The sequence below is a fragment of the Pseudomonas sp. GZJR-8 genome, assembly GCF_002916705.1.
GTDB classification, from domain to species: Bacteria; Pseudomonadota; Gammaproteobacteria; order Pseudomonadales; family Pseudomonadaceae; genus Aquipseudomonas; species Aquipseudomonas synxantha_A.
Genome location: NZ_JXSI01000006.1, coordinates 163,596 through 372,854 on the forward strand (window position 1 = coordinate 163,596; position 209,259 = coordinate 372,854).

The following is a 209,259-nucleotide window of genomic DNA, read 5'->3' on the forward strand; positions in this document are numbered from 1 at the left end:
TTTGACCCAATGGCTCACCGAATACATCGGCAGTGGAGGGTGGCCGGAGTCGGATCAGCAGCATGTGCCCATCAGCGAACTGTTCCTGCCACGCTGGATTTTCGGGCTGTACGCGCAACAGCGCTTGGCCGAGGCCAAGGCGTTGTCTACGTCGACCGTCGAGCATATCCGCGCCGAAGGGGTGGACCTGCAAGTCGACGCAGCCTCCACGCTGTTGACCCTCGATAATGGGGAGCAGCTGCGTGGCACTTTTGCGGTGTTGGCCACCGGCATGTTCCCGGCAGCGCGCACGCCCCTAACCGAGTCCAGCGGTTTGAACGCCGCAGCCATGGACCCATGGGACGTGCAAGCGATGACCCAACTCGACCCGCAATCAACGGTACTGATCATCGGCTCCGGGTTGACCATGGTCGATGCCGTGGTGTCGCTGGAACAGGCCGGGCATCGCGGTCCCATCGAGATCTTTTCGCGCCACGGCCTGTTGCCCCATGTGCGCAGACAGCCGCCAAGTTGGGATGACTTCCTGGCCGCCGATTACAACCTGCGCAGCCCTCGGCAATTGCTGCGTGAGGTGCGACGCCAATGTCAGTTCGCGCTGGCGCAAGGCATCGACTGGCAGGCGCCGTTGGACACCGTGCGCGGGCACATCGCACGCTTGTGGAGTCAGGCCAGTGAGCCTCAGAAGCGCCAGTTCGTGCGACATGTGCGGCCATGGTGGGAAAGCCATCACCACCGCTCGCCACCGTTGAGTGCGCAGTTGGTGACGCGCTTGCAGGCAGAAGAGCGGCTGCGGATTCGCGCAGCGTCGTTCAAGGGTTTGGTGCCGTCGGATGAGGGCGTTGCCATTGCGGTGCGCTATCGTGGCGGGCAGGAGGTCACACAGGTTTCGGGAGCGGCGCTGATCAACTCCAGCGGCATCGAGTACGACTGGCGTCGTGTCGCCCGGCCATTGCCGCAACAACTGCTCAAGCGTGGGTTGATCCGGCCTGGGCCTTTGGCGTTGGGGATTGCGGCGGATGCAGCCGGCGCGGTGCTGGATGCCCAGGGCCATGCCAGCCAGCGACTGTTTGCCATGGGGCCGCCGTTGCGGGGCATGTGGTGGGAGAGTACGGCGGTGACGGATGTGGCGCTCCAGGCCAAGGCACTGGCAACCAAGCTCACACAGATCTAAATGGGGGAGGTGAGCAAGCCCTGATCCGCGAAGTGAACGTCAATGCTCAAAGCAACGAAAATCAAATGTGGGAGGGGGCTTGCTCCCGATGAGGGCGTGTCAGTAAATACATTTGTGGCTGATGCACTGCTATCGGGAGCAAGCCCCCTCCCACAGGTTGATCTGCGCTTATCTTGAGGTTTTCACAAAGCCTGGCTTGAGTCCGAATACCTCAACGCCCTGGGGCGTCGATTGCCCAGTGGTCACTTTCACCCGCTGCACCGGTTTATCCATCGCCGCCCGATACTCCACCGTCATGTCCGCCTGGATCGCCTGGCTGGGAATCACGATCGCCTGGTCATTGTTATAAGTGACAATCGTCAACCGCGCACTCATGCCCAGACGCACCCGTTGCAACTGCTGCGGCGTCAGCGCGGGGATCGACAGGGTCACCGGAAATTGTGCGCTGCCCTGGTTGTCGCTGGCGATGGCCAAGCCACTGACCACGCTGACCGAGCCGGTCAGCCGTTCGCCGTCGAAGCCATCGCCCATTACTTCCACCGCTTGGCCCTGGTGCAACTGGTTGATGTCCAGCTCGGAGACCTTGGCGACGATTTTCAGCCGCTCGATATTGGCCAGGCCAAACAGCACTTGGCCCTGGCTGACCTTGCTGCCGGCCTGCACCGGCGCGTTGTTGTTGCCACCCCCTTGGGCGGTGTTGCTGCTGCCGGGCGCGGGCACTACGATGCCGGAGAACGGTGCCTTGACCTCCTTGCCTTCAAGGAGTTTTTGCAAGGCTTCGTATTTCACCGTGGCATTGGTCAGCTCCATTTCGGCAATCTGTCGGTATTCGCCTCTGCCTTGGTCCTGGGCCTGTTGCAGTTCGCCGCGCGCCGCTGCCAGGTCGAGTTGCTGCTGTTGGGTTTGCTGCTTGAGATCGTCCAGTTCGTTGCGCGGAATGATGCCGCGTTTGAACAGGTTTTCACTCTCGGTAAGTTTGCGCTGGGTATTGCCGGCGGTCATTTCGGCGGTGCGTAAACTACGACGAGCGCGGCTGACGGCGGGGCTGCTGTCCCAGTCCTGCATTTCCTGCACAGTGCGCCGGGCCTTGAGTTGGGCGGAGAGGGCATCGCGCAGTTGCACTTCCAGAGTCGCCGGATCCATGCGCAACAGCACCTGGCCGGCCTCGACGCGCTGGCCTTGTTCGACCAGGTTGGCCAACACGTTGCCGTCGAACGGCGCCGTCAGGGTGACGGTAGTGTCGGGCTCGATCTTGCCCACCAGGCCGATCTGGTGCACCAGCGGGTCGGGTTTTACCGCCAGCCACTGCTCGGCGGTGCTGGCCTGCTCGGCACCGCTGCGCTGGCTGAACAGACCGATGGCCGCGCCGGCTAACAACACGATTAGGGCAACGGCGAGCAAGCGTTTTTGATTAGTAGTCATTGAGGGCGATTTCCCAACTTTCCAGCGTCATGCCCAGGGTCAGGTCGAGTTGAGTCTGGGCGTTCAAATAAGCGATCAGCGCGTTGAGCTGGGCATTTTCGGCGTTGCGCAGGTCGGTTTCGAAGCTCAACACCTGGAAGTTGGTGGAGCGCCCGGCACTGAGTTTTTCCCGTTCGATTTCGATCTTGCGCCGTGACAACTCCACGGCACGCTTGGAAATTTCATATTGGCGCCAGCGGGTGCCGAGGTCACGCACCACGTTGTTGACGTTGCGCTCCAGCTCCTGGCGCGCATCGGTAATGCGGATTTCCTGGTCCTCGACGTTCACTCGCGCACGTACCTCGGCCTGATGCGTGCTGATGTCGCCGATGGGGATCTGCACCTGCACGCCGGCGTAGCTGTCCCAGGTACGGTTATTGTCATGGCCGTTGGCGTTGTCGGTGGCGGCGCGCACCTGGTTGGCGCCGGCGACCAGGTCCACTTGCCAGCGCCCGGATTCCTTGGCGATCACCAGGTTGAGGTCGGCCTGTTGGCTGCCGAGCAGGGCGGCGAGGTATTCCGGTTGCTGGTTTTGCGCCAGGTTGAAGGCTTGGCGTTGGTCAATTTCCATGGGGTTGGCCTCCAGGGCTTCGGTGGCGCGCACCGGTGTCGACAGGTCCAGCGCCAGCAGGCGCAGCAAGGCCAGGCGGCTGGTGTCCAGTTGATTGCGAGCTTCTTCCACGCCCAACTGCTGGGTGGCGATGTCGGCTTCGGTTTGGACGATCTCGAACTCGGCCATGCGCCCGGCGCTGATCAGTGCCTTGTTCACGTCCAGCAAGGTGTTGGAGCGCTTGAGCGCGTCCTGCACGATCACCAGTTGTTCCTGGGCACGCAGCAGTTCGCGGTAGGTGGCGATGATCTGGCTGATGGTTTGCGCCACGGTGGCCTTGAGGTTCAGGCGGTTGGCCTGCTCGGCCAGGCGCGACAGGCGCAGCGGCGCGGTGGTGGCGTCCCAGCCGGCGCCGCGCATCAGCGGTTGGATGATCGCTAGGTCGAGCCCGTCGCTGCGGTAACGGCCGGCGCGGTTGGCGTTGTTCAACTGCTGGGTCCAGGCCATGCTCAAGCGCGTGCCGTATTCGCCGAGCAGGCTGCTGGTGGGCGCGACGTTGGCGTTGCGCGCATTGTCTTGGGAGCCGCGGGTGCTGCGGTAATAGCTGTTGAGGGTGAGCTTGGGGTTGAACACATCTTCGGCCACGCGCAGATCGAACTTCTGCGCCACTCGTTGCAGGTAGGCGCTGCGAATCGCCGGGTTATTACGCAGGCCCAGGTACACCGCGTCGCCAAGGGTCATGGTTGTAGCCTGGGCGTTCAGCGAGACGCTACGCTCGTAGCCGCTGCGGGTACTGCTGGGCGCCGAAGGGTTGATAACCATCTCGGCAGTCATGCCCGGCAGGCTGATCAGCAGAAGGAGCAGCCCGCACTTATTCATCGCGCAGGGCCTCCACCGGCTGTAACCGCGAGGCCGAGACCGCCGGGTAGATGCCAAAGAACAAACCTACCAGTAACGTACTGCCCACCCCCAGGGGCAGGGCGGCCACCGCCAGGGCAAATGCCCAGCCCGACAGCCACGCATACAGCCAGGCGGCGGTCATGCCCAGCACCGCACCGCACAGCGCACCCACGGCGGTGAGCGTGACGGCTTCGAGCAGGAACAGGTTGCGGATATCGCGCTGGCGTGCGCCCAGGGCCATGCGTATGCCGATCTCGCGGCGGCGCTCCGAGACATTCATCAGCATCACGTTCATCACCCCGACACCGCCGCCCACCAGGGAAATCGCGCCAAGGGCCAACAGCAGGTAGGCGAAGGTGCGACTTTGGCGCGTCATGCCGTCGATCATCTGCTGGGGCACCGTGATATTGACGTCGTGGTCGCTGAGTTGGGGTTGCAGCGCAGCGGTGGCGTCCCTCGCGATACGCTCCATGTCCTGCCCTGGCGCCGCACGGATGATCACATTGCTGATCTGCGGGGTGGCATAGATGCGGCGCATACCTTCGGCCGGAATAAACAACGACTCGTTGGCCTGCACTGGCATCAGCATGGCCCGGGGCTGGTCGTGCAGGATGCCCACGATCAGAAACAGGTAGTCGTTGATGCGCACGCGGTCGCCCAGTTGCAGTGGGTCGCCCGGCGCACTGAGGGCCTGGGCAAGTGGGTCACCAATCACAGCGAAAGTTTCGCTGGCGTCGAAGGCCGACAGGAAGCGCCCCTCGCGCACGGCCAGGCGCATGGCGGCCTGTATACCCGGCGTGCTGCCGACCAAGTTGGCATTGGTGGTGCGCCCATGAAACACGATGGGCCCGCTGAACAGGCTGAGCGCGCCGATATGGGCAATGCCCGGTACGGCCAGGCGTACGGCGTCGAGGTCGAGTTGGGTACGCATCGGCACATTGCTGCTGCCCTTGGGCGGGAACTGGGCGATGAGGGTATCGGTGCCCATGTCCTTGAAGATCATCGCGGCATCCACTGCCGCGTTGTGGCCGATATTGATCAGCGCCACTACCGAGGAGCTGCCGATCACAATGCCCAGCAGCGCCAGGATCGAACGTTTGCCCAGGGTGCGCAGGCTGATCAAGGCTTCATGCAGCAGTTGGCTGAGGCTCTGCTCGACCCGCAGGCTCATGGGCGCTCGGCCTCGTGCACCACACCGTTGCGCACCAGGATCTTGCGCTCCAGGCGCTCGGCAATGTGGGCGTCGTGGGTGACGATGATCAGCGTCACCTGCTGCTCACGGTTGAGGCTCAGCAGCAGGTCCATGATTTCCTGTGCGGTGGTGCTGTCGAGGTTGCCGGTGGGTTCGTCGGCGAGGATCACCGAGGGTTTGCCGACCAGTGCGCGGGCAATGGCGACGCGCTGACGCTGGCCGCCGGAGAGGTCGGCCGGGCGATGGTGGGCGCGCTCGGCCAGGCCGACTTGATCGAGCATACGCTGGGCCTGTTCCACCGATTCATGCCGCGATACGCCGCGATAACTTAAGGGCAGCGCGACGTTGTCCAGGGCGCTCAGGCGGGGCAGCAGGTTGAAGCTCTGGAACACAAAACCGATCTGCTGGTTGCGGATCGCGGCCAGTTCGTCGGGCGTGGCATTGAAAATATCGTGACCGGCAAAGTGGTACTGGCCGCAGTTGGGCAGGTCCAGCAGGCCGAGAATGTTGAGCAGGGTGCTTTTGCCGGAACCGGAGGCACCGAGGATGCCGCAGCTGTCACCGCGAGCGATGGACAGGCACACGTCATTGAGAATGCTCAGCTCCTGCCCGGCGAGCTGATAACGCTTGCCGATGCCTTGCAGGGAGATCAAGCCGGGTTGCGTGGGGGTGTCTGTCATCATGACTACGCCTGCAGTCACGACGGTACTGCCATGCCCCCGGAAAATCCTTGTAACAAGTTCGGGAGCTGCCTGTACGCGTCACGGACTGGTTTTATTTCTTGTTTTTAAAATATTGTTTGAATAGTACCTGCGTTCAATCTGCTTCGCCAGCCATGGATGTAGAGCGGTTTTACCCTTTGAAACGTTCTGCCGAATGCAGGTTTCGGACCGGTAGAAATCCTTTCAATAGGTCTCGATAGCCCGGTTATACAGGCTTTTAGTGATATGGCGGAGTGTCACTACTTGCTTTCGCCGGGCCGCCCCGGTATAAAAAAATCAAATTATTTTTTAAAACAATATTTCCGCCGTGGAACCCTTATGGTCGCGAAGAAACTCAGCGCTCCAAACGTTACCAAGACTCGATTGCTGGATGCGACAGAGGCCCTCTTCATCAAGTACGGCTACGACGCCGTGTTGCTACGCCAGATAACCGAACGCGCCCAGGTCAACCTGGCGGCGGTGAACTACCACTTCGGGGACAAGGACTCCCTGATGAAAACCTTGCTGATGCAACGCCTGGAGCCGCTCAACGAGCAGCGCCTGGAATTGCTCGCCCGCTGCGAAGCCGAATCCGATGGCCCGCTGGATTGCGACACGCTGCTGGGCGTGCTGTTTGCCCCAGCCATGGGCCTGGAGCGCAGCGACCCGGCCAGCGGGGAAGGGCGCTCGTTCATTCGCTTCCTTGGCCGGGTCTACAGCGACACCTCGCCGTTTATCCAGGAATATCTCAAGGTGCATTACCAGCCGGTGTTCCAGCGCTTCTTCGAAGCCTTCGCCCTGGCCCTGCCAGACCTGCCGCGCAATGAGCTGGGCGTACGCCTGCAATTTGCCCTCAAGGCGATTTCCGGGGTCATGGCCGGCACCGAACTGCGCCTGCTGATGAACTCCATGAGCCTGGGCCGACCGGCGACGGATGCGGAGGTGATGGCGAAGTTGATTACCTTGGTGTCGGCGGCGATTCGAGTGCCACAGCAGAGTGCCGAGGCTGAGACGGCGCTGGCCAAGGTGCTGGAGACTCAGCGCGCCATTCGCGAACAGGCCACACGCTGAAGCCAATCCCCGACCCCTTGCAGGAGCGAGCAAGCTCGCTCCTACCGACTCGGGTGGCCTAGGCAAAACCCAGGCAAAAAAAAGCCCGCTGGGGCGGCGGGCTTGATATGCAACGTTTGTAACGGATGAGGCTTTACCCTACGTTCTGGGATGTGAACAAATCGTGAAAAATATGTAAGAGAAAGTGTGAATGTGTCGATGTGCGTAAAGCTCCCGTCCAGCTGTCGCTAAATCTTCCAGCGTGCGGCACCTTTGGCAAGCCGTTGACGCATCTGATCCACGTTCGCCGCCAGTTGCAAGGTCAATAGTCGATACCCATCCAACGCACTGTAAACCGGCGCATCCAGCGCAGGCTCACTGCCTGTGGCGTAACTGCTACGCTCCAACCGCTCCGTCACCCCCGACTTCAACGCCCGCGCCATTCCCACCAACTGCACTCGAATCTGCCGGTGCTCGGCCTTGAGCATCACCTGCATCCGCGCCGTGGCCTGCTTGTCGCGCGGGTCTGGCCGGGTATTGCCGAGAATCTCCAGGGTACTGATGCACATGCGCAGGTGACGCTGGATCGCGTCCAGTTCGGTCATGGAGATCCGCACTTCCTTGGACACCGACGGCATCAACGAGCGCAGTTGCACCATCGCCCCGTTCAAGCGGTTGAGTAGCTTGAGGTGTTCATCGTCAGTTATCGATTGGCTATTGATGATCCGGCTATAAATCTGCGCGCAGTCACGCAGGGCGCTGGCCAGGTTGTAGCGCCACGAATACACGGCGTACAACGGCAAGGCAAAGGAAAACGCCAGGGCCAGCACAATGCCGATCAGGATATCGACGGTGCGCCACAATCCATCGGAGATAGGGTTATCGCCGTGGCCGGCGACGATAAACACCGTGATCGCCGAGAGCAGTGCGATATAGCCGCCTTTGCCGATGGCGTGATAGGAAAAGAACCCGCACACCACCGACATGAACAGGTAGGTGAGCAACGGCAGGCCGAAGTAAGCCTGCTGCACCACCAGCAGCAAGCCGACGCTGGCGCCGATCAAGGTGCCGTAGGCGCGCTCGACGGCTTTCTTGCCGATATTGCCGTGGTGCTGCAACCCGCCGATCACGATCAGCATGGTCACCGACGCCCATTCACCGTGGGGCAGGTTGAGGCCGGTGGTCAGCAGGATGGTTGCCAGCAACCCCACCGACACGCGCGCGGCGTGGATCAGCTTGGCATGACGAAAGCGGCGGTAGGGGTCGAGCAAGGGGCGCAGCAGGCGCCGGGCAAAGAAAGGCAGGTTCATCAGTCTTAAAGTGGCCTCAAATGTATGAATGTGCTCGACTCAATGTGGGAGCTGGCTTGCCTGCGATAGCATCACCGCGACCTGACTGAAAGACCGAGGCGCCGGCATCGCAGGCAAGCCAGCTCCCACACTGACCTGTCTGCACATTGGAACGGGGTTGGCTTCAGAAAATGTAGTCGGTCGTCAGGAAGCTCGAGTCACGGTTGCGCAGGATATCGCTGACCAACGCCTTGTTACTCTCCTGGAACTTGGTCGCCACCAGGGTGCGGATCGAAAACACGCGCAAGGCGTCATGCACCGACAGCGTGCCTTCGGCCGAGTTCTTGCGGCCGTTGAACGGAAAGGTGTCCGGCCCGCGCTGGCACTGGGCGTTGATATTGATACGGCCGACCTGGTTGGCGAAGGTGTCTACCAGGCGCCCGACCTCGACGGGGTTGGTACCGAAAATGCTCAACTGCTGGCCGAAGTCCGAGTCCAGCACGTAGTCGATCACGGTCTCCAGGTCGCGGTAGGGCACGATCGGCACCACCGGGCCGAATTGCTCTTCGTGGTACACGCGCATCTGCGGGTTCACCGGGTACAGCACCGCCGGATAGAAGAACGAACCACGGCTGCTGCCGCCCTCGCTATTGACCACCTGAGCGCCGTGTCGGGCGGCATCGGCCACCAGTTCGTTGAGGTAATCCACCTTGCCCACTTCCGGCAGTGGCGTCAGCGCCACGCCGTCTTCCCAGGGCATACCGGGCTTGAGCGTCGCGAGTTTGGTGTTGAATTTCTCGATAAAGCTATCGACGACATCTTCATGCACGAACAGGATCTTCAACGCAGTGCAACGCTGGCCGTTGAACGACAACGAACCGGTGACCGCTTCACTCACCGCGTTATCCAGATCCACCTCGGGCAGCACGATCCCGGGGTTCTTCGCATCCAGCCCCAGCGCAGCACGCAAGCGGTGTGGCTTGGGGTGCAGTTTTTTCAAGTCGCTAGCGGCCTTGTTGGTGCCGATAAACGCGAAGATATCGATCTTGCCGCTGGCCATCAGCGCGCTCACGGTTTCGCGGCCGCTGCCGTAGATGACGTTGATCACCCCGGCCGGGAAGCTGTCGCGGAACGCCTCCAGCAAGGGGCGGATCAACAGCACACCGAGCTTGGCCGGTTTGAACACCACGGTATTGCCCATGATCAACGCCGGGATCAGTGTGGTGAAGGTCTCGTTCAACGGGTAGTTATAAGGCCCCATGCACAGCGCCACGCCCAGCGGTACGCGGCGGATTTGCCCGAGGGTGTCCTGCTCCAGCTCGAAGCGGCTGCTGCGGCGGTCGAGTTCCTTGAGGGCGTTGATGGTGTCGGTGATGTAGTCGCAGGTGCGGTCGAATTCTTTCTGCGAGTCCTTGAGGTTCTTGCCGATTTCCCACATCAGCAGCTTCACCACCGCATCGCGCTGTTCGCGCATACGCCGCAAAAATGCCTCGACGTGCTGGATACGTTCGACAACGCGCATTGTCGGCCACTCACCCTGGCCACGGTCATAGGCACGCACGGCGGCATCCAGGGCGGTGAGGGCGGTGTCGGCATCCAGCAATGGCGTGCTGCCGATATGCACGCGCTCATCGCCCAGTTGCACCGGGCTTTGCACGCGAGCGAGCGGGCCGTTCCACACCCGCAGCTGGCCATCGACCAGGTAATCACGCTGCTCAATGGGCGCCGCCAGGCGAAATTGCTCGGGAATCTGGGTGACGGAAGTGGGAAACAGCTGGGCGAGCAGGTTGCTGGTGGTCATGTCGCTACCCCTGGAATAGTTGCAAAACATGACTAGAGAGTCACCCAACTAGCGGCTCTAAGGCAAGGCTTACGCGCATTGTTGTTCGCAGCGCGGTGCGCGCCGGGTAAACTGCGCGGCTTTTCAGAAGGAGTTCACATGAGTCAGTACCAGCCGGGCATTCTTGCCGCACCGGTGCCTTTGCAGGCCCGCCATCTGTTTTTCGCCCTCGATTCCCTGCAAGCCGTGCCCGCGGCGCTGGACGCGCTGGTGCAGTTGACGGATGCGGCGGCCGTGGTCGGTTTCGGTGAACCGCTGGTAAAGGCGCTGGGCGCCGAAATTGAAGGGCTGCGTGCATTCCCCGCCGTCAGCGGCCCTGGCGCTGACAACCCTTCGACTCAACAGGCGCTGTGGGTATGGCTGCATGGGGTGGATCGTGGCGAGTTGCTGCTGCGTAGTCGTGCCATCGAGAAAGCCCTGGCCCCGGCGTTTCGCCTGGTGCAATCGACTGAAGGCTTCCGCTACAAGACCGGTTTTGACCTGACCGACTACGAAGACGGCACCGAAAACCCTCACGACGATGCCGCCGTGGAGGCCGCCTTGACCGACAGCGGTGCCAGCTTTGCCGCTATCCAGCAATGGCAACACGACCTCGACGGGTTCGCCGCGTTGCCTGCCCAGGAGCGTGATCACATCATCGGCCGACGCCATGGCGACAACGAAGAGCTCGACGACGCTCCGGAATCGGCCCACACCAAGCGCACAGCCCAGGAAAGCTTCACCCCGGAAGCCTTCGTGGTGCGACGCTCGATGCCTTGGGCCGAGAATGGCCAGGCAGGATTGATGTTCCTCGCGTTTGGCCATTCCTTCGATGCGTTTGAGGCGCAGCTTCGGCGTATGAGCGGGTTGGAGGATGGGATTGTCGATGGTTTGTATCGCATCAGTAAGCCATTGACTGGTGGCTATTACTGGTGTCCCCCGGTCAGGGACGGGCGTCTGGACCTGAGTTTGGTTTTTTAACGACCTTTGCCTGCTCCCTGACGTACGCCTCAAGCGCTTTTGAGCGTTTCCAGCCACGCGGGGTCAAGCCGGGTTTGTTCGGTATCGATCCCCAGTGCGTGCATCTTGGTCTTGTGTGCGTCGATCTCGCCGACCAGTTGCGCCTGGGCGCTGGAGTTGGCATCCAGCTCATGCATTTGCGTCAGCCCCAGGTGATAGAAACGCAACAGTTTGATGGCGGCCGGGTCGTTGGCTTGTACCCGCTCGGTGACCTTGTGCATTACGTTGGTCACGCTCATCAGGCTGCGCTTGAGTTGCCAGCCATACACCGCCGGCGCCAGCCAGGGCTGGGACCAGAACGGGCCACGCACCAGTGCGACGGTGATCAACACCCCGGCAAATACACCGCCGACATTGAAGCGAAAGTTGTCCCCCCCAGGCTCACCGAACAGCATCACCGCCAGGCTCGACAGCAGCATGGCCAGGGCCAGGAACAGTACGGCCACTATCAGCGTGCTGCGGCGGGTCTGTTGACGGTAGGTGACAGGGTCGCAGGGTTTGAGCTCGAACATCCGGGTCAGGTCTCCAGAAAGGGCGGTCATCTTCTCATGCTTGCAGCAATGAAGTTGAACGATGGCTGCGCACGGTTTCTCTAAACCTTCGAAGCCCCTCATGAGGTAAGCCATCATGTCTGAACACAAGCAGCCACCGCCAGGTACACCTGATCCGAACCGCACCCCGGGGGAGGAGGAGCGTGACAACAATGCTTTGCGCCCCAACGATCCCAAAGAGCGTGGCCCCGACAACGATGTCGAGCACGTCGAACAAGACCTGGAAAACCTCCACGACAAAGCGCGCCCGCTTTAGCAGGAGTCTGTGATGAACAAACGTACCGATGGTCCCCACTCCAACGAGCACGCCAGTGGCAAGGATGAGCTGGGTTTCGACCCGGACTCGCCAGATGTGGCCGACCCGCAGGTCGACCCGGTAGGTCCGGCTATTGCGCCGCTGGATGAGAAAAAGTCATCTGAGAAAAAGCCGCCCTACGATCCGTTGGGCGACTTGAAGAAGTGAACCGAGCCCCGCCGTCGTGCGGGGCTTTGTTTATTTGGGTGGGGTCCAACTGACGTCGGTGATGCCGTATTTTTCCGCCCAGGGCCGGGTGGTTTTTTTCACTTGCTCGTGACCGACGCGGCCGATGCGGCTGACATGGGCAATGTCGGCATCAACGGCCGCCCAGTGCCAGGCTTCGGCGTTATTCATCACCTCGGCGCGCACCACGAAAGACTTGGGTTTACCGTGTAGCTGATAGTGGATGGTGTAGATTTTTGCGGTACTCATGTTGCCTCCCTGTCTTGTTATAGATGGATAGGCCAGCGTTCTAAAAGGTTCATTCAAAATGACAACGTACGCAGTGGCGCGGCATAGTGACGCTCTTGCCCTGCGCCCGAGGATCGCGCCATGCTCACACCCACGGATAGCCGCCTGTACCTGCAACGTCTGGGCTATGCCTCGCCACCGGCACCCACCTTGCAGACCCTGCGGGACTTGCAGCTGCGCCATGTCTGCACCTTTGCCTTTGAAAGCCTGTCGACCCTGATGCACGCGCCGGTGCCGATTGACCTGCAAAGCGTCACACAGAAGGTGTTGCACCAAGGACGCGGCGGCTATTGCTATGAGTTGAACCAGCTGTTCCTGGCCTTGTTGCAGGAGCTGGGCTATGAGGCTCGCGGCATTACCGGTCGTGTGGTGATTGGCGGGCCACCGGACGCCCACACCGGCCGTACTCATCGTCTGAGCCTGGTGACCCTCGACGGCGTGCGCTATATCACCGATGTCGGCTTCGGTGGCATGGTCCCCAGCAGCCCGTTGCAACTGGACAACGAAGCGCCCCAAGCCACTGCCCATGAGCCTTTTCGCCTGACATGCAATCAGGGCAGCTACACATTGTGGGCCCAGGTCGGTGAAGAGTGGCGCGGCTTGTACGTGTTCGATCTGCAAGTGCAGGCAGATATCGACTACGAAATCGGCAACTGGTACGTCTCCACGCACCCGGGGTCGCCGTTCGTTGGGCAGTTGAAGGCTGCGCTGCTTGCCCCCGGTAAACGTCATACCTTGGCCAACGCCAACTATGCGCTTCATTACCTGGATCGGCCCAGTGAAAAGCGCACGCTTCAAAGCGCCGACGAGTTGCTGGCGCTATTGCACGACACGTTCGGGATTCAGCTGCCGGATCAGCCTCAACTTCGCGAAGCCGTTGAAAGCCTTATCCGCACGAATCCTGAAGAATATTGAGATAGAGCCTTCGCTGAACCGTTTTTTCTCCATTTTGGTGCAAATCCGTTCGAACTTTTTGCAAACGCCAAGGTTCGAACCGATTCCTGAATACTTTGCCCACCTTAAAATGGAGATGTAAAACGATGTCCAAACTATTCGGAAAATTTCTCAAGAACACCTCGTTGCTGGCCCTGGTCGCTGCGCCTGGCGTGGTGTTCGCTGCACCTTCCACCGACCCGATCTCCACGTTCGGGATCCTGGGCAGCTACAACGACTTCAAGCTGGAAGGCGGTAGCGAAAGCGACAAGGACCACATGCCTGAAGCGGGCCTGTTCTATAACTTCGGCAACAAGCTCACCGCCGAGTCCGGCTTCATCTACCAGGCCGGTATCGAAGCCAAGTACGGCGAAAAAAGCGACAACAAGCTCAAGGAAGGCCAGGCCGACCTCGACCTCGGCTGGCGTGCCGCGCTGGATGCGCGCAACTTCGTCGACGTGATCGTAGGCGGTGGCTACACCTGGACCCGCTATGAGCCGGACACCAATGGCTACGATATGAAGCTGACCAACAAGTCGCCGTTTGCCAAGGCTGCGCTGGGCTACAACCACCAGTTCGATGACATGACGCTGCGCGTTGAAGCCGGCGCCCGTCACACCATCGATGGCCGCGCCAAACTCAAGGTAGACGGCGTTGGCAGCGACAGCGTGGACCTCAAGGACCGCACCAACCCCTATGCTGAAGTCAGCCTGCTGATGAACCAGAAGGGCGACCTGCCAGTGATGGCGGGCCTGTACTACACCCGCACCGAGTACAAGCTCGACGACGACTCCTATGTGGCCGACAACACCAAGCTCAAGCGTGACGAATACGGCTTCAAGGTCGGTATTGCATTCTGACGCTGTTGTACTGCAAAAAACGCCTCGATAATCGGGGCGTTTTTTTTTGCTTTCGCAGGTCAGCCCAATGCGGCAAGTTGCGCCACGGTTTCAGGAAAACGCGCTACCAGACGGATCAGGGTGACGGCCTGGGCGTTGGGCTTGGCCCGGCCTTGTTCCCAGTTCTCCAGGGTGCGGGTGTTGGTACGCAGGTACATGGCGAATACCGACCGGGAAAGGTTGAGTTGCTGGCGCACGGCGATCACCTCATCAGCGGTGAGCGGCGCCAGCTTGTTAAGGTGGACCTTGTGGTTGCGCAGGGTGATTTTACCCTGGCGCTCATCGGCCAGGGCGTCGAAGCCTTCGACCAGTTCGGAAAAGATGTCACGTTTCATGATGTGTTCTCGCTTTGATTTCCCTGTCCAGCATGTGTTTAAGAGCTCTCTTGTGGTGGGGTGTCAGGTCGCTCTGTTCGTGCTTGCCGTACAAGGTGAATAACCAGAATTGCGTGCCGCCTGACCACCAGTAGTAAATGACTCGCAGGCCACCACGCTTGCCTTTGTTTCGCCTTTCATCAACGAAGCGAACCTTTCTCAACCCGCCCGTTCCTTCGATCACATCTCCTGCTTCGGGGTTTTTCATTAACTCCTGTTGAAAACCCTGGAAAAGCTCCTCACTCAGATAGTCCTTGCGATGCCGCTCGAATGCCGGCAGTTCGATAAATAGAGCATCCATGTTCTGTACGTAGCCTGCGTAGAGTTTGGTGGCCCACTCGCGTTAGGTCAAGTGACCGCGCTGTGGGAACTTTCTTAAAACGCAAACACCATACGGCCGGCTTCATCGGGTAGATGCCGGATGAAGAGGCAGATCGAGGAGGAAAATTCAGCGAGCAGGGGAGGGGAAAAGCAGATCCTGGAAAACGCAAAACGGCGCCCAAAGGCGCCGTTCTGCTTGCTGCATCAACCTAAGCGATCAAACGCCCAGCACCGCATGCTGCACCAAGGTGAGCAACGGTTGTGGGTACACGCCCAGGAAGAACGCGAGCAGGGCGATGGCCAGCAGCATCACGCCGCCTGCCTTCTGTTCCCAATGCAACTCGGCATCCACACGGCGCAGGTTGGGCTCGATCAGGTACAGGGTGACCATCACGCGCAGGTAGTAGAACACGCCGATGGCGCTGCCCAGTACCAGGGACGCTACCAACCACCACTCGTGGGCTTCAACACCGGTTGCGACAATGTAGAACTTGCCGATAAAGCCCGCGGTCAGCGGAATGCCGGCCAGGGACAGCATCATTACGGTCAGCACGGCAGTCAGGTACGGACGGCGCCAGAACAGGCCGCGGTATTCGTACAGGGCGTCGGCGTCACGGCCTTTGTAAGGCGAAGACATCAGTGTGATCACACCGAAGGCGCCGAGGCTGGTGATCACGTAGGTGACCAAGTACACGCCAATGGCTTCCACGGCCAGGCCCTTGCTCGCCACCAGGGCGATCAGCAGGTAGCCGAAGTGGGCGATGGACGAGTAACCCAGCAGACGCTTGAGGTTGTTCTGGGTCAGCGCCAGCAGGTTACCGAACAGGATCGACGCAATGGCGATTACGGTCAGCACGTTGCTCAGCACGCCGGTGTTGGCGGCAGGCGAGATCTGGAACAGACGCACCATCACCGCAAACACCGCCACCTTCGACGCAGTCGCCAGGAACGCGGCCACCGGCGCCGGGGCGCCTTCGTACACGTCTGGGGTCCACAAGTGGAACGGCACCAGCGACAGCTTGAACGCCAGGCCGATCAGCATCATCGCCAGGCCCAACTGGGCAATCGGCGCCGGGCTGTTGGTGGCGGCCAGAGCGTGGCCGATACCAGTGAAGCTCAGGCTGCCGGCTTCTGCGTAGAGCAGGGCCATACCGAACAACAGGAACGCGGAACCGGCCGCCGACAGCACCATGTACTTGATGCCGGCTTCCAGGGAGCGCTTGTTGAAGAAGGCGTAGGCAACCAGGCCGTAGGTCGGGATCGACAGCAGTTCCAGGCCGATGAACAAGCCGGCCAGGTGCTGCGCGCTGACCAGCACGATACCGCCGGCCGCAGCCAGCAGGATCAGCAGGTACAGCTCTTCCTTGTTACCCGGGTAGCCGGTGCCGCCTTCGCCGAGGTAGGCGTGGGCGAGGGTGACGCAGGCCAGGGTCGCCACCAGGATCAGGGCGATGTACAGCAACGCGAAGTCATCGACCATCATCAATGGCGTGACCGCCAGTGGCGCGACCTTGAGGGCCGGGATGATCGACAGCAGGGCCAGGTTCAACCCGGCGCAGGACAGCAGGAACGTTTGCGAGTGATTGCGGCGCCAGGCGATTGCCAGCATCACCACCACGATGGTGAGGCTGGTAATCAGCAGCGGCGCAAGCGCGATAAAGTGTTGGATCGTGAATTCCATAGCGCTCTTACCGGGCCGAAGCGAGTTGAGAGAAGGCGGTGCCGAACCACTGCTGCACGCCATGCATCGTTGCGGCAGAAGTGTCCAGGAACGGTTGCGGGTACACGCCGATGAAGATCAGCAACACCGCAAGGCCGAGCACCATGATCAGTTCGCGCGCATCCATCCCTTGCAGGACGGTGTCGGACTTGGCCGGGCCGAAGTAGGCGCGGTGGATCATGATCAGCGAGTACACCGAACCGAACACCAGGCCGGAGGTAGCAATGGCGCTGATCCATGGCGTCTGCACGAAGGCCCCCATCAGGATCAGGAATTCGCCGATGAAGTTACCGGTCCCCGGCAAGCCCAGGGATGCAGCGGCGAAGAACAGGCTGATCGCCGGCAGATAAGCAATGCGCGACCACACGCCACCCATTTCACGCATGTCACGGGTGTGCAGGCGCTCGTACAACTGACCACTGAGGATAAACAGGGCAGCGGCCGAAACACCGTGGGCCAACATCTGGATCACCGCGCCTTGCAGCGCCAGCTGGCTGCCAGAGTAGATGCCGATCAGTACGAAACCCATGTGGGAAACGGACGAGAAGGCAATCAGGCGCTTGATGTCGGTTTGCGCGAAGGCCAGGAACGCACCGTAGAAGATCCCGATCAGACCCAGGGTCATGGCGATCGGCGCGAACTCGGCCGAGGCATTCGGGAACAGCGGCAGGGCGAAACGCAGCAGGCCGTAGGCCGCCGTCTTCAACAGGATACCGGCCAGGTCCACGGAACCGGCAGTCGGCGCCTGGGCGTGAGCGTCAGGCAACCAGGAGTGAAACGGCACCACTGGCAGCTTCACCGCGAAGGCGATGAAGAAGCCGAGCATCAGGATGTACTCGGTGGTCAGCGACATCTTGGTTTTCAACAGGTCGGCGTAGTTGAACGTAATCACGCCGGTGCTGTTGAAGTTGACCAGGACCAGGCCCAGGATCGCCACCAACATGATCAGGCCGGAAGCCTGGGTGAAGATGAAGAACTTGGTCGCCGCGTAGATCCGGGTTTTCTTGCCGTCCGAAGAACTGTGACCCCAGAGCGCGATGAGGAAGTACATCGGCACCAGCATCATTTCCCAGAAGAAGAAGAACATGAACAGGTCCAGCGCCAGGAACACGCCGACCACGCCGCCCAGGATCCACATCAGGTTCAGGTGGAAGAAGCCCACGTGACGCTGGATCTCTTTCCAGGAGCAGAGTACCGAGAGGATACCCAGCAGGCCGGTCAGCAGGATCATCAACAGCGACAGGCCGTCGAGGGCCAGGTGCACATTGATGCCGAAGCGCTGGATCCACACGTGCTTGAATTCAAGCGCGAAGGTCGGATCGACACCCGGTGCCGGAGCGAATGAATAGTCACCATGGGCCCACAGCCAGAGGCCGAGTGCGAGTTCCAGGGACATGGTCAGCAACGCAATCCAGCGGGGGAGGGTGGCGCCGAAGCGTTCACCCATCCAGCAGAGCAGGCCGCCGATAAAGGGGATCAGGATTAGCCAGGGCAGAATCATGACGGGCTCGTTTCCTTTCGCAAGTTTGCAAAGTACGCAGTGCACTTAAACATAGTCAGACCGCTACCACGACGATGGCGCCGATCACCAGCACGGCACCGGCCGCCATGGACGCTGCATACCAACGCAGTTGGCCAGTCTCGCTGCGGCTCAGGGCGGTGTGACCGGCCTTGGCGGCGCGCGGGATCAAACCGATGGTCTGGTCGAGTGGGTCTTTGCGCAGTACATGGCTGATGGCGAGGTATGGCTTGACGAACAGTTTGTCGTAGAGCCAATCGAAGCCCCAGGCAGCGAACCACCAGGCCGACAGGAAGCGCCCGATGCCACTGTTGGCCACGGCGGTCACGAAGCGACGCTTGCCGAGGAACAGCAGGGCGGCCAGCAGGATACCGGCGATGGCAATGGCGCCCGAGGCGATTTCCAGGCTGTGCTTGTCTGCGCCGCCGGCATGGCCGACGCTTTCTGGCAATACGCCGGCCAGTGGTGGAGTGATCATGGCGCCGATGAAGGTCGACAGGATGATCAGCACCGACAGTGGCAGCCAGTGGGAGATGCCATGGCCTGCGTGTGCTTCGGTCTTGGCTTCACCGTGGAAGGTGATGAAGATCAGACGGAAGGTGTACAGCGAGGTCATGAACGCACCCACCAAGCCTGCGTAGAGCAGGTTCTGGTTACCGCTGGCAAACGCTTCCCAGAGGATTTCGTCCTTGGAGTAGAAACCGGCGGTCACCAACGGCAGGGCTGCGAGTGCGGCACCACCGACGATGAAGCTGGCGTAGGCCAGTGGCAGTTTCTTCCACAGGCCGCCCATCTTGAAGATGTTCTGCTCGTGGTGGCAGGCGACGATCACCGCACCGGAGGCGAGGAACAGCAACGCCTTGAAGAACGCGTGGGTCATCAGGTGGAAGATCGCCGCGTCCCAGGCGCCAACGCCCAGGGCCAGGAACATGTAGCCGATCTGGCTCATGGTCGAGTAGGCGAGGATACGCTTGATGTCGGTCTGTACCAGGGCAGCAAAACCGGCCAGTACCAGGGTCACGCCACCGACGATACCTACAAGATGCAGGATGTCCGGCGCCAGGGTGAACAGGCCGTGGGTACGGGCGATCAGGTAGACACCGGCGGTCACCATGGTGGCGGCGTGGATCAGTGCCGATACCGGGGTAGGGCCGGCCATCGCATCCGCCAGCCAGGTTTGCAGCGGCAGTTGCGCGGATTTACCCACGGCGCCGCCCAGCAGCATCAGGGTCGCCAGGGTGATCCAGAAGTCGCCGACCTGGAATTTCTGCGGTGCCAGCACCAGCAGTTCCTGGATGTTCAGCGTGCCCACCTGTTGGAACAGGATGAACAGGCCAATGGCCATGAACACGTCGCCGATACGGGTGACGATAAATGCCTTGAGTGCCGCATTGCCGTTGTTGCGGTTGCTGTAGTAGAAACCGATCAACAGGTACGAGCACAGGCCCACGCCTTCCCAGCCGAAGTACAGGAACAACAGGTTATCGCCGAGCACCAGGAACAACATGCTGGCGATAAACAGGTTGGTGTACGAGAAGAAGCGCGAGTAGCCCGCTTCACCGCGCATGTACCAAGACGCGAACAGGTGGATCAAAAAGCCTACACCGACCACCACGCCGAGCATGGTGATCGACAGGCCGTCGACGTAGAGGGCGAAGTTGGGCTTGAAGCCTTCCACCGACATCCACTGCCACAGCACCAGGGTGTAGTGACCGCCTTCTGGCGGCGCCACGTTGAATTGCCAGATGACGTAGGCGGCCACGATGGCCGACAGGCCGATGGAACCCACGCCGATCAAGGCCGAGAGGTTTTCCGACCAGCGCCCGCGAGAGAACGACAGCAGCAGGAAACCGATCAGGGGGAATACGAAAGTCAGAAAGATCATGTTCATCCGCGCATCTCACTGGCAGCGTCGATATCAAGCGTGTGGAAGCGACGATACAGCTGCAGCAGGATCGCCAGGCCAATACTGGCTTCGGCGGCTGCAAGGCTGATCACCAGGATGAACATGACTTGTCCATCCGGCTGGCCCCAACGTGCGCCCGCCACGATGAACGCCAGTGCCGCGGCGTTCATCATGATTTCCAGGCTCATCAACACGAACAGAATGTTACGGCGCACCATCAGGCCGACCAGGCCAAGGCAGAACAGGATGCCGGCGACCGCCAGACCATGCTCCAAAGGGATAGCAGGCATCGTCATTGCTCCTTGGCTTCGTTGCGGCCCAAGTGGAAGGCGGTGATGGCTGCGGCGAGCAGCAGCATCGAAGCCAGTTCGACCACCAGCAGGTACGGGCCGAACAGGCTGATGCCCACGGCTTTGGCGTCTACGGTGGTGTGGCCGATGGCCTGGCCGCTCTGGTGAGCGAACAGTACATACAGCAGTTCACCCAGCAGCAATGCTGCGAGGACAACCGGGCCGAGCCAGATGCCGGGCTTGAGCCAGACGCGCTCCTGGGCGACCGAAGCCGGCCCCAGGTTGAGCATCATCACCACAAACACGAACAGCACCATGATGGCGCCGGCGTAGGCGATCACTTCCAGTACACCGGCGAACGGTGCGCCGAGGCTGAAAAAGGTCATGGCCACGGCGATCAACGAAATGATCAGGTAGAGCAGGGCGTGCACGGGGTTGGTGTTGGTGATCACGCGAAGCGTGGACACCACTGCAATACCCGATGCGAAATAGAAAGCGAATTCCATCTTTCTTCCTTAAGGCAGCAAGCTCTTCACGTTGATCGGCTCGGCTTCGTTTTGTGCGGCGCCCTTCGGCTTACCGGCAACGGCCATACCTGCAACACGATAGAAGTTGTAATCAGGGTTTTTACCGGGACCAGAGATCAGCAGATCTTCTTTCTCGTACACCAGGTCCTGACGTTTGAACTCGGCCATCTCGAAATCCGGTGTGAGCTGGATCGCGGTGGTCGGGCAAGCTTCCTCGCAGAGGCCGCAGAAAATGCAGCGCGAGAAGTTGATACGGAAGAAGTCCGGGTACCAGCGACCGTCTTCGGTTTCAGCTTTCTGCAGGGAGATGCAACCCACCGGGCACGCCACGGCGCACAGGTTGCAGGCTACGCAACGCTCTTCGCCATCGGGGTCGCGGGTCAGTACGATGCGGCCGCGATAGCGCGGCGGCAGGTACACCGCTTCTTCGGGGTATTGCAGGGTGTCGCGTTTGCGAAAGCCGTGACCGAACACCATCACCAGGCTTCGCAACTGGGTACCGGTACCCTTAACGATGTCGCCAATATATTTGAACATGGGTCAAATCCTCACTGAACCGCGGCAGCTGGCGTGTTCAACAACACGACGGCAGCCGTCACCAGCAAATTGATCAGGGTCAGCGGCAGGCAGAATCTCCAGCTGAAATCCATCACCTGGTCATAGCGTGGGCGCGGAATCGAGGCGCGCAGCAGGATGAACAGCATGATGAAGAACGCGGTCTTCAAGAAGAACCAGAAGAAGGCCAACTGCGGCAGGATGCCGAACGGACCGTGCCAGCCGCCGAAGAACAGCGTGACCAGCAGGGCCGAGATCAAGATGATGCCGATGTACTCACCGACGAAGAACATGCCCCACTTCATGCCGGCATATTCAATGTGGTAACCGTCGGCCAGTTCCTGCTCCGCTTCCGGCTGGTCGAACGGGTGACGGTGAGTCACGGCCACGCCAGCGATGAAGAAGGTGCAGAAGCCAAAGAACTGCGGAATGATGAACCACAGGTTCTGTGCCTGGTACTCGACGATATCGCGCATGTTGAACGAGCCGACCTGCACCACGATGCCCATCAGGGCCAGGCCCATGAACACTTCGTAGGACACGGTCTGGGCCGAGGCCCGCAAGCTGCCCAGCAGGGCGAACTTGTTGTTACTGGCCCAACCGGCGAACAGCACCGCATACACCGACAGACCGGCCATGGCGAAGAAGAACAGCAAGCCGATGTTCAGGTCCGCCACGCCCCAGGTCGGGGTGATCGGGATGATCGCGAAGGCAATCAGCAAGGCGCTCATGGCTACCACCGGTGCCAGGGTGAAGATCACCTTGTCGGCGAACGGCGGGGTCCAGTCTTCCTTGAAGAACATTTTCAGCATGTCGGCCGCGATCTGGAACATGCCGAATGGGCCAACGCGGTTCGGACCGTAACGGTCCTGCCACCAGCCCAGCAGGCGACGTTCGACGAAGCTGAGCAGCGCGCCCGCGACGACCACGGCCAACAGGATCACGATGGCCTTGACCACCGAGATGATCACGTCAATTACTTCCGGCGTGAACCAAGTCATTGCGCTGCCTCCTGCAGACCGTCAACGGTTTTGCCGAAAATGGCAGGCGGAATACCGGCGATGCCTTTAGGCAGTGCAACCAGGCCGGCACCCAGCTCGTCATTGATACGCAGCGGCAGACGCAAGGTCTGGCCGGCGACGTTGAGGCTGAGCAGCGCGCCGTCGTTGACGCCCAGGCGGTCGGCTTCGGACTTGGCCACGGACACGTAAGCGGCAGGAATGCGCTCTTGAACCGGCGCGGCCTTGGAAGAGGTTTCTTCGCTGCCGAACAGGTGGAAGAACGGCACGACCTGCCAGGTACCCGGAGCCGGGTTGAACGGACGCGGTACCGCAGTGAACCAGTTCAGCGCGTCACCGGTGCTTTCGATCAGGCGGGTGCCCGGGTCGCCAGCACGGATGTGACCACCGACTTCATCCTGGAACTTGTTCCAGGCCTGCGGCGAGTTCCAGCCCGGCGACCAGGCAAACGGCACCTGCTGACGCGGCTCGGCCGAGCCCGAGTAACCTTCCATGGAGAAGGCGAACGCAGTGTCGATGTCTTGCGGGGTACGCGGTTCGTGCACGCTGATGTCGGCGCGCATGGCGGTACGACCGGAGTAGCGCAGCGGTTCACGGGCCAGTTTCAGGCCCTTGATACGGAACGCGGCAGACGGCGCGGCATCGACAATACGAGCCAGCTGCGGCGCGCTGGCGGCGGTGGCAGCGGTCACGTGGTCGAGCTGGGTCCAGTCGATCGGCTGGTTCAGCAGGGTCGCGCGCAGGGCGTGCAGCCAGCGCCAGCCTTCGTGCACCAGGATGCTGGCATCCATGTACTTCGGATCGAACACCTGGAAGAAGCGCTGGGCGCGGCCTTCCTGGCTGACCAGGGTACCGTCGCCTTCGGCGAAGGTGGCGGCTGGCAGCACCAGGTCGGCACGCTCGCTGGTGGCGGTCTTCTGGTGGTCGGCCACGATCAGGACTTTGGCAGCGTCCAGCGCAGCGTCAACCTTGGCGGCAGCGGTGCGGGTGTACAGGTCGTTTTCCAATACCACAATGGCGTCGGCGCTGCCGTCGGTCACTGCTTGCAGGGCGGCGTCCAGGGACTCGCCACCGAGCATGGCCAGGCCCAGGCTGTTGGCTTCCGGCACCACCAGGCTGATGGAGCCGTTCTTGTCGCGCAGCTTCAGGGCTTTGGCGATGTTGGCAGCGGCTTCGATCAGCGCCTTGGAACCCAGGGAGGTGCCGGCGATGATCAATGGGCGCTTGGCCGCCAGCAGTGCGTCGGCAATGCGCTGGGCCAGTTCGACGGCTTCGGTGTCCAGACCATCGACGGCAGGCGCGCTGGCGTCGAGGGCGTGGGCCACGGCGAAACCGAGGCGGGCCAGGTCGTCCGGTGCGGCGTGCACGCATTCTTCGGCGATGTCGTCGAGCTTGGTTTCAGCCAGCGAGGCGATAAACAGCGGGTTCAGCGCGTGCTGACCGATGTTTTTCACCGCGGCGTCGAGCCACGGCTGTACGCGCATGGCGTCGGCCATTTCTTCGGCCTTGCCTTTGACCGACTGGCGCAGCGACAGGGCAATGCGCGCAGCGGTCTGGGTCAGGTCTTCACCGAGCACGAAGATCGCATCGTGGTCTTCGATGTCGCGCATGTTCGGTACTGGCAGCGGGCTGTCATTCAGCACTTGCAGGACCAGGCGGATGCGCTCCAGCTCGCCGGCTTCGATACCGCAGTAGAAGTGCTCGGCACCGACCAGCTCGCGCAACGCGAAGTTGCTTTCGAGGCTGGCACGCGGCGAACCGATACCGACGATATTGCGCCCGCGCAGCAGGTCGGCGGCTTTATCCAGCGCGGCGTCCAGGCTCAGCTTGGCGCCATCGGCCAGCAGCGGCTGGCGTGGGCGGTCTTCGCGGTTGACGTAGCCATAGCCGAAACGGCCACGGTCGCACAGGAAGTACTGGTTGACCGAACCGTTGAAGCGGTTTTCGATGCGACGCAGTTCGCCGTAGCGCTCGCCCGGGGAGATGTTGCAACCGCTGGAGCAGCCATGGCAGATGCTCGGCGCAAATTGCATGTCCCACTTACGGTTGTAGCGCTCGGAGTGAGTCTTGTCGGTAAACACACCGGTCGGGCAGACCTCGGTGAGGTTGCCGGAAAACTCGCTCTCAAGCACGCCGTCTTCAACGCGACCGAAGTACACGTTGTCGTGGGCGCCGAAGACGCCCAGGTCGGTGCCGCCGGCGTAGTCTTTATAGAAGCGCACGCAGCGGTAGCAGGCGATGCAGCGGTTCATTTCGTGGGAAATGAACGGGCCGAGGTCCTGGTTCTGGTGGGTACGCTTGGTGAAGCGATAACGGCGCTCGTTGTGGCCGGTCATCACCGTCATGTCTTGCAGGTGGCAGTGACCGCCTTCCTCACAGACCGGGCAGTCGTGGGGGTGGTTGGTCATCAGCCATTCGACAACGCTGGCGCGGAACGCCTTGGACTCTTCATCGTCGATGGAGATCCAGGTGTTGTCGGTGGCTGGGGTCATGCAGGACATGACGATACGACCACGGGTGTCGTTCTCGTCGGTGTATTGCTTGACCGCACACTGGCGACAGGCACCGACGCTACCGAGCGCGGGGTGCCAGCAGAAATACGGAATATCGAGGCCGAGTGACAGACACGCCTGTAACAGGTTGTCCGCCCCATCGACTTCGAGCGCTTTGCCGTCTACGTGGATAGTGGCCATGGTTCAAAGTTCTTCGTTGGCCCGTTGTCAGCGGGCGTGGCTAATGGAATCTTGTTATTCATGTGCATCTACACAGCCTTTACGGCGTCAGCACATGAGCAGGCGAAGGGCACGGACCCTTCGCCTGTTTAAGCGTTACGCGCCGACTACGATCGGCTTCGCCAGAGGCGGGACGGCGGCGCTGGTGGGCGCGATGCCGGCTTCGAACTCCGAGCGGAAGTATTTGATTGCGCTGCCCAATGGCTCTACGGCGCCCGGTGCGTGAGCACAGAAGGTCTTGCCTGGGCCGAGGAAGCCGACCAGGCCCAGCAGGGTTTCGATATCACCCTCGCGGCCTTCGCCGTTTTCCAGGGCCATCAGCAGCTTGACGCTCCACGGCAGGCCGTCGCGGCATGGGGTGCAGAAGCCGCAGGATTCACGGGCAAAGAACTGCTCCATGTTGCGCAGCAGCGAGACCATGTTCACGGTGTTGTCGACCGCCATTGCCAGGCCGGTACCCATCCGGGTGCCCACCTTGCCGATGCCGCCGGCATACATTTGTGCGTCCAGGTGCTCAGGAAGCAGGAAACCGGTGCCGGCGCCGCCTGGCTGCCAGGCTTTCAAGGTGTAGCCGTCGCGCATACCGCCGGCGTAGTCCTCGAACAGCTCGCGTGCGGTCACGCCGAACGGCAGCTCCCACAGACCCGGGTTCTTGACCTTGCCGGAGAAGCCCATGAGCTTGGTGCCCATGTCTTCGCTGCCCTCGCGAGCCAACGATTTGTACCAGTCCACGCCGTCGGCGATGATCGCCGGCACGTTGCACAGGGTCTCGACGTTGTTCACGCAGGTCGGCTTGCCCCACACGCCTACGGCGGCGGGGAAGGGCGGCTTGGAGCGCGGGTTGGCGCGGCGACCTTCGAGGGAGTTGATCAGTGCGGTTTCTTCACCACAGATATAACGCCCGGCGCCGGTGTGCACGAACAGTTCGAAGTCGAAGCCGGAACCGAGGATGTTCTTGCCCAGCAGGCCCGCGGCCTTGGCTTCTGCCACTGCACGGTTGAGGTGCTTGGCGGCGGTGGTGTACTCGCCACGCAGGAAGATGTAGCCACGGTAGGTCTTGAGCGCACGGGCGCTGATCAACATGCCTTCGATCAGCAGATGGGGCAGTTGCTCCATCAGCATGCGGTCTTTCCAAGTGTTGGGCTCCATCTCATCCGCGTTGCACAGCAGGTAGCGGATGTTGATGGATTCGTCCTTGGGCATCAGGCCCCACTTCACACCCGTGGGGAAGCCTGCGCCGCCGCGGCCCTTGAGGCCGGCGTCCTTCACGGTCTGGACGATATCGTCCTGGGCCATATCGGCGAAGGCTTTGCGCGCTGCGGCGTAACCGTTCTTGGCCTGGTATTCGTCAAGCCATACCGGCTCGCCGTCGTCACGCAGGCGCCAGGTCAGCGGGTGGGTCTCGGCCGAACGCTTGATCAGGTTGGCCGGGCCGAAGGAAGTCAGGGTCATGGGTAGCCCTCGAGCAATTGGGTCACGCCAGCAGGCTGTACGTCACCGAATGTGTCGTCGTCGATCATCAACGCCGGCGCCTTGTCGCAGTTGCCCAGGCAGCACACCGGCAGCAGCGTGAAGCGGCCGTCGGCGGTGGTCTGGCCGAGGCCGATGCCGAGCTTGGCCTGGATTTCGCTGACCACGGACTCATGGCCGCCGATGTAGCAGACCATGCTGTCGCACACGCGAATGATGTGACGGCCGACTGGCTGACGGAAGATCTGGCTGTAGAACGTCGCCACGCCTTCAACGTCGCTGGCGGGGATGCCGAGGATCTCGCCGATGGCGTAGAGGGCGCCGTCGGGCACCCAGCCACGTTCCTTCTGGACGATCTTCAAGGCTTCGATCGACGCCGCGCGCGGGTCTTCGTAGTGATGCAGCTCGTGCTCGATGGCCGAGCGCTCGGTTTCACTGAGGGTGAAACGGTCTGTCTGGATAAGCGTGCTGTTCATGCTTAGCGGTCCACGTCGGCCATAACGAAATCGATACTACCCAGGTACGCAATCAAGTCCGCGACCATCTCGCCTTTGATCACCGAAGGGATCTGCTGCAAGTGGGCAAAACTTGGGGTACGAATCCGGGTGCGGTAGCTCATGGTGCCGCCATCGCTCGTCAGGTAATAACTGTTGATACCCTTGGTCGCTTCGATCATCTGGAAGGATTCGTTGGCCGGCATGACCGGGCCCCACGAAACTTGCAGGAAGTGCGTGATCAGGGTTTCGATGTGCTGCAGCGTGCGCTCTTTGGGCGGCGGCGTGGTCAGCGGGTGATCCGCCTTGTACGGGCCGGCCGGCATGTTGCGCATGCACTGCTCGATGATCTTCAGGCTCTGGCGCATTTCTTCGACGCGCACGATGCAACGGTCGTAGGCATCGCCATTGGCCGCCAGCGGTACTTCGAACTCGAAGTTCTCGTAGCCGGAGTACGGGCGCGCCTTGCGCAGGTCGAAGTCGCAACCGGTGGAACGCAGGCCGGCACCGGTGACGCCCCATTCCAGGGCCTCTTTGGTGTTGTACTGGGCGACGCCGATGGTACGACCCTTGAGGATGCTGTTGTCCAGCGCGGCTTTCTGGTACTCGTCCAGACGCTTGGGCATCCAGTCGATGAACTCCTTGACCAGGCGCTCCCAGCCGTTCGGCAGGTCGTGGGCCACGCCGCCGATGCGGTACCAGGCCGGGTGCAGGCGGAAACCGGTGATGGCTTCGATGACCTTGTAGGCGCGCTGACGGTCGGTGAAAGTGAAGAACACCGGGGTCATGGCGCCGACGTCCTGGATATAGGTACCCAGGAACAGCAGGTGGCTGGTGATGCGGAAGAACTCGGCCATCATGATGCGGATGGTGTCGACGCGGTCCGGCACTTTAATGCCGGCCAGCTTCTCGACCGAGAGCACGTACGGCAGGTTGTTCATCACGCCGCCGAGGTAGTCGATACGGTCGGTGTACGGGATGAAGCTGTGCCAGGACTGACGCTCGGCCATCTTCTCGGCGCCACGGTGGTGGTAGCCGATGTCCGGGACGCAGTCGACGATTTCTTCGCCGTCCAGTTGCAGGATGATACGGAAGGCACCGTGAGCCGAAGGGTGGTTCGGGCCCAGGTTGAGGAACATGTAATCCTCGTTGGTGCCGGAGCGTTTCATGCCCCAGTCTTCCGGACGGAAGCGCGCCGCTTCTTCTTCAAGCTGCTGCTTGGCGAGGTTGAGGCTGTACGGGTCGAATTCGGTGGCGCGGGCAGGGAAGTCCTTGCGCAGCGGGTGACCTTCCCAGGTCGGCGGCATCATGATGCGCGTCAGGTGCGGGTGGCCGGGGAAGTCGATGCCGAACATGTCCCAGACTTCACGCTCGTACCAGCTGGCGTTCGGCCAGATACCGGTGACGGTCGGGATGCTCAGGTCGCTCTCGCTCAGGGCGACCTTGATCATCACGTCACTGTTACGTTCCAGCGACATCAAATGGTAGAAGACGGTGAAATCGGCGCCGCTCGGCAGCCCCTGGCGCTTGGTGCGCAGTCGCTCGTCCACGCCATGCAGGTCATAGAGCATGACGTACGGCTTGGGCAGGTTGCGCAGGAAGGTCAGGACTTCGACGAGCCTGGCGCGCGCCACCCACAGCACCGGCATACCGGTGCGTGTGGCCTGGGCGGTGAAGGCGTCAGGGCCAAAACGGTTATTGAGTTCGACAACCACATCCTGGTCGTCTGCCTTGTAAGGCGGGATATACAGAGCACTGCCTGTAGTCATGGTTTTTTATCGCTTTCGGTCAACGTAAAGAATGAAGCCAGGTTTTCGTTCTATATAAAGAAGCGGGCTGGATCAGACTTCGTCGGGGCTGCGCAGGTTGGTGACTGCGATTCGCTGTTCGCGGCGCTGTTCCTTCTGGGACGGCATCTCGGCGCGGTACACGCCTTGATCACCGACGACCCAGGACAGCGGGCGACGCTCCTTGCCAATCGATTCCTGCAACAGCATCAAGCCTTGCAGGAATGCTTCGGGGCGGGGCGGGCAGCCAGGCACGTAGACGTCCACGGGCAGGAACTTGTCCACCCCTTGAACGACCGAGTAGATGTCGTACATGCCACCGGAGTTGGCGCACGAACCCATGGAGATGACCCACTTCGGTTCGAGCATTTGCTCATAGAGACGCTGGATGATCGGCGCCATCTTGATGAAGCAGGTACCGGCGATAACCATGAAATCCGCCTGGCGCGGTGATGCCCGGATAACTTCGGCGCCAAAGCGGGCGATGTCATGGGGTGCCGTGAAGGCGGTGGTCATTTCCACGTAGCAGCACGAAAGGCCGAAGTTGTACGGCCACAGGGAGTTTTTACGCCCCCAGTTGACCGCGCCACTCAGCACGTCTTCCAGCTTGCCCATGTAGATGTTTTTGTGGACTTGGTCTTCTAACGGGTCGGAAACGGTTTCCCGTTCGCCGATGGGGTACTGCTCGTTAGGAGCATCCGGGTCGATCCTGGTGAGATTGTATTGCATTGCCAAAGCCTCATTGTTTCAGCTTCGCCTGCCGCTTGCGACGAGCTTCCGGAGCCCAGTCAAGGGCGCCCACTCGGAACAGGTAGACAAGACCTGCCAACAGAATTGCTATGAAAACGAGAGCTTCGACGAATCCGGTCCAGCCGCTTTCGCGGACGGACACAGACCATGCAAAGAGAAAGAGGGCTTCGATATCGAAGATCACGAAGAGCATCGCGACCAGATAGAATTTGGCTGAGAGCCGCAAGCGGGCGCCACCTGTAGGTAGCATGCCGGACTCGAACGGTTCGTTTTTGCTGCGGCCCCAGGCTTTTGACCCGAGTAGGCTGGAGACGCCAAGCATGAAGGCGCAGAGGCCCACTACACCGAGGAGGAAAATGGCAAAGCCCCAGTTGTGGGCCATGAGTCCTGTCGCGTCGGTCATGCTGGAAATCCTTAACAGAGAGCAAAGGTCTCTGAGCTCGAAAAAGTAACGATGCAGTGACGATATGTCGCACTGCAATCAATCGCGGTGATTTTATGGCTAAACACCGGGCAAGTAAAATTCCCAGGGCGAAATTATTCGGTGGAATAAGCACATAGTGCACCTTCTTGGGGCTGTAGCCCTTGTACCGTGGGCATTAGCGGGCTTTTCATCAATTATGTTTTGTTTAAGCTGCAACGAAGTTTTCAGGCGCCAAATGATAATGAATATTGTTTGCGTGGGGTTTAAGCGATTGTTTCTCATGTGGCGGGGGAAGTTGCCATTACTTGCTTGAGTGTCGCTTAGTTGTCGCAACGGTTCTTTTAACCGATTGGATGTGTGCGAATACCGCTCTGGATCAATGTTTTGCGCAAAATTCCTTGTGGGAGGGGGCTTGCTTCCGATAGCTGAGTATCAGCCAACCCAGCTGTTGCTGATCCACCGCTATCGGGAGCAAGCCCCCTCCCACATTTGGTCCGCAGTGCATCGGTAGGTTTTGTGCAGGCAAAAAAACGCCCCGAACCAGTCGGGGCGTGATTGTTGTGCGGCACTGCAGTTAGGTCTTCCCTGGGGCCGCAGTGGCCGTGTACACGTTACTTAGTGGAACTGCTCTTCTTCGGTCGAACCGGTCAGCGCGGTCACGGACGAGGTGCCGCCCTGGATCACGGTGGTCATGTCGTCGAAGTAGCCGGTGCCCACTTCCTGCTGGTGCGCCACGAAGGTGTAGCCTTTGGCGGCGTCAGCGAATTCCTGCTCTTGCAGCTTCACGTAGGCAGTCATGTCGTTGCGGGCGTAGTCGTGCGCCAGGTTGAACATGCTGTGCCACATGTTGTGAATGCCGGCCAGGGTGATGAACTGGTGCTTGTAGCCCATGGCCGACAGCTCGCGCTGGAACTTGGCGATGGTCGCGTCGTCCAGGTTCTTCTTCCAGTTGAAGGAAGGCGAGCAGTTGTAGGACAGTAGTTGGTCCGGGTATTCCTTCTTGATCGCTTCGGCGAAACGACGGGCTTCGTCCAGGTCCGGCTTGGCGGTTTCGCACCAGATCAGGTCGGCGTAAGGAGCGTAGGCCAGGCCGCGGGCGATCGCCTGGTCCAGGCCGGCGCGTACTTTATAGAAGCCTTCCTGAGTGCGTTCGCCAGTGACGAACGGCTGGTCGTACGGGTCGCAGTCCGAGGTCAGCAAGTCTGCCGCGTTGGCGTCGGTACGGGCCAGGATGATGGTCGGAGTACCGGCAACGTCAGCGGCCAGGCGAGCGGCGGTCAGCTTCTGTACAGCTTCCTGGGTTGGTACCAGTACCTTGCCACCCATGTGGCCGCATTTTTTCACCGAAGCAAGCTGGTCTTCGAAGTGCACGCCGGCAGCGCCTGCCTCGATCATGCTCTTCATCAGCTCGTAGGCGTTGAGTACGCCGCCGAAACCGGCTTCGGCGTCAGCCACGATTGGCGCGAAGTAGTCGATGTAGCCTTCGTCACCCGGGTTCTTGCCGGCTTTCCACTGGATCTGGTCGGCACGACGGAACGAGTTGTTGATGCGCTTGACCACGGTTGGAACCGAGTCCACCGGGTACAGCGACTGGTCGGGGTACATGGATTCAGCGGAGTTGTTGTCCGCTGCCACTTGCCAGCCGGACAGGTAGATCGCCTGGATACCGGCTTTTACCTGTTGGACTGCCTGGCCGCCAGTGAGGGCGCCCATGCAGTTGACGAAATCTTTGTCGGGACGGAAGGACGGCTTGGCACCTTGGGTGACCAGGTTCCACAGCTTCTCGGCGCCGAGTTTTGCAAAGGTGTGCTCAGGTTGGACCGAGCCACGCAGGCGGACGACGTCAGCAGCGGAATAAGCGCGGGTCACGCCTTTCCAGCGTGGGTTTTCAGCCCAATCTTTTTCAAGGGCTGCAATTTGCTGTTCGCGTGTCAGTGCCATGGGGAAAAACCTCGTCGCATAGGTCTAGGTGGAAAATTCCATTTGCCAGCCACGTAGAAAGTGCGTGGTGATGGCTGCTCGCTGACCAGAAGCTTGGGTGTTCAAGTCAAGTTCGGCGGGGTAGGCGACGGGATGAACGATTGGCTCAAGGCGGAGTTGAGCAGGTAAGGGCAAACTGCAAACGGTCTTCGGGCGTCGTGGGCCTTTGTACGATTCATCAGTGCGTAGCCGGGTTACCTGGTTAGCTTCCGTCCCTCGGGACAACTTCGTTCCAGTCGCAACCTCGTCCAACGTGCCTTGTGGGCGGTACAGACACGAATCGGCTCAGGTGGGTAACTTGGAGCGGCGATCCGAAGGCCCTTGCCAGGGCCCCTGATTAGCGGGAGCGAGGCCATCATGCCCATGCTTTTTTGGATCGTCAAATGTTTTGTAGTGCTTTTTTCAAGGCACTACATCTTTGGTCTAATACGACTCGCCAGTCAGTTTTTGGTGCTTCAGTTCAGGGTGTCGACCTTGACCCGCACCGTCAGGTCATCGCGGCCCTGAGTAGAGTAGCTGCGGGTTGTAGAAGATTTGTCGGCCTGGGTTTCGCCATTGATGCCTGCCAGGGTAATCCATTCGCCCAAGCGTCCGCTGACGGTTGTGTCGGTGCTCTGCACGTTCACTACATCAGGACGTTCCTGGCTCATACGGTCACGGTTGGTACTGATAGCCAGGTGTACGGTCTCGCCGGTGACGCTGGCGGTGACGTAAAAGCCCTGGGTGACGTTGCGATACTGGGTCTGGTTCTGCAGGCGGCCATAGCCATCCTGGTGCGTGGTGGTCAGCGGTACGCTCTGGCCGATCTGAATAAGCGCCGGCACGCCTTCGCTGGCCTGGATCTGCTGGATGCCGCCATCGCGGCTGACGGTGCCATAGCTGATGATGCGGGTCTGGCTGTCGCCGCTGTTCTGCTGGTTGGTTTCGTTGGTGTCGACGGTGATCAGCAGGCGCTTGGCCGGCGTGTCCAGTTGGGAGAGCAGGGTACGCAAGCCCTCGATCTTCGCAGGGTCGGCGTTAACGATAAGCTGGTTGCCGTAGGCGCTGACGGTGCCGTCCTTGCCGATGAAGTTCTGCGCCACGGGCAGTAGGTCGGCACTGGTGCGGTTGCTCAGGTTGACGACCTCGGTGGCAGCCATGGCCGAAACACTGGCGGTCAGGAGCAGGGCGGTGAGCAGGGTGCGTAGGGACATGTCCGTTATCTCTGCGAGTCATTTGGCTTGATAGTGCCAGTTTGTCGGCCTGGCGGGGCGCAAGTTGAATCGTAGACGGCAAAATGCCCTGGCAGGCAGGGCATTTTGAGGTGTTGCTGATATGGCTTGCTCCCGATATAGGCGACTCGGTCTTGAGTCAGCCCCCGCGCACCATATCCACATGCGGAATCCCGACTTCAAGAAACTCATCGCTGACGATCTTGAAACCCAACCGCTCATAAAACGGCGCCGCATACACCTGCGCACTGAGGAACTGCCGGGTCTGGCCGCGCTTTTCAGCCACTCCAATCACCGCTTCCATCAGCTTGTCGCCCACCTTCAGCCCGCGCCAGTCCTTGAGCACCGACACGCGACCAATCTCGCCGCTGGGCAGCAGGCGTGCGGTACCAATCGGAAAGTCGCCTTCGAATGCGAGGAAATGCATGGCGCCAGCGTCGTCCGCATCCCACTCGAGCTCGGCTGGAACCGATTGCTCGGCGATAAATACCGCTTCACGAATGCGCCGAATCTCGTCGATATCCTTTCGCCAGTCCGCGACACTTACGTGAATCTTATTCATCCGCGAACCCCAGGCTGCCTTGCTTGACCAGTTCGCACAGCAGGTCGCGGCCGTCTTCGTCGGCCAGCCATACGCTGAGGTTTTCGCTGTGCAGTGCGTCGGCCGAGCACACCAGCTTCAGCAGTTCACGCAGCTTGCCGGGCAGGTAACGGCTCTGGCCACTGGCAAACAGCAATACATCGTCGTCGACTTCAGACCAGGCCAGGCGCGCGCTTGGGTTGCGTACCAGAATCGCGCCATCTTGCAGGCTGTTGATGAAGTCTTCTTCGCCCAGCTCTTCACCAGCGACCAGTTCCGGGTAGCGCGGCTCGGTCATGAACTGGCCGAACCAGGTCAGCAACATGCGCTCGTCGCTCATGTGCTCAGCCAGCAGACCCTTGAGGCGATCCAGAGCGTCGACCTGAATCTGGTGTGGGTCGCTGACCGGCTGGGCGTCGGCGTCGGTGTAGCGCTCTTCGTCAGTCAGGTACTGGCTGAGGAAGTCGGTGAAGTGGGTCAGCACTTCGGCGGCGCTCGGGGCGCGGAAACCCACCGAGTAGGTCATGCAATCGTCTTCGGCAATGCCGAAGTGCGCCAGGCGCGGTGGCAGGTAGAGCATGTCGCCTGGCTCCAGCACCCATTCGGCGCTTTCTTCGAATTCGGCGAGGATGCGCAGGTCAGCGTGTTGCAGCAGCGGGCTTTCGGAGCTGCACATCTGGCCGATCTTCCAGTTGCGCTTGCCCTGGGCTTGCAGCAGGAACACATCGTAGTTATCGAAGTGCGGACCGACGCTGCCGCCGGGCGCGGCGAAGCTGATCATCACATCGTCGATACGCCAGCTTGGCAGGAAACGGAAGTGCTCCAGCAGTTCGGCGACTTCCGGCACGAACTGGTCGACCGCCTGCACCAGCAGGGTCCACTCACGCTCTGGCAGGGCGCTGAAGGCATCTTCGGCGAATGGGCCGCGACGCAGTTCCCACGGGCGCTCGCCGTGTTCGATCACCAGGCGCGATTCGACTTCTTCTTCCAGGGCCAGGCCTGCCAGTTCGTCGGCGTCGATCGGGCTTTCGAAGTCAGGGATGGCCTGACGGATCAGCAGGGGTTTCTTCTGCCAGTAGTCGCGCAGGAATTCCCGTGCCGTGATGCCGCCCAGAAGTTGAAGAGGGATATCAGGATTCATGTGTAACCTATTGAAAAAAAGCACTTTTAAGACTGGAATAAAAACGCCCGGCGCGGCCGGGCGTCTCAAGGGTCTTGCGGTAATCAGATGCGCTTGGCTTGCTCTACAGCGTTACCGATGTAGTTGGCCGGGGTCAGCAGTTTCAGCTCGGCCTTGGCGGCAGCTGGCATGTCCAGGCCCTCGATGAAAGTCTGCAGCGCTTCAGAGGTGATCCCCTTGCCGCGTGTCAGTTCTTTGAGTTTTTCGTACGGGTTTTCGATGTTGTAGCGACGCATCACGGTCTGGATCGGCTCGGCCAGGACTTCCCAGCATGCATCCAGGTCAGCGGCGATTTTCTGCTCGTTGAGCTCAAGCTTGCTGATGCCTTTGAGGCTGGCTTCGTACGCGATCACGCTGTGGGCAAAGCCGACGCCGAGGTTGCGCAGTACGGTGGAGTCGGTCAGGTCACGCTGCCAGCGAGAGATCGGCAACTTGCTGGCCAGGTGCTGGAACAGCGCGTTGGCGATGCCGAGGTTGCCTTCGGAGTTCTCGAAGTCGATCGGGTTGACCTTGTGCGGCATGGTCGACGAGCCGATTTCACCGGCAATGGTGCGCTGCTTGAAGTAGCCCAGGGAGATGTAGCCCCAGATATCGCGATCGAAGTCGATCAGGATGGTGTTGAAGCGCGCAATCGCGTCGAACAGCTCGGCAATGTAGTCGTGGGGTTCGATCTGCGTGGTGTAAGGGTTGAAACCCAGGCCCAGTTCGTCTTCGATGAAGGCGCGGGCGTTGGCTTCCCAGTCGATCTCGGGGTAGGCCGACAGGTGGGCGTTGTAGTTGCCCACGGCGCCGTTGATCTTGCCCAGCAATGGCACGGCGGCCACTTGAGCGATCTGGCGCTCCAGGCGGTACACCACGTTGGCCAGCTCTTTGCCCAGGGTGGTCGGCGAAGCCGGCTGGCCGTGGGTGCGCGAGAGCATCGGCACATCAGCGAAACGGATCGCCAGTTCACGGATAGCGTTGGCGGTCTGGCGCATCAGCGGCAGCATCACGTCATCACGGCCTTCGCGCAGCATCAGGGCGTGGGACAGGTTGTTGATGTCCTCGCTGGTGCAGGCAAAGTGGATGAATTCGCTGACTTGGGCCAGTTCCGGCAGCTTGGCCGCTTGCTCTTTGAGCAGGTACTCGATGGCTTTGACGTCGTGGTTGGTGGTGCGCTCGATCTCTTTCACACGCTCGGCGTGCTCCAGGGAGAAGTTTTCCGCCAGGGTGTTCAATACAGCGTTGGCCTCGGCGGAAAACGCCGGCACTTCGCCGATGGCAGGGTGAGCGGCCAGGCGCTGGAGCCAGCGCACTTCAACCAGTACACGCGCACGGATCAAACCGTATTCGCTGAAAATAGGGCGCAGGGCCTGGGTTTTGCCGGCGTAGCGGCCGTCAACAGGGGAAACCGCAGTGAGCGAAGAGAGCTGCATGGGGTGTTCTCGGACAGTCGGGCAACGAAATGGGGCGCGTATCATACATGAAAAAATCCGCCGGTCCGTTGCCAACTGACCGGCGTATTACGCGTAACGGCTTGAAAATGGCCTGCTGATGCGACTTATTCGTTGCGCATCAACGGGTAAAGCTCTTTAAGCAATTTGCGTCGGCTGATCACCAGTTGCCAGCGATGTCCGCCCAACTGCCGCCACAACCGCGCCGAACGAATGCCGGCCAGGAGCAGCGCGCGGATCTTCGAGGCGTTATTGGGTTGCTGCAGGTTGCGCATGTCGCCGTGCACCTGGATGCGCTGGCGCAAGGTGCTCAAGGTGTCCTGGTAAAGCGCCCCGCAGGCCGCGATTACGTTCTCGTGGGCCGGGCCGAAGTGCTCAACCTGGGACTGGATTTGCGGCAGGCGCTTGCCGATGGTTTCCAGCAGGTCGTCGCGCTTGGCTAGCTGCCGTTCCAGGCCGAGCATCGACAGGGCGTAGCGCAACGGCTCGCGCTGCAGGGTGCTTGGGTCGCGTTCGAGGGCGCCGATCAGGGCGCGATAACCTTCGCGCAGGCTCAGGTCGTCGCCGCCGTACACGTCCAGGGTATCCTTCGGATCAACCACCAGCAGGCTGCCGAGCATGCACGTCAGGCCGGCCTCGGTCACCTGGCCGGTCTTGGCGATCTTGTCCACCAGGACTGCCGCGAGGAAGACCCCGCCCAGCGCCGTCAATTGCTCCTGGGTCGGGCTCATGCCGGATGGCTCCAGGCTTGCGCAACTTCAATCACGCCGCCGCCCAGGCAGATTTCGCCGTCGTAGAACACCACGGATTGGCCTGGGGTGACCGCACGTTGCGGGTCGTCGAAGGTCGCGCGGTAACCTGTGGCGGTTTTTTCCAGGGTGCACGGCTGGTCGCTCTGGCGATAGCGCACTTTGGCGGTCAGGCGGCGTGGCGTGCTCAGGTCGATCGGGTTGACCCAGTAGATCTCGGAAGCGAGCAGGGCGCCGGAGAACAGCAACGGATGTTCGTTGCCCTGGCCGACCACCAGCACGTTGTTTTCCAGATCCTTGACCAGCACGTACCAAGGCTCTTCACCTGCGTCTTTCAGGCCGCCGATGCCCAGGCCCTGGCGCTGGCCAATGGTGTGGTACATCAGGCCATGGTGACGGCCGATCACTTCGCCGTCAGTGGTCTTGATCTCGCCCGGCTGCGCCGGCAGGTACTGCTTGAGGAAATCGCTGAAGCGGCGCTCGCCGATAAAGCAGATCCCGGTGGAGTCTTTCTTCTTGGCGGTGGCCAGGCCGTGTTTCTCGGCGATCTTGCGCACTTCGGGCTTTTCCAGTTCGCCGACCGGGAACAGGGTCTTGGCAATCTGTTCACCGCCGACGGCGTGCAGGAAGTAGCTCTGGTCCTTGTTCGGGTCCAGGCCCTTGAGCAATTCGGTGCGGCCATCGATATCGCGACGGCGCACGTAGTGGCCCGTGGCAATCAGGTCGGCGCCAAGCATCATGGCGTAATCGAGGAACGCCTTGAACTTGATTTCGCGGTTGCACAGGATGTCCGGGTTCGGCGTGCGGCCGGCCTTGTATTCGGCCAGGAAGTGCTCGAACACGTTGTCCCAGTACTCGGCGGCGAAGTTGGCAGTGTGCAGCTTGATGCCGATCCTGTCGCACACGGCCTGGGCGTCCGCCAGGTCGTCCATGGCGGTGCAGTATTCGGTTCCATCGTCTTCTTCCCAGTTCTTCATGAACAGGCCTTCCACCTCATAACCCTGCTCCATGAGCAGAACGGCGGAAACGGAAGAATCCACGCCGCCGGACATACCGACGATGACGCGCTTCTTTTGTGTGTCAGAAGGGGCTGGATCACGCATAGGGTTTCAACGGGTGTCTTGAAAAAGGACGCGATTCTATCAGGCCCGAGCCGCTAAGGCTAAAGAGAAGGGCGGATCAATTCGAGACTGTGCCGGTGGCCGGCCAGATAATCATCGATACAGCGGATGATCAGCTCGCTGCGCCAGTCATCGCGCACGGTCATCAGCTCGTCACGGGTCAGCCAGCGGGCGCGCAGGATGCCTTCGTCGAGTTGATAGTCCGGGTGATGTTTCAGCGCCTTGGCGATAAAGCATACGCGCTGATAGGTCACGCCATTGCTCGGTGCGGTGTACAGGTAAATGCCGACGATGCCAGTGGGCTCGACATCCCAGCCGGTTTCTTCGAGGGTTTCACGCACCGCGGCCTCGGTGAGGGTTTCGTTCGGGTCCAGGTGGCCGGCGGGCTGGTTGAGCACGGCGCGGCCGCCCTTGAGTTCTTCAACCATCAGGAAGCGGCCGTTGTCTTCGACGATGGTGGCGACGGTGATGTGGGGGAGCCAGGTCATTGCAAACCTCGGTATCGGGAAGGTGACTCGGTCAATGTGGGAGCTGGCTTGCCTGTGATGGCGGTGGGTCAGCTGCACCTGTATGAACTGACAGACTGTAATCGCAGGCAAGCCAGCTCCCACATTTGATTGGGTTTCTTCAATGAAGTCCCTACAAACAGAAACCCCGGCACTGGGCCGGGGCTTCTTTGCATCCTTACAACCTTACTTCAACTTGGCAATCGCCGCATTGAGGGTGTTGCTTGGGCGCATGGCCTTGCTGGTCAGCTCGGGGTTCGGCGCGTAGTAGCCGCCGATGTTCACGGGCTTGCCCTGCACCGCGTTGAGCTCGGCAACGATGGTTGCTTCGTTCTCGGCCAGGGTTTTTGCCAGTTCGCCGAACTGCGCTTGCAGTGCAGCGTCTTCGGTCTGGGCGGCCAGGGCTTGGGCCCAGTACAGCGCCAGGTAGAAGTGGCTGCCGCGGTTGTCGATGTTGCCGACTTTGCGCGATGGCGACTTGTTGTTGTCCAGGAACTGGCCGGTAGCCTGGTCCAGGGTCTTGGACAGTACCAAGGCTTTGGGGTTGTTGTAGGTCACACCCAGGTGCTCAAGGGAAGCGGCAAGGGCCAGGAACTCGCCCAGGGAGTCCCAACGCAGGAAGTTTTCTTCCAGCAGCTGCTGAACGTGCTTGGGAGCCGAACCGCCAGCGCCGGTTTCGAACAGGCCGCCGCCGTTCATCAGCGGCACGATCGACAGCATCTTGGCGCTGGTGCCCAGTTCCATGATCGGGAACAGGTCGGTCAGGTAGTCGCGCAGCACGTTGCCGGTCACCGAAATGGTGTCCAGGCCCTTGCGGGTGCGCTCCAGGGTGAACTTCATCGCATCGACCGGGGCCATGATGCGGATGTCCAGGCCTTCGGTGTTGTGGTCTTTCAGGTACGCCTGAACTTTCTCGACCACTACGCCATCGTGAGCGCGCTTGGGGTCCAGCCAGAAAATGGCCGGGGTGTTGCTGGCGCGGGCACGGTTGACGGCGAGCTTGACCCAGTCCTGGATCGGCGCGTCTTTGGTCTGGCACATGCGGAAGATGTCGCCGGCCTCGACTTTCTGTTCCATCAGCAGGTTGCCCTGGCTGTCGGTGACGCGAACAACGCCGTCAGCCTTGATCTGGAAGGTCTTGTCGTGGGAGCCGTACTCTTCGGCTTTCTTGGCCATCAGGCCAACGTTTGGCACGCTGCCCATGGTGGTCGGGTCGAAGGCGCCATTGGCCTTGCAGTCTTCGATGACCGCCTGGTAGATGGTGGCGTAGCAGCGATCCGGGATCACAGCCTTGGTGTCGTGCAACTGGCCGTCGGTGCCCCACATCTTGCCGGAGTCACGGATCATGGCTGGCATCGAGGCGTCGACGATCACGTCGCTCGGCACGTGCAGGTTGGTGATGCCTTTGTCGGAGTTGACCATCGCCAGGGCAGGACGAGCGGCGTAGACGGCCTGGATGTCGGCTTCGATCTGCGCTTGCTGGTCGGCCGGCAGGGCCTTGATGCGGGCATACAGGTCGCCGATGCCGTTGTTCAGGTTGAAGCCGATCTGCTCAAGCACGGTAGCGTGCTTGGCCAGGGCATCTTTATAGAACTCGGCAACGATCTGGCCGAACATGATCGGGTCGGAGACCTTCATCATGGTGGCTTTGAGGTGAACCGACAGCAGCACGCCTTGCTTCTTGGCGTCTTCGATTTCAGCGGCGATGAAGCTGCGCAGGGCTTTCTTGCTCAGCACGGCGGTGTCGATGATCTCGCCGGCCTGGACGCTGGTCTTTTCTTTCAGGACGGTGGTGGTGCCGTCCTGAGCAACCAGCGCAATTTTGACAGCATCGGCGGCTTCGATCTGTACGGCTTTTTCGCTGCCGTAGAAGTCACCATTGCTCATGTGGGCAATGTGCGACTTGGAGTCGGCAGCCCAGGCGCCCATCTTGTGCGGGTGCTTGCGTGCGTAGTTCTTGACTGACAGCGGCGCGCGGCGGTCGGAGTTGCCTTCGCGCAGTACCGGGTTCACGGCGCTGCCCTTGACCTTGTCGTAACGTGCACGGGTTTCTTTTTCCGCGTCGGTGGTTACGGTTTCCGGGTAGTCCGGCAGGGCGTAGCCCTGGGCCTGCAGTTCCTTGATCGCGGCTTGCAGCTGCGGGGTCGAGGCACTGATGTTAGGCAGCTTGATGATGTTGGCTTCAGGGGTTACGGCCAGGTCGCCCAGTTCGGCGAGGTGGTCCGGGATAGCCTTGGTGCCCAGTTGCTCGGGGAAGCTTGCGAGGATGCGCCCTGCGAGGGAGATGTCGCGGGTTTCAACGGCAATATCAGCGGAAGCGGTGAAGGCCTCTACGATAGGCAACAGTGAATAGGTGGCGAGGGCTGGAGCTTCGTCGGTGAAGGTGTAGATGATCTTCGAGCGGGTGGGCATATTCGGATTAACTCTCTTCTTTGCTGAAAGCGTGCGCAGAAACTCGAGATGCGCCGGGTGGAGCGCGTTCGTTCAAAGTCATCCATGAGCGAAATGTCGAGGTTTCTTCGCGGTGATGTTGGGTTGCATCAGTCGAGCGTCAAGCGTTTGGACTATTGTAATAGTCCTGCTTTCTGGCTGAAGGCTACTGTCTAGAGCGGTCAACCGTCGTGACTCTTTGGTCAGCGGCGGCATTATACATAGGTCGCTATGCTTACGCAGAGCCTTCATACAAAAGGTGTGTCGTCCATTGGTCTAAAGGTCGCAGGGGCGGGGTTGTGCCGAAAGTTGAATGATGTGCTCAAGATTGGCACTTTTCCCTTTGCTTTCAGGCTTGTAGGCGACAATTTATGCTGTTTTCGATGCAAATGAGCATGGCGCGAGGTTTCGGTCGCCATTTATCTGGAGTAGGCTCGAACGCAGCCAGATGTTCAATCCATAGATGGAGTTCAGCATGGGATACAAGAAGATTCAGGTTCCGGCAGTCGGCGACAAAATCACCGTCAATGCAGACCATTCTCTCAATGTTCCTGACCAACCGATCATCCCCTATATCGAAGGTGACGGTATTGGCGTCGACATCAGCCCGGTGATGATCAAGGTAGTCGACGCAGCTGTTGAAAAGGCTTACGGCGGCAAGCGCAAAATCTCGTGGATGGAGGTGTATGCCGGTGAAAAGGCGACCCAGGTCTACGACCAGGACACCTGGTTGCCCCAGGAAACCCTGGACGCGGTCAAGGATTACGTGGTGTCCATCAAGGGCCCGCTGACCACGCCGGTCGGTGGTGGTATTCGCTCGCTGAACGTGGCTCTGCGTCAGCAGCTCGACCTGTATGTGTGTCTGCGCCCGGTGCGCTGGTTTGAAGGCGTGCCCAGCCCGGTCAAGAAGCCAGGCGATGTGGACATGACCATCTTCCGTGAGAACTCCGAGGATATTTACGCGGGTATCGAGTGGAAAGCCGGTTCGCCTGAGGCGATCAAGGTGATCAAGTTCCTCAAGGAGGAAATGGGCGTTACCAAGATCCGTTTCGACCAGGATTGCGGGATTGGCGTCAAGCCGGTGTCGAAAGAGGGTACCAAGCGCCTGGCGCGCAAGGCCCTGCAGTATGTAGTCGATAACGACCGCGACTCGCTGACCATCGTGCACAAAGGCAACATCATGAAGTTCACCGAAGGCGCCTTCAAGGAGTGGGCCTACGAAGTGGCGGCTGAAGAATTCGGCGCGACGCTGCTCGACGGCGGCCCGTGGATGCAGTTCAAGAACCCCAAGACCGGCAAGAATGTGGTGGTCAAGGATGCGATTGCCGATGCCATGCTCCAGCAGATCCTGCTGCGTCCGGCTGAGTATGACGTGATTGCCACGCTCAACCTCAATGGCGACTACTTGTCCGATGCCTTGGCGGCGGAGGTTGGTGGTATTGGTATTGCGCCGGGAGCCAACCTGTCGGACACCGTGGCGATGTTCGAAGCCACTCACGGTACTGCGCCCAAGTATGCGGGCAAGGACCAGGTCAACCCGGGTTCATTGATTCTGTCGGCAGAAATGATGCTGCGTCATATGGGCTGGGTCGAGGCGGCTGACTTGATCATCAAGGGCACCAATGGTGCGATTTCTGCCAAGACCGTGACCTATGACTTTGAGCGCCTGATGGATGGCGCTACGTTGGTGTCGTCGTCGGGCTTTGGTGATGCGCTGATCAAGCACATGTAAACAGGCAGAAAAAAACCGGCCGCCTTGATGAATTGGGCGGCCGGTTTGCTTTCAGTGCTTTGTTCAGTGGCTGATCAGGCCTGTTTCTTTTTTTGACTTTTGATCGGGCGCTGCAACTTTTTCTGCGGCAGACGGGGCGGTGACTAACTTGATATTCACCGCATTCAAGCCCTTTGGGCCTTGTTTAAGATCAAAGGACACCGGTTGACCCGCCTTCAGTGTTTTGTACCCATCCATATCGATCACGGAGAAATGCGCAAAAAGGTCCTCATCCTTGCCGTCCTCGACAATGAAACCGTAACCCTTGGCATTGTTGAACCACTTGACCTTACCACTAGCCATTCCCATATCCCTCTGCACCAGACTCCATCACTGGAGTATCATCCAGTTTATCCGTCCTAACCCGAATAAATAAGGTTGACTGCGCGGACCTTTTTTACCCACTGTGGGCTCTATTGGTTGTAACACCGATTTGCCGATAGTCAAGGCGACCAGTCGGTCAGAGTTGAAATTCTGACAGCTCGCCCCCACCACTGTAATTGAACCACTGACGAACCTTTCTTTCCATGCATGCAAATAGCCAGATTCGACTAACATTCAATCAGGATCGCCCGGATCAGGAACATGACGACGACGGTTCTGCAGGCATTGCTGTTCAGGAGGCCAAGCCTGCTTTACAGGCACCGCCGATGTACAAGGTGGTTTTGTTCAATGATGACTACACACCGATGGATTTCGTCGTCGAAGTGCTCGAGGTGTTTTTTAACCTGAACCGCGAGTTGGCGACCAAGGTAATGCTGGCCGTTCACACAGAAGGACGGGCAGTATGTGGAGTGTTTACCCGCGACATCGCCGAGACAAAGGCCATGCAGGTCAACCAGTACGCCAGGGAAAGCCAGCATCCGCTACTCTGTGAAATCGAGAAGGACGGTTAACGCCGACCACTTGGGTATGAGGTGAAGCTATGTTAAACCGCGAGCTCGAAGTCACCCTCAATCTTGCCTTCAAGGAGGCTCGTTCGAAGCGTCATGAGTTCATGACCGTCGAGCACCTTTTGCTGGCACTTTTGGATAATGAAGCTGCCGCCACCGTTCTGCGTGCGTGCGGCGCCAACCTCGACAAACTCAAGCATGATCTGCAGGAGTTTATCGACTCCACCACGCCACTGATCCCCGTGCATGACGAGGACCGCGAGACCCAGCCAACCCTGGGCTTCCAGCGGGTATTGCAGCGTGCTGTCTTCCACGTACAGAGCTCCGGTAAGCGTGAGGTCACAGGCGCAAACGTGCTGGTGGCAATTTTCAGCGAACAGGAAAGCCAGGCCGTGTTTCTGCTCAAGCAGCAGAGCGTTGCCCGTATTGATGTCGTCAATTACATCGCCCACGGTATCTCCAAGGTGCCCGGGCACGGCGATCATTCCGAGGGTGAGCAGGATATGCAGGACGACGAGGGCGGTGAGTCTTCTTCTTCAAGCAACCCGCTGGATGCCTATGCCAGCAATCTCAATGAGATGGCGCGACAGGGGCGGATCGATCCGCTGGTCGGGCGTGAGAGCGAGGTCGAGCGTGTAGCGCAGATTCTCGCGCGGCGTCGCAAGAACAACCCGTTGCTGGTGGGTGAGGCGGGCGTGGGTAAAACCGCGATTGCCGAAGGCCTGGCCAAGCGCATTGTCGACAACCAGGTGCCGGACCTGCTGGCCAACAGCGTCGTCTACTCTCTTGACCTGGGCGCACTGCTCGCCGGGACCAAGTACCGTGGCGATTTCGAGAAGCGCTTCAAGGCGCTGCTCGGCGAGCTGAAAAAACGCCCGCAGGCGATCCTGTTCATCGACGAGATCCACACCATCATTGGTGCTGGTGCGGCCTCCGGTGGGGTGATGGACGCCTCCAACCTGCTCAAGCCATTGCTGTCTTCGGGTGATATCCGCTGCATCGGCTCCACCACCTTCCAGGAGTTTCGCGGCATTTTCGAAAAAGACCGTGCCCTGGCGCGACGCTTCCAGAAAGTCGACGTGTCCGAGCCTTCGGTTGAAGACACCATTGGCATCCTGCGTGGGCTCAAGGGGCGTTTTGAAGCGCACCACGGCATCGAGTACACCGATGAGGCCCTGCGTGCGGCGGCCGAGCTGGCGTCGCGCTACATCAATGACCGGCACATGCCGGACAAGGCCATCGACGTGATCGACGAGGCGGGCGCCTACCAGCGCCTGCAGCCGGTCGAGAAGCGTGTGAAGCGTATCGATGTGCCTCAGGTCGAGGACATCGTGGCGAAGATCGCGCGGATTCCGCCAAAACACGTCACCAGTTCCGACAAGGAGCTGCTGCGTAACCTGGAGCGCGATCTCAAGCTCACTGTGTTCGGTCAGGATGCGGCGATCGACTCGCTGTCCACGGCTATCAAATTGTCCCGCGCGGGCCTCAAGTCGCCGGACAAGCCGGTCGGTTCGTTCCTGTTCGCAGGGCCTACCGGCGTCGGCAAGACCGAGGCGGCGCGGCAGTTGGCCAAGGCCATGGGTATCGAGCTGGTCCGTTTCGACATGTCCGAGTACATGGAGCGTCACACAGTGTCGCGCCTGATCGGTGCGCCGCCGGGCTATGTCGGTTTCGATCAGGGCGGCTTGTTAACCGAGGCGATCACCAAGCAGCCGCATTGCGTACTGCTGCTCGATGAAATCGAAAAGGCTCACCCGGAAGTCTTCAACCTGCTGTTGCAGGTCATGGATCACGGGACGCTGACCGATAACAACGGGCGCAAGGCGGACTTCCGTAATGTGATCGTGATCATGACCACCAACGCCGGTGCCGAAACTGCTGCGCGAGCGTCTATCGGCTTCACGCATCAGGATCACTCTTCCGATGCAATGGAAGTGATCAAGAAGAGCTTCACGCCGGAGTTCCGCAACCGTCTGGACACCATTATCCAATTTGGTCGCCTCAGCCATGAGGTTATCAAGAGCGTGGTGGACAAGTTCCTCACCGAGCTTCAGGCGCAGTTGGAAGACAAGCGCGTGCAGCTGGATGTGACGGAAGCGGCTCGCAGTTGGATCGCAGAGGGCGGCTACGATGCGGCAATGGGCGCACGCCCAATGGCGCGTCTGATCCAGGACAAGATCAAGCGGCCGCTGGCCGAAGAGATCCTGTTCGGCGAACTCTCCGATCATGGCGGCGTGGTGCATATCGACCTGAAGGACGGCGAGCTGACCTTCGAGTTCGAGACCACGGCAGAAATGGCCTGATCGTTCTGCAGCAACACAAAAGGCGCCGAAAGGCGCCTTTTTGCTGACTTGAAATGCAATTCTCAGAACAATGGAGATCCAATGTGGGAGGGGGCTTGCTCCCGATAGCAGTGGTTCAGCAACAGATTAGTTGCTTGGCCCACTGCTATCGGGAGCAAGCCCCCTCCCACAGGGATTTGTGTTGTTGGGGCAAATGGCGCACACACAAAAACGCCCGGCATAACCGGGCGTTTTGTATTGACTTGCTTAGCGAGCGCGGTAAGTGATGCGCCCTTTGCTCAAGTCATAGGGCGTCAGCTCGACGCGCACTTTGTCACCGGTAAGAATACGAATGTAGTTCTTGCGCATCTTGCCGGAGATATGCGCGGTTACGACGTGCCCATTTTCCAACTCCACACGAAACATGGTGTTGGGCAGGGTGTCGACGACAGTGCCTTCCATTTCGAAGCTGTCTTCTTTCGACATGCAGTAAAGCCCTCGGTATCCAGTGAATGGCCCGGTGCAACTGCGCCAGGCAAAAGCGGCGTGCATTGTGCCCGAAAAAGAGGGTTCAAGCCAAGGGGTTCTAGTTAAGTGTGACCCATCTTTGATTAATCAGCAGCTCAATGGGCCGATATTGGGTCTTGTAGTTCATCTTTTTGCAGTTCTTGATCCAGTATCCGAGGTACACCGCTTCCAGTTCCAGGCGCAGCGCTTCACCTATTTGCCAGAGGATCGCAAAGCGCCCGAGGCTGCGGCGTTCCTCTTCGGGTTCATAGAAGGTGTACACCGCCGACAGGCCGTTGGGCAGCAGGTCGGTCACCGCCACGGCCAGCAGCCGTCCATCGAGGCGGAACTCGTAGAAGCGCGAGAACGGCAGGTCACGTACCAGGAAGGTGGAAAACTGATCACGGCTGGGCGGGAACATGTCGCCATCGGCATGGCGTTGCTCGATGTAGCGCTGATAAAGATCGAAATACTCTTCGCTGTACTGCGGCTTGACCGCGTTTACCGTCAGGTCGGCGTTGCGTTTGAGGATGCGTTTCTGATTGCGATCGGGCAAAAATTGCGCGGCAGGGATGCGCGCCGGCACACACGCGTTGCAATTCTGGCAGTGAGGTCGGTACAGATGATCGCCGCTGCGCCGAAACCCCATCTCCGAGAGGTCGGCGTACACATGCACGTCCATCGGCTGGCTGGGATCGAGGAACAGCGTGGTGGCCTGCTCATCGGGCAGATAGCTGCAAGAGTGGGCTTGAGTGGCATAGAACTTCAAGCGCGCCAGCTCGGTCATGATCAACCCTCGGGATAAGCTTTGGAATAAGTGTAAGCCAGGTAGGCGAAAGTCGCCTACGAAACCCACGGTCCAGAGCTGGGTTGGTCCAAATGCTTGCGCAGCAAGTCAGCGAAGTCGCTGCGCGGTATGGCGCGGGCGCCCAGGCTGTGCAGGTGGTCATTGGGCATCTGGCAGTCGATCAGCACGAAGCCCCACGCCTGCAATTGACGGGTCAATGTGGCGAAACCGAATTTCGAGGCGTTGTCGGCGCGGCTGAACATGGATTCGCCAAAAAACAGCTGGCCCATCGCCAGGCCATACAGGCCACCTACCAGTTCGCCCTGGTCCCACACTTCCACGGAGTGGGCGTAGCCGCGCTTGTGCAGCGCCAGGTAGGCGTTCTGGATGCCCTCGGTGATCCAGGTGCCGTCCGCGTAGGCGCGCGGTGCAGCGCAGGCCTGGATGACGGCGGCGAAATCCTGGTCGAACGTCACGGTATAACGCTGTTGGCGCAGTAGTTTGCCGAGGCTGCGGGACACATGCAGTTCGTCGGGGAAGATCACCGTGCGTGGGTCGGGTGACCACCAGAGGATAGGCTGGCCTTCGGAGAACCACGGAAAGCAGCCATGGCGATAGGCCTGGATCAGGCGTTCGGCCGACAGGTCTCCACCGGCGGCGAGCAGGCCATTGGGTTCGCGCATGGCCTTGGCCAGGGGCGGGAAAGTCAGGTTGTCGCGTTGTAACCAGGTCAGCATGGCATCCAGGCTTATGGAAGGGGAGGGGAGTGGCAGGCAAGGCGTCTGCCGCACAAGCGTTGATTATTGTCGACCCGGCGCCAAGGGGCCAGCCCGATTAAGCCGTGAGGCCGGATTAGCATGAGCGGGTGTTTCTGCAACTCTGCGCATAAGGCGCGGTCGTAATCGGGGCTGGCACATGCCAGCCATTTGCCAAGTTGGCCTGGATTGCCAGATACAGCTCATAAGCCTTTGTCAGCAAAGGCAATGCATGCTCAAATTGAACAGCCTTTGACACTTCGATTGCCAAGGCTGCCAGGTGGAGGGCAAGTGTGTGGCATCGCGCACGCAAACCCGTACAATGCGCCCATTGTGGCGTTATCGCCATTTCACCTATCCGTGACCTGGTGTTAAAAGTAGATTCAGCAACATACGTTCATTTTTCAGCTGCTCGGGATAGGGCAGTCATGTGTAGTCATTCAACAGATGGACGCGCTAAAGGCGCAGGAAAAGACCCGTTTTGAAGAAATCCGCCGCAGCACCTAAAGCAGCAGTCGTACCGGCCTGGCGCCAGCACCTGCATTACCGACTCAAGGAAGGCGCACTGATTGCCATCGGTGCCCTGTGCCTGTTCCTGATGATGGCCTTGCTCACCTATGGCAAGGACGATCCAGGCTGGAGCCATAACAGCAAGATCGACGACGTGCAGAATTTCGGTGGGCCGGTAGGGTCCTACAGCGCCGATATCCTGTTCATGATCCTGGGTTATTTCGCGTACATTTTCCCGCTGCTGCTGGCGATCAAGACCTGGCAGATCTTCCGCCAGCGTCACGAGCCGTGGCAGTGGAGCGGCTGGCTGTTTTCCTGGCGCCTGATCGGCCTGGTGTTCCTGGTGCTGTCCGGCGCGGCGCTGGCACATATTCACTTCCATGCGCCCACCGGTCTGCCGGCGGGTGCGGGCGGGGCGCTGGGCGAAAGCCTCGGTGACCTGGCGCGCCGCACGCTGAATATCCAGGGCAGCACCTTGATGTTCATCGCGCTGTTCCTGTTCGGCCTCACGGTGTTCACCGACCTGTCATGGTTCAAGGTGATGGACGTGACCGGCAAGATCACCCTCGACCTGTTCGAATTGTTCCAGGGCGCTGCCAACCGCTGGTGGGCCGCCCGTGTCGAGCGCAAGCAAATGGTTGCCCAACTGCGTGAGGTGGACACCCGCGTCAACGAGGTGGTGGCCCCGAGCACGCCGGATCGGCGCGAGCAGGCCAAGGTCAAGGAGCGCTTGATCGAGCGTGAGCAAGCCCTGAGCAAGCACATGTCGGACCGCGAGAAGCAGGTGCCGCCGGTGATCGCGCCGGCACCGCCCAAGGCGCCGGAACCCAGCCATCGTGTGCAGAAAGAGAAACAGGCTCCGTTGTTCATCGACAGCGCCGTGGAAGGCACCTTGCCGCCGATCTCGATTCTTGACCCTGCTGAAAAGAAACAGCTCAATTATTCCCCCGAATCCCTGGCGGCCGTCGGCCATCTGCTGGAAATCAAGCTCAAGGAGTTCGGCGTCGAAGTGTCGGTGGATTCGATCCATCCCGGCCCGGTGATTACCCGTTACGAAATCCAGCCGGCCGCCGGTGTCAAAGTCAGCCGCATTTCCAACCTGGCCAAAGACTTGGCCCGTTCCCTGGCCGTGACCAGCGTTCGCGTGGTGGAAGTGATCCCGGGCAAGACCACCGTGGGTATCGAGATTCCCAACGAAGACCGCCAGATCGTGCGTTTCTCCGAAGTGCTGTCGACCCCCGAGTACGACAATTTCAAATCGCCGGTCACCCTGGCCCTCGGCCATGACATCGGCGGCAAGCCGGTGATCACCGACCTGGCGAAAATGCCTCACCTGCTGGTAGCCGGTACCACCGGTTCCGGTAAGTCGGTGGGTGTGAACGCAATGATCCTGTCGATCCTGTTCAAGTCCGGGCCGGATGACGCCAAGCTGATCATGATCGACCCGAAGATGTTGGAGCTGTCGATCTACGAAGGCATTCCGCACCTGTTGTGCCCGGTGGTTACCGACATGAAGGACGCCGCCAACGCCCTGCGTTGGAGCGTTGCCGAGATGGAGCGCCGCTACAAGCTGATGGCCAAGATGGGCGTACGTAACCTGTCGGGCTTCAACGCCAAGGTCAAGGAAGCCCAGGACGCCGGCGAACCGCTGACCGACCCGCTGTACAAACGCGAAAACATTCACGATGAGGCACCGCTGCTGACCAAGCTGCCGACCATCGTGGTGGTGGTCGACGAATTCGCCGACATGATGATGATCGTCGGCAAGAAGGTCGAAGAACTGATCGCGCGTATTGCCCAGAAGGCACGTGCCGCCGGGATTCACTTGATCCTCGCGACTCAGCGCCCGTCGGTGGATGTGATCACCGGTCTGATCAAGGCCAACATCCCGACACGCATGGCGTTCCAGGTATCGAGCAAGATCGACTCACGGACCATCATCGACCAGGGTGGCGCCGAGCAGCTGCTGGGCCACGGTGACATGCTCTACATGCCGCCGGGCACCAGCCTGCCGATTCGCGTTCACGGTGCCTTTGTGTCCGATGACGAAGTACACCGCGTGGTCGAAGCCTGGAAACTGCGCGGCGCCCCGGAATACAACGACGACATCCTCGCAGGCGTCGAAGAGGCCGGCAGCGGTTTTGACGGTGGCAGCGGCGGTGGCGACGATGATGCCGAAACCGACGCGCTGTACGATGAGGCCGTGGCCTTCGTGCTGGAAAGCCGTCGCGCCTCTATCTCCGCAGTGCAACGCAAGTTGAAAATCGGCTACAACCGCGCTGCCCGCATGATCGAAGCCATGGAACACGCCGGCGTCGTCACTGCAATGAACACCAACGGCTCGCGTGAAATCATCGCCCCCGGGCAGATGCGCGACTGACCCCGGTGCCGCGTGGTAACACGCGGCACCGCCCTGACTACTCAATGAGGACTCCCATGCGCTTTATCCGCATGCTGTTGTTGCCGGCACTGGCCTTGACCGCTGTTTCGGCTCACGCTGATGAACAGGCCGTAACGCGCCTGACCGGACTGCTGAATGACTCCAAAACCCTGACCTCGCGCTTCTCCCAGTTGACCCTGGATGCCGGTGGTACTCAATTACAGGAAACTGCCGGTGAAATGGCCGTGCAGCGTCCAGGGCTTTTTTATTGGCATACCGAGGGTAAGGCTGAGCAGACCATCGTTTCTGATGGCCAGAAGGTCACCTTATGGGACCCGGATCTAGAGCAGGCCACGATCAAGAAGCTCGACCCGCGCTTGAATCAGACGCCGGCGTTGCTGTTGTCGGGCGATGTGTCGAAAATCAGCGATAGCTTTGACATCACTTCCAAGCAAACCGGTGACGTAATGGATTTCACCCTCAAGCCGAAAGCCAAAGACACCCTTTTCGATAGTCTTCGCCTTTCGTTCCGTGGCGGTTTGATCAATGACATGCAACTGGTCGACAGCGTGGGTCAGCGCACCAATATTCTGTTCACCGGCGTCAAGGCCAACGGCGTTGTGGATGCATCCAAGTTCAAGTTCGACATCCCCAAGGGTGCCGACGTGATCCAGGAATAACCTGCCGAGAGGTTTCAAGCGCTGCCCATGGATCTGTTTCGAAGTGACCCGATTGCCCAGCCCCTGGCCGCACGCTTGCGTTCGACCAACCTGGATGAGTACGTCGGTCAGGAACACCTGCTCGCTCGCGGCAAGCCCTTGCGCGAAGCGCTGGAGCAGGGCGCGCTGCACTCGATGATTTTCTGGGGCCCGCCGGGCGTGGGCAAGACCACCCTGGCGCGGCTGCTGGCGAAAGTCTCGGATGCCCACTTTGAAACGGTCTCGGCGGTGCTTGCCGGGGTCAAGGAAATCCGCCAGGCGGTGGAAGTCGCCAAGCAGCAGGCCGGCCAGTACGGCAAGCGCACCATCCTGTTTGTCGACGAAGTGCATCGCTTCAACAAGTCGCAGCAGGATGCGTTCCTGCCGTATGTTGAAGACGGCACCTTGATCTTTATCGGCGCCACCACTGAAAACCCTTCGTTTGAACTCAACAACGCCTTGTTGTCGCGAGCGCGTGTCTACGTGCTCAAAAGCCTGGACGAGGCGGCGATGCAAAAGCTGCTGCAGCGGGCCTTGAATGAAGACAAGGGCCTGGGCAAGCGCCATCTGAGCGTCAGTGAAGAAGGCTTCAAGATCCTGCTCACCGCCGCAGATGGCGATGGCAGGCGTTTTCTCAACCTGCTGGAAAACGCTTCGGACCTGGCTGAAGACGGCGGTGAAATTGGCGTCGATCTGCTGCAAAGCCTGCTGGGTGATACGCGCCGGCGCTTCGACAAGGGCGGTGAAGCTTTCTACGACCAGATTTCCGCGCTGCACAAGTCCGTGCGCGGCTCCAACCCGGACGGTGCGCTGTACTGGTTCGCACGCATGATCGACGGCGGTTGCGATCCGTTGTACCTGGCCCGTCGCGTGGTGCGCATGGCCAGCGAAGACATCGGCAATGCCGACCCGCGAGCCCTGAGCCTGTGCCTGGCGGCCTGGGAGGTGCAGGAGCGCCTCGGCAGCCCGGAAGGCGAGTTGGCGGTGGCCCAGGCCATCACCTACCTGGCCTGCGCACCGAAAAGCAACGCGGTGTACATGGGCTTCAAGTCGGCGCTGCGAGCGGCGGCTGAACATGGTTCGCTGGAAGTGCCGATGCACTTGCGCAACGCGCCGACCAAACTGATGAAGCAGCTGGGTTACGGTGACGAATATCGCTACGCTCATGACGAACCGGATGCCTATGCAGCCGGCGAAGACTACTTCCCCGATGCTCTGGAACCGTTGCCGCTCTACCAGCCAGTGCCCCGTGGGCTGGAGCTGAAGATCGGCGAAAAGCTCAACCATCTGGCCCAACTCGACCGTCTCAGCCCCCGTCAGCGGAGAAAGTAGTGCTCAAGACGATTCTTGCCGTGTCCGCAGCCGGCATCGCTGGTACATTATTGCGTTTCGCCACCAGCACCTGGGTCAGCGCCCAGTGGCCGAAGCATTTTTATGCGGCGACCCTGGCAGTCAACCTGGTGGGCTGTTTGATTATCGGGCTGTTGTACGGCTGGTTCCTGTTGCGCCCGGAAGTGCCGATTGAAATTCGCGCCGGCTTGATTGTCGGTTTTGTAGGCGGTCTGACGACCTTTTCATCCTTTTCACTGGATACGCTGCGGCTGCTGGAAAGCGGGCAGGCCCTGGTCGCCTTCGGGTACCTGGCCATCAGCGTATTCGGCGGGCTGCTCGCCACCTGGGCCGGCCTGTCCTTGACCAAACTTTGATAACGAGAGACCGACATGCTCGATTCCAAACTGTTACGTAGCAACCTTCAGGACGTAGCGGACCGCCTGGCATCCCGTGGCTTTGCCTTGGATGTTGCGCGCATCGAAGCGCTGGAAGAACAGCGCAAGACCGTCCAGACCCGCACCGAAGCACTGCAGGCTGAGCGTAATGCGCGTTCCAAGTCCATTGGCCAGGCCAAACAGCGCGGCGAAGACATCGCACCGCTGATGGCGGATGTCGAGCGTATGGGCACTGAGCTGTCCAACGGCAAAACCGAGCTGGAAGGCATCCAGACCGAGCTGGACTCGATCCTGCTGGGCATTCCGAACCTGCCCCACGAATCCGTGCCGGTAGGCGAAGACGAAGACGGCAACGTTGAAGTACGCCGCTGGGGTACGCCCAAAGCCTTCGATTTCGAGATCAAGGACCATGTGGCCCTGGGCGAATTGACCGGCGGCCTGGATTTCGAGACCGCGGCAAAAATGTCCGGTGCCCGTTTCGCTTTGCTGCGTGGCCCGATCGCCCGTATGCACCGTGCGCTGGCGCAGTTCATGATCAACCTGCACACCGGTGAGCATGGCTACGAAGAAGCCTACACCCCGTACCTGGTCCAGGCGCCGGCGCTGATGGGTACCAGCCAGTTGCCGAAATTCGAAGAAGACCTGTTCAAGATCACTCGCGACGGCGAAGCCGATCTGTACCTGATCCCGACCGCCGAGGTGTCGCTGACCAATATCGTCGCCGGCGAAATCCTCGATGCCAAGCAACTGCCGTTGAAGCTGGTTGCCCACAGCCCGTGCTTTCGTAGTGAAGCCGGCGCATCGGGTCGCGATACGCGCGGCATGATCCGCCAACACCAGTTCGACAAGGTCGAGATGGTGCAGGTGGTCGAGCCGTCGACTTCCATGGAAGCCCTGGAAGGCCTGACCGCCAATGCCGAACGCGTTCTGCAACTGTTGGAGCTGCCGTACCGCGTACTGGCGCTGTGCACCGGCGACATGGGCTTCAGCGCTGTGAAGACCTACGATTTGGAAGTGTGGGTACCGAGCCAGGACAAGTACCGCGAAATTTCGTCGTGCTCCAACTGCGGTGATTTCCAGGCCCGTCGTATGCAGGCGCGTTTCCGCAACCCGGAAACCGGCAAGCCGGAGTTGGTGCACACCCTTAACGGTTCGGGCCTGGCCGTAGGCCGTACCTTGGTGGCCGTGCTGGAAAACTACCAGCAGGCTGACGGTTCGATCCGTGTACCTGAGGTGCTCAAGCCGTACATGGGCGGCGTTGAGGTCATCGCCTAAATGGAATTTCTGCCGCTGTTTCATAACCTGCGCGGCAGTCGAGTGTTGGTCGTCGGTGGTGGGGAGATTGCCTTGCGCAAATCCCGGCTGCTGGCCGACGCCGGTGCGTTGCTGCGGGTGGTTGCTCCCCAGATCGAAGACCAGTTGCGTGAACTGGTACTGGGCAGTGGCGGGGAACTGATTTTGCGCGGTTATCAGGAGGCTGACCTGGAGGGTTGCACCCTGATCATCGCGGCAACGGACGACGAGCCGCTGAACGCGCAAGTGTCCAGTGAGGCCAAGCGCCGTTGCGTGCCGGTCAATGTTGTAGATGCGCCGGCCTTGTGCAGCGTGATCTTCCCGGCGATTGTCGACCGTTCGCCGTTGGTGATTGCGGTGTCCAGCGGCGGCGACGCGCCAGTGCTGGCGCGCTTGATCCGCGCCAAGCTGGAAACCTGGATTCCGTCCACCTACGGCCAATTGGCCGGTTTGGCCGCGCGTTTTCGCGCCCAGGTCAAAGGTTTGTACCCGGATGTGCAGCAGCGCAGGGCGTTCTGGGAAGAGGTGTTCCAGGGGCCGATTGCCGACCGTCAACTGGCCGGGCAGGGCGATGAAGCTGAGCGCCTGTTGATCGAAAAGGTCAATGGCGCGCCACCTTATGCACCCGGCGAGGTGTACCTGGTGGGTGCAGGCCCGGGTGACCCGGATTTGCTCACTTTTCGCGCCCTGCGCCTGATGCAGCAGGCCGACGTGGTGCTGTACGACCGTCTGGTGGCGCCGGCGATCCTGGAACTGTGCCGTCGTGATGCCGAGCGGGTTTACGTCGGCAAGCGGCGTGCCGACCACGCGGTGCCTCAGGATAAGATCAACCAGCAACTGGTCGACCTGGCCAAGCAAGGCAAGCGCGTGCTGCGCCTCAAGGGCGGCGATCCGTTCATTTTTGGGCGCGGTGGTGAAGAGATCGAGGAATTGGCGGCCCATGGCATCCCGTTCCAGGTGGTGCCAGGGATCACGGCGGCCAGTGGTTGTGCCGCGTATGCCGGGATTCCGCTGACGCACCGTGACTATGCGCAATCGGTGCGCTTCATCACCGGGCACCTGAAGAACAATACGTCGGATCTGCCCTGGCAGGACTTGGTCGGGCCGTCGCAGACCCTGGTGTTCTACATGGGCTTGATTGGCTTGCCGATCATTTGCGAGCAGTTGATCAAGCACGGGCGCTCGGCGGACACACCGGCGGCTTTGATCCAGCAGGGCACCACTTCCAACCAGCGTGTGTTTACCGGCACCCTGGCGGACTTGCCGCGCATGGTGGCGGAGCATGAAGTACATGCGCCGACGCTGGTGATCGTGGGTGAGGTGGTGGTGTTGCGCGAGAAGCTCAAATGGTTCGAAGGGGCTCAGTCTCAGGTCTGAGCCTTAAAAGCATCGGGAGCAAGCCCCCTCCCACATTTTGGTTTGTGAACACAGTCAAAATGTGGGAGGGGGCTTGCTCCCGATGAGGCCATCAAATACAACCGATAATCCAGATCAGCTAAAGACACCTTTACCTGAAAGTCGCGCCCGATCATGGCTGTTGTCAAACTCTTGCAACGGCCCCTTCGGCACAATCCCCGTCGGGTTGATCGTGCGATGGCTGGCATAGTAATGCCCCTTGATATGGGCAAAGTCCACCGTCTCGGCCACGTCCGGCCACTGATACATCTCCCTTAGCCAATTCGACAAATTCGCATAATCGGCAATCCGCCGCAGGTTGCACTTGAAGTGGCTGTAATACACCGCGTCAAAGCGAATCAACGTGGTAAACAGCCGCACATCCGCCTCTGTCAGGTACTCACCGGCCAGATAACGATGCTGGCCCAGGTGTTGTTCCAAATGATCCAGCTCGGCAAACACATCATCAAACGCACGTTCATACGCCTGTTGTGACGTGGCAAAACCTGCGCGGTATACGCCGTTGTTCACGGCCGGGTAGATACGTTCGTTCAGGGCGTCGATGGTCGGACGCAGCGTGTCGGGATAAAAATCCAGGGTATTGCCGGTCAGCCCGTTGAACGCGTTATTAAACATGCGGATGATTTCCGCCGATTCATTGCTGACAATGCGCTTGAGTTTTTTGTCCCACAGCACCGGCACGGTGACGCGCCCGGTATAGTCGGCCGTATCGGCGGTGTAGCGCTGGTGCATGAAGGCCAGATCGTCCAGTTTGTCACCGCTGGAGCCGTGGGCCTTGTCGAAGGTCCAGCCGTTTTCCAGCATCAACCAGCTGACCACTGACACGTCGATCAGGCTTTCCAGGCCTTTGAGTTTGCGCAGGATCAAGGTGCGGTGCGCCCAGGGGCAGGCCAGTGACACATAGAGGTAATAGCGGCCAGCCTCAGCCTTGAAGCCACCTTCGCCACTCGGGCCGGGCGCGCCATCGGCGGTCACCCAGTTGCGGCGTTGTGCCTGTTCCCGTTGGAAAGCGCCATCTGCGCTACTTTCATACCACTGGTCTTTCCACTGTCCTTCAATCAGCAAACCCATGACTGGCTCCTTGGCTGTTAAACGTTGGAGTCCAGTCTAAAGGGATGAGTTCGAACTAAAAGCGCAAAGACCGGGGGTGAATGATCGACTAAATCGATTTATCCCGTGCGTCCCAGTATTGCTGGGCCAAATCGAAGGCCTGTTGCCGCGGGTGGCCGAGACCGCGCAACGCCAGGGCCATGGTGGCGATCAGCGCCAGTTGCGGGTAGCTGTCCTCGGCTTCGCCGCGCCACAACGCTTTCAACTGTTCAGGCTCAAGCGTCGCCGGTTTGACGTGACGCTGGGCGGAGAGCGCGGGCCACTCTTCGTCCCAACTCTGGCCGCCGGTGGTGCCATACAGGTGACTGAGGGTGTCGGGGTTGATTTCAATCTCGCCGCCGTCGCCCTTGACCACGATCACATTGTCCCCGAGCAGGCCGCTGGCATCGCGGTGCACGCCCTGGTAGCCCGGGTGGAAAATGCTTTGCAGGCCGCAGCGCGCATTCAGCGGGTTAAGCAGCCGCGCCAGGGAATGAATGGGCGAGCGCAGGCCGAGGGTGTTGCGCAGGTCGATCATGCGTTGCAATTGCGGCGCCCAGTCGCCCAACGGGATAAAGGCCAGGTTGCCCTGCTCGAAGGCGCTTCCCACCTGCTGCCAATTGCGGCACAGCGGGATCTGCAGCGTCTCCAGCAGTTGCTCGGTGTACAGCCGGCCCGCCGTGTGGGCACCGCCGCCGTGCATCAGAATGCGCACGCCGTTTTGCGCCAGGCACTTGGCCGCCAGCAGAAACCACGGCAGATGGCGCTTTTTGCCGGCGTAAGTCGGCCAGTCGATATCCACGTTCAACGCCGGTGCATCCAGGCGTTCACGTACCGCTTCGGTGAAACCGGCGAGTTCTTCCGGGCTTTCTTCTTTGTGACGCAGCAGCATCAAAAAGGCGCCGAGCTGGGTGTCTTCGACCTTTTCGTCGAGCAACATGCCCATGGCTTGCCGCGCTTCCTCGCGGGTGAGGTTGCGTGCGCCGCGCTTGCCTTTGCCGAGGATGCGTACGAACTGGGCAAAAGGGTGCTCTTCGGGCGTGTTGAGGGTCAAGGGGGCGAAGTCGGTCATAAGCAATTCGTCGGCCTGGGCAGGCCCGCCAACTTGGCGGCGAGTTTGGCGGGAGTGCCGTTGAACAGTTTGTTTAGATGCAGGCTGTTGCCCTTTTCCGGGCCCAGTTTCAAGGCGGTGTACTTGATCAGCGGGCGTGTGGCAGGGGACAGCTGGAATTCGGTATAGAACTGGCGCAGCAGCTTGAGGATTTCCCAGTGATCCGCGGTCAGCTCCAGGGCTTCGGCAGCGGCCAGGGCGTGCGCCACCTCATCGGACCAGTCATTGAGGTCGACGAGGTAACCGTCCTTGTCCAGTTCGAGGCTGCGTGTGCCGACGGTCAGGGTGTTCATAGCCAGGTGTTGACCTTGTCGTAGTCGATCGACAGTTGCACGAAACCTGGATAATCCACGCTGTCAGCCCAGTCGGGAAGCGGCAGGTTGCGCGCCTGCATGTCTTCGGCCAGTACAAAGACCTTCACGCCTTTGCTTTGCAGGGCGGGCGTGTGCAGCGCGTAGGCACCGTCGCCACACAGCAGGATTGCGTCCTGAGCGCCGCAGATGCGCAGGCAGCTGTCGAGGCGGCTGTCGGTAAAGGGAGAGTGAGACACCACATGTAGAGTCGACATCAGAGGGTAATCACCTGGTCGTAACGATTAATCAGCTCGCAAATGGCTTGGCTGTGCAGCGTCTGCGCATTGGCGGGCGGCAGCAACCCGCGTGCGGACAGGCTGTGGCCGCAGGCGAACACGTCATCAATGCCGAACAGGCCCAATGCCTGCAGGTTGGCGCTCAGGTCTTTTTGTTGCACGGCCTTGGCGGCCTGATGCGGCGCCAGCTGGAACACACCGTCATCCAGAAACAGCAGACCAATGGGCAGATCAAACGCGCCACCAGCCAGCACGATATCCAGTGCTTCCCGCGCACTTGGCCCGGACCACGGCGCCTGTCGGCTGATCACCAATAAGGATTTGGACATCTCACGGCCCTCCAAAACAGATCAGGCGGTCGGCATCCTGGATCGCGTCATGCAATTGCCCAAGGCCCGATAACGCCCATGGCGCCTGCAGATTGACCGCGCTGCGTTGATAGCGTGCGGCCTCCTCGGCGTTCAGCACACCACGGCGCAAGGCGGCGGCGATGCACACCACGCCGTCGAGCTGGTGCTGGCTGACAAACTCGCGCCATTGGCGCGCAATGTCTGGCTCGTCCTGGGGCGCTACGATGTTATTGGACGCGCTGTACACGCCATCCTGATAAAAAAACAGCCGCACAATCTCATGCCCGCCCGCCAGCGCTGCTTGTGCGAACAGCAGGGCGCGGCGCGAGGAGGGCGCGTGGGCGGCGCTATACAGTGCAATCGCGAACTTCATGGGAGACTCTGCCAACAAACGTCGGCCAATGATAAAGCCGCCGCCGCGAAAAAGCCCGCCGTGATCAAAACGGTCACTGTCGCTGATCGTTCTGACGATTGCCGGCAGGCGCAAGGCTGCCTAGTCTGTGGGGATTCGCAACCCGGATGGAGTCCGTATGTCAGGTCCCTTGGCGTCCCTTAAAGTGCTGGATTTTTCCACCTTGCTGCCTGGCCCGTTTGCCTCGTTGATGCTGGCAGACATGGGCGCCCAGGTGCTGCGTATCGAATCGCCCACGCGCATGGACCTGTTGCGGGTGTTGCCGCCCCATGACCGCGGTACCTCGGCGAGCCACGCGTATTTGAACCGCAACAAGCGCAGCCTGGCCCTGGACCTCAAGCAGGCCGAGGCGGTGGAGATCGTGCGTGAGCTGGTCAAGGGCCATGACATCCTGCTCGAACAGTTTCGCCCTGGGGTTATGGAGCGCCTGGGGCTGGGTTATGAGGCGCTGAAGGCGATCAATCCCGGGTTGATTTATGTGTCGATTACCGGCTACGGCCAGACCGGCCCTTACAAGGACCGCGCCGGGCACGATATCAATTACCTGGCGTTGGCCGGTGTGGCCAGTCACACCGGGCGGAGGGACAGCGGGCCGTTGCCGCTGGGCGTGCAACTGGCGGACGTGGCAGGTGGTTCGCTGCATGCGGTGGTGGGCTTGCTGGCGGCGGTGATTGCCAGGCAGCAGAGCGGAGTGGGGCAATACCTGGATGTGAGCATGACCGATTGTTCGTTCAGCCTGAACGCCATGGTCGGGGCTGGCTATCTAGCCTGCGGAGTGGAGCCGGAGTGGGAGAACCATGTACTCAATGGTGGCAGTTTTTACGATTACTATCGCACTCGCGATGGGCGCTGGATGTCGGTGGGGAGTTTGGAGCCGGCCTTTATGCAGCAGTTGTGCGAGGCACTGGGCAGGCCGGAGCTGGCGGCCCACAGCGTGAAGCCAGATCAGCAGGCAGTGCTCAAGCAGGCCCTGCAGGTGGAATTCGAGAAGCGCAGTTTTGAGGAACTGTGCGAGTTGTTCGCCGGGGTGGATGCGTGTGTTGAGCCGGTGTTGAGCCTGGCGGAGGCTGTTGAGCATCCGCAGTTGAAGGCTCGGGCATTGGTCAGCGAGGTGCCCCGGGGGGATGGCTCGACACAAGCGCAATTGGCCTGCCCGCTGAAGTTCTCAGAAGGGTTGCCGGCGCCCAGGCATATTGGGGTGGCGGTGGGGGCGCATAGTGATGAGGTGTTGGTGGAGTTGGGGATCAGTGCTCAGCGGATAGATGAATTGCGTCAGGCCAAGGTTGTAGGTTGACTGAGCCGACGCTTTCGCAGGCAAGCCAGCTCCCACATTTTGATTGCGTTCACAGATCCAGATGTGGGAGCTGGCTTGCCTGCGAAAAGGCCCTCATTCCACCCGAGTTTCCCCGGTGAACACCAGAGTCTGCCGACACCGCCGACACAAATACCGCCGCCCCTGGTTCACCAGGCCATGGCGCTGCGGCGAGAACGGGAAGTCACTGTCCGCGCACGGGCAGCGGTAGATATAACGGGTCACCTGGCGGCGCTTGACCTCATAGGTATGGCAGCGGTCCGGCGGCAATTCGTAAACCCCACGCATGATCAACTGCCATTCCTCGCCATGGGGCTGTATACGCTCGCCAAACAACTGGTGGGCAATCAGGTGCGCCACTTCGTGGGCCACGGTTTGCTTGAGAAAATGCTGGCTGTTTTCACGGTACAACTGAGGGTTGAAGCGCAGCAGGTTCTCGTGCAAATGCGCGACACCGGCTTTCTGGCCCCGCAGCTTGAGGCTGACCTGGGGGCGTTTGAAGCTTCGTTTGAAAAAGGATTCGGCTTGCAGGAAACAATCTTCGACGCGGGTATTGAGTTGCTCGGGCATGCTGTACAAATCTCCAGAGACGCCCAGTATGCCGCAAAGCAGGGTGTTTCCGAATCTGTCAGGCGCCGAATGGTCATGCATAACGCATAAAGCCACCTTGCGGTGGCCTTGCCTGCGGGTTGAGTTGCCTAGTTGGTGTAGATGGGCCCTACGCCCAGGCCCCAAACAATCACGGTAAACGCCATGATCGCCACCAGTACCACCAGGCCCACGGCCAATACCGAACTGGAAAACAGGAAGCCTTCGTCCGGGTCGATACTCATGAAGGTCGGCAGCCCCACATACAGCAGGTACACCGTGTAGCAAATGGCCGCCGTGCCGACCACCATGCCCAGCCACATATGCGGGTAGAGTGCCGCCAGCCCGCCGACAAACAGTGGTGTTGCGGTATAGGTGGCGAAGGCCACGCAGCGTGCCATGCTGGGGCTGGCGTCGTAGGTGCGGGCCATCCAGTGAATGAACGCGCCCATCACCGCCACGCCGCCAAGCATGGCCGCGTACGACATGAGCGTCATCCACAGTGCGCTTTCCTGGGTCAACATCACCGGCGCCCGGTTGCCGATGACCCAGCCAACCTGGGTGGTGCCGATAAAGGCGGACACGGCGGGGATCGCCGCGAGAATCAGGGTGTGAGTAAGGTACATGTGGCCGATACTTTCTTCTTTATCGCCACGGATTTCCCGCCATTCCTGGTCGGGATGGGTAAAAAGCCCCACGACGTGATGGATCATGCCAGTCACTCCTGTCGTTATTACCATCGCCCCCCATCGGAGCGCCCACCGGCCAGATGGCCTGAAAGGTCTGGATATGTGTGCGACCTCAAGTCGCAGTATAGGAAGGGATGACCGGAATAACTGTAGGGCCTTTAGAGCAAATTGCGCTGTAAACAGGGCGCTTAATCGCGGTGGGATCTGTCAAATGTGGGAGGGGGCTTGCTCCCGATAGCGGTGTGCCAGGCACTACAAGTGCTGGCTGATGCACCGCTATCGGGAGCAAGCCCCCTCTCACATTGAATGTAGGTACTCGACATCGCTAAAATACCCGGCTTTTCGTCACACACCTTCAGCGGATCCAAGCGCCATGGGCACTCTTACGGTCAACCAGAACAAACTGCAAAAACGCCTGCGTCGCCTGGCCGGTGAAGCGGTCGCCGATTTCAACATGATCGAGGACGGCGACAAGGTCATGGTCTGCCTCTCTGGTGGCAAAGACAGCTACACCATGCTCGACGTATTGCTGCACCTGCAAAAGGTCGCGCCGATCAAGTTCGAGATCGTGGCGGTGAACATGGACCAGAAGCAACCCGGCTTCCCCGAGCACGTATTGCCGGCCTACCTCAAGGAATTGGGCGTTGAATACCACATCGTCGAGAAAGACACCTACTCGGTGGTCAAGGAACTGATCCCGGAAGGCAAGACCACCTGCTCGCTGTGCTCACGCCTGCGCCGTGGCACGCTCTACACCTTTGCCGACGAGATCGGCGCGACCAAGATGGCCCTGGGTCATCACCGCGATGACATCGTCGAGACCTTCTTCCTGAATATGTTCTTCAATGGCTCGCTCAAGGCCATGCCGCCCAAGCTGCGCGCCGATGACGGGCGCAATGTGGTAATCCGCCCGCTGGCGTATTGCAACGAGAAGGACATCCAAGCGTACTCCGACTTCAAGCAATTCCCGATCATCCCCTGCAACCTGTGCGGCTCCCAGGAAAACCTGCAGCGCCAGGTGGTCAAGGAAATGCTGCTGGACTGGGAGCGCAAGACCCCCGGGCGTACCGAGAGCATCTTCCGCAGCCTGCAAAATGTGATCCCGTCTCAACTGGCTGATCGCAACCTGTTCGATTTCACCAGCTTGAAAATCGATGAGACGGCTGCTTCGCGTTTCGTCAATGTAGTGAACCTCTAAGCCTCGTCGAGGCTCTAGTAAACGGCGCTTGCGGGCGCCGTTTTCAATTCAACTGCCAGGAGAGGGCATGCGCGATTACAAGTGGCTGCACGAATATTGTCTGAACCGCTTCGGTTCGGCGGCCGAGCTGGAAGCCCACCTGCCTGTGCCCAAGACCCCGGCGCAATTACGCAAGATCACCGATGACCGTTACCTGTCGACCCTGGCGCTGCGGGTCTTCCGTGCGGGCTTGAAGCACAGTGTGGTCGACGCGAAATGGCCGGCGTTTGAACAGGTGTTTTTCGGCTTCGATCCGGAAAAAGTCGTGCTGATGGGCGCCGAGCACTTGGAACGCCTGATGCAGGACACCCGCATCATCCGCCACCTGGGCAAGCTCAAGAGTGTGCCGCGCAATGCGCAGATGATCCTGGACATCGAGCAGGAAAAGGGCAGCTTCGGTGCGTTTGTCGCCGATTGGCCGGTAACCGATATCGTCGGGCTATGGAAATACCTGAGCAAGCATGGCCACCAACTGGGCGGGCTGTCGGCACCGCGTTTCCTGCGCATGGTGGGCAAGGATACGTTTGTGCCGAGCTATGACGTGGTGGCGGCGTTGAATGCGCAGAAGATCGTCGACAAGGCGCCGACCAGCCTGCGGGATTTGGCCACAGTACAGGGCGCCTTCAACCAGTGGCATGCCGAGAGTGGGCGGCCGATGTGCCAGTTGTCGATGATGTTGGCGTACACCGTCAACCATTGAGACCCAAGTGACGCCTTCGCGAGCAAGCCAGCCCGCACATTTTGACCGCGCCGCCTATCAACATGTGGGAGCTGGCTTGCCTGCGATAGCGGACTTCAGGCCGATACAGGTTCTGCAGCCAACCGCCGATTCAACTGATGCCGCCAACGCACATACAACAGCGCCGTGCAAAACACCGCCAGGCTCGCCAGCATCTCCAACACCCCGAACCACTGGCGGTTCGGGTCGTACGCCGCCAGCGCGCCCTTGATGAAATACAGATTCACCACAAAGCACATCCACGAATGCCCGCGCGCACTGCCGATCATCATCCCTGGCGCCAGTACCAGCAGCGGCACCAGTTCGATCAGCAGGATCACCCATGGGCGCGCCCCATGCAGGTCGGCGATGAACAGGTAGTACACGCACAACAAGCCCACCAGGGCAAAAAACGCCAGCAGGCTCAGTGCGCGTGCAATGTTTACCCGCGGTTCCAGCCACGCCTGGGGCGGCAGGACTTTAGGCTTCCTGGCCACGGCCGTGCTCCAGCAGCGTGGCGGTCTTGGCCAGGCGCAGGCCCAGGGCCCGGCACAGGGTGATTTCGTGTTGATCGAGCATCCGCTTGCCGTCAGGCCCGGAATGGTGGCTGGCGCCGTATGGCGTGCCGCCGCCCTGGGTATCAAGCAGTGCCTGTTCGCTGTAAGGCAGGCCGGTGATCAACATGCCGTGGTGCAGCAGCGGCAGCAACATCGACATCAGCGTGGTTTCCTGGCCGCCATGCAGGCTGGCGGTAGAGGTGAACACGCCAGCGGGCTTGCCGACCAGAGCACCGGTGAGCCACAGGTTGCTGGTGCCGTCGAGGAAGTACTTGAGCGGTGCAGCCATGTTGCCAAAGCGTGTCGGGCTGCCCAGGGCCAGGCCTGAACAGTGCTTCAGATCATCCAGGCTGGCATACAGCGCGCCTTCCTCGGGAATGCTCGGCGCCACCGCTTCGCACTCGGTGGAAATCGCCGGCACGGTGCGCAGCCGCGCTTCCATGCCGCCTTGCTCGATCCCCCGGGCAATCTGCCGGGCCATTTCGCTTACCGAGCCGTTGCGGCTGTAATACAGCACCAGCACATAGGGCGTGGTCACGGCAGAATCTCCAATACGTTCTCGGGTGGGCGGCCGATGATGGCTTTGTTGGCAGTTGCCAGGATCGGGCGTTCCATCAGCTTGGGGTGCCCGGCGATAGCGGCGATCAATTGCGCTTCGCTCAAGTTGGCATCGGCCAGGTTGAGGGTTTTGTATTCCTCTTCGCCGGTGCGCAGCAGTTGGCGCGCGCTGATCCCCAGTTTTTTGAGCAGGGCCTGGATTTGCGCGGCGTCCAGCGGGGTTTCCAGGTAGCGCACCACGGTCGGGTTGAGGCCGCGAGCTTCAAGCAGTTCGAGCGCACCGCGGGATTTCGAGCAGCGCGGGTTGTGATAAAGCGTCAGATCGGTCATGTGCGGGTCGCATCTTGCGTAAGGTGGCGGGTATTCTACCTGCGCTGGCGCCTGTCCTTAAACCGTAAGAGGCGATAGGCCGCAGCCAACGTTCATTTTTGCGAAGGAATACCCCATGACAAGGCGACTGATCGGTGCATTGGCGATCATCACAACCCTGCTGCTCAGCGGCTGCGGTAACGATTACGGCGTTGACCAATATGGCCAGAAAGTGGCGGCCGAACGCCTGGACAAACAGTGGCTGGTGGTCAATTACTGGGCCGAATGGTGTGGCCCGTGCCGCACGGAAATCCCCGAGCTCAATGCCTTGGCCGAGCAACTGAAAGGGCAGGGTGTGGAGGTATTCGGGGTTAACTTCGACAACGTGCAGGGTGAGGAACTGAAGGCCGCCAGCGACAAGCTGGGGATCAAGTTCACGGTCCTGGCCCAGAACCCGGACGGGATCTTCGAGATTCCACGCAGTGAGGCGTTGCCGGTGACCTACATCATCGACGACAAGGGCAAGGTGCGTGAGCAGTTGATGGGTGAGCAGACCGCAGAAGGGGTGCTGGCCAAGCTCAAGGCCCTGCGCGGTTAAAGCAACACCTCAGAGAAAGTGTGGGAGGGGGCTTGCTCCCGATAGCGGTGTAACAGTCAATTGATGTATTGACTGACACACTGCTATCGGGAGCAAGCCCCCTCCCACATTGAGATCCCATCAATCCAAAGACTGGGGATATCAGCCCTCTTCAAGCCACAAACGAATCGGCTTGCCCTCGGCCGGCCAGAACCGCGTCTGTTCGATCGGCGAGATGTCCCAGCGCTGCACGCCTTGCAAGGCCTGGAAGAAGCGGTGCTCCTGCTCCATCAACGCCTCGGCGCACATTTTGCGGGTGCTGCCGATAGGTCCGAAGCTGAGCTTGTCACCCTCGACGGTATACGGTGCAAACCAGTGATTGCAGCCGCCGTTGCCGTAGGCGCGGCCATCAGCGCCAAGGGTGACGGTCAGGTGCGCGTAGTCCATCAGCGGGCGCTCACCGATCCACTCCACCACGTAGCTGTGGTCGCGTTCGAGCTTCGGGCCGTCGGCAGCACAACCCGTCAGAGCCGCGCCGATTGCGGCGAGCAGCAGCGGGCCCTTCATTGTGCGGCCTGCTGGCATTTCGGGCAGCGGTGCTTGTCGCCTTCGCTGGCCCAGCCGAGTTCTTTGATGCGCGCGTTGGCGGCCGGTTGCAGCGGCTCTTTGGTCAGCTTGGTTTCCACCGCGAATTCAAACTCCAGCACGGCGTCGCAGCTGTCGCAGTTGACCTTCCAGGTGTGAATTTCCAGTTCGCCGAACTTCGGCCCCTGGGCCATGGCGACCCATTGGCCCGCCGGGCGTATGGAGTAGCGTGCGTCACCTTCGACGGTCAGGCGCATCGACAGGGTTTTACTGCCGCGCAGGGTGACGATCAGCACGTCACCGTGCTTGATCGAACCACCGTTGCCGGTGACCTGGTAACGGCCCGGCACAAGGGCGCGGCATTCGATCAGGGTGTGTTGCGGGCTCAGCAAGCTGAAGCGGAAATCGTGTTCGGCCATGGATCCTCCAAATAGGCGCGGCATCCTATCACGGGTGCCGGCCCATCATGAGCCTGGTATGTGACCGCTGATCAACCCTCGACCAGGTTCTGTGGCCGACCATCGGCCCACGCCACAATGTTGGCCAGCGTCGTACCGGCGATCGCCGCCAGGGCTTCACGAGTGAGAAATGCCTGGTGCGCAGTGATGATCACGTTGGGGAAGGTCAGCAGACGCGCGAGTACGTCGTCTTGCAGGGGCAGGTCCGAGCGGTCCTCGAAAAACAGCTGGGCTTCTTCTTCATAAACGTCCAGCCCCAGGTAGCCCAATTGGCCCTCCTTGAGGGCTTCGATCAGCGCGGGCGTATCGACCAAGCCACCGCGGCCGGTGTTGATCAGCATTGCACCGGGCTGCATGTGCGCCAGGGAACGGGCGTTGATCAGGTGTTTGCTGTCGGCAGTCAACGGGCAGTGCAGGCTGATGATCTGCGCCTCGGCCAGCAAGTCGGGCAGGCTGACGTAGCGAGCGCCCAGGGCCTGGACGTGTGGGTTGGGGAAGGGGTCATAAGCCAGTAATTGGCAGCCGAAGCCGGCCATGATCTTGGCGAAGGTCGCGCCGATCTGCCCGGTGCCAACCACGCCGACGGTTTTGCCGACCAGATCGAAACCGGTGAGCCCATGCAGGCTGAAGTCGCCATCACGGGTACGGTTATAGGCACGGTGCAGGCGGCGGTTGAGAGCCAGGATCAGCGCCACGGCGTGTTCGGCCACGGCGTGGGGCGAATAGGCGGGCACGCGCACGATGCTCAGGCCCAGGCGTTTGGCGGCGACCAAGTCAACATGGTTGTAGCCGGCCGAACGCAGGGCAATCAGGCGTGTACCGCCCTTGGCCAGTTGCTCCAGCACCGGGGCGCTGAGGTCGTCATTGATAAAGGCGCAGACCACCTCATGGTGTTCGGCCAGGGCTACGGTGTCGAGGTTGAGGCGGGCGGGTTGGAATTGCAGCTCCAGGGCCGAGGGGAGCGGTTCACCGAGAAAACTGTCACGGTCGTAGGTCTGGCTGCTGAAAAGAATGACGCGCATCAAGAAGGCTCCCTGCAATTTACACGATGGAAATGCTGACTAAATGTGGGAGGGGGCTTGCTCCCACATTTTGATTGGTGTTGTCCATAAAGTTGCGTCAGGCGCTGACTCTGGCTTCACTGGCCAGCCGCGCAATCGCCATGTCCAGTTCATCCAGCGCGGCCATGGCCTTGGCATCGTCCTGCTTGAGCAGGGTTTCAGCGCGTTGGCACGCCGCGCGCAGTTGCGGCACGCCACAGTAGCGCGTGGCGCCGTGCAAACGGTGCACGCGTTCGATCAGGGCGTGATTGTCATTGGCTTCGCGGGCGACGGTAATCGCCAGGCGGTCGGCTTCCAGGGAGGCCAGCAGCATGGCGAGCATGTCGGCGGCGAGGTCGGCCTTGTTGGCGGCCAGGCGCAGGCCCTCCTCGTGGTCGAGCACCAGCAGTTGCACACCTTGAGCCGGGCCGTCGTTGACGCGTTCCGGGCCCTGGTTACGCAGGGCCAGGCCGGTCCACTTCAACACCACCTGGGCCAGTTGCCGCTCGCTGATGGGCTTGGTCAGGTAGTCGTCCATGCCGCTTTGCAGCAGGGCGCGTTTTTCATTGGCCATGGCGTGTGCCGTGAGGGCCACCACCGGCAGCGGCGTGCCGTGGCGCTCGCTTTCCCACTGGCGGATCGCCTCAGTGCTTTGGCGGCCGTCCATGCCGGGCATTTGTACATCCATCAATACCAGATCGAAGGTTTCCTGCTTCACCGCATCAATGGCCGCGTAACCGCTCTCCACCGCCTGCACCTTGGCGCCCATGTCTTCCAGCAGGGTTTGTACCAGCAACAGGTTCGCCGGGTTGTCGTCCACGCACAGCACACGCGGCGCACGGCTGGACAGCGGCTCACCCGGCTCGCTGCGTGAAGGGCGGGGGCTGATCAGGTCGGCCAGGGAGCGGCGCAGCTTGCGTGTACAGGCCGGCTTGGCCTGCAATTGGCTGTTGGGGTTGGGTACCGATTGGTTGAACAGCATCTGTTCGGTGGTCGGGCACAGCACCAGCACTTTGCAACCCAGGTGTTCAAGGTCCCACAAGTGCTGGTTGAGACGCTCGGGCGGAATGTCATTGGCCGTCACGCCGAGCACCGCCAGGCTGATGGCCTGCTCGGTCTGGTGCGCACTGGTGATGCCGTTGGTCAGGCTTTCCAGGGTATTGAAGGGTGTGACTTCCAGGCCGCAGTCTTCCAGTTGGTGTTGCAGGGCCTGGCGCGCCAGCTCGTGGTTTTCCAGTACGGCCACGCGGCGACCCAGCAGTGGCGGGGCGGGCAGGTCTTCGACGTCGTCGCGGGTCTTGGGCAGATTCAGGCTGATCCAGAATTCCGAGCCTTCACCCGGCGTGCTGTCGACGCCGATTTCACCGCCCATTTGCTCGATCAAACGCTTGGAAATCACCAGGCCCAGGCCGGTGCCGCCAGGTTGGCGCGACAGCGAGTTGTCGGCCTGGCTGAACGCCTGGAACAGCGCGCGCACATCCTGGTTGGACAGGCCTATGCCGGTGTCTTGCACGCTGATGCGCAATTGCACGCTGTCCTCCTGTTCGTCCTCGACCATCGCCCGGGCGACGATGGTGCCTTCGCGGGTGAACTTGATCGCGTTGCTGATCAGGTTGGTCAGGATCTGCTTGAGCCGCAGCGGGTCGCCCACCAACGCCAGCGGCGTATCGCGGTACACCAGGCTCACCAGTTCAAGCTGCTTGGCATGGGCGGCGGGGGCGAGGATGGTCAGGGTGTCTTGCAGCAAGTCCCGCAGGTTGAAGGGCACGCTGTCGAGCACCAGCTTGCCGGCCTCGATCTTCGAGAAATCGAGGATTTCGTTGATGATGCCCAGCAGGTTATCGGCGGATTTTTCAATAGTGCCCAGGTAATCCAGCTGGCGCGGCGACAGCTCGCTTTTTTGCAGCAGATGAGTAAAACCGAGGATGCCGTTGAGCGGCGTGCGGATCTCATGGCTCATATTGGCCAGGAACTCGGACTTGATGCGACTGGCCTCCAGGGCCTCCTTGCGCGCCAGGTCCAGCTCGATGTTCTGGATCTCGATGGTCTCCAGGTTCTGGCGTACGTCCTCGGTGGCCTGGTCGATGCTGTGTTGCAGTTCTTCCTGGGCGTTTTGCAGGGTTTCGGCCATGCGGTTGATGCCCGATGCGAGCTGGTCCAGTTCCTGGCTGCCCAGGGGCGGCAGGCGTGTTTCCAGGTTGCCGTCCTTGAGCTGGGCCACGGCTTGCTTGATCTGGCCAATCGGCGAATTGATGGTGCGGCTGATCCGCAGGGCGAGCGCTGCGGTGAACATCAGGCCGATGGCGATCAACAACAGGCTGGCGAACAGGCTGCGGTAGCCGCGCAGCAACATGCCATTGTGGGACAGCTCCACTTCGACCCAGCCCAGCAGGCGGTCTGCCTCATCCGGGATCACGTCGCCGGCGAGGTTGCGATGACGGCCGAATACCGGCAGCAGATAGCGGGTGGCATCGTTGCCGGTGCGCTGCAACAGGCGCGAACTGTTGCCGGTGGGTGGTGGGTTGAGCATGGTCGGGCCGGCGTGGGCCAGGGACGAACGGTCTGGCGCCAGGAACGACACTGCGCGCACGTCCGGTTGCTCCAGGGACTGGGTGGCGATGCGCTCCAGCAGCTCGGCGTTCTTGTGGCCCAGGGCCGGCGCTACCAATGGCGCCAATTGCTCGGCAATCATTTCGCCGCGCTGCAGCAACTGGCTCTGCAACTCCGAAAGTTGCATCCAGGTGAAATAGCCTCCCAACAACAGAGCCATCAGGCTGGTCGGTAATAAGGTCAGCAACAGTACGCGGCCTTTTATCCCCATTCTTCTAAGCACGCCACTCTCCTGCTACCACGTTGTTATCCATTATCCACACAGGCATCCGGCCCGCGCCACCTGCGCAGTGTAGCCATTTGCACGGCCTGGAATCTTGCAAATTAATGACATGCGGCAATCTTCGGGCCATTCGGCGCCGGGTGGCGATTGCCTGTGAACGTTTAATCTTGAATAATCAGTGATTGAGAATGACTTGCAGACGCTAATGACTCCCGCAGCAGTTGGCCTACCCACAATCCTGACCATCGAAGATGACCCTGTGCTGGGTGCCTACGTGCATGAGCAACTTGGCCGCAGTGGTTTTCAGGTGACGTGGTGCCGCAACGGCCAACAGGGCCTGCAAATGGCTTGCGAGCAGGCGTTCGACCTGGTGTTGATGGACATCCTGCTGCCGGGGCTCGACGGCTTGTCGATCCTCACCCATTTGCGCAAGAGCCATGCCATGCCGGTGATCCTGATGTCGGCCCTGGGCGCTGAAGCCGATCGCATCAGCGGTTTTCGCCTGGGGGCGGACGACTACCTGCCCAAACCGTTCAGCATGGTAGAGCTGCGTGTGCGCATTGAAGCCATCCTGCGCCGCGTGGCCCTGGATCGCCGACCCGAGCCGCCGCGCCCGGTGATGCGTGAGGATGCCCGGGTGTTGCAGTTTGACGATGAGCGCTGTGATGTGGCCTGCCAGCAACACTGGGCCGGGTTGACGCGCAGCGAATACCGGCTGCTGGAAACCCTGCAGCGCAATGTTGAAGAAGTGCTCAGCAAAGCCTTCCTGTATCAACACGTGCTGCAGCGCGGTTATGCACCCCATGACCGCAGCCTCGACATGCACGTCAGTCAGATTCGCCGCAAACTCAAGGCCATCGGCTACGCCGAGCGTGAAGTGCGTACAGTGTGGGGCAAAGGCTATGTGCTGAGCGGTCATGATGAAGGGCTTTGAGCGGCTGCCTGGCAAACACTCGTTGTTCTGGAAGCTGGCCTGCCTGTTGATCGCCTTCTGTTTGCTGATGATCTGGCTTAGTTGGTCGTGGGGCCGCTACATGGAGCAGCAGAGTGCTTACCTGTCCGACAAGTCGCGGGAGATCCTCAGCGGTTACGCCGCAGGTGCCGAACTGGCGTGGAGTACACAAGGCCGCGCCGGCGTGGATGCCTGGTTGCAACTGATGGCCAAGCGTGAAACCACCTGGGTGGGTGTGATCGGCAACGATTTGCAATCCCTGGGCAGCACGCCGCTTAGCGACAAGGAAAGCCAGCGCCTGACCTTCTTACGCGGGTTGGATTGGCCGGTCAGCCGACATGTCATCGGTTTGCCGTGGATGAAGGTACCGTTTCCGGTTGATCCTGGGATGGGGTCGCTGGTGATCGAGTTGCCGCAGCGCTTTATGCCGGGGCGTTATCAACTGTTCTGGCGGGTGGTGACCAATGGCGTCATCCCGGGGCTGTTTACCTTGTTGCTGTGCATCGGCCTCTATCGGCTGCTGATCATGCCCCTCAATCAATTGCGCGAGCAGGCCAATGCCTGGCGTGCGGATCAATTGAATACGCGGATGTCCCGGGATGCGACCAGTCGCCAGGACGAACTGGGGGAATTGGGGCGCGCCTTTGACCATATGTCTGAGCGCTTGCAGGGCACGGTGCGCTTGCAACAGCAGTTGCTGCGCGACATGTCCCACGAATTGCGCACGCCTTTGAGTCGCCTGCGGGTGGCCTGCGACAGCGAGCAAGACCCGGCCAGGCTGCGTGAGCGCCTGGGCCGGGAAATCGACGCCATGCAGCGCCTGGTGGAAGACAGCCTGCAACTGGCCTGGCTCGACAGTGAAACAGCGCCGCTGCCCCAGGAAGACATTCAGCTCCAGGCGCTGTGGGACATGTTGCGGGAAAACGCCTGTTTCGAAAGCCACTGGCCGGCGTCGCGCTTGCCGTGCTTATTACCGCCGGACAGTTGGGTGCGCGGCAACCTGAATGCACTGGCCCAGGCTCTGGAGAATATCCTGCGCAACGCCATACGCCACTCGCCAGCCGAGGGCACCGTGCTACTCGACGGCTGCCGCGAAGGAGACTATTGGCATATCTGGCTGCAGGACCAGGGCGGCGGTATTGATGAGCAGGATTTGGAAACTATCTTCGCGCCCTTTACCCGGTTGGACGGCTCGCGGCCCGGCGATGGCGGGTTCGGCCTGGGCTTGAGCATTGCCCGCAACGCCGTGCAGCGTCAGGGCGGGCGCTTATGGGCGCAGAACTGCGGGCCGGGTTTGCGCGTACATATACGCTTGCCGGCCCGTTAACCGTCAACGGCGACGCAGCTTGCGTTTCTTCCACTGGTGCGCGACCCACCAGCGCCAGTAGGCCATGGTCAAGCAATAAGCCAGCGCCCCCAGCACCAGCCCCAGTACCACCGAACCCAGCAGAAACGGTTGCCAGAGTGTGCTCAACTGGCCGCTGATCCATTCCCATGTCAGGTTGTCGGGCAGGCTGCGTGGCGGCACATTCATCAGCCAGGCGCCGGTCAGGTAGGTACAGACGAATACCACCGGCATGGTGACCGGATTGGTCAGCCACACCAGGCTGACCGCTATCGGCATATTGCCGCGCACGGTGATCGCCAGGATCGCCGCAAGCAGCATCTGCAACGGAATCGGTATAAACGCCGCAAATAAACCCACCGCCATGGCGCGAGCCACCGAATGCCGGTTCAGGTGCCAGAGGTTCGGATCATGCAGCAGGGTGCCAAGAAACTGTAATGACTTGTGTTCCCTGATGCTGCTGGGATCGGGCATGTACCGTTTGAATAAGCGCCGGGGCATAAGGGGTCCAGGTCAATTTGAAGGGCAAGTATGCCCGGATTCTATAAACAGAAAATTCAGACTTTGTGACAAAACATCATAGGCGCTATCGGTCAGCCGGCTAAGACTGAATGGATCACTGGAAAAGGATGATTCATGAAAACAGGGATGTTCGCGCTGGCGCTGGGGTTGCTGGTGTTGCGCTGGTTACCCGCATTGCCGTCTGGCGCCGGGTTGCTGGCCATGCTGATACTGGCCTTGATGCTGCTGCCTTTTCGCACCTATCCCGTGGCGTTTTTTCTGGTCGGCCTGAGTTGGGCCTGCATCAGCGCACAGTGGGCGCTGGATGATCGATTGCAACCGGCGCTGGACGGGCAGACGCGCTGGGTGCAAGGGCGTGTCATCGGCTTGCCGCAGCAGACCGGCACGGGCGTGCGATTCGAGTTGGCCTACAGTCGGGCGCGCAATGCACGGCTGCCCAAACGTATCCGGGTGTCCTGGCACGGCGGGCCGACCGTAAACAGCGGCGAGTACTGGCGTCTGGCACTGACGCTCAAGCGGCCCGCCGGCCTGCTCAATTTTCATGGCTTTGACCACGAAGCCTGGCTGCTGGCCCAGCGTATCGGCGCCAGCGCGACGGTGAAGGATGGTGAGCGCCTGGCGCCGGCGCGCAATGCCTGGCGCGATGCCGTTCGCCAGCGCCTGATGGCCGTGGAAGCGCACGGCCGCGAGGCGGGCCTGGCGGCGTTGGTGCTGGGCGACGGTTCCGGGCTTGCACCTGAGGATTGGCAGGTGTTGCAGAACACCGGCACGGTGCATCTGCTGGTGATTTCCGGACAGCACATTGGTTTGTTGGCGGGGTTGATCTACGGCTTGATCTCTATGTTGGCGCGCTATGGCTGCTGGCCGCGAGGCTGGCCATGGCTGCCATGGGCGTGCGGCTTGGCGTTTGCCGGGGCGTTGGGCTATGGCCTGCTGGCAGGGTTCGGCGTGCCGGTGCAGCGGGCTTGTGTGATGGTGGGCCTGGTGCTGCTGTGGCGTTTGCGTTTTCGCCATTTGGGGGTGTGGTGGCCGTTGTTGCTGGCGTTGAATGGCGTGTTGCTCATCGAGCCCTTGGCCAGTCTACAGCCGGGGTTCTGGTTGTCGTTTGCGGCGGTCGCGGTGTTGGTGTTGGCATTCAGCGGGCGCCTGGGACCGTGGAGCGTCTGGCAAATCTGGACCCGTCCACAGTGGTTGATCGCAATTGGCTTGTTTCCGGTCCTGCTGGTGTTGGGGTTGCCCATCAGCCTCAGCGCCCCAGTGGCCAATCTGTTCGCCGTGCCCTGGATCAGCCTGGTGGTACTGCCCTTGGCGCTGCTGGGTACGGCGCTGCTGTGGGTGCCGTTGGTCGGCGAGGGCGTGTTGTGGCTGGCCGGTGGCGCACTGGACGGATTGTTCAAGGGCCTGGCGCTGCTCGCTGCACAACTGCCGGCCTGGGTACCGGCTGAGGTACCTTTGAGGTATTGGCTGGTGAGCCTGGCGGGCGCAGTGATTGTGTTGTTGCCCAAGGGGCTGCCATTCCGAGTGCTGGGTTGGCCCATGCTGTTGGTGGCAGTGTTTCCACCCAGGGATGGGGTGCCCCATGGCCAGGTGGAGGTGTTGCAACTGGATGTCGGCCAGGGCCAGGCACTGATCCTGCGTACCCGCCATCACACCTTGCTCTACGATGCCGGGCCGCGCTCGGGGCCTGTCGATCTGGGCGCGCGCGTGGTCTTGCCGTCGTTGCAGAAGCTCGGGGTAGGGCGGTTGGACATGATGCTGCTCAGTCATGCCGATGCCGATCATGCCGGAGGTGCGACGGCGGTGGGCCGTGGCCTGCCCATAAAGCGTGTAGTAGGCGGTGAAACCGAAGGGCTGCCAGCGTTTCTTGCTACGCAACCCTGCAGGAGCGGTGAACATTGGGAGTGGGACGGCGTGGCATTCGAACTGTGGCAATGGCCTGGTGCTATCGAGGGCAATCCGAAATCCTGTGTATTGCAGGTCCAGGCCAACGGTGAACGCTTGCTGCTCACCGGTGATATCGATCGCGCCGCCGAGCAAGCATTTCTGGCCTCGCCGCTGGCGGTTCCGACCGACTGGCTGCAAGCCCCGCACCATGGCAGCCGCAGTTCTTCGTCCTGGCCTTTCCTGCAGCGGCTGGCGCCAACCGCGGTGCTGATTTCCCGGGGGCGCGGCAACGCGTTCGGCCATCCGCATCCGCAGGTGCTGGAGCGCTATCAGGCGCTGGGTAGCCGGGTATATGACAGTGCCGAGCAAGGCGCTGTACGGCTGCGCCTGGGGGCATTCACGCCACCGACGGTTGCGCGCAGTCAACGTCGTTTCTGGCGCGAACCGTTACCGTAACCCAGGGCTACCAAAGACTCAGGGGCGCGACAGGCGGGCCTGTTGCCGACGAACCCCGCTGCCGAACCTATATGGTAAAGTGGCGCACTTTTTCGAGGGGACATTCACTGTGTGGGAATTGGTCAAATCCGGCGGCTGGATGATGTTGCCGATCATTCTGAGCTCCATCGCCGCACTCGGCATCGTCGCCGAACGCCTGTGGACCCTGCGCGCCAGTCGCGTGACCCCTGAACACCTGCTGGGGCAGGTCTGGGGCTGGATCAAGAACAAACAGCTCGACAAGCAAAAACTCAAGGAGCTGCGCGCCAATTCGCCGCTGGGTGAAATCCTCGCCGCCGGCCTGGCCAACTCCAAGCATGGTCGCGAGATCATGAAAGAGTGCATCGAAGAAGCGGCTGCCCGGGTTATCCATGAACTGGAGCGCTACATCAATGCCCTCGGCACCATTGCCGCCATGGCACCGCTGCTCGGTTTGCTCGGCACGGTACTGGGCATGATCGATATCTTCAGCTCGTTCATGGGCTCGGGCATGACCACCAACGCGGCAGTATTGGCCGGGGGGATTTCCAAGGCATTGATCACCACCGCCGCCGGCCTGATGGTGGGGATTCCTTCGGTGTTCTTCCACCGCTTCCTGCAGCGTCGCATCGACGAACTGGTGGTTGGCATGGAACAGGAGGCCATCAAGCTGGTGGAAGTGGTGCAGGGCGATCGTGACGTAGATCTGGTCGAGGGCAAAGCGTGAAATTTCGCCGCAAGCAACGGGAAAATGTCGATATCAACCTCGCGTCATTGATCGACGTGGTGTTCATCCTGCTGCTGTTCTTTGTCGTGACCACCACCTTCACCCGGGAAACCCAGCTGCGTGTCGACTTGCCGGAGGCGGTGAGCGGTTCACCTGCCGAAGACCAGCAGGTCAAGCAACTGGATATCGCCATCAGCGCAGACGGCGTATTTTCAGTGAATAACCAATTGCTGCAGAAAAACGACCTCGCCAGCCTGATGGAGGCCTTGCAGAAAGAGTCCGGTGGCGACACCCAGCTACCGCTGTCGATCAGTGCTGATGGCAAGACCCAGCACCAAGCGGTGATCACCGCCATGGACGCGGCCGGCAAGCTCGGCTTCAGCCATTTGCGCATGACCACCGTCGAGGCGGCGAGCCCGCCCTGATGGCCATGTCCGATCGTTTGCTCAAGGCCTGGTACGAGGGCCATCCGGCACTGGTGCTGTTGCGGCCGCTGGAGTCACTGTATCGCCGCGTGGTGCAACGCAAGCGTGCGCGCTTCGTGGCAGGCGACGGCGAGATTTATCAATCGCCGGTGCCGGTGGTGGTGGTCGGCAATATCACCGTGGGAGGCACCGGCAAGACGCCGCTGATCCTGTGGTTGATCGAGCATTGCCGTCGTAGCGGTTTGCGCGTGGGCGTGGTCAGCCGTGGCTACGGTGCCAAGCCGCCGCAGTTGCCGTGGCGGGTCGAGGCCAGCCACAGTGCCGAGGTGGCCGGCGACGAGCCCTTGCTGATCGTGCAGCGCAGCGGCGTAGCGCTGATGATCGACCCCGACCGCAGCCGCGCGGTAAAGGCCCTCTTGGCCAGTGAACCCCTGGACTTGATCCTTTCCGACGACGGCCTGCAGCATTACCGCCTGGCCCGCGATCTCGAACTGGTGCTGATCGACGCTGCCCGTGGCCTCGGCAATCGTCGCTGCCTGCCGGCCGGGCCGTTGCGCGAGCCGGTGGAGCGCCTGCAAAGTGTGGATGCGTTGCTCTATAACGGTGCCGGTTCGGACCGTAAGGATGGTTTTGCCTTCCGGCTGCAGCCCACCGCGCTGGTCAACCTGCACAGCGGCGAGCGCCAGCCCGTCACGCACTTTGCGCCGGGCCAACAGGTGCATGCGGTCGCCGGTATCGGCAATCCGCAACGTTTCTTCAATACCCTTGAAACGCTACACTGGCAGCCGCTGCCCCATGCTTTTGCCGACCACGCGCCGTACAGCGCTGAGGTCTTGAATTTTACCCCGTCATTGCCGCTGGTCATGACCGAAAAGGACGCGGTGAAGTGCCGCGCCTTTGCCCAGCCCGACTGGTGGTACCTTGCGGTGGATGCGGTGCCGTCGCCGGCGTTTGTCGCCTGGTTCGACACGCAGCTGATGCGTCTGCTGCCCAACCGTCTATTGCCTTAACGCTTCTTTCCAGGAATCACTCATGGACACCAAACTGCTCGACATCCTCGCTTGCCCGATCTGCAAAGGCCCGCTCAAGCTCAGCGCCGACAAAACCGAGCTGATCAGCAAAGGTGCCGGCCTGGCTTACCCGATACGTGATGGCATCCCGGTGATGCTTGAAAGCGAAGCCCGTACCCTGACCACCGATGAGCGCCTGGATAAATGACCACCGCCTTTACCGTCGTCATTCCCTCGCGCTATGCCTCGACGCGCCTGCCGGGCAAACCGCTGCAAATGATCGGCACCAAGCCGATGATCCAGCTGGTGTGGGAACAAGCGTGCAAGAGCAGCGCCGAGCGGGTAGTGGTGGCCACCGATGACCCGCGTATCATCGAGGCGTGCAAAGGGTTCGGTGCCGAAGCCGTCCTGACCCGCGAAGACCATAACTCCGGCACTGATCGTCTGGCCGAGGTGGCGACCAAGCTTGGCCTGGCGCCCGACGCCATCGTGGTCAACGTGCAAGGTGACGAGCCATTGATACCGCCGGGTGTCATCGACCAGGTCGCCGCCAACCTCGCGGCCCATGGCGAGGCGCGTATGGCGACCCTGGCCGAACCGATCGAAGACATCGAGACGCTGTTCAACCCGAACGTGGTGAAAGTGGTCAGCGACATCAACGGCCTGGCACTGACCTTCAGTCGCTCTACCTTGCCGTGGGCGCGGGATGCCTTTGCCAGGAGTCGCGACGTGTTGCCGGAAGGCGTGCCGTATCGCCGCCATATCGGCATCTACGCCTACCGCGCGGGTTTCCTGCATGATTTTGTCAGCTGGGGCCCGTGCTGGCTGGAAAACACCGAATCCCTCGAACAACTGCGTGCCCTGTGGCACGGCGTGCGCATCCATGTGGGCGATGCGTTGGAAGCGCCGCCGGCGGGTGTCGACACTCAGGAAGATCTCGAACGCGTCCGTCGCCTGCTGGGCGCCTGATGGAAGTTCTGTTTGTATGCCTGGGCAATATCTGCCGCTCGCCAACCGCTGAAGGCGTCCTGCGCCATAAATTGCGCGAGGCGGGCTTGGCCGGCCAGATCGAGGTGGCGTCTGCCGGCACCGGTGAATGGCATATCGGCAACCCGCCGGACCAGCGCAGCCAGCGTGCGGCACTGGGGCGTGGTTACGACCTGTCATCCCAGCGTGCCCAGCAGGTTAGCCGCGCCGACTTTGCGCGCTATGACCTGATCCTGGCCATGGACCACAGCAACCTGCGCAACCTCAAGGCCATGCAGCCGGGTCAGGGCAAGGCGGAACTTGACTTGTTCCTGCGCCGCTTTGACGGCGAAGTGGACGAAGTGCCAGACCCTTACTACGAAGGTGAACAAGGTTTCGAACGGGTCCTGGACCTGATCGAGCGCGCCTGTGATTTATTGGTGATCGAATTGAAGGGGCGGTTATGACCTTGCAAGTGCTTGCGCAGGTATCGCTCAAGCCATTCAACAGCTTCGGCATTGATGTGCGCGCTCAATTATTCGCCGAGGCCCACAGCGATGCCGAGGTTCGCGAGGCCATTGCCTATGCTGCTGCACACGCGGTGCCGTTGCTGGTGATCGGTGGCGGCAGCAATTTGCTATTGACCCAGGATGTCCCGGCGTTGGTGTTGCGCATGGCAACAGAAGGCATTCGCGTGCTGCACGACGATGGCGTGCACGTGCTGGTCGAAGCAGAAGCGGGCGAAGCCTGGCACCCGTTCGTTTTGTGGACCCTTGAACACGGCTTCTGCGGCCTGGAAAACCTCAGCCTGATCCCCGGCACCGTCGGCGCCGCACCCATGCAGAACATCGGGGCCTATGGCGTGGAGATCAAGGATGTCTTCGCCGGCCTCACCGCCCTGGATCGCCAGACAGGCGAACTGCGGGATTTCAGCCTGGACGAATGCAACTTTGCTTACCGTGACAGCCTGTTCAAGCATGAAGTCGGGCGGTGGTTGATCCTGCGGGTACGCTTTGCCCTCAGCCGCACCACTCACCTGAAACTCGACTACGGCCCGGTGCAACAGCGCCTGACCGCGCAGGGCATCACCCACGCTACACCAAGCGATGTGAGCCGGGCGATTTGCAGCATTCGCCGCGAGAAACTGCCGGACCCGGCAGAGTTGGGCAATGCCGGCAGCTTCTTCAAGAACCCACTGGTGTCCCAGGCCCTCGCTGCCGAACTGCAAAGCCAATACCCGGACTTGGTCGCATACCCTCAGGCCGACGGGCAAATGAAACTCGCCGCCGGCTGGCTGATCGACAAGGCAGGGTGGAAGGGCTTTCGAGACGGCGATGCGGGGGTACACAAGATGCAGGCGCTGGTGCTGGTCAACTACGGCGCAGCCACAGGGCGCGAGATTGCCAACCTGGCGTTACGTATCCAGCAGGATATCTTCAAGCGTTTCAAGGTTGAGCTGGAGATGGAACCCAACCAGTACTGATCTTTCAGGCCTGGAAATGAAAATGCCCCGTATCTTGTGATACGGGGCATTTTTTATTGCGTTGGTTGATCAGTCGTCGCGGCTCATGATGCCGAAGATCTGCAACAGGCTGATAAACAGGTTGTAGATCGATACATACAGGCTGATGGTGGCCATGATGTAGTTACGCTCACCACCGTGGATGATGGCGCTGGTCTGGAACAGGATGCACACCGAGGAAAACAGCACAAAACCTGCGCTGATCGCCAGTTGCAGGCCGCTGATCTGGAAGAACATGCTGGCCACCACCGCCGCCAGCAACACGAAGAAGCCTGCGGTGATGAAGCCACCCAGGAAGCTCATGTCCTTACGGCTGATAAGCACGTAGGCCGACAGGCCACCAAATACCAGCGCCGTCATGGCAAACGCCGAACTGACCACTTCCGCACCGCCGGCCATGCCGAGGTAACGGTTGAGGATCGGGCCGAGGATAAAGCCCATGAAACCGGTCAAGGCAAACGCCGACACCAGGCCCCAGGCCGAATCGCGCAGCTTGTTGGTCAGGAAGAACAGACCATAGAAGCCGATCAGCACGACAAAGATATTCGGATAACCAACGCGCATCTGTTGGGCCACATACGCCATCACGCCGCTGAATGCGAGCGTCAAGGCGAGCAAGCCGTACGTATTGCGCAACACGCGGCTGACTTCAAGCTGCTCAGCCTGCGCGTTGCCATTCACTGCGTAATTCTGTTCGCGCATGGCGACACTCCTTCAGTTTTGAAACGTTCAGTCGCAAAGATCATAACAGACGCTCTGTAACAAGCGATGCAGAGAGTTTGACAGTGTGTTTCATTCGGGTATTATGGCGCCCGCTGACACGGGATGAGCTACTATAATCCTGTGATGCACAAGGGAAATTGGCAGAGTGGTTGAATGCACCGGTCTTGAAAACCGGCGAACGTTAATAGCGTTCCCAGGGTTCGAATCCCTGGTTTCCCGCCAAGATTTACACAAAAGCCCCGCGATTGCGGGGCTTTTGCGTTTCTAGGGTTTGAGAATGTTTCTTCTGCTTTCGGCGGGAGTTCCGAAACTTTCGGGTAGGAGTTCCGAAACTTTTCCTATTTGGACGGTTTCGCGGTGGCGCCAATCCTCCTGTAAACCCGCTTTGTGATCTCCTGTTTGCTGTGTCCCAGCAGCAGGCTTGCATCCCCGATATCGATGATTTCCGACGCGGCCTTCGGCCGGATGTCGCGGAACTGAAACCCTCCAATCTTGGCCGCGAGCAGCGGGTCGCCTTGTTCGATGGCGTTCTGCTGGGCTTTTTCCCGAGCCTTGTCCCAGCGCAAGCGCAACATCCCCTTCGTCATTCGCTTTCCATGCCTGTTGATCAACAGGTACTTGGATGAATGACCGACATTCCTTTCGCCAATCTCCCTGACCAATCTCCCTAAGCTGTTTTCCCCGGCTTCCGTACGCATCAGGATTCGAAGCTTCTGGCCAGTCTTGCCCTGCGTTACCAGGAAGTAGTCACCCTCTGTATCGTCGCTGCGCATGATCAGCACGTCAGCAGGCCGCTGTCCGGTCAAATAGCCCAGGTCCATGGCTTCCTTCAGTTCTTGTTCGGCAACCGCGTAGACGGCATCCCAAACAGCCGCGTTGGCGTAGTAATCACGCGGCGCTTCCTTGTTCTTCCTGATGCCCTGGCAAGGGTTCTCCCGCTCCGTCAGACCCCACTCCCTGGCCATGTTGAAAACGTGGGACAGGAGCGCGATCTCGCGGTTGGCACGAACCTTCGCTGAGCGGGCATCACGGTATCCGGCGATGTTGAACGGTGTAATTGAATCGATGGGCGCCTCATCAAACGTAGGACGAAGCTGTTTCAGTTCGGCCATGTTGTCCTTCTGGGTCCGCTCCCCCTTTTTTGGGATGACGTCGCGCACGTACCGGTCGAAGATGCCCTTCATCGTTGTGAGGTCGGCAGGTTTTTCTTTGGCCTCCAGTTCGGCCCACTTCAGCCGGGCTTTGCTCAGGTCTGTTCCAAGCGGAATCTCTTTTCCCGCTGAGTCACGGTAGTAGTAGCCGATCCAGATCTTGCCATTCTTCCTTGGGCGCTTACGGCGCACCATTCCTGGTGGCAAGTCCCTGTTTTCCGTGTTCCGAGGGCGCATATCAGTTCACTCTGGAGAAGTCAGGCGTCCAAGCCGGTCGCGGCGGCGGCGGGTTTGGATCAGCAATTGTGGCGTTGACCATGCCCAGCTTCATGCGGGCGAACATCCGACCAACCAGTGGCCGGCCGCCGCGGCTCTCGACGTATACCCAGTTGCGATCCTTGAGCCATTTGCGCTGATCACATCGACGCTTGTAACCGGTAAGGTCGGCGAGCTCATCGTCCGACAGTATTTCAGCCTGCATATCTACCTCCCGCCGCCCACAGTGGGCCGCGCTGTCTTAATGATGTGGATGGTCAGGCCGAAGCTGATCAGCAGCCAGGCGCAAGTGCCGGCGAAGGCGTAGAGGATGTCGGCCGTTTCGCCGTCGGCCAGAAGGCGGGGGGCGATCCAGAAGAACCAGCATCCGCTGCCTACCAGGTACAGCAAAGCGCCCAGCAGTATCAGGGTGAGTTTCATAGCGAACATGGGGTGTCCTTGCCGCGCTGGGCGGCAGAAGGTGGTTAAAAGTCTGCGTGCTTCGCCAGTTCCTGTTTGCGGCGCTCAAGCAATGCCTTCGCTCGGCAAGCGCCAGTTCCTGCCTCGCCAGGCTGGCTCTCGCCCAAATCACCGCGCGCCTCTTACATCCATGACGCTCTGGGCTGGAATAGCTTTTGCCTCCTGCCGTCTGGTGCCGCCCGAGTGATCCGCTACTCACCAGTTCAACTCGGTGTGGTGCGAAATCCTTGGTGAGTGCCCAGGCATAGAATGGGTAGGATTGGGTGGACATAGAGATACCTCGCCCGCCGCTCACCGGCAGGCATGTAGGGGATTGGGGTTAGGGGTGTTTCATGAACGTGATCCAGTGCGTTTTCTCGCGCTTCCCCGACTTGTGGCCAAACAGCGGCTTTTCGCCGGTAAGCGCCAAGATTTCGCTGACCCGGACCTGGGTCTCGTTCCATTTGAAGATCAAGAACTGGCCAGGCCGCAGCACCCGGAAGCACTCAGCGAAGCCTTTGCGCAGATCGTCGCGCCAGTCGTTGGTCAGGATTCCGTACTTCAGCCGCAGCCAGCTTTCCCGGCCGGCGCGCACCAGGTGCGGAGGATCGAACACCACCATGTTGAAGCTGGCGTCGGGGAAGGGCAGGTGCCGGAAGTCCATGATCACGTCCGGCTCGACCTTCAACACCCGGCCATCACATAGCACATGCTCTTCATCGCGAATGTCGCCGAACAGGGCGCGCTGGTCGCCCTTGTCGAACCACATCATGCGGCTGGCGCTGCAGGGATCGAGGACTTGGGCGTTCATGGCCTTGGCCCCTTGTAGATGAAGACGTAGTCGAACCAGAGGGTGGCGATCATGGCGTCACCTTGATATCGACATCGTCGTGAATCCATTCGATATCGAGTAGGTCATCGTCGTCGATCTGCATTTCCCGATGGTCATTGCTTGTCAGCAGCTCCTCCACTTCATCGTCATCGACGTTCTCAATGACCTTTCGGAAGTTCACGACTGCCTTGCCGGTGAGCACGACTGTTCTTTTCATGGGCGACTTCGTCCTTGCCGCTATAGCGGCTGACTTTGAAGGGGGAGGGGAGGTAGACTATCGGCTTTATATAAGTGGCGATCAGTCATGAGTCGAACGAACAGTTTGTTGATGCTTTTGTACTGTGCATTGCTGTTTTCTGCAGGGATTGTATTTGGATTTGTTTTCTCTTCGAATGGTCAAGTTGGATTCGTTAATTTTTTGAATGCATTATCAAGTTTAGCAACGGTGGGGGCTGCACTTACTGCAATATATGCGTTGCGTGCTTGGTATCCTCAATTCAAGCACTCAGAAAAGTTTGCTCTTATTAAGACTTTTCAAGCGACTGTTGGTAATGATAGCGATATACGTCAATTTCTCTTTGACTGTAAGGAGGTCTTCCGGCAAGTCATTGAGGCAGACATCCGGGGAAAGCCACCCGTGAAGGAGACATTCCCCAACAGCGCGCTTCAGCAATGGTGGCAGCATTTTGGAGTGATTCAGTCAGCTTGGGAGAATATGAATAATCTACTCTCTGCCGAAGAGCAATCTGTTTTTAGCACAAACCCCAAACAGGTCGAACTTAAAATATCCGATCTTTTAGAAAAAATGATGGATATCGCCTACGAGCCGAATCTCGACAGAATCAGTCTAATTCAGCTTACTAAGTGCGGCGGTTATGGGGCTGAAGAGGTAGTTTCTGAGTTCTTAAAACTTAATTCAGAATCCAGATTGTTACTTAAAAAATTAGCAAGCTAATAGCTATCGTTTCGAATTGAAAAAACATCAAAACGAAGCGCCGATTTTTTACTCGTTTGTTTCCTCTGATATTGCCAAATTATATGGCGAGCTGTAGCCAGCGGACTCACTGAAGCTTTAGGCGGCGCAAGCTTGACTTTTCACCAGCAGCCATGGATCGTTGGCTCGTGCCAGCGCAGCCATCGGCGGCGGGCTGACGCTGTTGCCGCACATGTGGACCTGCTGAGTTTTGGTGAACGTCTTGCCGTCAGCGCCGTGGCTTATGATGTAGTCGGCTGGGAAGCCTTGGGCTTTGTACAGTTCGGCGGGCTTCAGCATCCGAAGGCAGATGTCGACGATCACGTAGGGCGTTCCCCTGACCATCACCGTGACCATGGCAAGGCGGTCCTTGGTAGTGATCGTCGGTGCCGGCGCATCGCAAGCGCTGATGTTCTCAGTGCCGTAGTAGCTGATCAGGAACGCTGCAACGCGCAGCGCCCCGGCTTCGTGTGCCGGTGACAGGGTGAGCGATACCAGCGAACTCTTGCCACCGCCGCCGGCTGTGATGGTGGGCGCTGGATCTTCCAGGCCCTGGCCAACACTGCCGCCGAATGCCCGCTCCATGAATGCGCTGACCAACCCGTGGTGCTGACCGCCAGCGCTCACGGTGTGCAGCGGGTCGTTTACGTCTCGCGCATCGCAGTTGCCACGCAAGTGCACCAGGTTCGCCACTGCCAGTTGCTGCTGACTGCCGGTGTTGGTCACCGTGGTCATGGGTTCGTGCATGCCCTTGGCGTGTGTGGTGTTGAATCCGCCGTTCGCCTGGATCATCACCGCCGTGCTGACGGACTGCCCGCCGCCGCTTGCAGTGACGGTGCCCACCGGCCCGCAGATGTCGTTTACACCGTGGGAGCGGCGCTTATTTGCACCGGAGCCCTCGCCGTGCCCAGCCTGGACGATGCAGGCCGAAGCCAGCGCGTGCTTCACGCCGCCGGCCACAACCGTGCCGAGTGGTTGATCAAGGCCTGGCACCCGTGGCTCTTGCCCCGCGCGCTCGCCGTAGCCCGATTGAATCAGCGTCGGGCTGATCAGTGTCAGCTCGCCTCGATTCGCGCAGGTCACCGTCGGCAGCGGGTCGAGCGGGTCATTGATCCGGTCGCTGCCCTGGTGCGTAGCCGGTGCGATGATTGGGCTGACCACCGAGAAGGCGCCGCCCTTTGGGTAGGAGGTGATTGTGCGCAGCGGCTCGTCCGCTGACTGCACTGCCTCGCCGGACCAGTTGGCAATCGGCACAATGAACGGCGCAGCGCTACCGATGACAAACTTCTTCATGCCCTTGGCAACACGGCGCAGGGTGGCGGGCGCCAGGTCCTTCTTGCGGCCAAAAATGCTTTTGCCCAGGTCAGTGAAGTCGATGCAATCAGCGGCCGTCTTCCACTTCTGCTGGCCCTTGGCCGGGTTCTTGGCGTGGGTTGGCTCAGGCCACACAATCGGCTGGCCGTCGCACCGGGCAATCATAAACAGACGCTCCCGGCTGGTCGGCGCGCCGAAGTCGCAGGCCTTGATCACCTTCCACTCAACGACATAGCCCATGCCTTCCAGCAAGGCCACGAAGCGGCGCCAGGTGCGGCCGCGCTGCTTTGGGTCTGGGATCAGAAACTGCTGGCCCACCGGCACGACTTCGCCAGGTGTGGCAATAGTGCCGTCCAGCTTGACCACGCGGCCCGTGGCCTTGTCCCTCTTGGCGATCAGCCGGCCCCACTGCAGGATCTGCTTCACGTTCTCCAGGCTGATCACCCGAGGCCGCTTCTTGCCTCCCCACTTGAGGCCAATCCACGACAGGTTGCGGATCTCACGCTTGCGCGGTTGGCCACCGGCCGCTTGGCTGTGGTGCGTGCAGTCCGGCGACATGTGGAACCAGCCGACGGCCTTGCCGTCGCACTCGGTGTCCGGGTCGCCCTCAAACACGTCGGTTGTGTAATGCTTGGCGCCTGGGTGGTTCACGGTGTGCATGCTGATCGCTTGCGGGCTGTGGTTCTTCGCCACGTTCACCGCGCGGCCCAGGCCCATTTCCAGGCCCGTGCCGGCGCCGCCACCACCACAGAAGAAGTCCACGACGATCTCATCGTCTTGCGGATCGAAACCAAGGCCGTACTGCGTTTTGAAATCGAATGGGTGTTTCTTCTGATGTGCAGACATGCGTGATCCTCGCCAGTGGCGTGATTCGTGGAAGGGGGAAGGGGGCAGGCACTTTAGGAAAATATAGAGCAGGGGGGCTGGATGCTAAATTTCTATCCTCATGGCAAAATTCATCAAGATCACCATTGGCTATTAGCAAAAGGGGCGAAAATTGATCTTAAAGGACTTTCTTCCAATAACGGTTGTTTGTGCAGTATTGATCTTTCTGCTGAAAGAAATATTGGACGTGCTTAAGAAGAAAACTGAAAGACAAAGGAAAATATCTGCATACAAACTTTTGATACTCGAAGAGTTGCGTAAGAACGCGTGGTCTGTAAAGCACTTGAAAGGTGTAATGTCCGAATTGTCTGATCCTGACTTGAAATCCGTGGAGATTTCAAAGCTTTCCTCAGGAGGACTTAAGATCGCAATCCACACCGATGGTAGTTGGGGTTCCAGCCCGCTCTGGCCAATTCATACGTCGGTTTTTGAAAAGATTTTTATTGGGCTCGCTGAAACTGATGCGGAGATATTTTCTGCTGTTTCACAAGCCTACGAAGAGCTTGCAGAGGTTAAACACGTCAGAGATAGTTTAATTGAATTTTCCGAAAGTCCCGATCACCCAGGCGGGTGGGAGAGTTTCGCAGAATACGGTGAGGATGTTATCAAAGACTGCGAAGCTGCAATGAACAAGCTGTGTACACAAATAACTGGGAAACCATTGGAAGGTTTCAAGTTGAGATCCTACATTTAATAACTGGTTTCTATATCCTTATCGCTCCACAGGAAGGGGGAAGGTAATGACCGAAGGAACTGAAAGGGTGTTGGGAATGGCGCTGCGTGCGTTGCTGCGCACAGCGGTAGAGTAGGGGCTCGACCTCGACAAGCTGTCAGAGGCCGCCATCGAATCGATGCTCAACGACATCGCATATACGTCAGATGATGTCGCCCAGGCTGCTTTGGCTATTGAGGTGGCGGCTGATGCGGTGGCGGGGTGAAGCTGCTTCACTCGCAGAGACCATACGCCGATGAACAGCTGTTCTGGCTATCGGTGCGCGCGATCAGTTCGACCATGTCGAACTGGCGGCCCCCACGCGCGGTGTTGCTCCAGTCGACGATCCTGTCGATTCCGTGCGTGACAGCGCTGACTTTGTCATCTGACCGCACGGTGGGATCGGTGACGGTGGCGAAGAATGTGGCCGCGCCGCGCTTGCTGGCGATGCTCACCAGTCGCTCCCACTCGCGCACCCGGTCAACTTCCTCTGGCCACCTGGCCGCGATCTGCCGGAGCTCGTCTTTTGCACACATGATGCAGGGCATACAGCCAACGCGATTGCAGCCTTGCAAGTACAACGGGTTCGGCTTGATGCCTGCCGTCCGGTGAGCCTCGAAGACCGAATCGACCGTCCACTTCAAGATGGGCCGGTAGTTGAACAGGCCGCCGCCAACCTCATCGCACTCAGGAAGGTATTTTCGGTTCAGAGACTCGTCTGCCCGCACGCCTTGCCAGGACAGGATCATGTTTTCGCCGTCCATGAGCGGCAGATATACCTGCTCGATGATTGGGTTGCGCTTGAGCTCGTCGGTGCAGAAGCGGGCTTTGGTGCTGGGGAATCGACCTTTCCAAAGGCACAAGTCCAGGAACGGGTTGCCGGTTGGGTGCAGGACTTCCAAAGCGCCCAGCACCACGGATTCGGCAACACCCTTTTCGCGCCATTTCGTTGCAATGAATTTGCGCTTGCCGGCGATCTGCCTGGAAAAGTCAGCCTTCACCCACCGGATGGGAACGCCCGTGGCTTCCGCCAGGTAGTGGATGTAGTCGTAAGTCTCTGGATGCTCATGCCCGGTATCAGCCACTACCGCACTGAGATTCGGCACCTCCAGCTCGCGGGCGACCAGCAGCGTAGCCGTGCTGTCTTTACCGCCGCTCATGCTGACGATGTTGTGAGTAGGCATAGGGGACCCTCGCCGGCTGGCGTGATTCGTTGATATGGGGTATTACGGGTGACCGGCATGGGGCCGGATCAAGGAGAGACGGGTGATCAATTCCGATGTTCATGCGATGAGACTGAGCAAGCTTGCTGCAGATGAAGCTGACTGCCAGAGGCTTCAGATACCCCACCGCTTCATGCACATGTCGGCACTATCGCCCTCTACTAGAGATTCACATGCGGCCCGCAGCGGCGGGCTGTTTACTGCCGATGAAGTCAAGGAGTGGTTGGCCAAGGACGACAACAGCGTTGGCTGCAAGTGTTTGTTCGTCCTTGTGCTGGTCGATGAAGCTGGTAACCCGCGCAGTCCAACTCTCGTTCAAAAACTCATATCAGCAAGAGACAATTTCTTCGCTCTTCGCAATCAGTCTTCCTGACGAATACGGATGGCCAGGTCAGGCGCGCCGAACCTTGAAGTGCAACATCGCCTTGATGCTGTCGCAGTAATCCTCAAGCCGCTCGTAGGCTTTGTATCTGGCCTGACTTCGAGTTGCTGCCCACACCCTGACCAGATCGTCCCGAGCTTCTCGATTCCAGTCGAGATCGTCCCAGTCATGCTTGAACGGCAGGACCAGCCACTCTTTGAGCGGTAGCGTCTCGGCCATTTCGCCGTACTGCATTTCGTGGGTAGGGTGGTAGTTGCTGATCCGCTTCTTCGGGTCCTCGTCCAGCACAACGCCGATGTAATGGCCTCGATCTGCCAGGATGACACCGGGCTTCCCATAGGCAATGACGCGGCGGCCGATTTCGGCTGGCACCTGATAGTGCTGCCGGACGTACGCGCAGTTGTGGGTCATGGATTATCTCCAGTCAGGCGCCGCCCTCCGTTACGGGTGGTGGCAATTTGGTTTCGGTTGGGGTATTACAGAAGCTCGGCATGAAGCCGAAAGGAGAGCAAATGTCTAAACAGAAAGTCTCTGGGGCCTCTGTACCCGATCAAAATGCCGTTGTCGAAGGGGAATTAAAAAAAGCATTTATAGTTACACCGATTGGAGGTGCAGACTCCCCAACAAGGAGAGCAGCGGATGGGCTTATAAGCTCAGTTCTGAAGCCACTTCTCTTGGAACTGGGGTATGAAGCGCATGTGGCCCATGAAATATCGCTCACTGGTTCAATCACGCGTCAAGTCGTCGAACATATTTTAGAAGATGATCTTGTAATAGCCAACCTGTCTGAACTGAACCCTAACGTAATGTACGAGCTTGCTGTAAGGCATTGCACTGGTAAGCCCGTAGTTGCAATTGCGGAGGTCGGAACAAGGTTGCCATTTGATATTGCAGATGAAAGGACGGTTTTTTATACCAATGACATGCGAGGGGTATTTGAGCTTACTCCCACCCTGCGGAAAGCCATTGAGGTCTCAATAACAAAAGTCGAACAGGATAATCCAGTGTTACGGGTTCGCCAGAATAGAGCTTTAATTGACTCTCTTGATCAGGGAGATGCGAAAGCAATTCTAATTGAACGTCTGGATGATATTGAGGGTTTGCTACGTAATTTAAGTGCGGCCGCGAGTAACAATCGCAGACCTGATTTTCCTTATGAGCGTGGCTTGGTCTTCACTGTATCAGGACCTTATGAGTCGGTGAAATCGTTCATGTCAGTAGTCGGTTCCTACAAGCATGACGTCGTCATGGTTGAAACTACGATGCCCGATGGAATGCCCGTGTATGAAATCAGAGTGATTGATGCTACCCGGGTGGATCTGAGGAGAATCCGCATAATAGCTGATGAGGCGGGAGTTGAAGTCCTAAAAGTTCAAACTATTTAGTTTTTTGGGGGGGCGACTAACATAATCTGACGAATTCTTGATTTCTTGTGGCGTGATACGCAACTTAGCGCCACTGCTCAGGCGTTAGATCCAAAATGTTGTGTAAGCTTCGCCAAGTCACGATTTTGTGGCGCGAGCCTTGATCTGTTACCGGATGCAGCTAGCAGGGTGGGTTATGCGGGTTCGATGATCTCGTCGCCCGGGTCTTTCTGGATGGCGAGAAGGCTTTTATTGCGGAATTCCCGCGCCACGTTTTGCGATATCTCGATTTCGTGGCGCGGCGGATTCAGTAGAGGCTGGCACTTTGCGGCGCCCATCGCGTGCAGGTGATGAATCATCAGCGTCATCGCCTCGCCTTGCTCAGTAATGCCTGACCACTCCATCAGGTCGGCCAGCGCCTGCCGTGTGCCTGGGCGAACCCTGAGCCTCAACTCTTCCTCGGCATTCGACACGCGCTTCCTGGCAGACTTGGCCGAGCGCTCTTTCTGCGGTACTGCTGCCATGGCCTACCTCTTCTATTCCGCTGGCCGGCAGTGCGAGCCAGGTTTGTCGTTTGCGTTGCTGGGGGCGTGCTATGCGGCGTATGAATCGACCTTCACCTGGTTCCAGGCGCCGACGGCTTCGAAGATCCGTGCGGCGTGCGCCTCATCCAGCGAAATCGCTTCAGGGATGGCGATCCAGCCCGAGGCCACCATCTGGCTTTGGTTGGCCTCGTCGCGCAGCTTCTTGTAGCAATGCTCGATCACGTCTTCGAGGTGGTCGGAGAGGTAAACGCCATCGGGCGCCACCTCCACCGACTTACTGTACCGGTCGCCGCGGGCGTCGATGCATAGGGCGCTCAGGTAGATCGTCCATCGGTGGGGAATGCCGCAGACGGCCTGGCCAATATTCCCCGGCGCGATGTTCTTCAGCGACTTGTAATTGATCATGCCCTGGCGGCCGCTGGGGTCGATGTTGACCACTGCGACGTGGTTGGCGGCCAGCAGCGACCGGCATGACCGGTCGATGCGTGCTTTTAGGTTGTGGGGTTTGCGCTTGCTCATAATGCCTCCGCGAGTTTGCGCAGCGCTTCACGCTCGGCCCGGGTGATGGGCGGCTTGCGGCGCTTGAGGATGGTTGTCGGGTCGATGAATTCCGAACGCTTCGCCGGGTCTGGATTGATCGCCGGGCTGTCGCCGATGGTGAGCTTGCCGCCGGCGGCCAGATGCCGCTGGACCTGACAGGAAAGCTCCAGCGCTTTCTCGCGCCGAAACTCGATGTCTGATTTCAGGTTACTGATCATGATCAGGCTCCTAGGCGATGGGCTTGCGCCCGTGCTTTGTCCGCGACTTCATCAACCATCCTGCCAAGCTCCAGATTGAACTGGACCAACTCTTGATGAAGCATCGCGATGTACTCCTCATCGCGCTCAATGGTCTCGATATACAGCCGGCAGTCTTCATCCTGGCGTGGATCGAATGACAGGAAATCCCACCACTCCCGGCCCGTGACGAACATGCAGCCCTGAACCTGCGGCTTATGTTCCTCGGGCATGCCTTCGAGCCAGGTGCGGACATGGACGGCCTCATTGAATGGGCATTTCGACTCAATACCCCCGTCCTCGCCAATCAATCCGTCCGGCGAACAGCCCAGCCAGTCGTATTTTGGATGAACTACGAAACCCGACTTTATGACGCTATTACCAGTCAGGATTTCGTAGAAGTCGTGGCTCGACTGCTCAACCTCGGTTCCCCAGGCCATCGACTTGCTGCTGACCGAATGTTTCGATCGGTTGGCCAGGCGCTCAAAAGCCAGCTCGCGCATGTAGGTGGTACGGGCCGCAAGCGGCTTACGTTTGCCGTGTTTGTCACGGTCGCCCCATGCAATAACATCCTTGAATCGGCTGGCGGTGAGTCGCCCGCTGCGGTCCTGGTGCCACTGCTCGGTGCGCTGAAGGTCTACAGAGGCGTTCATTGAGCATCGTCCTGACTATCGACGCCGGCAGCAGCGTCGGCGCTATCGCTGACAGTTGTGAACTCGGCGTCGATGGTTTGTGCAATGGCCTTCAGTTCGCCGTGACGGGTCACGCCAATGGCGCCGCGCTGCTGTGGTTTCAGGGCTTTCCAAGCTTTTTCATACCCTTCAATGCCCTGCTCTTGAGCGATTTTTTTCAGCTGTTCAAAAAGGTCGGAGGTCGCATCTGTTGTGTCGCCCTGGGGTACTGAGGCGGCACCTACGTCAGCAGGCTTTTCGCTGGTAGATCTCGGGGTAACGTCTGTTTCCGGAAGCGTATAGCCGTCGTCCAGCTCTTCGCGGGTGTACACGCCCAGGATCACGTCAGGGCAGTACAGGCGAGCCCATTTTTTGAGGGCCAGGTAGGCGATCTGCTGCTTCGGATCGTCTGCCCACAGCGTCGAGTTCCGAGTTCGTGCCTGAGTCATCAAGGTGGTCAGTTCGCGCGGGGTATCCTCGCCCACGAACGTAGCCCAAACGCGGACGCCCAACCCTTTCTCGTCATTTATGTTCCAGTTTGGGACGCGATACTTTTTCGGCAACCCGTGGTCATCCGTTTGTTTTTTGCTCTCGATCTCGCGGAAATTGCCAATGATTTTGTCCCAGTCGCCAAACCACTCGTAGTGGATTCGATCAATGGTCGGGGCTCGAGTGGTGATGACCGCGTTGACCAGCTGGGCTTCATAGCTCAGTTGGCCTCCGTTGACGATGAAGGTCTTCTGCGCCACTTGGAATGGGTTCATTCCCCATTGCATAGACTGCATGATCACTGCCATGCAGTCGGCGGTGTTGCCGTGAAAGTGCCTCGGCAGGGTGGTTTTGCCACCCGCCATGATGCCCGCGAGCTCAGTCATCGACTGCATGCTGTCGCGATTGAGGATCAGCCCTGTCGGGCTGGTGTCCATTGGTATGGTAGAAATCTGGGTTGGGGCGTTCATTGCTAACTCCATAGCCGACGACTTTGGCCGGCCTCCGGGGTGGCTTCAGGGTTCTTTAGAACGACAAGGCGCGCAGCCAGGCAGAGGCCTCGTCATTGCTGACGCAGAAGGCCATTGCTACGACCTCGACCACCTCGATGGCGCTTGGAATGTTCGAGTCAGCGAGTGCGTCCGCTGCAGGGGCCGGATTAACTGCCGCTACAACCGTTTGTGCTGGGTCAGCAATCACTGGAGCCGCAACAACAGCCGCTGCTGGGGCGGGCGCAGCAGCCTGGGCACGCAGACGGGCCAGCTCTTCCTGATCACGCTGATACTGCGCATCACGTTCTCGCTGCTGGCGCTGTTGCTCTTCCATGTCGCGGCGCTGCTGGTCCAGCTCGTCCTGCTGCTTCTTCAAGCGCAGACGGTCTTCCTCGGCGCGCTGCTTGCGCAGCTCTTCAGCCTCTGCGTCGGCGAGTCGTTGCTTCTCGCGCAGCTCGTCCAGTTCTTTCTGCTGGGCCAGCAGCTTGGCAGCAGCTTCCTCTCGATCAATGGCAGCCTTGTGTAGCGCTTCCAATTGCTCAATGGCGTTGTCGCGAGCGATGGTGCCTTCGGCTTCAAATTCACCGTATTCTTCGTGCAGGATCACCGACTCCTTAACGCTTTTCAGAATTCCGGCGACGTCGGCAGCGCTGCGGCTTGCGTATGCGGCAGCGACAGAGCTGAAGCGGGTAATCTTGGCCCGGATGGCGTCGACACGCTCAGCCTCGACACGCTCGCGCTCTGCCTTGGCATCAGCAATGCGCTTTTCTTCGGCCTTGATTGCTTCGTCAACAGGAGTCTCGATTGCCAAGACTCGATCTTTCAGCGTCTCGCCGAACTCCTTTACTTGGTTGACGCGAGCCTGGGCGTCTTTAACCGCCTGCTGGTAGGGAACCAGTGCCGTTTTGGTGGTGTTGGCTAGGGCATAACGCACGTCGCGGATATCGACGCGAACTTCCTTTGCATTCGCCAAGCCTTCGCTGGTCGAGCAGTCAACCACCAGCTTCCCGTAGGTTGTCTCTAGCCGAACGATTTGCTCCTCGTGCGGCCGATACTCCGCGATGTCGGTAACGGCGACAGCAGGGGCAATGGACTTCTTGGATTCTTCGGTTTCGCTCATTTCGAGCGATTCTTGTGCAGGTGCTTTTTTAGGATTTGTGGACATGACGATCCCTCGCCGCGCCTGGCGCAGCATTGAAAGTGTTGTGGTGGGTTGGCGCCGTTAAGCGGCGGAAACGATAGAGGCGTTGTAGTTTTCGTAAATCTTGTCGATGCGTGCGCGGAAGTACCGATGCTCATTCTCGTCTATAGCCCGCAGCATGAAAGCAAGGGTTACGCACGATGTGGCCGCCGCGCTGGCGTTCGGCTTGCCCAAGTCAAGAATCATGTTTTCGATTTCGTCTTCGATCCAGCGAACGGCTGTCTGGTGGTTTCGCTGATTAAGATCCATGCTTCACCTCAATGGGCGGACAGACCAGTTCCATCTGGGCCGTTGCCAGACCGATGCGTAGTTTGAGGCTGGCTCGCTCCTTGAGTCGCCTCGCCTCGCGCTCTGCCAGGTCGTCTGCCGTGTATTCGTGGAATAGCTCGACGTGCTGCTGCTTCCCGAAATTGGGCAAGTCCCAGCGTCTGTCAGACTCCCTGGCCTGGGCGCTATCCGCGTAGCTGGTTGGCATGGCGTGTCTCCAGGCGCCGTGCGAGGGCGCAGGCTTCGTTGTGATCGCAGCGGTACCCCATAACCTTGTCGGTCAGGCTATCCACCACATGGAAGAAGTCGCGGCCGGCAGGCTTTACCACCATCCGGAAGGTGACCACTGGCTCAGGTCGGCCGATCAGCCGGTACAGCTCAATGGTGGCGAGACGGGAACGCTGATGCAGGCCGTCGACGATGTCGCGGCGCATTTGAATGTCAGGGTGCATGGTCGCCTCCAGGGTGGCGTTATCGGTGGGCGCGCTTGATTTCAGCGTCGCGCTCAGTACTGCTCAGCAGAGCCCAGCGGTCATGCTGGTGATTGTGATCGTCCAGCGCCGCCTGATTACTGGTGCAGCAGGCCTCGCAGTAGCCTTCGTGCAGTGACTCTGTTTGGTCGCCGCATTGCGGGCAGTCGAATTGCTCATCGCTCATGGAGACCTCCAGTGTTTGGGGTTAGGCGATAACGATTGCAGCCAAATGCACTCGGCAGTCCCGGACTCGGTCGGCGGCTGTTTGAAGCTCAGCACCAAGAGCCTTGAGGGCGCCCAGGTGAATCATTTCCCGACCACGAATCAGCGTTCCTTGATAAGTGCGGCTGTCGCAGGTGGATACCGCCACAGTCACGCCGTTTACGGTGACCGAATAGCCTTGCTGCCCGGCATGACCGCGAATGGTTGCGAGTCGTTCGGATGCGGTCTGATGGGATTTTTCGGCCGACTCCAGAGCCTTTACCGCCTCCGTGATCGCCTCCGTGTATTTGCTCATGACTTGCTCCAGTGGTGGGTTCACCTGTATTCGTCAACACTCATGCCTCCCGCTGGTTGCCGATGGGCGCGGGGTGAGTGTTGACGGGTAGAGGTGGGGAAGGGTGGGTGCCGGTCTTTCCCGGCTGTCACGGCGCTTGTGCCAGATCAAGGTAGCTCGCCAATACCAGGTTGGCGCTGACCCTGCGCAATGCGGGTTGAGCTATTCGCCGGTGATGCAGGTGGGCGGTTATAGGCCGCAGTTTCGTCCGCATCGGGGTGTGATCGGAACACCAGGGCGCTACCCCTGCTTGGTTCCCGCCGCGTTTGTAGTGTTGGCCGTCTCGCTCATACCGGCTCAGGACATTCACGGGTCTTTGCGATCCTAGCGCTGCAGCCCACTTGGGCACGCTCCGATCACACCCCGATGCGCTCTCATAGAGAGGGTCGGGCAGTTAACGACAGGCTGTCGTGGCGCTGGTTGTTCAGTCGCAGATGCCATAGCTGAACTCATCCTCATCGCAGTCGACGATGATCTTCGATGAGCCGAAGTAGAGCGCTGCGACCATCTTCTCGAACGGAGAGCGGAATCTCAGTGTCTGGTTGATCTTCTCGCCGTCGATTTTGGCGGAGTACACAGTGCCAACCTCACGCCCCTTTTCGTCGCGATCCTTGCCGTTACGGTCGAAGCTGATGTGGATGGCGTTGTCGAGCATGTATTCGCTGCGCTCAGAGCTTCTGGAGTAGCTCGAAGCACCATGGTCTTTGGGCTTCTTGTCGAAGTAGATATGCAGACCACCGTAGTCAGATGGCTGGAAGCGAATGTCTGGATGCTCCCAGTGCTCCTCGGCGGCGGACTCTTTATGGTCCTCGACGAAGGCTTCCATCAAGCTCTGCAAGCTGATCACTTCAGGCATCGCGTCCTTGTTCAGCACGTCGTCGATTTGCTGCTGCGCCAGGCGCACCATGTCGGCCTCGACGCCGCTGCTTTCCCACTTCTCTTTAAGAGCGGCCGCAATCATGGCGTTGTAGCGCGTCAGTTCAAAAATGGTGGTCAGGTTGGCCGGAAGCGCAGCCTTGATTGCCTCCTCAACCTGTTTGCCCATGCCGCCGTAACGGCCGAAGCAGTTGTCGACCACGCTGGTGAACATCTTTTTGACGTGCTCGTCGATGATTTCGACTGGCTTTTCGCTGTTTGCAAAAGCGGTGACGCGCTCGGCCAGCAGCGCTTGAAGTGTTTGTTCGCTCATTTGATGCTCCGTGCTTGATCGGTTGTTTTCCCAATGCCCACCGCTCTGGATGGGCATCAGTGAAAAGGTCCGTCATGCGCAGCCTTGCAATCGGCCGCTGTCATTCGGTGGCCGTCTTCGCACTCAACGACACGAACGCCGTTGGTGAATCCAAGCTCAACGTTGAGCCTGTTTGACTCGGAGATGCAGGCGGCCAGGCTCTCGTCGGCAAACACCCGCAGCTCACCCCGCCCTGTGATGTGAATTACTTTGTTCATCGTCTTGCCCTCGCCTCATGCGACCTGCCCGAGAACCTCGCGGGAGAACACGTGAATGTTCATGTGCGCACTGACTGTCATTGCCTGGCGCTGCTTCATGTAGCTGCGCAGAGCAAGGTCTGCCATGTCGACCCGATCAGCTTCGAGCGCGGCAATCGCCTCGTCGACACCGCCGAACCACTTCTCCAGCAGCCTGGCGCAGGATGCAGCTGCCTCGTTGATCACCTCATCACTTGCTTCAAATACTGAATTGCTCATCGCTGCATCTCCGTTGATTTCCAATGCCGCCTCATAGAAGCGGCATCAGTAAATCTGTGGCGCCCAGGCCCGCTACTGGCGACGGCCTGGGTTTGTTGCGTCGGCGGTGTGGCCCGTTGCCCGCTGCTGATTGCAGGGGTGGCCGTTCGTCTTCGGTGTGGGCTTCGAGCTTCCTACTCACAGCGTCAAACAGCATCTGTTCGCCGTGGATCACAGGTCCTTACAACATGCACGCTACAGCTCTGAATGCCCTGATTGAGTGGGGCAGGGTGCATGAGGTCCGGCGGTCCCAGCCGAAGCTATCGGGATCGCTAATTCAAATCTTTTGGAGCTGGCCGTGACCCGCTACTGGCGTCGGTCACCGGCTTGAATCAAATGTTCTTCCAGCCGCGGGCCTTTCGGCTTGTTCTCCCGCTGGATAACTGTTCTTGGCGCTTTACGCTGCACGCCCGGGTCAGTTGCCAACCCTCTGAACCGTTTAGGCCGGTTCATCGCTGCCTTTGAATCTGGGCCGGTGGTGATCCGGCAAGGGGTGTCGCTAAAGAGTGGTGCAGCTTTCGCTGCTGGCCGGCGGTGTTCGTTGCTGGCTTGAGGTAAATTTACCATTTGGAAATTACCTGTCAATGCATATTGGTAAATAAATTGGTAAACAATTTCAGGATTCAAGGTAAATCTATGATGTGTATTGGTTTTCTAAGGGCGTAAAAAAGCCCGCTTAAGAGCGGGCTCATTTACATGTCGCTGTATTTTCGCCACTCGATTCTGACGGCGCCGGAATCCAAATGGTCGATGCGGATACCTGCGGTGTCGCCAATGTCTTGGATCACCTGTCACCACGCCTCTGGGCTTTCGTCGTCCAATCTGAACACTTCAACTGCTTGGATCTCCTGCACATTCGGTGAGGCGATGATCCGCTGGAGTCGGTGACCGACAAGTTCATATGATTTTCTCGGCTTGCCAGCGGAGTAGGGAGATTGGTTCATGCTTCGCTCCTTGCGAGTGCTGTATGTATAAACAGTATTTCGGTCGTGGCACATTGGCAAGTGAAAATTCTTCCATTGGCTCAGAACCCGGCTGCGAGCCAGCGCCGGGATCCTGAATGACAGTGGGGCAACTGGTACACTGGGTCGATTGGACCAAGGAGATGGGAATGCGCGGATTAGCAATTACGGCCCTAGCGCTAGCGGTAACCGGATGCGGCGGAGATATAGACCGAGCTCGAACGTCAGTCGCTAGCCACCTAAAAGATCCTGACTCTGCAAAATTTAGAAATGAGCGGCAAGTTTCAGACGTGGCCGTTTGTGGCGAGGTGAATGGGAAGAATATGTTCGGCGCCTATTCCGGATTCGCCCAGTTTCTTGCCATGAAAAGACCTGGCGGATTTGACGTGATAATCGATCCAGATATGACGGACCGGTTTGCAGGGAGTGTTTGCGGCTATGCAAAGGCCGAGACGGAAGCAAAAACTAAAATCAAGGCCCCGCAGCCTGCGGTGGAAATTCCAGGGGTCAGGTGGTCAGTTCAATTAGCGTCCGTCAGTAGTGAGGAAACGGCGGAGGCGATTAGTAGAGATCTTGCGAGTTCTGGCTGGACGCCATACACAACACGCCGCGATGGAAAAAGTCGTGTGTTTGTAGGGCCATTCTCCACGCGGGCTGAAGCCAACGTTCAGATGGATGACCTAGCACGCAAGAAGACTCTCAATGGGTTTGTGCTGCGTTACCAAGAGCCGGCGGCATCGGGCAAATAGTAGAGACGTACGTAAAAGATACAGAAACAAAAAGCCCGGCACTGGGCCGGGCGCTCATCAAAAACGTAAAGTCGATCTGCTACCTCAGCTCGCGGTGGGCATCGAAGCAATTTCACGAAGAATCTCGAATCCATCCAAGGTTTTTGGCACTCTCGACTCCAAATACCGGTACTGAGGAAGGATGAAAACCTTAATCGCCATGCTTTTGCCAGGACGCGAGAAGGTTGAGATCGACACTGCGCAGTCGGATGGTGGGCTGATGACCTGAAATAGGTGTTCCGCCACTACCACCGGATCCTTGCGGTCGCTACACATTATACCCTCCTACTAAAGTTGCCCCGAGTGCGTCCAAGATCGGCCGCAAGGGCAGCATCAGTGATTTAGCTCCGCCAGGAGCCATTGAGTCAGGTCCGCCAGCAAAAATCAAACCGACTGCAGCTATAGGTCTGCCATGGTCGTCCACTTGCACGACAAGTGAGCCTGAATCCCCTGACGCTGAAAACTCTGATTGTAGGCCATGGATCGTGAACACATTGGCAAAACGAATCACACCTGTAAAACCATAGTTCTGCGCTTGGTAATTGATGCCCACAGGTCGTAACTCTCTGCTTACAATATGACCCTTGGTGTGTCGAGTCGTTCTGCCGACCTTTTCAACCTTCATGCCTTCAACCGGATCTGCGACAGCAAGAGGGGTATCGAAGGCCCCTCCCTGCATAGAGCTTACGATTCCAACGTTGTGAATGCGAAAAACCGCACCATCCAAATTACCTGCGATATCAACGTTCCCCAAAGATCCGACCTTCATCTCCAAAGCTTTGGTGTGATAGCCAAGAGTAAATGGAGGGATTCCGCCTGGTCCAACATCCACTACGCCTGGGGCAAGGATAGGCGTTTCAGGCTGCACATGACTGCATAGCGCACTTACATGGTTGTTCGTGAGGCCATACAAGAGGCCGTCCGGCATGCTCACCAGGGCGCCCATCGTACCGGCGGAAGCATCGTTGCCAGGGGAAATCGAAGAACCGCAAGTGTAAAACTCATTCCCCGATGCCGCTTTATGAATCGCGTATGTCGTTCCTTGGGCAGACCCAAGGCTTTTCCCAACCGTATCCAAATGCCCTTGAGGATACGCGACTCCATTGCTCTGGATGCTGGTCGGGAGTGTATGCAAATCCTTTTGCGTAACCTTTTTCTTGGTGTAGAGGTAAATTGTCCGACTGGTTGAGTTAAAGGAAATCGTCTGAATTTCCTTGTGTCTCAATATCTGCTCGGCCTCTGCCGAAAGCGGAATGGGGGGCGTAGGGGTCAAGTAAACATTGTCGACCTCGGGCGGCAAATGCTCGATCAGGCCTCTGTCAATTGCCCATCTTGCTAGACCGCTTGCCACTTGATGAGTGGTAAGCAGTACCGGAGCGGGCTGTAGTGGAGGCGGCGCTATTGGCGGTACATTCTGCGGCATGGAAGTTTATCCCCAAACTTCAAATTTAAGTGCAGAAGGCCTGATCTATTCAGCAGACACTTCCATGTCAGAAGAGTCGATGCTCTCCATGGTGACGCAATTCAGTCCATTGTTACGTGAAGCTCTGAAGCTGCCCGGTCGGTTGCCTCCAGCGGCATCCTACTCTTACCGAGCGTACATACCCCACCAGAATACGTGCCCCAGGATAGCTATCTGCTCATCCTGCATCTGCTGAAAGGTGTAATCCTCATCGGGGTGCTCATCACGATTGAAGCTGCGCAAACGAATCCCCGACGGCAAACGGTATAGCTGCTTAACTCGCAACTGGCCATTGTGGTTGATAGCGTAAAGATCGCCATCAGCAATATCGCCCAGCCCGGTTTTGCCGGTATTTACACCCACGGTCGCGCCGTCCCGGAGAACTGGGATCATGCTGTTGCCGCGAACGGTCACGCACTTAGCGTTGCTGAACTGGACCCCGTTTTCGCGCAGGCTTTTTTTGCCGAATCGCAAAAACTCTGCATCGTGCTCTTCGATGGAGAATCGCCCGGAGCCGGCAGCCAGTTCTACCTCCCTCAGAAATGGAACGCAGACCTCGTCATCGTTAACTGGTGTCTGATCGTCCCAGACGCTTATCTGTTTCAGGCGCACATCTACCTGGATCCGCGGCTGCGCCGCATCTGAAACGCTACCTGAAGATAATTCAGCTTCGCTCAAAGGCAGATCCAGAGATCCTGGCTCAAGCCCGCACTTCTGCTCGAAGTCGCGCGCCATCTTCTCCCCGATATTCCTCAGGTGTTCGGCCTTGTCCGTAAACAGCCGTGAAATGTAAGACGGCTGTTTGTCGACCTTGGCGGCGAAGTCAGCGTCTTTACCCCCGAAGTCGCGATCAATGATCTGGCGTACTCGGGCTCTGCGTATGTCTTTGATTTCCATCCCTCAATTAAAACCTTTATTTCCCTTAAGGGAAATTACCTTTACTTGGTAAACATTTATGGTAAATTCATGCATAAATGAACCAGAAGGTAAATCCGTATGGACTTCCCCACGTACGCAAAGCAGCTTCCGCGCGGCGGAAGAAAACGCCTCGCTTTAAGCCTTGGTATCCCAGCGAGCTATCTGTCTCGACTCATCTCTGGTGACCGGTCGATTACTGCCGAGCGCGCCATTGAAATTGAACACGCCACGGGCGGGAAGGTGACGCGCCAGGAATGCTTACCAGAAATCCAGTGGAAGCACGCCAGCTAAGCGACATCCCTGTCCGCCGTTCCAATGAAGCCAGATTAGAAGAGAGCAGTTCCCATGCAAACGTCCAGCTCCAGACACACCGTACAAACCCGTGACCAGGTGCTGGTCGCCCACGCTGCAAACCAGATCGCGCGTACCAGCCTCAGCCAAGACGACTTTGCCCAGGCGCTGAGCCGCGAACTGCATCTGTCCTGCCCAGAGAAGGCTGTCGCCAAAGAGGTTCCGGACTTCGCTGCGCTGACGTTGCAGAACGACGTATCCGACTTTGTGAAGGCGACCGGCCGCTGGCTCAAGCGTGTTCAGCGCTGGCTGTCCGGTGATCAGGAAATGCCGTCCTGGCTGGAAGAGTCTTGGGTAAACGCCCTTGAACCTGAATTCCGCGACCACTGCGTGAACGAACTGGCGAGCCGCCACGGGCTGACCGGCGCCCGCCAGATGACCAGCGACCAATGCGCCAACAAAAGCTTCGGCGCACTGATCCGCGCCCTGGGTGATGTGATCGACACCGGCAGCGAAGTGTTCGACGACCAAGTGATGTGCGAACTGGATCTGCCGCACCTACCGGCTTTCGCCAAGCAGTGCCGCCAGGTTGAAGCGAAGGCGGGGGAGTTGGGGCGCAAAGCTGAGCAGTTGCTCGCTTCGGTCCAGCGAAATTTGAAATCTGTTTCCTGATTTCCCGCGCATGCGCGGGAATCGGTGCCCATCGGGTTCGCACTATGAATTAAGCGGATCTGAAGCCCAGGCACAAAAAAGCCGACGGTCGAGGTCGGCTAATTCGATAACACTTTGTGAGGCCGATTATATGCAAACCCCGCCACATATCAATAGCTCTACCAATCTCGCGCCACGTTTTTCGCAATCTGAAAACGTGGCGCGCAATTCAGCAGTGATTCCGTTCGACTTCGACGGCGCCGCAATCCGGGTCATCACCGACAAGCTCGGCGATCCGTGGTTTGTTGCGCGCGACGTCGCTGACGCCCTCGGCTACTCCAAACCAGAGAACGCCGTGTCCCGTCACTGCAAGGCCGCGACCACTACCCCGAAACAGGGTGGTGGTTTCATGACCATCATCCCGGAGCGGGACCTGTACCGGCTGGTGATGAAGTCCAAGCTGCCGGCCGCTGAGAGGTTCGAAGAGTGGGTGGTTGGCCAGGTCCTGCCGAGCATCCGCAAGACCGGCAACTTTTCTGCCCTAGGCCCGAACAACTCCAAAATCGTCGGCGAGTTGGCCATCCTGGAATGCTTTGACCGCCTGTTGAAGCCTGCCAACTCCAGCAAGATGCTGATGCTGGCCAAGATCGCCGCCAACAACGGCCTGGACGCCAAGTTCCTCCCAGGCTACGCCGTTGATGCCGCCCCTGACGCTGCTGGCGGCTCTTCGATGCCTACTAAGGCAATCACCGCCCTGATCAAAGATAACGCCATCGCCAGCACCGCCCGCGCCTTCAACCTTTCACTGGAGGCCCACGGCTTCCTCAAGGTCCTGCAGCGCAAAAACTCCAAGCAGGAAATGGTGGACTTCTGGTCCGTGACCGAGAAGGGCATGGCCTACGGCAAAAACCTCACCAGCCCTCAATGCCCCCGCGAGACGCAGCCTCACTGGTACGTGGATCGCTTTCTTGAATTGGCCGCAAAGGTCGGGAAGGCCTGACATGCAATACACCGTCACGATTAACCAGGTGAAGGCGTTGGAGTGGGGGCTGAATTCTCAGCAGGCCCTGCTGTTCGCCTTCGTCTACGGCTGCCCGAGCTGGACCAAGCCAATCAAGACTGATGACGGGATCTTCTTCGCGCTGAGCAAGGCCAAGATCATCGAGGAGCTACCGCTGCTCACTGACAAGCCGGACACCGCTTACCGCATGCTGAAGGCCCTGGAAGAGGCCGGTTTGATTGAGCTTTCCAGCACCTCGAACATCACGCTTTTCCGCCTCACAGAGAAGGCCGTCGAGTGGAACCAGAAGCTCGACGGGTCGGAAAAATATCCGACCCCACCAAACAATAAGGATCGGAAAAAAATCCGATCTACCTCGGATAAATCTCCGAGCAAGGTCGGAAAAAAATCCGGGCAAGGGTCGGAAAAATCTCCGACAAATCAGGATACCAATCATCAGGGTACCAATCAGGAAACCAGTCAGGACTTGCAGGACGCCACCGGCAAGCCGGCTCAGTCCCGCAGCTTGGTGCTGGTGGTTGACCGCACCGATACTCCCCGGGTCGAGATTCCCGCCGACATGCCGGGCCCCAAAGACCAGACCTGCAAAACCTTCAAGGTCTGGGCGAACTACGCGATGGCTTACCGCAAACGCTACAGCGCCTGGCCGGTGTGGAATGCCAAGGTCGGCGGCCAGCTCGGCCACCTGGTTGACCGCCTCGGCGCCGATGTCGCCCATCACGTTGCGGCCCACTTCCTGAAAACCAGCGACGCCGCTGTGCTGCGCAAGTGCCACAGCCTCAACGAGCTGCTGGCCAACGCCGAGAGCTACCACACCCAGTGGGTGACCGGGCAGCGAATCAACGGCACGACAGCCCGCCAGATGGAGCGGACCGAAGCAAACCACTCAGCAGCCGAGCAGGCCGCCCAGATGGTTCTGGCCAAACGCCAAGCAGGTGACCGCAATGAATACCTTTGAAATGAACGACCAGCAGGTTGCTGGGCTGGCCGCCGCCATCTGCGCAACCGCCGAGGCCATGGGGCAGGAAATGAATCCAGGCACTGCCGCGATGATGGCTGAAGACCTCTGCGCGTATCCGGTGCCCGTCGTCAAAGCCGCGTTGAGGGCCTGCCGCTTCGAGGTGAAGGGCAAGTTGGCAATGGCTGACATCCTGCAACGCGTCCAGTCCTCCGACGGCCGTCCCGGCAAGGACGAGGCCTGGGCCATCGCCATGACCACCAACGACGAATTTGAAACCGTGGTGCTGACCGACGAGATCCAGCTGGCCCTGGCAGCCGCGAAACCCATCTTGGATGGCGGCGACAAGATCGGCGCGCGCATGGCTTTCATCGACGCCTACCAAAGGTTCGTGGGCCAGGCCCGCGAGGATGCGAAGGCGGTCAACTGGCACGTATCCGTAGGCTTCGACGCCGACCGCCGTATCCAGGCTGTGACCAAGGCGATGGAGTTAAAGCGTATCCCGCGCGAACACGCCCAGAAGTACCTGGCGGACCTGAGTGTCGAGCCAGTCACCGAAGACGGTCGGGCGATTGCTGGTTTGCTCACCGGCACCGTTACGCGGCCAGCGCCGGCTCTCCGCGAAAAGCTCGAGCTGGTGAAGTCGTCGATGCTGGAGATGCGTGCAGCCAGCGCCGAGAAAAAAGACGAGATGCGCATTGAGGCAGCCAATGGGTTGGCGGATCGCCGAGCGCTGCTGATCAAACAGGTCCAGGAACTGGAAGAGAAGAGGGCGGCGCAATGACCAAGCCAGCTAAGCCTCGCCCAATGCCCGTGTACTTGGTGCTGCGCCGCCTGGTTGATCCTGCCACCGGCAAGGAGGTGGCCGCGTTCGTGCCGTCTTCCGACGCTGATCGGTCGATCCTTCGTGAGCGTGATTTCCGGATCAACACCAAGATCCGCGCCGACCTTAAGCAGCCCCGTAATCCACGGTTCAATGGCTTGGTCCATGGCCTGGGCCGAGTGTTGAGCCAGAACATCGATCGGTTCTCCGGCAAGCAGTCACACGACGCCATCAAGGCGTTGCAACTGGAGTCTGGCGTGTACTGCGACGAGGAACTGTTCGACATCCCTGGCCTGGGCCAGCTCACCCGCAAAACACCCCGCAGCCTTTCCTACGATTCGATGGGGGAGGAGATATTCCAAGATTTTTGGCGCCAGTGCTGCGCGTACCTGGTGCTGCATGACTGGCCAACGCTCACGGAAGAGCGCCTGACCGAAATGGCAGAGTTTGAAGCATTCAAGGAGGTTGCATGAGTCACGACAACGGATACGGAAAGCCTTGCCCTAATTGTGGTGAGCCTATGAGCAACATGCCAAGCCTGAACAAGCGCCAGTGCGCTACAGGCTGCAAAGAGAAGTTCGACTGGAAGCTGGCCCAGGGTCAGGCGCCATTGTTCGGTAACAACCGGCAGACAGCCAAGGAGGCTGTATGACCATCGAACGGAAGCCGGCCAAGTCGAAGAAATGCCGCGTAGCTACATGCAGGGCCTCATTCGTCCCAGCGAAGCCGTTTCAAACCTGGTGCTCGCCAGACTGTGCAGTGGCGACCATCCGCCAGCGACAGGATAAGCAGCGAAAGTCGTTCGCACAGCGCGAGCGCCGGAAGATCAAGGTACGCAAGGAGAAGCTGAAGACCAGAGCGGATCACCTCAAGGACACGCAGCAAGCATTCAACGCCTGGGTGCGTGCCCGTGACGCGGCACTGCCGTGTGTCAGCTGCGGCCGCCACCACCAGGGTAAGTATGACGCTGGCCATTACCGCACCGTTGGGAGCAATCCGGCCTTGCGATTCGAGCCGATGAACTGCCATCGCCAGTGTTCGCCGTGCAATACCAGGCTTTCCGGAAACATCGTGAATTACCGCATTGAGCTGGTGAAGCGTATCGGCGCCGAGGCCGTTGACTGGCTGGAAGGTCCTCATGAGGCCAAAAAGTACACCGTGGAAGAGCTGAAGGCGATGACCGCCGAATACCGGGCAAAGACCAAAGAACTCAAGAAGGGGCAGGCAGCATGAAACTGATCAACGCAAGGCAGGTATGGACCGAAGCTCAGCATGAATCGAACGCGTCGATCAGCGCTATAGCAATTGACCGGGCAGAGTCGGCACCGGTGAAGACTGGAGGGCGCATCGGCAAGCGTGACGCCCAGTTCCCAGCCATGGGTACCGAGAAAGGGGAGGAGGCCGGACGCTTCTCCGTGCCTGGGCAGCGGATCAGCATCAGCGAAACCAGGCGCACCTCCGCGGGCAAGTCCACGGCCCGCGCTGCACACCTGGCCACCATTGGTAAAGTCCTGCGCGCCATCGGCACCCTGCCATTCCAGGAGCAACAGTTCGGGCACTACCTGTATCACCCATGCATGACGCTCGCTCACGTGCTCAACGCCGAGAAGTTGATCTGGAGCTGCGTGGACTTTTCCACCCTGACCGAAGCGAAGGAAGCAAAGGTGCATTGCCTTGTGACGATGGCCTTGCAGTCCTACAAGGTCGAGGCTCACGACGGCGCTCAGTGGGGTCCCGCTCGTATCGCTGAGGGTATGCTCAAGCTCTACGGCGTCCACATAGAACCCAAAGTTTGGGATAGGGACTGGAAAGAAGCGTGGAATTTCCTGCGGGATACCATTGAGGAAGTGGATATTCGTGTGCAGCAGCCGGTATGGCAGGTCATTCACGCAGAAAAAGAAGAGCTGGCGGCATAAAGGTGTTGCCATGTTGGGGTTTTTGATGTACTTTCCCCATAATGCACAAATAACGCGTAACGCTCTCGAAACCCTGAGCCCGGCCATTGGCCGGGTTTTTTTCTCCAGCCAAAAGGAATTTGAGTAGAATCGGTAACTCATACGACTTCTATTTTTTGGCTGGAGGCATGTGTGCCGCATAAAGACCTTCGGGTAGACGATAATGTCTCTGCCGACATATCTGACCACCCTAAAGATATTTTTTTCGCTGCTGTCGAAACGACTCGCATGCCGATGATCGTTACGGACCCCAATTCGCCAGACAACCCGATAATCTTCGCCAATCAAGCTTTTTTGGAGATGACGGGTTACGAGCACGACGAGATTTTTGGCAAAAATTGTCGTTTTCTTCAAGGGGTGGATACGGATAGGAACGTTGTAACTTCGATCAGGAACGCCATAAAAGCGAAGCAAGAGTTCTCTACTGAGATTCTGAATTACAGAAAAGATGGCAGCAGCTTTTGGAACGCGCTGTTTATATCTCCTATACATAATGAGAAGGGCGATTTGATTTATTTCTTTGCTTCGCAGTTGGACGTGAGCCGACGACGCGATGCGGAGGAAGGACTGAGACAGGCCCAGAAAATGGAAGCACTTGGCCAACTCACTGGCGGGATTGCGCATGATTTCAACAATCTCCTTCAAGTCATAGGTGGCTATGTCGATCTTATTGGTAGTGCTGTCGATAAGCCTGAGGCAAATCTAGAGCGGATCAAAAAAAGCGCTTTCCACGCAAAATCTGCAGTCGAGAAGGCCAGTACACTGACGAAGCAGTTGTTGGCTTTTTCCCGAAAGCAGAAACTGCAAGGTCGAGTTCTAAATTTAAACACTCTGGTTGGGCTCGTTGAACCGCTGATTGAGCGGACATTCGGAAGTGCAGTTAGGATTGAATTCGACCTAGAGGATTCGCTACAAAATTGCCGAATCGACCCTACTCAAGCGGAAATGGCGCTCCTGAATATCTTTATCAATGCGCGTGATGCACTGATAGGTCGAAATAATCCGAAAGTTTTCATCGAAACAAGAAACGTCAGTATTCGCGACTTGGCCACATCTTACGAAGGGCTTTTTCCTGGATCTTATGTAAGCGTATCCGTGACGGACAACGGCATCGGTATGCCTTCAACAATTCGCGATAGGGTGATGGATCCTTTTTTTACCACCAAAGATGAGGGCAAAGGATCTGGATTGGGTTTGTCTATGGTTTATGGTTTTGCAAAGCAGTCTGGCGGGGTAGCTCGAATCTATTCAGAAGAGGGTATTGGCACAACCCTTCGCTTGTATTTCCCTGTTGATGCGGCTTCTGTTACGCCGGAGGAGAATAGGCAGAAATCAGATTATGAGGACGGTACTGAAAAGGTCCTGATCGTAGAGGATCGTCCAGACGTTGCTGAGCTAGTTAAAATGGTGCTTGAGGATTACGGGTACACCACTGAAATATCGCTGAATGCCCGTGAGGCGTTAAAGCGATATGAAGCCGGCGAAAAGTACGATCTTCTTTTCACAGATCTCATCATGCCTGGCGGCATGAACGGGGTGATGCTGGCGAGAGAGGTCAGAAGGCGCATGCCGAAGACTAAGGTGTTGCTGACTACAGGTTACGCAGAAAACTCTATCGAGCGTACAGATGCAGGCGGGTCAGAATTTGAAGTCATCTCAAAGCCATATCTGCCTCATGACCTTGCTCGTAAAGTCAGGCAGATCCTAGATTCTCCTGGTGGCATTTGATTCTTTTGATTTGAAGATCATCTACCGTGCGGATTTTGGGCTTCCGGATGAGGTTTTTCCTCACAGCCCGGCATTAATGTCGGGTTTTTTGTGGGCTAGTGTTAGGACGTCACCGATTCCATGGCTGCCTCACCGGAGGCACGGATGCTGATTAGGTGATGATACTGTGGTCAGTTAGAACTCTGGCAGCCAATCCCGTTGTCTTTTCAAGATAGGCGTGACAGGAACGAAACGATTGATGCATTCGGGGCGCCGACACCAGGATCGTCTTTGGCAGACAGCGAGGAAAGACGCGAGCACCTATTCAAGGCCTCGACATTGATCGAGGCCTTTTCGTTTTCGGCTCCACCACACCCATTGCTCCGAGCTGGGAGTGCTGTGTGAGCCGATTCAATTCCGCAGGTCATGGCCTGTCGTATCCCTAACTCCCTGACGGGGAGGAACCGAGATGTCCAACATGCCAGACAAACCAGACACCTGGGCGATAGCGCTTGCGTGGTTGAGCCAGCATTCGCCAATCCTCTATGCGGCAGCGTTGTCCTGTGCGATGGCTGTCCTGCGAATCACCTACGGCGGCGGCACACGTCGCCAGATGATCGTGGAGGGCGCCATCTGTGGCGGCCTGGCCCTGACCATAATCAGCGGGCTTGAGTTCTTTTCGCTCCCGCAGAGCATGGCCACCTTCGTCGGCGGCTGGGTTGGCTTCCTTGGCGTAGAGAAGATCCGGTCCATTGCTGACCGGGTGACTGACTTCAAGCTGCCAGGCCGTAAGGCTGAGTAATCTGCGCCACGTTTTCGAATGTGCCCAATCGTGGCGCGGAACAATGAGGAACCACCCATGGACAACCAGCACCAGAAAATCACCGGCTACCGCGACCTGAGCCAGTCTAAGATCGACGGTATGAACTCTATCAAGGCGCTCGAAGCTGACGCCGGCGAGCTGTTCAAGCAGATCGGCCGTATTGAGGGTGTAGACCCGCGATTGCTGGCCCTGGCCAAGACCAACCTACAACAGGGTTTCATGTGGTTCGTGCGCTCGATCGCCAAGCCAGCCGACCTGTTCGCCTGATTCGCTCTCCAGCCACTATAGCTCCGCGTTCGCCCAATCATACGAACGCGGATATCTGTTGCCGAGTTGGTGTCAGGCGCGGTTCAAGTTATGGAACCACGTCGGGTAAAAGTTGCTCAGGACAAACTGGATGATTGAACCTGGTACTGTGAAGCAGCGCTCACGATCGCTGAAAGGCATGCAACCATCTTGGCCGTTAATGATTTCTAGGTGGCGATCCATTCCTTCCGAAAGCTCCTTAAAGAAGGACTCGTCCGGAAGAAAATCGACGAAAACAAGATTGTCGTAGGTCAATTTGAGCGTTTTCCTTGCGGTGTCAAGCTCGCTACTAGATGCGCGGCGCGGTTCATTAAGCACGATTTTGGCCGCAAAGAAATTGGCAATACAGTTTGTGAGCTTTTGCTGATCAATCTGCGTGTTGTTCTCTTGCATGTGGTGGCTCTCTGTGAGGTTGGAGGGGGTAGCATGTAGTAACTGCATGCGCCCAACTTGAAACCATATCAATCCTAATCCGAACGGGGTTTGACCAGGCTCAAGGGATCTCTTTGGCGCGGTGAAGCTGGCCGAGCAGGCGTCGATTTGCTGCTGCATGGCGGAGAAGGGTAGGTATGCCGCAGGTGAGTGCGGCACGGGTCTATCACTTCACTTTCAATGCTTCTTGGATTTGATCCGCATACTTTGAAAGCTGCTCAAACTCGTAGCTCAGATTGATGGGCGCGCCGCCAGCGGCAGAGGCGGCAATCACCTCAAGTGCCGCTGCCACTGCATGCGTGCGGGTATACGTTGGAATCGTTTGATCATCTCCTGCAGCGACTGTGTGTTTGCCTACGTCTGTCATTGAAGCACCCTCATAAAGTTGATACCCACCAATACCGGCAACGCGCCACTATTTCAAGCTCCAGGTGATTCATGGACAGGCCATTCCCTCCATCTTCACTGCTTGAGCTGTCTGACCTATCCGACTTCGGTATCCGCCTAACACCTGCACCTGAAGTGTGGGAATGGCTCCAAGCCGAGATCCTCGCAGACACCGGCAGCATTCACAACGAAGACCATGCCCACCTACTGGATGCAGACATCCGGGTCATGTGGGCGTCGTCGGCTTTCGAGAAGCAGGGCCGCACCGTCTTGGGCCAGGCCGAGCAGGTAGCGTTCCGTGCCGGCGGCTGGCAGAAAGCCCGGATGGAGCAACAAATGCGTGATTGGTTCGGTGAAGTGCCAGCCTTCATCATCACACTGGCTGCCGACTATTGCGCACAGTGCAGCGACCTTGAGTTCTGCGCCCTCATCGAACACGAGCTGTATCACCTGGCGCACGCGACCGACAAGTACGGTCAGCCAGCATTCACCCAAGACGGTGCACCGAAGATCAAGCTGCAGGGCCACGACGTGGAAGAGTTCGTCGGTGTCGTCCGCCGGTACGGTGCAAGCCCTGACGTTCAAGCGTTGGTGGATGCTGCAAACAGTCCTGCTGAGGTGGGGAAATTGAACATTGCGAGGGCCTGCGGAACCTGTCTGCTCAGATCGGCCTGACCCCTGACAGACCTAAGACGGAATTTACCCTATGGCAGCCCTGAACAGTGAGGTGAAAGGCTTCATGGTTCAGGCCTTGGCGTGCTTTGACACACCATCCCAGGTTGCTGCAGCTGTCCGAGAGGAGTTCGGCATTGAGGTGACCCGTCAGCAGTGCGAGGCCCAAGACCCGACCAAGCGCGCCGGGAGAGACCTGGCAAAGAAATGGGTGACCCTGTTCCACGATACCCGCAAGCGGTTCCGCGAAGAGACAGCTGACATCCCGATCGCCAACCGCGCCTTCCGCCTCCGCGCCATGAACCGCTTTGTGGAGAAGGCCGAGACGATGAAGAACATCGGCTTGGCCATGCAGATCCTGGAGCAGGCCGCGAAGGAGACCGGTGACATCTACGTGAACCGGGCCCGGAAGGAAGAAGCCGGCGACGAACCACTGATCCCGACCCGCATTCAGGTCGACGTGGTGGATGCGAGGAAGCCGAATGCCGAGCCTTAACGTTCCGCAGGCTCAGTTCCTCACGCTGCCCCACAAATTCCGTGCGTTCGTTGCCGGGTTCGGCTCAGGTAAGACCTGGGTAGGCTGCTCGGCACTGAGCAAGCACTTCATGGAGTGGCCCGGCGTTAACGCTGGCTACTTCGCACCGACTTACCCGCAGATCCGGGACATCTTCTATCCGACCATGGATGAGGTGGCCTACGACTGGGGGCTGAAGACCAAGATCAACCAGGCGAACCACGAAGTTCACATCTACAGCGGCCGGCAGTACCGCGGCACTGTGATTTGCCGGTCGATGGAGAAGCCGCAGACGATTGTCGGTTTCAAGATTGGCCATGCCCTGGTGGATGAGCTGGACGTGCTAACAGCCGTCAAGGCACAGCAGGCCTGGCGCAAGATCATCGCCCGGATGCGCTACAACTTGCCCGTGCTGAAGAACGGGGTGGACGTCACCACGACGCCGGAGGGCTTCAAGTTCGTCTTCCTGCAGTTCGTGAAGCAGCTGCGCGACAAGCCGTCGCTCAAGGAGATGTACGGCCTGGTGCAGGCCAGCACCTTCGACAACGAGCTGAACTTGCCGGAGGACTACATCGCCTCCCTGATGGAGTCATATCCGCCGCAACTGATCATGGCGTACCTCAAAGGCCAGTTCGTCAACCTGACGTCCGGCACGATCTACACCGCCTACGACCGTAAGCTTAACGGATGCTTCGATACCGTGCAGCCCGGTGAGCCACTGTTCATCGGGATGGACTTCAACGTCGGCAAGATGGCGGCGATTACCCATGTTAAGCGTGACCAGGGGCTGCCCAGGGCCGTGGATGAGCTGATCGACGGCTACGACACGCCCGACATGATCCGCCGCATCAAAGAGCGCTACTGGCAGCACGACGGCAACGACTTCAAGAAGACCTGCGAGATCAGGATCTACCCGGATGCCTCGGGTGATTCACGTAAGTCCGTAAACGCCAGCATTACCGACCTGGCCATGCTCAAACAGGCTGGGTTCTCGGTCATCGCTCCAGCGGCAAACCCGCCGGTGAAAGATCGAATCAACGCAATGAACGCCGTCTTCTGCAATGCGCAGGGCGAGCGACGCTACCTGATCAATTCGCTCACCTGCCCGACCTATGCCGATGGCCTAGAACAACAGGTGTGGGGCGCGAACGGGGAGCCAGACAAAACCGCCGGCATCGATCACGCAAATGACGCCGGCGGCTACTTCATCCACCGCGAGTACCCGATCATCAAACCGGTCACCGCTATCAAAATGGGATACGCCCGATGAGCAATGACGTCTCCTTCAAACGGGCGGAATACACGGCAGTGCTGGATCGCTGGGCGACCGTTCGCGACGTTTGCGCGGGCCAGCATAGTGTTGTCGATCGGCTGCCGTACATCAACGCACACGACAAGTCGCCGGAGAATCAGGACCGGAATCGGGCTTACCGCGAGCGCGCGGTGTTCAAGAACGCCACTGGGCACACCCGAAACGGTTTGCTTGGCCTGGCCTTTCACAAAGACCCAACGCTGACGGTTCCGAAGAAGTTGGAATACCTGCAGGACAACGCCAATGGATCAGGGGTGAGCATCTACCAGCACTCCCAGGGCACGCTTGAAAAGGTGCTTGAGGCTGGCCGGCATGGACTGTATGTCGACTATCACCAGGACGACGGTATCGGCGGGCACTCTGTGATTCTCTCCTACTGTGCTGAAGACATCATCAACTGGCGCACGGGCATGGTGAACGGTCACAGCGTGCTGACGCTGGTGGTGCTGCGCGAGTCGCCGGAGATACCGGATGGTTTTGGCTACAAGACAGCTGAGCAGTACCGGGAACTGGCGCTGGAGGATGACGGCTTTGTTTGCCGCGTCTGGCGCCGGTCCGGGCCGAAAGGTGGTGGGCCGCTGACTGTCATCGAAGAATTCAAGCCAGAAGGCGTTACGGGGCGCCTCAAAGAGATTCCGTTCACCTTCGTCGGTGCACAGAACAACGACCCAAGCATCGATGAGTCGCCTCTGTATGACATAGCCATGATCAACCTGGGCCATTACCGGAACAGCGCCGACTACGAAGACAGCGTCTTCTGGTGCGGTCAGGCCCAGCCGTGGATCAGCGGGCTCGATGAGTCCTGGCGCGACTGGATGGAGAAGAACGGCATTTATGTCGGCTCCCGAGCCCCCATGATGCTGCCCGTTGGTGGCGCATTCGGTTACGCGCAGCCAGCGCCCAATACGCTGGTTAAGGAGGCCATGGCCGACAAGAATCAGATGATGATCGAGCTGGGTGCCCGGATGGTGGTGGCATCGCTTGCGACCAAGACCGCAACCGAGTCCCGTGGCGACCAATCGGCGTCCACTTCGGTGCTCGCAGGCTGCGTGGCAAACGTCAGCGAGGCCTACACCCGGGCAATCATGTGGTGCTGCGCTTACATGGGCATCACCGACAAGAAAGTCGCCTATCAGGTCAATCAAGAGTTCGTCGAGCTGACGGCCGATCCGCAGATGATCACGGCCTTGGTGGGCTTGTGGCAGAACGGCGGCTTTGCGAAAGCGGACCTTCGAGCATATCTGCGCAAGCTTGGACTGATCGCGCCAGAGCGAACTGACGAACAGATCGACGGCGAGCTGGAAGAGCAGGGCGATGGACTGGGCCTGGACGACGAGGACATAGTAGATGGCGGCGAACCAAGCAATACTTGACGCAACCATCCGGCACGCTGTCTTTCTCGAAAAGCTCAAGGCTGGGGAGGTGGGCAAGTTCGCTCCCTTTCTCAAGGAGATTGACCGCTCGATCCGTGACCGGCTCACCCAGTCGGACCTGACCGAGTACAACGTCAAACGTCTTGAAGCACTGCTGAAGGAAGTGGATAGCCTGCTGCTGGGCATTTTCGACAGGTACAGCGCGCAACTGAACCTCGACTTGGTGGACATCGCCAACTACGAGGCCGAGTTTGAAGCGACCAGCCTTGCAAGGTCGGCGCCGGTTGGCGTGTCGCTCGACGTCGTGGCTCCGACGGCCGCTGCAATCCGTACCGCAGTGCTGACGAACCCGCTCAGTGTGCGCGGCACCGGTGGTGGGAAGCTGTTGAAAGCCTTCATCAAGGGTTGGACCGGCGCCGAGCGAGAGCGCGTCACCGGCACGATCCGGCAGGGCTTCTCCGAAGGGCAGACGAACTTCCAAGTCATCCGCAACATCCGTGGTACCAAAGCGGCTGGGTACAAAGACGGCATCCTCGCCATCACCAACCGCAATGCCAGCACGGTCGTGCACACCGCGATTCAGCATGTGTCGTCCCAGGCGCGGATGGAGGTGGCCAAGACCAATACGGATATCGTCGAAGAGATTCAAATTATCGCTACGCTAGATAGCAAAACTGGCGATCAGTGCCGCTCGCTGGACGGGCGACGATTTCCGGTCAGATCCGGGCCTCGTCCGCCGTTCCATCCGAATTGCCGAACAAGCTTCGTCCTGCTGACCAAGCTCAGTGCCATGTTCGCCAAGGGCGCTACCCGTGCCTCAGTAGGCGCCAATGGCGGCCAGCAGGTAAGTGCCGACCTCGATTATTACCACTGGCTCCAGCAGCAGCCGGCTTCGTTCCAGGACGCTGCTATCGGCCCAGTCAGGGCCAAGCTCTTCCGGAATGGAGGGTTGACGGTCGAGCGCTTCGCCGAACTGCAACTGGACCGCAACTTCTCGCCGCTAACACTGAAACAGATGAAGGGCTTGGAGCCTCTGGCGTTCGAACGCGCCGGAATTTAACCGAACACATTCATTCAGCCGGCCTTGAGCCGGTTTTTTTATGTCCGTCAGGCGGGCAAAACATACTCAAGGGGTGCATCAACGTGGCAGACGAAAACGAAATCGACCTGGAAAACCCGGCAATCAAGGCCGCTATCGCGACTGCCGTTGAAGCATCCGTTTCCGGTTTGAAAACCAAGAACTCGGAACTGCTGGGCAAGCTGAAGGAAACCTCCGGCAAGCTGACTCAGTTCGAAACCCAGTTTGAAGGCATCGACATCGACGCCGTCAAGGGCCTGCTCAGCCGTGCGGGCCAGGACGAAGAAACCAAGCTTCTGACCGAGGGCAAGGTGGACGAGGTCTTTAACCGCCGCACCGAGCGCTTGCGTGGCGACTACGACAAGCAGTTGAAGACCATCAGTGAGCGCGCCGAGAAGGCTGAGTCCTTCGCTGCCAAGTTCCAGGGCAAAGTCCTGGGCGACTCGGTACGCGGTGCAGCGCTGAAAGCCGGCGCTCTGCCAGAAGCAACAGACGACATCATCCTGCGCGCCAAAGGCGTGTTCACCCTTAACGAAGATGGCGATGCAGTCGCCGTTGATGAATCCGGCCAGGTCATCCTCGGTAAGGACGGCAAGACCCCTCTGACTCCGCTCGAATGGGCCGAGTCTCTGCGCGAAAGCGCACCTCATCTGTGGCCAAGGGCTTCAGGGACATTTGCCCCGGGCGGGGGTGGCGGCAAGGCTGCATTTAAGCGCTCCGAAATGACCTCCGAGCAGAAGCGCGACTTTCAGCGTAAGCACGGCCAAACCGCATATCTCGCATTGCCCAAGTAAGGGGATTGACCCATGGCTACAACCGTTAACAGCGACCTGATCATCTACAACGATGAGGCGCAAACCGCATACCTCGAGCGTGTCCAGGACAACCTGGATGTGTTCAACGCATCGTCCAACGGCGCGATGGTGCTGGACAATGAACTGATCGAAGGCGACTTCCGCAAGCGCGCGCTATACAAGCTGAACGGCTCTTTGGAACACCGAGACGTTAACTCTGACGGCAAGGTAACTGCCAAGAAGATCAGTGCCGGGGAAGCTGTTGGCGTCAAAGCTCCCTGGAAGTACGGCCCGTATCAGACCACCGAAGAGGCGTTCAAGCGCCGCGGTCGTCCGGTCGAGGAGTTCTCCCAGATCGTCGGCGCCGACGTAGCAGACGCTACCCTGGAAGGCTTCATCCAGTATGCAACTGCTGGCCTGCGTGCCGCCATCGGCTCCAACGCTGACATGGTGGTCTCGGCCAACATCGAAACCGATGGCAAGAAGACGCTGACCCGCGGCATGCGCAAGTTTGGCGACAAGTTCGGCCGAATTGCGTTGTGGGTCATGCACTCCAGCGCTTACTTCGACATCGTGGACGAAGCGATCACCAACAAGATCTACGAAGAAGCTGGCGTCGTGATCTACGGTGGCCTGCCGGGCACCCTGGGGAAGCCGGTACTGGTGACCGATACGGCGCCGGCGGATGTGATCTTCGGCCTGCTGCCAAACGCTGTGACTATCACCGAGTCGCAGGCACCGGGCTTCCGTTCGTACGAAGTTAACGACGAAGAGAACCTGAGCATTGGCTACCGTGCGGAAGGCACCGTGAACATCGACGTGCTGGGTTATAGCTGGAAAGCCACCACTGGCGGTTCCAACCCAACCCTGGCCGCTGTCGGCTCCGCTGCAAACTGGGTCAAGCACGCGGGCAGCAACAAGGTCACCGCCGGCGTGATGATCAAGCTCACTGCGACGCCTCCTGCCTCTGGCGGCTAAGTCTCAAACTCAACGCGCGGTCAGCGATGGCCGCCTTGGAGAAACACATGGAATTGACTTACAGCAACCAACTCTCCGGCTTCGACCCGGAGAAGCGTTACCGCAACCCGGAACACTTCGACAAACCAGAAGCGGGAGTGACCAGTGTGCTGGTAATCGGCCATTGGCCGAGCGTTGTTGATGCGTACGAATCGGCCGGCATTGACGTGTCGGTGAAGGAGGCAAAGCAGGTACAGATTGTTGGCGCCGCCAATCAGGTCGAACTGGAAAAAATCATCGCAGCTTTGCGTGCTGAGCATGGATCGATCCAGATCCTTGTTGACGGGCTGGAAGCTGGCGAAATCCATCGTCCAAAGTCCGGCGACCTGGCGTTGCACTTGTTTGACGTGCTGAGCACCATCCACGCTTCGGCTGGAGAGCTGACCACAGAGCGTGACGACCTGGTCCTGACTGTCGATGCACTGCGCGAAGAGATAGAGACGCTGAAGAAGGTCTCGATCACGTCGCAGGCTGATGAGGCCGGTGAAATCGCCGCGCTGAAAGCAACGCTTGATGAAGCCAGGGTCCAGTATCGGGCCAACGCTTCGAAAGAATCCCTGGAAAAGCTCGTAGCTGAGCTGGCCAAGACCTGATAATGCTGGCTACCGGTGGCGCGGTAGCCAATCTCAAACAATTCCAGCGAGTTGACGCATGACACTCATCATTGAGGACGGCACCGGCAAGCCTGACGCCGAAAGCTACGCAAGCGCTGAAGACCTTGCCCGGTATGCCGTGAAATTCGGCACGGTCATCCCCGCAGGCGTCCCGGAGCAGGAAGCATTGCTGCGCCGGTCCGCCTTGGCGATGGATGGCATGACCTGGAAAGGCCGCAAGATGAGCAGCGAGCAGGCGTTGTCCTGGCCGCGCCGGGAAGTGCTGCTGGATCGCGAGATCAAGCCGAACAACTACCTCCCGGCACGGATTCAGTATGGACAGATGGCCCTGGCCGCTGAGATCCATCAGGACGATATCGACCCCGTGGAAAAGCGCAAAGGCGCGGTAACGCTAGAGCGCGTCGAGGGCGCGGTCACTCGCGAGTACGCGACGATCTCCAACACCAGCAATCGGCTATTGCCTGCTGCACCGGACCGGCCAAGCGCAACGCAGTTTGCCGACTACCTACAAAAGCGCGGGCTGTTCGCAATCCGCGCATAGCCGCAACGGAGTCCACATGGCCTTCTACGACGAAATGGCCGTGATGGCTCTGGAGATGATCACAGAGTTCGGCCAGCCCGTGACGATCAGCAAGACTGAGCCGGGCGAGTACGACCCGGAGACGGGCGGTGAGTCGCCAGGCGACACCGTGGAGCAAACCGCCCAAGGCATCATGCTCGACTTCACCGGCCAAGAATTCCAGAGCAACAGCCTCATCAGGCAGGGCGACAAGAAGCTCAAGATCGCCGCGCAGGGATTGGCCTGGGTGCCGGGTCTGCTCGACAAAGTGGTCGCTCAGGGGCGCACATGGTCAATCGTGCCGCCGCTGAAAGAGGTCAACCCTGCCGGTACGCCGATCCTGTATGAGTTGCAGGTGCGGTCGTGACGCACAAATACTCGGGTATGAACGGCAGCTTTGCCGAGAATATTCGCGACTTCGCCGAGCGAGCGAAGGTTGGTATAGACGCGACCATCCGCGAGATCGTCATCGAAATCGGAAGCAGCGTTATCCGCATGTCACCGGTGGGCAATCCAGAGATCTGGGCTGAGAACGTCGTTCACCGACAGGCGAACAAGCGGGCCGCCGATGACTACGATTTCAAGGTCGCGGTCCGCAACACGATCATCAACCTCAACGAGTCGAATTTCACGAAGGCCGGCAAGCTGCGGCGCGGCGTGAAATATGCCAAACCCCTGACAAAGACAGAGCGCGACCAGAATTTCAATGTGAATGGCCTGGTAGCGGGCAAGGATTACGTAGGTGGGCGGTTTCGTGGGAACTGGCAGTTTTCCATCGGTACGCCGGCGGAGGGCACCCTTGATCAGGTCGACCCGGTTGGTGGTGTAACGCTGGCGAAGCTGCGACTACAGGTCCAGGCGCTCACGGCTGGCGAGACAGCCTACATTGTGAACAATCTTCCGTACGGCGTCCCGCTGGAGTATGGGCATTCAACCCAGGCGCCCGGCGGCATGGTCCGAATCACTCTGGCCCGCTACCAGCAGATCGTCGACGAAGCCACTAGGAACAACCAGGTATGAGCCACGCCATCATTGCGTCCATTTACGAGGCCAAGCTGATTGCCTGGAGCAAGGCCCGGACGGAACCCATCAAGGTCGCGTTCGAAAATACTCAGTACGACCCGGCGGATGCTGAGACTTATCTGCGGGCGTTCATGCTCCCGGGCGACACCGATAGCAATACGCTTGCTGGCGACCACCGCGTTTTCATCGGCGTCTATCAGGTCAGCATCGTGGCCCCGGCCGGCACCGGCAAGACCAAGACGAACCCACTTGTGGCTGAGTTGACCACACTATTCCCGCTTTATGCGCGAGACACAAAGGCAGGCCTCACTGTCGTTACTATGTCGCCGGTTGATACTGGTCCGGGCATTCCTGATCCGCCCACATATACCGTGCCGGTGTGGTTCGAGTATCGAGCTGACATCGGCACCTGAATACGCCCGTTGGGCAAACCCCGAAACCCGCCTCTGCGCGGGTTTTGTCATTTCTGAAAAGAGGAAACACCCATGGCCGGCATCCAAATGCCTAACGGCGCCACCCTTGAGATTGCATCGACTTACGGCGTTGCAATCCCGTTCACTGCGCTGACCAATGCCAATCCGGCAATCGCAACTGCTGCGGCGCACGGCCTGGCCGAAGGCGATGTTGTCGCCGTCAATTCTGGCTGGACTCGTCTCGATGGCCGAGGCGTTCGCGTGGGGGTAATTGCCAGCGGAACCTTCGCCCTGGAAAGCGTGAACACTACCAACGTTCAGCAATACCCGGCCGGCTCCGGTATCGGCTCTGTCCGCGAGGTGACGGCCTTCACTGAGATCTCGCAGGTAACCGAAATGAACTCGGCCGGTGGCGATCAGCAGTTCCTTACCTTTGGTTTCGTGGCTGACGACAACGACCGCCAGATGCCTACCACCAAAAACCCGATCACGCTGACTTACACCGTCGCTGACGATCCGTCCAAGCCCTATGTGGCTGTATGCGAGGCGGCGGACGACGATAAGCAGCCTCGTTTGCTCCGCCTGAACCTCCCGGGTGGTAGCAGCATTATCTACAACGGCTATGTGTCGATCACCGCGACGCCGACCATGTCACGCAACAGCCTGATGACCCGTGTTATCAGCGTTGCCCTGACTGGCCTTCCAACTCGCTACGCGGCCACGGTGTAACCGGTGGCCAAGTTTAAGCTGATCCAAAAGCCGACGTTCAAGGCAGAGGTGTTGATCCAACGGGCTGGCTATAACGCTGAGAAGGTAGAGTTCGAGTTCAAGTACCTGGACCGCACCGCACTTGCCGAGCTTTACACCAGCTGGAACGAGCGGCACGACGAGTTGGGCAAGCAGGTCGGCGACATGGACCTGAAAGCCTTCACCGCCGCGCAGATCGCTCTGCAAGCCGATCAACTGCTCGATGTGGTCGTCGGCTGGGATATCGAAGAAAAGTTCACGCCTGAAAACGTGCGCATCCTCGTCAACTCGATCAACTCAGCCCCCAAGGCTGTGCTGAACGCTTACGCCGAAGCCTTTAGCGAAGCCCGCCTGGGAAACTCCTAAGCGCTTCGCGCGCACTGTATGAGCCAGGGCCGTCAGATGCAGATCTGATGGCCTTCGGTTTATCGCGCCAGGACATCCCCGACAGGGAAGTCGGAATCTGGCCCGACAACTGGGAGGCCTTCAAAGTCTTCGAGGCCATGAGCACCCAGTGGCGCACAGGCGCGTGCGGCGCAACAGGCATGGACTACAGCGTTCTCTCCGGTGTGATTCGGATGTGCGGCGTACCGATCAGCCAGCGACAAACCATTTTCAGCGACTTCCGGCGGATGGAGGCTGAAGCCCTGCAGGTGATGGCGGAACAGAGAGAAAACAAATGAGCACCAATTTCGCTTCCCTGGGTATCGCGGTCGAGTCGTCGCAGGCCGCAAAGGCTGCTGATGATCTGGATAAACTGGTCGATTCCGCTGAAGGCGCCCAGAAGGCCATTGATGACTTGGGCAAAACAGGCGAAGGCCTGGCCAACACCGGTAAAAAGGTTTCCCAGGCAGAAGCGCACATTGCGCAAGGCATCGATAAATCGACGGCGGCAAGGGACCGTCAAGCTGGGGCAAGTCGCAAAGCAACTGACAGCGCAGTAGCGGAAATCTCCGTCATCAGTCAGCTCGACAAGGCGATGACGGGCAATATCTCAAGCATGGAGTCACTGGTTAATGCCGAAGGTTTGCTGGAGCGCGCCCGCAAGGGCGGCTTGGTCACCATCGAGGAGCAGGCGAAGTACCAGGATCACCTGGGTAAGGCCTACGACAAGATTGAAAAGGCGGAAGCCCAAGAGCTGGTCCAGAAGCAAAAGCTGATCGAGGCTGAGAATCGCCAGATTGAGGCATTGAAGCGCACCGTCAACGGTATTGATCCAGTGACCTCCAAGTTGGCGAAGCTGGAGGCTCAGGAGAAGGCGCTAAACGACCTGCATAAAACGGGTCAGATCGACGCCGACCGTTACAACGAAGCCTTGGCCAAGATCGGCAAGGATAGGGCAGGGCTCACCGAGGCAGCCGGTGCATTCGACAAACTGAAGCTCGGCACCCGCCAGGCTCAGGAAAACGTAATGCAGCTCGTCAACGCCATTCAGGCTGGCGACCTGGGTAGCGGGGCGCGAGCCATTGCTCAATTGGGCGCCGGCGCTGGTGAGTCAGCGAAAAGCCTTGCAGGGATGCTGATCCCGGCCGGCCTTTTGGTCGCTGTAATTGGGTCGCTGGGCTACGCCTACTTCGATGCGATGAAGCAGGCGCGCGAGTTCAATGCCGCGATCAATGGCGGTACGAATGGTGCTGGGCAGACCATCGCCAGACTGAAGGACATGGCCGACGGCGCCGGGCGCGTCACCGGCAACCTGTCCGGCGCCCGCGAGGCAGTCGTTTCGCTTGCATCCGGAGCAGCTACTAGCGGTACGCAGATGCGTAATCTGGCTGAAGCTGCTGCGGCCGTGAGTGAAGTAACCGGGCAGGGCGCTGGCGAACTTGCCAAGTCCTTTGCCAACGCTGGCGATACAGCAACTGAAGCCGCCAGCAAGATCAGCAGTCAGTACGGATTGATCACCCTTGAGCAGTACCATGTGATCAAGGGGCTGGATGACCAGGGCGACAGCCAGCGTGCCCTGGATGTGCTCAGCGAAGATTTGAATCAGGCCGCCTTGACGCGCCTGAAGACCTACCGCGAGTCTTTGTCCGACGTAGAGCGCGATTGGGACAACATCAAGAACGCCATCAAGGGCGCTTACGCCGAAGTCCGGTCGGAGATATTCCCAGATCTGGCAAAGCAGATCGAGATCACTCAGCGAGTGCTGGATACGCGCAAGGGCGGAGGGTTTGCGGGGGCCATCTCTAACGGGCTGAGTTCTTTGAACTCGGCTCTTGGTCTTGGCACCGGTGAGCATGACGACTCAACTGAGGCGCTTGAGAAAAAACTTTCTGAACTCAAGGCCAGACAGGCGGCAAGCGCTAATCTGGCAATCGCCACGGGTGAAAACACCGATGCGAACCAGAAGGCTATAGATGCTCAGAAAGCTCTGGACGCGCAACTCGATAACGTCAACCCACTGGCAAAGCGCCAGGCGGGACTGAAGAAGCTCAACGACCAGTTCCGGGCGCTATATGAGAGTGCCGAGAAAACCGGTCAGAAGTCGCCGCTGCTCGATGGTGTCAACTACGACGGCAGCAAGTTCTCTGGTGGCGCTTACGACACGCTGGTTAAAGGACTCGAAGACAAGAACAAAGACCCGAAAGGCGCCTCTAGCCAGGTCGACCTGACCAGCTTCAATATCGCCAAGAACGACCTGACCGCAATCACCGACACCTACAAAAACTACCAGAAGGAACTGGAGGCCGCGCAGAAGGCCGGGCTTGTCTCCGAAGCTGACTACCTGCTCCGTCGCCAGGCGCTGATAGGCAACGAGCGTGACCAGGTGACGGCAGCCTACGAGGCCGAGATCTCGGCCCTGGAAGCTACCAAGGCCAAGAAGACGACATCGGCCGCGCAAAGTATCCAGCTTGACCAGAAGATCGCTGATGCGCGCGCAGGGATGGTCAAGGCGCAGAAAGACGCTGACAGCCAGCTTGAAGTGCTGGCGACCAATGAGACCGGGCGTCTGGCAAAGCAAGAGCGGGCGATCAGCTCCTACGTGCAAGCATTGGGTCAGCAACAGCGCGCCCTGGAGCTCGCTGGGCAGCGTTCGGTATTGGGCGTGGGGCAGGGTGACCGCCAAAATGCACTTAACGGTGAGTTGAACAGCCAGCAAGACCGGTTTGCTCAGCAGTCGCTGGACCTGGAAAACCAACGCTCCGATCCTTCTCGGAACATGTCGGACGAAGAGTTCGCCCGCAAGTCGCAAGCTCTCGCAGATGCGAATAAGAAGGCTACCGACCAAATCCGGCAGAACTACGCGGATGTGGAGGCAGCCCAAGGCGACTGGACGAAGGGCGCGACATCGGCCTGGGCCAACTACCTGGATTCGGCGCAGAACGTAGCAGGGCAGACCAAGAGTCTATTCGGCAATGCGTTCAGTTCCATGGAAGATGCAGTAGTCAACTTCGCCACGACTGGTAAGTTCTCGTTCGCTGACTTCACGAAGTCGGTTCTCGCGGACCTGGCGCGCATTGCTACCCGGCAAGCAGCCTCCGGGCTTCTCGGCTCACTTGTAGGGCTCGGTATATCTGCCGCTGGCTCGTACTTTGGCGGCGGGGCTACCACGTCAGCAGGCTCGACCGCGGCAGGGTACAGCCCTGATGTTTTGGCGGGCTGGTCTGGCGTTACCCAGGCCAATGGCGGCGCTTGGTCGGGCGGTGTGCAAATGTTCGCCGACGGGGGAGCCTTCACCAACACCATCGTCAGCAAACCCACCGCATTCGGTATGGCCAACGGCAAAACTGGTGTAATGGGTGAGGCCGGGGAAGAGGCGATTATGCCGCTGAGCCGAACGTCGAGCGGCAAGCTCGGCGTAATAGCAATGGGTGGCGGCGGGGCCGGCAGTACGCAGATCAACGTCGAGGTGCACATCGATGGCGACGGTAACGCCTCATCGAGTGCGGATACACCTGGCTATGACCTCTTCGGCAAAGAACTGGCCGCGTTCGTTGAGCAGAAGTATCAGCAGATGCGCAACAAGGACATGGGCCAGGGCGGCGTCATCAACAAAGCAATCAAGGGGCGCTGATGGCAATCGAACGATTTACGTGGGCAACAGAGAAGGGCGCTGAGGGTGAAATAACTCAGTGTGTCCGGACCAAGCAGTTTGGCGACGGATACACCCAGTCGGTGGAGGACGGAATCAACAACCGATCGCAGTCCTGGCCGGTGACCTTTACCGGGCTCAAGCCCCTCATCAAGGACATCATGGCTTTCCTCGATCGACACAAAGGGGCAAAGGGTTTCCTATGGGAGCCACCCCTGGGAGATCTGGGCCTCTACAAGTGCAACGGCTACAAGCCAGTGCACCGCGGGGGCCAGGTCTACGCTATCACCGCCACCTTCGAACAAACCTTTCATCCCTGAGACCTACCCATGGCACTGATCACGGACATCCAGAAGCTGGAGCCCGGCGGCGAAATTCGCCTGTTCGAAATTGACGGGACCGAGTACGGCGCGGATTACCTGCGCTTTCACGGCCACGCCATCCCTCACACGCCCGAGGAACTGCTGGCGTATGAAGGCTCGGAAGCGGATCTGCCGGCTAAGTCGATTTGGTGGCAGGGCGCCGAATACGCGGCCTGGCCGGTCCAGATCGAAGGAATTTCTTCCAGTAGCGACGGGACCGCCTCTCGCCCGACGTTCGCCGCCGGCAACATCAATGGGCGTGTCACAGCTCTGTGCCTGGCCTTCGAGGACCTGCTGAAGTTCAAGCTGACGGTTCGCGAGACCCTGGCCCAATACTTGGATGCGGTGAACTTTCCCGAAGGTAACCCAACTGCAGATCCGACTCAGGAGGCGCTGGAGATCTGGTACATCGACCAGAAAACTAGCGAAGACAGTGAGGCGGTGGTCTGGGAGCTGTCCTCCCCGGGCGAGATCGATAACCACGGGCTGCCTGGCCGGCAGATGACCACTTTTTGTCACTGGGCCATGACCAACGGGTACCGCGGGCCGGACTGCGGCTATACCGGCGTGGCCATGTTCGACGACGAGGACAACCCAACCGACGATCCAGCTTTGGACCAGTGTAAGGGCTGTTTGTCGTCTTGCAAGTTGCGCTTCGGTGAGAACGAAGAGCTCAATTTCGGTGGATTCCCCGCAGTTTCACTTTTGAGCAGGAGCTGATCATGCGCAAGCACATCATCGCGGCGATCCAGGCGCACGCAGCGGCCCAGTACCCGAAAGAATGCTGCGGGCTGCTGCTGGCCATCGGTCGCAAGCAGAAGTACTTCCCGTGCCGGAACATCGCCACGGATCCGAACGAAGAGTTCCGGCTCGATCCCGCGGACTACGCTGCGGCGGAAGACTTGGGCGAAGTGATCGGCATCGTTCACTCGCACCCGGACGCTACCAGCAGGCCGTCACCGCATGACTTGGCCATGTGCGAGGCTACGGCCTTGCCCTGGCATATCATTTCCTGGCCCGAGGGCGACATGCGCACGATTACGCCGACCGGCAGCACGCCGCTGCTCAAGCGACCGTTTGTTCATGGTGTGTGGGACTGTTGGGCTGTATGCGAAGAGTGGTACCAGCGCGAGTGGGGTCTTGAGTTCGAAGCCTTCCAGCGCACCGATGGCTGGTGGGAGAGGGCGGAAAACCCCAGTCTTTACGAACAGCATTACGAGGCGGCAGGCTTCGTGCGCGTAGATAGCCCTCAGCGCGGTGACATGATCGTTATGCAGGTTGGCCGGACGGTTCACCCGAACCACGCAGGCATATATCTGGGCACCGATCCGGCACTACCTGGTGAGGATGCTGCTACCTTTGGGCCTGGCCCGTTCCTGCTGCACCACCTGTACGGCAGGCCGTCCGAGATAATCGTCTACGGCGGCCCTTGGAATGACCGGACACGCCTGATCCTCAGGCACAAAGATGCGCAGAACCATAAAGTTTCCATATAGGCACAGTGAGATCGAATTCTTCAGCTTCAGAGTGTCGCAACGGCGTTGTTTAACTCCGCTTTGCGTAGCAAAACTGTTTTTCGTCGGATGCCCTCAATTTGCGCAAGGAGATGCCGATAGGATTGCTATGACCTGAGAGGCGATTTCCTATGTTCAACGCTAAGCTTAAAAAGCAGCTTCAATCACAAGAAAGCGAATTGTTTGAGCTACGCCAGCTACGCGATGGCCTGAACCGTGAAATGTTGACGTTGAGTATTGACTCGACGTTTAAAATTACGGGATGCAACGAAAACTTTGGAGCGGCGTTGGGGTACGCCCCGGATCGACTTCTAGGTCGTGCCATGGCAGAGATTGTTCCCCAGTACGTCTCCCAGTTGCCGTGCTTTCACAACTTCCGAGCAGCAGTTGTTGCAGGCAAGTCTATAACTGACGATTACAGGTACCTTCATGCTGATGGTTCATTGGTGTGGATTCATGCTCATTGGCAGCCGATCATGGATGCGAGCGGCCAATTGAGTCATGTCACTTGCTATGCGACAAATATTACGTCACGAGTCGAAAAAGCCTCAGAAAATGCTTCATTCATTGAGGCGTTATTACGTTCTACGGCGGTAATCGAGTTCGATCTCTCTGGGCATGTACTAATGGCAAACGATCAATTTTTACAAGCCATGGGTTATAGCCTGGGACAAGCGAAAGGGAGCCACCACCGTATTTTCTGTAAACCAGAACAAGTTTCTTCCCAAGAGTACAAGGATTTCTGGTCAACTTTGAACAGGGGTGAGTTCGTTGCTGGCCGATTCGAACGTATAGACAGCCGCGGCCAAACGGTATGGCTGGAGGCAACCTATAACCCGGTTTACGACACCGAAGGGAAACTTTGCAAAGTGGTTAAGTTCGCGACGGTAGTATCCGATCAGGTGGCCCGCGAGCAAGAAGTCAGCGGGGCAGCTCAAACAGCATTTGAAATATCTCAGCAAACTGATGTCAGCGCACAGCGAGGAGCAGTCGTAGTCAACGATACTATGCATACAATGCGCAAAATTGCCGTTGACATGCAGGCGGCCTCCGGGGGAGTAGAAGCGCTGGGCAAGCAGTCACTGTTGATCAGCTCCATTATTCAGACAATCAGTAGTATCGCCCAGCAAACCAACCTTTTGGCTTTAAACGCAGCGATTGAAGCTGCTCGCGCAGGCGAGCAAGGTCGAGGCTTTGCCGTTGTGGCTGATGAGGTTCGCCAGTTGGCTGGGCGCACCAGCACGGCGACTGAAGAAATCGCGTCGGTTGTTTTGCAGAATCAGAAACTGGTAGATGAAACCGTCGCGGAGATGGCAAATAGCAAATCCCAAGCCGAGCAAGGCCTTGACCTTGCCACACAGGCAGGCCAAGTCATTGTTGAAATTCAAGATGGAGCCAAGCGCGTGGTTGAGGCCGTGGGTAGGTTCGCTACGCAGGTGGCTTAGCAATTGAGTGGGCGCTATAAAACCTTCAGCTAGGGTTTGACGCTCGTCTTATTGGGAAATCATCGCAAGGAAACTTTGGCCAATGTCTCAATGCTTACAATTGGCGAAGTCAGATGCAAATATAACGTCGACTAAATGCCGGTTAACCTCTTGTGAACCCCAAGAGCCACGCATATGTGAGATTTTCGTGTTGCTTCGTTGTTGGTGATAAAGTCTTGCCATACATCAATGAGGGAACGACATGAAATTATTCGTAGGGGCGCTGGCCTTGGTTGCGCTGTCAGGATGTTCAACTCCATCAGACTTGATGGCTGGGAAGCCTGTTACGACGCAATTTACGACGAAGGATCCGCGCGCGGTCGCGTTATGTTTATATCCAGCCTGGCAGGACTACCGCTCCAATGCTGTGATGAACGAAACCACGACTGGTTATCGCATCGTTGCTGGATCTGATGCTGGACAGACGGACGACGTTTTGGATATCGAGCGCGGGAGCCAGGGTAAGGGCAGCATCGTGAAACATTACCAGCGAGCCGCATGGTCGCAAATTGGACGCGGTGGGCTTCTGCCGGCCCTTAATAGATGTATTTGAGTTCAACTTAAAAAGCCGCCTCCGGGCGGTTTTTTTTATTCCCGGAGCAAGCCATGTCAGCATTAGCAATCAACTATCAACCAATGACAACAATTTTGCTTTACGGCCAGCTACGCCAGTTCGGTAGATCATTTCGACTATCCGTTCGATCGCCAGCTGAAGCGATCAAGGCGCTATGTGTTCAGATACCAGGGTTTGAACGGTTTATCTCAAACGCCAAATCGCGCGGGATAGAGTTCGCTGTTTTCCGGGGAAAGACGGCTCTTGGCGAGAAGGAAGTAGCGTTTTCAGGCGCTGGTGACATTCGAATCGCCCCGATTATTACCGGCAGCAAGCGAGCCGGTCTTATTCAGACCATCATCGGTGCGGTGTTGATTGCTGTGTCGTTCATCCCAGGGTTTCAAGTGCTTGCCGCGCCCGGGATTGCGCTGGCGGCCGGCGGCGTAATCCAGATGTTGAGCCCTCAAGCCACGGGCCTCAAGACCAGCGCCGCACCCGAGAACACCCCCGGCTATGCCTTCGGCAGCGCCAAGAACACAACTGCCTCCGGCAACCCTGTATCCCTATGTGCAGGCCGCCGGCGCTGGGGGGGGGCGATCATCAGTGCCGCCATTTACGCCGAAGATCAGATGTAGCCAACACCCAAAAAAAACTGAAGCCGCCCCAGAGGCGGTTTTTTTATGCCTGGAGAAAAGCATGGTCGCAGCACACAAGATCGATGTTTATGGCGCCAAGGGCGGTTCCGAGAAGCCTAAAACCCCAACCGAAGCACCAGACAGCCTGCGTTCCGTCGCCATTGCGAAAATGCTCATTGCGGTGGGTGAGGGTGAGTTTGACGGTGCTCCGACCGCCAAGGACATCCTTCTCGACAATACGCCGCTGCAAGACCCGCAGGGGAACATGAACTTCCCGAACGTGAAGTGGGAGTGGCGCAGCGGGGCTGTGGACCAGTCCTATATCCAGGGCATCCCATCGGTCGAGAACGAAACAACCATCAGCACGGAGCTGCGCAGCGGCACGCCGTGGGTTCGAGCAATCACTAATACCCAGCTCTCGGCTGTACGTGTGCGCTTTGCCTGGCCTGCGCTCCAATCGGTGGACTCCGGCGGCAACATCAACGGTTACGCGATCGGATATAAGGTCGAACTGGCAACGGATGGTGGGACGTACCAGGAGGTTTTGAACGAGGCTGTGTCGGGCAAGACTACCAGCCTGTACGAGCGAACCCGACGTATCAATCTGCCGCGCGCGACAACCGGGTGGCTGCTTCGTATCACTCGACTGACTGCAAACCAGAACAACAATAAAATTTCAGACACCATGCAGATTGCCGGCTTCACTGAGGTGATCGACGCCAAGATCCGGTATCCGAACACCGCGCTGCTTTACATCGAGTTTTCTGCGGAACAGTTCCGCAGCATCCCAGCAGTGACGATCGAGTGCGATGGTCGGAAATGGCAGGTGCCGAGCAACTACGACACCAGGTCGCGCACCTATACGGGCGTCTGGGACGGAACGTTCAAAGAGGCCTGGACCGACAACCCTGTTTGGCACACTTACGGCATCACCACGAACGACCGTTTCGGCCTGGGCCGTCGCATCAAGCCGTGGATGGTGGACAAGTGGGAGTTGTATCGGATTTCGCAATACTGCGACCAACTGGTGCCGGACGGGAAGGGTGGACAGGAACCTCGCTTCATCTGCAACTTGAACCTGCAAAGCAAAGCCGATGCCTGGTCACTGCTGCGCGATATCTCGGCGATCTACCGCGGCATGACCTACTGGGCCCAGGGCCAGGTATTCACCCTGTCGGACATGCCGCGCGCCACCGACTTCGACTTCGCCTACACCCGGGCGAACGTGATCGATGGCAAGTTCACTTACTCCAGCGCATCGGAACGTACCCGTTACAGTCGTGCGCTGGTCAGCTACGACAACCCGCTGAACAACTACGACACCGATGTCACAGCTGTGACCGATGCCAAGCTGCAGCGGCGCTACGGCGACAACCCGTTGGAGATCAGCGCAATTGGTTGCACTCGCGAATCGGAGGCGCAGCGCCGCGGTAAGTGGGCGCTGCTGACCAACTCCAAGGATCGGGCCGTAACCTTCAAGGTTGGTTTGGATGGTCGTATCCCGCTGCCTGGCTACGTGATCCCGATTGCTGACGAACTGCTGGCCGGCCGTGCAATTGGCGGGCGTATATCGGCGGTAAACGGCAAGGTCATCAAGCTGGACCGCGACACCCAGGCTAAGCCCGGCGACCGACTGATCCTCAACCTGCCTGACGGCAAGTGCGAGGGGCGTACCGTGGAAGTGGTCAGCGGTCGGCAGGTCACGGTCACCGTGGCCTACTCAGTGACGCCTGAGCCGGAACTTGTGTGGGCACTGGATGCTGATGACTTGGCCGTCCCGCTTTACAGGGTGGTCAGCGTTGCGCGGCCAGAGCCTGGCGTGTTCGAAATCTCGGCCGTGCAGTACGACCCGAGCAAGTTCGCGCACATCGATACCGGTGCGCGCCTTGAAGAACGCCCGATCAGCGTAATCCCGATCACCGTGGTACCGCCGCCGGCCAGCGTTACGCTCACGTCGAGTTACGCGGTAGATCAGGGCATAGCCATCAGCACCATGAACATCTCATGGCCCGCTGTTAATGGCGCCGTCGCTTATGACGTGGAGTGGCGCAAGGACAGCGGAAACTGGATCAAGGTGCAGCGCACAGGCTCAACGAGCGTCGACGTCACCGGCATTTACTCAGGTGCTTACCTGGCCCGGGTGCGGTCGGTAAGCGCCTTCGAAATCTCGTCGATCTGGAAGAGCTCCAACCTGACCAACCTGGAAGGCAAGACCGGCCTGCCGCCGGCGGTGTCGTTCCTGACCACCACCAGCCTGGTCTATGGCATCGGCATTCAATGGGGCTTCCCACCAGGTGCAGAGGACACTGAGCGCACGGAACTTTGGTACAGCCAAACGGCTGACCTGACGACCGCGATAAAGCTGAGCGACTTCAGTTACCCGCAAGCCAAGCACGAAATGCACAGCCTGTTGGCTGGCGCGAGTCTGTTCTTCTGGGCTCGCCTGGTGGATCGGACCGGCAACGTCAGCCCATTCTTCCCTGTACCTGGTGCGGTCAATGGTCAGGCCAGTTCGGATCAAGCCGAGTATGAAAAATACTTTGCGGACAAGATCGGAAAGGGCGCCCTGTACCAAAGCCTTCGAGAAGAGATCGAGCTGATTACAGGTGATGGTCCAGGATCTGTGAATGAACGCCTGGAGGAGGCCAAGCAGGAACTTGAAGACCTGATCAAGAAAGTGAGCGATGCCCTCGCTTACGACCCGGCAAAGCCGTATTTGAAGGGCGACATCGTGCGTCTGGATCAACGCCTCTACCAAGCGAAAGGCCCTGTGCCTGTCGGCGCAACGCCGCCCGACGCCACGTACTGGACCGATATTGGCACCATCATTGAGACCACTGACGCGCTGGTGTCGCAGGTCCAGATCATCGAAACCAAGATCGAGGAAGTCGACGGCAAGGTGTTGGCCACCGCTACCTCCGTCGAGGCGTTGCGTTCTGCTTCTCGAGGTGATGATGGCGCTGGCGATCTTGCCGACGCAGTCAAGGGTTGGACATCTACGGCGGATCTTGCCGTTGAGCGTAAAACCCGAGCCAGCGAAAATGATGCGATGGCCCAGCAATTGCTGACCTTGGGCGCACAGGTTGGTGACAACAAGTCGTCGCTGACGGTGCTTGAGCAGGTGGTTGCCACCAACCGCGAAACGTCCGCAACGCAGATCACCCAACTCAAGAGTGATCTGTCTGCGGTTGATCAAAAGGCGATCGGCAATGCCCAAGCGATTAATGGCCTCGACACGAAGGTCACCAACTTGGACGGGCGGGTCACGGTCCAGGCATCCAGTAATGAATCACTGCGTGCTTCGGTGCGTGGTGACGACGGCGCCGGCGAACTGGCGGGGGCGTTGAAAGCATATGAGTCCACCGCAAGTATCGCCCAGCAGATGCGTGTTGAAGCATCTCGCGAATTAGCAACTGCTGAGCGGCTGACTACCTTGCAGGCCGGAATTGATAGCGCGAAGGGGCTTATTCAGCAGGAGGAGCTGGTTAGGGCCACCGCGATCGAGGTTCAGTCCAAACGGACTGATACGGTCCAGGCCAGTTTGGGCCAGACCAATGCATCGGTTCAGCAGGTGAGTCAGACGCTAGTTGGGCTGGACGGGCGGGTATCTGCTCAAGTCACCTTAAAGGCCCAGACAATCGTCGACGGTCGCAGGGTCACCACGGGCATGGCATTCGGATCCAATGGCGAGCAGTCAGAGTTTCTGATCATGGCTCAACGGATGGCGGTCGTTAACGAAATCGACGGCAAGGTCGTTCCGATGTTCGTCATTGAGAATGGCCAAGCCGTATTCAACATGGCGATCATCAGCAAGGCGATTATTCAGGAAATTGTCCTTGGGATGGTCCTGCGCTCTCCAGCCGTCGACTCGAAGGGCCGACCACTGCTGGAGATCAACATTCCTGCAGGCACGTTCACCCTGCGTAGTTCTGGTGCTGGTGGCGCATCACTGCTTACTAACGACGGGCTATCTGTATATGACGCAAGTGATTACCGACGAGTAATGGTAGGGAGACTAAATAATGGCTGATTACGGATTATGGACGTGGGCACCCGGCAACGTTGCGCAGATTACTCCCGAATCTTTCACGATGCGCGTCGTTTACACCGGCGTTGCTGACCCGGGCAACGCGCCGGCTGGTAAATACTGGGAAATATCAATCCCCGGAGTCACGCCGGAAAATTCACAGGCGTTTTGTATACCTCTTGGGCCGATTAATAGGAATCTCGACAGGCAGCTGGAGCCGGAGGTAGTCAATGGAGCGGCGCGAATCTGGAGAACTATAAGAGGAGATCCGTATGGAAATTCCTCCTACACCAGCACGAAAATGAGACTGGTTGTAGTGAGGTTTAAGTGATGGCTGAGTCCTTTGGATTAATGTTTGAAAATGGCGGCTCAGATAGCCGTGTGATCTTAGACTCTGAGTATACGAGGCTGAATACGATCTACTCTGGAACCTATGCGCCGAACGGCGCGAATAATATAGCGCAGGTCAATTTTCCATCTCCTATCACCACTCAGGAGCAGCCGTTTGTTTTCATACGCCCGAACGCTGCCGATGGGGTAATTGGAATGTTGCCTGTTATCTACGGGGCCCCAGGCAATTGGACAGGTTTTGGGGTTGGTTGGTACAACAAATACAGCGTTCTGCCCGCTGGGAAATGGTTTGCCGCTGGTTTTGGCGCATCGCCTATTAGTGACTATGGAATGAGACTTCTTCTTCCGGTTGAAAACACCATATTCGACTCGGGAATGCCTAGCGCTCATTTTGTGAGGTCAACAAACACTTGGCGGTATACGGGATACGATTATGATCCTCAGGGACTTACCAGATCTTATTTTGTTGCGCCGTTTTATCTTGAGGAGGGCGAGTATGTACTTGTAAATAATATGTATATGCCGCTGATCCAATCTTCCGTTGTCAGCTCGCGGTCACTTTATTTGACTTGGGATTATCCCGGCAAGCAGCTTATAGCAGTCACGGTTGGGACTACTGGACCAATTTATCTTGGCATACCCGTGATGATCGGAAAGCAATCGAATTAAAAATTTAAATAGAATTTATATAGCGCCCGGTGCGGCATTATTCGGAGAGACTCATGGCTTCTTGGTTCTCAGAAGGAACCGTCACCGTCAATAACGGCAACACCGTTGTGACTGGTGTCGGTACGAAGTTTTCAAACTGCCGCTCTGGCGATATGTTTGTCGGTCCAGATAACGGCGTCTATCAGGTTATAAACCCGTCGAGCGATACCTCCGTGTCGATCTCGCCGGCTTATCGCGGAGCCAATGCATCCGGTGCGTCCTACGGCATTGTCCCTGTAAACGGCTACCCAAAGGCCCTGGCCGATGCGGTCAACTTGATGGTTCAGCAGTGGGGAGCCACGCTCGCAGGGCTTGGTCCCGTCTCCAGCATGGCGGTTGTCCCGTTTGCAAATGGTGGTTTAGGTTCTACCAGCAAAGCAGCAGCGAAAGCTGCGTTGGACCTGGGCACTGCGTCAACTAAAAGCTGGGGTCTGCAAGACGGCGAGCTTATCCCTGCGGGTACTTACAGTGGGTTTTATTCGAACAATGCCCCGACGGTCTATCAATCTGATAGGCCTGGCGAACCAGGGCAAGGTGGTGCTTTTTCCAGACTTGGCGCTCCCGGCTCGTCTTCAGGCTTGTCCTACAGCACGGTTATCCGTATTCCCTATGCTCCGGGCTTCGAGGCGCAGTTGTTCATCCCCGTTGCTCAAGGTACCGGTAACTTACATTTTCGAACTACGGAATCTAACAATGGCGGCGCCTTCGGCCCCACATACAAGCTTTATCACACAGGCAACACCACCCGCGGTTCCGGCGGTGCGCTTTCTGCGGCATCGCCAATCCTGAGAATTGCGAGTGTGTCCGCCAGCGAGCGCCGCGACCTCCAAGAGGAATCGTTTCTCCCCGCCGGCGAATGGGGTGTGGCCAACGATGAAGCACGCGGCGTTATTGTTGAGCGCCTCGGCGTTGGCGAGTATCGGGTGACCGGCAGCCTCGGCCTGGCACTGGAAGGCTGGCGGACCCACGACCCAAGCTCCCCCGACGGTGGTCGGATGCTTGGTATCACCGACAGTCATCAGGAAGAGGACGGCACTGTCATTATTCGCCTATTCAAACAGCGTTGGACGCTCACCGATGACGGAGAGATGGTGCTGGGCCGGGGCTCACCTATGGATGTCCCGCTGAATAGCTGGATCGATGTGCGGCTTGAAATGCCCAAGGTCGACACGCCGCCGCCACTCAGATCGACCGAAGAATAGCAGCCCGCCAATTGAGCGGGCTTTTTTACGCCTGGAGAAAAGCATGTCGACCACCGAAACCCGCGGGGTACGCAACAAGAACCCCGGCAACATCGATTACAACCCTGCCAACCAGTGGCAGGGTCAGCTGAAGCCAGACCCTGCGCTAGAGAAACGCTTCGCCAGGTTCGATACGCCCGAGAATGGTATTCGCGCCCTGGGCAAGCTGCTGCTGACTTATCAGCGCAAACATGGCCTGAAAACTGTGAAGGCGATCATCAGCCGGTGGGCGCCGTCGGTAGAGAACGATACTGCGGCGTACGTGCGCGCGGTTGAAGCGAATACCGGTACTCGGCCTGGTGCGGAAATTGACTTGGCCCACACAAAAGTCATGACGGGCTTCGTCAAGTCGATCATCCACCATGAGAACGCCGGGTACGTTTACCCCGACGAAGTGCTGGCGGAAGGCGTGCGGCGGGCACTGACATGACGCCAGTGCAGAAGATTGCCGGCCTGGCGGTGCTGGTTCTGTTGTTGATGGCCAGCGCCGCCGGAGTGACTTGGCAGGTTCAGGACTGGCGACTGGGCAAGCAACTGTTCGAACGGCTCTCGGCCCAAAGCGCCGCGCACCAGGGTCAGCTCGACGCCATAACCAACGAAGCCTGGCGGCAGCAGAAGGCCGAGCAGGATAAGCGCTTGGCCATCGAGCAGCAGATTGCAGTGCAGGACCAACAACACACTCAGGAATTATCCGATGCTCAACGCAATCAGGCTTCTCTTCGCGATCGCCTTGCCACTGCTGATGTCCGGCTGTCAGTCCTTCTCGACGGCACGGACACAGCCAGTCGCTGCGACGTGCCTGCCGCCCCCGGCGCCGCCGGCGTGGTTCATGCAGCCCGTCGAGCCCAACTTGACCCAGCGCATGCGCAACGAATTATCGCCATAACTGATGAAGGTGATAACGGCTTGATAGCGTTACGAGCATGCCAAGATTACGTCCGAGCTATCAATCACTCGCATTGAAAATCATAAATCCGAATGTGAGATAAGGCATATCATTCGGATTCATTCAGCAGCGGGATCGTGAAAAAAACACATCCGATCAACGTTGCAAATAAAGCTAACGTCTCTTCCAACTCCGGGTCTTCAAATATTATCGAGCGCGAATCTAGGGCGCATAGAGCACCATATAGCTGCCCATCAGGAAGGAAGATGGGAACACCTGCATAGCTTTCTATCGCATACCGTTTAACCACCGCACGACTCGAGTATCTACCGTCTTCACTGATTTTAGGAATAAAAAGCGCCTTAGGATCTCTACGGAGCTCGCTGCAAAGCGTGATTTCCAGTTCCAGTGTATCCCCAGCCTCTATCCCCATATGCATCGGGTCGTAAGCTGAGCAGACGATCCAGTGGGTTTCGGTGAACTTCGCGATCCCGGCAAATCGCATTCCAGTAAGGCGTGTTACAAGTTTTAAAATGCTAGTGATAGCTTCCATCTCAGCCAACGCTGAACGCTCGTTTAAATTCAGCACAGAGTGCAAGCTGATTTCGGGCCTATTCATATTCCACCTGTGCTGTTTTTAATTGGGCGCGCCGCATTGGCGTCTGAGATCCTACGACCAGCCGAAAATTGCGTTTGGCTGATTTACTACGTCCTGAATCGAAGAACCAAATCGTTTAGGTTAACGGCCAAGCGAGAAAGCTCGTTGCTCGCTGTAAGTGTCTGGCGGGTGCCTTCACTGCTCTGCACTGCAAGGTCGCGGATGCTTATCAGACTACGATCAACATCCCGTGCGACGTGAGCTTGTTCCTCGGACGCGGTTGCAATTTGGATATTCCGATCGTTAATTTCGAGCACGGAATTAATAATTTGCCGCAACGACTGGCCCGCTTGTTCTGCAGTATCTCGCGTGCTGTAGACCTCGGATGTGCTCTTTTGCATAGATTCAACCGCGGCAGAAGAGCCTGCTTGAATCGTGGATATCATCTGTTCAATTTCTTGCGTCGATGTTTGTGTTCGGTGTGCCAGCGCACGAACTTCGTCTGCGACTACTGCGAAACCGCGACCCTGTTCTCCTGCACGAGCCGCTTCTATTGCGGCGTTCAAAGCGAGTAGGTTTGTTTGCTCAGCAATCGCCCTGATCACGCTCAAAACTTTAGTAATGTCTTGCGCCTGGCCCGCGAGTTCTTTCACCTGATCTGATGACACCTCTACCAAGCCTGTCAGGCCGCGCATCGCTGTCAAGGTCTCAGTGACTTTTTGATTCCCGAGATCTGCAGATATGCTTGATTGCATCGCTGCTTCAGATGTGGAATTGGCGTTCCGTGCAACCTCTTCAACAGCCGCGCTCATTTCAGTTACTGCGGTAGCAGCTTGCTCGATTTCGCTATTTTGCTGCTGAAGTGTGCGATCAGCGCTTTCTGTGATCGAGGTCATTTCGACGGCCGCGGTGCTCAGTTGGGTTGAAGCTCCCGAGATTTCCAAAATGGTGTGTCGCAAATTTTTCTGCATAAGATTCAGTGCATGCATCAAACGCGAAGCTTCATCTGAACCTGTTACTTCAAGATCATGGGTGAGGTCGCCAGCAGCGATATTTTCCGCCAATTTAAGTGATGAACTGATTGGGCCTACGATGCTTTTAGTGAAAAAGATCGCCAGTGCTATGGTTAAGACAAATGCCACGATCAGCACTGCTATCAGGACTTTTACGCTATGGGTATATACGTCGGTCGCGTCTACTCCAGATACCACTGCCTGGCGTGCATTTTGCTCTCGCAGCAATGTCAGTTGCTCTTGATAGGCGGTCGCTCTTTGTGCCTGTTCTGTATTGGCAAAGATCAAAGCCTGATCATGATCAGATGAATCCAAAGCGATTACTTTTTTGAGGCCGTCGACGTAAGCATTCATAGCCTGATTGGCCTTCGCGAACTGGATTTCGTCCTGCTCACCAGACATTAAATGTGCACGATAGAAATCAGTCTTCACCTGAAGTGTCTGTATAGCTTCTTCGACCTTTGACAGCGAGAAATCATGCACCTCTGCCGTGGTACTTGAGAGCATGCGGATACTTTCAAGACGGGCGTGGAGGAGGGCGATCTGAATATCGTCAATGACCTGAATGCTTGGAAGGGAGTTTTGCTCAATGGCCTGTTCTGTAGCGCGTAGCCGATCAATTTGCAGATAAGAGAAGCCCGCCAAGCTGATCAGTAGGAGTGTGATTAAGCCAAAACAGACGAAAGCTCGCCGCGCGATACTCAAGGATCTCAATTTCATTTAGGCCTCCGAGGGCCGGATTTAGTAGCGTGGCATTTCCACGTAATTTCAAGGATCACGAACGCAGGCAGCATTTTCATGCGGCACAGTGACTTCCAGCTGCAGCTTGCAGGCATATACCTGAAACGAGGTATGCAAAAAAATTTATTGGAATGATAGATGTGCTAAATAATTGCGCGCTAAGTAATTTCGTGTGCGCTCGCTATGTGCGGTTCACCATTTTTTTGGCTACGGCACGTCCGGGGCGTGCCATGCTAAAAGCGAGCATTTACAAGCACAGCACATGGCAGGACTCTCCAGACATGCTGACGTATGGGGGGCGTTTGGATTTGGACAGAGCACTATGGACAAGCGGCTTGCAGGTCTTTCATTTCTACTTACCCTTGGTTGGGTGACCGCTGTCGTGTTCGTCATGTGGTTTTTCAGCGGATAGATCCAGTTCAATAAGCTCTGAGCCCTGGTTCCTAACGTTGCCCACAGCCTTGCTAACAGGGAACCACTCAAACTCTTCAGTGGGCTGGCATAGGTCCTTTGCGATTTCTTCCGCGCGTGCAGGTGAAATATCAGGATCAAGCCATTCGTTGGCGTGCTCCGGAGTAAGAACCAATGGGCGGCGGTCGTGAATATCAACCATGCCCTGATCGCTGGCAGCAGTGATGATGACGAAACCGTCACCTTCGTGGGGGTCAAGGCCTAGATGTACCTGGGCAAGTGCTCCGAAGAACATCGGTTTTCTGCTTTTGAGCCGAATGAAATATGGCTGCTTCTTTTTCGGGTCGCCCGGGTCTTTGACCCACTCATACCAGCCTTCGCTAGGTACGATCGCACGGCCAGTCGGCCAAAGTTGTTTGAAAAATTTACCAGTCGTGACGGTTTCTACCCGAGCATTTATCGGGTCAGGCCGTTTGCCTTTAGCCCAGAAGGGCGCCCACCCCCAGTGCACAGCGTCAATGTGCAACCCATCCTCTTTGCTGTGCAGCAGTTGCACACGCGTCGACGGTGCGACGTTGAACCGGTTTATAGGTTCTGCGTCGTAGCCACTGAAAAGCTCGATCTGAGGGTTCAGCTCCTCGATATAGATCGCCATCCCCTCGTACTGCACGAATCGGCCACACATAGACTTCTCCACACGTCGGGTGCCTGGAACGGTTTACTGCCGCCCATCTCTATACGGTAGACCTTCACGTGTGCAATTCGTCATGACCTTCGATATTCGGCAAATAAGCGAGCTTAGAGCCTGGCTTGCCCTCGATGATGACCCTGCGTTTGTTAGCGGGACGCCCGAGTACAGGTACGAGACCCGCCTGGCAATGACTGATGGCCTCAAAAGCCGAGGAATCATCGACACTGCCGAGTGGCGCGAGTTGGTGTCCGAGGCCAGCACCGCGTACACCGAAGAGGTGGCTTGAACCGCCCGCTTGTCAGATATCTCTTACACGAAATTGACCGCAAGCCATCTGCGCTATTAACTGTACATTCGTACAGTATCTGTAAAAGGCTGCGTCATGAGCTTCTCAATTTTAGGTCCTATCGCCGAGGGTGGCACGAAGCTGCCCTTTTGCTCTTTTCGGGTGCCCGCCGGCTTTCCATCGCCGGCGGCCGATCACATCGAGCAGCACATCTCATTGGATGAGGTCCTAAATATCAGGGCGCCGCACGTCTATCTCATCGCGATTACTGGCGAAAGTATGCAAGGGGCGGGAATTTTTGAGGGAGACTTGGCAGTTGTGGACCGGTCAATTGAGCCGGTCCACGGGCACATCGTTGTCGCTCTCTTGAATAATGATCCTGTATGCAAGCGACTTTGCAAACGTGGGAAAGAGGTGATTCTTTTATCTGAAAATCCAAAATACCCAGCGCGGTATGTCCTGGAGGGCGATGAGCTATCGATCTGGGGCGTGATCACCAGCACAGTGCGCAGTCATGTTTAAATCGCCTGTATTCGCACTTGTCGATTGCAACCGTTTCTACGCTAGCTGTGAGCGCGTGTTTCGCCCGGATCTGGCGCGCGTCCCAATCGTTGTCTTGAGTAACAACGATGGCTGTGTCATTGCGCGTAGCTATGAAGCCTCTCCCTTCGTCAAAATGGGCGAGCCGTATTTTCAGATTAAGCACAAGCTCAGACAGCACGGGATTGTGGCCTTCTCGTCGAATTACGCGCTGTACGGGGATATGAGCCAGCGCGTCATGAGCGTGATTGAATCGCTGGTGCCGGCCGTTGAGGTGTATTCGATTGATGAAGCATTTGCAGACCTGAGCGGTATTACCGGTTTGGATGCTCTGGGCCGACAGATCCGTGCCCAGGTGCTCCGATGTACCGGCATTCCGGTTGGTGTAGGTATTGCTCATACAAAGACTTTGGCCAAGCTGGCCAACCACACGGCAAAGCGACTGCAAGCTCAGACCGGTGGCGTGGTGAACATCACCGATCCGGTCAAGCGCGATTGGGTGCTGCGTAATACTGACGTCTGCGAAGTGTGGGGCGTAGGCCGCAAAATGAAGCTCCACCTCGACGCCATGGGCATAAAGTCAGCGATGGACCTGGCCAAGGCAGATCCTTGGACGCTCCGTAAGAAATTCAGCGTAGTGATCGAAAAGACGGCGCGGGAGCTGGCCGGCACATCGTGTCTGGAACTTGACGAGCCCGACCCGCCCAAGCAAGAAATTTGCTGTAGCCGGATGTTCGGCAAACGGCTGACCGATCTGCCGCCGATCAAGGAAGCGGTGGCCACCTACATGATGCGGGCGTCAGAGAAGCTCCGCGCCCAAAACTCACTTTGCAAAAAGGTCCGCGTCTGCATCCGCACAGGCATGTTCAATCCGGAGGAGGCGAAGTACGCCAACGGCGTGGTGGTGGATATGCCATACCCCACCGATGACGTGCGCCTGCTCACGAAAGCCGCTGTCGATGCGCTCGACAGGATTTTTAGGCCGGGTTTCAAATACAGCAAGGCCGAAGTGATGCTGCTCAACCTGTGTCAGCCAGGCGAATACACAGATGATCTTTTTGCAATATCGCAGCCGACCGAGGCAACCCAGGTCATGACCGTCCTTGATCAGATTAACGAGAGGTGGGGAAGGGGAACGCTTCGTTCTGCTAGCGTGCCCACCAATCCCGACTGGGGTATGCGTCGGGAGATGATGAGCCAGAGTTACACCACCAAGCTGGACCAGCTTTGGGCTGTAGCCTGCAAGTAGCTGTTATTCAGGACTCATCAGTACCGCCAGAGTCAGTTTGATGAACTCCTCGTTATCGTCGATGGCTTGAAGGGCGCCACGAACATTCTCTGCTATCTCGGCAGAGCCACGCTGCTCCACCCAGTTGGATAATTCCATGATGGACGCCTCAAGGGCGAGTTGGTTTTCGTAGAGTTTTGAAAGCAGGGAAGGGAGCAGATCTGAGCTGGGCATTGGCGTTCCTCTTGTGGAGTGAACAGCGTAGCAGTTGACGATTGGGAGCGGTCATGAGCGTCCATTTTCGGCCGATTCTGTTGAAAAAGTCGGATTTTCAGATTGCCTGAACTCAAGCGCGACCACCACTGGAGAACCTACTCACCACATTGAGTGGTTTTTCGGCCCTTCGGTGACCTTCGCTGCTCTGTTATTGGGTTAATTTGAGGTTTTTTGCTTGGTGCAGGCGCACCTATCCCGTGACTGGTGGCCCTTGAGATGAAAATTTGGCCAGCCTTCGCAGGTTCTGCACCGCAGCGGCCAGCGTGAATTCATCCGTCGCGCCACTCATGCCACGTAGTCGCAAGCGATCCAATTTCAGGATGCGCTTGAGGTGGGCAAACAACATTTCGACCTTTTTACGTTCGTGGCGAGAGCGCTGATATGCCGGCGTTGCTGCAATGCACCGAGCCACATCGCGAGCGGCTTCATGGACGCTGCGAGCGATCTTGCGGAACGCAGTGTTCGGGCAGCACTTGGCTTTCATCGGACACGTAGCGCAGTCGGTCTGCCGGGATCGGAAGATGATGGTGTTGGCTTTTGTGACGTGCGAACGCTCGTTTTTGAAGGCTCGCCATTCGCTGCGTAATGGGTTGCCGGCCAGGCAGCGGTATTCCTCGGCCTCTTCACTCCAGTGGAAATCGTTACTCGAAAAGCTGTCGTTCTTGCGCTCGGTTTTGTCCCATACCGGCACATGCGGCTCGATGTCCTTTTCCTCCACCATCCAAGCCAACATCGGCGCTGTGCCGTAAGCGGTGTCGCCGATGAGGCGCTCTGGCTTGATGTTGAACTGCGCTTCGAACCGATCGATCATCGTCTTGGTGCTCTCGACTTCTGCAGTTCGATGAGCCGGTGTGGGTTCCACATCCATGATCACGCCGTGCTCGGTATCGATCAGATAATTCGTGGAGTAAGCGTAGAAAGCTGGGCCGCCTAAAGCAGCGGTCCAGCGGGCTTGAGGATCCGTCAGCGACAGGCGCTTCGGTAGCGTTTCGGCCAAAGCCTCTTCATCGAGGGCTTCAAGGTACTCACGCACGGTGCGGGTGCTCAGGGCCGGATCGCTCCAGTTGACCGGTTCATCACCCGGTACACCGCGCTGCCGGCTGGCATCCGCTTTGATGATGCTGGCGTCCACGGCAAAGCCTTCGCCCTTGACCAGGCCGGCGTCCATGCAGCGACGCAGCACTTCATTAAACAACCAGCGAAATAGATCGCTGTCCCGAAAGCGGCCGTGTCGGTTCTTGGAAAAGGTTGAGTGGTTGGGGACTTCATCTTCAAGGCTCAACCGGCAGAACCAGCGATAAGCTAGGTTCAAATGGGCCTCTTCGCACAACCGCCGTTCGGAGCGGATGCCATAGCAATAGCCGACGATCAGCATCCGAATCATCAGTTCGGGATCAATCGACGGACGCCCAATCGGGCTATAGAAATCGGCGAGGAAATGGCGCAGGTCGCTCAGATCAAGACACTGATCAATGCTGCGCAGAAGGTGATTGGCTGGGATGTGATCTTCAAGATTGAACGAGTAAAACAGTCGCTCCTGCCCACTCGATAACTGTCCCATCATGCTGTGTGATCCCCCTCCGGCCAATGAAGAGATTTTGCCGGAGGCCAGTCAGGGGAGCTACTTTTTCAACAGAATCGGCCAATAGCCGACATTCAGATCAGCCTATTGAGGAAATTACTCGGAGGCCCAAACGTTCCACCACTCCATCTCGCCGCGTCCTTAACCATCGATATCGCCGTTTCGGATGGCCATCCTGATGGCTTGTGCTGTCGTTGTCACGCCCAGACGTCGGCGCGCTGAGCGCAGGTGATTTTCAACCGTACGCTCCGACAAACCGAGAGTTGCTGCAATATCCGCTTGCCGTCTTCCGGCAGCCGTCCATTCCATGACTTCGCGCTCTCGCGGGGAAAGGCTTTGTAACGCTTCGTCCAGTGGAGACTCAAGCAACCGCCTGGCTGCGAAAAAAGCGGCCGTCGCAACCAGGCTTAGTCCCAAGCGAACCCGCGCGCTTCCATCCACCGGCTCACCCCCCAAGCTCATCGCGCCCTCAAGCCCCTGCGGGCCGAAAACTGGTACCTGCAACCCCTGAATCCCTGAATCACCGGGAGAACGAATCACCCGGTAGCGCTCTTCTCCGTTGGCCTGCTCTTTCTGCCAGAAGAAGGATTGGCGAGCATTCAGAAGGTGGCGAGTCACCGGACAATGTCGAACATAAGTCTCAGCATCCACCGATTGACCGTTATCGAACCAATCGCCTTCGACCCAGTAGATATGCTCAACCACTTCTTCACTTGCCGGCGATGCAGAAAACAACACGAATCGATCATAGCCGTAGGGTGTGGCAAAACCCCTGACGGCTTTCTTGATTGATTCAAGTGTGCGCGCCGTCTCTATCTCCAGAGCAGCTCGCATCGCTGTTTCGGCCGGCCCGTCGCTCACTATGATGCGACCTCTTTCAACAATGCTTCAGCTGCCAACTTGCCTAGATTATTGCCTGCCAGTGGGCTGTCGCCGGTCAGCAACTTGCGGTCTTGGAGCGTTGTACCTGAAATATCCTGGTTGACGATCTCAACTCCCAGGGCTTTCAATTGCTCACCAAATTTCCAGTTCAAATGCCCAGGCATATAACCGATGTCGGGCGTTTTTGCGTCGAGACTGTCTGGAAATGCGCAGATCTTGTAGCCGTTGAAAATGTAGGAATCCCTCGACTCTCCAATACCCGCTGCGAGCATTGCTGCTGGGCCGTGACATAGGGAGATCACAAATTTGTCGTTGGTGATTGCCCAATGCAAAGCCGCTTTCACGTCGGCACTCTCCGGCAATCCAATCAGCGCGCCGTGTCCGCCGGGTATGAAAACCCCGATGTAATCCGAATCCTTGCCCAGTGCCTTTTCGACCACATCGGAAAGCTTCAAGGGTTTTTTGAACTGTTCGCGGTATTTGGCGTAGAAATTCTTTACCTCGGTATCTTCGGAAGGCATGGCCCAGAACTCAAACTTCACCGGATTGCCTGACAGGGTCGCAACGTCGAACGCGAAACCGGCTTTGTCGAGGTGGTACATGGGTAGCAACGTCTCGACCGGGTGATTACCGGTGGAAAACATGGTGCCGTTGTCAGTCAACAAATAGCGCTCGTCTGCGCCGATCAGCAAAATCTTCCAGCGGCCACCTTGGTAAGGATTAGGGTAATCCGCGTCACTCAAATCAGATTTTGGCGAGGTAAATTGGCTTAGCGAGTATGGAGAGGGGAAAAAGGCATTATCCTCTGCCTGATCCGGCGTGGGGCGCTTGTCGTCACTCTGCAAGGTAGTCATGGTTTTCTCCTACGAATGGGCCGATTGCCGAAATCAATGCTAATAGCGTGACACAGGCCCGGCAATGAGGGTTTTCCCTCAAAGAAATTTTCCGCACCCATACAGTACGCTGATCGGCTGCTTTTGGCCGAATGCAGCCATAGGATTTGTCTCATGATTCGTGGCCTATTGGTGGTTTGTGTTCGGTCGACAGGACGCCGGGGGAGGGGGGGAAGAGTTCCAAAACTAAAACCGCACCCCTTATAGAATGCCGTCTGTAGCCCGGTCACTTTCCTTGGGTATTGGAACTCCGCAGGCCTTCAGAGCCCCAGCCCGTATGAGTTTGCATAGCGGTCTTGAAAACCGGCGGACGTTAATAGCGTCTCCAGGGTTCGAATCCCTGGTTTCCCGCCAAGATTTACACAAAAGCCCCGCGAAAGCGGGGCTTTTGCGTTTCTGGGGTTTGGTTATGCCGGGTTACTCAGGCTGTAGGCCTAACTCGAAAAGCCAGGAACACCGGCCCGAACGGGAAGGTACTGACTTCCAGCTCATCCAGTGGATTGAGCGTGTGCGTGCGGCTTCCAGCGTTGCTGTAGATCACATGGCTGCTCGATACAACGATGTTGACCTTGCCGGCGGCCGCCTGAATTAGATTCACCTTGAACCCTTCAATCACATCATCACCGATTGTCAGCGTGACATCTGTATCGCTGATAACCAGGATCGACTTGCCTGAGTCCGCCATGGTCAAGGACCTGCTCCCGGTGATAGAGACATTGGTGTGCACATGTCCGCCGGCGTGGTAGCTGACCATTCTCGGATCAGCGAAGACCCGGGCGAAGGAACCGACATAATTCACACTGGCGCGCATGTCGTCGAATTGCTCGACCACGTAAGTACCAATGCTGCCGGAGACTTCCCCGTTGGGGTCCAGCACCCATTTGCGTCCTACCATCAGTCCGATCTGGGTGTTGGCGCGTACCCCAGCACGCATTTCTTCCAGAAAAAGCTGGCTGATCTGGCCACCGCCTTTGCCCTGGACATAGGTAAATCGTGCAATGGAGTGGCTGTCGCCAGTTGGGCTGCCCTGGGCAGTGTCGACCTTGTAGTCGACAAAGTCTGCCGAGACGATGGTGGTCGTGGTGTTGGCGTTTGGCGCCCAGGTAAAATCCAGGGCCCTGCCGGTTTTAACCTGATCCAGCGAGGTAGTGGTTTGCGAGGTGGTAGTAGAGCCTGACTGCTTCAAATCATCATTCATGATACTCATCCGTAAGTGAAGTGCGGGTCGAAATGACGCAAAGCGTATGACCGCCGTCATAACACCACGTTTTCTACAACACCATATTGTCTTACTTGAATCCGTATGGCGCTGTCACCGTGCAGGTGTCCTCGCCCTGCCTCATGATTTCAAGCTTCTTTGTTAGGTGAAAGGTCGAACTTCCAAAACAGTGTCCTGTCCGAGCCTTCATACCGGCGTTTAAGTGCAACCTGCGAAAAAGCTGCTGAAAAAACACCGAGATGGAGTAATTCGAATGAAAATATCGAGCCTTTCAATGTTGGCGGGTGCCTCCCTGGTGCTAGCGGCTGGAGGCGCCTGGGCTGAGCAATATCTGCCTGAGATCGCCAGCAAGGCGCCTTACAAAAAAGCCTACGCAGAGATGCTCAGTTATCCGGACTGGGTCAGCAAAGCCCAGGGCACAGCGTCGCCAGTCGAGACGGTTTCGGCTGATGGGAAGCGCTTCACGGTAGGCCACTTGTGTAAGCCACATGACTGTGCAGACAATCAGCTAATCGTGGTCTTCAACGCAGATGGAACAAAGTCCTGGGGGTTACTCGCGACTCGACCAGCCGATGGAGAGGCGTTCAGTAAGCAATTGCTGGGTGGGCCCGACAGTGTCGTCCAGGGCCTGCTGAATAAGTCGTTTGCTGATAACAATCCCGAGGATTGATGAGCGGTTTCGCTCTGCTGCGGCAAGCGGTGGGTGGGTAGAACTACCAACCGGCTTCCGAGTTTCACCCTGGGGAGGTTGCCAGGTTTGGGCTGGCCCCTGGCAAGCATATTCTTAGTGTCTCGAAATACATGCTTTTCGGCACCTCAAGAATCATCGAATCAGAAATTGATATGAAGCCGGGAGATCTTGTTCGCCGCAGAATTTCTCAGCACGGCAGCAGTTTTTCTTTCACCCCAACTGCCTACTAAACGCCATTTGTCTAACGCCTGGCACTCTCAATCCCCTTGCAGCCTCTCAATCGCCCTCTGTAGGAGCGAGCTTGCTCGCGAAAAACGTCAACGATAACGCGTGTCCTGATTGAACGCGGCGCCTGTGATTTTTCGCGAGCAAGCTCGTTCCTACAAAAAACCTTCTGAACGGCATTACGGCCCTGTGCCGGGCTTCGTCTGCTGGTCATCGTGGTCTCGTTCACCTCCTTGTGGCTGTAAGCCGATGCTGATCCGACCCGCACCGCTGCACTTTTTTCCATTTTGCTGATCTACCCCTGTCCCGGCCACTCGACTCCCGCACGTGGCCCACAGAATCAGACCCGGTGCCGATGGATCGAACGTCAACAGTTTTTACCTCTCTATGGCCGCTGTTGCTGGCTGCGCTGCTTGCGCTCTGCGCAGTGGGTTGCAGCCAGCAACAAGGCCGCGATATCGCCAGGCAATTCAGCGATGGCAAGCCCGATGAGTTCTTCCAGACCAGTGTCGATCGCATGGCCACCCTGGGGATGCGCGACAACCTGCAAAGCCTCTACCTGCTGATGAGCAAGCTTTACCTGCGCAATCCCAGCCAGTGGCGTCAGTCGGGCTATCCGGATGCGGTGAGCGCCGCCCGGGTCATTCGCCAGGCCATCGAAAACCGTCAACCCTTGCCCGCACTGGGAGACCGGCGTGATCTGGCCGCCCTGAGTTACTCCCTGAGTCCCGACTTTCGTGGTGACCGTGTCGGCGCGTTTATCTACGCGATTGGCAGTATGCTCGTGACCGCCCACGGCGGGCGTACGCAGTTTTATGTGACCGACTCGATCAACCCGCAGTTTGTCAGCAATGCGGCGCGCAATATCGAAAAGGCCACCTGGCTGCTCAGCCAGCGCCAGGATGCCAACGGTGTATTGCTGTTGTTCTCCAATGAAATATCGGAGGAGGGCAGTAACCTCAGTTTTGCCGTTGAGTTTGGCAAGATCGTTGCGCGCCTAGACCTGCTTACCCAAATCCTCGATGAGCGTTACCGACGCATTGGCCTCAATTACGCGCAAAGTTTATTGCTGATGAACTTCCTGCCGGTGCAGTGAGGCGCATCCATCGAACAATCAGTGGGGTGTTTCCCTTTCTGCTGTAGGAAGGTGCCTATCTTGCCTCTCGCTGCTTGAAACGCTTGCCTGCGAGCAATAGCCTCGGATTTTTCTTAAACACGAGGCCCTCCCTTGGGTAAACGAAAAACGGTTTGGCCCACGGATCGCGAAATACGTTTGCGGTTTATCCTGTTCGCGGTCATCGACGCCGCGACTGCTCAGGGCGTCTCTGCCGAGTTGCTGTTGCCGGCGCACACGCTGCTGCGCAACTCACCCTCGCAAGCCCAGCTGCTTGATGCCCTGGACGAGATTCTGGCTACCGATGAAATGTACGGTTTCCGCTTTGCGCCGGGTTCCGATGCGGATGATCTGATGCGGGAATTGGCGAAGCCGGACGGCTGAAACCTGTCTGGTACTGTTTTGCCAGGGTCATGGTTCGTCAATAAGGCGTGACCTGACGGGCGTGCCTGCCTTCCCATCACTGTTCGCGTGGTGGGCCTGGCCTGCCACGTTCCGTAATCCCAAGGACCCGCCCCAATGCTGCTGCGCCACCCGCCCTTTCTTTTTGCCGCCCTGACTCTCAGCTCGCTGGTACAGGCCGAAGGCCTGCAACTGGCGCCAGTCGAAGTCACCACCACTGAAGCCAGTGCCGGCGAAATTGCCCAGGCACAGCTACAGCGCGTGCCCGGCGGCAGCAATTACATCGATATGAGCAGCGTGCAACAGGGGCGGGTGAGCAGTAACGAAGATGTGTTCAAGTACCAGGCCGGGGTGTACGCCAAGGCGGCGAATAACGAAGGCGTGAAGCTGTCCATTCGCGGTTCGGGCCTGAACCGCAGCCCGGGCGCCCATGCCTCCGGCCTGTATGAAATGTTCGACGGTCTGCCGCTCACGGGCCCGGGCGGTACACCTTATGAGCTCAAGGACCCGTTGTGGCAAAGCCGCGTGGAAGTGCTGCGGGGCGCCAATGGCTTCGATCAGGGCGCGTTGGCCCTGGGTGGTTCGGTCAATTACGTGACCCACACCGGCTACGACGCGCCCAAGCTGCAAGTGCGCTATGAGGTCGGTAGCCGCGGCTATGCTCAGCGGGAGGTCAGTTCCGGCCAGGTGCTGGGGGATGCCGATTACTACATCAGCCTCACCGATTCCGAGTCCGACGGCTACCAGCACCAGAGCGCCGGGACCGGCAAGGGCATCGCCGCCAACTTTGGCTACCGCTTCAACCCGGACCTGGAAACGCGCTTCTACCTGCGCTACCGCGAAACCACCAACGATTCCCCCGGCAAGCTCACGCGCTACCAGATCAGCCATGACCCGCGTGCCGCCAACAGCCTCAACGCCGCCCGCGATTCAAAACGCCTGCAACCGGGCTCTACCTGGATCGCCAACAAGACCACCTTGCAACTGGACGACAACGCCCGAGTGGAAGTCGGGCTGGCCTATCACGACTACCCGATGGATCTGCGCGAGGGCACCAACCGCCTCAAGGTCGCCTACACCGATATCAGCGGCACCCTGAACTACATCCGTCAGGACAGCCTGTTCGGCCATGCCAGCAAAACCACCGTCGGCCTGCGTACCACCCAGGCGATGCCCAATAATGGCGCGTCGGAATATGTCCGCATCCCTGCAGGCAACACCGCCATTTATTCCCCCGGCACCAAGACCCGCGATTACAGCTACCTGGGCTCCGACACCGTGCTGCATGTAGGCAATGAGCTGGAACTGCTGGAGGATCTGTGGCTCACCACCGGCCTTGCCGCGATCTACACCCGCCGCGAAACCCAGGTGACTTACCCCGATGGCCAGGCGCCGCTCAGTCAACATGACTGGGATTACGCACCGCGCATCGGTCTGCGTTACGACTTCACCCCGCAATTGCAGGTATACGCCAACCTGAGCCGCTCGGTAGAACCGCCGCACGCCTGGTCGATGATCTGGGGTTCCAACAAATACTTCGGTCCGGGCAGCGGCGCGGCTACGGGGCTACAGCGCGAAGGTGTGAAGTTACGCAATCAGACCGCCACCACCCTGGAAATCGGCGGGCGCGGCGAAGCGTGGCTCGGCCAGTGGGACCTGGCCCTCTACCGCTCTGAAGTACGCCACGAACTGCTTTCCGTGGAAACCCAGGCCCAGACTGCCAACAGCAGCGCGATCATCGCCGAATCCAACGCCAGCCCCACCATGCACCAGGGCGTGGAACTGAGCCTGCTCAGCCCGCTATGGGACGGCGGCCGCAACGGCAAGCTCGACCTGCGCCAGGCCTATACCTTCAGCGACTTCCACTACCGTGACGATGACCGTTTCGGCGACAACACCTTGCCCGGCATCCCCAAGCATGACTATCAGGCGCAGGTGCGCTACAGCCACCCGACGGGTTTCTACACCAGCCTCAACACCGAACATGCCTCGCGGGTAGCGGTGGACTACGCCAACTCTTACTACGCCGCGGCCTACACCACCCTCGGCGCCACGTTCGGCTATGACGCGCCCAAGCAAGACTGGCAAGCCTGGGTCGATCTGCGCAACCTGACCAACCGTCGCTATGCCAATACCGTTACGCCGGGGTACGACGACAAAGGCATGGACGCAGCACGTTCTACCCCTGCCGATGGGCGTGGTATCTACACCGGCGTGTCGTGGAGCTGGCGTTAAATCAACCTTCGTGCTGGCGCAGGCGCTTGTACAGGGTGTTGCGGCTCACTCCCAACTCCCGCGCCAGGTGGGAAATATTCCCGCCCACGGCTCGCAGGCGTTGGTTGAGGTCAATATTTTCATCCAGGCGCTCGCAGGTGGGCAGCGGCGCCGTTTGCTTCAAATCGGTAAAAAAATCATCGGGCAGATGTTCTGCGCGGATCGGCTGCTCCTCGGCCATCGCCAGCGCCACCTGCAACACGCTGCTCACCTGACGCAAATTGCCCGGCCACGGATGTTGCTCGAATAAGCCCAGCACCTCGGCACTCAGCCCGGCCCACTGGTTCGGCTCGCGATGTTGCTGCCACAGTTGCTGGAATAACGCTTGCTTGTCGGTGCGCTCGCGCAATGGCGGCAACTCCAGGGTCAGGCCGCCGATGCGGTAGTACAAATCCTCGCGAAAGCGCCCGGCCTGCACCAGATCGCGCAGTGCACGGTTGGTCGCCGAGATGATGCGCAAATCCACCGGGAACACCTCACTGCTGCCCACCGGTTGCACACAGCGCTCCTGCAACACCCGCAACAGGCGGGCCTGGGTCGGCAAGGGCATATCACCGATCTCGTCGAGAAACAGCGTGCCCTTGTCCGCCTTGCGAATCAGGCCGATGCTGCCTTTCTGATTGGCGCCGGTGAAGGCGCCTTTTTCGTAGCCGAACAGTTCCGATTCCACCAGCTCAGCCGGAATCGCCGCACAGTTCACAGCGATCAATGCCTGTCGGCTGCGCGAGCTGGCCTGATGCAGGGCTTTGACGAACACCTCTTTGCCCACCCCAGTCTCGCCGTGAATCAGCAATGGAATGTCCTTTTCCAGCAGGCGTTCGGCCTGGCGCACCGCTTTCTCCATGCGTACATCGCCAAAATGCAGGGTCTTGAGGTTGATCGAGGTCGGCGCTGGCGGCGGTTGGCTGAACACCCGGGCCTGCACTGGCATCTGCCTGGGTCGCTTCAACAGGCACTGGAAGCGGTTGCGCCCAGCCGCCTGCAACGCAAACGGCAACCCTTCGGGCTGGTTGAGCAACTCCAGCAGCGACACCTTGAACAGACTGTCGATCATCACCCGCGACAGGCTGATGCCCAGCAGGTTATCCGCACGCCGATTGGCTGATAGTACCTGGCCGCTTTCATCAAAGATCAGCAGGCCGGCCCACTGGCTGTCGAGGTTGCTCAAGCCGGTGTTGAAGGTCAGTTGGAAATGTTCGCCACGGAACAGGTTGAGGATCAGCCGGTTTTCCACGGTCTGACTCATCATCTTGACCATGCCCAGGGTATGGGAGGGCGGCAGGTAGCTGTCGCTGGACACATCCAGCACCGCGATGATTTCGCGCTGGGCGTCGAAAATAGGCGCCGCGGAACCGGTCATGAAACGGTTGGCCTTTAGGAAGTGTTCATCGTGCTCGATATGCACGGCCTGGGCGCAGGCCAGCGCGGTGCCGATGGCATTGGTGCCGCTGGCACGTTCCATCCAGCTGGCGCCGGGGCTGAAGCCACGGGCCAGCTTGGGTTCGATAAACCGCTGGGTGCCCCACGACGTCAGGACCTGGCCCTGATTGTCAGCCAGCATGATCAGGCAGTTGGAGTTGCTGAGGATGTTTTCATAGTAGGGCAGTACTTCCTGGTGCGTGGTCTGCACCAGTGAATGCTGGCTTTCCAGGAGTTGACTGATGCCTTCGGCGGGCAGTTGATCAAAGCTTGGCGTGCTCTGGTGGTCCAGGCCGAAGGCGCGGCAACGTCGCCAGGATTCCTGGATAAGGGTGTCGTGTGCCAGTGGTTCGGCCATGGTGCGACCTTCATTTTTATTGTTATTGGATGTGCACATTCAACCATTGAAATGGGTTCAAGTGTGGGAGGGGCGGTGCGACGATTCGACTTGCTCCCGATAGCGGTATGTCAGTGAAAAGATGCTGACTGATACACCGCTATCGGGAGCAAGCCCCCTCCCACATTTTTATCTTGTGTTGGTCATGAGAGTGTTGTTCAGAACTGTTCATTGTCAACCCCGAAAGTGTTCAGTTGTTCAGCCACTTTGTTCACTCCTGAACATCACCATTAACCCATTCCCTTACGCATCAAGCGCTTGCAGTTTTGGCACGAAACTCGCTCTGACACCTGGCCAGATTCATTCCAATAATAAAAAGGTCGTGTCATGTCATTGACCCTGGAACATGTCTCCCGCGTTGTCGACGGCCAAACCTGGATCGACGACGCCAACCTGCGTTTTGAAGCCGGCTCTTTCAACGTCTTGCTCGGTCGCACCCTGTCCGGCAAAACCAGTCTGATGCGCCTGATGGCCGGTCTGGACAAGCCCGACAGCGGCCGCATCCTGATGAACGGCGTAGACGTTACGCAAAAGCCGGTACGCCTGCGCAATGTGTCGATGGTCTACCAGCAGTTCATCAACTATCCCACCATGACCGTATTCGAGAACATCGCCTCGCCGTTGCGCCAGGCCGGTGTGTCCAACGAGCTGATCCAGAGCAAGGTGCTGGAAACCGCCAGGATGCTGCGCATCGAGAAGTTCCTGCAACGCCACCCGCTGGAACTGTCCGGTGGCCAGCAGCAGCGCACCGCCATGGCCCGCGCCCTGGTCAAAGACGCCGAACTGATTCTGTTCGATGAGCCCCTGGTGAACCTGGACTACAAACTGCGCGAAGAGCTGCGTCAGGAAATGCGCGAACTGTTCAAGGCGCGCCACACCATCGCCATTTACGCCACCACCGAACCCAACGAGGCTCTGGCCCTGGGTGGCACCACCACCATTCTTCACGAAGGCCGGGTGATCCAGAGCGGCAAGGCCGCCGAGGTCTATCACCAGCCGCAAACCGTTCTGGCCGCTGAGCTGTTCTCCGAACCGCCGATCAACCTGATGCCAGGGCGCATCAGCGGCAACGAAGTGAGCTTCGCCAATTTCGTGCATTTCCCACTCAACGTCGACCTGCGCCCCATCGGCGAGGGCGAGTTCCGTTTCGGCGTGCGTCCCAGCCATATCAGCCTGGTACCGAGCAATGACGATGACCTGGAGTTGGCGGTGACCGTGGAAGTCGCCGAGATCAGCGGCTCGGAAACCTTCCTGCATGTGCGCAGCGAGCACTTCCTGCTGGTGCTGCACCTGCCGGGGGTGCATGAGTACGATGTGGACGCGCCGATCCGCGTGTATATCCCCACCCATAAACTGTTTGTGTTCGATGGACAGGGCCGTTTGGTCCAGGCCCCCGGGCGCCGTGTTGCGAGGGTTGCCTGATGGCCGAGATCCATTTGCGTAACCTGGCCCATAGCTATAGCCCCACGCCAAAAGGGCCTGACGACTACGCCATTCGGGAAATGAACCATGTGTGGGAGCAGGGCGGTGCCTACGCGTTGCTCGGGCCGTCGGGCTGCGGCAAGTCCACGTTGCTCAATATCATCTCCGGCCTGCTCAGCCCCTCTGAGGGCCAGGTGCTGTTCGATACCCAGGTGGTCAACGACCTCACGCCGGAGAAACGCAATATCGCCCAGGTGTTCCAGTTCCCGGTGGTGTACGACACCATGACGGTGTTCGACAACCTGGCCTTCCCGCTGCGAAACCAGGGCATGGCCGAAGCGAAAATCCACAGCAAGGTGCAGGAAATCGCCGAAGTTCTGGACCTGCAAACCCTGCTGAGCAAAAAAGCCCGCAACCTCACCGCCGACGAAAAACAGAAAGTCTCCATGGGCCGTGGCCTGGTGCGCGATGACGTGTCGGCGATCCTGTTCGACGAGCCGCTGACGGTGATCGACCCGCACCTGAAATGGAAACTGCGGCGCAAGCTCAAGCAGATTCATGAGCAGTTCAATATCACTATGGTCTACGTCACCCATGACCAACTGGAAGCCTCCACCTTCGCCGACAAGATCGCGGTGATGTACGGCGGGCAGATTGTGCAGTTCGGCACCCCGCGTGAATTGTTCGAGCGGCCGAGTCATACCTTTGTCGGCTATTTCATCGGCAGCCCAGGGATGAATCTGATCGAGGTGCAGGCCAGGGCTGGTGGTGTGGGGTTTGCCAATACCTTTCTGCCGCTGTCGCAGGCGTTGCAGCAAAGGATCAACGCGACCGACTGCAAAAAACTCCAGGTTGGCATCCGCCCGGAATTTATCCATGTATGGGATGACCACAACCCTGACGCCCTGCAAGCCGGCGTCATGCATGTGGAGGACTTGGGCACCTACAAGATCATGACCCTCAACCTCGACGGCGCCACGCTCAAAGTGCGCCTGGCCGAAGACAAACCGGTGCCGGAGGGCAGGGCGTCCATCAGCTTCCCCGCGCAATGGCTGATGCTCTACGCCGACGATTACCTGCTGGAGGTGGCGCCATGAACAAGGTGCAGAACAACAAGGCCTGGTGGCTGGTGTTGCCGGTGTTCCTGCTGGTGGCGTTCAGTGCGGTGATCCCGATGATGACCGTGGTCAATTACTCGGTGCAGGATATTTTCGACCAGTCCAGCCGCTACTTCGTCGGGGCCGACTGGTACAAGCAGGTGCTGCTTGATCCGCGCCTGCACGACTCGTTGCTGCGCCAGTTCATCTACTCGGCCTGTGTGCTGCTGATTGAAATCCCGCTGGGCATTGCCATCGCCCTGACCATGCCGACCAAAGGACGCTGGTCATCGCTGGTGCTGATTATCCTCGCCATTCCGCTGCTGATTCCATGGAACGTGGTCGGCACCATCTGGCAGATCTTTGGCCGTGCCGACATCGGCCTGCTGGGTTCGACCCTCAACGCCATGGGCATCAGCTACAACTATGCGGCCAACACCATGGACGCCTGGGTCACCGTGCTGGTGATGGATGTGTGGCACTGGACCTCGTTGGTGGCGCTGCTGTGCTACTCGGGTTTAAGGGCCATTCCGGATGTCTACTACCAGGCCGCGCGGATTGATCGTGCATCGGCCTGGGCAGTGTTCCGACATATCCAGTTGCCGAAGATGAAAAGCGTGCTGTTGATCGCGGTGATGCTGCGCTTCATGGACAGTTTCATGATCTACACCGAGCCTTTCGTACTCACGGGGGGCGGGCCGGGGAACGCCACCACCTTCTTGAGTCAGACGCTCACCCAGATGGCCGTAGGCCAATTCGACCTGGGCCCGGCAGCGGCGTTTTCGCTGGTGTATTTCCTGATCATCCTGTTGGTGTCCTGGCTGTTCTACACCGCCATGACCCATTCCGACGCCAACCGCTGAGGCCGCCAACATGAGCAAGCGCAAGCTTATTCCGTTACTGATTTATATCCTGTTCCTGCTGGTGCCGATCTACTGGCTGTTGAACATGTCGTTCAAGAGCAACACCGAAATCCTCGGCGGCCTGACCCTGTTTCCCCAGGATTTCACCCTGGCCAACTACAAAGTGATCTTCACCGACCCGAGTTGGTACACCGGCTACCTCAACTCGCTGTACTACGTGAGCCTGAACACGGTGATCTCTCTGAGCGTGGCGCTGCCGGCAGCCTATGCGTTCTCGCGCTACCGCTTCCTGGGTGACAAGCACCTGTTCTTCTGGCTGCTGACCAACCGCATGGCGCCGCCGGCGGTGTTTCTGCTGCCGTTTTTCCAGCTGTATTCCTCCATCGGCCTGTTCGATACGCACATCGCCGTGGCCCTGGCTCACTGCCTGTTCAACGTGCCGTTGGCGGTGTGGATCCTTGAAGGCTTCATGTCCGGCGTGCCCAAGGAAATCGACGAAACCGCCTACATCGATGGCTATAGTTTTCCCAAGTTCTTCGTGAAGATCTTTATTCCGTTGATCGGCTCCGGCATCGGGGTGACTGCGTTTTTCTGCTTTATGTTTTCCTGGGTCGAACTGCTGCTGGCGCGCACGCTGACTTCGGTCAACGCCAAGCCCATCGCGGCGGTAATGACCCGCACGGTCTCTGCGTCGGGTATTGATTGGGGGGTACTGGCGGCAGCGGGGGTATTGACTATCCTCCCGGGCATGTTGGTGATCTGGTTTGTTCGCAACCACGTGGCCAAGGGCTTTGCCCTGGGCCGGGTCTAGAGGAATCGATGATGGAATGGATGGCCTGGACCACCCCCACTGCGCTGTTCTTTGGTGGCATCGCCCTGATTCTGGCGGGCATGACCACCTGGGAACTGCGTTCGCCGAGCATTCCGCGGCGCGGGTTGCTGCCGATCAGCACCACCCGTGGTGATCGCTTGTTTATCGGTCTTCTCGGCAGCGCCTACCTGCATTTGCTGGTCATCGGCGTTACCGACTGGAGCATCTGGGTGGCGTCCGCGCTCTCCCTGTTATGGCTGTTGAGTGTGATGCGTTGGGGCTAATGCCCTTATGAATAAACAACCAGGAGGTCTCTATGTTGAATAAAAACAATAAGCTGCGACATAGCATTTCATTGGCCGCCGTACTGGCCCTCAGCGGTTTGAGCGCTTCGGCCTGGGCCGATGCGTATGAAGATGCCGCGAAAAAATGGATCGGCAGCGAGTTCAAGCCCTCGACCCTCACCGAAGCCCAACAGCTTGAGGAGTTGAAGTGGTTTATCAAGGCGTCGGAGCCCTTCCGTGGGATGAAGATCAACGTGGTGTCGGAAACCCTCACCACCCACGAGTACGAATCCAAGGTACTGGCCAAGGCATTCAGTGAAATCACCGGCATCAAGCTGACCCACGACCTGCTACAGGAAGGCGACGTGGTGGAGAAGCTGCAAACCCAGATGCAGTCCGACAAGAATATCTATGACGGCTGGGTCAATGACTCGGACCTGATCGGTACGCACTTTCGCTACGGCAAGACCGAGTCCATCACCGACCTGATGGCCAACGAAGGCAAGGACTTCACCTCGCCAACCCTGGACCTCAAGGACTTTATCGGCCTGTCCTTCACCACCGCGCCGGACGGCAAGATCTATCAGCTGCCCGACCAGCAGTTCGCCAACCTCTACTGGTTCCGCGCCGACTGGTTCGAACGCCCGGAGCTGAAAGCCAAGTTCAAGGAAAAATACGGCTACGACCTCGGCGTACCGGTGAACTGGTCGGCCTATGAAGACATCGCCAAATTCTTCAGCGAAGACGTCAAGGAAATCGACGGCAAGCGCATCTACGGGCACATGGACTACGGCAAGAAAGACCCGTCCCTGGGCTGGCGCTTTACCGATGCGTGGTTCTCCATGGCCGGCGGCGGTGACAAGGGCTTGCCCAACGGCTTGCCGGTGGACGAGTGGGGCATTCGTGTGGAGGACTGCCACCCGGTGGGTTCCAGCGTGACCCGCGGCGGCGACACCAACGGCCCGGCGGCGGTGTTCGCCACACAAAAATATGTGGATTGGATGAAAGCCTACGCGCCGCCGGAAGCGGCGGGCATGACCTTCTCCGAATCCGGCCCGGTGCCGTCCCAGGGCAACATTGCCCAGCAGATTTTCTGGTACACCGCGTTTACCGCCGACATGGTCAAGCCGGGCTTGCCGGTGGTGAATGCCGACGGTACGCCGAAATGGCGCATGGCGCCGTCGCCGGTCGGGCCGTACTGGGAAAAGGGCATGAAGAAGGGCTATCAGGACGTAGGCTCCTGGACCTTCCTCAAGTCCACGCCTGAGAAACAGAAACTCGCGGCCTGGCTGTACGCGCAGTTCGTGACCTCCAAAACCGTGTCGCTGAAGAAGACTATCGTTGGTCTGACGCCGATTCGGGAGTCTGATATCAACTCCCAGGCCATGACCGACATGGCGCCCAAGCTCGGGGGGCTGGTGGAGTTCTACCGCAGCCCGGCGCGCACCGAGTGGTCGCCAACCGGCACCAACGTGCCGGACTACCCACGCCTGGCGCAATTGTGGTGGAGCAACATCGCCGCCGCCGCCAGCGGCGAGAAAACTCCGCAACAGGCGCTGGACAACCTGGCCAAGGAGCAGGACGCGATCATGACGCGCCTGGAACGCTCCAAGGTGCAACCGGTGTGCGGCCCGAAAATGAACCCCGAGCGTGACGCGCAATACTGGTTCGACCAGCCGGGCGCGCCGAAGCCGAAACTGGCAAACGAGAAGCCCAAGGGTGAAACCGTGAACTACAACGATCTGCTTAAACAGTGGGAGGCGGCGCGCAAGTAACAGCGCTGAGTGAGTACGACGCAACGGCACGTTTACGTGCCGTTTTGTTTGAAGCTTGAAGTGCGACACCCTGCATTTCATCCGGTGGTTCGAGACAGCCTGCCAGGTTACGACTAAACTGCTGAGCATTCATACAGGAGGTTATCTGATGGGTGTTCCACTTTCCCCAATTGTTTCCGAGTTTGAAACCGAAGAGCAGGCGAGTAGTCATGATCTCTGGTTTCGTAAAAAAGTCGAAAAAAGCTTGGCCAACCCCGGCCCCGGTGTACCTCATGACGAGGTCATGGCACGAGTTGAGGCGATTATTCTGCAAGCAGAGCTTGAGCAGCGGGCCAAGGCTTGATGTTGGCCGTTGTTTGGCTTGACGAAGCCATCGGCGACCTGATTGATATCGTGACTTTTATCGCAGCAGAAAACCCCGGCGCTGCACGACGCATCAAGACCCGCCTGGAAGGCGCGCCTCTACCATTGGCTGAGCACCCCTATCTGTATCCGTGCGGCCGGGTGCCAGGTACTCGTGAGGTGGTTGTACATCCCAATTATGTGCTGGTGTATAGAGTGACTGCTGAGCGGATCGAAATAGTCAACGTATTGCACGCCCGGCAAGAATATCCCTGAGCCTCCCGCCTTCGTATTTCATCAGCGAGCGCCTTCACTGCGACCGCTTATCCCCCCCTTCATAACCTCATTTGAATTTTCCGCACGCCCCGACGCTCTGCATTCTAGAAGCGCGTGAAGTTGAGCGCTCTTGCGGGGCCACCTTGTGGAAGGCCCGTTGTAACGGACTTTGCGGAAACTGCCATCATGACACTCCTTACAGCGCTGTCAGGCCAGCCGGCCTCTCTCACCGACTCGGCCCAAGGCCACCATCAACGGGTGTATCGACAGCTGTACGGCGAAACGCCAGACGCCGCCGAACTGGCGCGTGACTACCTGCAGGATCAATTGGCCCAGGTAGAGGAAACCGACTGCGACTTGCCTGAAGCGCCCGAACACCTGGCGGCCTGGGTCGAACAGCGCTGCGCCGTCGTGGCCCAGGCCTATGCCCACTACCTTGAGCAGCGCCAGCAAGGCCGGCCACGGCGTTATTTTCACAACAAAGCCCACGCGTTGTATGTCCTGCAGCGTGTGGCACCGACCAAACTGGTGGACGGCGCCTGGCTCTACGGCCTGCTGCACTATTGGCAAGACCAGCGCTTCGACGGCTTGCTCACTACCTATCTGGAGGAATTGGGCGACGGTGAGGCCGCGCAGAACCACGTGGTGATCTATCGCAAGTTGCTCAGCGACCACGATGCCGACAGCGAAGCCGGCCTTGAGGACGAGCACTACCTGCAAGGTGCGCTGCAGCTGGCCCTGGGCCTGTGCGCCGACCAATTCCTGCCGGAAGTCATCGGCTACAACCTGGGCTACGAACAGTTGCCGCTGCACCTGCTGATCACCGCTTACGAACTCAGCGAACTGGGCATCGACCCCTATTACTTCACCCTCCACGTGACCATCGATAACGCCAGCAGCGGCCACGCCAGCAAGGCCGCGCAATCGGTGTTGGGCCTGCTGCCGCTGGGCGAGGGCAGGGCCGCGTTCTACCGCCGCGTCGCCGCTGGGTATCGCCTCAACGATCTTGGCCCGGGTACCACGGCTGTCATCCAGCAGTTCAACCTGCACGACGAAGTAGTCGCGATGCTTGAGCGCAAGCGCACCTTCGGCCAGCACATGCACTCGGACTACTGCCGCTTCGAAGGCCAGACCGTCAACCAATGGCTGGCCAAGCCGGGGCAGATCGGCGATTTCCTCACCGCCTTGCAGGACAAGGGCTGGATCAAGCTCAACCAGGACCCTGCCGACAGCCGTTTCTGGCAGTTGATCGAGGGGGCCGGCGCGGCGATGTTCGGGGTATTCAGCGCGGCGGAAAAACAGCTGCTGCATGACTGGATCGCCGGTCACTGGGCCAGCGGCCAGCGCGTGCCGCCGGTTCGACCGGGGCGCGGCAGTCGGCTTGCCCGCGAGCAGCAATGCCCGGCGGACCCCGACACCCAGACCCTGGCCGATTCACTGTGGAACCTGCCCGACGAGCAACAGCTCAGTGCGCTGATCCCATGGATGTCAGCGCGGCGCCACAGCAGCCCCGCAGGCTTGTACGCCACCCGCCGCTTTATCCAACTGCGTGCGCGTTTGCGCTAAGGAATGTGCCTATGTCTGCCCAACAACTCGCTGATCGTGCCTTGCTGAACCTGGGCCGGGGGTTGAAGGAAAGCGGTTACCGCTTCATTACGCCGACGCCCTTGACCCATGAGCGCGTCTACCGGCGTTTGGCGACGCCGCTGGCGATGACGCTGCGCGACGTATTCGGCTGGTCGATGCCGTTCGACCACGACCTGTTGCCCGAGGCGTTTCGCGAAGAGTTGCAGCAAGCCGATGTGATCGAAAAGCACGATGCCTTATGGCGCAGCACGGTGCGTTGGTCGAGCCTCGACGATCTGCTGTTCGCCCATTCGCCGTATCCCACGGTGCAAGCGGACGCGGTGTTCTTCGGCCCCGACAGCTACCGTTTTGCCCAGGTGATCGAAGCGCATTTGCAGCAGCGTTTCGAACCGCTCAAGCGTGCGGTGGACATTGGCTGTGGCGCCGGTGTGGGTGCCTTGGTGGTTGCCCGGGCCAGGCATGACGCCCAGGTGCTGGCGGTGGACATCAACCCGCGTGCCCTGCGCCTGACCGCCGTGAACGCCGAGCTGGCCGGGTTGAATAATGTCAGCGTGTACCACAGTGACGTGCTGGCCAGCGTCGAAGGGCAATTTGACCTGATCGTCGCCAACCCGCCGTACATGAACGATGACCGCCAGCGTGCCTATCGCCATGGTGGCGGGGCGTTGGGGGAGCAATTGTCGGTGCGCATCGTCAGCGAATCCCTCGCACGCCTGGCCCTGGGCGGCAGCCTGTTGCTGTATACCGGAGTGGCGATGGTGGCGGGTGGCGATCCTTTCCTTGGCGCGGTCAAGCCGTTGATGGGCAGTGATGCCTACGGCTGGACCTACCGCGAACTGGATCCTGATGTCTTCGGCGAGGAGCTGGAAAAACCTGGCTATGAACGTGTGGAGCGCATCGCGGTGGTTGCGCTCACCGTTACCCGACTGCGTTGACCCTTGATGCTCACTTTCGGCATCGAAGAAGAATACTTCATCACCGATCTGCACACTCGCCGGATGCTCGGCGAGCCTTCGACAGCGGTGCTGGCGGCGTGTCGTGAGGCGATCGGCGCAGGCTTTGCGTATGAAATGTTCCAGGGCCAGATCGAGGTCGCGTCACCGGTATTCAGTGCCAGCGCTGAAGCCGCGGATTACCTGGCGACAGTGCGCCGCAATCTGGCGCAGCGCCTGGGTGAATTTGGCCTCGGCGTGGTGTGTGCCGGCAGCCATCCGTTGGCCGACTGGCGCGAACAGCGGCCTACTGACCAAGCCCATTTCCAGCAGTTGTTCGACGATATTCAATACGTAGCGCGGCGCAGCGTATTGTGCGGGCTGCATGTGCACGTGCAGGTGCCGCACACCCATGACCGCATCGCCGTGATGAACCAGGTGTCACCGTGGCTGCCGCTGCTGTTGCTGCTCAGTTGCTCCTCGCCATTGTGGGATGGCGCGCCCAGCGGCTTTATGAGCTACCGCCAGGGCGCTTGTGATGAATGGCCGCGCATGGGCGTGCCGGAACATTTCGCCGATTGGAACGAATACCTGCGCTATCTTGCGTTGCTGCATCGCATGGGTGCAATCAAGGCCGATGGCAACGGCTGGTGGGGCATTCGCCCGGCGGCGCGTTACCCAACCCTCGAACTGCGCATGACCGACGCCTGCCCGCGGTTGGCGGATGCCCTGGCCCTGGCCACGCTGTTTCGCGTCATGGTCACCCATGCCTGCGGCCTGGAGCGACCCGGCGCCGGGTTCTGTGCGCAAACGCGCTGGCTGCTCAAGGAAAATCGCTGGCAGGCCAAACGCTACGGCGCGGGCGGTCACTTTGCGTTGGACGACACAGGCGCCATGGGCAGCGCCGAACAGTGGTTGCACTGCGCGCGCCAGACGTTCGGTGCCACCGCAGAGGCCATGGGCGAGCCGCGGCTGTTCTATACGCTGCAAGCGCTGCTGCGGCGCGGCAACAGTGCCACCGAACAGTTGCGTTGGTACGCCCAGGCCCGCGCCGACGGTGCCGATGAGGTGGGCAGCCTGGGCAGCGTGGTCGACCACTTGCTCGCTCAGAGTCGCGGCGACCATTGATGGGCTGCGCACAGGCGCCTTTTGATGTGTCAGGCCATGGCTTGCGGCTGAATACGCAACTCGCCGTCCACATCCTTGACCAAGCCACTGGCCACGAACAACGGCGCCAGGCGCTTGTGCAACTGCGGCTCGACAAACTCCTTGACCGTGTCCAGCACCAGCACGCCACTGAGCGGCAACTCGGCCTTGGTGTACGACAGCCATGCCTTTTTCGACGCCATCAACACATCGCTGCCCGCCGTCGAAGCGAAACGGCGATGCACCGGCTTGGCGTCGAAGGCGAAGGTGTGCTGGAACTCATAGCCGCTTTCGTCACCGCCACTGGCAGCGCAACGCACGCACGTGCAGGGGCCATCGCCGAAGGCGCTGCGCAGGTAGGCGTTGAAGTCCACCACGGGCTTGAGTGACAGGCGCTTATCGACCTCGAACAGGTCCCCGGTCATTTTTTCGTCAGTGTTCAACGTCCATTTCCTCGCAGTCGGTTGCTGTGTTTCAAAGCGCGGCACAATACCAGCCGAGCGTGGGTTTGGGGATTATTTGCGTCGTGGGAGGGTCAGCGGAAGAACTCACCGGGGGTGGAATCGAACTGCTGACGAAATGCATTGATAAACGCTGAGGTCGATTCATAGCCACACCCCAACGCCACATCCGTCACCCGCTCGCCTCGCTCCAGGGCGGGCAGGGCGCTCAGCAGTCGCAGGCGCTGGCGCCACGCGCGGAACGTCAGCCCAGTGTCCTTGAGGAACAAGCGGCTGAGGGTCTTTTCGCTGACGCCCAGCCTGGGGCTCCAATCCCCCAGGGTGGTCTGCTGCTCGGGGTGCAGGTTCAAGCTGCGGTAAATCTGCCGCAGCCGCGGGTCATGGGGTAGCGGCAGCATCAAATCCACTTGGGGGGCGGCTGCAAGTTGGTCGAGCAGCACCTGGGCCAGGCGCCCATCCGGCCCATCTTCAGCATATTCCACCGGCACTTGGCTGAAATTACGGATCAACTCGCGCAACAAACTGCTCACTTCCAGCACCTGACACCGTTCGGCCGCCCAGGCGGTGACGCTGCAATCGAGGTACAAGCTGCGCATTTCGGTATGGGGCGAACTGAACACCCGATGGGGCATGCCTGCCGGAATCCAGACGGCGCGCTGCGGGGGCGCGACGAAACGGCCGACGCTGGTGTGGATCTCCAGCACCCCGGAAATCGCGTAGGACAACTGCACCCACGGGTGGCTGTGCCGTCTTGTCAGCGCCCGATTGGGCAAGGACTCGGTACGCCCATACACCGGCCGTGGCAGGCTGGAAAGTCCGGGCACACTGCGCCGCACGGTTTTTTCATGTCCTTTTGGCGGCATTTACTGGCTCATTGGCGTTAGTCGGTAAAGGATCGTTACGTTAGAGTCGCCGGGACGCTCTTGGCAACCCCTGGAAGATTTGCTTATGACCCGCCCGCGCTTTCTGCCCGACAACTTCACCCTGACCCTGATCGCCACAGTGATCCTTGCCTCCCTGCTGCCGGCCAGCGGCCAGACCGCCGTGGCCTTCGGCTGGGTGACCAACCTGGCCATCGCGCTGCTGTTTTTCCTGCACGGCGCCAAGCTGTCGCGCCAGGCCATCGTCGCCGGCGCCGGCCACTGGCGCCTGCATCTGTTGGTGTTCAGCCTGACCTTTGTGCTGTTTCCGTTGCTGGGCCTGGCGCTCAAGCCGGTGCTGTCGCCGCTGATCGGCACTGAGCTGTACATGGGCATGCTCTATCTGTGCGCGTTGCCGGCCACTGTGCAATCAGCGATTGCCTTCACGTCCCTGGCCCGCGGCAATATCCCGGCGGCGATTTGCAGTGCGGCGGCTTCCAGCCTGTTCGGTATCTTCCTGACCCCGCTGCTGGTGGCGCTGCTGCTGAACGTACACGGCGATGGCGGCTCCACCGTCGACGCGATCCTGAAGATCAGCGTGCAGTTGCTGCTGCCATTCATTGCCGGGCAAATCGCCCGCCGCTGGATCGGCGACTGGGTCGGGCGCAACAAATCCTGGCTGAAATTTGTCGACCAGGGCTCGATCCTGCTGGTGGTCTATGGCGCATTCAGCGAAGCGGTCAATGAGGGCATCTGGCACCAGATCCCTCTGTGGCAACTGGGCGGTCTGGTAGTTGCCTGCTGCGTATTGCTCGCGTTGGTGCTGGTAGCGTCCACGTTGTTGGGCAAGGCATTCGGTTTCAGCCAGGAAGACCGCATCACCATCCTGTTCTGCGGCTCGAAGAAAAGCCTGGCGACCGGCGTGCCCATGGCGCAGGTGCTGTTCGCCGGGGCGAGCATGGGCGTGCTGATTTTACCGTTGATGCTGTTTCACCAGATCCAGCTGATGGTGTGCGCGGCGCTGGCTCAGCGTTATGCCCAGCGCCCGGAAAGCATCCCTGAGTTGATGGGGCAGGTGGATCCGTGATGCACCTCTCATTCCCAGACAAATAAGCTCAAGTTAACCGCTGCGCCGACGACTAACTTCTTACTAACCCAAGAAGGAGTCTCGGCATGAACGTTCGTCGATTTGCGGTAGTGACAGGCCTTCTTTGCCTATGGGCAAGCACCTGCGGCGCGGCGCAGACGGTGGGGCAGGGCACCATCAGGTTCACTGGCGCTATCGTCGAGCCGGGGTGTGCGACAAATGCGCGCAGTGGTTCGGTGATGGAACTGCGCGGCTGTGCCAGAGTGAGTCGCGGTAGCCGCTTCGAGGTGCGCAATGTGGCGCCGGTGGCCAGCGTCAACGCGGCCCACGTGCGGCTGGTGGCAGACAGCGGCGAGGGGCGCTATTACGACCAGCGCTATCTGCTGGTAGATGCCGCCGGCAAGCCCATTGAGTCCGGCAACTACATCATTACCATGACGTCGCCATAAGCCATCGGGCGACGATCCGCATCAACAGCCGTGCGAGAAACCTATAGAATGCTCGGCGGCGGCGCTTGTCCTGGGTGGCCGCTTGATCATCGCCAGAGTACCGCGCCCGTCAATGAGCCTTTCAGCCGCAGCCCCCCAAGCCAATTGGCAACCGGTCATCGCCCTGGCGCTGGCCGCGTTTGTGTTCAATACCACCGAATTCGTCCCTGTCGGGTTGCTCAGCGCCATTGGCGCCAGCTTCGACATGCCCGTGGCCAGCGTCGGCCTGATGCTCACCATCTATGCGTGGATCGTGTCCCTGACCTCGCTGCCGGTGATGCTGCTGACCCGCAATGTCGAACGGCGCAAGCTGCTGATCGTACTGTTCGGTCTGTTTATCGCCAGCCATATTCTCTCTAGCGTGGCCACCAGCTTCGGTTTGCTGATGGTCAGTCGTGTCGGCATTGCCTTGGCCCACGCGCTGTTCTGGTCGATCACTGCCTCGCTGGCCGTAAGATTGGCGCCGGAGGGCAAGCAGGTGCAGGCCCTTGGTTTGTTGGCCACGGGCACGTCCCTGGCGATGGTACTCGGCATTCCCTTGGGGCGCCTGCTTGGTGAGGCCATGGGCTGGCGTACCACGTTTCTGGTGATCGCCGCGTTCGCCGCCGCCCTGGTGTTCTGGCTGGCGCGCACCTTGCCGCTGTTGCCGAGCCAGAACTCCGGCTCCCTGCGTAGCCTGCCGCTGCTGTTCAAGCGCCCGGCACTGGTGGCGCTCTATGTGCTGACCGCGATGACCGTCACCGCGCAATTTACCGCTTACAGCTACATCGAACCCTTCGTCGAAGGCGTCGCCGGGCTGGGTGGCAGTGCGGTGACGTTGATTCTCTTGGTGTTTGGTGGTGCCGGCATTATCGGCTCGTTGTTGTTCAGCCTGGTGCACCGCTTCAACCCGCACCTGTTCGTGATCGGCGCAGTGTTCATCCTCGCCGCGTGCCTGGCGCTGATGCTGCCGTTGAGCGGTGCTGAATCCTACCTGGTGGTGTTGAGCATTTTCTGGGGCATGGCGATCATGGGCTTTGGCCTGGCCATGCAGTCCAAAGTGCTGGTGCTTGCACCGGACGCCACCGACGTGGCCATGGCGATGTTCTCCGGTATCTACAACATTGGCATCGGCGGTGGCGCGTTGATGGGCAGTTGGGTCGGCAGCCACTTCGGCTTCGCCTGGATCGGCGCGGCGGGCGGGTTGCTGGCGGCGCTGGCGTTGGTGGGATATTGCCTGGCGATTCGGCGGTTTGGGACGGATGTGGTGACGCAATAGTGGGATTCAAGTGTAGCCAGGCATTCCTCATGTAGTGAGGCACCTAGAGGGCAGTGAAGTAAGCGCGGTGCATACAAATACCACAGGGGATTTATCAATAGATAAAATCCCCTGTGGTTGTTTTTGGGGTAAGGACCACTTTGCTTGGTGTATCAATATTCGTCTCTATCTCTTGGTTCGTCGTCGTCTTGAGCTTCCCAATCGTCAATGACTTGCTCGATGCGGCTTAGGGAATCGTAAGTTAGGATGCTAGCTTCCCCATCTTTTTCAAAGCGGTAAGCTTCTGATTGGTCGACTAATTTGTCGCCTTCATAACGCCCTCCTGTTAGATCTTTATGTATGTCATATCCTTTATAGTTTTTTACAAATGCCATGTCAGTACTCCTTGTATAAGGCTTGGTTGAAGTGAACGGGTATTCAGTTATAAATCTTCAATATGTAGTGAAGTATTGAAGTGATTTAAAGGTAGAGGGAGTAAGTGTGGTTGGGTACTGTCATAGTTGACAGTTTTTTAGATGGTTTAGCTATATTAGGGTTGTTCATACACAGGCGACTATACGGCTGCAAAGGGGCCGAGCCGGGATTAGAGTCCGGCGCGGTCTCTCGGCGGAACATAATGCTTCACCCCGCCGGCATCCACCGAGGCCACCGAAGTATTCAGTATCCATTGCAGTCCCAATTCCCGGCTGGCTTCGATGATTGACGGGCGTGTGCCATCGCCCATGGATGCTGCGATTTGCGGGCCGCGGTCCACCACGATTACCCGAATATCGGCCAGCTGACGTCGATGTGGTCGGCGTTGAGGGCTTATTCCAGGGTGCCCTGGGTTTTCAGCAGGGTGATCAGGGTTGAGGATTTCTGATAGCCGATACGCAGGGTCTCCTGGGCGTCGGCGCTCACGGCGATGGAGAAAACCAGCGATCCTAATACAGCAGCAAACGGGCGGCGAAGGGTCATGAGCGGCTCGATATTCAACGGAATGAGCCGAAGCATAAGGTTCTGAAAACCGGTTGATAAATACCCTTTCGATCTGAGCTTAAGGACACTTGGGGCATTGTCCATTGACTGACTGTGCATCTGCCAGATCGGGCCATGAGCAATCATTCGTTGAGGCGACACAGGCCAAAATGTGGGAGGGGGCAAGCCCCCTCCCACAGGTGTGACATGGGCGATCATCGCCGCAGTACTGGTAAAACTCAGCAAAGTTGAAGAGCCGCGAGCAAACACGGGAACCCTCCCACCCGACACGTGTCCCCGCTTCCCATGTCACCCCCCACCGCGCAAATCCCTTAATTTTTCAAGCCTGCCGGAAGCCTCTCCAGGCCCCCGGCTGCGCCCGTTGTTTTTCAAGGGCGCCGCGCCTAGCGGCAAAACTGAATACGGACATTCTCTTAAACCGTGACTTATCAGGCAGGTTACCCCATGCAGTTCAGCGACTTACTGGCAGCGATCTCCACCCATGCGATCCGTCTGCAAACTGAAGAAGGCGACCTGATCGTCCTGGGCGATGACGAGGCGTTGGATGACGCGCTCTGGGATCAATTGATCGCGCATAAACCCCAGTTGCTGGCCCTGGTCGCCGAGCATGGCGGTGACTGGCTGAGCCCGGCTTATCGCATCACCCCGGACATGCTGGCGCTGGTCAACCTCGACCAGCCGGCCATCGACCGTATCGTCGCGTCCATCCCCGGCGGCGCGGCGAATGTGCAAGATATCTACCCCCTGGCGCCGCTCCAGGAAGGCATGCTTTACCACCATCTTTCTGCCGCGCAGGGCGACCCCTACGTGCTGCACGCGCAGTTTGTGTTCGACAGCCGCGCACGCCTGCAAACCTTTGCCGAGGCGCTGCAATGGGTGATTGACCGCCACGATATCCTGCGCACCTCCATGGTGTGGGAGCGCCTCGACGAGCCGCTGCAAGTGGTGTGGCGCAAGGCGCAGCTGGCGTGTGAAGAAGCGCATTTTGATGGCGGCGACCGTCTCGCTCAATTGCTCGCGCGCTACGACGCCCGTGCCTATCGCATGGACCTTGGCCAGGCGCCGCTGCTGCGTCTGGTGTTCGCCGAGGACCCGGCCAACCAGCGCGTGGTGGCGATGCTGTTGTTCCACCACACCATTCTCGATCACACCGCACTGGACGTGGTGCGCCATGAAATCCAGCTGTACCTGGCCGGTGAGCACGCGCAAGCGGGCACGCCGGTAGCGTTTCGCAGCTACATCGCCCAAGTGCGCCAGGGTGTGAGCGAACAGGCCCATGAGGCGTTCTTTCGCGACATGCTCGCCGATATCGATGAACCGACGCTGCCGTTCGGCCTGCAAGATGTGCAGGGCGATGGTCAGGGCATTGATGAAGCGCGCATTCCCGTCGATAGCGCCCTTGGTCGTCGCCTGCGCAGTGTGGCGCGGCCGTTGGGGGTGAGCGTGGCGAGCCTGATGCACCTGGCGTTGGCGCGGGTGTTGGGCGTGGTTTCCGGTCGCGAGGCGGTGGTGTTCGGGACCGTGATGCTCGGGCGCATGGGCGCAGGCGAGGGCGGTGAACGGGCCTTGGGCATGTTCATCAACACCTTGCCGCTGCGGGTTGATGTTGGCGCGCAAAGCGTGCGCACTGCGGTGCAAGTCACCCACGAGCGTCTTACGCGCCTGCTTGATCACGAACATGCGTCCCTGGCACTGGCCCAGCGCTGCAGCGGGGTGGCAGCACCCACTCCGTTGTTCAGCGCGATCCTCAACTATCGCCATAGTGCGGCCACCGACATGGCCGCCGTGATCGAGGTTGCCGAAGGCATCCAGGTCCTGGGCGCCGAGGAGCGCACCAACTACCCGCTGACGGTCAACGTCGACGACCTGGGGCAAGACTTCGCGCTGACGGTGATGGTGGATGCGGCCATCGGTGCACAGCGGGTTGCCGGCTATCTGCACACCGCGCTGCAAAGCCTGGCCGACGCCCTTGAGCAGCGACCGGACAAGCCGCTCTGCGGCCTGAACATCCTGCCCGACGCTGAACGCCACGCCCTGTTGCATACCTTGAACCACAGCCCCACGCACTACGCCGATACCGCGTTGATCCACCAGCAAGTCGAAACCCACGCCGCCGCCCAGCCTGAAGCCATTGCCTTGCGCTTTGAGCAGCAGCGCCTCACCTATCGTCAACTCAACGAACGCGCCAACCAGGTCGCCCATGCACTGCTGGCCCAGGGCGTGGAGCCTGACAGCCGCGTGGCGATCTGCGTGGAGCGCGGCCCGCAGATGATTATCGGCCTGCTCGGTATCCTCAAGGCCGGTGCCGGCTACGTGCCGATAGACCCGGCTTACCCGCAGGAACGCATTGCCTACACCCTGGCCGACAGTCAACCGGTGGTTGTGCTGGTACAGGCCGGCACTCGTCACCGGGTAGGCGAACTGGCGCAGCTTGACCTCGACAGCCTGGGCCAGTTGCCCATCACCGATCCACGGCTGCACCTGAGCCCGGCCAATCTGGCCTATGTAATTTACACCTCTGGTTCCACCGGCCAACCCAAGGGGGTGATGATCGAGCATCGTCAGGTGGCGCGCCTGTTCAGTGCCACTCAACACTGGTTCGGGTTCAACCCGCACGATGTATGGGCACTGTTCCACTCCTTCGCATTCGATTTTTCTGTGTGGGAAATCTGGGGCGCGCTGATGCACGGCGGCCAGTTGCTGATCGTGCCGCAACTGGTCAGCCGCTCGCCGGATGAGTGCTACACGCTGCTCTGCGAAGCCGAAGTGAGCATCCTCAACCAGACGCCGAGCGCGTTCCGCCAATTGATCGCGGCCCAGGGTCACAGCACCCAGGCGCATTCGTTGCGGCAGGTGATCTTTGGCGGTGAGGCCCTTGAACCGGCCATGCTCAAGCCATGGTATGCGCGGGCGGTGAATGCCGGTACGCAGCTGGTAAACATGTACGGTATTACCGAAACCACCGTGCACGTGACCTATCGTGCGCTGGAGGCGGCGGATGCCCAACTGGCGGGCGTCAGCCCGATTGGCGTACGCATCCCCGACTTGCAGCTGTATGTGTTGGATGAACAACACGAGCCGTTGCCATACGGTGTGGTGGGCGAGCTGTACGTGGGCGGCGCCGGGGTGGCGCGCGGTTACCTGAACCGCGAGGCACTCAACGCCGAACGCTTCCTCGCGGACCCGGCCACCGGCCTGCGCATGTACAAGACCGGTGACCTCGGCCGCCTGCTGGCCGACGGCAGTGTCGAGTACCTGGGGCGTAACGATGACCAGGTCAAGATCCGCGGTTTCCGTATCGAGCTGGGCGAAATCCAGGCACACCTGGCAACCGCCCACGGCGTGCGCGATGCGGTGGTGATCGCCCGTGAGGATGAGCCGGGTGACAAGCGCCTGGTGGCCTACGTGATCACCGAGGGTGAGCCCAGCGTTGCCGCCTTGCGCGATCACTTGCTACAGAGCCTTGCCGAACATATGGTGCCCAGCGCCTTCGTGCGCCTGGAGGCATTCCCCCTGACCACCAACGGCAAGCTTGACCGCAAAGCTTTGCCCGCACCCGATGCCGAGGCGTTGGCCCGGCGCAGTTATGCCGCGCCCCAAGGTGCGGTGGAAAACGCCATTGCGATGATCTGGCAGGACCTGCTCAAGCTCGACCGGGTGGGGCGTGACGACAACTTCTTCGAGTTGGGCGGGCATTCGCTGCTGGCGGTCAAGCTGATCGAACGCATGCGCCAGGTAGAGCTGAGTGCCGATGTACGCGTGCTGTTCGGCCAGCCGACCCTGGCAGCCCTCGCAGCGGGGGTGGGCGGGCACCATGAGGTGCAGGTCCCGGCCAATCTGATTCAGGAACACAGTGAGCACATCACGCCGGACATGCTGCCCTTGGTCGAGCTGGACCAGGCCGCCATCGATCACATCCTCCAGGCCGTGCCCGGTGGCGTGGCCAACGTGCAGGATATCTACGCTCTCGCGCCGTTGCAGGCCGGTATTCTCTACCACCACCTGGCAACCAGCGAGGGCGACCCCTACGTGTTGCAGGTGCAGTTGCGCTTTAACGACCAGGGCGCGGTGGATGGCTTTATTCAGGCGCTGCACAGTGTCATCGAACGCAACGATATCCTGCGCACTGCGATTCTCTGGGAGGGCCTGGAGGAACCGGTGCAAGTGGTGTTGCGCCAGGCGCCGCTGGCCGTTGAGCGCTTGGACACCCAGGGCACCGATGCCTTGGCGCAGTTGCAACAGCGTTTTGACCCTCGCCACTACCGCCTGGATCTGTCTCGCGCTTCGCTGATGCGCCTGGCCTACGCTGAAGAGGCGGACGGCTTGGTCGGCATCCTGCTGCTGCACCATATCCTGCTCGATCACACGGCGCTGCAAGTGCTGGTCGAAGAAATGAGCGCCAGCCTGCACGGCAACCGCGTGCAACTGCCTGATGCGGTGCAGTACCGCAACTACGTGGCCCAGGCGCGGCTGGGCCTGAGCCAGGCGCAGCACGAGGCCTTCTTCAGCCAGATGCTCGGCGATATCGACGAGCCCACCCTGGCCTTCGGCTTGCAGGATGTGAACGGCGACGGCAGCGGCATCCATGAGGCCCATCTGCCGCTGGAACCGGCCCTCAGCCTGGCCCTGCGCGAACAGGCGCGGCAACTGGGCGTCAGCACGGCGAGCCTGGTGCATCTGGCATGGGCCCAGGTGCTGGGCCAGGTGTCGGGCCGGCAGGACGTGGTGTTCGGGACGGTCTTGCTGGGGCGTATGCAGGGCGGCGAGGGCGCTGACCGCGCGCTGGGGATGTTCATCAATACCTTGCCGCTGCGGGTCAGCCTCGGCAGCGTCGGCGTGCAAGCCGGCGTACGCGCGACCCATGCGCGCCTGGCGCAGTTGCTCGCGCATGAACACGCCGCGCTGTCCCTGGCCCAGCGCTGCAGCGGCGTGCCGGGTTCGTTGCCGTTGTTCAGCACCTTGCTCAACTACCGGCACAGCGCACCCGATGAAGCGCCGGGGGACAACCCCTTTGCCGCGTTCGGTATCCAGATCCTCAGCTCCGAAGAGCGCAGCAACTACCCGCTGGTACTCAACGTCGATGACCTGGGCACGGGGTTGGCCCTGACGGTGCAAGGTGTCGCCCATCTGGATGTGCAACGTGTGGGTGAGTACATGCTCACCGCATTGCGCCATGTGGTGAGCGCGCTGCAACACGCGCCCACCACCGCCATGCACAAGGTGTCGATTGTGCCGCCCGCCGAGCGGCGCTTATTGCTTGAAGACTTCAATGCCAGCGCCCGGGAATACCCGTCGCAGCTCACCGTTGCGCAACTGTTCGAAGCCCAGGCACTGGCCCGGCCTGAAGCCGTGGCGGTGGTGCATGGCCCGCTGTCGCTGAGCTACCGTGACCTCAATCGCCGTGCCAATCGCCTGGCCCATCATTTGATTGGCCGTGGCGTGCGGCCAGGTGAGGCGGTGGCCCTGGCGCTGCCGCGCTCCATCGACCTGGTCGTCAGCCAGTTGGCGGTGCTCAAGTGTGCGGCGGTGTACGTACCGCTGGATGTCAACGCGCCGCTCGAACGTCGAACCTTCATGGTGCAGGACAGCGGCGCCCGCCAGGTGCTGGACAACCTTGCCGAACTGGACCTGGCCGACCTGCCGGCGGACAACCCGGGGCTGGCCCGGTCTGCGCAGGACGTGGCGTACATCATGTACACCTCCGGCTCCACCGGCCAGCCCAAGGGCGTGCTGGTGCCCCATCGCGGCATCACGCGCCTGGTCATCAATAATGGCTATGCCGACTTCAATGCCAGCGACCGCGTGGCCTTCGCCTCCAACCCGGCGTTCGATGCGAGCACCATGGATGTGTGGGGCGCATTGCTCAACGGCGGGCAAGTGCAGGTGATCGACCATGCCACCTTGCTCGACCCGTTGGCGTTCGGCGCCGAGCTTAAGGGCGCGACGGTGTTGTTCGTGACCACCGCACTGTTCAACCAGTACGTGCAATTGATCCCCGAGGCGTTGGCCGGTTTGCGCATCCTGCTGTGCGGCGGTGAGCGTGCTGACCCGGCGGCATTTCGCAGCCTGTTGGCGCGTGCACCGACGCTGCGCCTGGTGCATTGCTACGGGCCGACCGAAACCACCACCTACGCCACCACCCACGAAGTGCGCGAGGTCGGTACGGATACCGACAGCGTGCCGGTGGGGCGGCCCATTTCCAATACACAGATCTATGTGCTCGATGCACAGATGCAACCGGTGCCGCTGGGCATCACCGGTGAAATCTGCATCGGCGGCGATGGCGTCGCCCTGGGCTATTTGAATCGCCCCGAGCTGACGGCTGAAAAGTTTGTGCAGGACCCCTTCAACCCGGGCGCCTTGCTGTACCGCACCGGCGACCTCGGGCGCTGGACGCAAGACGGCTTGCTCGAATGCCTGGGTCGCAACGACGACCAGGTGAAAATCCGTGGCTTTCGTATCGAGCTGGGTGAGATCGAGGCGCGCCTGGCCAGTTGCCCGGGCATCCAGGACGTCGCCGTGTTGGCCAGGGAAGATATGCCAGGTGAAAAGCGCCTGGTCGCCTACTTCACCTGGGCCGGGGCAGACCTGGGCATTGAGCTGGTCCACGCCTACCTGCAAGGCCAGTTGCCGGACTATATGCTGCCGTCGGCCTATATGCCGCTGGCCAGCCTGCCCCTGACCAACAATGGCAAGCTCGACCGCAAAGCCTTGCCGGCACCGGACCCGTCGGCCTTGCTCAGTCGTGGCTACGAAGCCCCGCAAGGCGAGGTGGAAACCTTGCTGGCGCAGATCTGGCAAGACGTGCTCAAGCTCGAACGCGTCGGGCGTCACGATCATTTCTTCGAGTTGGGCGGGCATTCGCTGCTGGCGGTGAGCTTGATCGAACGTATGCGCCAAGTGGGCCTCAGTGCCGATGTGCGCGTGCTGTTCAACCAGCCGAGCCTGGCAGCGTTGGCGGCGGCGGTGGGCAGTGGTCGCGAAATCGTGGTGCCGGCCAATGGCATCCCGGCCGGTTGCACACAGATCACACCGTCCATGCTGAGCCTGGTGCAGCTCACTCCGGATGCCATCGAGCGTATCGTCGCCAGCGTGCCGGGTGGCGCGGAGAATGTGCAGGACATCTACCCGCTGGCGCCGTTGCAGGAAGGCATTCTCTACCACCACCTCAGCGCCGAACAGGGCGACCCGTACCTGCTGCAATCGCGCATGGCGTTCGACAATCTCGACCGCTTGCACGGGTTCATGGCGGCGCTGCAACAGGTGGTTGCCCGCCACGATATCCTGCGCACGGGCGTAGTCTGGGAGGGCCTGGACAGCCCGGTGCAAGTGGTGTGGCGCAAGGCGCAACTGGGGGTGCAGGAGGTTCATCTGGACCCGGCCGACGGCGGCATCATCGAACAACTGCACGCTCGCTTCGATGCCCGGCACTATCGGCTGGACATCACCCAGGCGCCGTTGCTGCGCATGGTCTATGCCCAGGACCCGACGCACAACCGTGTTGCGGCGATCCTGCTGTTTCACCACCTGGCGCTGGACCACACAGCCATGGAGGTGGTCGGCCAGGAAATGCGCGCCTTCATGTTCAACCAGGCCCAGGACTTGCCCGCTGCCGCGCCATTTCGCAACTATGTGGCCCAGGCGCGCCTGGGCGTCAGTGTGGCCGAGCATGAGCAGTTCTTTCGCGACATGCTCGCCGATGTGGATGAACCAACCTTGCCGTTTGGTTTGCAGGATGTGCAGGGCGATGGCCGTGCCATCGAGGAGGCCGGGCTGCCATTGGACGCCGCGCTGGCGCAGCGGGTCCGCCAGCAGGCGCGACAGTTGGGTGTGAGCGCCGCGAGCCTGATGCACCTGGCCTGGGCCCAGGTCGTGGGGCTGGTGTCGGGCCGCGATGACGTGGTGTTCGGCACGGTGCTGATGGGCCGTATGCAAGCCGGTGAAGGTGCAGACCGCGCGCTGGGGATGTTTATCAACACCTTGCCGCTGCGGGTCGATGTTGCCGCCGGGGCGTCAGCGGCGGTCAAGGCCACCCATGCACGCCTGAGCGCCTTGCTCGGGCATGAACATGCCTCGCTGGCTCTGGCTCAGCGTTGCAGCGGTGTGCCCACCAGCACGCCATTGTTCAGTGCCTTGCTCAATTACCGTCACAGCAACCCCGCCGAGATGGCCCGCGACGGCCACGGCATCTGGGAGGGCGTGCAGCTGCTGGGCGGTGAGGAGCGCAGTAATTACCCATTGACCCTGAGCGTGGATGACCTGGGCGACGGCTTCGGGCTGAGCGTGCTGGCGGTGCCACAGATCGGTGCGCAACGCCTGTGCGACTACATGCACAACGCTGTGGCGCAGTTGCTCACAGCCTTGGAGTGCACGCCGGACACCGCACTCAATCGCCTGCCGATCCTGCCCGCGGCGGAGTGTGAAACCCTGCTGCGCGAATTCAATGCCACGGCCCAGGATTTCCCCCGTGGCCACACCGTGCACGGCGCATTTGAGGTACAGGCTGAGCGCCAACCCCACGCCATTGCCGTGCAGCAGGGCGGCGAGGCGCTGACCTATCAGCAGCTCAATCAGCGTGCCAACCAACTGGCCCATCACCTGTTGGCCCTCGGCGTGCAACCGGATGACCGCGTTGCGCTGTGCTGCCGCCGTGGCCCGCAGATGCTGGTGGGGCTATTGGGCATTCTCAAGGCCGGCGCCGGCTATGTGCCGATTGACCCGGCGTATCCCGCCGAACGCATCGCTTATTTGTTGCTGGACAGCGCCCCGGTGGCAGTACTCGCTGAGGCCAGTACCCGTGACCTGCTGGACACGATCACGCTGGTCGACTTGCATGACCCCGACTGGCAGCACCTGCCCGTCAACAATCCACAGTTGCCCGCACTGATGCCTGCGCACCTGGCCTATGTCATCTACACCTCAGGCTCCACCGGCCAGCCCAAGGGCGTGATGGTGGAACACCACAGCGTGGAGAACCTGGTGCATTGGCACTCTGAAGCCTTTGGCCTGGCTGCTGCGAGTCACACCAGCAGCGTGGCCGGGTTTGGTTTTGACGCGATGGCCTGGGAAGTCTGGCCGGCCCTGTGCGTCGGGGCGACCCTGCACCTGCCGCCCGCCGAAGTGGGCAATGAAAACATCGATGAACTGCTGGCCTGGTGGCGGGCGCAGCCGCTGGACGTGAGCTTTTTGCCCACGCCGGTAGCCGAGTACGCGTTCAGCCAACACCTGCAACACCCCACCTTGCGCATCCTGCTGATTGGCGGCGATCGCCTGCGCCAGTTCACCCAGGAACGGCGCTTTGCCGTGATCAACAACTATGGCCCCACCGAGGCCACGGTGGTTGCCACCTCCGGTCGCGTGCGGGCCGGGCAGGCGTTGCATATTGGTCGACCCATCGCCAATGCCGGCAGCTATGTGCTGGATGCGCAGTTGCGCCCGGTGCCGGTCGGTGTGGCCGGTGAGCTGTATGTAGGCGGCAGCGGTGTGGCACGGGGTTACTTGAATCGCCCGGACTTGACTGCCGAACGCTTCCTGCAAAACCCGTTCAGCCCGGGGCGCATGTACCGCACCGGCGACCTGGTGCGCTGGTTGCCCGACGGCAATCTGGAGTACCTGGGCCGCAACGATGACCAGGTCAAACTGCGTGGTGTGCGGGTTGAGCTGGGCGAAATCGAAAGCCGCCTGGCCGCGCTGGACGGCATTCGCGAAGCGGTGGTGCTGGTGCGCGAAGGTCGGCTGCTGGCCTGGTTCACCGAGCAACGCGCACTCCCCATCGAGACCTTGCGCGCGCAATTGCAGGCGCAGCTTCCCGATGCGCTGGTGCCGGTCGCCTACATGCGCCTCGATGTGTTGCCCCTGACCGCCAACGGCAAGCTGGACCGCAAGGCACTGCCCGATCCCGATCAGGCAGCCGTGCTCAGCCGCGAGTACCAGGCCCCCCAGGGCGAGGTCGAAACCACCCTGGCGCGTATCTGGGCCGAGGTGCTGCAAGTGGAGCAGGTGGGCCGTCATGACCATTTCTTCGAACTGGGCGGCCATTCATTGCTGGCCGTCAGCCTGATCGAGCGTATGCGTCAGGTTGGCCTCAGCGCCGATGTGCGCGTGCTGTTCAGTCAGCCAACCCTGGCCGCGCTGGCCGCTGCTGTTGGCAGTGGTCGCGAGGTGCAAGTGCCGGCCAACCGGATCAGTGCCGAGTGCCAACGTATCACCCCCGACATGCTGGCGCTGGTGACCCTCGACCAGTGTGCGATTGATCAGGTAGTCGCCCAGGTGCCAGGCGGCGCTGCCAACGTGCAGGACATCTACCCGCTGGCGCCGTTGCAGGAAGGCATTTTCTACCACTACCTCACGGCCGCGCAGGGCGACCCGTACCTGCTGCAATCGCACCTGGCGTTTGACAGTGTCGAGCGTTTGCAAGCCTTCGCGCAGGCGCTGCAACAGGTGATCGACCGCCATGACATTCTGCGCACCGGGGTGGTGTGGGAGGGGCTGGCGCAACCGTTGCAAGTGGTGTGGCGCAAGGCGGCGTTGAGCGTTCAGGAGCTGCATTTGCACGGCGATGTGCTTGCCGGCCTGCATGAGCGTTTAGACCCGCGCCACTACCGCGTCCCGATGTCCAAGGCACCGCTGGTGCGTCTGGTATTCAGCCATGATCCAAGTCGGCAGCGGGTGGTCGCGATTCTGCTTTTCCATCACATCGCTCTTGATCACACTGCGCTTGAGCGAGTGCGGCAAGAGATGCAAGCCAGTTTGCTGGGGCAGGAACAGGATGCTGATGAACCTATTCCTTACCGCAACTACGTGGCGCAGGCTCGTTTGGGGCTCAGCGAGCAGGAACACGAAGCGTTCTTCGCCAACATGCTGCGTGACGTCAATGAGCCAACCCTGCCGTTCGGTCTCCAGGATGTGCAGGGAGACGGCAGCGCTATTGAAGAGCACCAGCAGTTTCTGGAGCCGTCCTTGAGCCTGCGTCTGAGGGCTCAGGCACGACTATCAGGTGTGAGTGCCGCCAGTCTGTTTCACCTGGCGTGGGCCCAGGTGTTGGCCTGCTCCGCCAACCAGCCCAGTGTGGTGTTCGGTACGGTCCTGATGGGGCGTATGCAGGGCGGAAAAGGTAGTGACCGTGCGTTAGGTATGTTCATCAATACGTTGCCTCTGCGTGTGGAGATTGATGATATCGGCGTGCGTGCGGCGCTTGTGCAAACCCATGAACGCCTGACGGCACTGCTCGGTCACGAACACGCGTCACTGGCCTTGGCGCAGCGTTGCAGTGGTGTCGCCGCACCGCTGCCATTGTTCAGCGCGATGCTCAATTATCGCCACAGTGACAGTCAGCAGGCATCCGCATCACAAGCGTGGCAAGGCATCCAGACCCTTAGCAGCGAGGAGCGTACCAACTACCCGTTGACCCTGAACGTGGACGATCAGCGCGATGGTTTCCGCTTGACTGTCATGACCGCGGCGCACATCGGCGCAGAGCGTGTCTGCGGTTATATGCAAACGGCGTTGCATGGGTTGGTCGAAGCGTTGGAGCAATCGCCCCATCTGGCGGTCAACCGTGTATCTGTAGTGGGTAAGCAGGAGCGCGAGCAACTGTTGAATGGCTTCAATGCGACAGTAGTCGATTACAACCTTGACCAGACACTGCATTCAATGTTCGAGGCCCAAGTTGCGAGCACACCGGATTGCGTGGCGGTGAAATCGGGCGAGCAACAACTGACCTACCAACAGCTCAACGAGCACGCCAACCGCCTGGCCCATCACCTGCGTGAAAGGGGCGTGCAGCCGGACTCACGGGTAGGCATTTGCCTGGAGCGTGGCCTGGACATGGTGATCGGCCTGTTCGCCATCCTCAAGGCCGGTGGCGGTTATGTGCCGCTGGACCCGGCCTACCCGCAAGAACGCATCGCCTACATGCTGCAAGACAGCGCGCCGGTAGTGGTGCTGGCGCAAGCCGCCACTCGTGCCTTGCTGGGCGACGTGGCCGTGATCGACATCGGCCACAGCACTTGGCACCAGCAGCCTTGCGTCAACCCGCAGGTCGCGGACCTCACTGCCCGGCACACGGCCTACGTGATCTACACCTCCGGTTCCACTGGCCAGCCCAAGGGCGTGATCAATGAACACGCCGGGGTGGTCAACCGTCTGTTGTGGATGCAGGACGCCTATGGCCTCAAGGCCCATGACGCGGTCTTGCAGAAAACCCCGTTCAGCTTCGACGTGTCGGTGTGGGAGTTCTTCTGGCCGCTGTTTACCGGCGCACGCCTGGTGATGGCGCGCCCGGGTGGGCACAAAGACCCTGCGTACCTGTGCGAAGTAATCGAGGCAGAAAACATCACCACCCTGCACTTTGTGCCGTCGATGCTTGACGTGTTCCTGGCCCATGGTGATGTGAGCCAGGCGGCCGGGTTGGTGCGCGTGATGTGCAGCGGCGAGGCGCTGCCGGGCAGCCTGGTGCGTCGGTTCAAGCAGCAGTTGCCGGGCATTGGTTTGTACAACTTATATGGCCCCACGGAAGCGGCGGTGGACGTGACGGCCTGGAACTGCGCCCGCCCGGACGTGCCGGACAACACCCCCATCGGCAAGCCGATTGCCAACACGCGCATGTACGTGCTGGACGGGCAGTTGCAGCCGGTGCCTCTGGGGGTGGTCGGTGAGCTGTTCATCGCTGGCGTGCAAGTGGCGCGGGGTTATCTGAACCGTGCGCAGCTGACCGCCGAGCGCTTCCTCGATGACCCGTTTGCGCCTGGCCGGATGTACCGCACCGGTGACCTGGGCCGCTACTTGCCGGACGGCAATATCGAATACCTGGGGCGCAACGATGACCAGGTGAAAATCCGTGGTCTGCGCATCGAGCTGGGGGAAATCCAGGCGCGGCTGATCGAGCATCCGGCGGTCAACGACGCGGTGGTGGTGGTTCGTGATGAGCGCCTGGTCGCCTATTACACTGGCCTGCCAAGCGACATCGACGGCCTGCGCGCCCAGCTGTTGCAGCACCTGCCGGACTTTATGGTGCCCGCGCTGTTCGTGCACCTGCCCGTCATGCCCCTGAGCCCCAACGGCAAGCTCGACCGCAAAGCGTTACCCGCACCGGGTATGGACGCACTGACGGTGCGTGAGTACGAAGCACCCCAAGGCGATACCGAAATCCTGCTGGCCCAGTTGTGGTCCGAGCTGCTCAAGGTGGATCGGGTAGGCCGGCACGACAATTTCTTTGAACTGGGCGGGCACTCGCTGCTCGCTGTGAGCTTGATCGGACGCCTGCGCCAGGAAGGCATGGAAGCCGATGTGCGAGCGTTGTTCGAACAACCGACCCTGGCCGGCTACGCCGCAATGACCGAACGAATGGAGATCGTCCTGTGAACATCCTCGAGCTGCTGGCAACCCTGAAAACCAAGGACGTGCAACTGGCGCTCAAGGGCGAACAGTTGTCGGTGAACGGCAACCGGCAAGCCTTGAGCGACCCGGCAATATTGGCCGCCTTGCGCGAGCACAAACCGGCGCTGATCGAGCTGATCAAGGCCGGTGAGTACTCGGCTGCCAAGGTTGGCGAAGTGGCCGTACCGGCCAATGGCATTCCCGCCAACGCCGAGCGCATCACCCCCGACATGCTGACCCTCTCGACCCTGAGCCAGGACGAGATCGAGCGCATCATCGCCACCGTGCAGGGCGGTGTGGCGAATATCCAGGACATCTATCCGTTGGCGCCATTGCAGGAAGGCATTCTGTTTCACCATGCCAGCGCCGAGCAGGGCGACCCCTACGTGATGCAGTCGCAGTTCGCGTTTGACAGCCTGGAGCGTTTCGAGGCGTTTGCCCAGGCGCTGCAAAGCGTGATGGACCGCCACGACATTTTACGCACCGGGGTGGTCTGGGATGGCCTGGCGCAACCTTCGCAAGTGGTGTGGCGTCAGGCGCGCCTGCCGGTGCAAGCTTTGATGCTCGACCCGGCCGACGGCGATATCGCCGCACAGCTGCATGACCTATTCAATGCCCGTCATTATCGCCTCGACGTGACCCAGGCACCGTTGTTGCGCCTGGTACATGCTGAAGACCGGACCCACCAGCGCATCGTCGCTACCTTGCTGTTCCACCATATGGCGATGGACCACAGCGCTCTGGAAGTGGTACGCCACGAGATGCAGGCGTTTTTGCACGGTCACGCCGCTCAGTTGGGCCTTGCCGTGCCGTTTCGCGACTATGTCGCCCAAGCGCGCCTGGGTGTTACCGAGCAAGAACATAAAGCATTTTTCCAACAGATGCTCGGTGATGTGGTTGAACCGACCTTGCCCTTTGGTTTACAGGATGTACAGGGCGACGGCAGGGGGATCGCTGAACTCGACTGGCCTTTAGCGAACTCCCTCAGCCAACGCTTGCGCGCACAGGCTCGTGTGCTGGGCGTGAGCGTTGCCAGTCTGTTCCACTTGGGGTGGGCCCAAGTGCTGGGCAGGGTGGCAGGCAAGTCCCAGGTGGTGTTCGGTACGGTATTGATGGGACGTATGCACGGCGGGCATGCGACGGATCGCGCCCTGGGTATCTTCATCAATACGCTACCGTTTCGCGTCGACATTGGCAGTGAGGATCTGCGCAGCGCTGTCAAGGCCACTCACATGCGCTTGACTAGCCTGCTGCGGCATGAATATGCGCCATTGGCTCTGGCTCAGCATTGCAGTGGCGTCATTGCGCCGTTGCCGCTATTCAGTGCGTTACTCAACTATCGTCACAGTGGCACCGGTACTCGCAGCGAGGCGATTGCGGCCTGGCAAGGTATCGAAACGCTGCGTTCCGAGGAGCGTACTAACTATCCGCTCACACTCAGTGTGGACGATCTGGGCGACGATTTTATCCTGCGTTTGCTGGCCAGCACCCAGGTCGACCCCCACCGCGTCTGCGCCTACTTGCACACCGCGCTGGAAAACCTGGTTACCGCGCTGGAGCAGGCGCCGCACACTGCGCTTGACCAACTTTCGGTAGTGCCCGCCGCCGAACAGCGCCTGCTGTTGCAACAGTTCAACGCCACCCAGGCCGTGTTCCCGCAAGGCACCACCTTGCACGGGCGTATCGAAGCCCAGGCTGCGCTCACGCCGGACGCCATCGCCGCCGTGCACGAAGGGCGGCAACTGACCTACGCCGAACTCAACCAGCAAGCCAACCTGCTGGCCCATCATCTGCTGGCGCTGGGGGTTCGGCCCGATGATCGCGTGGCCATTGTGGCGCGGCGCGGGCTCGACACCTTGGCCGGGCTGCTGGCGATCCTCAAGGCGGGTGCCGGTTATGTGCCGGTAGACCCGTCCCACCCGGCCGAGCGTTTGAGCTACTTGCTCAGCGACAGCGCCCCGGTGGCGGTGCTCACCCAACACGCGTTGCTGGCTCGTTTGCCCGAGCTCGAGGTGCCGGTGATCAACCTCGATCGATTCACCTGGCAGCATCACTCGGCGAGCAACCCCAAGGTCGCTGTCGGCCCGACGAACCTCGCGTATGTGATCTACACCTCGGGTTCTACCGGCTTACCCAAAGGTGTGATGGTGGAGCACCACACCGTCGCCAACCTGGTGGACTGGCATTGCAGCGCTTTTGACCTGCGCGCCGGGCGGCATACCGCCAGTGTCGCCGGTTTCGGCTTTGATGCGATGGCCTGGGAGGTCTGGCCGGCGCTGTGTGTGGGCGCCACCCTGCACCTGCCGCCGGCCCATGACGGTGCTGAAGATATCGACGCGCTGCTGGCCTGGTGGTGCGCACAGCCTTTGGACGTAAGCTTCCTGCCCACGCCGGTGGCCGAGTACGCGTTCAGCCAGACTATCGAGCACCCGACCTTGCGCACCCTGCTGGTCGGTGGCGATCGCCTGCGCCAGTTCGGCCGGGCGCAGCGCTTTGAATTGATCAACAACTATGGCCCCACCGAAGCCACGGTGGTCGCCACGTCGGGCAAGGTCGAGGCGGGCCAGCCGTTGCATATCGGCAAGCCCATCGCCAATGTCACCGTCTACGTGCTCGATGAACATCAACGCCCGGTGCCACTGGGGGTGGCGGGGGAGTTGTACGTAGGCGGCAAGGGCGTGGCGCGAGGTTACCTGAACCGCCCGGAACTGACCGCCGAGCGCTTCCTGCGTGACCCATTCAACCCCGGGCGCATGTACCGCACCGGCGACCTGGTGCGCTGGTTGCCCGATGGCACGCTCGACTACCTGGGGCGCAACGATGACCAGGTCAAAATCCGTGGCGTGCGCATCGAACTGGGCGAAATCGAAACCCGGCTCAACCAATTGCCTGGCATCCTGGAAGCGGTGGTGCTGGTGCGTGAAGAGCGCCTGGTGGCCTACTTCACCGAAAACCCGCAACTTGACGCGCTGACGGTAGGCGAAATCCGCGCTCACCTGGTGGCGCAGTTGCCGGACTACATGGTCCCGGTCGCCTTCATGAAGCTCGACGCGCTGCCGCTGACCACCAATGGCAAGCTCGACCGCAAGGCGCTACCGGCACCGGACATGGCTGCAGTGTTTACCCGCGAATACGCAGCACCCCAGGGCGAGATCGAAACCGTGCTGGCGCAGATCTGGGCCGAGGTTTTGCAAGTGGAACGGGTCGGGCGGCGTGACCATTTCTTTGAGTTGGGCGGGCACTCGCTGCTGGCGATGCGCATGGTCTCCCAGGTCCGCCAGCGGCTGGGGGTCGAGTTGGCGCTGGGCGACCTGTTCGCCAACGCCGAACTGGCAGCGGTCGCCGAACTGCTGGCCCAGGCCGGGCGCAGCACCTTGCCGGATATCCTGCCGGCCAATCGTGATGAAGAGATGCCGCTGTCGTTTGCCCAGCAGCGCCTGTGGTTCCTGGCGTTGATGGAGGGCGCCAACACCGCCTACAACATTCCTATCGGCCTGCGTTTGCGCGGGCAGTTGCATGTGCAGGCACTGCAACGGGCGCTGGCGCGGATCGTGGCGCGGCATGAAACCCTGCGCAGCCGCTTTGCCCAACACGGCGACCAGGCCCAGGTGCTGATCGTGCCGGCCGAGGAGGTGTTACCGCTGCAGGTGCAAGACTTGCGTCGCCACGCGCAACCGCAACAGGCGCTGGACGCGCTGATCCACGGCGAAGCCTCGGCGCCCTTCGACCTGGAGCGTGGCCCGTTGCTGCGCGGTCGCCTGGTGGTGATGGCCGACGATCACCATGTGCTGCTGCTGACCCTGCACCATATCGTCTCCGATGGCTGGTCCATGGGCGTGCTGACCCGTGAACTGATGGCGCTGTACCAAGCCTTCAGCCACGGCCAATCCGACCCGCTGCCGCCCTTGCCGATCCAGTACGCCGACTTTGCCGTGTGGCAACGCCTGTGGTTGAGCGGCGAAGTGTTGCACCGCCAAAGCACCTATTGGCAGCAGACCCTGGCCGGCGCGCCGGCGTTGCTGACCCTGCCCACCGACCGCCCGCGCCCGGCGCAGCAGGACTACGCCGGCAGCAGCGTCGAAGTGCGCCTGGATGAACGCCTTACTGCCGGGCTCAAGGCCTTGAGCCAGCGCCATGGCACCACCCTCTATATGACCTTGATGAGCGCCTGGGCTTCGTTGCTGGCGCGCTTGTCCGGACAGCCGGAGCTGGTGATCGGCACGCCGGTGGCCAACCGCACGCGCACCGAGGTGGAAGGGCTGATCGGTCTGTTCGTCAACACCCTGGCGCTGCGCATCGACACCTCGGGCGAGTTGAGCACCGAGGCCCTGCTGGCTCGGGTCAAGGCGCTGACACTGGCGGCCCAAGCCCATCAGGATTTGCCGTTCGAACAGGTGGTGGAAATCACCCGGCCGCCGCGCAGCCTGGCCCATAGCCCGCTGTTTCAGACCCTGCTGAGCTGGCAGGACAGCAGCGCGCCGACCCTGGCGTTGGGCGACCTGGCCCTGGAAGGCATTGTCGAAAACAGCCATTTCGCCAAGTTCGACCTGTCGCTGAACCTGGGGGAAGTGCAGGGCAGTATTCTCGGCGCGCTGGAATATGCCGTGGCGCTGTTCGATGAATCGACGATACGGCGTTACCTCGGCTACTTCACCCGCGTGTTGCAGGCCATGGTCGCTAACGACCAGGCGGTGCTTGCGCATGTGCCGCTGGTGGATGAGCGTGAGCGCAAGCAGTTGCTGGTGGATTTCAACGCTACCACTGTGGACTACCAGCTCGACCAGACCCTGCACGGGATGTTCGAAGCGCAGGTACTGCGCACGCCGCAGGCCGTGGCGGCAAAGGCCGGCGAGCAGCAACTGACCTACGCCGAACTGAACGCTCGCGCCAACCAACTGGCCCACCACCTGCAAGCCCTCGGCGTGCAGCCGCAGGCGCGGGTGGCGATCTGCGTGGAGCGTGGCCTGGACATGGTCATTGGCCTGTACGCGATCCTCAAGGCCGGCGCCGCCTATGTGCCGCTGGACCCGGCGTACCCGCTGGAGCGTATCGCCTACATGCTGCACGACAGCGCGCCAGCGGTGGTACTGGCCCAGGGCAGCACCCTTGGGCTGCTGGGCGAGGTGCCGGTGGTCGATCTGGACCAGCCCTCCTGGCAGCACCAGCCCATCACCAACCCAGTGGTGGCCGGGGTGGCCGCCTATGTGATTTACACCTCCGGCTCCACCGGCCAGCCCAAAGGTGTGATCAACGAACACCCCGGGGTGGTCAACCGCCTGCTGTGGATGCAGGACGAATACCGGCTCACGGGAGGCGATACGGTGTTGCAGAAAACCCCGTTCAGTTTCGATGTGTCGGTGTGGGAGTTCTTCTGGCCGCTGTCCACCGGAGCACGCCTGGTGATGGCGCGCCCGGATGGGCATAAAGACCCTGAGTACCTGTGCCAGGTGATCGCAGCCGAAGGGGTCACGACCTTGCACTTCGTGCCGTCGATGCTTGATGTCTTCCTCGCCCACGGTGACGTCAGCCAGGCGGGCGGGCTGGTGCGGGTGATGTGCAGCGGCGAAGCCTTGCCGGGCAGCCTGGTACGCCGCTTCAAGCAACAGTTGCCGGGCAGCCAGCTGCATAATCTCTATGGGCCCACCGAAGCGGCGGTGGATGTCACTGCCTGGCACTGCGCAGGCTTTGACGTGCCCGACAACACCCCCATCGGCAAGCCAATCGCCAACACGCGCATGTACGTGCTGGACGGGCAGTTGCAGCCTGTGCCGTTGGGCGTGGTGGGCGAATTGTTTATCGCGGGGGTGCAAGTCGCACGGGGTTACCTCAACCGTGCCGAACTGACCGCCGAGCGTTTCCTCGATGACCCGTTTGCCCCTGGGCGCATGTACCGCACCGGTGACGTCGGGCGCTACTTGCCGGATGGCAACATCGAGTACCTGGGGCGCAATGATGACCAGGTCAAGATCCGTGGCCTGCGCATTGAGCTGGGCGAAATCCAGGCACGCCTGACCGAGCATCCGGCGGTGCAGGAAGCCGCCGTGATTGCCCGCGAGCAGCGCCTGATCGCTTACTACACCGGCGTGCCGAGTGAAATTGAAAGCCTGCGCGCCCATTTGCTGCTGCACCTGCCGGAGTTCATGGTGCCGGCCAGCTTCGTGCACCTGGAGGCGCTGCCGCTGAGCCCCAATGGCAAACTCGACCGCAAGGCATTGCCGGCACCGGGCGTGGAGGCGTTGGTGGTGCGCGAGTACGAGGCGCCGCTGGGCGACACGGAAATCACCTTGGCCGCGCTGTGGGCCGAGTTGCTCAACGTGGAACGCGTGGGCCGGCACGACAACTTCTTCGAACTGGGCGGCCACTCGTTGCTGGCGGTCAGCCTGGTCGGGCGTATGCGCGGCCTGGGCTTGTCGGCGGACGTGAAAGTGCTGTTTGGTCAACCGACCTTGGCTGCCCTGGCGGCAGCTTTGGGCGGCGGGCGTGAAGTGGCGGTGCCGGCCAATGGCATTGCGGCCGATTGTGTGCGCATCACGCCAGACATGCTGGCGCTGGTCAGCCTGGATCAAGCAGCCATCGAGCGCATCGTCACCAGCATCCCCGGCGGTGCGGCGAATGTGCAGGATATCTACCCGCTGGCGCCGTTGCAGGCCGGCATCCTGTATCAGCATCGCGCTGCGCAAGGTGATGACGCCTATGTGTTACAGGCGCAGTTTGCCTTTGACAGTCGCGCACGCCTGGATGCCTTCGCCAGCGCATTGCAGGCGGTGATCCAGCGTCATGACATCCTGCGCTCATCCTTGCATTGGGAGGGCCTGGAAGAACCTGTGCAGGTGGTGTGGCGCCACGCCCGGCTAAGCGTTGAGAGCGGGCCGCTGCCGCCACGCCTGGACCTTGGCCAGGCGCCGCTGATGCGGCTGGTGTACGTCGAGCAATCGCAACGGGTGGTCGCGACGTTGCTGTTTCATCACCTGGTGATGGACCACGTTGCCCTGGATATCCTGCAACACGAGCTGCAGGCGTTTCTGCTGGGCACTCAGGACACGCTGGCCGCACCCGTGCCGTATCGCAACTACGTGGCCCAGACCCGTTTGGGCGCTGAGGATCACGAGACGTTTTTCCGCGAGATGCTCGGTGAGGTCGATGAACCCACCGAGGTGCCCAATCTGGGGGCCGAGGAAAACGTACGCGTGGGTCTCGACCTGTCGCTGAGCCGACGCCTGCGCAGCCAGGCCCGCCAGGCGGGGGTCAGTGCGGCCAGCGTGATGCATTTGGCCTGGGCCCACGTACTGGGCAAGGTTTGCGCCCGCGAGCAGGTGGTGTTCGGTACGGTGATGCTCGGCCGCCTGCAAGGCGGCGAAGGCGCCGAGCGGGCCATGGGCGTATTTATCAATACCTTGCCGCTGCGGGTCGACCTGGGGGAACACTCAGTGCTGACGGCACTGCGTACCACCCATGGGCGCCTGACTCAGCTGCTCGGTCATGAACATGCGCCCCTGGCGTTGGCCCAGCGTTGCAGTGGTGTGCCGGTGGCGACGCCGTTGTTCAGCGTATTGTTCAACTATCGTCACAGCGCACCCCAGGCCGGTGGCGTGGCCGAGGCGTGGCAGGGGATCGAGTTGTTCAAGGCCGAGGAGCACACGCACTACGGCGTGGCGGTCAGCGTGGATGACCTCGGTGAAGGGTTCAGCCTGACCGTCATGGGGCAGGGCGCCCGGCGCTTGTGCAACTACCTGGAAATCGCGCTGGCGCAGGTGGTGCAGGCCCTGGAAGGTCATCGCGATATCGCCATCAACCGCTTGCCGATTCTGCCGCAGGCCGAACGCCAACGGGTGCTTGAGCACTTCAACGCCACTGCCCGTACATTCGCGCGTGAGCACACGGTGCAGCGCCTGTTCGAAGCCCAGGCCATGGCGCGTCCCGACGCGGTGGCGCTGGTGCACAACGAGCGGCGGGTGAGCTACGGCGAACTCAATACCCGCGCCAACCGCTTGGCCCATCACCTGCTCGGCCTGGGTGTGCGCCCTGGCGATCACCTGGCGATCCTGCTGCCGCGTTCGCTGGAGTTACTGGTCAGCCAATTGGCCATCCTTAAATGCGCCGCCGCGTATGTGCCGTTGGACGTGAATGCACCGGCTGAACGCCAGGGGTTCATGCTGCAAGACTGTGGCGCGGCCTGGTTGCTGACCCGCAGCGATTGCGTCATAGAGAGCGGGATGCGTCGCCTGGACCTGGACACGCTTGGCCTCGCCCCGCAACCGAGCCACAACCCGGACCTGTCGCAACCCTCGGACAGCGTGGCGTACATCATGTACACCTCCGGCTCCACCGGCCAGCCCAAGGGCGTGCTGGTGCCCCATCGCGGCATTACGCGCCTGGTGCTCAACAACGGCTATGCCGATTTCAATGCCGCCGACCGCGTGGCCTTTGCGTCGAACCCAGCGTTCGATGCAAGCACCATGGACGTGTGGGGGCCACTGCTCAATGGCGGCCAGGTGCAGGTGATTGACCACGCCACCTTGCTCGATCCGAGCGCTTTCGCCCAGGCGTTGCAGGGCGTGACGGTGCTGTTTGTCACCACCGCGCTGTTCAACCAATACGTGCAGTTGATTCCCCAGGCCCTGGCTGGCTTGCGCATCCTTTTATGCGGGGGGGAGCGGGCCGATCCGGCGGCGTTCCGCACGCTGTTGGCGCAGGCACCCGCGTTGCGCCTGGTGCATTGCTATGGGCCGACCGAAACCACCACTTACGCCACCACCTGCGAAGTGCACACGATTGCCGATGATGCCGACAGCGTGCCGGTGGGGCGGCCGATCTCCAACACCCAAGTGTATGTGCTCGATGCGCAGCAGCAGCCAGTACCGCTGGGTATCATCGGTGAAATCTGCATTGGCGGCGATGGCGTCGCCTTGGGCTATTTGAATCGCCCCGAGCTGACGGCTGAAAAGTTTGTGCAGGACCCGTTCAACCCAGGCGCCTTGCTTTACCGCACGGGCGATCTCGGGCGCTGGACGGCCGACGGTCTGCTGGAGTGCATCGGGCGTAATGACGACCAGGTGAAGATTCGAGGTTTTCGTGTTGAGCTGGGTGAAATTCAGGCGCGACTGGCGACGTTCGCAGGCATCCAGGATGCCGTGGTGCTGGCCCGTGAAGAGGTTCCGGGGGACAAACGCCTGGTGGCCTATTTCACCTGGGCGGGCGAACCCGTTGCTGTCGAGTCGGTGCGGGCTTACCTGCACGCGCACTTGCCCGAGTACATGGTGCCGTCCGCCTACGTCGCGCTGGAGCAATTGCCGTTGACCGCCAACGGCAAGATCGACCGTAACGCCTTGCCGGTGCCTGCCTGGGACGCCTCGACCAGCCGCACGTTCGAAACGCCGGCCGACGCCCTGGAGCAGACGTTGGCGCAACGCTGGGCCGAGGTGTTGAAACTCGAACAGGTGGGGCGGCATGACAGCTTCTTTGAACTGGGCGGGCATTCGCTGTTGGCGATTCGCCTGGTCAACCTGCTGGACGAGGCCGGTTTTCCGGTGTCGTTGGCCGAGCTGTTCCAACATGCCAGCGTGGCCGGCGTCGCGGCGATGCTGCGTCAGCGCGGGGATGATGTACTGCCCGACACCCGCGTAATTACCGTGCGCAGCAGCGGGGCGCAGGCACCGTTGTTTCTGGTGCATGAGTTCAGCGGCATGGACGTGTATTTCCCGGCGCTGGGCCAGCACCTGCCGGGTGATTACCCGATCTACGGCCTGCCGGGGCTGGCGCTGGGCGAGGCCCACCTGAACAGCATGGAAGGCCTGGCGGCGCGCATGGTCGGGCTGATCCGCGAGATTCAGCCCCACGGTCCCTATCGGGTAGCGGGCTGGTCTTTTGGTGGGGTGCTGGCCTACGAAATCGCCATGCAACTGCTGGGGCTGGATGAAAGCGTGGCCTTCCTGGGTTTGATCGACAGCTATGTGCCGCGCCTGACTGACCAGGGCAAAGCACGCTGGAGCGGGCCGGATGCATTCAAGCGGCATCTGTTGCTGCAATGCACGGCTTATTGGAAAGCACAGGGAGGTGTAAATGAGCTGGCAAGCCTTGAACAGCTGGAGGCGCGGATTGGACAGCTGGACTTTGCGGATCTGCTGCAACGCTGTCGCGATCAAGGTTTGCTATACGCGCAAATGGCGGCGGCGTCGGACGCGGACCTGTTGAGTTTTCTTCAGCGCGAAGTCGGGCACGGGCACGCCCTGGCCCACTACAGCCTGTTCCCGTTGCCGATTCCGGTGCACTTGTTCAGCGCCGAGCAGCGCCCCACCGAACTGTCGCAACGCAGTATGGCGTTGGGCTGGGACACGGCTTTGGCGCCCGGGCAACTGCGCCAGGTGCAAGTGCCTGGGGATCACCAGAGCATGATGCAGGCGCCGCATATCCAGGGCCTGGGCCGGGCGATGACCGAGGCGCTGGCGACGAGTACGCCGGTGAGTTGCGCGGCCCATCAGCCGTTGTTGCGCATCCAGACTGGGCGCGCCGGCTATGCCCCGGTGTTCTGCGTGCCGGGAGCAGGTGACAGCGTGACCGGTTTCGTGGGCTTGAGCGACGCGCTGGGACGTGATTGGCCGCTGTATGGCCTGCAGCCCCGTGGGTTGGATGGCGAGGCGGTGCCCCATAGCCAGGTGGAAGCGGCGGCGCGGTGTTATCTCACGGCGTTGGAGCAGGAGTGCCCGGACGGGCCGGTGCATCTGGTCGGGCATTCGTTTGGCGGCTGGGTCGCGCTGGAAATGGCCCTGCGCTTGCAGGCGATGGGGCGCGAGGTGGGCTCTTTGACAGTGATCGACAGTGAGGCGCCGGGGCGTGATGGCAAGCCCTATACCTCGACGGCGGCGCTGTTGCGATTGGTCGAGGCGATGCAGTTGGCGGCTGGGAAGTCGCTGGGGATTGATCCGGTGGACTTCGCCGGGCGCGATGAGGTGGCGCAGCGACAGTGGCTGCATATGGGGATGATCGGCGTTGGCTTACTGCCGGCGCGTGCTGCCGTGGATGCAATGGATGGGCCTGCGCGTACTTATGCGGCGGCGTTGCGCACGGTTTATCGGCCGCAGGCGCGGTATGACGGGGTGGTGCGCCTGGTGCTGGCGCAGGATCCGGCCTTGGATGCGGCGGGGAACCAGCGTGAGCAGGGGTTGATGGTTGAGGGGTGGAAGGGGCAGGGGACTGGGTTGGAGGTTTGGTATGGCGGGGGTAATCACTTCACCTTGCTCAAGGTGCCGAATGTTTCGGGTTTGGCCAAGTGGTGGGTGGAAGGGGTTGGGGTTGGGGAGGTGGTGTCTTGAAGGCTGCACATCGATCCAAATGTGGGAGGGGGCAAGCCCCCTCCCACATTTTTAAGCTGTGCAAGTCAATGAAACCTCACTCTGCTTTTGCAACCCGATGCCGCGTCTACCCGGCCAACGGATCTGTACTCAATCAAGAAGCCAACCATGCAAACGTCTAAATTCCGCAAAATCGGCCTCCTGGCAGCATTGGCCGTCGCCATCGGCCTGATCATCTACACCGTAAAGGCCCCCGCCGACGCCCCCCAATACCTCACCGCCACCACCGAACGCGGCGATATCGAAAACGCAGTATTGGCCACCGGCCTGCTCGAAGGCATCAAGCAGGTCGACGTCGGCGCCCAAGTCTCCGGCCAGCTCAAATCGCTGAAAGTCAAAGTCGGCGACAAGGTAAAAAAGGGCCAGTGGCTCGCCGAAATCGACCCGCTGATCCTGCAGAACACCCTGCGCAAAGCCCAGGTCGACGAAGAAAACCTCCAGGCCCAACGCCGCGCAACCGCCGCGCAGCTCAAGCAGGCCAAGTCTGTCTATGAGCGCTACAAGGGCCTGCAGGCCGACGAATCGGTGTCACGCCAGGATTTCGAAGACGCCGAATCAAGCTTCCAGGTGCAGCAGGCCAACCTGCTGTCCCTGGACGCACAGATCAAAAGCGCACACATCCAGATCGACACCGCCAAGGTCAACCTGGCCTACACCCGCATCAACGCGCCCATCGACGGCGACGTAGTGGGCATCGTCACCCAGGAAGGCCAGACCGTGATCGCCAGCCAGCTCGCACCGGTACTGCTCAAGCTGGCGGACTTGGACACCATGACCGTCAAGGCCCAAGTCTCGGAAGCGGATGTGATTCATATCAGCCCCGGCCAGCAGGTGTACTTCACCATCCTCGGCGAGGCGGACAAACGCTATTACGCCAAACTGCGCGGCACTGAACCAGCCCCGCAGAACTTCCTCGAAACCCAGACCGCCGGCACCCCCAAGCAGAACACCGCGGTGTTTTATAACGCGCTGTTCGACGTGCCCAACCCTAACCACCGCCTGCGCATCGCCATGACCGCACAGGTGCGCATTGTGCTCGACACCGCCGAGGCCGCGTTGATGGTGCCGGTGGCGGCGCTGGGAGCACGCAATGCCGACGGCAGTTACCCGGTGCGGGTGCTGGATGCCAAGGGCAAAGCGGTAGAGCGCAACGTCAGGACCGGCATCAATAACAACGTCAAAGTGCAGATTCTGGATGGCCTGGCCGAGGGCGACAAGGTGGTGATCGGCGACGCCACACCCGCCGTGGCAGGGAGCTGATCCATGACTCAGCCTCTGTTGGAACTCAAGGGCATTACCCGTAGTTTCATGGCCGGCGAGCGTGAATTCATCGCGCTCAAAGGCATCGACCTGACGATTCATGCCGGGGAAATGCTGGCGATCATCGGCGCCTCGGGCTCGGGCAAATCGACCCTGATGAATATCCTTGGCGGCCTGGATTACGCCACCGCCGGCAGCTACAAGATCAATGGCATCGAAACCCGCTCCCTGGGCGATGAGCAACTGGCTGAGCTGCGCCGTGATTACTTCGGCTTTATCTTCCAGCGCTACCATTTGCTTGCTCACCTGAGCGCCTTGCACAACGTGGAAATGCCAGCGATTTATGCCGGTACTCCTGAAAGCCAGCGTCACAGTCGTGCGCGGGAGTTGCTCCAGCGGTTGGGCCTGGCGAGTCATATCTCCCACCGGCCCAGCCAGCTGTCCGGCGGGCAACAACAGCGCGTGAGTATCGCGCGGGCCCTGATGAACGGCGGCGAAGTGATCCTCGCCGACGAACCCACCGGCGCCCTCGACACCCACAGCGGCAAGGAGGTGATGCGTATCCTCGCAGAGCTGCACGCGGCCGGGCACACGGTGATCATCGTCACCCACGACCCCAAGGTCGCCGCGAATGCCCAGCGCATTGTCGAGGTGTGTGACGGTGAGATCGTCAGCGACAAGGTCAATGACAGCGTTGACCTGGAGCTGCCCAGCGAAGCGCCGATCGAGCCCAGGCGCAGCGGAGCGCGGCGCCTGGTGGCGAGCCTGGGGCTATTCAAGGAAGCCTTCAACATGGCCTGGGTGGCGCTGATTTCGCACCGCATGCGCACCTTGCTGACCATGCTCGGCATTGTGATCGGGATCACCTCGGTGGTGTCGATCTCGGCCATCGGCGAAGGCGCCAAGCGCTATGTGCTCAAGGACATCCAGGCGATCGGCAGCAACACCATCGATATCTTTTCCGGCACCAGCTTTGGCGACAGTCGCGCCTCGGCGATCCAGACGCTGATGCCCTCGGATGTGGACGCGCTGAACCAGCTGTATTACGTCGACAGCGCCACGCCGGTGGTGGGCCGCAACCTGTTGCTGCGCTTTGGCAACATCGATGTGGATGCCCAGGTCAACGGCGTCAGTGATCGCTACTTCAAGGTCAAGGGCCTCAAGCTGGAAGCCGGCATTGCCTTCAGTGAAAGCGATGCGCGACGCCAGGCCCAGGTGGTGGTGATCGACCACAACACCCGCCAGCGGCTGTTCGGGCCGAACATCGACCCGCTGGGCCAGGTGATCCTGGTGGGCAACCTGCCGTGTACGGTGATCGGCGTGACGGCGGACAACAAGAACATGTTCGCCGCCAGCAAGGCGCTGAACGTGTGGGTGCCGTATGAGACGGCGGCGGGGCGCCTGTTGGGCCAGCGTCATCTGGACAGCATCACCGTGCGCATCAAAGACGGCCAGCCGAGCAAGGTGGTGGAAGACAACGTCAACAAGCTGATGCTGCAACGTCACGGCACCAAGGACTTCTTCACCAACAACCTCGACAGCATCATGCAGACGGTGCAAAAAACCAGCCGTTCCCTGGCGCTGCTGTTGTCGTTGATTGCGGTGATTTCATTGCTGGTGGGAGGCATTGGCGTGATGAATATCATGCTGGTGTCGGTCACCGAGCGCACCCGCGAGATTGGTATCCGCATGGCGGTGGGGGCGCGCCAGTCGGATATTCGCCAGCAGTTTCTGGTGGAGGCGGTGATGGTGTGTTTGATCGGCGGGATCATCGGGATCTCGTTGTCCTACGCCATCGGTTATCTGTTTTCGCTGTTTGTGAAGGAGTGGGAAATGGTGTTTTCGGTGGGCTCGATCATTACCGCGTTTGCCTGCTCGACACTGATCGGCATTGTGTTCGGTTTTGTGCCGGCGCGAAATGCGGCGCGGTTGGACCCGATAGAGGCATTGGCAAGGGACTGATCCCTATCTGCCAATGAGGACCCCATGTGGGAGGGGGCTTGCTCCCGATAGCAATTTTTCAGTCAAAGATGTAATGGCTGATACACCGCTATCGGGAGCAAGCCCCCTCCCACAGTTTGATCTGCGTCCGCCTAGAAACGGGTGCTGTCTTGGGTCGAGTACATCCACCGCAACAACGAATGCCGCCCACTGATCCCCAGCTTGATCGCCGCGCGCTTGAGATAGCTTTCGATGGTGTTGACCTTCAATGCCAGTTGTTCGGCCAGCTCCGGTGCGGTGCGCCCGGCCAGCAGGCCCACGCACACTTGCAGTTCACGGTTGGACAGGGTCAGCCCCGATTGCACCAGGCGCTCCTGGATGCGTCGGCGCAGGGTTTCGATGCCCTGGTGCTGTGGCACTGCCGGCGGGCTGTCCTGACGGCCAGGCTGGATCGCGGTGATGTGTTTTTCCACCATGGGCAGCAACAGCGTGGAGAAGTCCTGCAACATGCTGCGCTCTTGGGCAGAAAAACTCTGCGAGGGGTGCGAGCGGTACACCGACAGCACGTAGCGCACATCGTCCTTGTGTCGGGTGAGGTGCAATTGTGCGGCGGGTTGCTCGGCCCCCAGGGTTGCCACCGAGTCGGTGTAGACCGGGCTGATCTTGCGGCGGCTGTGGCCTTCGCTGTTGACCTGCAGCTGGGTGATATGGGTGGCGTCCACAGCCAGTTGGGTGAGGATGAGGTCATGCAGCATACGTGGGAAATGGCGGCTGCCGGTGCTGGCGATGACCTTGCCTATATGTGGGAACAGGTGTGAGTTCATCAATTCGTCCATGAGTTTCGGGTACAGGTATTGGGTGTTATAGCGGCGGGAGTCAACAAGGTAACCGCTATGAATAACCTGCACGGATAATCCTTCCCGCCGCCACCATGCTAGTACAGGCTGGCGAAGGCAGGGGGATCCAATCGATAAAATTCAGATTAAAAACGCATAACGGTAGTCGGATCCGTCCGACCACCGCCAGGATAAAAATCACTTTACGTGTAGGCGCTATCTCACAGCAGAGGGCGCTGTCGCGGCCTGACGCACCGTGTTGCGGCCGCACTTGGCCAGGGCCTGATGCACATCCGCCAACAGGTCGGCGACGTCTTCAAGCCCCACCGACAAACGCACCAGGCCCTCGCTGATACCGTGCTGCGCAAGTTGCTCGGGGGTATAGGTGGAGTGGGTCATGCTCGCCGGATGTTGCGCCAGCGATTCGGCATCCCCCAGGCTGACCGCACGGGTGAACAGTTGCAGTGCGTTCATAAAGCGCCGCCCCGTCTCGATCCCGCCCTTGAGTTCAAAGGCAATCATGCCGCCGGGCAGTTTCATTTGCCGGGTCGCGAGTTCGTACTGTGGGAAGGACCGCAGCCCGGGGTAGATCACACTCTCCACGGCCGGGTGCGCCTGTAAGGCTTCGGCCAGCGCCTGGGCATTGCTGCAATGGCGGTCCATGCGCAGGGCCAGGGTCTTGAGGCCGCGCATCAGCAACGACGCGTCCTGGGGCGACATCACCGCGCCGGTCAGGTCCTTGAGCCCTTGCAGGCGAATGCGCTGTGCCAGCGCCTGGTTGCTCACCGCAATGCCTGCGGTGATGTCGCCATGGCCGCTGAGGTATTTGGTGGCCGAGTGCACCACCACATCGGCACCCAGTTCCAGGGGCCGTTGCAGGTAGGGCGTGCAGTAGGTGTTGTCGACCACCAGGGTGACATTCGGCTGTTGATGGGCAAGCCTGGCCACGGCGGCGATGTCGATCAGGCGCAGGTTGGGGTTGGCCGGGGTTTCGCAGTAGATCATGCGGGTCGCCGGGGACAAGGCCGCTTGCAGGGCGGCCAGGTCGGTCAGGTCAACATGCCGCACCTTGATGCCGAATTCGCCGATGCCGTGGTGCAACAGAGCGAAGGTGCAGCCATACAGGGTCTGGCTGACGATCACCTCGTCGCCCGGGCGTAGCAGGGTCCAGAACGTCGCGGCAATCGCGCCCATGCCGGAGCTGAAGGCCACCGCCGCTTCACCGTTTTCCAGGGTGGCCATGCGTGATTCCAGCAGCGCCAGGGTCGGGTTGGAAATGCGCGTGTAGAAGTGGCCGCTGGCTTCGCCGGCAAAGCACGCGGCGCCGTATTCAACCGTGGGAAAGGCGAAGGTGGCCGACAGGTAAATCGGCGGTACGAGCGCGCCGTGGTGGTCCTTGGGGTCATAGCCGTGGTGAATGGCACGGGTGGAAAAGCCGCAGGTGTGGTGTTTATTGGTCATGTCGGGCGCTCCTTATTTCCTACAATGCTATGCTCATAACCACGGACGAACCTTGCAAAAACTGCTGGAAAAACCCGCGTTTGTGAATCAAACACCGATAAAAATAATGATTAGAGGCACGTTATGCCCATCAAGCTGGACCGCACCGACAAAGCCCTTTTAAACGCATTGCAGGGCAACGCCCGCCTGACCGTGGCCGAACTGGCCGAGCGGGTCGCCTTGACGACCTCACCCTGCTGGCGCCGGGTGCGCACCCTGGAGGAAAGCGGGGTGATCAGCGGCTACCAGGCGATCCTCTCGCCCAAGGCGCTGGGCTATGGGGTGACCGCGTTTGTCAGCATCATGATGGACAGCCACACCCAGGAAATCGCCCGCGCGTTCGAGCAGCGCCTGTTGGAGATTCCGGAAATCGTGGCGTGCCATAACGTGTCGGGCCGCTATGATTTTTTGCTGGAAGTGGTGGCCAAGGACCTGGAATCGTTTGGCGAGTTTGCCCGCGAAGTCTTGCAGACCTTGCCCTGCGTCAAGGAAATCTATTCGAGCTTTTCGTACAAGTCGGTGCGGCCGTTGCGGGTAATTCCGTTGCCGGGGTGAACGGCTCAAAACACCTCAATTGGCTTTTCTGTAGGAGCAAGCTTGCTCGCGAAAAACCTGAGAGCGCCGCGCTTGGGCTGTAAACCCGCGTCATCGTTGACGACCTTCGCGGGCAAGCCCGCTCCTACAGGGATTCGCGCCCGGCATGGGCATTGCTCTGCGCCACTTCATGCAACAACGCCTCAAACACCCGCTGCACCCGTGGCTCATCACTGTGGGCCACATTGAAGCGCATCGAGTCGCGATGGGCCGGGTCGTAGCCAAACAGCGCACCGGGCGCCAGCACCATGCTGCGTTTCAACGCTTCCTGGGCCAGCAATTCGCCGTTCACCCCCTTCGGCAGACGCGCCCAGATAAACATTCCGCCTTCATAGGCCATCGGCAGTTCGCAGCCGCAGCGCTTGAGCCATTGTTCGACGCGTCCACCGGCCTCCATCAGGCGTTGCACCATGCGCTTGCGATGCTTGGCATAACTGCCTTCGGTGAGCATACGGTAGACGATCTGTTCGAACAGTTCGGAGGTTACGCCGCCGCTCATCAACTTCATATTGGTGAGGTTGGCAGCCAGTTGCGGCGCGGCCACGACGTAGCTGACCCGGGTGTTGGCGCTGAGGATCTTGGAGAACCCTGACAAGTAGGTGACCTGGTCGAGCCCGGCGACGGCAGCCAGGCGCGGGGGAGGGTTGGGGTGCAGGTCGCCATACAGATCATCCTCGACGATATGGCAGTGGTATTGCTGGGTCAGCTGCAGCAGGCGAAACGCTTGGCTGGGGCTGAAGGTATGCCCGGTGGGGTTATGCAAAACGCTGGTGGTCAGGTAGAGGCTGGGGCGGTGTTCGGCCAGCAACTGTTCGAGGGCTGCGAAATCGAAACCGTCGGGGCGGCGCTCAATGGTAACGACCTTGACCCCATGCAGCGCCAGGTTGGCGTGGAAGTTGAAGTAGCACGGCGCGTCGAGCAACACCGTGTCGCCAGGTCGGGCCAGCAGGCGCATGAGCATGTCCAGGCCCTGCACAGTGTTGGGCGTGGTGATGATCTGTTCCACGGGCACCGACAAACCTTCACCGTGCAGTTTCTGTTGCAGCGCCTGGCGCAACGGCAGCAGCCCGGCTGGCGTGCCCAAGCCTGCGATGCGCAGCGTTGGCGCACGCACCACGCTGCGCATGGCCTGGCGGATCGCTTCGCCATTGAGCCATTCCTCCGGCAAGTGCCCACCGCCGGGGCGCAGTTCGCCGCTGGCGGTGACCAGTGGGCGACGCAATATGCTGAGCAGGTCCTGGGGCAGCAAGTCGACCCAGGTCGCCGTTGCTGGCCGGGCGCTGTCCATCGCCACGAAGTAGCCACGGCCTTGGCTGGAGGTGAGCAAATGGCGCCCGCGCAGGCGGTCCAGCGCCTCATTGAGGGTGAACTTGCTCACGCCCAGGGTCTGGGTCAATTCCCGTACCGACGGCAACTTGCTGCCCGGCGCCCATTCGCCGTTCTCGATGGCCTGGCTGAACGCCTCGACGATCTGCTGGACCTTGGGGGTGCCTTCCACAAAAGCGATGGCGGATACAAACATGACGGGTCCTTGTGTTTGCCGGTAATTTTACCGGTGAAGTCAGGCCGAATTAGGCATCACTTTACCTGCCTTGTGCAATGCCGCTGCCCTAGACTGCGCCGTAACCAGACCGCCAAGACCGCCCTGGGGCGGGCGCTTGAGGCGTGTTTCTTTCCATTCAAGGTCCGCGGCCATGACAAGTGCATTAACCCTGTCTTCGTTTCTCTACTTCCTGCTGTTTTGCGCCACCATGACCTTCAGCCCCGGCCCCATGACCCTGTTGTTGCTGAGCTTGGGCTTGAAGGACGGCCTGCGCAGTTCGATCCCGGCGCAGATCGGCGCCAGTGTGTCGTACCTGATTTCCATCCTGATTTTTGCCGTCGGTTTCTCGGAACTGATCAAGGGCAACCTTGCCATTACCCAGACCATCCAGTTTGTCGGGGTGGCCTACATTCTCTACCTGGCCTACAAGCAGTGGACCAGCAGCGGCGTGTCGATCAACAACGCGGGCGCCGTGGAGGGCTCGCACAGCCTGTTTGGCAAAGGGCTGTTGACCGGGTTTTCCAACCCCAAGACCATCATCATGTTCAGTGCGGTGTTCCCGCAGTTTGCAGGCGCGGGGGAGCACAGTTCGGCGGCGGACATCGCCATCCTCGGGGCGACCTTCCTGTTGCTGCAATTTGCCAGCGGGTGCCTGTATTGCTATTTCGGCCAGCGCATCAAGCATGTACTGGAAAACCCCAAGCGGCGGGTGTTGTTGCAGCGGGGCACCGCAGTACTGCTGTTGGGCGTTGCATGGATGCTGGCGCGTGGCTTTTCACACTGAAGGATTAGCGTGTAAGCAGTAGTGGCGATTTGACGTTGCCCTGTTAGACTCCAGGCACTCACTCAGGATCGCACCCCACCATGCCAGCCGTAGGAGGAAAGGGACTTCCGCTCGCTTCGCGCTTGTACAAATCTCGTCTTCTGGGGCTGAGCCTCGGCTTCATCTGCGTGGTGTTTGCCATGTATCCGCTGAGTCCTTCCCTTTGGGTGTGGGCCTGGATGCTGATCAACGCTTTTGTGTGGCCGCATGTGGCGTTTCAATTGTCTTTGCGTGCAGCCCATACCCTGGGCAGTGAGCGCCGTAGCCTGTTGTTCGATTCTTTTTGCGGCGGGTTTTGGGTCGGCGCGATGCACTTCAACCCACTGCCCAGCGTCACCACCCTGTCGATGATGACCATGAACAACGTGGCCATCGGTGGCACGCGCTTTATGCTGGCGGGGTGGGCGGCGCAGGCGCTGGGGCTGGGCGCGGCGCTGCTGATTTTTGCGCCTGGTTTTATCGCCGTGACCACCCAGGCCCAGTTGTATGCCTGCCTGCCGATCCTGATGCTGTATCCCCTGGTGCTGGGCTGGATCTGCTACCGCCAGGCCGTGACCCTGGCCCGGCACAAGCGTGAGCTGTTGGCCTTGAGCCGCACCGACAGCTTGTCCGGCCTGCTCAACCACGGTGCCTGGAAAGACCACCTGGACATCGAGTTCCAACGCTGCCGCCGAAACCAGGCGGGCGCCGCCATCGCGCTGATTGATATTGACCACTTCAAGACCATCAACGACACCTACGGCCACGTGACCGGCGATATCGTCCTGCGCCAATTGAGCAAAGTGCTGCGCCAGAACCTGCGCGCCACCGATCTGGCCGGGCGTTATGGCGGCGATGAGTTCTGCGTGATCCTGCCGGACATGCCCCTCAATCGCGCCACCGAAGTGATGGAGGCCTTGCGCGATCGCTTCAACGCCTTGGCCTATGCCCAGGACCCGGCATTGCGCGTCAGCTTGAGTATCGGCCTGGCGCCGTACCAGCCGACCCACGCTGACTCCATCGGTTGGCTCAACGATGCCGACCAGGCGTTGTACGAAGCCAAGAGCAGCGGGCGCAACCGGGTGAACGCCGTGCAGGAGGGTTGGTTGCGGTCGGTCTAGTGAGATAGGGTGTGGGGAGCCCATTCCAACAAAAAAGGATCGCTCCATGCTCTTCACTTTCCCGCGTACCCTGCTGGCCGCCACCCTGGCGTTGTCCTTCGTCATGCCGGCCTACAGCGCCGAACCTCACAAGCAGATCCAGGCGGATGCCGAGCAGTACAAGGCCCAGGCCCTGAAGCTGTTGGAGCGCCTGGTAAATATCGACTCGGGGTCAGGTTACGAGCCGGGCCTGACCCAAGTGCGTGACATCGCCGTGGATGAGTTGAAGCAATTGGGGTTCAGCATTGAATTGGTACCGGACAAGGCGGCCAATAACAGCCACGTGGTTGCCACCCTCAAAGGCACCGGCAAGGCCAGGATCCTGCTGATGGCGCACATGGACACTGTCTTCAAGGAAGGCTCGGCCGCCGAGCGCCCGTTCCACATCAAGGATGGTCGTGCTTACGGTCCCGGCGTGATGGATGACAAGGGCGGCATCGTCGCCGGCATCTACGCGCTGAAAGTCCTGAAAAACCAGGGCTTCAAGGACTACGCACAGATCACCTTCCTGCTCGACGCCAGCGAAGAAACCGGCTCTGAGGCTGCCTCGGAACTGATCCGTAAAACCGCCAAGGGCCATGACGTGACCCTCAACCTGGAACCCGGCCGCCCAGCGGACGGCCTGGTGGTATGGCGCAAAGGCAGCGCGACCGCGGTGGTCGAAGTCAAAGGCAAGTCCGCCCACGCCGGCGTCGCCCCGGAACTGGGCCGCAACGCCGCCATGGAGGCCGCGCACCAGATCCTGCAACTGGGCAAGCTCGGTGATGAAGAGAAGAAGACCACCATCAACTTCACTGTGCTCAAATCCGGTGACCGCACTAACGTTATCCCCGACCAGGCCACTGCCAAGGCCGACGTACGTGCGGCGGTGCCGGAAGAGTTCGATCGAATCGAGAAGGATCTGGCGCGGGTATCAGCCAACAAGTTGATCCCCGACACAGAAGTGAAAACCAGCCTGCAACGTGGTTTGCCACCAATGCCGCAAACGGCCGAATCGGATAAGTTGGTGGCGATCGCCCAAGGTATTTATGGCGAGCTGGGGCGCAAGTTGACCATCGAAGGCAGTGGCGGCGCGGCAGATGCCAGCTTGTCGGCCGGGGTAGGGACGCCGACGTTGGATGGGTTTGGGATTGTGGGGGGCAATATCCACACGGCGGAGGAATATGCCGAGGTGGAGAGCGTGGTGCCGCGGGTTTATCTGTTGAGTCGGATGATTATGGAGCTGGCCAAGCGCTGATCGAAGCGTTGGATTGCCGTACTGAGGAGATTCAAATGTGGGAGGGGGCTTGCTCCCGATGGCGGTGGATCAGCTTGCATATGCTTTGGCTGACCCACTGCTATCGGGAGCAAGGCCCCTCCCACATTGGATATTCAGTGTGGTCAAGATTCGGGTCACCATGTGGCAGGGTCTTCGAGGCTGGCTTTTTGGAGGTCTTCTTTCCAGACCTCCTGAGCGATAATATATATGCCCTTTAAAAAGCCTCTCGGGTCATGCAGCTCGTACCACTCTGCTCTCGGCCAAGATCCGGCTTCATCTTCGCCTATCTCAAATAAGCTCTTAAAGTTATAGTTTTGGTCGTTCAATTTGGCCTTTAGGCTTTCAATTAAAACGTATTTGTGTCGGTACGAAAGATAGCTCAAATTTAAAGCGTATTTTTTTATGAGCTCTTCTCTATCAGCTTTTTTGTTTGGATCATATTGCTCTAGCTCTGTGCCAAGCTCTTGCTCGCGATCATAAATATCAAAAACCCCAATAAACCACATTAGGCTAGGATCAAACGGCTCATTTAAGAAAGGGTCTTTTAACATTATCGTTCTTAGAGTTGATCAGAACCTTAGATTGCAGTGCTGATGAGATTCAAATGTGGGAGGGGGCTTGCTCCCGATGGCGGTGGATCAGTTTGCATATGCATTGACTGAGCCATTGCTAGCGGGACAAGCCCCTCCCACATTGGATATTCAGTATATCCAAGACTCGGGTCACCATGTGGCAGGGTCTTCGAGGCTGGCTTTTTGGAGGTCTTCTTTCCAAACCTCATTGGCCAGTCTATAGATGTCCGCGAAGAAGCCTCGGGGATCGGCGATTTCTGTTTCGTTCTAGGCCATTGTTATGTATTCGTCATAATCGCTTTCAAATTCTTTGGCGAAATCGAAGTCAGGGTTGCTCAATTCATTCTTAAGCATTGAGATTAGTATGTATCGATGCCTGTAAGAAAGGTACATCAAATCTTTTAGGATAAAATCTTTTATTATTGTTTCTCTTTCTTTAGTGTTGTTCGGATCATATCTCCATAACGTCTTGCCTTTGGTTTCTTCAAGATCATATATTGACAGCGCTGCCAGTATGTAAGAGATCTTAGGCGTGAAAGGCATGTCTCTAAATGGTGATTTCAGCATTGTAATGCTCAGTATGGGAACGCAGTGAATGTGCGGGTTATATTATATTTGTCAAATCTAACTTCCATGTTGTTCATGTTTTCCATCTGTTTCGGATTGTTTTTGTCTTTTTTGTTGGGTTTGTATCTGTGTCCGGAGTTTGGGATTTCCATTCTTGCTACGGGATTACCGAGATTGTCATACCCTGTATGTAATGAATTGTTTCCTTGTGCTTTATAGATGGCTTTATTGAGAGCCTGAAGATATATTTTCCAGCTTTTGAGTTGAGGGCTTGAGTTTACTTTCTCTTTCTTTCCAGTCTGGGTATTCATTGTGTTGAAAATCGGCTCGATACAACTGGGGTGTCATGACTTGTTTATTTAGGAAGTTGTCGGTATTAATATTCTCTACGGTCTTCAAGTGGTTCTATCTGTCTTGTATGGAAGCAGCAATTAAAAAGTAGTTTGTGCTGGGTTATTCATTCGCAGTTGCTTCCGCTTTGTAGTGGGTTAGGCAGTCAAGTAGTGTTTTCATGAAAGCTCTATTGTCGATGATGTCATCCTCAAAGTAAGTGTCGAAGAGATAGAAGACTGAATCGAACGTTTCGTCGGTTAAAAGATAATGTCTTATAGTCTCGATGAACCAATCCTGCTCTTCAGGGGTATAAGTATAAAATACTGGCTTGGTTAAAGTATCGAAAAGTTCCATTAGTTCTTTTGGGTTGTTGATATTTTTTGAAGCAATGATCTCTTCTCTTTCAAGATTTCTAGTGTTTTCGATACAGTAAGTAAAAAGCAAGCCTTTAAGTATTGATAGTTGTGGTCGTCTTTTCATTTTTAAAAATCCGTATAGGCGGTAATTGGGTTTCCATTTTCATTCAGATACACAACCGCTTTTCTCTGTTTTCCATATTCTAGCCCATCTCTTTTATACCCTTCGCCTATGATTTTTCCCATATCCATTGGGGGTGGAGCGCTTGCTCGACCATTGAGTTTGAAAATTAACATTGCGCGGTCAATCGCGTTTAATTGGTCTCTATGGCTGAGGAAATGTGTAGCGGCGCTTGGAGGTCTCGGTTGTCCAGCTCTCCTGCCTCTTTCGAACGTTTCTATCTCTCCAGTGGTTGGGTTCCTAGCTGTCATTACCCGCTCTAGTTGAGACGCTAGCGACGTCTGTGCACCGTGTTTTTCTAAGAAATGCGCACCTGGAATCGACGCTTCAAGCTCTGATAAACGCCGATGAGCATTTGATTCTGCGAGATCATCAATTCTTGCCTGCCGCTGCGCGCGGGTCAGTTGCGGTAAGGCAGGCTCTCCGTGGTTAACACTCTCCGCAGGATTTGGAGCACTAGTGCTGGGTTTACACCCGTCAGCACCTGGGCATGTATTTAAGCCTAGTGGATCTACCCATCTCGTCGGATTGGGCACGTACTGATAGGAGTTGATCCCACCCGCCAACTTCACCGGATCCGGTGTCAGGTAACGACCAATATCCGGATTGTAGTAGCGATGGCGGTTGTAGTGCAGTCCGCTTTCCTGGTCGAAATACTGACCCTGGAAACGCAGCGGATTTTCGATTTTGCCCACGTCGAGGCGGGCGATCTGGCCGTAGGCGCGGTAGTGGGCGGACCAGACGATTTCGCCGTCTGGGGCGGTGAGTTCTTGTGGGGTACCGAGGTGGTCGAGTTGGTAGTGGTAGGGCTTGGTGTCCTTTGGACCATAGCCTTCCAGCAGCGCCAATGGGCGGAAGCTGTCCGGTTCGTAGATGTAGCTGCGATGACAGTCCGCATGGTGTTCGGCAATCAGCTTGTCGCCTTGCCAGAAAAACTCCGTGGTTATGTCATCCACGGTCTT

At 59.5% G+C, this 209,259-nt stretch carries 200 protein-coding genes, 1 tRNA gene and 6 pseudogenes (1 of these 207 cut by a window edge); 104 read left to right on the forward strand and 103 right to left on the reverse strand.

Going from position 1 to position 209,259, the window contains the following annotated elements; translation table 11 throughout:
• Positions 1 to 1,171, forward strand: partial view of an FAD/NAD(P)-binding protein gene (locus TK42_RS14080; protein WP_103734487.1) — the 3' portion only. The gene continues 224 nt to the left of window position 1, outside the view; 1,171 of the gene's 1,395 nt are visible here — the last part of the coding sequence; the start codon falls outside the window, past its left edge; the stop codon is at positions 1,169 to 1,171.
• Positions 1,172 to 1,339: 168 nt separating this feature from the next.
• On the opposite strand, the gene TK42_RS14085 is transcribed toward TK42_RS14080, so the two are convergent.
• The 4 genes from TK42_RS14085 to TK42_RS14100 are packed head-to-tail and all read right to left on the reverse strand — an operon-like array spanning position 1,340 to position 5,957.
• Entirely contained in the window at positions 1,340 to 2,593 is a 1,254-nt protein-coding gene (locus TK42_RS14085; RefSeq protein ID WP_103734488.1) for an efflux RND transporter periplasmic adaptor subunit, read from the reverse strand.
• Positions 2,583 to 4,061, reverse strand: coding sequence for a TolC family protein (locus tag TK42_RS14090; protein ID WP_103734489.1), 1,479 nt, complete (start codon positions 4,059 to 4,061; stop codon positions 2,583 to 2,585). Before TK42_RS14090 ends, TK42_RS14085 begins: the two co-directional genes overlap by 11 nt.
• The gene (locus TK42_RS14095; RefSeq protein WP_032880604.1) at positions 4,054 to 5,253 is read right to left on the reverse strand and encodes an ABC transporter permease; all 1,200 of its coding nucleotides are present in this window, start codon (positions 5,251 to 5,253) and stop codon (positions 4,054 to 4,056) included. The genes TK42_RS14090 and TK42_RS14095 overlap by 8 nt, the downstream gene beginning before the upstream one ends.
• Entirely contained in the window at positions 5,250 to 5,957 is a 708-nt protein-coding gene (locus tag TK42_RS14100) for an ABC transporter ATP-binding protein (RefSeq protein ID WP_078821672.1), read from the reverse strand. The genes TK42_RS14095 and TK42_RS14100 overlap by 4 nt, the downstream gene beginning before the upstream one ends.
• A gap of 357 nt (positions 5,958 to 6,314) precedes the next feature.
• Between TK42_RS14100 and TK42_RS14105 the strand changes: the two genes are divergently transcribed.
• Complete coding sequence (locus tag TK42_RS14105) at positions 6,315 to 7,046, forward strand: TetR/AcrR family transcriptional regulator (RefSeq protein WP_032880606.1); 732 nt, start codon at positions 6,315 to 6,317, stop codon at positions 7,044 to 7,046.
• Between the two features lie 227 nt (positions 7,047 to 7,273).
• Here TK42_RS14105 and TK42_RS14110 read toward each other — a convergent pair whose 3' ends face one another.
• On the reverse strand, positions 7,274 to 8,335 hold the full coding sequence (locus TK42_RS14110) for an FUSC family protein (RefSeq protein ID WP_103734490.1): 1,062 nt from the start codon (positions 8,333 to 8,335) through the stop codon (positions 7,274 to 7,276).
• Between the two features lie 163 nt (positions 8,336 to 8,498).
• The gene (locus tag TK42_RS14115) at positions 8,499 to 10,115 is read right to left on the reverse strand and encodes an NADP-dependent glyceraldehyde-3-phosphate dehydrogenase (RefSeq protein ID WP_103734491.1); all 1,617 of its coding nucleotides are present in this window, start codon (positions 10,113 to 10,115) and stop codon (positions 8,499 to 8,501) included.
• A 138-nt stretch (positions 10,116 to 10,253) separates the two neighbouring features.
• On the opposite strand from TK42_RS14115, the gene TK42_RS14120 reads away from it, so the two are divergent.
• Positions 10,254 to 11,114: a Dyp-type peroxidase gene (locus TK42_RS14120; protein ID WP_103734492.1), complete on the forward strand. Its 861-nt coding sequence runs from the start codon at positions 10,254 to 10,256 to the stop codon at positions 11,112 to 11,114.
• 29 nt (positions 11,115 to 11,143) lie between these two features.
• On the opposite strand, the gene TK42_RS14125 is transcribed toward TK42_RS14120, so the two are convergent.
• On the reverse strand, positions 11,144 to 11,665 hold the full coding sequence (locus TK42_RS14125) for a DUF3087 family protein (RefSeq protein WP_103734493.1): 522 nt from the start codon (positions 11,663 to 11,665) through the stop codon (positions 11,144 to 11,146).
• Between the two features lie 115 nt (positions 11,666 to 11,780).
• Here TK42_RS14125 and TK42_RS14130 point away from each other — a divergent pair, with 115 nt between their 5' ends.
• Both TK42_RS14130 and TK42_RS14135 read left to right on the forward strand, forming a co-directional pair.
• The gene (locus tag TK42_RS14130) at positions 11,781 to 11,960 is read left to right on the forward strand and encodes a hypothetical protein (RefSeq protein WP_103734494.1); all 180 of its coding nucleotides are present in this window, start codon (positions 11,781 to 11,783) and stop codon (positions 11,958 to 11,960) included.
• A gap of 12 nt (positions 11,961 to 11,972) precedes the next feature.
• On the forward strand, positions 11,973 to 12,167 hold the full coding sequence (locus TK42_RS14135) for a DUF6021 family protein (protein WP_005789138.1): 195 nt from the start codon (positions 11,973 to 11,975) through the stop codon (positions 12,165 to 12,167).
• Between the two features lie 30 nt (positions 12,168 to 12,197).
• Here TK42_RS14135 and TK42_RS14140 read toward each other — a convergent pair whose 3' ends face one another.
• Positions 12,198 to 12,434, reverse strand: a complete 237-nt coding sequence (locus TK42_RS14140; RefSeq protein ID WP_005789137.1) for a DUF6555 family protein — start codon at positions 12,432 to 12,434, stop codon at positions 12,198 to 12,200.
• 120 nt (positions 12,435 to 12,554) lie between these two features.
• Between TK42_RS14140 and TK42_RS14145 the strand changes: the two genes are divergently transcribed.
• Together TK42_RS14145 and TK42_RS14150 are read left to right on the forward strand one after the other, a co-directional pair.
• Positions 12,555 to 13,388 (forward strand): arylamine N-acetyltransferase, encoded by an 834-nt coding sequence (locus TK42_RS14145; protein ID WP_103734495.1) that lies wholly within the window; start codon positions 12,555 to 12,557, stop codon positions 13,386 to 13,388.
• A 125-nt stretch (positions 13,389 to 13,513) separates the two neighbouring features.
• Entirely contained in the window at positions 13,514 to 14,266 is a 753-nt protein-coding gene (locus TK42_RS14150; RefSeq protein ID WP_032880612.1) for an outer membrane beta-barrel protein, read from the forward strand.
• A gap of 59 nt (positions 14,267 to 14,325) precedes the next feature.
• On the opposite strand, the gene TK42_RS14155 is transcribed toward TK42_RS14150, so the two are convergent.
• The 24 genes from TK42_RS14155 to TK42_RS14270 form a co-directional block, all read right to left on the reverse strand.
• Positions 14,326 to 14,640 (reverse strand): DNA-binding transcriptional regulator, encoded by a 315-nt coding sequence (locus TK42_RS14155; protein WP_014718915.1) that lies wholly within the window; start codon positions 14,638 to 14,640, stop codon positions 14,326 to 14,328.
• Entirely contained in the window at positions 14,630 to 14,980 is a 351-nt protein-coding gene (locus tag TK42_RS14160) for a toxin (RefSeq protein WP_103734496.1), read from the reverse strand. Before TK42_RS14160 ends, TK42_RS14155 begins: the two co-directional genes overlap by 11 nt.
• Before the next feature lie 237 nt (positions 14,981 to 15,217).
• Positions 15,218 to 16,681: an NADH-quinone oxidoreductase subunit NuoN gene (gene nuoN / locus TK42_RS14165; protein WP_003192122.1), complete on the reverse strand. Its 1,464-nt coding sequence runs from the start codon at positions 16,679 to 16,681 to the stop codon at positions 15,218 to 15,220.
• 7 nt (positions 16,682 to 16,688) lie between these two features.
• A complete protein-coding gene (gene nuoM / locus TK42_RS14170) occupies positions 16,689 to 18,221 on the reverse strand; it encodes an NADH-quinone oxidoreductase subunit M (protein ID WP_103734497.1) in 1,533 nt (510 codons plus the stop codon).
• 55 nt (positions 18,222 to 18,276) lie between these two features.
• A complete protein-coding gene (gene nuoL, locus TK42_RS14175; RefSeq protein ID WP_046068643.1) occupies positions 18,277 to 20,130 on the reverse strand; it encodes an NADH-quinone oxidoreductase subunit L in 1,854 nt (617 codons plus the stop codon).
• The gene (nuoK, locus tag TK42_RS14180; RefSeq protein ID WP_003174727.1) at positions 20,127 to 20,435 is read right to left on the reverse strand and encodes an NADH-quinone oxidoreductase subunit NuoK; all 309 of its coding nucleotides are present in this window, start codon (positions 20,433 to 20,435) and stop codon (positions 20,127 to 20,129) included. Before nuoK ends, nuoL begins: the two co-directional genes overlap by 4 nt.
• 2 nt (positions 20,436 to 20,437) lie before the next feature.
• On the reverse strand, positions 20,438 to 20,941 hold the full coding sequence (gene nuoJ / locus TK42_RS14185) for an NADH-quinone oxidoreductase subunit J (RefSeq protein WP_003174726.1): 504 nt from the start codon (positions 20,939 to 20,941) through the stop codon (positions 20,438 to 20,440).
• Between the two features lie 9 nt (positions 20,942 to 20,950).
• Positions 20,951 to 21,499, reverse strand: coding sequence for an NADH-quinone oxidoreductase subunit NuoI (nuoI, locus tag TK42_RS14190; RefSeq protein WP_003174725.1), 549 nt, complete (start codon positions 21,497 to 21,499; stop codon positions 20,951 to 20,953).
• Between the two features lie 11 nt (positions 21,500 to 21,510).
• Positions 21,511 to 22,518 carry an NADH-quinone oxidoreductase subunit NuoH gene (gene nuoH, locus TK42_RS14195; protein ID WP_003192116.1) on the reverse strand — a complete coding sequence of 336 codons (1,008 nt, stop codon included), beginning with the start codon at positions 22,516 to 22,518 and terminating at the stop codon, positions 21,511 to 21,513.
• The gene (nuoG, locus tag TK42_RS14200) at positions 22,515 to 25,229 is read right to left on the reverse strand and encodes an NADH-quinone oxidoreductase subunit NuoG (RefSeq protein ID WP_103734498.1); all 2,715 of its coding nucleotides are present in this window, start codon (positions 25,227 to 25,229) and stop codon (positions 22,515 to 22,517) included. Before nuoG ends, nuoH begins: the two co-directional genes overlap by 4 nt.
• 135 nt (positions 25,230 to 25,364) lie before the next feature.
• Positions 25,365 to 26,720: an NADH-quinone oxidoreductase subunit NuoF gene (nuoF, locus tag TK42_RS14205; RefSeq protein WP_005789119.1), complete on the reverse strand. Its 1,356-nt coding sequence runs from the start codon at positions 26,718 to 26,720 to the stop codon at positions 25,365 to 25,367.
• Positions 26,717 to 27,214 (reverse strand): NADH-quinone oxidoreductase subunit NuoE, encoded by a 498-nt coding sequence (gene nuoE, locus TK42_RS14210; RefSeq protein WP_003232080.1) that lies wholly within the window; start codon positions 27,212 to 27,214, stop codon positions 26,717 to 26,719. The genes nuoF and nuoE overlap by 4 nt, the downstream gene beginning before the upstream one ends.
• Positions 27,215 to 27,216: 2 nt before the next feature.
• Entirely contained in the window at positions 27,217 to 29,001 is a 1,785-nt protein-coding gene (nuoC, locus tag TK42_RS14215) for an NADH-quinone oxidoreductase subunit C/D (RefSeq protein WP_005789116.1), read from the reverse strand.
• 72 nt (positions 29,002 to 29,073) lie between these two features.
• Complete coding sequence (locus TK42_RS14220; protein ID WP_003174719.1) at positions 29,074 to 29,748, reverse strand: NADH-quinone oxidoreductase subunit B family protein; 675 nt, start codon at positions 29,746 to 29,748, stop codon at positions 29,074 to 29,076.
• Between the two features lie 10 nt (positions 29,749 to 29,758).
• Complete coding sequence (locus TK42_RS14225; RefSeq protein WP_003192109.1) at positions 29,759 to 30,172, reverse strand: NADH-quinone oxidoreductase subunit A; 414 nt, start codon at positions 30,170 to 30,172, stop codon at positions 29,759 to 29,761.
• Positions 30,173 to 30,808: 636 nt separating this feature from the next.
• A complete protein-coding gene (gene aceA, locus TK42_RS14230; protein ID WP_003174717.1) occupies positions 30,809 to 32,134 on the reverse strand; it encodes an isocitrate lyase in 1,326 nt (441 codons plus the stop codon).
• A gap of 494 nt (positions 32,135 to 32,628) precedes the next feature.
• Positions 32,629 to 33,366 (reverse strand): secretin N-terminal domain-containing protein, encoded by a 738-nt coding sequence (locus TK42_RS14235; protein WP_032880618.1) that lies wholly within the window; start codon positions 33,364 to 33,366, stop codon positions 32,629 to 32,631.
• A gap of 157 nt (positions 33,367 to 33,523) precedes the next feature.
• Positions 33,524 to 33,946: a GNAT family N-acetyltransferase gene (locus tag TK42_RS14240; RefSeq protein ID WP_032880619.1), complete on the reverse strand. Its 423-nt coding sequence runs from the start codon at positions 33,944 to 33,946 to the stop codon at positions 33,524 to 33,526.
• Positions 33,939 to 35,105 (reverse strand): cupin domain-containing protein, encoded by a 1,167-nt coding sequence (locus TK42_RS14245; protein ID WP_005789108.1) that lies wholly within the window; start codon positions 35,103 to 35,105, stop codon positions 33,939 to 33,941. Before TK42_RS14245 ends, TK42_RS14240 begins: the two co-directional genes overlap by 8 nt.
• 83 nt (positions 35,106 to 35,188) lie before the next feature.
• Entirely contained in the window at positions 35,189 to 36,559 is a 1,371-nt protein-coding gene (gene purB, locus TK42_RS14250; protein WP_103734499.1) for an adenylosuccinate lyase, read from the reverse strand.
• 125 nt (positions 36,560 to 36,684) lie between these two features.
• Positions 36,685 to 37,308, reverse strand: coding sequence for a high frequency lysogenization protein HflD (hflD, locus tag TK42_RS14255; protein WP_005789104.1), 624 nt, complete (start codon positions 37,306 to 37,308; stop codon positions 36,685 to 36,687).
• Positions 37,305 to 38,429 carry a tRNA 2-thiouridine(34) synthase MnmA gene (mnmA, locus tag TK42_RS14260; RefSeq protein ID WP_103734500.1) on the reverse strand — a complete coding sequence of 375 codons (1,125 nt, stop codon included), beginning with the start codon at positions 38,427 to 38,429 and terminating at the stop codon, positions 37,305 to 37,307. The genes hflD and mnmA overlap by 4 nt, the downstream gene beginning before the upstream one ends.
• 59 nt (positions 38,430 to 38,488) lie before the next feature.
• Positions 38,489 to 38,935, reverse strand: coding sequence for an NUDIX hydrolase (locus TK42_RS14265; RefSeq protein ID WP_032880622.1), 447 nt, complete (start codon positions 38,933 to 38,935; stop codon positions 38,489 to 38,491).
• Positions 38,936 to 39,139: 204 nt separating this feature from the next.
• A complete protein-coding gene (locus TK42_RS14270) occupies positions 39,140 to 41,365 on the reverse strand; it encodes an NADP-dependent isocitrate dehydrogenase (RefSeq protein ID WP_103734501.1) in 2,226 nt (741 codons plus the stop codon).
• A gap of 493 nt (positions 41,366 to 41,858) precedes the next feature.
• On the opposite strand from TK42_RS14270, the gene icd reads away from it, so the two are divergent.
• Positions 41,859 to 43,115: an NADP-dependent isocitrate dehydrogenase gene (gene icd / locus TK42_RS14275; RefSeq protein WP_005789095.1), complete on the forward strand. Its 1,257-nt coding sequence runs from the start codon at positions 41,859 to 41,861 to the stop codon at positions 43,113 to 43,115.
• Positions 43,116 to 43,178: 63 nt separating this feature from the next.
• Here the strand turns inward: icd and cspD are convergent, their stop codons facing one another.
• Positions 43,179 to 43,463 (reverse strand): cold shock domain-containing protein CspD, encoded by a 285-nt coding sequence (cspD, locus tag TK42_RS14280; protein WP_305888754.1) that lies wholly within the window; start codon positions 43,461 to 43,463, stop codon positions 43,179 to 43,181.
• 218 nt (positions 43,464 to 43,681) lie between these two features.
• On the opposite strand from cspD, the gene clpS reads away from it, so the two are divergent.
• Both clpS and clpA read left to right on the forward strand, forming a co-directional pair.
• Positions 43,682 to 44,050 (forward strand): ATP-dependent Clp protease adapter ClpS, encoded by a 369-nt coding sequence (gene clpS, locus TK42_RS14285; RefSeq protein ID WP_005789091.1) that lies wholly within the window; start codon positions 43,682 to 43,684, stop codon positions 44,048 to 44,050.
• 29 nt (positions 44,051 to 44,079) lie between these two features.
• Complete coding sequence (gene clpA, locus TK42_RS14290; protein WP_032880624.1) at positions 44,080 to 46,350, forward strand: ATP-dependent Clp protease ATP-binding subunit ClpA; 2,271 nt, start codon at positions 44,080 to 44,082, stop codon at positions 46,348 to 46,350.
• 246 nt (positions 46,351 to 46,596) lie between these two features.
• Here clpA and infA read toward each other — a convergent pair whose 3' ends face one another.
• The 3 genes from infA to aat all read right to left on the reverse strand — a co-directional run bounded on the left by infA (position 46,597) and on the right by aat (position 48,360).
• Positions 46,597 to 46,815, reverse strand: coding sequence for a translation initiation factor IF-1 (gene infA / locus TK42_RS14295; RefSeq protein ID WP_002553999.1), 219 nt, complete (start codon positions 46,813 to 46,815; stop codon positions 46,597 to 46,599).
• Between the two features lie 100 nt (positions 46,816 to 46,915).
• Entirely contained in the window at positions 46,916 to 47,623 is a 708-nt protein-coding gene (locus TK42_RS14300) for an arginyltransferase (protein WP_005789087.1), read from the reverse strand.
• Positions 47,624 to 47,679: 56 nt separating this feature from the next.
• Positions 47,680 to 48,360 (reverse strand): leucyl/phenylalanyl-tRNA--protein transferase, encoded by a 681-nt coding sequence (aat, locus tag TK42_RS14305; RefSeq protein ID WP_005789086.1) that lies wholly within the window; start codon positions 48,358 to 48,360, stop codon positions 47,680 to 47,682.
• 499 nt (positions 48,361 to 48,859) lie between these two features.
• Between aat and TK42_RS14310 the strand changes: the two genes are divergently transcribed.
• From TK42_RS14310 to cysG, 6 genes are read left to right on the forward strand one after another with little or no spacing between them, the layout of a single operon-like run.
• Positions 48,860 to 51,268 carry a DNA translocase FtsK gene (locus TK42_RS14310; RefSeq protein WP_005789085.1) on the forward strand — a complete coding sequence of 803 codons (2,409 nt, stop codon included), beginning with the start codon at positions 48,860 to 48,862 and terminating at the stop codon, positions 51,266 to 51,268.
• A 56-nt stretch (positions 51,269 to 51,324) separates the two neighbouring features.
• Positions 51,325 to 51,948 carry an outer membrane lipoprotein chaperone LolA gene (gene lolA / locus TK42_RS14315; protein ID WP_032880625.1) on the forward strand — a complete coding sequence of 208 codons (624 nt, stop codon included), beginning with the start codon at positions 51,325 to 51,327 and terminating at the stop codon, positions 51,946 to 51,948.
• Between the two features lie 27 nt (positions 51,949 to 51,975).
• Positions 51,976 to 53,298 (forward strand): replication-associated recombination protein A, encoded by a 1,323-nt coding sequence (locus TK42_RS14320; RefSeq protein ID WP_032880626.1) that lies wholly within the window; start codon positions 51,976 to 51,978, stop codon positions 53,296 to 53,298.
• Positions 53,298 to 53,672: a fluoride efflux transporter CrcB gene (gene crcB / locus TK42_RS14325; protein ID WP_103734503.1), complete on the forward strand. Its 375-nt coding sequence runs from the start codon at positions 53,298 to 53,300 to the stop codon at positions 53,670 to 53,672. The genes TK42_RS14320 and crcB overlap by 1 nt, the downstream gene beginning before the upstream one ends.
• Before the next feature lie 15 nt (positions 53,673 to 53,687).
• Positions 53,688 to 54,968: a serine--tRNA ligase gene (gene serS / locus TK42_RS14330; RefSeq protein ID WP_005789081.1), complete on the forward strand. Its 1,281-nt coding sequence runs from the start codon at positions 53,688 to 53,690 to the stop codon at positions 54,966 to 54,968.
• Positions 54,969 to 56,363: a siroheme synthase CysG gene (cysG, locus tag TK42_RS14335; RefSeq protein WP_032880627.1), complete on the forward strand. Its 1,395-nt coding sequence runs from the start codon at positions 54,969 to 54,971 to the stop codon at positions 56,361 to 56,363.
• Between the two features lie 114 nt (positions 56,364 to 56,477).
• Here the strand turns inward: cysG and TK42_RS14340 are convergent, their stop codons facing one another.
• The 6 genes from TK42_RS14340 to tusD form a co-directional block, all read right to left on the reverse strand.
• A complete protein-coding gene (locus tag TK42_RS14340; protein ID WP_103734504.1) occupies positions 56,478 to 57,473 on the reverse strand; it encodes a glutathione S-transferase family protein in 996 nt (331 codons plus the stop codon).
• An 88-nt stretch (positions 57,474 to 57,561) separates the two neighbouring features.
• On the reverse strand, positions 57,562 to 58,563 hold the full coding sequence (locus TK42_RS14345; RefSeq protein ID WP_103734505.1) for a glycosyl transferase family protein: 1,002 nt from the start codon (positions 58,561 to 58,563) through the stop codon (positions 57,562 to 57,564).
• Positions 58,560 to 58,895 (reverse strand): TusE/DsrC/DsvC family sulfur relay protein, encoded by a 336-nt coding sequence (locus tag TK42_RS14350; RefSeq protein ID WP_032880630.1) that lies wholly within the window; start codon positions 58,893 to 58,895, stop codon positions 58,560 to 58,562. Before TK42_RS14350 ends, TK42_RS14345 begins: the two co-directional genes overlap by 4 nt.
• Complete coding sequence (gene tusB / locus TK42_RS14355; RefSeq protein ID WP_005789074.1) at positions 58,892 to 59,170, reverse strand: sulfurtransferase complex subunit TusB; 279 nt, start codon at positions 59,168 to 59,170, stop codon at positions 58,892 to 58,894. The genes TK42_RS14350 and tusB overlap by 4 nt, the downstream gene beginning before the upstream one ends.
• Complete coding sequence (gene tusC / locus TK42_RS14360; protein WP_103734506.1) at positions 59,170 to 59,520, reverse strand: sulfurtransferase complex subunit TusC; 351 nt, start codon at positions 59,518 to 59,520, stop codon at positions 59,170 to 59,172. Before tusC ends, tusB begins: the two co-directional genes overlap by 1 nt.
• A 1-nt stretch (position 59,521) precedes the next feature.
• Positions 59,522 to 59,914, reverse strand: a complete 393-nt coding sequence (tusD, locus tag TK42_RS14365; RefSeq protein WP_005789072.1) for a sulfurtransferase complex subunit TusD — start codon at positions 59,912 to 59,914, stop codon at positions 59,522 to 59,524.
• Positions 59,915 to 60,071: 157 nt separating this feature from the next.
• Between tusD and TK42_RS14370 the strand changes: the two genes are divergently transcribed.
• Positions 60,072 to 61,247, forward strand: a complete 1,176-nt coding sequence (locus TK42_RS14370; protein WP_103734507.1) for a CaiB/BaiF CoA-transferase family protein — start codon at positions 60,072 to 60,074, stop codon at positions 61,245 to 61,247.
• Between the two features lie 93 nt (positions 61,248 to 61,340).
• On the opposite strand, the gene TK42_RS14375 is transcribed toward TK42_RS14370, so the two are convergent.
• Positions 61,341 to 61,835 (reverse strand): SprT family zinc-dependent metalloprotease, encoded by a 495-nt coding sequence (locus TK42_RS14375; RefSeq protein ID WP_003192067.1) that lies wholly within the window; start codon positions 61,833 to 61,835, stop codon positions 61,341 to 61,343.
• Positions 61,836 to 61,963: 128 nt separating this feature from the next.
• Complete coding sequence (locus TK42_RS14380; protein ID WP_005789070.1) at positions 61,964 to 62,566, reverse strand: Yip1 family protein; 603 nt, start codon at positions 62,564 to 62,566, stop codon at positions 61,964 to 61,966.
• 349 nt (positions 62,567 to 62,915) lie between these two features.
• Here TK42_RS14380 and ttcA point away from each other — a divergent pair, with 349 nt between their 5' ends.
• Both ttcA and TK42_RS14390 read left to right on the forward strand, forming a co-directional pair.
• Positions 62,916 to 63,740: a tRNA 2-thiocytidine(32) synthetase TtcA gene (gene ttcA, locus TK42_RS14385; RefSeq protein ID WP_044274647.1), complete on the forward strand. Its 825-nt coding sequence runs from the start codon at positions 62,916 to 62,918 to the stop codon at positions 63,738 to 63,740.
• Positions 63,741 to 63,807: 67 nt separating this feature from the next.
• On the forward strand, positions 63,808 to 64,479 hold the full coding sequence (locus tag TK42_RS14390; RefSeq protein WP_034120216.1) for a DNA-3-methyladenine glycosylase I: 672 nt from the start codon (positions 63,808 to 63,810) through the stop codon (positions 64,477 to 64,479).
• A 95-nt stretch (positions 64,480 to 64,574) separates the two neighbouring features.
• On the opposite strand, the gene TK42_RS14395 is transcribed toward TK42_RS14390, so the two are convergent.
• The 3 genes from TK42_RS14395 to arsC are packed head-to-tail and all read right to left on the reverse strand — an operon-like array spanning position 64,575 to position 65,942.
• Positions 64,575 to 64,994, reverse strand: a complete 420-nt coding sequence (locus TK42_RS14395) for a DUF2069 domain-containing protein (RefSeq protein WP_032880635.1) — start codon at positions 64,992 to 64,994, stop codon at positions 64,575 to 64,577.
• Positions 64,978 to 65,592 carry an NAD(P)H:quinone oxidoreductase gene (wrbA, locus tag TK42_RS14400; RefSeq protein ID WP_032880636.1) on the reverse strand — a complete coding sequence of 205 codons (615 nt, stop codon included), beginning with the start codon at positions 65,590 to 65,592 and terminating at the stop codon, positions 64,978 to 64,980. Before wrbA ends, TK42_RS14395 begins: the two co-directional genes overlap by 17 nt.
• The gene (arsC, locus tag TK42_RS14405) at positions 65,589 to 65,942 is read right to left on the reverse strand and encodes an arsenate reductase (glutaredoxin) (RefSeq protein ID WP_103734508.1); all 354 of its coding nucleotides are present in this window, start codon (positions 65,940 to 65,942) and stop codon (positions 65,589 to 65,591) included. The genes wrbA and arsC overlap by 4 nt, the downstream gene beginning before the upstream one ends.
• Before the next feature lie 115 nt (positions 65,943 to 66,057).
• Here arsC and TK42_RS14410 point away from each other — a divergent pair, with 115 nt between their 5' ends.
• Positions 66,058 to 66,519, forward strand: coding sequence for a TlpA disulfide reductase family protein (locus tag TK42_RS14410; RefSeq protein WP_005789064.1), 462 nt, complete (start codon positions 66,058 to 66,060; stop codon positions 66,517 to 66,519).
• Positions 66,520 to 66,660: 141 nt separating this feature from the next.
• On the opposite strand, the gene TK42_RS14415 is transcribed toward TK42_RS14410, so the two are convergent.
• The 4 genes from TK42_RS14415 to TK42_RS14430 all read right to left on the reverse strand — a co-directional run bounded on the left by TK42_RS14415 (position 66,661) and on the right by TK42_RS14430 (position 71,414).
• Complete coding sequence (locus TK42_RS14415) at positions 66,661 to 67,065, reverse strand: META domain-containing protein (protein ID WP_032880638.1); 405 nt, start codon at positions 67,063 to 67,065, stop codon at positions 66,661 to 66,663.
• Positions 67,062 to 67,502, reverse strand: a complete 441-nt coding sequence (locus tag TK42_RS14420) for a hypothetical protein (RefSeq protein WP_032880639.1) — start codon at positions 67,500 to 67,502, stop codon at positions 67,062 to 67,064. Before TK42_RS14420 ends, TK42_RS14415 begins: the two co-directional genes overlap by 4 nt.
• A gap of 71 nt (positions 67,503 to 67,573) precedes the next feature.
• Complete coding sequence (locus TK42_RS14425) at positions 67,574 to 68,563, reverse strand: 2-hydroxyacid dehydrogenase (RefSeq protein WP_032880640.1); 990 nt, start codon at positions 68,561 to 68,563, stop codon at positions 67,574 to 67,576.
• Between the two features lie 97 nt (positions 68,564 to 68,660).
• Entirely contained in the window at positions 68,661 to 71,414 is a 2,754-nt protein-coding gene (locus TK42_RS14430) for a response regulator (RefSeq protein ID WP_032880641.1), read from the reverse strand.
• 205 nt (positions 71,415 to 71,619) lie between these two features.
• Between TK42_RS14430 and TK42_RS14435 the strand changes: the two genes are divergently transcribed.
• Positions 71,620 to 72,348 (forward strand): response regulator transcription factor, encoded by a 729-nt coding sequence (locus TK42_RS14435; protein WP_005789059.1) that lies wholly within the window; start codon positions 71,620 to 71,622, stop codon positions 72,346 to 72,348.
• Positions 72,335 to 73,693, forward strand: coding sequence for a sensor histidine kinase (locus TK42_RS14440; protein WP_078821650.1), 1,359 nt, complete (start codon positions 72,335 to 72,337; stop codon positions 73,691 to 73,693). Before TK42_RS14435 ends, TK42_RS14440 begins: the two co-directional genes overlap by 14 nt.
• Before the next feature lie 3 nt (positions 73,694 to 73,696).
• Here the strand turns inward: TK42_RS14440 and TK42_RS14445 are convergent, their stop codons facing one another.
• Positions 73,697 to 74,212: a DUF2062 domain-containing protein gene (locus TK42_RS14445; RefSeq protein ID WP_103734509.1), complete on the reverse strand. Its 516-nt coding sequence runs from the start codon at positions 74,210 to 74,212 to the stop codon at positions 73,697 to 73,699.
• Between the two features lie 135 nt (positions 74,213 to 74,347).
• Between TK42_RS14445 and TK42_RS14450 the strand changes: the two genes are divergently transcribed.
• The 8 genes from TK42_RS14450 (at position 74,348) to murB (ending at position 81,202) form a co-directional block, all read left to right on the forward strand.
• Positions 74,348 to 76,573 (forward strand): DNA internalization-related competence protein ComEC/Rec2, encoded by a 2,226-nt coding sequence (locus TK42_RS14450; RefSeq protein ID WP_103734510.1) that lies wholly within the window; start codon positions 74,348 to 74,350, stop codon positions 76,571 to 76,573.
• A gap of 109 nt (positions 76,574 to 76,682) precedes the next feature.
• Positions 76,683 to 77,318, forward strand: a complete 636-nt coding sequence (locus tag TK42_RS14455) for a MotA/TolQ/ExbB proton channel family protein (RefSeq protein ID WP_005789055.1) — start codon at positions 76,683 to 76,685, stop codon at positions 77,316 to 77,318.
• Entirely contained in the window at positions 77,315 to 77,743 is a 429-nt protein-coding gene (locus TK42_RS14460; protein ID WP_032880645.1) for a biopolymer transporter ExbD, read from the forward strand. Before TK42_RS14455 ends, TK42_RS14460 begins: the two co-directional genes overlap by 4 nt.
• Positions 77,743 to 78,753, forward strand: a complete 1,011-nt coding sequence (gene lpxK / locus TK42_RS14465; protein ID WP_103734511.1) for a tetraacyldisaccharide 4'-kinase — start codon at positions 77,743 to 77,745, stop codon at positions 78,751 to 78,753. Before TK42_RS14460 ends, lpxK begins: the two co-directional genes overlap by 1 nt.
• Before the next feature lie 22 nt (positions 78,754 to 78,775).
• A complete protein-coding gene (locus TK42_RS14470; protein ID WP_003174668.1) occupies positions 78,776 to 78,961 on the forward strand; it encodes a Trm112 family protein in 186 nt (61 codons plus the stop codon).
• Positions 78,958 to 79,722 (forward strand): 3-deoxy-manno-octulosonate cytidylyltransferase, encoded by a 765-nt coding sequence (gene kdsB, locus TK42_RS14475; RefSeq protein ID WP_032880648.1) that lies wholly within the window; start codon positions 78,958 to 78,960, stop codon positions 79,720 to 79,722. Before TK42_RS14470 ends, kdsB begins: the two co-directional genes overlap by 4 nt.
• Complete coding sequence (locus TK42_RS14480; RefSeq protein WP_078821648.1) at positions 79,722 to 80,186, forward strand: low molecular weight protein-tyrosine-phosphatase; 465 nt, start codon at positions 79,722 to 79,724, stop codon at positions 80,184 to 80,186. The genes kdsB and TK42_RS14480 overlap by 1 nt, the downstream gene beginning before the upstream one ends.
• Positions 80,183 to 81,202 (forward strand): UDP-N-acetylmuramate dehydrogenase, encoded by a 1,020-nt coding sequence (murB, locus tag TK42_RS14485; RefSeq protein ID WP_103734512.1) that lies wholly within the window; start codon positions 80,183 to 80,185, stop codon positions 81,200 to 81,202. The genes TK42_RS14480 and murB overlap by 4 nt, the downstream gene beginning before the upstream one ends.
• Positions 81,203 to 81,271: 69 nt before the next feature.
• Here the strand turns inward: murB and TK42_RS14490 are convergent, their stop codons facing one another.
• Positions 81,272 to 81,943 carry a Bax inhibitor-1/YccA family protein gene (locus tag TK42_RS14490; RefSeq protein WP_003192030.1) on the reverse strand — a complete coding sequence of 224 codons (672 nt, stop codon included), beginning with the start codon at positions 81,941 to 81,943 and terminating at the stop codon, positions 81,272 to 81,274.
• Between the two features lie 152 nt (positions 81,944 to 82,095).
• On the opposite strand from TK42_RS14490, the gene TK42_RS14495 reads away from it, so the two are divergent.
• A tRNA-Ser gene (locus tag TK42_RS14495) sits at positions 82,096 to 82,186 on the forward strand.
• 116 nt (positions 82,187 to 82,302) lie between these two features.
• Here the strand turns inward: TK42_RS14495 and TK42_RS14500 are convergent.
• The 5 genes from TK42_RS14500 to TK42_RS14520 form a co-directional block, all read right to left on the reverse strand.
• Positions 82,303 to 83,352, reverse strand: a complete 1,050-nt coding sequence (locus TK42_RS14500) for a tyrosine-type recombinase/integrase (RefSeq protein ID WP_103734513.1) — start codon at positions 83,350 to 83,352, stop codon at positions 82,303 to 82,305.
• A 1-nt stretch (position 83,353) separates the two neighbouring features.
• Entirely contained in the window at positions 83,354 to 83,596 is a 243-nt protein-coding gene (locus TK42_RS14505; RefSeq protein WP_103734514.1) for a DUF4224 domain-containing protein, read from the reverse strand.
• A gap of 2 nt (positions 83,597 to 83,598) precedes the next feature.
• Positions 83,599 to 83,820, reverse strand: coding sequence for a hypothetical protein (locus tag TK42_RS14510; RefSeq protein WP_103734515.1), 222 nt, complete (start codon positions 83,818 to 83,820; stop codon positions 83,599 to 83,601).
• Between the two features lie 349 nt (positions 83,821 to 84,169).
• Complete coding sequence (locus TK42_RS14515; RefSeq protein ID WP_103734516.1) at positions 84,170 to 84,640, reverse strand: class I SAM-dependent methyltransferase; 471 nt, start codon at positions 84,638 to 84,640, stop codon at positions 84,170 to 84,172.
• A gap of 49 nt (positions 84,641 to 84,689) precedes the next feature.
• Positions 84,690 to 84,878 (reverse strand): hypothetical protein, encoded by a 189-nt coding sequence (locus TK42_RS14520; RefSeq protein WP_103734517.1) that lies wholly within the window; start codon positions 84,876 to 84,878, stop codon positions 84,690 to 84,692.
• A gap of 87 nt (positions 84,879 to 84,965) precedes the next feature.
• Here TK42_RS14520 and TK42_RS14525 point away from each other — a divergent pair, with 87 nt between their 5' ends.
• A complete protein-coding gene (locus tag TK42_RS14525) occupies positions 84,966 to 85,616 on the forward strand; it encodes a hypothetical protein (RefSeq protein ID WP_146097878.1) in 651 nt (216 codons plus the stop codon).
• 117 nt (positions 85,617 to 85,733) lie between these two features.
• Here the strand turns inward: TK42_RS14525 and TK42_RS14530 are convergent, their stop codons facing one another.
• Positions 85,734 to 87,794, reverse strand: a complete 2,061-nt coding sequence (locus tag TK42_RS14530) for a DNA cytosine methyltransferase (RefSeq protein WP_103734519.1) — start codon at positions 87,792 to 87,794, stop codon at positions 85,734 to 85,736.
• Between the two features lie 151 nt (positions 87,795 to 87,945).
• Between TK42_RS14530 and TK42_RS14535 the strand changes: the two genes are divergently transcribed.
• A complete protein-coding gene (locus tag TK42_RS14535; RefSeq protein ID WP_146097879.1) occupies positions 87,946 to 88,527 on the forward strand; it encodes a hypothetical protein in 582 nt (193 codons plus the stop codon).
• Between the two features lie 251 nt (positions 88,528 to 88,778).
• Here TK42_RS14535 and TK42_RS14540 read toward each other — a convergent pair whose 3' ends face one another.
• Complete coding sequence (locus TK42_RS14540; RefSeq protein WP_103734521.1) at positions 88,779 to 89,729, reverse strand: phosphoadenosine phosphosulfate reductase family protein; 951 nt, start codon at positions 89,727 to 89,729, stop codon at positions 88,779 to 88,781.
• Positions 89,730 to 89,811: 82 nt separating this feature from the next.
• On the opposite strand from TK42_RS14540, the gene TK42_RS14545 reads away from it, so the two are divergent.
• Positions 89,812 to 90,141 carry a hypothetical protein gene (locus TK42_RS14545; RefSeq protein ID WP_103734522.1) on the forward strand — a complete coding sequence of 110 codons (330 nt, stop codon included), beginning with the start codon at positions 89,812 to 89,814 and terminating at the stop codon, positions 90,139 to 90,141.
• An 18-nt stretch (positions 90,142 to 90,159) separates the two neighbouring features.
• On the opposite strand, the gene TK42_RS14550 is transcribed toward TK42_RS14545, so the two are convergent.
• Positions 90,160 to 90,561, reverse strand: a complete 402-nt coding sequence (locus TK42_RS14550; protein WP_103734523.1) for a hypothetical protein — start codon at positions 90,559 to 90,561, stop codon at positions 90,160 to 90,162.
• 101 nt (positions 90,562 to 90,662) lie between these two features.
• Here TK42_RS14550 and TK42_RS14555 point away from each other — a divergent pair, with 101 nt between their 5' ends.
• On the forward strand, positions 90,663 to 91,535 hold the full coding sequence (locus TK42_RS14555) for a hypothetical protein (RefSeq protein WP_103734524.1): 873 nt from the start codon (positions 90,663 to 90,665) through the stop codon (positions 91,533 to 91,535).
• Between the two features lie 173 nt (positions 91,536 to 91,708).
• Here the strand turns inward: TK42_RS14555 and TK42_RS14560 are convergent, their stop codons facing one another.
• From TK42_RS14560 to TK42_RS27325, 16 genes are all read right to left on the reverse strand, one after another.
• Positions 91,709 to 92,038, reverse strand: coding sequence for a hypothetical protein (locus tag TK42_RS14560; RefSeq protein ID WP_103734525.1), 330 nt, complete (start codon positions 92,036 to 92,038; stop codon positions 91,709 to 91,711).
• A gap of 69 nt (positions 92,039 to 92,107) precedes the next feature.
• The gene (locus TK42_RS14565; RefSeq protein ID WP_103734526.1) at positions 92,108 to 92,578 is read right to left on the reverse strand and encodes a hypothetical protein; all 471 of its coding nucleotides are present in this window, start codon (positions 92,576 to 92,578) and stop codon (positions 92,108 to 92,110) included.
• Positions 92,575 to 92,817: a hypothetical protein gene (locus TK42_RS14570; protein WP_103734527.1), complete on the reverse strand. Its 243-nt coding sequence runs from the start codon at positions 92,815 to 92,817 to the stop codon at positions 92,575 to 92,577. Before TK42_RS14570 ends, TK42_RS14565 begins: the two co-directional genes overlap by 4 nt.
• 2 nt (positions 92,818 to 92,819) lie before the next feature.
• Positions 92,820 to 93,488: a lambda exonuclease family protein gene (locus tag TK42_RS14575; protein ID WP_010568110.1), complete on the reverse strand. Its 669-nt coding sequence runs from the start codon at positions 93,486 to 93,488 to the stop codon at positions 92,820 to 92,822.
• On the reverse strand, positions 93,485 to 94,465 hold the full coding sequence (locus TK42_RS14580; protein ID WP_103734528.1) for a RecT family recombinase: 981 nt from the start codon (positions 94,463 to 94,465) through the stop codon (positions 93,485 to 93,487). The genes TK42_RS14575 and TK42_RS14580 overlap by 4 nt, the downstream gene beginning before the upstream one ends.
• Positions 94,466 to 94,520: 55 nt before the next feature.
• On the reverse strand, positions 94,521 to 95,651 hold the full coding sequence (locus TK42_RS14585; protein WP_256584588.1) for a hypothetical protein: 1,131 nt from the start codon (positions 95,649 to 95,651) through the stop codon (positions 94,521 to 94,523).
• 57 nt (positions 95,652 to 95,708) lie between these two features.
• On the reverse strand, positions 95,709 to 95,936 hold the full coding sequence (locus TK42_RS14590) for a hypothetical protein (protein WP_103734530.1): 228 nt from the start codon (positions 95,934 to 95,936) through the stop codon (positions 95,709 to 95,711).
• Entirely contained in the window at positions 95,926 to 96,162 is a 237-nt protein-coding gene (locus TK42_RS14595; RefSeq protein ID WP_103734531.1) for a hypothetical protein, read from the reverse strand. Before TK42_RS14595 ends, TK42_RS14590 begins: the two co-directional genes overlap by 11 nt.
• A complete protein-coding gene (locus TK42_RS14600; protein WP_103734532.1) occupies positions 96,140 to 96,406 on the reverse strand; it encodes a hypothetical protein in 267 nt (88 codons plus the stop codon). Before TK42_RS14600 ends, TK42_RS14595 begins: the two co-directional genes overlap by 23 nt.
• Before the next feature lie 19 nt (positions 96,407 to 96,425).
• On the reverse strand, positions 96,426 to 96,611 hold the full coding sequence (locus tag TK42_RS14605) for a hypothetical protein (protein WP_103734533.1): 186 nt from the start codon (positions 96,609 to 96,611) through the stop codon (positions 96,426 to 96,428).
• A gap of 21 nt (positions 96,612 to 96,632) precedes the next feature.
• Positions 96,633 to 96,944 (reverse strand): hypothetical protein, encoded by a 312-nt coding sequence (locus TK42_RS14610; RefSeq protein WP_103734534.1) that lies wholly within the window; start codon positions 96,942 to 96,944, stop codon positions 96,633 to 96,635.
• Between the two features lie 463 nt (positions 96,945 to 97,407).
• Entirely contained in the window at positions 97,408 to 98,172 is a 765-nt protein-coding gene (locus TK42_RS14615) for a hypothetical protein (protein ID WP_103734535.1), read from the reverse strand.
• A 56-nt stretch (positions 98,173 to 98,228) separates the two neighbouring features.
• Positions 98,229 to 98,429 (reverse strand): hypothetical protein, encoded by a 201-nt coding sequence (locus tag TK42_RS14620; RefSeq protein ID WP_103734536.1) that lies wholly within the window; start codon positions 98,427 to 98,429, stop codon positions 98,229 to 98,231.
• A 15-nt stretch (positions 98,430 to 98,444) separates the two neighbouring features.
• A complete protein-coding gene (locus TK42_RS14625; protein WP_103734537.1) occupies positions 98,445 to 98,687 on the reverse strand; it encodes a hypothetical protein in 243 nt (80 codons plus the stop codon).
• 345 nt (positions 98,688 to 99,032) lie between these two features.
• On the reverse strand, positions 99,033 to 99,353 hold the full coding sequence (locus TK42_RS26805) for a hypothetical protein (protein ID WP_146097880.1): 321 nt from the start codon (positions 99,351 to 99,353) through the stop codon (positions 99,033 to 99,035).
• Between the two features lie 164 nt (positions 99,354 to 99,517).
• A complete protein-coding gene (locus TK42_RS27325; protein WP_371920254.1) occupies positions 99,518 to 99,670 on the reverse strand; it encodes a DUF1654 domain-containing protein in 153 nt (50 codons plus the stop codon).
• A gap of 167 nt (positions 99,671 to 99,837) precedes the next feature.
• Here TK42_RS27325 and TK42_RS14635 point away from each other — a divergent pair, with 167 nt between their 5' ends.
• Positions 99,838 to 100,437 (forward strand): SPOR domain-containing protein, encoded by a 600-nt coding sequence (locus TK42_RS14635; RefSeq protein ID WP_032880672.1) that lies wholly within the window; start codon positions 99,838 to 99,840, stop codon positions 100,435 to 100,437.
• Positions 100,438 to 100,744: 307 nt separating this feature from the next.
• Here the strand turns inward: TK42_RS14635 and TK42_RS14645 are convergent, their stop codons facing one another.
• Both TK42_RS14645 and TK42_RS14650 read right to left on the reverse strand, forming a co-directional pair.
• Positions 100,745 to 101,899 carry a hypothetical protein gene (locus TK42_RS14645; protein ID WP_146097881.1) on the reverse strand — a complete coding sequence of 385 codons (1,155 nt, stop codon included), beginning with the start codon at positions 101,897 to 101,899 and terminating at the stop codon, positions 100,745 to 100,747.
• Between the two features lie 165 nt (positions 101,900 to 102,064).
• Positions 102,065 to 102,835, reverse strand: a complete 771-nt coding sequence (locus TK42_RS14650) for a helix-turn-helix transcriptional regulator (RefSeq protein WP_256584590.1) — start codon at positions 102,833 to 102,835, stop codon at positions 102,065 to 102,067.
• A gap of 99 nt (positions 102,836 to 102,934) precedes the next feature.
• Between TK42_RS14650 and TK42_RS14655 the strand changes: the two genes are divergently transcribed.
• The 12 genes from TK42_RS14655 (at position 102,935) to TK42_RS14710 (ending at position 111,352) form a co-directional block, all read left to right on the forward strand.
• Positions 102,935 to 103,147 (forward strand): YdaS family helix-turn-helix protein, encoded by a 213-nt coding sequence (locus TK42_RS14655; RefSeq protein WP_032880676.1) that lies wholly within the window; start codon positions 102,935 to 102,937, stop codon positions 103,145 to 103,147.
• Positions 103,148 to 103,201: 54 nt separating this feature from the next.
• Positions 103,202 to 103,819: a hypothetical protein gene (locus tag TK42_RS14660; RefSeq protein ID WP_032880678.1), complete on the forward strand. Its 618-nt coding sequence runs from the start codon at positions 103,202 to 103,204 to the stop codon at positions 103,817 to 103,819.
• Between the two features lie 130 nt (positions 103,820 to 103,949).
• Positions 103,950 to 104,798, forward strand: coding sequence for a BRO family protein (locus TK42_RS14665; protein ID WP_032880679.1), 849 nt, complete (start codon positions 103,950 to 103,952; stop codon positions 104,796 to 104,798).
• A gap of 1 nt (position 104,799) precedes the next feature.
• On the forward strand, positions 104,800 to 105,777 hold the full coding sequence (locus TK42_RS14670) for a phage replication protein (protein ID WP_103734538.1): 978 nt from the start codon (positions 104,800 to 104,802) through the stop codon (positions 105,775 to 105,777).
• Positions 105,764 to 106,561, forward strand: coding sequence for a hypothetical protein (locus tag TK42_RS14675; protein ID WP_103734539.1), 798 nt, complete (start codon positions 105,764 to 105,766; stop codon positions 106,559 to 106,561). The genes TK42_RS14670 and TK42_RS14675 overlap by 14 nt, the downstream gene beginning before the upstream one ends.
• Positions 106,558 to 107,073, forward strand: coding sequence for a hypothetical protein (locus tag TK42_RS14680; protein WP_103734540.1), 516 nt, complete (start codon positions 106,558 to 106,560; stop codon positions 107,071 to 107,073). The genes TK42_RS14675 and TK42_RS14680 overlap by 4 nt, the downstream gene beginning before the upstream one ends.
• 47 nt (positions 107,074 to 107,120) lie before the next feature.
• The gene (locus TK42_RS27125) at positions 107,121 to 107,252 is read left to right on the forward strand and encodes a hypothetical protein (RefSeq protein ID WP_256575927.1); all 132 of its coding nucleotides are present in this window, start codon (positions 107,121 to 107,123) and stop codon (positions 107,250 to 107,252) included.
• Complete coding sequence (locus TK42_RS14690; RefSeq protein ID WP_103734541.1) at positions 107,249 to 107,833, forward strand: recombination protein NinG; 585 nt, start codon at positions 107,249 to 107,251, stop codon at positions 107,831 to 107,833. The genes TK42_RS27125 and TK42_RS14690 overlap by 4 nt, the downstream gene beginning before the upstream one ends.
• Positions 107,830 to 108,516 carry a hypothetical protein gene (locus TK42_RS14695; protein WP_103734542.1) on the forward strand — a complete coding sequence of 229 codons (687 nt, stop codon included), beginning with the start codon at positions 107,830 to 107,832 and terminating at the stop codon, positions 108,514 to 108,516. The genes TK42_RS14690 and TK42_RS14695 overlap by 4 nt, the downstream gene beginning before the upstream one ends.
• A gap of 171 nt (positions 108,517 to 108,687) precedes the next feature.
• Positions 108,688 to 110,283 (forward strand): histidine kinase famiy protein, encoded by a 1,596-nt coding sequence (locus TK42_RS14700; protein ID WP_103734543.1) that lies wholly within the window; start codon positions 108,688 to 108,690, stop codon positions 110,281 to 110,283.
• Between the two features lie 448 nt (positions 110,284 to 110,731).
• Entirely contained in the window at positions 110,732 to 111,064 is a 333-nt protein-coding gene (locus TK42_RS14705; protein ID WP_065943809.1) for a phage holin, lambda family, read from the forward strand.
• Between the two features lie 57 nt (positions 111,065 to 111,121).
• A complete protein-coding gene (locus tag TK42_RS14710; protein WP_103734544.1) occupies positions 111,122 to 111,352 on the forward strand; it encodes a hypothetical protein in 231 nt (76 codons plus the stop codon).
• Between the two features lie 72 nt (positions 111,353 to 111,424).
• On the opposite strand, the gene TK42_RS14715 is transcribed toward TK42_RS14710, so the two are convergent.
• Both TK42_RS14715 and TK42_RS14720 read right to left on the reverse strand, forming a co-directional pair.
• Positions 111,425 to 111,784 carry a hypothetical protein gene (locus tag TK42_RS14715; RefSeq protein WP_146097882.1) on the reverse strand — a complete coding sequence of 120 codons (360 nt, stop codon included), beginning with the start codon at positions 111,782 to 111,784 and terminating at the stop codon, positions 111,425 to 111,427.
• A 205-nt stretch (positions 111,785 to 111,989) separates the two neighbouring features.
• Positions 111,990 to 112,190 (reverse strand): hypothetical protein, encoded by a 201-nt coding sequence (locus tag TK42_RS14720; protein WP_094774186.1) that lies wholly within the window; start codon positions 112,188 to 112,190, stop codon positions 111,990 to 111,992.
• A gap of 71 nt (positions 112,191 to 112,261) precedes the next feature.
• On the opposite strand from TK42_RS14720, the gene TK42_RS14725 reads away from it, so the two are divergent.
• The 28 genes and pseudogenes from TK42_RS14725 to TK42_RS14860 all read left to right on the forward strand — a co-directional run bounded on the left by TK42_RS14725 (position 112,262) and on the right by TK42_RS14860 (position 138,197).
• A complete protein-coding gene (locus TK42_RS14725; protein ID WP_103734546.1) occupies positions 112,262 to 112,885 on the forward strand; it encodes a putative metallopeptidase in 624 nt (207 codons plus the stop codon).
• A 31-nt stretch (positions 112,886 to 112,916) separates the two neighbouring features.
• A complete protein-coding gene (locus tag TK42_RS14730; protein ID WP_103734547.1) occupies positions 112,917 to 113,378 on the forward strand; it encodes a DUF2280 domain-containing protein in 462 nt (153 codons plus the stop codon).
• Positions 113,365 to 114,666, forward strand: a complete 1,302-nt coding sequence (locus TK42_RS14735; RefSeq protein WP_103734548.1) for a terminase large subunit domain-containing protein — start codon at positions 113,365 to 113,367, stop codon at positions 114,664 to 114,666. Before TK42_RS14730 ends, TK42_RS14735 begins: the two co-directional genes overlap by 14 nt.
• Positions 114,663 to 116,081, forward strand: coding sequence for a DUF4055 domain-containing protein (locus TK42_RS14740; protein WP_103734549.1), 1,419 nt, complete (start codon positions 114,663 to 114,665; stop codon positions 116,079 to 116,081). Before TK42_RS14735 ends, TK42_RS14740 begins: the two co-directional genes overlap by 4 nt.
• Positions 116,056 to 117,141 (forward strand): minor capsid protein, encoded by a 1,086-nt coding sequence (locus TK42_RS14745; RefSeq protein ID WP_103734550.1) that lies wholly within the window; start codon positions 116,056 to 116,058, stop codon positions 117,139 to 117,141. The genes TK42_RS14740 and TK42_RS14745 overlap by 26 nt, the downstream gene beginning before the upstream one ends.
• Positions 117,142 to 117,224: 83 nt before the next feature.
• Complete coding sequence (locus tag TK42_RS14750) at positions 117,225 to 117,953, forward strand: hypothetical protein (RefSeq protein ID WP_032880693.1); 729 nt, start codon at positions 117,225 to 117,227, stop codon at positions 117,951 to 117,953.
• A 12-nt stretch (positions 117,954 to 117,965) separates the two neighbouring features.
• Complete coding sequence (locus TK42_RS14755) at positions 117,966 to 118,931, forward strand: major capsid protein (RefSeq protein WP_103734551.1); 966 nt, start codon at positions 117,966 to 117,968, stop codon at positions 118,929 to 118,931.
• 47 nt (positions 118,932 to 118,978) lie between these two features.
• Positions 118,979 to 119,563, forward strand: a complete 585-nt coding sequence (locus TK42_RS14760; RefSeq protein WP_177464478.1) for a hypothetical protein — start codon at positions 118,979 to 118,981, stop codon at positions 119,561 to 119,563.
• A 58-nt stretch (positions 119,564 to 119,621) separates the two neighbouring features.
• Positions 119,622 to 120,125: a DnaT-like ssDNA-binding protein gene (locus TK42_RS14765; protein WP_103734553.1), complete on the forward strand. Its 504-nt coding sequence runs from the start codon at positions 119,622 to 119,624 to the stop codon at positions 120,123 to 120,125.
• A gap of 16 nt (positions 120,126 to 120,141) precedes the next feature.
• The gene (locus TK42_RS14770) at positions 120,142 to 120,510 is read left to right on the forward strand and encodes a hypothetical protein (protein ID WP_103734554.1); all 369 of its coding nucleotides are present in this window, start codon (positions 120,142 to 120,144) and stop codon (positions 120,508 to 120,510) included.
• Between the two features lie 17 nt (positions 120,511 to 120,527).
• A complete protein-coding gene (locus tag TK42_RS14775) occupies positions 120,528 to 121,163 on the forward strand; it encodes a hypothetical protein (protein WP_103734604.1) in 636 nt (211 codons plus the stop codon).
• Positions 121,160 to 121,579, forward strand: a complete 420-nt coding sequence (locus TK42_RS14780; RefSeq protein WP_103734555.1) for a phage tail terminator-like protein — start codon at positions 121,160 to 121,162, stop codon at positions 121,577 to 121,579. The genes TK42_RS14775 and TK42_RS14780 overlap by 4 nt, the downstream gene beginning before the upstream one ends.
• A 72-nt stretch (positions 121,580 to 121,651) precedes the next feature.
• Entirely contained in the window at positions 121,652 to 122,308 is a 657-nt protein-coding gene (locus TK42_RS14785) for a phage tail protein (RefSeq protein WP_103734556.1), read from the forward strand.
• 3 nt (positions 122,309 to 122,311) lie between these two features.
• A complete protein-coding gene (locus tag TK42_RS14790; protein ID WP_103734557.1) occupies positions 122,312 to 122,692 on the forward strand; it encodes a phage tail assembly chaperone in 381 nt (126 codons plus the stop codon).
• A gap of 47 nt (positions 122,693 to 122,739) precedes the next feature.
• The gene (locus tag TK42_RS14795) at positions 122,740 to 123,009 is read left to right on the forward strand and encodes a DUF1799 domain-containing protein (protein WP_103734558.1); all 270 of its coding nucleotides are present in this window, start codon (positions 122,740 to 122,742) and stop codon (positions 123,007 to 123,009) included.
• Positions 123,006 to 126,341 (forward strand): phage tail tape measure protein, encoded by a 3,336-nt coding sequence (locus tag TK42_RS14800; protein WP_103734559.1) that lies wholly within the window; start codon positions 123,006 to 123,008, stop codon positions 126,339 to 126,341. Before TK42_RS14795 ends, TK42_RS14800 begins: the two co-directional genes overlap by 4 nt.
• Positions 126,341 to 126,679, forward strand: coding sequence for a phage tail protein (locus tag TK42_RS14805; RefSeq protein ID WP_103734560.1), 339 nt, complete (start codon positions 126,341 to 126,343; stop codon positions 126,677 to 126,679). Before TK42_RS14800 ends, TK42_RS14805 begins: the two co-directional genes overlap by 1 nt.
• 9 nt (positions 126,680 to 126,688) lie before the next feature.
• Entirely contained in the window at positions 126,689 to 127,441 is a 753-nt protein-coding gene (locus tag TK42_RS14810) for a phage minor tail protein L (RefSeq protein ID WP_103734561.1), read from the forward strand.
• A 2-nt stretch (positions 127,442 to 127,443) separates the two neighbouring features.
• On the forward strand, positions 127,444 to 128,217 hold the full coding sequence (locus TK42_RS14815; protein WP_103734562.1) for a C40 family peptidase: 774 nt from the start codon (positions 127,444 to 127,446) through the stop codon (positions 128,215 to 128,217).
• A 239-nt stretch (positions 128,218 to 128,456) separates the two neighbouring features.
• Positions 128,457 to 129,143: pseudogene (locus tag TK42_RS27330) on the forward strand (PAS domain-containing protein); the annotation flags it as partial.
• A gap of 102 nt (positions 129,144 to 129,245) precedes the next feature.
• Positions 129,246 to 129,680: pseudogene (locus tag TK42_RS27335) on the forward strand (methyl-accepting chemotaxis protein); the annotation flags it as partial.
• A 241-nt stretch (positions 129,681 to 129,921) separates the two neighbouring features.
• On the forward strand, positions 129,922 to 130,272 hold the full coding sequence (locus TK42_RS14825; RefSeq protein WP_103734564.1) for a hypothetical protein: 351 nt from the start codon (positions 129,922 to 129,924) through the stop codon (positions 130,270 to 130,272).
• Positions 130,273 to 130,325: 53 nt separating this feature from the next.
• The gene (locus tag TK42_RS14830; RefSeq protein WP_103734565.1) at positions 130,326 to 130,907 is read left to right on the forward strand and encodes a tail assembly protein; all 582 of its coding nucleotides are present in this window, start codon (positions 130,326 to 130,328) and stop codon (positions 130,905 to 130,907) included.
• A gap of 61 nt (positions 130,908 to 130,968) precedes the next feature.
• A complete protein-coding gene (locus TK42_RS14835) occupies positions 130,969 to 134,937 on the forward strand; it encodes a phage tail protein (protein ID WP_103734566.1) in 3,969 nt (1,322 codons plus the stop codon).
• Positions 134,938 to 135,264: 327 nt separating this feature from the next.
• The gene (locus TK42_RS14845; protein WP_103734568.1) at positions 135,265 to 135,954 is read left to right on the forward strand and encodes a hypothetical protein; all 690 of its coding nucleotides are present in this window, start codon (positions 135,265 to 135,267) and stop codon (positions 135,952 to 135,954) included.
• Between the two features lie 53 nt (positions 135,955 to 136,007).
• Positions 136,008 to 137,195 (forward strand): hypothetical protein, encoded by a 1,188-nt coding sequence (locus TK42_RS14850; RefSeq protein ID WP_103734569.1) that lies wholly within the window; start codon positions 136,008 to 136,010, stop codon positions 137,193 to 137,195.
• Between the two features lie 43 nt (positions 137,196 to 137,238).
• The gene (locus TK42_RS14855; protein WP_103734570.1) at positions 137,239 to 137,664 is read left to right on the forward strand and encodes a structural protein; all 426 of its coding nucleotides are present in this window, start codon (positions 137,239 to 137,241) and stop codon (positions 137,662 to 137,664) included.
• On the forward strand, positions 137,661 to 138,197 hold the full coding sequence (locus tag TK42_RS14860; RefSeq protein WP_103734571.1) for a lysis system i-spanin subunit Rz: 537 nt from the start codon (positions 137,661 to 137,663) through the stop codon (positions 138,195 to 138,197). Before TK42_RS14855 ends, TK42_RS14860 begins: the two co-directional genes overlap by 4 nt.
• Positions 138,198 to 138,229: 32 nt before the next feature.
• On the opposite strand, the gene TK42_RS14865 is transcribed toward TK42_RS14860, so the two are convergent.
• From TK42_RS14865 to TK42_RS14875, 4 genes and pseudogenes are all read right to left on the reverse strand, one after another.
• On the reverse strand, positions 138,230 to 138,739 hold the full coding sequence (locus TK42_RS14865) for a GAF domain-containing protein (RefSeq protein WP_103734572.1): 510 nt from the start codon (positions 138,737 to 138,739) through the stop codon (positions 138,230 to 138,232).
• An 86-nt stretch (positions 138,740 to 138,825) separates the two neighbouring features.
• A complete protein-coding gene (locus tag TK42_RS27340; RefSeq protein WP_371920255.1) occupies positions 138,826 to 139,707 on the reverse strand; it encodes a methyl-accepting chemotaxis protein in 882 nt (293 codons plus the stop codon).
• A gap of 24 nt (positions 139,708 to 139,731) precedes the next feature.
• Positions 139,732 to 140,451: pseudogene (locus TK42_RS27345) on the reverse strand (MCP four helix bundle domain-containing protein); the annotation flags it as partial.
• Between the two features lie 373 nt (positions 140,452 to 140,824).
• Positions 140,825 to 141,568, reverse strand: coding sequence for an SOS response-associated peptidase family protein (locus tag TK42_RS14875; RefSeq protein ID WP_103734574.1), 744 nt, complete (start codon positions 141,566 to 141,568; stop codon positions 140,825 to 140,827).
• A 388-nt stretch (positions 141,569 to 141,956) separates the two neighbouring features.
• Between TK42_RS14875 and TK42_RS14885 the strand changes: the two genes are divergently transcribed.
• Both TK42_RS14885 and umuC read left to right on the forward strand, forming a co-directional pair.
• Positions 141,957 to 142,382 carry a LexA family transcriptional regulator gene (locus TK42_RS14885; RefSeq protein WP_032880717.1) on the forward strand — a complete coding sequence of 142 codons (426 nt, stop codon included), beginning with the start codon at positions 141,957 to 141,959 and terminating at the stop codon, positions 142,380 to 142,382.
• Complete coding sequence (gene umuC, locus TK42_RS14890; RefSeq protein ID WP_103734575.1) at positions 142,375 to 143,649, forward strand: translesion error-prone DNA polymerase V subunit UmuC; 1,275 nt, start codon at positions 142,375 to 142,377, stop codon at positions 143,647 to 143,649. The genes TK42_RS14885 and umuC overlap by 8 nt, the downstream gene beginning before the upstream one ends.
• A gap of 3 nt (positions 143,650 to 143,652) precedes the next feature.
• On the opposite strand, the gene TK42_RS14895 is transcribed toward umuC, so the two are convergent.
• The 5 genes from TK42_RS14895 to TK42_RS14915 form a co-directional block, all read right to left on the reverse strand.
• Complete coding sequence (locus TK42_RS14895; RefSeq protein ID WP_103734576.1) at positions 143,653 to 143,862, reverse strand: hypothetical protein; 210 nt, start codon at positions 143,860 to 143,862, stop codon at positions 143,653 to 143,655.
• 232 nt (positions 143,863 to 144,094) lie between these two features.
• The gene (locus tag TK42_RS14900; protein WP_103734577.1) at positions 144,095 to 145,468 is read right to left on the reverse strand and encodes a transposase; all 1,374 of its coding nucleotides are present in this window, start codon (positions 145,466 to 145,468) and stop codon (positions 144,095 to 144,097) included.
• A gap of 159 nt (positions 145,469 to 145,627) precedes the next feature.
• Positions 145,628 to 146,347 carry a PA1136 family autoinducer-binding transcriptional regulator gene (locus TK42_RS14905; protein WP_103734578.1) on the reverse strand — a complete coding sequence of 240 codons (720 nt, stop codon included), beginning with the start codon at positions 146,345 to 146,347 and terminating at the stop codon, positions 145,628 to 145,630.
• Positions 146,347 to 147,222 (reverse strand): glyoxalase III HchA, encoded by an 876-nt coding sequence (gene hchA / locus TK42_RS14910; RefSeq protein WP_103734579.1) that lies wholly within the window; start codon positions 147,220 to 147,222, stop codon positions 146,347 to 146,349. The genes TK42_RS14905 and hchA overlap by 1 nt, the downstream gene beginning before the upstream one ends.
• Positions 147,223 to 147,682: 460 nt before the next feature.
• Positions 147,683 to 148,459, reverse strand: a complete 777-nt coding sequence (locus TK42_RS14915) for a hypothetical protein (protein ID WP_103734580.1) — start codon at positions 148,457 to 148,459, stop codon at positions 147,683 to 147,685.
• Between the two features lie 274 nt (positions 148,460 to 148,733).
• Between TK42_RS14915 and TK42_RS14920 the strand changes: the two genes are divergently transcribed.
• The 4 genes from TK42_RS14920 (at position 148,734) to TK42_RS14940 (ending at position 153,147) form a co-directional block, all read left to right on the forward strand.
• Entirely contained in the window at positions 148,734 to 149,150 is a 417-nt protein-coding gene (locus TK42_RS14920) for an Ivy family c-type lysozyme inhibitor (protein WP_103734581.1), read from the forward strand.
• Between the two features lie 601 nt (positions 149,151 to 149,751).
• Complete coding sequence (locus TK42_RS14930) at positions 149,752 to 150,492, forward strand: hypothetical protein (protein WP_005789034.1); 741 nt, start codon at positions 149,752 to 149,754, stop codon at positions 150,490 to 150,492.
• Positions 150,493 to 150,624: 132 nt separating this feature from the next.
• The gene (locus TK42_RS14935) at positions 150,625 to 150,894 is read left to right on the forward strand and encodes a hypothetical protein (RefSeq protein ID WP_050549417.1); all 270 of its coding nucleotides are present in this window, start codon (positions 150,625 to 150,627) and stop codon (positions 150,892 to 150,894) included.
• 135 nt (positions 150,895 to 151,029) lie between these two features.
• A complete protein-coding gene (locus TK42_RS14940; RefSeq protein ID WP_103734582.1) occupies positions 151,030 to 153,147 on the forward strand; it encodes a TonB-dependent receptor domain-containing protein in 2,118 nt (705 codons plus the stop codon).
• A 1-nt stretch (position 153,148) separates the two neighbouring features.
• On the opposite strand, the gene TK42_RS14945 is transcribed toward TK42_RS14940, so the two are convergent.
• A complete protein-coding gene (locus tag TK42_RS14945; protein ID WP_103734583.1) occupies positions 153,149 to 154,963 on the reverse strand; it encodes a sigma-54-dependent Fis family transcriptional regulator in 1,815 nt (604 codons plus the stop codon).
• A 366-nt stretch (positions 154,964 to 155,329) separates the two neighbouring features.
• On the opposite strand from TK42_RS14945, the gene TK42_RS14950 reads away from it, so the two are divergent.
• The 11 genes from TK42_RS14950 (at position 155,330) to TK42_RS15000 (ending at position 165,519) form a co-directional block, all read left to right on the forward strand.
• A complete protein-coding gene (locus TK42_RS14950) occupies positions 155,330 to 156,424 on the forward strand; it encodes an ABC transporter ATP-binding protein (RefSeq protein WP_057703149.1) in 1,095 nt (364 codons plus the stop codon).
• Positions 156,424 to 157,521: an ABC transporter ATP-binding protein gene (locus TK42_RS14955; protein WP_103734584.1), complete on the forward strand. Its 1,098-nt coding sequence runs from the start codon at positions 156,424 to 156,426 to the stop codon at positions 157,519 to 157,521. The genes TK42_RS14950 and TK42_RS14955 overlap by 1 nt, the downstream gene beginning before the upstream one ends.
• Positions 157,518 to 158,384, forward strand: coding sequence for a carbohydrate ABC transporter permease (locus TK42_RS14960; RefSeq protein ID WP_005789024.1), 867 nt, complete (start codon positions 157,518 to 157,520; stop codon positions 158,382 to 158,384). Before TK42_RS14955 ends, TK42_RS14960 begins: the two co-directional genes overlap by 4 nt.
• 10 nt (positions 158,385 to 158,394) lie before the next feature.
• Entirely contained in the window at positions 158,395 to 159,195 is an 801-nt protein-coding gene (locus tag TK42_RS14965) for a carbohydrate ABC transporter permease (protein WP_003232361.1), read from the forward strand.
• 11 nt (positions 159,196 to 159,206) lie between these two features.
• A complete protein-coding gene (locus tag TK42_RS14970) occupies positions 159,207 to 159,479 on the forward strand; it encodes a DUF2160 domain-containing protein (protein WP_003192011.1) in 273 nt (90 codons plus the stop codon).
• 32 nt (positions 159,480 to 159,511) lie between these two features.
• Positions 159,512 to 161,254, forward strand: coding sequence for an ABC transporter substrate-binding protein (locus TK42_RS14975; protein ID WP_003192009.1), 1,743 nt, complete (start codon positions 159,512 to 159,514; stop codon positions 161,252 to 161,254).
• 148 nt (positions 161,255 to 161,402) lie between these two features.
• Positions 161,403 to 161,597 carry a hypothetical protein gene (locus TK42_RS14980; protein WP_032880727.1) on the forward strand — a complete coding sequence of 65 codons (195 nt, stop codon included), beginning with the start codon at positions 161,403 to 161,405 and terminating at the stop codon, positions 161,595 to 161,597.
• The gene (locus TK42_RS14985; RefSeq protein WP_032880728.1) at positions 161,597 to 161,872 is read left to right on the forward strand and encodes a type II toxin-antitoxin system RelE/ParE family toxin; all 276 of its coding nucleotides are present in this window, start codon (positions 161,597 to 161,599) and stop codon (positions 161,870 to 161,872) included. Before TK42_RS14980 ends, TK42_RS14985 begins: the two co-directional genes overlap by 1 nt.
• Before the next feature lie 186 nt (positions 161,873 to 162,058).
• The gene (locus tag TK42_RS14990; RefSeq protein WP_103734585.1) at positions 162,059 to 163,438 is read left to right on the forward strand and encodes an iron-containing redox enzyme family protein; all 1,380 of its coding nucleotides are present in this window, start codon (positions 162,059 to 162,061) and stop codon (positions 163,436 to 163,438) included.
• Between the two features lie 11 nt (positions 163,439 to 163,449).
• Entirely contained in the window at positions 163,450 to 164,394 is a 945-nt protein-coding gene (locus TK42_RS14995; RefSeq protein ID WP_103734586.1) for a class I SAM-dependent methyltransferase, read from the forward strand.
• Between the two features lie 6 nt (positions 164,395 to 164,400).
• Positions 164,401 to 165,519 (forward strand): carboxylate-amine ligase, encoded by a 1,119-nt coding sequence (locus tag TK42_RS15000; protein WP_103734587.1) that lies wholly within the window; start codon positions 164,401 to 164,403, stop codon positions 165,517 to 165,519.
• Positions 165,520 to 165,548: 29 nt separating this feature from the next.
• Here the strand turns inward: TK42_RS15000 and TK42_RS15005 are convergent, their stop codons facing one another.
• Both TK42_RS15005 and TK42_RS15010 read right to left on the reverse strand, forming a co-directional pair.
• The gene (locus tag TK42_RS15005; protein WP_103734588.1) at positions 165,549 to 165,980 is read right to left on the reverse strand and encodes a hypothetical protein; all 432 of its coding nucleotides are present in this window, start codon (positions 165,978 to 165,980) and stop codon (positions 165,549 to 165,551) included.
• 92 nt (positions 165,981 to 166,072) lie between these two features.
• Positions 166,073 to 166,861, reverse strand: a complete 789-nt coding sequence (locus TK42_RS15010; RefSeq protein ID WP_103734589.1) for a helix-turn-helix domain-containing protein — start codon at positions 166,859 to 166,861, stop codon at positions 166,073 to 166,075.
• Positions 166,862 to 166,946: 85 nt separating this feature from the next.
• Between TK42_RS15010 and TK42_RS15015 the strand changes: the two genes are divergently transcribed.
• The 3 genes from TK42_RS15015 to TK42_RS15025 all read left to right on the forward strand — a co-directional run bounded on the left by TK42_RS15015 (position 166,947) and on the right by TK42_RS15025 (position 169,691).
• Entirely contained in the window at positions 166,947 to 167,945 is a 999-nt protein-coding gene (locus tag TK42_RS15015) for a bile acid:sodium symporter family protein (protein ID WP_032880734.1), read from the forward strand.
• Between the two features lie 86 nt (positions 167,946 to 168,031).
• Complete coding sequence (locus TK42_RS15020; protein ID WP_103734590.1) at positions 168,032 to 168,394, forward strand: type 1 fimbrial protein; 363 nt, start codon at positions 168,032 to 168,034, stop codon at positions 168,392 to 168,394.
• Between the two features lie 112 nt (positions 168,395 to 168,506).
• Positions 168,507 to 169,691 (forward strand): sugar transporter, encoded by a 1,185-nt coding sequence (locus TK42_RS15025; RefSeq protein WP_103734591.1) that lies wholly within the window; start codon positions 168,507 to 168,509, stop codon positions 169,689 to 169,691.
• Positions 169,692 to 169,843: 152 nt separating this feature from the next.
• Here the strand turns inward: TK42_RS15025 and TK42_RS15030 are convergent, their stop codons facing one another.
• The 3 genes and pseudogenes from TK42_RS15030 to TK42_RS15040 all read right to left on the reverse strand — a co-directional run.
• A complete protein-coding gene (locus TK42_RS15030) occupies positions 169,844 to 170,065 on the reverse strand; it encodes a hypothetical protein (RefSeq protein ID WP_103734592.1) in 222 nt (73 codons plus the stop codon).
• A gap of 248 nt (positions 170,066 to 170,313) precedes the next feature.
• Positions 170,314 to 170,466 (reverse strand): annotated as a pseudogene (locus TK42_RS27140) (NAD(P)/FAD-dependent oxidoreductase); the annotation flags it as partial.
• Between the two features lie 35 nt (positions 170,467 to 170,501).
• Positions 170,502 to 170,648: pseudogene (locus TK42_RS15040) on the reverse strand (ABC transporter substrate-binding protein); the annotation flags it as partial.
• Between the two features lie 465 nt (positions 170,649 to 171,113).
• Here TK42_RS15040 and TK42_RS15045 point away from each other — a divergent pair.
• From TK42_RS15045 to TK42_RS15060, 4 genes are all read left to right on the forward strand, one after another.
• Positions 171,114 to 184,031: a non-ribosomal peptide synthetase gene (locus TK42_RS15045; RefSeq protein ID WP_103734593.1), complete on the forward strand. Its 12,918-nt coding sequence runs from the start codon at positions 171,114 to 171,116 to the stop codon at positions 184,029 to 184,031.
• Positions 184,028 to 195,355 (forward strand): non-ribosomal peptide synthetase, encoded by an 11,328-nt coding sequence (locus TK42_RS15050; RefSeq protein WP_103734594.1) that lies wholly within the window; start codon positions 184,028 to 184,030, stop codon positions 195,353 to 195,355. Before TK42_RS15045 ends, TK42_RS15050 begins: the two co-directional genes overlap by 4 nt.
• Before the next feature lie 147 nt (positions 195,356 to 195,502).
• Positions 195,503 to 196,654 carry a macrolide transporter subunit MacA gene (gene macA / locus TK42_RS15055; RefSeq protein WP_032880740.1) on the forward strand — a complete coding sequence of 384 codons (1,152 nt, stop codon included), beginning with the start codon at positions 195,503 to 195,505 and terminating at the stop codon, positions 196,652 to 196,654.
• A 3-nt stretch (positions 196,655 to 196,657) separates the two neighbouring features.
• Positions 196,658 to 198,616 (forward strand): MacB family efflux pump subunit, encoded by a 1,959-nt coding sequence (locus TK42_RS15060; RefSeq protein ID WP_032880741.1) that lies wholly within the window; start codon positions 196,658 to 196,660, stop codon positions 198,614 to 198,616.
• A 131-nt stretch (positions 198,617 to 198,747) separates the two neighbouring features.
• Here TK42_RS15060 and TK42_RS15065 read toward each other — a convergent pair whose 3' ends face one another.
• Both TK42_RS15065 and TK42_RS15070 read right to left on the reverse strand, forming a co-directional pair.
• The gene (locus tag TK42_RS15065; protein ID WP_177327439.1) at positions 198,748 to 199,419 is read right to left on the reverse strand and encodes a helix-turn-helix transcriptional regulator; all 672 of its coding nucleotides are present in this window, start codon (positions 199,417 to 199,419) and stop codon (positions 198,748 to 198,750) included.
• A gap of 228 nt (positions 199,420 to 199,647) precedes the next feature.
• Positions 199,648 to 200,892, reverse strand: a complete 1,245-nt coding sequence (locus tag TK42_RS15070) for a methionine gamma-lyase (protein ID WP_032880742.1) — start codon at positions 200,890 to 200,892, stop codon at positions 199,648 to 199,650.
• A 123-nt stretch (positions 200,893 to 201,015) separates the two neighbouring features.
• Here TK42_RS15070 and TK42_RS15075 point away from each other — a divergent pair, with 123 nt between their 5' ends.
• A complete protein-coding gene (locus TK42_RS15075) occupies positions 201,016 to 201,486 on the forward strand; it encodes an Lrp/AsnC family transcriptional regulator (protein WP_005788981.1) in 471 nt (156 codons plus the stop codon).
• Between the two features lie 29 nt (positions 201,487 to 201,515).
• Here the strand turns inward: TK42_RS15075 and TK42_RS27350 are convergent.
• A pseudogene (locus TK42_RS27350) lies at positions 201,516 to 201,620 on the reverse strand (outer membrane lipoprotein carrier protein LolA); the annotation flags it as partial.
• Positions 201,611 to 203,047: a PLP-dependent aminotransferase family protein gene (locus tag TK42_RS15080; RefSeq protein WP_103734595.1), complete on the reverse strand. Its 1,437-nt coding sequence runs from the start codon at positions 203,045 to 203,047 to the stop codon at positions 201,611 to 201,613. The gene TK42_RS15080 and the pseudogene TK42_RS27350, both read right to left, overlap by 10 nt.
• A 172-nt stretch (positions 203,048 to 203,219) precedes the next feature.
• On the opposite strand from TK42_RS15080, the gene TK42_RS15085 reads away from it, so the two are divergent.
• From TK42_RS15085 to TK42_RS15095, 3 genes are all read left to right on the forward strand, one after another.
• Positions 203,220 to 203,852, forward strand: coding sequence for a LysE family translocator (locus tag TK42_RS15085; protein ID WP_103734596.1), 633 nt, complete (start codon positions 203,220 to 203,222; stop codon positions 203,850 to 203,852).
• Between the two features lie 80 nt (positions 203,853 to 203,932).
• The gene (locus TK42_RS15090) at positions 203,933 to 204,991 is read left to right on the forward strand and encodes a diguanylate cyclase (protein WP_103734597.1); all 1,059 of its coding nucleotides are present in this window, start codon (positions 203,933 to 203,935) and stop codon (positions 204,989 to 204,991) included.
• Between the two features lie 46 nt (positions 204,992 to 205,037).
• Positions 205,038 to 206,267: a M20/M25/M40 family metallo-hydrolase gene (locus tag TK42_RS15095; RefSeq protein ID WP_078821560.1), complete on the forward strand. Its 1,230-nt coding sequence runs from the start codon at positions 205,038 to 205,040 to the stop codon at positions 206,265 to 206,267.
• Between the two features lie 155 nt (positions 206,268 to 206,422).
• Here the strand turns inward: TK42_RS15095 and TK42_RS15100 are convergent, their stop codons facing one another.
• The 3 genes from TK42_RS15100 to TK42_RS15115 form a co-directional block, all read right to left on the reverse strand.
• Complete coding sequence (locus TK42_RS15100) at positions 206,423 to 206,839, reverse strand: hypothetical protein (protein WP_177464480.1); 417 nt, start codon at positions 206,837 to 206,839, stop codon at positions 206,423 to 206,425.
• A gap of 1,041 nt (positions 206,840 to 207,880) precedes the next feature.
• On the reverse strand, positions 207,881 to 208,240 hold the full coding sequence (locus TK42_RS15110; RefSeq protein ID WP_103734599.1) for a hypothetical protein: 360 nt from the start codon (positions 208,238 to 208,240) through the stop codon (positions 207,881 to 207,883).
• 2 nt (positions 208,241 to 208,242) lie between these two features.
• Positions 208,243 to 209,259, reverse strand: a 1,017-nt coding sequence (locus tag TK42_RS15115; RefSeq protein WP_177464482.1) for an RHS repeat-associated core domain-containing protein, incomplete at its 5' end; no start/stop codon positions are given.

What these genes read in the sequence shown, in the direction of transcription:
- TK42_RS14965 (WP_003232361.1), top strand. Translation starts at nt 158,395, where the DNA reads ATGAGCAAGCGCAAGCTTATTCCGTTACTGATTTATATCCTGTTCCTG.
- TK42_RS14220 (WP_003174719.1), bottom strand. Translation starts at nt 29,748, where the DNA reads ATGCAATACAATCTCACCAGGATCGACCCGGATGCTCCTAACGAGCAG.
- nuoH (WP_003192116.1), bottom strand. Translation starts at nt 22,518, where the DNA reads ATGACTTGGTTCACGCCGGAAGTAATTGACGTGATCATCTCGGTGGTC.
- TK42_RS14855 (WP_103734570.1), top strand. Translation starts at nt 137,239, where the DNA reads ATGTCGACCACCGAAACCCGCGGGGTACGCAACAAGAACCCCGGCAAC.
- kdsB (WP_032880648.1), top strand. Translation starts at nt 78,958, where the DNA reads ATGACCACCGCCTTTACCGTCGTCATTCCCTCGCGCTATGCCTCGACG.
- macA (WP_032880740.1), top strand. Translation starts at nt 195,503, where the DNA reads ATGCAAACGTCTAAATTCCGCAAAATCGGCCTCCTGGCAGCATTGGCC.
- TK42_RS14875 (WP_103734574.1), bottom strand. Translation starts at nt 141,568, where the DNA reads ATGTGTGGCCGATTCGTGCAGTACGAGGGGATGGCGATCTATATCGAG.
- TK42_RS15015 (WP_032880734.1), top strand. Translation starts at nt 166,947, where the DNA reads ATGACCCGCCCGCGCTTTCTGCCCGACAACTTCACCCTGACCCTGATC.
- TK42_RS14795 (WP_103734558.1), top strand. Translation starts at nt 122,740, where the DNA reads ATGGCCTTCGGTTTATCGCGCCAGGACATCCCCGACAGGGAAGTCGGA.
- TK42_RS14120 (WP_103734492.1), top strand. Translation starts at nt 10,254, where the DNA reads ATGAGTCAGTACCAGCCGGGCATTCTTGCCGCACCGGTGCCTTTGCAG.
- TK42_RS15080 (WP_103734595.1), bottom strand. Translation starts at nt 203,047, where the DNA reads ATGTTTGTATCCGCCATCGCTTTTGTGGAAGGCACCCCCAAGGTCCAG.
- TK42_RS14720 (WP_094774186.1), bottom strand. Translation starts at nt 112,190, where the DNA reads ATGACAGACGTAGGCAAACACACAGTCGCTGCAGGAGATGATCAAACG.
- TK42_RS14595 (WP_103734531.1), bottom strand. Translation starts at nt 96,162, where the DNA reads ATGCCAACCAGCTACGCGGATAGCGCCCAGGCCAGGGAGTCTGACAGA.
- TK42_RS14645 (WP_146097881.1), bottom strand. Translation starts at nt 101,899, where the DNA reads ATGCCGCAGAATGTACCGCCAATAGCGCCGCCTCCACTACAGCCCGCT.
- TK42_RS14605 (WP_103734533.1), bottom strand. Translation starts at nt 96,611, where the DNA reads ATGAGCGATGAGCAATTCGACTGCCCGCAATGCGGCGACCAAACAGAG.
- TK42_RS14580 (WP_103734528.1), bottom strand. Translation starts at nt 94,465, where the DNA reads ATGAACGCCCCAACCCAGATTTCTACCATACCAATGGACACCAGCCCG.
- TK42_RS14435 (WP_005789059.1), top strand. Translation starts at nt 71,620, where the DNA reads ATGACTCCCGCAGCAGTTGGCCTACCCACAATCCTGACCATCGAAGAT.
- TK42_RS14940 (WP_103734582.1), top strand. Translation starts at nt 151,030, where the DNA reads ATGCTGCTGCGCCACCCGCCCTTTCTTTTTGCCGCCCTGACTCTCAGC.
- nuoC (WP_005789116.1), bottom strand. Translation starts at nt 29,001, where the DNA reads ATGACTACAGGCAGTGCTCTGTATATCCCGCCTTACAAGGCAGACGAC.
- TK42_RS14860 (WP_103734571.1), top strand. Translation starts at nt 137,661, where the DNA reads ATGACGCCAGTGCAGAAGATTGCCGGCCTGGCGGTGCTGGTTCTGTTG.
- TK42_RS14410 (WP_005789064.1), top strand. Translation starts at nt 66,058, where the DNA reads ATGACAAGGCGACTGATCGGTGCATTGGCGATCATCACAACCCTGCTG.
- TK42_RS14420 (WP_032880639.1), bottom strand. Translation starts at nt 67,502, where the DNA reads ATGGCCGAACACGATTTCCGCTTCAGCTTGCTGAGCCCGCAACACACC.
- lolA (WP_032880625.1), top strand. Translation starts at nt 51,325, where the DNA reads ATGCGCTTTATCCGCATGCTGTTGTTGCCGGCACTGGCCTTGACCGCT.
- TK42_RS14570 (WP_103734527.1), bottom strand. Translation starts at nt 92,817, where the DNA reads ATGATCAGTAACCTGAAATCAGACATCGAGTTTCGGCGCGAGAAAGCG.
- TK42_RS15110 (WP_103734599.1), bottom strand. Translation starts at nt 208,240, where the DNA reads ATGAAAAGACGACCACAACTATCAATACTTAAAGGCTTGCTTTTTACT.
- TK42_RS14490 (WP_003192030.1), bottom strand. Translation starts at nt 81,943, where the DNA reads ATGCGCGAACAGAATTACGCAGTGAATGGCAACGCGCAGGCTGAGCAG.
- TK42_RS14670 (WP_103734538.1), top strand. Translation starts at nt 104,800, where the DNA reads ATGCAATACACCGTCACGATTAACCAGGTGAAGGCGTTGGAGTGGGGG.
- TK42_RS14735 (WP_103734548.1), top strand. Translation starts at nt 113,365, where the DNA reads ATGCCGAGCCTTAACGTTCCGCAGGCTCAGTTCCTCACGCTGCCCCAC.
- TK42_RS14530 (WP_103734519.1), bottom strand. Translation starts at nt 87,794, where the DNA reads ATGTCTGCACATCAGAAGAAACACCCATTCGATTTCAAAACGCAGTAC.
- TK42_RS14135 (WP_005789138.1), top strand. Translation starts at nt 11,973, where the DNA reads ATGAACAAACGTACCGATGGTCCCCACTCCAACGAGCACGCCAGTGGC.
- nuoG (WP_103734498.1), bottom strand. Translation starts at nt 25,229, where the DNA reads ATGGCCACTATCCACGTAGACGGCAAAGCGCTCGAAGTCGATGGGGCG.
- nuoM (WP_103734497.1), bottom strand. Translation starts at nt 18,221, where the DNA reads ATGATTCTGCCCTGGCTAATCCTGATCCCCTTTATCGGCGGCCTGCTC.
- TK42_RS14340 (WP_103734504.1), bottom strand. Translation starts at nt 57,473, where the DNA reads ATGGGTTTGCTGATTGAAGGACAGTGGAAAGACCAGTGGTATGAAAGT.
- TK42_RS27325 (WP_371920254.1), bottom strand. Translation starts at nt 99,670, where the DNA reads ATGAACCAATCTCCCTACTCCGCTGGCAAGCCGAGAAAATCATATGAA.
- nuoI (WP_003174725.1), bottom strand. Translation starts at nt 21,499, where the DNA reads ATGTTCAAATATATTGGCGACATCGTTAAGGGTACCGGTACCCAGTTG.
- purB (WP_103734499.1), bottom strand. Translation starts at nt 36,559, where the DNA reads ATGCAGCTCTCTTCGCTCACTGCGGTTTCCCCTGTTGACGGCCGCTAC.
- TK42_RS14825 (WP_103734564.1), top strand. Translation starts at nt 129,922, where the DNA reads ATGAAATTATTCGTAGGGGCGCTGGCCTTGGTTGCGCTGTCAGGATGT.
- TK42_RS14635 (WP_032880672.1), top strand. Translation starts at nt 99,838, where the DNA reads ATGCGCGGATTAGCAATTACGGCCCTAGCGCTAGCGGTAACCGGATGC.
- cysG (WP_032880627.1), top strand. Translation starts at nt 54,969, where the DNA reads ATGGAATTTCTGCCGCTGTTTCATAACCTGCGCGGCAGTCGAGTGTTG.
- TK42_RS14085 (WP_103734488.1), bottom strand. Translation starts at nt 2,593, where the DNA reads ATGACTACTAATCAAAAACGCTTGCTCGCCGTTGCCCTAATCGTGTTG.
- TK42_RS14655 (WP_032880676.1), top strand. Translation starts at nt 102,935, where the DNA reads ATGGACTTCCCCACGTACGCAAAGCAGCTTCCGCGCGGCGGAAGAAAA.
- TK42_RS14130 (WP_103734494.1), top strand. Translation starts at nt 11,781, where the DNA reads ATGTCTGAACACAAGCAGCCACCGCCAGGTACACCTGATCCGAACCGC.
- TK42_RS15020 (WP_103734590.1), top strand. Translation starts at nt 168,032, where the DNA reads ATGAACGTTCGTCGATTTGCGGTAGTGACAGGCCTTCTTTGCCTATGG.
- TK42_RS15025 (WP_103734591.1), top strand. Translation starts at nt 168,507, where the DNA reads ATGAGCCTTTCAGCCGCAGCCCCCCAAGCCAATTGGCAACCGGTCATC.
- TK42_RS14505 (WP_103734514.1), bottom strand. Translation starts at nt 83,596, where the DNA reads ATGCAGGCTGAAATACTGTCGGACGATGAGCTCGCCGACCTTACCGGT.
- TK42_RS14550 (WP_103734523.1), bottom strand. Translation starts at nt 90,561, where the DNA reads ATGACCCACAACTGCGCGTACGTCCGGCAGCACTATCAGGTGCCAGCC.
- TK42_RS14525 (WP_146097878.1), top strand. Translation starts at nt 84,966, where the DNA reads ATGAGTCGAACGAACAGTTTGTTGATGCTTTTGTACTGTGCATTGCTG.
- arsC (WP_103734508.1), bottom strand. Translation starts at nt 65,942, where the DNA reads ATGACCGATCTGACGCTTTATCACAACCCGCGCTGCTCGAAATCCCGC.
- TK42_RS14585 (WP_256584588.1), bottom strand. Translation starts at nt 95,651, where the DNA reads ATGTCCACAAATCCTAAAAAAGCACCTGCACAAGAATCGCTCGAAATG.
- TK42_RS14695 (WP_103734542.1), top strand. Translation starts at nt 107,830, where the DNA reads ATGAAACTGATCAACGCAAGGCAGGTATGGACCGAAGCTCAGCATGAA.
- TK42_RS14705 (WP_065943809.1), top strand. Translation starts at nt 110,732, where the DNA reads ATGTCCAACATGCCAGACAAACCAGACACCTGGGCGATAGCGCTTGCG.
- TK42_RS14500 (WP_103734513.1), bottom strand. Translation starts at nt 83,352, where the DNA reads ATGCGCCCTCGGAACACGGAAAACAGGGACTTGCCACCAGGAATGGTG.
- TK42_RS14835 (WP_103734566.1), top strand. Translation starts at nt 130,969, where the DNA reads ATGGTCGCAGCACACAAGATCGATGTTTATGGCGCCAAGGGCGGTTCC.
- TK42_RS14725 (WP_103734546.1), top strand. Translation starts at nt 112,262, where the DNA reads ATGGACAGGCCATTCCCTCCATCTTCACTGCTTGAGCTGTCTGACCTA.
- TK42_RS14265 (WP_032880622.1), bottom strand. Translation starts at nt 38,935, where the DNA reads ATGACCTGGCTCCCCCACATCACCGTCGCCACCATCGTCGAAGACAAC.
- nuoF (WP_005789119.1), bottom strand. Translation starts at nt 26,720, where the DNA reads ATGACCCTGACTTCCTTCGGCCCGGCCAACCTGATCAAGCGTTCGGCC.
- TK42_RS14845 (WP_103734568.1), top strand. Translation starts at nt 135,265, where the DNA reads ATGGCTGAGTCCTTTGGATTAATGTTTGAAAATGGCGGCTCAGATAGC.
- TK42_RS14095 (WP_032880604.1), bottom strand. Translation starts at nt 5,253, where the DNA reads ATGAGCCTGCGGGTCGAGCAGAGCCTCAGCCAACTGCTGCATGAAGCC.
- aat (WP_005789086.1), bottom strand. Translation starts at nt 48,360, where the DNA reads ATGCTGACCTGGTTACAACGCGACAACCTGACTTTCCCGCCCCTGGCC.
- nuoL (WP_046068643.1), bottom strand. Translation starts at nt 20,130, where the DNA reads ATGAACATGATCTTTCTGACTTTCGTATTCCCCCTGATCGGTTTCCTG.
- TK42_RS14895 (WP_103734576.1), bottom strand. Translation starts at nt 143,862, where the DNA reads ATGCCCAGCTCAGATCTGCTCCCTTCCCTGCTTTCAAAACTCTACGAA.
- TK42_RS14775 (WP_103734604.1), top strand. Translation starts at nt 120,528, where the DNA reads ATGAACGGCAGCTTTGCCGAGAATATTCGCGACTTCGCCGAGCGAGCG.
- TK42_RS14785 (WP_103734556.1), top strand. Translation starts at nt 121,652, where the DNA reads ATGGCCGGCATCCAAATGCCTAACGGCGCCACCCTTGAGATTGCATCG.
- mnmA (WP_103734500.1), bottom strand. Translation starts at nt 38,429, where the DNA reads ATGCGTGATCCAGCCCCTTCTGACACACAAAAGAAGCGCGTCATCGTC.
- TK42_RS14415 (WP_032880638.1), bottom strand. Translation starts at nt 67,065, where the DNA reads ATGAAGGGCCCGCTGCTGCTCGCCGCAATCGGCGCGGCTCTGACGGGT.
- TK42_RS14155 (WP_014718915.1), bottom strand. Translation starts at nt 14,640, where the DNA reads ATGAAACGTGACATCTTTTCCGAACTGGTCGAAGGCTTCGACGCCCTG.
- TK42_RS15060 (WP_032880741.1), top strand. Translation starts at nt 196,658, where the DNA reads ATGACTCAGCCTCTGTTGGAACTCAAGGGCATTACCCGTAGTTTCATG.
- TK42_RS14480 (WP_078821648.1), top strand. Translation starts at nt 79,722, where the DNA reads ATGGAAGTTCTGTTTGTATGCCTGGGCAATATCTGCCGCTCGCCAACC.
- TK42_RS14930 (WP_005789034.1), top strand. Translation starts at nt 149,752, where the DNA reads ATGGATCGAACGTCAACAGTTTTTACCTCTCTATGGCCGCTGTTGCTG.
- TK42_RS14945 (WP_103734583.1), bottom strand. Translation starts at nt 154,963, where the DNA reads ATGGCCGAACCACTGGCACACGACACCCTTATCCAGGAATCCTGGCGA.
- murB (WP_103734512.1), top strand. Translation starts at nt 80,183, where the DNA reads ATGACCTTGCAAGTGCTTGCGCAGGTATCGCTCAAGCCATTCAACAGC.
- TK42_RS14450 (WP_103734510.1), top strand. Translation starts at nt 74,348, where the DNA reads ATGAAAACAGGGATGTTCGCGCTGGCGCTGGGGTTGCTGGTGTTGCGC.
- TK42_RS14240 (WP_032880619.1), bottom strand. Translation starts at nt 33,946, where the DNA reads ATGAATAAGATTCACGTAAGTGTCGCGGACTGGCGAAAGGATATCGAC.
- nuoJ (WP_003174726.1), bottom strand. Translation starts at nt 20,941, where the DNA reads ATGGAATTCGCTTTCTATTTCGCATCGGGTATTGCAGTGGTGTCCACG.
- TK42_RS15070 (WP_032880742.1), bottom strand. Translation starts at nt 200,892, where the DNA reads ATGACCAATAAACACCACACCTGCGGCTTTTCCACCCGTGCCATTCAC.
- nuoK (WP_003174727.1), bottom strand. Translation starts at nt 20,435, where the DNA reads ATGCCTGCTATCCCTTTGGAGCATGGTCTGGCGGTCGCCGGCATCCTG.
- TK42_RS14510 (WP_103734515.1), bottom strand. Translation starts at nt 83,820, where the DNA reads ATGTTCGCTATGAAACTCACCCTGATACTGCTGGGCGCTTTGCTGTAC.
- hflD (WP_005789104.1), bottom strand. Translation starts at nt 37,308, where the DNA reads ATGAGCCCGACCCAGGAGCAATTGACGGCGCTGGGCGGGGTCTTCCTC.
- TK42_RS14145 (WP_103734495.1), top strand. Translation starts at nt 12,555, where the DNA reads ATGCTCACACCCACGGATAGCCGCCTGTACCTGCAACGTCTGGGCTAT.
- TK42_RS14125 (WP_103734493.1), bottom strand. Translation starts at nt 11,665, where the DNA reads ATGTTCGAGCTCAAACCCTGCGACCCTGTCACCTACCGTCAACAGACC.
- TK42_RS15045 (WP_103734593.1), top strand. Translation starts at nt 171,114, where the DNA reads ATGCAGTTCAGCGACTTACTGGCAGCGATCTCCACCCATGCGATCCGT.
- TK42_RS14615 (WP_103734535.1), bottom strand. Translation starts at nt 98,172, where the DNA reads ATGAGCGAACAAACACTTCAAGCGCTGCTGGCCGAGCGCGTCACCGCT.
- TK42_RS14730 (WP_103734547.1), top strand. Translation starts at nt 112,917, where the DNA reads ATGGCAGCCCTGAACAGTGAGGTGAAAGGCTTCATGGTTCAGGCCTTG.
- TK42_RS14765 (WP_103734553.1), top strand. Translation starts at nt 119,622, where the DNA reads ATGACACTCATCATTGAGGACGGCACCGGCAAGCCTGACGCCGAAAGC.
- tusD (WP_005789072.1), bottom strand. Translation starts at nt 59,914, where the DNA reads ATGAAGTTCGCGATTGCACTGTATAGCGCCGCCCACGCGCCCTCCTCG.
- hchA (WP_103734579.1), bottom strand. Translation starts at nt 147,222, where the DNA reads ATGACTACCTTGCAGAGTGACGACAAGCGCCCCACGCCGGATCAGGCA.
- cspD (WP_305888754.1), bottom strand. Translation starts at nt 43,463, where the DNA reads ATGGGAATGGCTAGTGGTAAGGTCAAGTGGTTCAACAATGCCAAGGGT.
- TK42_RS15065 (WP_177327439.1), bottom strand. Translation starts at nt 199,419, where the DNA reads ATGAACTCACACCTGTTCCCACATATAGGCAAGGTCATCGCCAGCACC.
- TK42_RS14690 (WP_103734541.1), top strand. Translation starts at nt 107,249, where the DNA reads ATGACCATCGAACGGAAGCCGGCCAAGTCGAAGAAATGCCGCGTAGCT.
- ttcA (WP_044274647.1), top strand. Translation starts at nt 62,916, where the DNA reads ATGGGCACTCTTACGGTCAACCAGAACAAACTGCAAAAACGCCTGCGT.
- TK42_RS14975 (WP_003192009.1), top strand. Translation starts at nt 159,512, where the DNA reads ATGTTGAATAAAAACAATAAGCTGCGACATAGCATTTCATTGGCCGCC.
- TK42_RS15030 (WP_103734592.1), bottom strand. Translation starts at nt 170,065, where the DNA reads ATGGCATTTGTAAAAAACTATAAAGGATATGACATACATAAAGATCTA.
- TK42_RS14960 (WP_005789024.1), top strand. Translation starts at nt 157,518, where the DNA reads ATGAACAAGGTGCAGAACAACAAGGCCTGGTGGCTGGTGTTGCCGGTG.
- TK42_RS14770 (WP_103734554.1), top strand. Translation starts at nt 120,142, where the DNA reads ATGGCCTTCTACGACGAAATGGCCGTGATGGCTCTGGAGATGATCACA.
- TK42_RS14105 (WP_032880606.1), top strand. Translation starts at nt 6,315, where the DNA reads ATGGTCGCGAAGAAACTCAGCGCTCCAAACGTTACCAAGACTCGATTG.
- tusC (WP_103734506.1), bottom strand. Translation starts at nt 59,520, where the DNA reads ATGTCCAAATCCTTATTGGTGATCAGCCGACAGGCGCCGTGGTCCGGG.
- TK42_RS14150 (WP_032880612.1), top strand. Translation starts at nt 13,514, where the DNA reads ATGTCCAAACTATTCGGAAAATTTCTCAAGAACACCTCGTTGCTGGCC.
- TK42_RS14345 (WP_103734505.1), bottom strand. Translation starts at nt 58,563, where the DNA reads ATGACCGACTTCGCCCCCTTGACCCTCAACACGCCCGAAGAGCACCCT.
- TK42_RS14300 (WP_005789087.1), bottom strand. Translation starts at nt 47,623, where the DNA reads ATGACCGAGCTGGCGCGCTTGAAGTTCTATGCCACTCAAGCCCACTCT.
- TK42_RS14320 (WP_032880626.1), top strand. Translation starts at nt 51,976, where the DNA reads ATGGATCTGTTTCGAAGTGACCCGATTGCCCAGCCCCTGGCCGCACGC.
- TK42_RS14110 (WP_103734490.1), bottom strand. Translation starts at nt 8,335, where the DNA reads ATGAACCTGCCTTTCTTTGCCCGGCGCCTGCTGCGCCCCTTGCTCGAC.
- TK42_RS14815 (WP_103734562.1), top strand. Translation starts at nt 127,444, where the DNA reads ATGCGCAAGCACATCATCGCGGCGATCCAGGCGCACGCAGCGGCCCAG.
- infA (WP_002553999.1), bottom strand. Translation starts at nt 46,815, where the DNA reads ATGTCGAAAGAAGACAGCTTCGAAATGGAAGGCACTGTCGTCGACACC.
- TK42_RS14225 (WP_003192109.1), bottom strand. Translation starts at nt 30,172, where the DNA reads ATGACCGACGCGACAGGACTCATGGCCCACAACTGGGGCTTTGCCATT.
- TK42_RS14755 (WP_103734551.1), top strand. Translation starts at nt 117,966, where the DNA reads ATGGCTACAACCGTTAACAGCGACCTGATCATCTACAACGATGAGGCG.
- TK42_RS14830 (WP_103734565.1), top strand. Translation starts at nt 130,326, where the DNA reads ATGTCAGCATTAGCAATCAACTATCAACCAATGACAACAATTTTGCTT.
- TK42_RS14610 (WP_103734534.1), bottom strand. Translation starts at nt 96,944, where the DNA reads ATGAGCAAATACACGGAGGCGATCACGGAGGCGGTAAAGGCTCTGGAG.
- TK42_RS14780 (WP_103734555.1), top strand. Translation starts at nt 121,160, where the DNA reads ATGAGCCACGCCATCATTGCGTCCATTTACGAGGCCAAGCTGATTGCC.
- TK42_RS14590 (WP_103734530.1), bottom strand. Translation starts at nt 95,936, where the DNA reads ATGGATCTTAATCAGCGAAACCACCAGACAGCCGTTCGCTGGATCGAA.
- umuC (WP_103734575.1), top strand. Translation starts at nt 142,375, where the DNA reads ATGTTTAAATCGCCTGTATTCGCACTTGTCGATTGCAACCGTTTCTAC.
- aceA (WP_003174717.1), bottom strand. Translation starts at nt 32,134, where the DNA reads ATGGCACTGACACGCGAACAGCAAATTGCAGCCCTTGAAAAAGATTGG.
- TK42_RS27340 (WP_371920255.1), bottom strand. Translation starts at nt 139,707, where the DNA reads ATGCATGCACTGAATCTTATGCAGAAAAATTTGCGACACACCATTTTG.
- TK42_RS14995 (WP_103734586.1), top strand. Translation starts at nt 163,450, where the DNA reads ATGTCTGCCCAACAACTCGCTGATCGTGCCTTGCTGAACCTGGGCCGG.
- TK42_RS14390 (WP_034120216.1), top strand. Translation starts at nt 63,808, where the DNA reads ATGCGCGATTACAAGTGGCTGCACGAATATTGTCTGAACCGCTTCGGT.
- TK42_RS14515 (WP_103734516.1), bottom strand. Translation starts at nt 84,640, where the DNA reads ATGAACGCCCAAGTCCTCGATCCCTGCAGCGCCAGCCGCATGATGTGG.
- TK42_RS14665 (WP_032880679.1), top strand. Translation starts at nt 103,950, where the DNA reads ATGCAAACCCCGCCACATATCAATAGCTCTACCAATCTCGCGCCACGT.
- TK42_RS14380 (WP_005789070.1), bottom strand. Translation starts at nt 62,566, where the DNA reads ATGATCCATCACGTCGTGGGGCTTTTTACCCATCCCGACCAGGAATGG.
- clpA (WP_032880624.1), top strand. Translation starts at nt 44,080, where the DNA reads ATGTTAAACCGCGAGCTCGAAGTCACCCTCAATCTTGCCTTCAAGGAG.
- TK42_RS15075 (WP_005788981.1), top strand. Translation starts at nt 201,016, where the DNA reads ATGCCCATCAAGCTGGACCGCACCGACAAAGCCCTTTTAAACGCATTG.
- TK42_RS14800 (WP_103734559.1), top strand. Translation starts at nt 123,006, where the DNA reads ATGAGCACCAATTTCGCTTCCCTGGGTATCGCGGTCGAGTCGTCGCAG.
- TK42_RS14160 (WP_103734496.1), bottom strand. Translation starts at nt 14,980, where the DNA reads ATGGATGCTCTATTTATCGAACTGCCGGCATTCGAGCGGCATCGCAAG.
- lpxK (WP_103734511.1), top strand. Translation starts at nt 77,743, where the DNA reads ATGGCCATGTCCGATCGTTTGCTCAAGGCCTGGTACGAGGGCCATCCG.
- TK42_RS14920 (WP_103734581.1), top strand. Translation starts at nt 148,734, where the DNA reads ATGAAAATATCGAGCCTTTCAATGTTGGCGGGTGCCTCCCTGGTGCTA.
- TK42_RS14760 (WP_177464478.1), top strand. Translation starts at nt 118,979, where the DNA reads ATGGAATTGACTTACAGCAACCAACTCTCCGGCTTCGACCCGGAGAAG.
- TK42_RS14350 (WP_032880630.1), bottom strand. Translation starts at nt 58,895, where the DNA reads ATGAACACCCTGACCGTCGGCACACGCAGCCTCGAACTGGACAAGGAC.
- TK42_RS15095 (WP_078821560.1), top strand. Translation starts at nt 205,038, where the DNA reads ATGCTCTTCACTTTCCCGCGTACCCTGCTGGCCGCCACCCTGGCGTTG.
- TK42_RS14990 (WP_103734585.1), top strand. Translation starts at nt 162,059, where the DNA reads ATGACACTCCTTACAGCGCTGTCAGGCCAGCCGGCCTCTCTCACCGAC.
- TK42_RS14620 (WP_103734536.1), bottom strand. Translation starts at nt 98,429, where the DNA reads ATGAACAAAGTAATTCACATCACAGGGCGGGGTGAGCTGCGGGTGTTT.
- TK42_RS14900 (WP_103734577.1), bottom strand. Translation starts at nt 145,468, where the DNA reads ATGATGGGACAGTTATCGAGTGGGCAGGAGCGACTGTTTTACTCGTTC.
- TK42_RS14600 (WP_103734532.1), bottom strand. Translation starts at nt 96,406, where the DNA reads ATGCACCCTGACATTCAAATGCGCCGCGACATCGTCGACGGCCTGCAT.
- TK42_RS14560 (WP_103734525.1), bottom strand. Translation starts at nt 92,038, where the DNA reads ATGGCAGCAGTACCGCAGAAAGAGCGCTCGGCCAAGTCTGCCAGGAAG.
- TK42_RS14370 (WP_103734507.1), top strand. Translation starts at nt 60,072, where the DNA reads ATGTCAGGTCCCTTGGCGTCCCTTAAAGTGCTGGATTTTTCCACCTTG.
- TK42_RS14810 (WP_103734561.1), top strand. Translation starts at nt 126,689, where the DNA reads ATGGCACTGATCACGGACATCCAGAAGCTGGAGCCCGGCGGCGAAATT.
- TK42_RS14270 (WP_103734501.1), bottom strand. Translation starts at nt 41,365, where the DNA reads ATGCCCACCCGCTCGAAGATCATCTACACCTTCACCGACGAAGCTCCA.
- TK42_RS27125 (WP_256575927.1), top strand. Translation starts at nt 107,121, where the DNA reads ATGAGCAACATGCCAAGCCTGAACAAGCGCCAGTGCGCTACAGGCTGC.
- TK42_RS15085 (WP_103734596.1), top strand. Translation starts at nt 203,220, where the DNA reads ATGACAAGTGCATTAACCCTGTCTTCGTTTCTCTACTTCCTGCTGTTT.
- TK42_RS14555 (WP_103734524.1), top strand. Translation starts at nt 90,663, where the DNA reads ATGTCTAAACAGAAAGTCTCTGGGGCCTCTGTACCCGATCAAAATGCC.
- TK42_RS14985 (WP_032880728.1), top strand. Translation starts at nt 161,597, where the DNA reads ATGTTGGCCGTTGTTTGGCTTGACGAAGCCATCGGCGACCTGATTGAT.
- TK42_RS14865 (WP_103734572.1), bottom strand. Translation starts at nt 138,739, where the DNA reads ATGAATAGGCCCGAAATCAGCTTGCACTCTGTGCTGAATTTAAACGAG.
- TK42_RS14950 (WP_057703149.1), top strand. Translation starts at nt 155,330, where the DNA reads ATGTCATTGACCCTGGAACATGTCTCCCGCGTTGTCGACGGCCAAACC.
- TK42_RS14470 (WP_003174668.1), top strand. Translation starts at nt 78,776, where the DNA reads ATGGACACCAAACTGCTCGACATCCTCGCTTGCCCGATCTGCAAAGGC.
- TK42_RS14575 (WP_010568110.1), bottom strand. Translation starts at nt 93,488, where the DNA reads ATGAACGCCTCTGTAGACCTTCAGCGCACCGAGCAGTGGCACCAGGAC.
- TK42_RS15090 (WP_103734597.1), top strand. Translation starts at nt 203,933, where the DNA reads ATGCCAGCCGTAGGAGGAAAGGGACTTCCGCTCGCTTCGCGCTTGTAC.
- TK42_RS14955 (WP_103734584.1), top strand. Translation starts at nt 156,424, where the DNA reads ATGGCCGAGATCCATTTGCGTAACCTGGCCCATAGCTATAGCCCCACG.
- tusB (WP_005789074.1), bottom strand. Translation starts at nt 59,170, where the DNA reads ATGTCGACTCTACATGTGGTGTCTCACTCTCCCTTTACCGACAGCCGC.
- TK42_RS14650 (WP_256584590.1), bottom strand. Translation starts at nt 102,835, where the DNA reads ATGGAAATCAAAGACATACGCAGAGCCCGAGTACGCCAGATCATTGAT.
- TK42_RS14235 (WP_032880618.1), bottom strand. Translation starts at nt 33,366, where the DNA reads ATGTCCCTACGCACCCTGCTCACCGCCCTGCTCCTGACCGCCAGTGTT.
- TK42_RS14140 (WP_005789137.1), bottom strand. Translation starts at nt 12,434, where the DNA reads ATGAGTACCGCAAAAATCTACACCATCCACTATCAGCTACACGGTAAA.
- TK42_RS14970 (WP_003192011.1), top strand. Translation starts at nt 159,207, where the DNA reads ATGGAATGGATGGCCTGGACCACCCCCACTGCGCTGTTCTTTGGTGGC.
- TK42_RS15010 (WP_103734589.1), bottom strand. Translation starts at nt 166,861, where the DNA reads ATGCCGCCAAAAGGACATGAAAAAACCGTGCGGCGCAGTGTGCCCGGA.
- TK42_RS14915 (WP_103734580.1), bottom strand. Translation starts at nt 148,459, where the DNA reads ATGAATGATGATTTGAAGCAGTCAGGCTCTACTACCACCTCGCAAACC.
- nuoN (WP_003192122.1), bottom strand. Translation starts at nt 16,681, where the DNA reads ATGGAATTCACGATCCAACACTTTATCGCGCTTGCGCCGCTGCTGATT.
- TK42_RS14520 (WP_103734517.1), bottom strand. Translation starts at nt 84,878, where the DNA reads ATGAAAAGAACAGTCGTGCTCACCGGCAAGGCAGTCGTGAACTTCCGA.
- nuoE (WP_003232080.1), bottom strand. Translation starts at nt 27,214, where the DNA reads ATGAACAGCACGCTTATCCAGACAGACCGTTTCACCCTCAGTGAAACC.
- TK42_RS15100 (WP_177464480.1), bottom strand. Translation starts at nt 206,839, where the DNA reads ATGTTAAAAGACCCTTTCTTAAATGAGCCGTTTGATCCTAGCCTAATG.
- TK42_RS14425 (WP_032880640.1), bottom strand. Translation starts at nt 68,563, where the DNA reads ATGCGCGTCATTCTTTTCAGCAGCCAGACCTACGACCGTGACAGTTTT.
- TK42_RS14680 (WP_103734540.1), top strand. Translation starts at nt 106,558, where the DNA reads ATGACCAAGCCAGCTAAGCCTCGCCCAATGCCCGTGTACTTGGTGCTG.
- serS (WP_005789081.1), top strand. Translation starts at nt 53,688, where the DNA reads ATGCTCGATTCCAAACTGTTACGTAGCAACCTTCAGGACGTAGCGGAC.
- TK42_RS14850 (WP_103734569.1), top strand. Translation starts at nt 136,008, where the DNA reads ATGGCTTCTTGGTTCTCAGAAGGAACCGTCACCGTCAATAACGGCAAC.
- TK42_RS14805 (WP_103734560.1), top strand. Translation starts at nt 126,341, where the DNA reads ATGGCAATCGAACGATTTACGTGGGCAACAGAGAAGGGCGCTGAGGGT.
- TK42_RS14625 (WP_103734537.1), bottom strand. Translation starts at nt 98,687, where the DNA reads ATGAGCAATTCAGTATTTGAAGCAAGTGATGAGGTGATCAACGAGGCA.
- TK42_RS14980 (WP_032880727.1), top strand. Translation starts at nt 161,403, where the DNA reads ATGGGTGTTCCACTTTCCCCAATTGTTTCCGAGTTTGAAACCGAAGAG.
- TK42_RS14715 (WP_146097882.1), bottom strand. Translation starts at nt 111,784, where the DNA reads ATGCAAGAGAACAACACGCAGATTGATCAGCAAAAGCTCACAAACTGT.
- TK42_RS14565 (WP_103734526.1), bottom strand. Translation starts at nt 92,578, where the DNA reads ATGAGCAAGCGCAAACCCCACAACCTAAAAGCACGCATCGACCGGTCA.
- TK42_RS14245 (WP_005789108.1), bottom strand. Translation starts at nt 35,105, where the DNA reads ATGAATCCTGATATCCCTCTTCAACTTCTGGGCGGCATCACGGCACGG.
- TK42_RS15000 (WP_103734587.1), top strand. Translation starts at nt 164,401, where the DNA reads ATGCTCACTTTCGGCATCGAAGAAGAATACTTCATCACCGATCTGCAC.
- TK42_RS14445 (WP_103734509.1), bottom strand. Translation starts at nt 74,212, where the DNA reads ATGCCCCGGCGCTTATTCAAACGGTACATGCCCGATCCCAGCAGCATC.
- icd (WP_005789095.1), top strand. Translation starts at nt 41,859, where the DNA reads ATGGGATACAAGAAGATTCAGGTTCCGGCAGTCGGCGACAAAATCACC.
- TK42_RS14885 (WP_032880717.1), top strand. Translation starts at nt 141,957, where the DNA reads ATGAGCTTCTCAATTTTAGGTCCTATCGCCGAGGGTGGCACGAAGCTG.
- TK42_RS14440 (WP_078821650.1), top strand. Translation starts at nt 72,335, where the DNA reads ATGAAGGGCTTTGAGCGGCTGCCTGGCAAACACTCGTTGTTCTGGAAG.
- TK42_RS14745 (WP_103734550.1), top strand. Translation starts at nt 116,056, where the DNA reads ATGGCGGCGAACCAAGCAATACTTGACGCAACCATCCGGCACGCTGTC.
- TK42_RS14710 (WP_103734544.1), top strand. Translation starts at nt 111,122, where the DNA reads ATGGACAACCAGCACCAGAAAATCACCGGCTACCGCGACCTGAGCCAG.
- TK42_RS14100 (WP_078821672.1), bottom strand. Translation starts at nt 5,957, where the DNA reads ATGATGACAGACACCCCCACGCAACCCGGCTTGATCTCCCTGCAAGGC.
- TK42_RS14540 (WP_103734521.1), bottom strand. Translation starts at nt 89,729, where the DNA reads ATGCCTACTCACAACATCGTCAGCATGAGCGGCGGTAAAGACAGCACG.
- TK42_RS14090 (WP_103734489.1), bottom strand. Translation starts at nt 4,061, where the DNA reads ATGAATAAGTGCGGGCTGCTCCTTCTGCTGATCAGCCTGCCGGGCATG.
- TK42_RS14375 (WP_003192067.1), bottom strand. Translation starts at nt 61,835, where the DNA reads ATGCCCGAGCAACTCAATACCCGCGTCGAAGATTGTTTCCTGCAAGCC.
- TK42_RS14660 (WP_032880678.1), top strand. Translation starts at nt 103,202, where the DNA reads ATGCAAACGTCCAGCTCCAGACACACCGTACAAACCCGTGACCAGGTG.
- TK42_RS14675 (WP_103734539.1), top strand. Translation starts at nt 105,764, where the DNA reads ATGAATACCTTTGAAATGAACGACCAGCAGGTTGCTGGGCTGGCCGCC.
- TK42_RS14115 (WP_103734491.1), bottom strand. Translation starts at nt 10,115, where the DNA reads ATGACCACCAGCAACCTGCTCGCCCAGCTGTTTCCCACTTCCGTCACC.
- TK42_RS14740 (WP_103734549.1), top strand. Translation starts at nt 114,663, where the DNA reads ATGAGCAATGACGTCTCCTTCAAACGGGCGGAATACACGGCAGTGCTG.
- clpS (WP_005789091.1), top strand. Translation starts at nt 43,682, where the DNA reads ATGCATGCAAATAGCCAGATTCGACTAACATTCAATCAGGATCGCCCG.